The sequence below is a fragment of the Mesorhizobium sp. M0983 genome (assembly GCF_040318975.1).
Lineage (GTDB): Bacteria > Pseudomonadota > Alphaproteobacteria > Rhizobiales > Rhizobiaceae > Mesorhizobium.
This window is the reverse complement of sequence record NZ_JAMYNH010000004.1, coordinates 222536-419010: the sequence shown is the minus strand read 5'-3', so window position 1 is coordinate 419010 and position 196475 is coordinate 222536. Positions and strand designations below refer to the sequence as shown.

The 196475-nt window shown below is 61.6% G+C and carries 195 protein-coding genes, 2 tRNA genes and 10 pseudogenes (1 of these 207 cut by a window edge); 121 read left to right on the top strand and 86 right to left on the bottom strand.

The features are described 5' to 3' along the window. Positions 1-108 precede the first annotated feature (108 nt). Entirely contained in the window at positions 109-450 is a 342-nt protein-coding gene (locus tag NKH71_RS11275; protein WP_352894999.1) for a RidA family protein, read from the top strand. Between the two features lie 40 nt (positions 451-490). Here NKH71_RS11275 and NKH71_RS11270 read toward each other — a convergent pair whose 3' ends face one another. Together NKH71_RS11270 and NKH71_RS11265 are read right to left on the bottom strand one after the other, a co-directional pair. Next, the gene (locus NKH71_RS11270; protein WP_352894986.1) at positions 491-1627 is read right to left on the bottom strand and encodes an aminotransferase class V-fold PLP-dependent enzyme; all 1137 of its coding nucleotides are present in this window, start codon (positions 1625-1627) and stop codon (positions 491-493) included. 4 nt (positions 1628-1631) lie between these two features. Further along, positions 1632-2642 carry an ornithine cyclodeaminase family protein gene (locus NKH71_RS11265; RefSeq protein WP_352894985.1) on the bottom strand — a complete coding sequence of 337 codons (1011 nt, stop codon included), beginning with the start codon at positions 2640-2642 and terminating at the stop codon, positions 1632-1634. A 227-nt stretch (positions 2643-2869) separates the two neighbouring features. Between NKH71_RS11265 and NKH71_RS11260 the strand changes: the two genes are divergently transcribed. The 6 genes from NKH71_RS11260 to NKH71_RS11235 all read left to right on the top strand — a co-directional run bounded on the left by NKH71_RS11260 (position 2870) and on the right by NKH71_RS11235 (position 9645). Next, entirely contained in the window at positions 2870-4027 is a 1158-nt protein-coding gene (locus NKH71_RS11260) for an NAD(P)/FAD-dependent oxidoreductase (protein ID WP_352894984.1), read from the top strand. A gap of 176 nt (positions 4028-4203) precedes the next feature. Further along, positions 4204-5766 carry an ABC transporter substrate-binding protein gene (locus NKH71_RS11255; protein WP_352894983.1) on the top strand — a complete coding sequence of 521 codons (1563 nt, stop codon included), beginning with the start codon at positions 4204-4206 and terminating at the stop codon, positions 5764-5766. Positions 5767-5830: 64 nt separating this feature from the next. Further along, positions 5831-6769, top strand: coding sequence for an ABC transporter permease (locus NKH71_RS11250; RefSeq protein ID WP_023686269.1), 939 nt, complete (start codon positions 5831-5833; stop codon positions 6767-6769). 2 nt (positions 6770-6771) lie between these two features. After that, positions 6772-7647 (top strand): ABC transporter permease, encoded by an 876-nt coding sequence (locus tag NKH71_RS11245; protein ID WP_352894981.1) that lies wholly within the window; start codon positions 6772-6774, stop codon positions 7645-7647. Next, positions 7644-8672 carry an ABC transporter ATP-binding protein gene (locus NKH71_RS11240; protein ID WP_031213837.1) on the top strand — a complete coding sequence of 343 codons (1029 nt, stop codon included), beginning with the start codon at positions 7644-7646 and terminating at the stop codon, positions 8670-8672. Before NKH71_RS11245 ends, NKH71_RS11240 begins: the two co-directional genes overlap by 4 nt. Continuing rightward, positions 8665-9645, top strand: a complete 981-nt coding sequence (locus NKH71_RS11235; RefSeq protein ID WP_352894980.1) for an ABC transporter ATP-binding protein — start codon at positions 8665-8667, stop codon at positions 9643-9645. The genes NKH71_RS11240 and NKH71_RS11235 overlap by 8 nt, the downstream gene beginning before the upstream one ends. Positions 9646-10224: 579 nt before the next feature. Here the strand turns inward: NKH71_RS11235 and NKH71_RS11230 are convergent. Then, on the bottom strand, positions 10225-11214 hold the full coding sequence (locus tag NKH71_RS11230) for a LysR family transcriptional regulator (protein ID WP_352894979.1): 990 nt from the start codon (positions 11212-11214) through the stop codon (positions 10225-10227). A 221-nt stretch (positions 11215-11435) separates the two neighbouring features. Here NKH71_RS11230 and NKH71_RS11225 point away from each other — a divergent pair, with 221 nt between their 5' ends. The 20 genes and pseudogenes from NKH71_RS11225 to NKH71_RS11130 all read left to right on the top strand — a co-directional run bounded on the left by NKH71_RS11225 (position 11436) and on the right by NKH71_RS11130 (position 29155). Beyond that, positions 11436-12278 (top strand): transporter substrate-binding domain-containing protein, encoded by an 843-nt coding sequence (locus tag NKH71_RS11225; RefSeq protein ID WP_352894978.1) that lies wholly within the window; start codon positions 11436-11438, stop codon positions 12276-12278. A 116-nt stretch (positions 12279-12394) separates the two neighbouring features. Continuing rightward, a complete protein-coding gene (locus NKH71_RS11220) occupies positions 12395-13144 on the top strand; it encodes an amino acid ABC transporter permease (protein ID WP_352894977.1) in 750 nt (249 codons plus the stop codon). Positions 13145-13156: 12 nt separating this feature from the next. Next, complete coding sequence (locus tag NKH71_RS11215) at positions 13157-13345, top strand: hypothetical protein (RefSeq protein WP_352895003.1); 189 nt, start codon at positions 13157-13159, stop codon at positions 13343-13345. Continuing rightward, positions 13294-13794, top strand: a complete 501-nt coding sequence (locus tag NKH71_RS11210; RefSeq protein WP_352894997.1) for an ABC transporter permease subunit — start codon at positions 13294-13296, stop codon at positions 13792-13794. The genes NKH71_RS11215 and NKH71_RS11210 overlap by 52 nt, the downstream gene beginning before the upstream one ends. Positions 13795-13803: 9 nt before the next feature. Further along, positions 13804-14553, top strand: a complete 750-nt coding sequence (locus NKH71_RS11205; protein WP_352894976.1) for an amino acid ABC transporter ATP-binding protein — start codon at positions 13804-13806, stop codon at positions 14551-14553. 31 nt (positions 14554-14584) lie between these two features. Next, on the top strand, positions 14585-16063 hold the full coding sequence (locus tag NKH71_RS11200; protein WP_352894975.1) for an aspartate ammonia-lyase: 1479 nt from the start codon (positions 14585-14587) through the stop codon (positions 16061-16063). A gap of 22 nt (positions 16064-16085) precedes the next feature. Further along, a complete protein-coding gene (locus NKH71_RS11195; protein WP_352894974.1) occupies positions 16086-17090 on the top strand; it encodes an asparaginase in 1005 nt (334 codons plus the stop codon). Positions 17091-17583: 493 nt separating this feature from the next. Beyond that, positions 17584-17724 carry a hypothetical protein gene (locus tag NKH71_RS11190; RefSeq protein WP_352894973.1) on the top strand — a complete coding sequence of 47 codons (141 nt, stop codon included), beginning with the start codon at positions 17584-17586 and terminating at the stop codon, positions 17722-17724. A gap of 266 nt (positions 17725-17990) precedes the next feature. After that, positions 17991-18407 carry a copper homeostasis periplasmic binding protein CopC gene (gene copC / locus NKH71_RS11185; protein ID WP_352894972.1) on the top strand — a complete coding sequence of 139 codons (417 nt, stop codon included), beginning with the start codon at positions 17991-17993 and terminating at the stop codon, positions 18405-18407. An 8-nt stretch (positions 18408-18415) separates the two neighbouring features. Beyond that, the gene (gene copD, locus NKH71_RS11180) at positions 18416-19291 is read left to right on the top strand and encodes a copper homeostasis membrane protein CopD (RefSeq protein ID WP_352894971.1); all 876 of its coding nucleotides are present in this window, start codon (positions 18416-18418) and stop codon (positions 19289-19291) included. Positions 19292-19389: 98 nt separating this feature from the next. Continuing rightward, complete coding sequence (locus NKH71_RS11175; RefSeq protein WP_352894970.1) at positions 19390-19767, top strand: hypothetical protein; 378 nt, start codon at positions 19390-19392, stop codon at positions 19765-19767. A gap of 100 nt (positions 19768-19867) precedes the next feature. Further along, positions 19868-20425 (top strand): copper chaperone PCu(A)C, encoded by a 558-nt coding sequence (locus NKH71_RS11170; RefSeq protein ID WP_352894969.1) that lies wholly within the window; start codon positions 19868-19870, stop codon positions 20423-20425. Position 20426: 1 nt separating this feature from the next. Further along, positions 20427-21038 carry an SCO family protein gene (locus tag NKH71_RS11165; protein WP_352894967.1) on the top strand — a complete coding sequence of 204 codons (612 nt, stop codon included), beginning with the start codon at positions 20427-20429 and terminating at the stop codon, positions 21036-21038. Between the two features lie 318 nt (positions 21039-21356). Then, on the top strand, positions 21357-22751 hold the full coding sequence (locus tag NKH71_RS11160) for a PepSY-associated TM helix domain-containing protein (RefSeq protein ID WP_352894966.1): 1395 nt from the start codon (positions 21357-21359) through the stop codon (positions 22749-22751). 116 nt (positions 22752-22867) lie between these two features. Then, positions 22868-23514 (top strand): annotated as a pseudogene (locus NKH71_RS11155) (NAD/NADP octopine/nopaline dehydrogenase family protein); the annotation flags it as partial. Positions 23515-23747: 233 nt separating this feature from the next. Beyond that, positions 23748-25319, top strand: a complete 1572-nt coding sequence (locus tag NKH71_RS11150; protein ID WP_352894964.1) for an ABC transporter substrate-binding protein — start codon at positions 23748-23750, stop codon at positions 25317-25319. Between the two features lie 21 nt (positions 25320-25340). Beyond that, complete coding sequence (locus NKH71_RS11145; RefSeq protein WP_352894962.1) at positions 25341-26276, top strand: ABC transporter permease; 936 nt, start codon at positions 25341-25343, stop codon at positions 26274-26276. Beyond that, positions 26273-27193 carry an ABC transporter permease gene (locus NKH71_RS11140; protein ID WP_352894960.1) on the top strand — a complete coding sequence of 307 codons (921 nt, stop codon included), beginning with the start codon at positions 26273-26275 and terminating at the stop codon, positions 27191-27193. The genes NKH71_RS11145 and NKH71_RS11140 overlap by 4 nt, the downstream gene beginning before the upstream one ends. Further along, on the top strand, positions 27190-28179 hold the full coding sequence (locus NKH71_RS11135; RefSeq protein WP_352894959.1) for an ABC transporter ATP-binding protein: 990 nt from the start codon (positions 27190-27192) through the stop codon (positions 28177-28179). Before NKH71_RS11140 ends, NKH71_RS11135 begins: the two co-directional genes overlap by 4 nt. 4 nt (positions 28180-28183) lie before the next feature. Next, a complete protein-coding gene (locus NKH71_RS11130) occupies positions 28184-29155 on the top strand; it encodes an ABC transporter ATP-binding protein (protein ID WP_352894957.1) in 972 nt (323 codons plus the stop codon). Between the two features lie 266 nt (positions 29156-29421). Here the strand turns inward: NKH71_RS11130 and NKH71_RS11125 are convergent, their stop codons facing one another. Both NKH71_RS11125 and NKH71_RS11120 read right to left on the bottom strand, forming a co-directional pair. Continuing rightward, positions 29422-30810 carry a M20/M25/M40 family metallo-hydrolase gene (locus tag NKH71_RS11125; protein ID WP_352894956.1) on the bottom strand — a complete coding sequence of 463 codons (1389 nt, stop codon included), beginning with the start codon at positions 30808-30810 and terminating at the stop codon, positions 29422-29424. 95 nt (positions 30811-30905) lie between these two features. Beyond that, positions 30906-32105 (bottom strand): trans-sulfuration enzyme family protein, encoded by a 1200-nt coding sequence (locus NKH71_RS11120; RefSeq protein WP_352894954.1) that lies wholly within the window; start codon positions 32103-32105, stop codon positions 30906-30908. A gap of 113 nt (positions 32106-32218) precedes the next feature. Here NKH71_RS11120 and NKH71_RS11115 point away from each other — a divergent pair, with 113 nt between their 5' ends. The 31 genes and pseudogenes from NKH71_RS11115 to NKH71_RS10965 all read left to right on the top strand — a co-directional run bounded on the left by NKH71_RS11115 (position 32219) and on the right by NKH71_RS10965 (position 63632). Continuing rightward, on the top strand, positions 32219-33100 hold the full coding sequence (locus tag NKH71_RS11115; protein WP_352894952.1) for a LysR substrate-binding domain-containing protein: 882 nt from the start codon (positions 32219-32221) through the stop codon (positions 33098-33100). Positions 33101-33318: 218 nt separating this feature from the next. Continuing rightward, the gene (locus tag NKH71_RS11110; protein WP_352894951.1) at positions 33319-34662 is read left to right on the top strand and encodes a hemolysin family protein; all 1344 of its coding nucleotides are present in this window, start codon (positions 33319-33321) and stop codon (positions 34660-34662) included. 605 nt (positions 34663-35267) lie between these two features. Continuing rightward, complete coding sequence (locus tag NKH71_RS11105; protein ID WP_352894949.1) at positions 35268-35456, top strand: hypothetical protein; 189 nt, start codon at positions 35268-35270, stop codon at positions 35454-35456. Between the two features lie 611 nt (positions 35457-36067). Beyond that, positions 36068-38068: a DNA ligase D gene (gene ligD, locus NKH71_RS11100; RefSeq protein WP_352894948.1), complete on the top strand. Its 2001-nt coding sequence runs from the start codon at positions 36068-36070 to the stop codon at positions 38066-38068. 185 nt (positions 38069-38253) lie between these two features. Further along, positions 38254-39225, top strand: a complete 972-nt coding sequence (locus tag NKH71_RS11095) for an ArdC family protein (RefSeq protein ID WP_352894946.1) — start codon at positions 38254-38256, stop codon at positions 39223-39225. After that, positions 39222-39593, top strand: a complete 372-nt coding sequence (locus NKH71_RS11090; protein ID WP_352894944.1) for a DUF2958 domain-containing protein — start codon at positions 39222-39224, stop codon at positions 39591-39593. The genes NKH71_RS11095 and NKH71_RS11090 overlap by 4 nt, the downstream gene beginning before the upstream one ends. Positions 39594-39767: 174 nt before the next feature. Next, the gene (locus NKH71_RS11085; protein WP_352894943.1) at positions 39768-41900 is read left to right on the top strand and encodes a ParB/RepB/Spo0J family partition protein; all 2133 of its coding nucleotides are present in this window, start codon (positions 39768-39770) and stop codon (positions 41898-41900) included. A gap of 96 nt (positions 41901-41996) precedes the next feature. After that, positions 41997-42473: pseudogene (locus NKH71_RS11080) on the top strand (UCP036055 family protein). A gap of 523 nt (positions 42474-42996) precedes the next feature. Further along, positions 42997-43263, top strand: coding sequence for a DUF6117 family protein (locus NKH71_RS11075; RefSeq protein WP_352894941.1), 267 nt, complete (start codon positions 42997-42999; stop codon positions 43261-43263). Between the two features lie 172 nt (positions 43264-43435). Next, on the top strand, positions 43436-47743 hold the full coding sequence (locus tag NKH71_RS11070) for a strawberry notch-like NTP hydrolase domain-containing protein (RefSeq protein ID WP_352894939.1): 4308 nt from the start codon (positions 43436-43438) through the stop codon (positions 47741-47743). Beyond that, complete coding sequence (locus NKH71_RS11065; RefSeq protein ID WP_352894996.1) at positions 47743-48777, top strand: DUF7146 domain-containing protein; 1035 nt, start codon at positions 47743-47745, stop codon at positions 48775-48777. Before NKH71_RS11070 ends, NKH71_RS11065 begins: the two co-directional genes overlap by 1 nt. Before the next feature lie 341 nt (positions 48778-49118). Further along, the gene (locus NKH71_RS11060; RefSeq protein ID WP_352894937.1) at positions 49119-50045 is read left to right on the top strand and encodes a DUF2493 domain-containing protein; all 927 of its coding nucleotides are present in this window, start codon (positions 49119-49121) and stop codon (positions 50043-50045) included. Between the two features lie 58 nt (positions 50046-50103). After that, positions 50104-50559, top strand: coding sequence for a hypothetical protein (locus NKH71_RS11055; protein WP_352894936.1), 456 nt, complete (start codon positions 50104-50106; stop codon positions 50557-50559). A gap of 204 nt (positions 50560-50763) precedes the next feature. Beyond that, the gene (locus NKH71_RS11050) at positions 50764-50931 is read left to right on the top strand and encodes a hypothetical protein (RefSeq protein WP_352627450.1); all 168 of its coding nucleotides are present in this window, start codon (positions 50764-50766) and stop codon (positions 50929-50931) included. Between the two features lie 134 nt (positions 50932-51065). Then, a complete protein-coding gene (locus tag NKH71_RS11045; protein ID WP_352894934.1) occupies positions 51066-51506 on the top strand; it encodes a hypothetical protein in 441 nt (146 codons plus the stop codon). A 604-nt stretch (positions 51507-52110) separates the two neighbouring features. Further along, positions 52111-52437 carry a DUF736 domain-containing protein gene (locus NKH71_RS11040; RefSeq protein WP_352894933.1) on the top strand — a complete coding sequence of 109 codons (327 nt, stop codon included), beginning with the start codon at positions 52111-52113 and terminating at the stop codon, positions 52435-52437. 176 nt (positions 52438-52613) lie between these two features. After that, a complete protein-coding gene (locus tag NKH71_RS11035; RefSeq protein WP_352894932.1) occupies positions 52614-52874 on the top strand; it encodes a DNA -binding domain-containing protein in 261 nt (86 codons plus the stop codon). Positions 52875-53008: 134 nt separating this feature from the next. Beyond that, positions 53009-53212: a transcriptional regulator domain-containing protein gene (locus NKH71_RS11030; RefSeq protein ID WP_352894931.1), complete on the top strand. Its 204-nt coding sequence runs from the start codon at positions 53009-53011 to the stop codon at positions 53210-53212. Between the two features lie 16 nt (positions 53213-53228). Beyond that, positions 53229-53774 carry a DUF2285 domain-containing protein gene (locus NKH71_RS11025; protein ID WP_352894929.1) on the top strand — a complete coding sequence of 182 codons (546 nt, stop codon included), beginning with the start codon at positions 53229-53231 and terminating at the stop codon, positions 53772-53774. A 141-nt stretch (positions 53775-53915) separates the two neighbouring features. Further along, positions 53916-54197, top strand: coding sequence for a helix-turn-helix transcriptional regulator (locus NKH71_RS11020; protein ID WP_352664840.1), 282 nt, complete (start codon positions 53916-53918; stop codon positions 54195-54197). Positions 54198-54215: 18 nt separating this feature from the next. After that, positions 54216-55376 (top strand): replication initiator protein A, encoded by a 1161-nt coding sequence (locus tag NKH71_RS11015; RefSeq protein WP_352894927.1) that lies wholly within the window; start codon positions 54216-54218, stop codon positions 55374-55376. After that, positions 55373-55630: pseudogene (locus tag NKH71_RS33430) on the top strand (hypothetical protein); the annotation flags it as partial. The gene NKH71_RS11015 and the pseudogene NKH71_RS33430, both read left to right, overlap by 4 nt. Before the next feature lie 272 nt (positions 55631-55902). Continuing rightward, positions 55903-56424 carry a DUF2840 domain-containing protein gene (locus tag NKH71_RS11005; RefSeq protein WP_352894925.1) on the top strand — a complete coding sequence of 174 codons (522 nt, stop codon included), beginning with the start codon at positions 55903-55905 and terminating at the stop codon, positions 56422-56424. After that, positions 56421-56966, top strand: a complete 546-nt coding sequence (locus NKH71_RS11000; protein WP_352894923.1) for a S26 family signal peptidase — start codon at positions 56421-56423, stop codon at positions 56964-56966. The genes NKH71_RS11005 and NKH71_RS11000 overlap by 4 nt, the downstream gene beginning before the upstream one ends. A 69-nt stretch (positions 56967-57035) precedes the next feature. Further along, positions 57036-57371, top strand: coding sequence for a DUF736 domain-containing protein (locus NKH71_RS10995; protein ID WP_352894921.1), 336 nt, complete (start codon positions 57036-57038; stop codon positions 57369-57371). A 3-nt stretch (positions 57372-57374) separates the two neighbouring features. Further along, positions 57375-58148, top strand: a complete 774-nt coding sequence (locus tag NKH71_RS10990; protein WP_352894919.1) for a lytic transglycosylase domain-containing protein — start codon at positions 57375-57377, stop codon at positions 58146-58148. 244 nt (positions 58149-58392) lie between these two features. Beyond that, on the top strand, positions 58393-60132 hold the full coding sequence (locus NKH71_RS10985) for a relaxase/mobilization nuclease domain-containing protein (RefSeq protein WP_352894917.1): 1740 nt from the start codon (positions 58393-58395) through the stop codon (positions 60130-60132). 27 nt (positions 60133-60159) lie between these two features. Continuing rightward, positions 60160-62145 (top strand): conjugal transfer protein TraG, encoded by a 1986-nt coding sequence (locus tag NKH71_RS10980; RefSeq protein WP_352894915.1) that lies wholly within the window; start codon positions 60160-60162, stop codon positions 62143-62145. A 7-nt stretch (positions 62146-62152) separates the two neighbouring features. Beyond that, positions 62153-62608 carry a ribbon-helix-helix protein, CopG family gene (locus NKH71_RS10975; RefSeq protein WP_352894914.1) on the top strand — a complete coding sequence of 152 codons (456 nt, stop codon included), beginning with the start codon at positions 62153-62155 and terminating at the stop codon, positions 62606-62608. Between the two features lie 335 nt (positions 62609-62943). After that, entirely contained in the window at positions 62944-63318 is a 375-nt protein-coding gene (locus NKH71_RS10970) for a type II toxin-antitoxin system RelE/ParE family toxin (protein WP_352894912.1), read from the top strand. Next, a complete protein-coding gene (locus NKH71_RS10965) occupies positions 63315-63632 on the top strand; it encodes a helix-turn-helix domain-containing protein (protein ID WP_023685975.1) in 318 nt (105 codons plus the stop codon). Before NKH71_RS10970 ends, NKH71_RS10965 begins: the two co-directional genes overlap by 4 nt. Positions 63633-63853: 221 nt before the next feature. Here NKH71_RS10965 and NKH71_RS10960 read toward each other — a convergent pair whose 3' ends face one another. Further along, a complete protein-coding gene (locus NKH71_RS10960; protein WP_352894910.1) occupies positions 63854-63982 on the bottom strand; it encodes a hypothetical protein in 129 nt (42 codons plus the stop codon). A 337-nt stretch (positions 63983-64319) separates the two neighbouring features. Here NKH71_RS10960 and trbB point away from each other — a divergent pair, with 337 nt between their 5' ends. Genes trbB through trbE form a run of 4 tightly spaced genes read left to right on the top strand, consistent with a single transcriptional unit; the run spans position 64320 to position 68120 of the window. After that, on the top strand, positions 64320-65324 hold the full coding sequence (gene trbB, locus NKH71_RS10955; RefSeq protein ID WP_352894908.1) for a P-type conjugative transfer ATPase TrbB: 1005 nt from the start codon (positions 64320-64322) through the stop codon (positions 65322-65324). An 8-nt stretch (positions 65325-65332) separates the two neighbouring features. Beyond that, the gene (locus tag NKH71_RS10950) at positions 65333-65653 is read left to right on the top strand and encodes a TrbC/VirB2 family type IV secretion system protein (protein ID WP_352894995.1); all 321 of its coding nucleotides are present in this window, start codon (positions 65333-65335) and stop codon (positions 65651-65653) included. Next, on the top strand, positions 65653-65949 hold the full coding sequence (locus tag NKH71_RS10945) for a VirB3 family type IV secretion system protein (protein WP_352894907.1): 297 nt from the start codon (positions 65653-65655) through the stop codon (positions 65947-65949). The genes NKH71_RS10950 and NKH71_RS10945 overlap by 1 nt, the downstream gene beginning before the upstream one ends. Before the next feature lie 14 nt (positions 65950-65963). Then, entirely contained in the window at positions 65964-68120 is a 2157-nt protein-coding gene (trbE, locus tag NKH71_RS10940; protein WP_352894905.1) for a conjugal transfer protein TrbE, read from the top strand. On the opposite strand, the pseudogene NKH71_RS10935 reads toward trbE, so the two are convergent. Further along, positions 68014-68256, bottom strand: a pseudogene (locus tag NKH71_RS10935) (TrbJ/VirB5 family protein); the annotation flags it as partial. The gene trbE and the pseudogene NKH71_RS10935 sit on opposite strands and share 107 nt — an antisense overlap. 65 nt (positions 68257-68321) lie before the next feature. Continuing rightward, positions 68322-68777: pseudogene (locus NKH71_RS10930) on the bottom strand (conjugal transfer protein TrbE); the annotation flags it as partial. Here NKH71_RS10930 and NKH71_RS10925 point away from each other — a divergent pair. The 9 genes and pseudogenes from NKH71_RS10925 to NKH71_RS10890 all read left to right on the top strand — a co-directional run. Next, a pseudogene (locus tag NKH71_RS10925) lies at positions 68774-69169 on the top strand (TrbJ/VirB5 family protein); the annotation flags it as partial. The pseudogenes NKH71_RS10930 and NKH71_RS10925 sit on opposite strands and share 4 nt — an antisense overlap. Before the next feature lie 10 nt (positions 69170-69179). Further along, the gene (gene trbK-alt / locus NKH71_RS10920; RefSeq protein ID WP_352894904.1) at positions 69180-69575 is read left to right on the top strand and encodes a putative entry exclusion protein TrbK-alt; all 396 of its coding nucleotides are present in this window, start codon (positions 69180-69182) and stop codon (positions 69573-69575) included. Between the two features lies 1 nt (position 69576). Then, positions 69577-70329 (top strand): annotated as a pseudogene (gene trbL, locus NKH71_RS33425) (P-type conjugative transfer protein TrbL); the annotation flags it as partial. Between the two features lie 31 nt (positions 70330-70360). After that, entirely contained in the window at positions 70361-70939 is a 579-nt protein-coding gene (locus NKH71_RS33420; RefSeq protein WP_502900349.1) for a hypothetical protein, read from the top strand. Positions 70940-70941: 2 nt separating this feature from the next. Continuing rightward, positions 70942-71625: a conjugal transfer protein TrbF gene (gene trbF / locus NKH71_RS10910; RefSeq protein ID WP_352894902.1), complete on the top strand. Its 684-nt coding sequence runs from the start codon at positions 70942-70944 to the stop codon at positions 71623-71625. Continuing rightward, positions 71622-72761, top strand: a complete 1140-nt coding sequence (gene trbG / locus NKH71_RS10905) for a P-type conjugative transfer protein TrbG (RefSeq protein WP_352894900.1) — start codon at positions 71622-71624, stop codon at positions 72759-72761. The genes trbF and trbG overlap by 4 nt, the downstream gene beginning before the upstream one ends. Further along, positions 72758-74020, top strand: coding sequence for a TraB/TrbI/VirB10 family type IV secretion system protein (locus NKH71_RS10900; protein WP_352894898.1), 1263 nt, complete (start codon positions 72758-72760; stop codon positions 74018-74020). Before trbG ends, NKH71_RS10900 begins: the two co-directional genes overlap by 4 nt. Positions 74021-74022: 2 nt before the next feature. Next, positions 74023-74142, top strand: a pseudogene (locus NKH71_RS10895) (DUF2274 domain-containing protein); the annotation flags it as partial. 32 nt (positions 74143-74174) lie between these two features. Next, positions 74175-74477, top strand: coding sequence for a DUF2274 domain-containing protein (locus tag NKH71_RS10890; protein WP_352894896.1), 303 nt, complete (start codon positions 74175-74177; stop codon positions 74475-74477). A gap of 370 nt (positions 74478-74847) precedes the next feature. Here the strand turns inward: NKH71_RS10890 and NKH71_RS10885 are convergent, their stop codons facing one another. The 5 genes and pseudogenes from NKH71_RS10885 to NKH71_RS10865 all read right to left on the bottom strand — a co-directional run. Next, positions 74848-76356 (bottom strand): hypothetical protein, encoded by a 1509-nt coding sequence (locus NKH71_RS10885; RefSeq protein ID WP_352894894.1) that lies wholly within the window; start codon positions 76354-76356, stop codon positions 74848-74850. A gap of 125 nt (positions 76357-76481) precedes the next feature. Then, entirely contained in the window at positions 76482-77000 is a 519-nt protein-coding gene (locus NKH71_RS10880) for a hypothetical protein (RefSeq protein ID WP_352894892.1), read from the bottom strand. Next, positions 76997-78802 (bottom strand): hypothetical protein, encoded by a 1806-nt coding sequence (locus NKH71_RS10875; RefSeq protein WP_352895001.1) that lies wholly within the window; start codon positions 78800-78802, stop codon positions 76997-76999. The genes NKH71_RS10880 and NKH71_RS10875 overlap by 4 nt, the downstream gene beginning before the upstream one ends. Next, the gene (locus NKH71_RS10870; RefSeq protein WP_352895000.1) at positions 78799-79197 is read right to left on the bottom strand and encodes a site-specific integrase; all 399 of its coding nucleotides are present in this window, start codon (positions 79195-79197) and stop codon (positions 78799-78801) included. Before NKH71_RS10870 ends, NKH71_RS10875 begins: the two co-directional genes overlap by 4 nt. Before the next feature lie 685 nt (positions 79198-79882). Then, positions 79883-80056: pseudogene (locus NKH71_RS10865) on the bottom strand (site-specific integrase); the annotation flags it as partial. A 467-nt stretch (positions 80057-80523) separates the two neighbouring features. Here NKH71_RS10865 and NKH71_RS10860 point away from each other — a divergent pair. Beyond that, the gene (locus NKH71_RS10860) at positions 80524-80661 is read left to right on the top strand and encodes a DUF2274 domain-containing protein (RefSeq protein ID WP_502900352.1); all 138 of its coding nucleotides are present in this window, start codon (positions 80524-80526) and stop codon (positions 80659-80661) included. Between the two features lie 44 nt (positions 80662-80705). Here the strand turns inward: NKH71_RS10860 and NKH71_RS10855 are convergent, their stop codons facing one another. Both NKH71_RS10855 and NKH71_RS10850 read right to left on the bottom strand, forming a co-directional pair. Further along, a complete protein-coding gene (locus NKH71_RS10855; RefSeq protein ID WP_352894994.1) occupies positions 80706-81635 on the bottom strand; it encodes a LysR family transcriptional regulator in 930 nt (309 codons plus the stop codon). Between the two features lie 41 nt (positions 81636-81676). After that, the gene (locus NKH71_RS10850; RefSeq protein ID WP_352894891.1) at positions 81677-82672 is read right to left on the bottom strand and encodes a class I SAM-dependent methyltransferase; all 996 of its coding nucleotides are present in this window, start codon (positions 82670-82672) and stop codon (positions 81677-81679) included. 278 nt (positions 82673-82950) lie between these two features. On the opposite strand from NKH71_RS10850, the gene NKH71_RS10845 reads away from it, so the two are divergent. From NKH71_RS10845 to NKH71_RS10820, 6 genes are all read left to right on the top strand, one after another. Further along, complete coding sequence (locus tag NKH71_RS10845) at positions 82951-83838, top strand: AraC family transcriptional regulator (RefSeq protein WP_352894889.1); 888 nt, start codon at positions 82951-82953, stop codon at positions 83836-83838. A gap of 106 nt (positions 83839-83944) precedes the next feature. Next, the gene (locus NKH71_RS10840) at positions 83945-85150 is read left to right on the top strand and encodes an MFS transporter (protein ID WP_352894888.1); all 1206 of its coding nucleotides are present in this window, start codon (positions 83945-83947) and stop codon (positions 85148-85150) included. Next, a complete protein-coding gene (locus NKH71_RS10835; RefSeq protein ID WP_352894887.1) occupies positions 85116-86552 on the top strand; it encodes a hypothetical protein in 1437 nt (478 codons plus the stop codon). The genes NKH71_RS10840 and NKH71_RS10835 overlap by 35 nt, the downstream gene beginning before the upstream one ends. A 185-nt stretch (positions 86553-86737) precedes the next feature. Then, on the top strand, positions 86738-87643 hold the full coding sequence (locus tag NKH71_RS10830) for a tyrosine-type recombinase/integrase (protein ID WP_352792124.1): 906 nt from the start codon (positions 86738-86740) through the stop codon (positions 87641-87643). A gap of 4 nt (positions 87644-87647) precedes the next feature. Then, the gene (locus NKH71_RS10825; protein WP_502900348.1) at positions 87648-88841 is read left to right on the top strand and encodes an IS91 family transposase; all 1194 of its coding nucleotides are present in this window, start codon (positions 87648-87650) and stop codon (positions 88839-88841) included. Positions 88842-89469: 628 nt separating this feature from the next. Beyond that, entirely contained in the window at positions 89470-90831 is a 1362-nt protein-coding gene (locus NKH71_RS10820) for a hypothetical protein (RefSeq protein ID WP_352894885.1), read from the top strand. A gap of 225 nt (positions 90832-91056) precedes the next feature. On the opposite strand, the gene NKH71_RS10815 is transcribed toward NKH71_RS10820, so the two are convergent. The 3 genes from NKH71_RS10815 to NKH71_RS10805 all read right to left on the bottom strand — a co-directional run bounded on the left by NKH71_RS10815 (position 91057) and on the right by NKH71_RS10805 (position 93394). Continuing rightward, positions 91057-92127 (bottom strand): hypothetical protein, encoded by a 1071-nt coding sequence (locus tag NKH71_RS10815; RefSeq protein ID WP_352894883.1) that lies wholly within the window; start codon positions 92125-92127, stop codon positions 91057-91059. Positions 92128-92670: 543 nt separating this feature from the next. Next, the gene (locus NKH71_RS10810) at positions 92671-92868 is read right to left on the bottom strand and encodes a helix-turn-helix domain-containing protein (RefSeq protein WP_031214794.1); all 198 of its coding nucleotides are present in this window, start codon (positions 92866-92868) and stop codon (positions 92671-92673) included. 289 nt (positions 92869-93157) lie between these two features. After that, positions 93158-93394: a helix-turn-helix domain-containing protein gene (locus NKH71_RS10805; RefSeq protein ID WP_352894882.1), complete on the bottom strand. Its 237-nt coding sequence runs from the start codon at positions 93392-93394 to the stop codon at positions 93158-93160. 166 nt (positions 93395-93560) lie between these two features. On the opposite strand from NKH71_RS10805, the gene NKH71_RS10800 reads away from it, so the two are divergent. After that, the gene (locus NKH71_RS10800; protein ID WP_352894881.1) at positions 93561-94073 is read left to right on the top strand and encodes a helix-turn-helix domain-containing protein; all 513 of its coding nucleotides are present in this window, start codon (positions 93561-93563) and stop codon (positions 94071-94073) included. A gap of 16 nt (positions 94074-94089) precedes the next feature. Here NKH71_RS10800 and NKH71_RS10795 read toward each other — a convergent pair whose 3' ends face one another. The 4 genes from NKH71_RS10795 to NKH71_RS10780 form a co-directional block, all read right to left on the bottom strand. Then, complete coding sequence (locus NKH71_RS10795; RefSeq protein ID WP_352894880.1) at positions 94090-95343, bottom strand: CapA family protein; 1254 nt, start codon at positions 95341-95343, stop codon at positions 94090-94092. Positions 95344-95417: 74 nt separating this feature from the next. Then, positions 95418-96266 (bottom strand): transporter substrate-binding domain-containing protein, encoded by an 849-nt coding sequence (locus tag NKH71_RS10790; RefSeq protein WP_352894878.1) that lies wholly within the window; start codon positions 96264-96266, stop codon positions 95418-95420. Positions 96267-96317: 51 nt separating this feature from the next. Further along, on the bottom strand, positions 96318-97067 hold the full coding sequence (locus NKH71_RS10785; RefSeq protein WP_352894876.1) for an ABC transporter permease: 750 nt from the start codon (positions 97065-97067) through the stop codon (positions 96318-96320). Positions 97068-97080: 13 nt separating this feature from the next. Further along, a complete protein-coding gene (locus tag NKH71_RS10780; protein WP_352894991.1) occupies positions 97081-97740 on the bottom strand; it encodes an ABC transporter permease subunit in 660 nt (219 codons plus the stop codon). Positions 97741-98010: 270 nt separating this feature from the next. Between NKH71_RS10780 and NKH71_RS10775 the strand changes: the two genes are divergently transcribed. Then, positions 98011-98928: a LysR family transcriptional regulator gene (locus tag NKH71_RS10775; protein WP_352894875.1), complete on the top strand. Its 918-nt coding sequence runs from the start codon at positions 98011-98013 to the stop codon at positions 98926-98928. Positions 98929-99124: 196 nt separating this feature from the next. Here NKH71_RS10775 and NKH71_RS10770 read toward each other — a convergent pair whose 3' ends face one another. Continuing rightward, the gene (locus NKH71_RS10770) at positions 99125-100219 is read right to left on the bottom strand and encodes a site-specific integrase (RefSeq protein WP_352894874.1); all 1095 of its coding nucleotides are present in this window, start codon (positions 100217-100219) and stop codon (positions 99125-99127) included. 128 nt (positions 100220-100347) lie between these two features. On the opposite strand from NKH71_RS10770, the gene dusA reads away from it, so the two are divergent. After that, positions 100348-101340: a tRNA dihydrouridine(20/20a) synthase DusA gene (gene dusA / locus NKH71_RS10765; protein WP_352894872.1), complete on the top strand. Its 993-nt coding sequence runs from the start codon at positions 100348-100350 to the stop codon at positions 101338-101340. A 9-nt stretch (positions 101341-101349) separates the two neighbouring features. Here dusA and NKH71_RS10760 read toward each other — a convergent pair whose 3' ends face one another. Next, positions 101350-102054 carry a TIGR02281 family clan AA aspartic protease gene (locus NKH71_RS10760; protein WP_352482604.1) on the bottom strand — a complete coding sequence of 235 codons (705 nt, stop codon included), beginning with the start codon at positions 102052-102054 and terminating at the stop codon, positions 101350-101352. A gap of 13 nt (positions 102055-102067) precedes the next feature. Further along, on the bottom strand, positions 102068-102301 hold the full coding sequence (locus tag NKH71_RS10755) for a DUF1289 domain-containing protein (protein ID WP_031193575.1): 234 nt from the start codon (positions 102299-102301) through the stop codon (positions 102068-102070). A 174-nt stretch (positions 102302-102475) separates the two neighbouring features. On the opposite strand from NKH71_RS10755, the gene NKH71_RS10750 reads away from it, so the two are divergent. Continuing rightward, positions 102476-103474 (top strand): nicotinate-nucleotide--dimethylbenzimidazole phosphoribosyltransferase, encoded by a 999-nt coding sequence (locus tag NKH71_RS10750; protein WP_352482679.1) that lies wholly within the window; start codon positions 102476-102478, stop codon positions 103472-103474. 4 nt (positions 103475-103478) lie between these two features. On the opposite strand, the gene NKH71_RS10745 is transcribed toward NKH71_RS10750, so the two are convergent. Then, on the bottom strand, positions 103479-104993 hold the full coding sequence (locus NKH71_RS10745) for a sensor histidine kinase (protein WP_352587231.1): 1515 nt from the start codon (positions 104991-104993) through the stop codon (positions 103479-103481). A 75-nt stretch (positions 104994-105068) separates the two neighbouring features. Between NKH71_RS10745 and NKH71_RS10740 the strand changes: the two genes are divergently transcribed. The 4 genes and pseudogenes from NKH71_RS10740 to NKH71_RS10725 all read left to right on the top strand — a co-directional run bounded on the left by NKH71_RS10740 (position 105069) and on the right by NKH71_RS10725 (position 107671). Then, a complete protein-coding gene (locus tag NKH71_RS10740; RefSeq protein ID WP_352587234.1) occupies positions 105069-105692 on the top strand; it encodes a thermonuclease family protein in 624 nt (207 codons plus the stop codon). A 40-nt stretch (positions 105693-105732) separates the two neighbouring features. Further along, positions 105733-106344 carry a glutathione S-transferase gene (locus NKH71_RS10735; RefSeq protein ID WP_352587236.1) on the top strand — a complete coding sequence of 204 codons (612 nt, stop codon included), beginning with the start codon at positions 105733-105735 and terminating at the stop codon, positions 106342-106344. Further along, positions 106284-106975, top strand: a pseudogene (locus NKH71_RS10730) (uracil-DNA glycosylase family protein). Before NKH71_RS10735 ends, NKH71_RS10730 begins: the two are co-directional and overlap by 61 nt. Before the next feature lie 204 nt (positions 106976-107179). Further along, positions 107180-107671: an Lrp/AsnC family transcriptional regulator gene (locus tag NKH71_RS10725; RefSeq protein ID WP_006333679.1), complete on the top strand. Its 492-nt coding sequence runs from the start codon at positions 107180-107182 to the stop codon at positions 107669-107671. An 11-nt stretch (positions 107672-107682) separates the two neighbouring features. On the opposite strand, the gene NKH71_RS10720 is transcribed toward NKH71_RS10725, so the two are convergent. The 11 genes from NKH71_RS10720 to NKH71_RS10670 form a co-directional block, all read right to left on the bottom strand. Then, entirely contained in the window at positions 107683-108255 is a 573-nt protein-coding gene (locus tag NKH71_RS10720; protein ID WP_023717643.1) for a DUF3299 domain-containing protein, read from the bottom strand. A 61-nt stretch (positions 108256-108316) separates the two neighbouring features. Further along, positions 108317-108898 carry a GNAT family N-acetyltransferase gene (locus NKH71_RS10715; RefSeq protein ID WP_352482601.1) on the bottom strand — a complete coding sequence of 194 codons (582 nt, stop codon included), beginning with the start codon at positions 108896-108898 and terminating at the stop codon, positions 108317-108319. Then, on the bottom strand, positions 108858-109562 hold the full coding sequence (locus NKH71_RS10710; RefSeq protein WP_023717641.1) for a DNA alkylation repair protein: 705 nt from the start codon (positions 109560-109562) through the stop codon (positions 108858-108860). Before NKH71_RS10710 ends, NKH71_RS10715 begins: the two co-directional genes overlap by 41 nt. Positions 109563-109571: 9 nt before the next feature. Further along, positions 109572-110441: an NAD(P)-dependent oxidoreductase gene (locus NKH71_RS10705; RefSeq protein WP_023717640.1), complete on the bottom strand. Its 870-nt coding sequence runs from the start codon at positions 110439-110441 to the stop codon at positions 109572-109574. 64 nt (positions 110442-110505) lie between these two features. Continuing rightward, positions 110506-111333 carry an ABC transporter permease gene (locus NKH71_RS10700; RefSeq protein WP_352790033.1) on the bottom strand — a complete coding sequence of 276 codons (828 nt, stop codon included), beginning with the start codon at positions 111331-111333 and terminating at the stop codon, positions 110506-110508. Then, positions 111330-112043 (bottom strand): ABC transporter permease, encoded by a 714-nt coding sequence (locus NKH71_RS10695; RefSeq protein ID WP_023675013.1) that lies wholly within the window; start codon positions 112041-112043, stop codon positions 111330-111332. The genes NKH71_RS10700 and NKH71_RS10695 overlap by 4 nt, the downstream gene beginning before the upstream one ends. Positions 112044-112161: 118 nt before the next feature. After that, positions 112162-112944 carry an ABC transporter substrate-binding protein gene (locus NKH71_RS10690; RefSeq protein ID WP_023717637.1) on the bottom strand — a complete coding sequence of 261 codons (783 nt, stop codon included), beginning with the start codon at positions 112942-112944 and terminating at the stop codon, positions 112162-112164. Positions 112945-113156: 212 nt separating this feature from the next. Further along, positions 113157-113666, bottom strand: coding sequence for a molybdopterin-guanine dinucleotide biosynthesis protein B (mobB, locus tag NKH71_RS10685; protein ID WP_023717636.1), 510 nt, complete (start codon positions 113664-113666; stop codon positions 113157-113159). After that, a complete protein-coding gene (mobA, locus tag NKH71_RS10680) occupies positions 113663-114292 on the bottom strand; it encodes a molybdenum cofactor guanylyltransferase MobA (RefSeq protein ID WP_352894871.1) in 630 nt (209 codons plus the stop codon). Before mobA ends, mobB begins: the two co-directional genes overlap by 4 nt. 68 nt (positions 114293-114360) lie before the next feature. Then, positions 114361-115281, bottom strand: a complete 921-nt coding sequence (locus NKH71_RS10675; RefSeq protein ID WP_352894869.1) for a DMT family transporter — start codon at positions 115279-115281, stop codon at positions 114361-114363. Positions 115282-115403: 122 nt separating this feature from the next. Further along, the gene (locus NKH71_RS10670; protein ID WP_292653577.1) at positions 115404-115760 is read right to left on the bottom strand and encodes a hypothetical protein; all 357 of its coding nucleotides are present in this window, start codon (positions 115758-115760) and stop codon (positions 115404-115406) included. Between the two features lie 134 nt (positions 115761-115894). Here NKH71_RS10670 and NKH71_RS10665 point away from each other — a divergent pair, with 134 nt between their 5' ends. Further along, the gene (locus tag NKH71_RS10665; protein ID WP_352894867.1) at positions 115895-116683 is read left to right on the top strand and encodes a hypothetical protein; all 789 of its coding nucleotides are present in this window, start codon (positions 115895-115897) and stop codon (positions 116681-116683) included. 107 nt (positions 116684-116790) lie between these two features. Here the strand turns inward: NKH71_RS10665 and NKH71_RS10660 are convergent, their stop codons facing one another. Together NKH71_RS10660 and moaA are read right to left on the bottom strand one after the other, a co-directional pair. Then, complete coding sequence (locus NKH71_RS10660) at positions 116791-117201, bottom strand: hypothetical protein (RefSeq protein WP_352894865.1); 411 nt, start codon at positions 117199-117201, stop codon at positions 116791-116793. Positions 117202-117257: 56 nt separating this feature from the next. Then, entirely contained in the window at positions 117258-118253 is a 996-nt protein-coding gene (moaA, locus tag NKH71_RS10655; protein ID WP_352482597.1) for a GTP 3',8-cyclase MoaA, read from the bottom strand. Positions 118254-118450: 197 nt separating this feature from the next. Here moaA and NKH71_RS10650 point away from each other — a divergent pair, with 197 nt between their 5' ends. After that, positions 118451-118804, top strand: a complete 354-nt coding sequence (locus NKH71_RS10650) for a gamma-butyrobetaine hydroxylase family protein (RefSeq protein WP_352894863.1) — start codon at positions 118451-118453, stop codon at positions 118802-118804. Between the two features lie 22 nt (positions 118805-118826). Here the strand turns inward: NKH71_RS10650 and NKH71_RS10645 are convergent, their stop codons facing one another. After that, a complete protein-coding gene (locus NKH71_RS10645; RefSeq protein WP_352894862.1) occupies positions 118827-119255 on the bottom strand; it encodes a nuclear transport factor 2 family protein in 429 nt (142 codons plus the stop codon). A gap of 147 nt (positions 119256-119402) precedes the next feature. On the opposite strand from NKH71_RS10645, the gene NKH71_RS10640 reads away from it, so the two are divergent. Next, on the top strand, positions 119403-120014 hold the full coding sequence (locus NKH71_RS10640) for a pyridoxamine 5'-phosphate oxidase family protein (RefSeq protein ID WP_352640841.1): 612 nt from the start codon (positions 119403-119405) through the stop codon (positions 120012-120014). A 44-nt stretch (positions 120015-120058) separates the two neighbouring features. Here NKH71_RS10640 and NKH71_RS10635 read toward each other — a convergent pair whose 3' ends face one another. Further along, positions 120059-120511, bottom strand: a complete 453-nt coding sequence (locus tag NKH71_RS10635) for a MarR family winged helix-turn-helix transcriptional regulator (RefSeq protein ID WP_352790025.1) — start codon at positions 120509-120511, stop codon at positions 120059-120061. Between the two features lie 47 nt (positions 120512-120558). On the opposite strand from NKH71_RS10635, the gene NKH71_RS10630 reads away from it, so the two are divergent. Continuing rightward, positions 120559-121467 carry an alpha/beta hydrolase gene (locus NKH71_RS10630; RefSeq protein WP_352494643.1) on the top strand — a complete coding sequence of 303 codons (909 nt, stop codon included), beginning with the start codon at positions 120559-120561 and terminating at the stop codon, positions 121465-121467. Between the two features lie 35 nt (positions 121468-121502). On the opposite strand, the gene NKH71_RS10625 is transcribed toward NKH71_RS10630, so the two are convergent. Further along, positions 121503-122117 carry a TetR/AcrR family transcriptional regulator gene (locus tag NKH71_RS10625; RefSeq protein ID WP_352894860.1) on the bottom strand — a complete coding sequence of 205 codons (615 nt, stop codon included), beginning with the start codon at positions 122115-122117 and terminating at the stop codon, positions 121503-121505. Positions 122118-122215: 98 nt separating this feature from the next. Between NKH71_RS10625 and NKH71_RS10620 the strand changes: the two genes are divergently transcribed. Beyond that, on the top strand, positions 122216-122962 hold the full coding sequence (locus NKH71_RS10620; RefSeq protein ID WP_352494645.1) for a 3-oxoacyl-ACP reductase family protein: 747 nt from the start codon (positions 122216-122218) through the stop codon (positions 122960-122962). A 221-nt stretch (positions 122963-123183) separates the two neighbouring features. Beyond that, entirely contained in the window at positions 123184-125085 is a 1902-nt protein-coding gene (locus NKH71_RS10615; protein ID WP_352894859.1) for a L,D-transpeptidase family protein, read from the top strand. Positions 125086-125096: 11 nt separating this feature from the next. Here NKH71_RS10615 and NKH71_RS10610 read toward each other — a convergent pair whose 3' ends face one another. Further along, positions 125097-125573, bottom strand: a complete 477-nt coding sequence (locus NKH71_RS10610; RefSeq protein WP_352482589.1) for a hypothetical protein — start codon at positions 125571-125573, stop codon at positions 125097-125099. A 128-nt stretch (positions 125574-125701) separates the two neighbouring features. Further along, a complete protein-coding gene (locus tag NKH71_RS10605) occupies positions 125702-125953 on the bottom strand; it encodes a PepSY domain-containing protein (RefSeq protein ID WP_352494647.1) in 252 nt (83 codons plus the stop codon). A gap of 195 nt (positions 125954-126148) precedes the next feature. Here NKH71_RS10605 and NKH71_RS10600 point away from each other — a divergent pair, with 195 nt between their 5' ends. After that, entirely contained in the window at positions 126149-126430 is a 282-nt protein-coding gene (locus NKH71_RS10600) for a hypothetical protein (protein WP_352494648.1), read from the top strand. Positions 126431-126605: 175 nt separating this feature from the next. After that, complete coding sequence (locus NKH71_RS10595; RefSeq protein ID WP_352494649.1) at positions 126606-127271, top strand: hypothetical protein; 666 nt, start codon at positions 126606-126608, stop codon at positions 127269-127271. Positions 127272-127549: 278 nt separating this feature from the next. Here the strand turns inward: NKH71_RS10595 and NKH71_RS10590 are convergent. Together NKH71_RS10590 and NKH71_RS10585 are read right to left on the bottom strand one after the other, a co-directional pair. Then, positions 127550-127624 (bottom strand) — tRNA-Val (locus tag NKH71_RS10590). A 102-nt stretch (positions 127625-127726) separates the two neighbouring features. Next, a complete protein-coding gene (locus tag NKH71_RS10585; protein ID WP_352482587.1) occupies positions 127727-128410 on the bottom strand; it encodes a phosphoglycolate phosphatase in 684 nt (227 codons plus the stop codon). Between the two features lie 144 nt (positions 128411-128554). On the opposite strand from NKH71_RS10585, the gene rpiA reads away from it, so the two are divergent. From rpiA to gor, 3 genes are all read left to right on the top strand, one after another. Then, the gene (rpiA, locus tag NKH71_RS10580) at positions 128555-129286 is read left to right on the top strand and encodes a ribose-5-phosphate isomerase RpiA (protein WP_023717615.1); all 732 of its coding nucleotides are present in this window, start codon (positions 128555-128557) and stop codon (positions 129284-129286) included. Continuing rightward, the gene (locus NKH71_RS10575) at positions 129273-129851 is read left to right on the top strand and encodes a DUF2059 domain-containing protein (RefSeq protein ID WP_352494650.1); all 579 of its coding nucleotides are present in this window, start codon (positions 129273-129275) and stop codon (positions 129849-129851) included. Before rpiA ends, NKH71_RS10575 begins: the two co-directional genes overlap by 14 nt. 118 nt (positions 129852-129969) lie before the next feature. Further along, positions 129970-131358 carry a glutathione-disulfide reductase gene (gene gor / locus NKH71_RS10570; protein WP_352847918.1) on the top strand — a complete coding sequence of 463 codons (1389 nt, stop codon included), beginning with the start codon at positions 129970-129972 and terminating at the stop codon, positions 131356-131358. Between the two features lie 57 nt (positions 131359-131415). Here the strand turns inward: gor and mgtE are convergent, their stop codons facing one another. Continuing rightward, entirely contained in the window at positions 131416-132780 is a 1365-nt protein-coding gene (mgtE, locus tag NKH71_RS10565) for a magnesium transporter (RefSeq protein WP_352790011.1), read from the bottom strand. Between the two features lie 272 nt (positions 132781-133052). Beyond that, positions 133053-134942, bottom strand: coding sequence for an ABC transporter ATP-binding protein/permease (locus tag NKH71_RS10560; protein WP_352894858.1), 1890 nt, complete (start codon positions 134940-134942; stop codon positions 133053-133055). A 641-nt stretch (positions 134943-135583) separates the two neighbouring features. On the opposite strand from NKH71_RS10560, the gene NKH71_RS10555 reads away from it, so the two are divergent. Next, positions 135584-136018: a hypothetical protein gene (locus NKH71_RS10555; RefSeq protein ID WP_023717610.1), complete on the top strand. Its 435-nt coding sequence runs from the start codon at positions 135584-135586 to the stop codon at positions 136016-136018. A gap of 6 nt (positions 136019-136024) precedes the next feature. Here the strand turns inward: NKH71_RS10555 and NKH71_RS10550 are convergent, their stop codons facing one another. Both NKH71_RS10550 and NKH71_RS10545 read right to left on the bottom strand, forming a co-directional pair. Continuing rightward, positions 136025-136702, bottom strand: a complete 678-nt coding sequence (locus NKH71_RS10550) for a DsbA family oxidoreductase (RefSeq protein WP_023717609.1) — start codon at positions 136700-136702, stop codon at positions 136025-136027. Positions 136703-136725: 23 nt separating this feature from the next. After that, positions 136726-138546: an extracellular solute-binding protein gene (locus tag NKH71_RS10545; protein WP_352894857.1), complete on the bottom strand. Its 1821-nt coding sequence runs from the start codon at positions 138544-138546 to the stop codon at positions 136726-136728. A gap of 230 nt (positions 138547-138776) precedes the next feature. Between NKH71_RS10545 and NKH71_RS10540 the strand changes: the two genes are divergently transcribed. Next, positions 138777-139406, top strand: a complete 630-nt coding sequence (locus NKH71_RS10540; protein WP_023717607.1) for an invasion associated locus B family protein — start codon at positions 138777-138779, stop codon at positions 139404-139406. Positions 139407-139537: 131 nt separating this feature from the next. Here NKH71_RS10540 and hspQ read toward each other — a convergent pair whose 3' ends face one another. Next, positions 139538-139861, bottom strand: coding sequence for a heat shock protein HspQ (hspQ, locus tag NKH71_RS10535; protein WP_352482577.1), 324 nt, complete (start codon positions 139859-139861; stop codon positions 139538-139540). Between the two features lie 220 nt (positions 139862-140081). Then, a complete protein-coding gene (locus tag NKH71_RS10530; RefSeq protein WP_352587501.1) occupies positions 140082-141293 on the bottom strand; it encodes a UbiH/UbiF family hydroxylase in 1212 nt (403 codons plus the stop codon). Between the two features lie 61 nt (positions 141294-141354). Between NKH71_RS10530 and NKH71_RS10525 the strand changes: the two genes are divergently transcribed. The 8 genes from NKH71_RS10525 to NKH71_RS10490 all read left to right on the top strand — a co-directional run bounded on the left by NKH71_RS10525 (position 141355) and on the right by NKH71_RS10490 (position 149618). Further along, positions 141355-142293 (top strand): DUF2182 domain-containing protein, encoded by a 939-nt coding sequence (locus NKH71_RS10525; RefSeq protein WP_352587504.1) that lies wholly within the window; start codon positions 141355-141357, stop codon positions 142291-142293. Positions 142294-142306: 13 nt separating this feature from the next. Further along, positions 142307-142921, top strand: coding sequence for a DUF1326 domain-containing protein (locus tag NKH71_RS10520; RefSeq protein WP_023717603.1), 615 nt, complete (start codon positions 142307-142309; stop codon positions 142919-142921). Beyond that, positions 142918-143733 (top strand): phosphatidylcholine synthase, encoded by an 816-nt coding sequence (gene pcsA, locus NKH71_RS10515; RefSeq protein WP_352482573.1) that lies wholly within the window; start codon positions 142918-142920, stop codon positions 143731-143733. Before NKH71_RS10520 ends, pcsA begins: the two co-directional genes overlap by 4 nt. Positions 143734-143751: 18 nt before the next feature. Next, on the top strand, positions 143752-144729 hold the full coding sequence (locus NKH71_RS10510) for a quinone oxidoreductase family protein (RefSeq protein ID WP_352790000.1): 978 nt from the start codon (positions 143752-143754) through the stop codon (positions 144727-144729). A gap of 179 nt (positions 144730-144908) precedes the next feature. Then, positions 144909-146474, top strand: a complete 1566-nt coding sequence (locus tag NKH71_RS10505; protein WP_352482570.1) for an ABC transporter ATP-binding protein — start codon at positions 144909-144911, stop codon at positions 146472-146474. Continuing rightward, positions 146471-147583, top strand: a complete 1113-nt coding sequence (locus NKH71_RS10500) for an ABC transporter permease (protein ID WP_352482568.1) — start codon at positions 146471-146473, stop codon at positions 147581-147583. Before NKH71_RS10505 ends, NKH71_RS10500 begins: the two co-directional genes overlap by 4 nt. Then, complete coding sequence (locus NKH71_RS10495) at positions 147583-148503, top strand: ABC transporter permease (protein WP_352789995.1); 921 nt, start codon at positions 147583-147585, stop codon at positions 148501-148503. Before NKH71_RS10500 ends, NKH71_RS10495 begins: the two co-directional genes overlap by 1 nt. Before the next feature lie 47 nt (positions 148504-148550). Then, positions 148551-149618 (top strand): BMP family ABC transporter substrate-binding protein, encoded by a 1068-nt coding sequence (locus NKH71_RS10490; protein WP_023717597.1) that lies wholly within the window; start codon positions 148551-148553, stop codon positions 149616-149618. A gap of 66 nt (positions 149619-149684) precedes the next feature. Here NKH71_RS10490 and rimO read toward each other — a convergent pair whose 3' ends face one another. The 5 genes from rimO to NKH71_RS10465 form a co-directional block, all read right to left on the bottom strand. Beyond that, a complete protein-coding gene (rimO, locus tag NKH71_RS10485) occupies positions 149685-150998 on the bottom strand; it encodes a 30S ribosomal protein S12 methylthiotransferase RimO (RefSeq protein WP_352894854.1) in 1314 nt (437 codons plus the stop codon). A 146-nt stretch (positions 150999-151144) separates the two neighbouring features. Then, the gene (locus tag NKH71_RS10480; RefSeq protein WP_023717595.1) at positions 151145-151804 is read right to left on the bottom strand and encodes a TerC family protein; all 660 of its coding nucleotides are present in this window, start codon (positions 151802-151804) and stop codon (positions 151145-151147) included. A gap of 193 nt (positions 151805-151997) precedes the next feature. Next, positions 151998-152399, bottom strand: a complete 402-nt coding sequence (locus NKH71_RS10475) for a DUF930 domain-containing protein (RefSeq protein WP_023717594.1) — start codon at positions 152397-152399, stop codon at positions 151998-152000. A 15-nt stretch (positions 152400-152414) separates the two neighbouring features. Next, positions 152415-153236, bottom strand: coding sequence for a hypothetical protein (locus tag NKH71_RS10470; protein WP_352789990.1), 822 nt, complete (start codon positions 153234-153236; stop codon positions 152415-152417). Positions 153237-153263: 27 nt separating this feature from the next. Then, a tRNA-Ser gene (locus NKH71_RS10465) sits at positions 153264-153353 on the bottom strand. A 447-nt stretch (positions 153354-153800) separates the two neighbouring features. Between NKH71_RS10465 and NKH71_RS10460 the strand changes: the two genes are divergently transcribed. The 9 genes from NKH71_RS10460 to NKH71_RS10420 all read left to right on the top strand — a co-directional run bounded on the left by NKH71_RS10460 (position 153801) and on the right by NKH71_RS10420 (position 163209). After that, a complete protein-coding gene (locus tag NKH71_RS10460) occupies positions 153801-154547 on the top strand; it encodes a hypothetical protein (RefSeq protein ID WP_245278523.1) in 747 nt (248 codons plus the stop codon). A gap of 275 nt (positions 154548-154822) precedes the next feature. Then, on the top strand, positions 154823-156040 hold the full coding sequence (locus NKH71_RS10455; protein ID WP_352789988.1) for a septal ring lytic transglycosylase RlpA family protein: 1218 nt from the start codon (positions 154823-154825) through the stop codon (positions 156038-156040). A gap of 132 nt (positions 156041-156172) precedes the next feature. Beyond that, the gene (locus NKH71_RS10450; protein WP_036244342.1) at positions 156173-157303 is read left to right on the top strand and encodes a D-alanyl-D-alanine carboxypeptidase family protein; all 1131 of its coding nucleotides are present in this window, start codon (positions 156173-156175) and stop codon (positions 157301-157303) included. A 64-nt stretch (positions 157304-157367) separates the two neighbouring features. After that, on the top strand, positions 157368-158042 hold the full coding sequence (gene tmk, locus NKH71_RS10445; protein WP_352482558.1) for a dTMP kinase: 675 nt from the start codon (positions 157368-157370) through the stop codon (positions 158040-158042). Beyond that, positions 158039-159094, top strand: a complete 1056-nt coding sequence (locus NKH71_RS10440) for a DNA polymerase III subunit delta' (protein ID WP_352547214.1) — start codon at positions 158039-158041, stop codon at positions 159092-159094. The genes tmk and NKH71_RS10440 overlap by 4 nt, the downstream gene beginning before the upstream one ends. Before the next feature lie 120 nt (positions 159095-159214). Continuing rightward, complete coding sequence (gene metG, locus NKH71_RS10435; RefSeq protein WP_352482677.1) at positions 159215-160801, top strand: methionine--tRNA ligase; 1587 nt, start codon at positions 159215-159217, stop codon at positions 160799-160801. Further along, a complete protein-coding gene (locus tag NKH71_RS10430; RefSeq protein ID WP_352789984.1) occupies positions 160801-161595 on the top strand; it encodes a TatD family hydrolase in 795 nt (264 codons plus the stop codon). The genes metG and NKH71_RS10430 overlap by 1 nt, the downstream gene beginning before the upstream one ends. A gap of 3 nt (positions 161596-161598) precedes the next feature. Further along, the gene (locus tag NKH71_RS10425; RefSeq protein ID WP_023717587.1) at positions 161599-162417 is read left to right on the top strand and encodes an MBL fold metallo-hydrolase; all 819 of its coding nucleotides are present in this window, start codon (positions 161599-161601) and stop codon (positions 162415-162417) included. Positions 162418-162624: 207 nt separating this feature from the next. Continuing rightward, complete coding sequence (locus NKH71_RS10420) at positions 162625-163209, top strand: hypothetical protein (RefSeq protein ID WP_352789982.1); 585 nt, start codon at positions 162625-162627, stop codon at positions 163207-163209. Between the two features lie 90 nt (positions 163210-163299). Here the strand turns inward: NKH71_RS10420 and NKH71_RS10415 are convergent, their stop codons facing one another. The 4 genes from NKH71_RS10415 to NKH71_RS10400 are packed head-to-tail and all read right to left on the bottom strand — an operon-like array spanning position 163300 to position 165924. Next, complete coding sequence (locus tag NKH71_RS10415) at positions 163300-163854, bottom strand: DUF2076 domain-containing protein (protein ID WP_352789979.1); 555 nt, start codon at positions 163852-163854, stop codon at positions 163300-163302. A 31-nt stretch (positions 163855-163885) separates the two neighbouring features. Further along, the gene (locus tag NKH71_RS10410) at positions 163886-164593 is read right to left on the bottom strand and encodes a Bax inhibitor-1/YccA family protein (RefSeq protein ID WP_023717585.1); all 708 of its coding nucleotides are present in this window, start codon (positions 164591-164593) and stop codon (positions 163886-163888) included. A 27-nt stretch (positions 164594-164620) separates the two neighbouring features. Continuing rightward, a complete protein-coding gene (locus tag NKH71_RS10405; RefSeq protein ID WP_023717584.1) occupies positions 164621-165394 on the bottom strand; it encodes an anti-sigma factor family protein in 774 nt (257 codons plus the stop codon). Further along, positions 165391-165924, bottom strand: coding sequence for a sigma-70 family RNA polymerase sigma factor (locus NKH71_RS10400; RefSeq protein ID WP_023717583.1), 534 nt, complete (start codon positions 165922-165924; stop codon positions 165391-165393). The genes NKH71_RS10405 and NKH71_RS10400 overlap by 4 nt, the downstream gene beginning before the upstream one ends. Before the next feature lie 215 nt (positions 165925-166139). On the opposite strand from NKH71_RS10400, the gene NKH71_RS10395 reads away from it, so the two are divergent. Both NKH71_RS10395 and mazG read left to right on the top strand, forming a co-directional pair. Beyond that, positions 166140-167324: an amino acid aminotransferase gene (locus tag NKH71_RS10395; protein ID WP_352789977.1), complete on the top strand. Its 1185-nt coding sequence runs from the start codon at positions 166140-166142 to the stop codon at positions 167322-167324. Between the two features lie 135 nt (positions 167325-167459). Beyond that, positions 167460-168284: a nucleoside triphosphate pyrophosphohydrolase gene (mazG, locus tag NKH71_RS10390; RefSeq protein WP_352496547.1), complete on the top strand. Its 825-nt coding sequence runs from the start codon at positions 167460-167462 to the stop codon at positions 168282-168284. Between the two features lie 5 nt (positions 168285-168289). Here the strand turns inward: mazG and hflX are convergent, their stop codons facing one another. The 8 genes from hflX to dusB all read right to left on the bottom strand — a co-directional run bounded on the left by hflX (position 168290) and on the right by dusB (position 178507). Beyond that, entirely contained in the window at positions 168290-169681 is a 1392-nt protein-coding gene (gene hflX / locus NKH71_RS10385; RefSeq protein WP_352789975.1) for a GTPase HflX, read from the bottom strand. Further along, positions 169682-169927 (bottom strand): RNA chaperone Hfq, encoded by a 246-nt coding sequence (gene hfq, locus NKH71_RS10380; RefSeq protein ID WP_006202172.1) that lies wholly within the window; start codon positions 169925-169927, stop codon positions 169682-169684. It abuts the gene before it with no gap. 145 nt (positions 169928-170072) lie between these two features. After that, on the bottom strand, positions 170073-170936 hold the full coding sequence (locus NKH71_RS10375; RefSeq protein ID WP_023717579.1) for a D-amino-acid transaminase: 864 nt from the start codon (positions 170934-170936) through the stop codon (positions 170073-170075). Between the two features lie 188 nt (positions 170937-171124). Continuing rightward, on the bottom strand, positions 171125-172486 hold the full coding sequence (ntrX, locus tag NKH71_RS10370) for a nitrogen assimilation response regulator NtrX (protein WP_352482545.1): 1362 nt from the start codon (positions 172484-172486) through the stop codon (positions 171125-171127). Continuing rightward, the gene (locus tag NKH71_RS10365; RefSeq protein ID WP_023717577.1) at positions 172476-174761 is read right to left on the bottom strand and encodes a sensor histidine kinase NtrY-like; all 2286 of its coding nucleotides are present in this window, start codon (positions 174759-174761) and stop codon (positions 172476-172478) included. The genes ntrX and NKH71_RS10365 overlap by 11 nt, the downstream gene beginning before the upstream one ends. Positions 174762-174888: 127 nt before the next feature. Next, the gene (ntrC, locus tag NKH71_RS10360) at positions 174889-176349 is read right to left on the bottom strand and encodes a nitrogen regulation protein NR(I) (RefSeq protein WP_023717576.1); all 1461 of its coding nucleotides are present in this window, start codon (positions 176347-176349) and stop codon (positions 174889-174891) included. Then, the gene (locus tag NKH71_RS10355; RefSeq protein ID WP_352587536.1) at positions 176346-177485 is read right to left on the bottom strand and encodes a two-component system sensor histidine kinase NtrB; all 1140 of its coding nucleotides are present in this window, start codon (positions 177483-177485) and stop codon (positions 176346-176348) included. The genes ntrC and NKH71_RS10355 overlap by 4 nt, the downstream gene beginning before the upstream one ends. After that, a complete protein-coding gene (dusB, locus tag NKH71_RS10350; protein ID WP_352894852.1) occupies positions 177482-178507 on the bottom strand; it encodes a tRNA dihydrouridine synthase DusB in 1026 nt (341 codons plus the stop codon). Before dusB ends, NKH71_RS10355 begins: the two co-directional genes overlap by 4 nt. 181 nt (positions 178508-178688) lie before the next feature. Here dusB and NKH71_RS10345 point away from each other — a divergent pair, with 181 nt between their 5' ends. Both NKH71_RS10345 and NKH71_RS10340 read left to right on the top strand, forming a co-directional pair. Then, a complete protein-coding gene (locus NKH71_RS10345; RefSeq protein WP_352894850.1) occupies positions 178689-179909 on the top strand; it encodes a bifunctional 2-C-methyl-D-erythritol 4-phosphate cytidylyltransferase/2-C-methyl-D-erythritol 2,4-cyclodiphosphate synthase in 1221 nt (406 codons plus the stop codon). Beyond that, a complete protein-coding gene (locus NKH71_RS10340; protein ID WP_352894849.1) occupies positions 179906-180415 on the top strand; it encodes a CinA family protein in 510 nt (169 codons plus the stop codon). The genes NKH71_RS10345 and NKH71_RS10340 overlap by 4 nt, the downstream gene beginning before the upstream one ends. On the opposite strand, the gene NKH71_RS10335 is transcribed toward NKH71_RS10340, so the two are convergent. The 16 genes from NKH71_RS10335 to NKH71_RS10260 all read right to left on the bottom strand — a co-directional run bounded on the left by NKH71_RS10335 (position 180391) and on the right by NKH71_RS10260 (position 194110). Next, positions 180391-180852, bottom strand: a complete 462-nt coding sequence (locus tag NKH71_RS10335) for a type II toxin-antitoxin system RatA family toxin (RefSeq protein ID WP_023717571.1) — start codon at positions 180850-180852, stop codon at positions 180391-180393. The two genes, NKH71_RS10340 and NKH71_RS10335, sit on opposite strands and share 25 nt — an antisense overlap. A 12-nt stretch (positions 180853-180864) precedes the next feature. Further along, on the bottom strand, positions 180865-181830 hold the full coding sequence (gene lipA / locus NKH71_RS10330) for a lipoyl synthase (RefSeq protein ID WP_023717570.1): 966 nt from the start codon (positions 181828-181830) through the stop codon (positions 180865-180867). A gap of 134 nt (positions 181831-181964) precedes the next feature. Continuing rightward, the gene (locus NKH71_RS10325) at positions 181965-182222 is read right to left on the bottom strand and encodes a GlsB/YeaQ/YmgE family stress response membrane protein (protein WP_023717568.1); all 258 of its coding nucleotides are present in this window, start codon (positions 182220-182222) and stop codon (positions 181965-181967) included. Positions 182223-182317: 95 nt separating this feature from the next. Then, the gene (gene lpdA / locus NKH71_RS10320; RefSeq protein WP_352847961.1) at positions 182318-183763 is read right to left on the bottom strand and encodes a dihydrolipoyl dehydrogenase; all 1446 of its coding nucleotides are present in this window, start codon (positions 183761-183763) and stop codon (positions 182318-182320) included. Between the two features lie 12 nt (positions 183764-183775). Then, positions 183776-184414 carry an SGNH/GDSL hydrolase family protein gene (locus NKH71_RS10315; protein WP_352858553.1) on the bottom strand — a complete coding sequence of 213 codons (639 nt, stop codon included), beginning with the start codon at positions 184412-184414 and terminating at the stop codon, positions 183776-183778. Beyond that, on the bottom strand, positions 184411-184830 hold the full coding sequence (locus tag NKH71_RS10310) for a hypothetical protein (protein ID WP_023717565.1): 420 nt from the start codon (positions 184828-184830) through the stop codon (positions 184411-184413). Before NKH71_RS10310 ends, NKH71_RS10315 begins: the two co-directional genes overlap by 4 nt. A 17-nt stretch (positions 184831-184847) precedes the next feature. Beyond that, positions 184848-186263, bottom strand: a complete 1416-nt coding sequence (locus NKH71_RS10305; protein WP_352789953.1) for a pyruvate dehydrogenase complex dihydrolipoamide acetyltransferase — start codon at positions 186261-186263, stop codon at positions 184848-184850. Positions 186264-186281: 18 nt separating this feature from the next. Beyond that, entirely contained in the window at positions 186282-187703 is a 1422-nt protein-coding gene (locus tag NKH71_RS10300; protein WP_352482537.1) for a pyruvate dehydrogenase complex E1 component subunit beta, read from the bottom strand. 15 nt (positions 187704-187718) lie between these two features. Continuing rightward, the gene (pdhA, locus tag NKH71_RS10295) at positions 187719-188759 is read right to left on the bottom strand and encodes a pyruvate dehydrogenase (acetyl-transferring) E1 component subunit alpha (protein WP_023717562.1); all 1041 of its coding nucleotides are present in this window, start codon (positions 188757-188759) and stop codon (positions 187719-187721) included. A gap of 172 nt (positions 188760-188931) precedes the next feature. Further along, the gene (locus NKH71_RS10290; RefSeq protein ID WP_023717561.1) at positions 188932-189252 is read right to left on the bottom strand and encodes an FtsB family cell division protein; all 321 of its coding nucleotides are present in this window, start codon (positions 189250-189252) and stop codon (positions 188932-188934) included. A gap of 134 nt (positions 189253-189386) precedes the next feature. Next, complete coding sequence (gene eno, locus NKH71_RS10285) at positions 189387-190661, bottom strand: phosphopyruvate hydratase (RefSeq protein WP_023717560.1); 1275 nt, start codon at positions 190659-190661, stop codon at positions 189387-189389. 399 nt (positions 190662-191060) lie between these two features. Beyond that, entirely contained in the window at positions 191061-191426 is a 366-nt protein-coding gene (locus NKH71_RS10280; protein WP_023717559.1) for a PRC-barrel domain-containing protein, read from the bottom strand. A gap of 122 nt (positions 191427-191548) precedes the next feature. Further along, positions 191549-192400: a 3-deoxy-8-phosphooctulonate synthase gene (kdsA, locus tag NKH71_RS10275; RefSeq protein WP_031193559.1), complete on the bottom strand. Its 852-nt coding sequence runs from the start codon at positions 192398-192400 to the stop codon at positions 191549-191551. Continuing rightward, complete coding sequence (locus tag NKH71_RS10270) at positions 192397-193281, bottom strand: VOC family protein (protein ID WP_023717557.1); 885 nt, start codon at positions 193279-193281, stop codon at positions 192397-192399. The genes kdsA and NKH71_RS10270 overlap by 4 nt, the downstream gene beginning before the upstream one ends. A 304-nt stretch (positions 193282-193585) precedes the next feature. Continuing rightward, on the bottom strand, positions 193586-193873 hold the full coding sequence (locus tag NKH71_RS10265) for a Dabb family protein (protein ID WP_023717556.1): 288 nt from the start codon (positions 193871-193873) through the stop codon (positions 193586-193588). A gap of 102 nt (positions 193874-193975) precedes the next feature. Beyond that, positions 193976-194110, bottom strand: coding sequence for a hypothetical protein (locus tag NKH71_RS10260; RefSeq protein ID WP_023675095.1), 135 nt, complete (start codon positions 194108-194110; stop codon positions 193976-193978). A gap of 186 nt (positions 194111-194296) precedes the next feature. Between NKH71_RS10260 and NKH71_RS10255 the strand changes: the two genes are divergently transcribed. Then, positions 194297-195286, top strand: a complete 990-nt coding sequence (locus tag NKH71_RS10255; protein WP_352789949.1) for a glycerophosphodiester phosphodiesterase family protein — start codon at positions 194297-194299, stop codon at positions 195284-195286. A gap of 87 nt (positions 195287-195373) precedes the next feature. Here NKH71_RS10255 and NKH71_RS10250 read toward each other — a convergent pair whose 3' ends face one another. Then, a protein-coding gene (locus NKH71_RS10250; protein WP_352789947.1) for a bifunctional 2',3'-cyclic-nucleotide 2'-phosphodiesterase/3'-nucleotidase crosses the window boundary here: on the bottom strand, positions 195374-196475 show its 3' portion. Its footprint extends 878 nt past the window's final position; only the last 1102 of its 1980 coding nucleotides appear in the window; its start codon lies beyond the right edge, outside the window — the gene reads right to left on this strand; the stop codon is at positions 195374-195376.

Sequence of the window (196475 nt, the reverse complement as noted above, 5' to 3'; positions counted from 1 at the left end):
ATGATCCTTCTGATCAGCCTGCCAGCCGTGGCACGCTGATCAGCCCGGCCCCATGCCGGAGAGCGCGGCGACCAAGCCGTCAGCTACACCACTCCCTGGGACAGATCCATCCAAAAGCTTGAGACAAACGAGAAATTGAGCCGTGTGGTTATCCACCAGGGCGTGGCGTATCTCTCCGGCCTCACAGCCGATGACAGAAGTGCCGATACTTTCGGGCAGACCCTACAGGTGCTGCGGAAGGCCGACACCCTTCTTGGCAAGGCCCAATCGGACAAATCGAAAATTCTCTCAGCGCAAATTTGGATGCGCGACATCGACGAGTTTGATGAGATGAACAGGGCGTGGGTCAGGTGGCTCGACGGCACGGTTCCTCCCGCACGCGCTACCGTGGGCGCGACTTTCGCGCTCCCTGACATCCGTGTGGAAATCCAATTCACTGCCGCCGTCTGACCGTCTCAAAACGAAGGGGACAGTCTCGCGCACCCTGCCTTCATGCGATAGCGGCGAAGAGGCGCTTCACATCTTCTTCGTCGTTATAGACGTGAGGAGAGATGCGCAGTTTCGTTCCGCGCACGGTCGCAAAAATCCCCTTGCTCTTGAGTTGGTCGGAAAGTCCATCGGTCGGCCTGTCGCCAAGATCGACGATTGCAATATGCGGGGCTCGAAAGCGCTTATCAGACACGTTTAGGTCGAGCTTCGCAGCTTCGTCCCAGATCAATTGGTTGAGATGATCAAGCCGGGAAAACACGCCTGCGACGCTCCACGCACTCAAGAGGCGAAGAGAGGCGATCGCAACTGGCAATACCGCGAAATCGGAACGTTCGCCCATGTCAAATCGCCGGGCCCCCGACAAGAACTCAGGGACATCTACCGCATAGAAGTCTGACTTATCGCCGCCCAGACGGTTCCACGAATGATGTTCGAGAGGCTTACCCGTCGAATGCCATCGGCGGTCAGCGTAGAGAAATGCGAGGCGATATGGCCCTAGAAGGAACTTGTAGGTGGCGAAAACGAGAAAGTCCGGGCGCACCGTCTTGACGTCGAAAGGCAGCGCTCCGACCCACTGCGTTCCATCGACGACGACACATGCGCCAACCTCCCGCGCGGCGGATGCGACCGCCTCCATGTCAACCGACATTCCCTCGAACCAATGCACCATCGTGCCTGCGACGACAGCGACCGGTACGTTGGACGATCCGATCGCCGAGATGAGCGCAGACGTCCAATCATTGTCGGCGGGTCGTTTTGCGATTGTGATCGATGCCCCGCTTTTCGCCGCCATTTCGTACCAAACATACCGATGCGACGGATGTTCGTTTTCCATGAGGATGATCGTCGAGCCGGGCTCCACAGGCACGTTGGCCGCGGCGACCGCCGTCCCGTAGCTCGTAGCGGCAACGATTGCGATATCGGCGGGATCCGCGTTGATCATCGAGGCGGCCAGTGCCCGCGCATCCTCGACCTCGTCGTAGTATGACCGGATGGACATCTTCCAGGGCGACGCCTTCACGGCTGTCCCGGCTAAGCCAGCCTCCAGCGATATTTTGGGGATTGGAGACATGTATGCGGCGTCGAGATAGGCGATCGACCTCGAGAGATCGAAAAGATCGCGTTGGCAGTCCAGCATATGGTCACACCTCGAAATCAATGAGGGAGCCAAGCGACCTTTCGCGGGCAACCCGGTAAACGAAATTCGCAAGTTCGATATCCTGCGCCGGCACGCCGAGAGAACGGTAAAGAGTAATCTCCGCATCGGTGGTCCGGCCGGGGATGGCGCCTTCCAGCATCGCGCCGATCTCTCCACGGATGTCGTCTCGGCTGGCGACCCCTAGCTTGAGAGCTTCGACCAGTTCTCCAGCCGCGATGAGCGCCATTGGCATGTAGTCGACCCAAATGCTCGATCTGCGCACACATTCCAGGTCGAGTTCGCGGCATTGAGACACGCTTGCGCCGACGGCGTTGATATGAATGCCCGGAGGCAGCCATTCGCCGAACAGTACCGGCTCCTGTGCCGAGGTCGTCGTGCAGACGATGTCGGCTTCTACCAAGGCCTCTCTTGCGGACGCGAAGACCAATGTCTCAAAACCTGCGCTAGCCTGTTCTTCAGCGAAACGCGACGCCTTCTCAGGATTTCGCCCCCAAACGTGAAGCCGCTTGATGGGACGCACCTTCGAGATCGTTTCTATGTGACGTCGCGCCTGGTCACCATATCCAAAGATCGCAAGGATCGAGGAGTTGGCGCGAGACAGTGCTCTGGTAGCGACCGCGCTCGCTGCCGCTGTTCGCCAGGCGGTCAATTCCCCGCCATCGACCAGCGCGACCGGACGGCCATTTTCCTTGTCAAAGAGGATGATAGCTCCTCGATGTGATGGTAGCCCTCGCGAGAAGTTACCGGGAAAGACCGAGAGGACTTTCGCGCCGAACAGGTCACGGTCGGAGAGCGCCGCGTACATTACGGATAGACAAGTTCCTTCCAACCCGGGCAGCGCCAGCGTTCGTCGGACATCCTGGCTCGCAACGCCGTTGGACGTCTTGCGCAGCGCTGCTTGTGCGATCTCAAGCGACAGTTCGATCGAGAGCGCGGATCGAATGGCATTCTTGTCGAGCACCATGAAAGCTGGCGCTTGATGATCGGCACTCATGATGCATGCGTTCCCGAGTAACTTTCGTCCAGCCTAGCACCGGCACTCCCGGACTCATCTGCGAAGTTCATAACTTTCAAGCATAAACCACACGTCGCTGGATCGTTGACGATGACCATCGCTCTCAACAGAATATACCCAGCAGAGATAGCCGTTCAAAGATGACTTCGGCTGCGTGGCTGGATTTTGAAAGAATCGCTTGGATAACTCATTCGGAGCAATAATATATGCGTGTTGTCGTAATAGGATCGGGAGTTATTGGGAGCTCCGTTGCATACGAGCTGGCTAAAGCGGGAGCGAAAGTTTCCGTTTTTGAGAAGGGTAGAATTGCATCGGGTGCTTCCGCGGTAAGTTTTGCTTGGACAAACGCCAACGGAAAAAGACCTCGCGAATACCATGTGCTCAACGTCGCAGGTATGCGAGCCTATATTGACCTCGCCCGTGAGTTCGAGAGCGCGCGCTGGTTCAACCAAACAGGCAGTTTCGAATGGTGGACCACGGAGGCCGCACAGGCAAAGCAGCTGGCGGGAGTAAAGCTTGAGCAGGAATGGGGGTATGGCGTCGACTTTATCTCCCGCGATCGCGTTGCCGCGATGGAGCCTGACCTCGATGTTCAGGCGATAGGTGACGCTCCGATCGTCTATTACCCCGAAGAGGGCTGGATCGATCCCGTCCTTTATGCGGCTTGCCTGTTGCGCAGCGCGTCTGAGCGCTGGGGCGCGCAGGTCTACACCGGCACGCAAATCAAGTCGTTGGAGACGGGGTCTGGACGCGTTTCAGGAGTGCGCACGGCGGCCGGTGAACGATTCGAAGCTGACGTTGTGGTGAATTGCACGGGGGGGGCATCCAAAGAAAGCCTGGGCGATATTCCCGGCATCCCAATGAAGTCGTCAATCGGCGTTCTGGCGTTCACCCAGCCAGTGGCGATGACCTTGAGGCGGCAGTTCCACGCCGACGATCTCGATGTCCGTCCCGACGGCGCAGGCCGCCTGATGCTTCACAAGATCTCAGTCGACGAGCAGCTTTCCGAACCGAAATTGCTTCGGCCTGATGGCATCGAAGCGGCCACCATCCTCAATGCTGCACGTGAGCTGCTTCCAGCGCTGGAGGCAGTCAGCATCGAGGTCGTCAGGACGACGGTTCGTCCGATCCCCGGCGACGGATTGACCTGCGCCGGCCCGATGCCGCAAGTCGATGGATATTATGTCGGCGTGACACATAGCGGTGTCACGATCGCGCCGCAGATGGCTCGGTTGCTGGCCGATGAGATTGTTCACGGGAACATCCGCGAAGAACTCTCCATGTTCAGACCGTCACGCTTCTTCGGTGGAGCTCCTGGCAGCGTCGTACCCAAATACGCGGTTGCCGGCCCCAGCCACGACTGAGCATTCAGGCAAGTCAGGCACCGAGGCTTGGCGCTGCCGTAGGAGATCAACCAGGTCCGGAATTCGAACCGAGCAGAATAAGCGCAGCCTCGGAAAGGGGCGCGACAATCGAAGAGGAAGCGCGAGGTCGAAGGTTTACGCAGAAGACAGGTCATAACCATAACAGGGGAATTTAGATGACACTTCTTTCACGCAGAACTCTATTGCTGGGATCGGTGGCCATGGGCGGCCTCTTGGTCACCGGTGTCGGTGCAAATCAGGCTTGGGCAAAAGAAGGCAAGACGTTGCGGCTGCCGATCGGTCGCGCAGCGGGAAATCTCGATCCGCAGCGTTATGTCGGCATCTTCGCCGTGCAGGACATGATCTTCGAACCGCTCGTGCACTACTCTTCAGGCGGCAAGATCGAACCAGCCCTAGCTGCCTCCTGGGGCAAATCACCCGATGACAAAGTATACACGTTCAAGCTTCGCCCCGACGTGACGTTCACGGATGGCGAGCCTTGGAACGCCGAAGCGGCAAAGTGGAATCTGGACCGCTGGCTTCCGAAGGAAGACTACAACTGGATGCGTATTAGCGCGAATCTCGACAAGATCGAGATCGTCGATCCGATGACAATCGCAATCCATTTCAAGCAACCGACTCCCACGGCTCTCGTAGAGTTTTCCTACGTCAGGCCCGTAAGGTTCCTGAGCCCCAAAGCAGTTGATGGAGAGGGCAAGTACGCATCCGCCGTGGGAACAGGTCCGTGGAAGATCGAGAAGGACGCGCCCGAGGGTACCGACCTCATTCCAAACGAAAAGTACTGGGGCGCAAAGCCTTCGGTTGACAAGGTTTCGCTGATTGTCATGCCGGACGCACGCAGCCGGATGTCGGCGCTACGAGCAGGCGACATCGACGCGATGGGCGGACAGTTCATCGCTCCGGTCAGTCCTCAGGATGCGAAGACCCTTGAGTCTTCCGGCGTGACCGTGGTGACCGACACGGGCACGGATACTATTGTGCTCGGCTTCAACCCGCGCATCGATACTTTCAAGGATGTACGTGTTCGCGAGGCGTTCAACCTGCTCCTCGACCGCGAGGGCATCTGCAAGGCAGTGATGAAGGGTTTTGCCACTGCTACAATGAACCTTTATCCCGAGGTAATCGCTTATTCGGGAACCCGATTTGAAGTTCCGAAGCGTGACCTGGAAAAGGCCAAGAGCCTGCTCGACGAGGCCGGTTGGGTTGGAGAGCCTGTCCGATCCAAGGATGGCAAGCAACTGAACATCGATCTTGTCATATCTGAAGACGCGGTCCCGAGCTCCCGCGCCCTCGGCGAGGTTATACAGGCGTTGCTTTCGGAAGCCGGTATCGGTGTGAAGTTGCGCAACGTTGACCACGCTACGCGTCACGGTGATATTCCGGAGTTCAAGTATGATCTCTCGCTGTTTATAACCAACGGCGCGCCGTATGACCCCTTCAATTCAATTGGTTTGATGGTCCTCTCGACGATCGAACCGGGAACGGATGGAAAGATCTACGAGGACAAGGCGGTTGACCCACTGATCCTCAAGGCACTCTCGGCTCCGGAGCCCGAGCGGGCTGAGGCATTCCAGGCCGTTTTCACCTGGCTGCATGAAAACTGGGCGATGATGCCGCTGTTCCACGCCCAGCGAATCTGGGCGCACAATGATCGCGTCAAGGCTTTTGCCATACCCGCGACAGAATACGAGATGCCGCTGAAAGGCATATCTCTTTAAGTTGTACCTGTGCCTCGGCTTCGCGCCGAGGCACCCGCAGTCTCAGGAAAGCCAAAGGTTCGCCATGCTGAGAATAGCCATGAAGCGCGGTGTTTCCGCCGCCATCCTCATCGCCATCGCCTCTGTGTTCTCTTTCATCTTGATCGCAGCGTTTCCCGGAAACGTGGCCGCGCTCATAGCTGAGTTGAGAGGCGGCTTTGTGTCGCACAAGGTCGTTGAGCAGGTGGCGATCGAATACGGCCTGAACGATCCACTGCCATTGCGATATGTGCACTGGCTCGGCGATGTGTTGCAGGGCGATTTCGGAAGGTCGCTGCGAACCGGTCAGCCGGTCTCAGAAGCCATAATGGAACGCCTTGAGCCCACTCTGGTTCTTATTGCTGGCGGCGGCATTGTCATGCTGATCGTTGGTGTCGGGCTCAGCTTCATGGGTGCCATGTGGCCTAACGGAACGACAGACCGGATGATCCGCGCCTTCGCCGTTTTGAACGTGTCGATCCCAAAATTTTTCCTAGCCTCAATGCTCATTTATGCGTTCGGCGTGACGTGGAACGTGTTTCCCACTTTCGGCTTCAGGGGACTTTCCAGTTGGATTTTGCCGAGCATCGCCATTGGGGTTGTTCCAGGTGCGCTCCTCAGCCGCGTCGCACGGGTCGCGCTGGAGGAAACTATGAGCAAGCCTTATGTCATTACCGCGATCAGCAAAGGCTTCAGCAGACGAAGAATTCTGTTTCGCGACGCCTTGCCGAATATCGTCCCGGTCGTTTTGACAGCGTTTGGAATGGCGCTGGCCCAGATGGTGCCCAACGCGTTCATCATCGAACCGATTTTTTCGTGGCAAGGTCTTGGCGCCTATTTTGTTGAGGCAGCTCGCTTCCGGGATCTCCCAGTACTGCAGGCGTGCCTGCTGATCTTCTCCGTGCTGTTCATTGTGGTGAATCTCGTCGTCGACCTGATCGTCATTGTCGTCGATCCGCTTCAACGTCGGGCTGCGAGGGCCTGATCATGAGTTCGATAAAATCATTCTTTCGCAGCGTCGGCTGGCCGATCTCGCTGATGATCGGGTTCTTTGTCTTCATCGCGATCTTCGGCTCACTGGTCAGCCCTTATGACCCGAATACGCAAAACCTCCTTGCTCCAACTGAATCGTTTTCAGGAGTCTATTGGCTGGGCACCGACAACCTCGGGCGCGACGTGCTCAGCCGACTTATTGCGGGTGCCCAGACCACGCTCGTGGGTGTGACCATTGTCCTGTTTCTTGCCGGCATATTTGGAATGTTGGTTGGGACCATATCCGGCTATTTCGGTGGCTGGATCGACGAAATCCTCATGCGTATGGTCGACTTCGGCCTCAGTGTGCCTAGTCTTGTGGTGGCGCTGGCGATCGTTGGTGTATTCGGCCCTAGCTATTGGAATATGATCATTGCGCTGGCGATCGCCTGGACGCCAATCTATGCCCGGCTGACGCGAGGTGTGGTGGCGGCGGCAGTAAACCAGCCGCATATCGAAAGCCTTCGCGTTTTGGGCGCCAGTCGACTCAGGATCATATTCAAACATCTGGTGCCGGTCGCATTGGGATCCGTGCTGATCTACGCGAGCGCGGACGTCGGTATTTTGGCCCTCGCGATCGCTAACTTGAGCTTTCTGGGGCTCGGTGTGCAGCCGCCGCAAGCGGAGTGGGGACAGATGCTGGTTTCGAGCCTGCCCTATCTTGAAGAAGCACCGCGCCTGGTGATCCTTCCGGGGCTCGCGCTTACCATCATGGTCGTAGGTTTCAACCTGTTCGGCGAGAAGATCGCGCTGTCCAAGAACCCGCGCCGGATGACCAAGCGGAGCTTGGCCGCCCGCAAGAAATTGTTTATGAAGGAGATCGTGACATGAGCACTGGGAGTTCCCCAACACCTGCATTGCTCGAAGTCTCCAATTTGTCGGTGACGCTCCATACGGCGAGAACCAGCGTCAAGCCGGTCGATGGCGTGAGCTACCGTGTGGACGAAGGCGAGGTCCTGGCGATTGTTGGCGAAAGCGGCAGCGGCAAGACCATCCTCAACATGGCGCCGCTATCTCTGCTTCCGACTGGACTCGACGCCGAAATAGAGGGGACGGTGAAATTCAACGGCCTCGACATCCTGCGAGCGCCTGAGCAACAAATGCGCAAACTGCGTGGAGGCGAGATCGGCGTCATATTTCAGGATCCGTTGAGTTCTCTCAACCCGGTCCGACGCATTGGAAGGCAGATCGCCGAGGTCTCGGAATTGCACCTTGGCATGACTGCGGCGCAGGCGGACAAACGAGCCGCCGAACTGCTGGCGTTGGTCGGGCTACCCGATCCACTCAGCCGACTACAGCAGTATCCGCACGAGCTTTCCGGGGGTATGCGCCAGCGCGTTGGCATAGCGATGAGCATTGCCGGCGAGCCCAAGCTCCTCATAGCGGACGAGCCCACTACCGCGCTCGATGTCACGGTGCAGGCTCAGATCGTGGAGCTGCTGAAAGACCTACAGAGACGCCTGCAGATGGCCATCGTAATCATCACTCACGATTTTGGTGTCGTCTCCGGCATGGCGACCAAGGTGGCGGTGATGTACGCTGGCCGGCTGTCCGAACTGGGTCCGGTGGACGACGTGCTGATGACGCCGGTCCACCCCTACACCAAAGGTCTGCTCGGTTCAGTTCCATCGTTAAATGCAGACATTGGTTCGAAATTTATTGGTCTTCCTGGCCAGCCGCCAGATCTGTCTCGGTTGATACGCGGTTGTGCGTTCACGCCACGCTGCGCTTCGGCGCTGCAAAGCTGTAGCGCCACTCAACCGCACTTGCTTTCCGTACCAGGAGAGTCGTCGACGCACGTCGCCGCATGCCCGGTCATCATCAACAAGCTTGCGCGAGTGATGGAAGATGCCTGAGAACCTCATTGAGATCGTCGATCTCAAAACACACTTTCGCGACCGCCACACAGGGGCTGAGATTAAGGCCTGTGATGGCGTGAGCCTGAAGATTGGCGCAGGCGAGATTGTGGGATTGGTCGGGGAGTCGGGATGCGGAAAATCGACACTGGGTCGGACAATCGTCGGTCTGGAGAGCGCCAAATCCGGAGAGATCCGGTTCAAGGGCGAAAATTTCCTGGCTATGAGCGGCAAGCATCTGTTCGAACGAAGGCGCAAGATCCAGTACATCTTTCAGGATCCGCTTTCCTCGCTGAGTTCCCGGCAGACGATTGGTCAGGCGATCGATGAAGCACTGATCATCAATGGGGAGAATAACCGCTCCGCGCGCGTGGCGCGTGTAAAGGAACTGTTGAATGAAGTGGGCTTGCCCGACCAGATCATGGAACGCTATCCGCGGGAAATGTCGGGTGGTCAACGTCAACGGGTCTGTATCGCGCGATCGCTGGCAGCCGACCCCACCGTCCTGATCTGTGACGAGCCCGTCAGTTCGCTCGACGTTTCGATCAGAGCGCAGATCATGAACCTGTTTCTGAAATTGCGAGATGACTTCGGAATGTCATGCCTGCTCATCGCACATGATCTCGCCATCGTCCGCCAAGCCGCGCAGCGGGTCTATGTAATGTATCTCGGACGCATCATGGAGGAAGGTGAGAGCGGCGCGCTCTATAGCCAGCCCGCGCATCCCTATACTCAGGCGCTGCTCAGCGCGGTCCCCTCGACTAGCCCAGTTGAGGAACGCGAGCGCCAGCGGATCATCTTGAAGGGAGATGTTCCAAGTCCGGTTAACCCGCCGACCGGGTGCCGCTTCCGAACGCGGTGCCCTGCGGTTCAGCCCGTTTGTGAAACGATACCTCCAGTCAATAGCCTGTCAGAATCACATCTAGCTCTTTGCCACTTTGCTGGTCGCATCGAGGCGGGTGTCTTGCAGTAGTCCGACATGACACAAGCAGCCCGGTGAAGGAGTCCAGGTGAAGCTAAGCGTGGCAGCGGGGGCGGAGCAGCCAAGGTCAACTATGACCTGCACGGCGACGGCCCGAACGTCTCCTACGAGAAGGGGCGAGGGGGCGTGAGCCACGAGGATGGAGCCGCCTTGGCGGAAACCATGGCTGGTTCTGGCGCAATCGTACAGACGCGCCGGTGATATTGACGCTGAAGGCGAACGGCGCTTACACCTCATTGACCGCCGCGGCGTCCAGTTTGCCTGGGGTTCTTGGAAGCCTTTCGAACTTTCTGCCTTGCGCCTCCAGCCGAATTGCGCGCGCTTATGAAGGAAATTAAGGGGTCTGGATCCGTAGTGTTGCGACTTTGATCGAAGCCCTTATCTGGGGTTCGAGTCGGAAGCGCGCTACCGCCTTTCCTCCCATTAGGAAACCCTGCGATATTTTCTGCGGTGTTGGGCACGATTCGATCTGTCTCGGCGCTGCAAAACCGGTGGGGAAAAGTCTGCCCCATCTCGGTCATACTACCAACGCCAATGCCCGCATTCGCTGCAACGCGCCAACGGACCTGTTCAGCCATTGCTATCGGGTCCCAACATCATCCATTCCACTCTGGATTCAAGCCAAGGGGCGAGTTTGAAGAAGCGTGGCAGGGCCTTCGCTCTGATGATATTGCGGGCGAGTTCGGCAACGCGCGGCCCGAGCGTCAAAAACTCATCGCGGCGCGTGACGAAAGTCAGCTGGCGCGAAAATCCCGGTCCTGGCAGCGGCATCACCTCGACGCCGTCGACAAAGGCAGCGCCCTGAAGCAGGCAGAGCGGGGTGGTGATGGCAACGCCGACGCCGGTCGCCACCATGGCAACTAGCGAGTCGGAGGTATCGAATTCGAGCATGCGCGGTGGCTCTAGGCCAAGCCGGCGCAACTGCCGCTCGACATGGGTACCGCTATGCGATCGCGCGCTGTGGCGTATGAGGCTATGGCGGGAAAGGATCTCGCGCAGGTCCAAGTCCCGGCAATCAGCGCCGAGAGTTTTGGGCACCAGCAGCACATAGGGGTCGCGAAACAGGGGGTAGCGCACGATCTCGTCGAGGCCTTCCATCGGGTCCGAGGTGACGGCTGCGTCAATGGCATGACGCATCAGTGCCTCGGTATGAGAATAGGCGAGGCCCGACCATGCCGTCAGCCGCAGGGCCAGCGCGCCATCCACCAGTTCCTTGACCAGATAGGCGCCGATCGTGCCGGCAAAGGAATCGACCAGCCCGAGCCGCAGGTCCAGGCGCTCAGGCATCGCTGCCGCCGAGCGCACCGCGTCAACTGCTCGGCCCACCCGCTGAACAACTTCCCGGACCTGGACAGCCAGCACGCTTCCGGCATGGGTCGGAACCATCGGCCGACGCTCGCGGTGCAGAAGCCTGGTGCCAATCTCTTTTTCCAGACGGTGCACGGCTTGCGACACTGCGGATTGGGTCAGGCCGAGGCGTGATCCGGCCACGCTCATGCTGCCGCTTTCAATCGCCACGGCGGCTATTTCCAGCATCCTGAGGTCGATGCCGCCCTTCATCGGAAGCCTCTGTCATTAACTGACATTATGATCTTCATTAGTATGGGTACTTATGCCGAAAAGCAATTGCGGCCGGCGGCCCTTGGCGTCATTTATGTCTGCCAAGGCCCGACAACAGCAAGAACAGGCCTTCGAGAACAACAGACAAAAGAGAAAACCGCCCGCGAAGCCGTCGCTTCGCGGAAGCGGAGGTATTGGAACACTCACGGATGGAGATGACGATGAAAGCTTTGAAGATCTTCGCCTTCGGGTTGGCTGTCGGGCTCGGCGTGGCCGTAGCGCACGCCGAGACGCTCGATTGCGGTGACGATACTTTGTGCAAGATCGAGGCGACGGAGGTGCTGAAGGTCGGCACCAAGGACGATTACAGACCGTGGTCCTACCGGGCGGTCGACGGCAGCTTCGCGGGTATGGAGGTCGACCTCGCCAAGGCGCTCGGCGAATTGTTGGGGGCCGAGGTCGAGATTGTGAAGGTCAACTCGGCCAACCGGTTCGAATTTCTTGCCCAGGGGCAGATCGACCTCATGATCGCCTCGGCGACCGATACGGCCGAACGTCGGCAGGTCGTCGGCTTCGTCCACCCGAACTACTACTCGTCGGGCTACAACATCCTTCTTCCGAAGAAGGTTAAGGCGACCAACTGGGACGAAATGTCGGGCCAGACCATCTGCGCTACCCAAGGTGCCTGGTACAACAAAACGGCGCAGGAGAAGTTTAAGATCGAGCTGCTGGCATTTGCCGGCAATGCCGAGGTCGATAGCGCCTTGCAGCAGGGCCGCTGCATCGGCGTGCTCTCCGATGACAATCTGATCAACGTGCAGCTAGCCGATCCGAAATGGGCGGACTATCACATGCCGCTGGCCACCCAGGACGACGCGCCTTGGGGCATTGCCGTGCGCAAGACCGATCTCGACAAGCCGTGGGGCGTGCTGGTCGCCGGCGCCATCGCCAACTGGCACCGTTCGGGGAAGATTCTCGAACTGGAAAAGGCCAACGGCATCGCCGAATCCGCCTACCTCAGAAAAATGCACGAGGCGCTCAAAGACCATTTGAACACGAATTGAGCCGAAGCGTCTTCGGGCCGGGGATGACGTGCGGACCCACGTCATCCCGGCAGTGATGCATCTGATCGCGCCGGCTCCCTTGAACGGGGCCGGCCACCTCTTCACGGGAGCGGGCGATGCTTGAACTGTTCCGTCAATTCGCACTCGACCTCAAGGCGTCGGGCATCAACCTGACGATCCTTTACGACGCCTTCGATTTCGAGCGCTTCGTGTCGGGGCTCGTCACCACCTGCGCGCTGGTCATTGTGTGCACGTTCTTCAGCGTCCTGATCGGTGGCGTCGGTGCGGCGGTCCTCGGTCTGTCCAGAGGCCCGGCTGCAATGCTGGTGAACGCGTACGTGGCGCTCATCCGCAACACACCGCTCCTGGTGCAGATGTATTTCTTCTATTTCGCCGTCGGCAGTCTGATGCCGGCCGGACAGAACGCCATTGGCCTGCCGGTGCCGATGATTGGAAACTTCACCTGGGCGGTGACCACGCTTTCGCTCTACGCAGGCGCCTTCAACATCGAGACCTTCCGCTCCGGTGTCGGCGCCGTACACGGCTCCTATGAGGAGGCGGCATTGGCGCTTGGCTATTCGCGTTTCAAAGCGTTTCGCCATGTCGTGGCGCCGCTTGGCCTGCGCTTTTCCTTCGCCTCGCTTGCCAACAATCTGGTTGATCTCACCAAGGCGACGACGGTCGCTTACGCGATCGGCGTCGCGGAACTGCTCTACGTGTCTAACCAGATCTGGTCGGACTCCCTCAACACCTTCGAGATGATGAACGTCATGCTGGTCGTCTATCTGCTCTTGACCGGGATCGTGGTGTGGATCATCGGCCGCGTGCAGACGGCGATGCGCCTGCCCGGCTTCGGCGCGAACTGAGGAGCGCGCACCATGTCTGACACCTCCGCCTTCGCCGATGTTTTCCGCTGGCTGCCCTTTGTGCTGTGGGGCTTCGGGCTCAATGTGCTGATGAGCGTTCTAGCCATCGTGCTCGGCACGGCCGCAGGTGTGTTCGCCTCGCCACCCAGCTGTTCCGCAACGCTCCCTGGCTGGTGCTGCTGTTCTATTGCATCTTCCTGATGCCATATTCGATCACGATTTCCGGTGTTGCCTACAACGTGCCGAGTTGGCTGCGCGCAACGCTCGGTTTCAGCGTGCCGGTCGCGGCGAATTTTTCGGAAATCGTGCGCGGCGCCATCGGCTCCATCCCGAAGGGGCAATGGGAGGCGGCCGAAGCGCTTGGCTATTCCAGGTCGGTGACGCTCTTCCGCATCATCCTGCCGCAGTGCATCACACGTATGCTGCCGCCATGGATGAACCTTTATGCGCTGCTGATCACGGCAACGCCGCTCGCTTCGATCGTCGGCGTCGAGGAAGCGTTGGCGCGCACGCAGGCAGCCGTGCAGTCGGAGGCGCAGGCGAGTTTCCTAATCCCGATGTACGTCACTTTGCTCGTGATGTTCTTTCTCTACACCTATCCGATTTCCTGCATCAGCAACGCGATCGAGCGGCGCTTCCGAACCGTCTGAGGAGTTCCCATGCGAACCGCGATTGAAGGTCATGACCTGGTCACGCTGAAGGGTGTGCGCAAGGCGTTCGGAAGTTTCGAGGTGCTGCGCGGCGTCGACCTCACCGTTGCCAAGGGCGAGGTGGTGGCGATCATCGGGCCGTCGGGCTCCGGCAAGTCGACGATCCTGCGCACGATCAACGGCCTGACGCTGGTGGATCACGGCACGATCACGGTCGGTGACATCACCGTCACCGACTCCAAGGTCGACAAGGTGGCACTAAGGCATCGCGTCGGCATGGTGTTCCAGCAGTATAATTTGTTTCCGCACAAGACCGTGCTGGAGAACGTTGCCATGGCGCCGATCCAGGTGCTTGGGGAACCGCGCAGGCAGGTCGAGGAACGGGCAAAGGATCTGCTCGCCGGAATGCGTCTGCCGGAAAAGGCGTTCTCCTATCCGGGCGAACTTTCCGGCGGCCAACAGCAGCGCGTGGCGATCGCACGCGCTTTGTGCATGCAGCCCGACGTGATCCTGTTTGACGAGGTGACGGCAGCACTCGATCCCGAAATGGTCAAGGAAGTGCTGAGCGCCGTCAGGAAGGTCGCCGAGGACGGCATGACCTGCATCCTGGTGACCCATGAGATGCGGTTTGCCCGCGAGGCCGCCAACCGCATCTTTTTCACCGACAAGGGCGTGATCGTCGAACAGGGCGAACCGAAGGCATTCTTCGCCCATCCTCAGGACCCGCGGACCAAGGGATTCCTGGACAAGGTTCTCTGATCCGGCCGCCATCCAAACCAAGGACTTCGACATGAATGAGACTATGCCAGGCTTAACGGGTAGCGATGGCGATCGCATTGAGACGGACGCCCTGGGCAGCCGGCGCATCGACAACGCTCACTACTATGGCATCCAGACAGTCCGCGCGCAGGAGAATTTCTCCATCTCAGGCAAGACGATCGCTGATATTCCCGGTTTTACCCAGAGTGTCATTCGCATTAAGCAGGCTGCGGCGCTCGCCAATCTGGCAGCCGGCGGACTGGCGAGGGACATCGCCGAAGCGATCGTCGGCGCCGGCGCATATTGCCTGGAAAACTTCGAACCTTCGCAATTCTGCGTCGACATCTACCACGGTGGCGGCGGTACCGCCGCCAACATGAATGTCAACGAGGTCCTGGCGAACCGGGCCAACGAAGCGTTAACCGGGCGCAAGGGTTACGACCGCGTCCATCCCAACACCGATGTGAACATGGCGCAATCAACCAACGACGTCATCCCGTCGGCGATGAAACTGGCCGTGCATGGGTTGCTGGCGCAGCTTGAGGGCACCGTGTCGATCCTGGTGGAGGCGCTGGCCGCCAAGGAGGTCGAGTTCGCCGACGTGATCAAACTCTCGCGCACTTGCTTCCAGGATGCACTGCCGATCACGCTTGGCCAGCAGTTGTCGGGTTACAGGCATGGTTTCCAGCGCATCTTTCGCGAGTTGGAAAGCGCCAGGGAAAAGTGTCTGCGCTTGCCTCTAGGTGCGACTGCGGTCGGCACGGAATTCGGCGCGCTCGCCGGCTACAAGAAGGCGGTCTATGCGGAGCTTAGCCACGTCACGGGGCTTGCGCTGGAACCCGACGAGAACTTCTTCGACGGACTGCAGAATGCCGATCAGTGGATATCGATGTCCGGCGTGCTGAAGACGCTGGCGCTATCGATGGCCAAGATGTGCGCAGACTTGCGCTTGATGTCATCAGGCCCGCGCGCCGGCTTTTCCGAAATCACGCTGCCGGCTGTGCAGCCGGGTTCGTCGATCATGCCCGGCAAGGTCAACCCGGTCATTCCGGAAATGGCCATTCAGGTCTATTTCCGCATTCTCGGCAACGACGCCACCGTCACCCGCGCCTGCGAGGGTGAACTCGATCTCAATGTCTGGGAATCGATCATTCTGAATGCCGTGACCGAGTCGATCGTGTTGCTCGACCGGGCGATACCATTGCTCGTTTCGAAATGCATCGCGGGCATCGACGCCAATGAGGCGACGTGCCGCGCGGCGGCGGAAGGTTCGCTTGCGCTTTCCACCGCGATCGCGGCTGTCTTCGACTATCCGAAAGCCGGATCGGTGGCCCGCTTCGCCGCCGAGCAGGGACTGCCCGTCAAGGATGCTGCGGTTCAAATGGCACTATTGTCCCGGGGAGAGGCCGAAGAGCTTTTTGAGGTCTCGCTTTTCGCCGATCCTTTGCGCTATCAAACCGTGATCCAGAAATATCGCCGTCTTGCACAGCAGGGCGCGCTCGGCGGCTGATCCCACGGAAGAACGATAGCCCATGGCAAGATCAATACCCGACGTGGCTTTCATCGGAGCCGGCGGCACGATCGCGTCGATCGGCAAGGATGCGTTTGATGTCCTGGATTATGGAAACAACGACAACAGACTTCACGCCGAGGACATCGTCGCGCAGCTGCCGCCGTTGGGTGGTCTGGCTCGAGTAACGCCGGTTCGTTTTAAGAACATCGAAAGCACTGCGATCACCGCTGAAGACTGGCGGGATCTGGCGCTGCTCTGCACCAGGCTCGCCGAAGAAAACCTGGAGCTCGCGGGCATCGTCATCGGCCATGGCACCGCAACGCTGGACGAAACCGCCTACTGCCTGTCGCTGACGCTGAAGCTGACAATTCCGGTGGTTGTCGTGGGGTCGCAGCGCCCGCTCAACGGTCTGTCATCGGACGCCCAGGCAAACCTGGTCAACGCTATCAGGGTTGCGGTGGCTCCCGCGTCGAGTGGCCGAGGCGTGCTGGTCGTCCTCAACGACGAAGTCCATGCCGCGCGGGAGGTCACGAAGCGATCGACTTTCCGCCTGCATGCCTTTCACAGCCCGGACTTTGGCATATTGGGCCAGGTCGATGGCGACGTCGTGGTCTACTATCGCAAGCCCGAGAGGCTCCACACGACAGGCAGTGAATTCTCCGTCGCCGACATCGAGAACATGCCGCGCGTCGACATCGCCTACAGCTACGCCGGCTCGGACGGAACTGCGATAAATGCCTTCGCAGACGCGGGTGCGAAAGGCATCGTGCTCGCCGGTTTCGCGCCGGGAATGGGCACGCCAGCCGAGGTCGCCGCGCTTGAAGACACCATCTCTCGAGGTGTCGTAGCGCTGCAATCATCTCGTGCCGGAAGCGGCCGCGCCCTGGACAGCGCTCGGCACCGCGCCATTGGTATCATGACGGCGGACAATCTGACGCCGCAGAAGGCGCGCATCCTGCTCGGCCTCGCGCTGGCGCGGACAACAGAGCGTGGTGAAATTCAGCGAATATTCGCGACATATTGAATCATCATCGAGGCAACAACTTGTGAATTCAAGGCTACTTCTGAGTGGGGTGCTCCGTTGATCTCATTGGGCAATTCAGTCCAGAGGCGCTACCATCGAAAGGACGATTTAGCATACGCTTCAACGAGTTAGTCAGATTTTGTAGCGGAAGAGTGCTGCCGCCTTTCCTCACGCTCGATCTGGCCGCTTTTCGTCCTTCCTTGCGGCGGGTAGCTGAGGCAAAAAATCCGAACATAGGTCTGGTGCTTGCCAAGCCATCTTAACCAAGCGGTACCGAAATGCAGCGCTGGCATGCCTCGGATCGAGATAGCCACCCTGCGCTGCTTATCATCCAAGTTGCCGCCGTCAGAATCGGCCCACGCGTACACGCCTTGCCTAATCTGAGTGTTTTCCGAGTTGGCAAGTCACTTCCGCCTCGCCCGTGCTGACGGACTTCAGTTGCGCCGGTTTATGCCTATTGCTTCGATGGGAGAGCCTCGTCGAGGGTGGTCGCATGTGGTTCGTTCATACCTGCGAGCTGCCCTTCATCTTCGGCACGACAGCGTTTGCGCGCACCGGCAATCCTGACAACGTCACCATCCCGGATGGTCGCGTTACGATCCAGTCCATAGATGCACAATACACTGAATACTAATGCCCGGCTCGCAAACGATCTAGGCGGGGCGGCTAACGCTGCCCTGGATCAACTGCCGGACTTTGGCTACGGCCACTCGATCCCGGCTGTGATTTCGGATTGACAGTCGCTCTCTCTGCAGCTGCCGGAAGGCCGTAGGCGATCTGCTGGCGCATCAAGGCTGGCAACATCGAACATTTCACCAGGAGGGAGGCCGCTCACCGAGTCGTGAGTATTGTCCGCGCACGATCCTGTGATAGCTCGTGTCAGGCTCGGTGCGGACGGCAATGGTCACCGGCTTCATAACGATGGAGTTTCTTATGGCTCGCTCAAATTTCTTTGCTTCGTCGCTTTTCCTGGCCTGTTCGCTCGCTGCGACAGGTTTCGCAGGCGCGGCTTCCGCACACGCGAAGCTCGTCTCGGAAACACCGGCGGCTGACTCCCACGCGATGCCAGCACCGACCGAACTCAGGCTCAAATTCTCGGAAGGAATCGAGCTGAAATTCACCGGCGTCAAGGTGGTGGGAGCGAAGAAGGATGCCGTCGCCACTGGGCCGGCCACGCTTGACCCGAAAGACAACACCACGCTCGTCGTGCCGTTCAAGTCGGCGCTTCCCGATGGCAAGTACACGGTCGACTGGCACGCTCTGTCGCGCGACGGTCACAAGATCAAGGGCGCCTACAGCTTCGAATCGATGCAGTAGGGCTACGCGTGGACGACGCGCTCGTCCTTTGCAGGGCACTGCATTATGGCTCCGCGCTGATCCTGTTCGGGATTGGTGTGTTTCAAGGTTGGCTGGTTACGCTGCCCCTCGCCAACGCGCTTGAGGCAGTGCTTCGACGCATCGTCCAGCTTGCGGCCGCTCTTGCCTTTCTGAGCGCTGTTGCCTGGCTTCTTCTTGCCGTGGGCGAGATGGGAGACGGGTGGAGCGATGTCTGGAATCCGGCGACCTGGTATTCGGTTCTTGCAGATACGGAATTCGGCCACGTCTGGCTGTTACATCTCCTGCTGGGCGCCGTTCTGGCCGGATTGGCCCTGGCCCGGCTTGGTGGCTACTGGCGGCTCATGTCGATGGTGAGCGCTTTCTATCTCGGCAGCCTGGGCTTTGTCGGCCACGCCGTCATGCTCGAGGGAGCAGAAGGGTCTGTCAGCCGCGCAAGCCATGTCGTTCATCTTCTGGCCGGCGGCTTCTGGCTGGGCGCGCTGGTTCCACTGCTGCTATGCCTTGGCAAGCTCGGCGATAACGAACTGCGGTCGGATGTTTCCGATGCGCTCCAGGGATTTTCGGGATTAGGCCATGTCGCGGTGGCGGCGGTGATCGCGTCGGGCCTGATCAATGTGAAACTGGTGCTCGGCCAGTGGCCGACCGACACGTCATCTCCTTACCAGGTGCTGCTGCTTTGTAAGCTGGCTTTGGTTGCCGCAATGATTGCGTTTGCAATCGTCAACCGATACGTGCTTGTCCCCAGGACGAGAAATGGCGAAGGAGCGCTGCACGGCCTTCGCCTCTGCACGCTGGCCGAACTGGTACTGGGCTTTTGCGTGGTCGTTCTCGTCAGTCTGTTCGGAACCTTGCCGCCGCAATAACAGCTGATGCCACGCCAGATTGCCGCATGATCGCCAAGGTGGTTTCCTCGAACGACGGCCACTGCTATCAATCCTGAATCGTCTGCCGGGGGATGCTCGTGAGATCACGACGCGCGGGATGGAATCTGAGGGCGGCGCTTGTCGCAGCCCTTATGCTCGTCCTGCAAACCGTCGTAGGCGCTTACGCGATCGGCGTCGGACCGGGCGAGCTCGATACCTTCGGCAATCCGCTATGCCTCAGCAGCGTCGGCCAGTCTGATCCAGGCAAGACCGGCGACCACGGCAGCCTGCCCAATTGCTGCACGCTCGGATGCCCGATGGTTGCGCAGGCCCTCGGCTCGCCGCCAGAGGCCGCATCGCTTCCGGCAGACCTGCCGCTCGATGCCGGTATTGTTCCGGTTGTCTCTCCTCGCCTCAATCTTTCGCCGGACGACCACCAGCCCGGCAATCCGCGCGCGCCTCCACAAACCGTCTGATCGCTATCCGGCTGCGCGCCAGGACGCCTGACCGGAACTGTCTGCCATCAGAACATTCGCGGCCTTGATCGGCGCGAATCCATCATTCGTGGAGTTTCCAATGACATTCTCTACCCGCACCTTCGTGCGCTCACTTGGCATTACCCATTCAAAATCGAAGTTCCGCAGCGTGGAAGAACGTGCAGGCTTGCTCGTCTTTGCCTTTGCCTTGCTTTTCGCCATGACCCATCCGCTCTGGGCGCATGAATTCAACGTCGGCGATATCGAGATCGAACATCCATGGTCGCGCGCCACGCCGGAAGGCGCTGCGGTGGCGGCCGGCTACCTCGGACTGAGCAACGAAGGCTCCGCACCCGACCGGCTGATTTCCGCGACCGCCGAGATCGCCGGCAAGACCGAAATTCACGAGATGGCGGTCGATGCCGCCGGCGTCATGACCATGCATCCGGTTCAGGGCGGGATCGAAATTCCGGCCGGCGGCGAGGTATCGCTGAAGCCGGGTTCCTTCCACATCATGTTCATGGAGTTGAAGCACCAGATCAAGCAGGGCGAAAGCTTCACCGGCACATTGACCTTTGAGAAGGCCGGCACCGTGACCGTCAACTATTCGGTCGACGCCGTTGGCGGCGAGGCCGAAGCCCATGACCATGGAGGCTGACATGGCTGGCCGTTCCAGAACAATCATCCTGGCCCTGACGGCGATCGTCCTGCTCGTCGTAGCCGGCGGTCTCTACGCATGGTCACCCGAAAAGCCGCCGGCGGTTCTCGCCGGCGCGGTGACGATCGGCGGTCCGTTCAAGCTGACCACGCAGGACGGAAAGCCGCTTTCGGATGCCGACCTCAAGGGAAAACCCTTCGCGGTCTTTTTCGGCTTCACGCATTGTCCCGAAGTGTGCCCGACCACGCTCTGGGAAATGACTGAGGCCCTGAAAACGCTAGGCCCGGATGCGGATAGACTGAAAGTGCTGTTCATCTCGGTCGATCCGACGAGGGATACGCCCGAATTCCTTGCCCGCTACCTTCAGTCTTTCGACAAGCGCATCGTCGGCCTGACCGGCACCGAGGCCGAGATCGATGCTGTCGGCAAGTCCTACCGTGCCTATTGGGAGAAGATCCCGCTCGACGGCGGCGACTACACGATGAACCACACCGCTTCGATCTTCCTGATGGACGCGAAAGGCCAGTTCGCTGGCACGATTTCCTATGGCGAGGCCATGGATATGCGTCTGGGGAAGCTGCGCAAGCTGATCGCCGGCGGAGCCGTGTCGTGAGGTCCGATCCGTCAGCAAACCATCCGCTCGCCGAGATCGCGGCGACGTTCCTGACCGGAGCCCTTGCCGGGGACTGTTCCTGGCCGGGATCTCGATCCTTGCTCCGGACAGTGCGGCGATGTTCGACCTGCACGGCGACGGCCTCGACGCCAAGGACGCCTGGGCGGTGATGTGGCTGTTTGGCCATGTCGCCATCCTCGCCCACTTCGTCCTACCCGGCATCGTGCGCGACTGAGGCCGGCCCGGCCTCGGTTTTTCACAATTCAAAACGCGTCATTCGCGTCGCGAGCGACGCCGTGTCCAATCTGGAGAGAACCCATGACTTCAATTTCCATGCCATCGCAGGATGGCCTGTCAAGCACCCGGCTCTACCGGGCCATCTGGCGCTGGCATTTCTATGCTGGCTTGATCGTCATTCCGTTCCTGATGGTCCTGGCGACGACCGGCCTCATCATGGTCTACGGCAATTCCATCGAAACGTTCCTGGGCCAGAAGCATTATGTTACGCCCGGCGGCGAACGCGCCAGCTTGGCTGCGCAGGCGCTTGCCGCTCAAAATGCGGTTCCGGGCAGCAAGGTGAAGATGCTGGTCAGCCCTGTCGACCCTGATCGGGCAAGCGTCTTCGTCGTCGATGCCAATAACCAGAACGTGGTGGTGTCGGTCGATCCGCACGGCCCGGCCGTCGTCGACACGATCGTCAAGGACCAGACATGGTTCTACTGGGCCGACCACATCCACGGCACCTTGCTGCTCGGCGACTTCGGCGACCGGTTGCAGGAGATCGCTGCCGGGTTGGGCATCGTGCTTGTGCTGAGCGGCCTCTATCTGTGGTGGCCGCGCAACGGCCGTTCACTGTCCCGCGTGCTGTTTCCGAACGTCAGAGCGGGCGGGCGCGCATTCTGGAAGGAACTCCACGTCTCGCTCGGATTCTACATCTCGGTGGTGCTGCTGTTCTTCTTCATCTCCGGCTTGTCATGGACAGGCATCTGGGGCACCAAGATCGTCCAGGCCTGGAGCGCTTTCCCGGCGGCGAAGTGGGACAATGTTCCGCTTTCCGATAAAACCCATGCAAGCATGAACCACGGTGCGCTCAAGGAAGTGCCCTGGGCACTGGAGCAGACGCCGCTTCCCGTCTCGGGTTCCAACGCCGGCGTCACCGGTTTGCCAATGGGAACGCCCGTCAATCTCGACACAGTCGCTGCTTTCGCAAGGTCGATCGGGTTCAACGACCAGTTCCGCATCAACGTCCCGGCTGCCGAGGACGGCGTCTACACGATCTCCGCCGATTCCATGGATGGCGACACGCACAGCCCGACAGGCGACCGGACCGTGCACATCGACCGGTATACGGGCAAGATCTTGGCCGACGTCCGCTTCGCCGACTACGGGCTTGCAGGAAAGGCGATGGCCGTCGGCATCGCTCTCCACCAGGCGAATCTCGGCCTGTGGAACACCGCGCTCAACACCCTGTTCTGCCTGGCTGTGATATTCATGGGCATGTCGGGGATCATCATGTGGTGGAAGCGGCGGCCTGCGGGCACGCTGGGCGCCCCGCTTTACCCGAAGAATTATCAGGTGCCGGTGACGATCATGGTCATCGCCATCTGCGTCTGCATCGTGTTTCCGCTCACTGGGCTCAGCATCATCGCCTTTTCGGTCATCGACTTCCTGCTGCCCAAGCGGTTCAAGGAAGTCGGCTTCCATGCAGCTTAGGTCTGAACAGGTCAATCATCGCGATACGGTCATTCCGGTTGCAATCCACGGCTCAAACAGTTCAGCGCCCTGGGCGGGCGCTGACCTTGCTTTGTTCAGCCTCGACCGGCCATCTGGGTTTCAAATTGGTCATGACCTTGTTCGGCGATCGTTTCGTCAAGCGCGACGGTCTGCTTGCGATCGCGCTCAGCAACCTCAATCCGCAGAACCATCTGGGAATTGCCCTTCTCAATCTCACACGCATGGAGAAGGCCGAGCAGTGGAGCCAGGGGGGAAACGTCACTCCTGCCGTTGGCCGTTTTATCGAGGCTCTGGATGCCGAACGGTTGGCCATAGCTGCCCATTTCGATATCGCGGTTCGTACCGTCCAGGAACATTTTTCATTGTCGTTCCACGTCCCCATGAGCACTGTTTCGAAAATGAACCAAGAGATGGATCGCCAAGGCCGTGGCGGCTTTGGCCCGACAACTATCGAAAGCCGCTATATCCAAGAGGATGTCCCATTCGGACTACTACCGACCGCAATTCTGTGGAAGATGGGCGGGAACCCAGCGGTCCCTCATGAGTCTGGAGTTGCGATATTCTCGGCAGCGCATGGTCGCGATCTCAACGCGACAATGATAGCAACCCGCCCTTCTACCTGCGCGAACAGGGAAGACCGCCGGGCTGCGGACGGCAATTACCCCCGCAGGGGTTTTGCCCATGTTACCCCGAATGCATGCCACCCAAAGGTATAACTATCGAGAATAGTTTAGCCTCATAAAAATATTAGACGGCATGAACTGCGCCATGCCAACTTCGTTCATGCAGCTGGCGTGAATCCAGCCATGCCGAAAGGACAGAGGTTCTGCGTGCAATTCGACAGCGTCTGCGGAACTGTTTTCGACAAGCGCTCTTTCGGCGACTTCTCAAGAAACCCGACAAAAGCAAAGTCGGATCCGCAGGCCAGTTCGATCGGGTCACACAAATGGGGAAAAGGGCGATAGGAGAAGCTCAATGAAAGTTACACGTCGCAACATTCTAAAATCTTTTGCGGCTGCGCCGGTCCTGTTAGGATTGGACGGCACGATCATATCCGCGATGGCTGCCGATCCGATCGGCACATTGCGCATCGCGGTGGCCAAGGCATCCGCCAATCTGGACGCGCGTGACTACGTCGCTCAGTTCCAACTGCAAGATCTCATTTACGAGCCATTGATTAGATATGGGGAAGGAGGTGCTCCGGTACCCTGCCTCGCAGAATCCTGGAGCCTTTCCGACAACGACACTCGATTGACGCTGAATTTGCGGAAGAATGTAAGCTTTACCGACGGGCATCCCTTCGACGCGGATTCGGCTATCTGGAACCTGAAACTCTGGATGGGTGTTGCGGACAATTCCTGGATCAACGCCTCCAAGTATTTCTCGGGTGTCCAGAAGATCGACCAGCACACGATCGAGATCAAGTTTACGCAACCCGTACCGGGCCTCACGTATGAACTGAGCTATATTCGGCCCGTACGTTTCCTGTCCCCCATTTCCGTCAAGGAGGACGGAACCCTCAAGGCACCGGTTGGAACTGGGCCGTGGATCGTTAAAAAAAACTCGACGTCCGGCAGCTCTTTCATTCGCAACGACAAGTATTGGGGTGATAAGCCATCTTTTTCCGGGATCGAGATCACCGTTATGCCGGATTCTCGTTCCCGTGTTGATGCCATGCGTTCTGATGAACTGGACATTGTCGGCGGCGGAGCGGCCGCGCTGACATCGCAGGAGGCGGACACGTTGCGGCGGGCGGGAATCAACGTCATCACCGCGCAGGGCTCGATGACGATGGTGCTTTCCTTCAATACCCAACGGAACGCCGCCCTTGCGGAAAAGGCCGTACGACAGGCGATTGATGTTGGCTACGACCGCACTGCCGTATCGGCTGTGCTCTTCAATGGCGACGCCGCTCCGGCTGGTGATCTTCTCGGACCAACCGTGCCATTGTCGGGCACGAGGCATGACGCACCCGTCCGCAACGTCGAGAAAGCGAAGCAACTGCTCGAGAACGCCGGTTGGACCGGTGCGCCATACCGCTCGAAGAGTGGCAAGACCTTGTCCGTGGAGCTTCTGGTTTCAGACGATTTTATCGCCGGCTCCAAGGTGTTTGGCGAAGTTCTTCAGCAGCAGCTTGGTGAAATAGGCATAGAGGTCACGGTGCATTCCGTCGACCACGCCTCCCGTCATTCCGAGATTCCTAAGCGCGAATATGACATCGCAATCTTTCAGACCTATGGCGCTCCCTATGATCCATTCGGCTCGGTGACGCTTCTGTTCCTATCCACGATAGAAAGCGGGTCCGACGGCAAGGTCGCGCTCGATCCAAGTCTGGATCCACTCATCGCAGCTGCCACTGAAGCGATGGGAGATGAAGCGCAGTTGGCTGCACTGCAGGTCTTCTACGACAAGCTTCGTGAAGAAGTCCTATATTCACCGGTTCTCTACCCGCCGACATATTGGGCAGCTTCGAGTCGCGTCGACGGTTTCAAGGTCCCTCCCACCGATACAGAGTTCCCCTATCGAGGTATCGTGTTGAAGTCGTAGTTCCGGGAAGGTGTCTTGCTCATGTTTATTTATCTAAGGCGCCGATTGCGAAACTCAGCACTGCTGCTGCTGATGGCGTCAGTGTTGTGTTTCGGGCTCGTCGTGGCTGCCCCGGGAAACGTCGCGCAGCTCATCGCCGAGCTGCGCTTTCCGGGCGCATCCAAGGCTATGGTAGACCAGGTCGCGCAGGAGCTCGGGCTGAACGATCCCGTTCCTGTTCGCTATTGGCACTGGTTGCAAGGCGTCGCCCAAGGTGATTTCGGCATTGCCTATATAACCGGCGAAGATGTCGGCAAGGCCATCAAAGCAAGAGTACCAACTACGATGAAGCTCATTCTCGGGGGGAGCATCGTAACGATACTCCTCTCGGCAGCGATGGGACTGATCGGAGCGGCGTGGCCAGGACGTTTCCCCGACCACATAGTGCGGGTCATGGCTCTGCTAGGCGCGTCGACACCAGTGTTTTTCGGAGGCGCAGTTCTGATCCTGCTTTTCGCCGTGAATTTGCGATGGCTGCCCTCGTTTGGCGACAGCTCCATTTTGAGTTGGGTACTCCCCTCAATCGCGATGGCGGCACCTTCCGCTGCTGTGCTCTCTCGTGTGCTCCGGATCGGCATTTCCGAAGCGATGACACGGCCTTATGCCCTGACGGCGCGCGCGAAGGGGTTCTCGGTCCTGCATATCATGCTCCGCGACGCTTTACCCAATGCAGTTCCCGCATATGTTAGCGCGCTGGGCAACATGATCGGCTCGATGACAATCGGCGCGATCATCGTCGAACCGCTTTTCGCCTTGCACGGCATCGGCGAGCTCTTTGTAGCAGGCGTTCGCACCAGAGATTTCATGGTCATGCAGGCCTGTCTCCTGGCGTTTGTACTGTATGTCTCGCTGGTGAACCTGGTAGCCGACTTGCTGATGATTGCGGCGGATCCTAAGCTGCGGAGGCAGGTGGCATGAAGCGCTTTTGGTATTCCATCGGAGAGGCGTTCAGCAACTTTCCAAAGTCCGCACTGATTGGGGTAGCTCTGTTTCTCTTTCTCGGAGCATTCGGTTCGTGGCTGGTCCCCCACGACCCCAACCTACAGGATCTTACTGCCCGCTTCGCTGGTCCCTCAGCCGATCATTGGCTCGGGACAGACCATATCGGCCGCGATGTCTTCTCGCGCTTGATTGTATCGGCTCGAACAACAGTTGTCGCCATGACCATTGTCGTGACGTTCAAGCTCCTCATCGGAGTCACGCTGGGTACTTTCGCCGGCTTCGTCAAAGGTCGGACCGAAGAGATCCTGATGCGCTTCGTGGAACTGTTCATGGCGCTTCCGTCGCTCATCATAGCTCTCGCAATCATCGGCATGCTCGGAACGGGCTACTGGAACATGGTGCTGGCGCTGATCCTGGCGTTCTGGGCAGGTTCTACTCGCGTCGCCCGCGGCGTGGCGATCGGGATATTGAACCGGCCGCATATCGAAGCACTCCGGGTTCTTGGGGCCAGCCCGCTGCGAATCTATTTCCGTCATCTGCTTCCATCAACGGTGGGAATGGTGCTGGTCTATGTTTCAGCGGATGCAGGAGGGATTGCACTATCAATTGCGACTCTTTCGTTTCTCGGACTGGGCATACAACCGCCCACACCGGAGTGGGGGCAGATGCTCGTTGATGCGTTGCCGTACCTCGATCTCAATCCATGGATGGTACTGCTTCCCGGCTTTGCGATCACAGGAGTCGTCGTCAGCTTCAACTTGCTGGGCGAAGCGATTGCACTGAACCGTGTGCCGCGCGACTTGCGACGCTCAGTTTTGCGGCGCGGCCGGCTTGTCGCTGCGTCATGGGAACGAGCACCAATCGAAGATCCGAAAAAGCGAATTGCGACATGAGCACAGATAAAGTTCTGGAGGTCAGAGATCTCAGCGTGGATCTCTTCACCAAGAATGGTGCACTTAGGCCTGTTGACCGGGTCAGCTACAGCGTGCGCAGGGGAGAGACCCTGGCCATCGTCGGCGAGAGCGGCTCCGGCAAGACGGTGATGAACTTCGCGCCGCTCGACCTTATGCCAGTTGGGCTGGCGGTTCAGATCAGCGGTTCATTCAACATCGCCGGCACAAATATTGCAGCTTTGCCGCCTTCCAGCCTGCGCCATGTTCGCGGGAAATCGGTTGGAGTGATCTTCCAAGATCCGATGAGCGCCCTGAATCCGGTCAGGCGGGTGGGCCGACAGATCGCGGAGGTGGCGCAAAAGCAGCTTGGCTTGACCACCCGGCAAGCTGAGAAGCGCGCTGAGGAATTGCTCTCCCTGGTTGGAATGTCGGACCCAGCCCAGCGCATGAGACAATATCCTCATGAACTGTCGGGTGGTCTGCGACAGCGCGTCATGATTGCGATTGCGGTTGCGAGCGAGCCGCCTCTGCTAATCGCGGACGAGCCGACAACGGCGCTGGACGTTACGATCCAGGCGCAAATACTCAAGCTCCTGCAAAGCCTTCAGAAACAATTGAACATGGGTATCGTGCTGATCACGCACGATATGGGCGTCGTCGCCGCCATCGCGCATCAGGTCGCCGTGATGTATGCGGGACGTATTGTGGAGTACGGCCCCGTAGCTGACGTACTAGTGTCCCCCTCCCATCCTTATACTTGTGGTTTGGTCGACGCGATTCCAAGAGAGGAAGATCCTTCCGGTTCACCCTTCAGGGGAATTGCCGGGCTTCCGCCGATCATGGGAGCACCTCTGGAGGCATGCGCATTCGCCGAGCGGTGTGCATTTACCCAGCCGGTTTGTCGCAACGGGCGCCCCCAACTGCACTCCATCCCGCAATCACTTGTTTCGATGGCGTGCACTGTAAAATACGAGCAACTGAGGTAGGGCAGTGAAAAGCATCCTTGAGGTAAAAGACCTGACCACCCGCTATAGAAGCGGGGAGCGGGACAAATGGATCACTGCCGTCGATAACGTTTCAGTTCACCTAAATGCCGGCGAGATCGTCGGCCTTGTAGGCGAATCCGGGTGCGGCAAATCCTCTCTCGGACGAACCATAGTTGGTCTCGAAAATCATCAACACGGCAGCGTGGTGCTGGACGGCACCGACCTTTCAACCCTCCGGGGGCGCGCGCTACGAGATCGACGACGTACAATCCAGTATATCTTTCAAGATCCCTATGCCAGCCTGTCCGAACGGCAGACCGTCGGTGAGACCCTAGCCGAGGCACTTGTCATTGCCGGCAAGGTGTCCGCCAAGCAAATCGATGCCAAGGTCGGCAAGTTGCTCGACCAGGTTGGTTTACCCTCCCAAATGAATAGCCGGTTTCCTCGCGAACTGTCGGGTGGACAAAGGCAGCGGGTCGCAATCGCCAGGGCCTTGGCGGTCGAACCGAAGGTGTTGATATGCGATGAGCCTGTGTCCGCTCTTGACCTGTCAATCCGGGCTCAAGTCATGAATCTCTTCTTGGAGCTGCAGCGTGATCTAGGGGTGGCGATGCTTTTTATTGCTCACGACCTAGCGCTGGTTCGACAGGCCGTGACGCGGCTCTATGTGATGTATCTCGGGAAAATCGTCGAGGAGGGTACGAGTGAGGAGGTCTATCGCACACCACAGCATCCCTACACCCGGGCTCTGCTAGCTTCGGTTCTGCAATCGGATCCTCGTGTTGCCGCTGAACGGGGAATTGTCACGCTGGCGGGCGAAATCCCCAGCCCGATCAATCCTCCCTCCGGTTGCCGGTTCCACTCGCGGTGTCCGATTGCGCAGAGCATTTGTTCGCAGACCCCTCCCGAGATGAAGAGCGGCGGCCGCGGACGTCAGTTCGCGTGTCATTTCGACACCGAGTTAAAAGTGGCCTGACTGACAAAATAGAAAATGCGCTTCACGAATAGATGTGAGGTGAACCAATTGCGCATCAGAAGTTCAGTCTTTGGCGTAGTTCTCTTCCGGCGTCCGGGAGCGGTGGACTCGAAGAATTGTGCACCGCTGGTTAGTTAACGTCGGTCTGGAAGGGGCCGCATGGCTGAAAATGAACCCAGCCACGTCGCGTTCGACACGCGGCGGGCGGCAGGGCGCCGAGATCCCTGGCGGTATGGAACCGCTTGTCGCTCCGGCTTTCGCCAAGGCTATTGCCGCCGATCGCTTTCCAGTTCGGACAGGATGCGCGCCCAGCTTCGAATTCCTTTCCGGAGCCGCTCCACGTCATAGCGTTCATTCGGAGCATGAATGGCATCATCGGCGAGGATGAAGCCGGTAACAATGCAATCTATGCCAAGGCGATCGGTCAGAAATCCCACGAGTGGCACCGCGCCGCCGGTTCCCTTGATCAGGGTCGGCTCCGGCCATTCGGCATCAAGCGCGCGCGCCGTGGCTGCGATGAATCGGCTGGCTTCGTTTACCGACACTGCGGAGCTTCCACCGGCGCCATCAAATTCCACATGGCAACCGTCAGGAAGGCGCGTTTCGACAAACCTCCTGAACAAAGATCTGATGCGCTCGGGCTTCTGCTCGTCGACGAGCCGGAATGACAGTCGGGCCGTGGCCGACGAAGGAAGGACTGATCGTTCGCCGGGTCCAGTATTGCCACCGACTACGCCGTTGAAATCAATGCCGGGCCGACTCCACATCAACTCGATCGCGCCATGCCCGCCTTCCTGGACGGCTCCGCAGACCGAGACGCCGGCAAGAGCTTCTTTGAGATCAAGAGACCGCCATTGCTCCCGCAGCCTTGCAGGCACAGGCCGGACGCCATCATAAAAGCCATCGATCGTGACCCGCCCCTCGTCATCATGAATAGAGGCCAGAATCTTGGCGAGTATCCGCACCGGATTGGCCGCTACATTCCCGTAATGGCCGGAATGCAGGTCGCCATTGGGCGCGACGATCGTGATCTTCTCGTGTAACAATCCCTTCAGACGCGTCGTGATGGCCGGCCTGGTCGGAGACCACATGTCACTGTCGCTGATGAAGGCAACATCGCAGGCAAGTTCGTCGCCATGCGTATCGATAAAGGCGGGAAGGCTGGGAGAACCCGTTTCCTCCTCTCCCTCCAAGAGCACCGTCACATTGACCGGAAACCCGCCTTGGGTCTCCTTCCAGGCGCGCAGTGCCTCCAGAACGGACCAGACCTGGCTCTTGCTGTCCGACGCCCCACGCGCGTAAATCCGCGTAAGGCCGTCCTCGTCCCTACAAGCCGGTTCGAATGGCGGTGTCCGCCATGCATCGAGGGGTTCTACTGGCTGCACATCGTAGTGACCGTAGAGCAGGACCCTCAGGTAACCGTCTCGCTGCCATGACTTGCCCATAACCAAGGGATGACCATCGGTCGTAATAAGCTGTGTCTCAAGGCCCAGGCCTGCCAGTTCGGACCGAAGCCACTCTGCGCAGGCGGCAATTCCTTCTCTGCCCTCCGGCTGGCTGGACACGGATGGGAAGGCCAGAAATTGTACAAACTTGTCAATCGAGGCGGGCAAGTTGGCTTCTATATGGTCAAGGATGAGATCGATGTCGCTCATTGGAGCTCCGATGGATTGGCTGCGGCTGACGGCATCGTTCATTCCATTCGATACTACGCTGTGCTCAATGCGTTCGAAAAAGCTATATGTCGGGTTCAGCCGCCGACGGCGGTGCGCGGCTCAATTCTCTCGCTTTCGGTGAGCGCCGCGAAGAAGCGCGTCAAATCATCCTTGAGGTCGTCGGGATGTTCCAGCCCCACGCTCAAGCGAAAGAGGTAGTCCGGCCCCGTCCAGGGCCGCACGGTTCGCAGAGCCTTCACGGAGGATGGCGCGATCAGGCTCTTGGTTCCTCCCCATGACGCGCCAATGGAGATCAACTGTAGGGAATCCAGAGCGACAAATGCCCGGTCTGCGTACTGCTCCTTCAGCGTGAAAGTGAAGACACCGCAGGCACCGCTGAAATCGCGCTTCCAGATTTCGTGACCGGGATTCCCGGGCAGGGCAGGGTGGATCACCATTTCCACACATGGATGTCCGGCGAGCCAAGGCGCGATCTGAAGGGCGGAGGCATTGGACCTCTCGAGACGCACAGTCAGGGTCTCTATCCCGCGAGCCAGAAGGACACAGTCATCCGGCGATGTTCCAATGCCCAGTCTCCCCAGACAGGCTTTGAGTTTCAGCCCCAAGGCTTCATCCCTTGTGGTGATCGAACCCAGGACTAAGTCGGAGTGGCCGGAGAAATGTTTGCTTAGAGCCTCCGCAACAATATCCACTCCATGGCGGATCGGCCTGAAGTTGAGTGGAGTAGCCCATGTGTTGTCGCACCCGACGAGTGCTCCTTTGGCATGGGCCATCAGGACGATCGCCGGAATGTCCTGCATCTCCAACGTTATCGACCCTGGAGACTCTGTCCACACAAGGCGCGTGCGGACATTGATAAGTGAGTCTAGAGCGCGCAAATCGAGCGGATCGTAGAAGACGGCCTCAATGCCAAGCGCCGCCAGCTCATGCGTGGCAAAGTCGCGCACAGGGCCATACACCGTATCGGGTATGAGTACCCGCTCGCCTGTGGCTACAAGGGCCAGTATGGAGCAAGTGACAGCGGCCTGACCGGAAGGCACCAAAACCGTGCGGGCGCCCTCTTGCAGTTCGGTGATTTTCTTCTCCAGGTACCGGTGGGTGGGCGTTCCATAAAGTCCGTAAACATAGCCGTCAGCGCTGCGCTCGAACCGGGCTGCGAAAGACGCGGCATCGGGATACCTTATTGTGGAGGCGCGATGTATTGGCACGGTCAGGCTGTCATATCCTTCCAGGCTGACCGACACCCTCGTTACCGACCTTGTGTCATCACGCATTGTAGATCGCTCCGTTACGACGCCATTGTTGACACGCGGGGACATATCCCGTCCAATACCAAAGGACGGCACTTCTATGCTTTTCAGTTATGGGACTCCGCATGGATGTTCGGTTGATCGAAACTTACCAGGCGGTCATGACCTACGGCACGACCTCGCGGGCCGCAGAGATTCTGGGGATCTCCCAGCCCGCCGTCAGCAAGGCGATAATGTCGCTGGAGCGTTCAATCGGCTTTAAGCTGTTCGACCGGGAAAAAGGGCGCATGATACCCTCAGCAGAAGGGCAGCTGTTCTTCCGCGAGGTTCAGATATCGCTAGCAGGTTTGGCCAAGCTGCGAAGTGCGGCAGCCCGCATCCGCGACTACGGTTCGGGCGACATCCGCGTCGCGTGCCTTTCGGCCTTCAGCACGAACCTGCTACCGAATGCCATCGCCAGATTCCGACAGAAGAACCCCAAAGTAGCCGTTTCGCTCTATGTCAGCGGTTCCTCGTCGATTCGAGACATGATCGCCGCGAACCAGCTCGACGTCGCGATCACTGCGGATGAAATCGACACAAACGGAGTTGAGGCGATGCCGTTCGCGGAAATCCCGGCTACCCTAGCTATTCCTCCCGGACATCCGCTGGCCGAAAAAGAAGTAGTGCATCCCGCCGATCTTGATCGCCTTCCTTTCGTCGCATTGGCTCCCGAGGATACGACCCGCCACGAAGCCGAAGCCATCTTCGCGAAATACGGCGTGGCCCCCCAGGTGGTGGTTGAGACTGCCTATTCATCGACGGTATGCGCGTTGGTTCTAGCAGGAGTCGGCTGTGGCATTGTCGACCCGGTAACTGCCACTGGATACATTGAGCGGGGTGTGACATTGCGGCCGCTGGTCCCATCAGTAAGCTTCAGAACGCTGATGCTGTTTCCAAATCAGAAGAAATCGAGAATAGTCATCGAGATGGCCGACGCATTGATAAAGGAGCGTTCAAGGTTGTCCGGGCTATGGTGAGCTTCACTGCCACAGATGCAAGTTGCGACAGAAACCGAGCTTTCAATTCCTGTTCGACTTGCTGCGTTGTAGACGATCCAATGGCTGCGGAAGACCAACAGCCCGCATCCATGCTACCCTGATGGCTCCGCAATGATGTTCAAGGCCGAAACGGCGGTTGCGCGATAGCGCCAAATACGCTTCAGAGATGACCGTAGCTTTTTCATGCAGAGGATATCATGCCGGCGGACGATGGTAGTCTACGCGACATTCTTGGGATTTTCTTGGTTCTCGTACTCGTAGGCGCAAACGGCTTCTTTGTCGCCGCCGAATTTGCCCTCGTAGCGGTTAGACGCAGCCGCGTCGACGAGCTTGCAACTGCCGGGCGCTTGAACGCCGGGCGGCTTCAAAAAGCCTTGGTCAATCTGGATGCCAATCTTGCCGCGACCCAACTCGGCATCACCATTTCATCACTGGCGCTCGGCTGGGTTGGTGAACCCGCACTTGCCCATCTGATCGAGCCACTTCTCTTGGGACTAATGGGATCCCTGGCCACGGCAGCTTCGCACACGATCGCCGTCGCAATCGCCTTCATCATCATAACCGCTCTTCACATTGTCCTGGGCGAGTTGGCGCCGAAAAGCCTGGCGCTCCAGCGCAGCGAGGGCACCGCGCTCTGGGTCGTACGCCCGCTTGGTCTGTTTCTGTTTCTGCTGAGGCCGGCGATCCTGGCTCTGAACGGTCTCGGCAATCTGGTGCTGCGTCTCTGCGGTCTGCGCCCAGGCACAGGGGAGGAGTCCTTGCATTCGCCCGAAGAGCTGAAGCTGCTCGTGGCGGCAAGCCATGAGGCAGGGCTGCTCCACCAGACTCAACAGGAACTTGTCGAGCGTGTCTTCAACATCGGCGACCGCAGGATCGCGGATATCATGACACCGCGACGTGATATCGACTGGATCGACGCTGGCGACAGCCCGGACGAGATTCTGCGCACCATCCGCGAATGTCGCCATGAGCAGCTTCTGGTTGGCCGTGGCGGGATCGACGAGCCGCTCGGCATGATCCTGAAGAAGGATCTCCTTGACCAGGTGCTCGATGGAAAAACCCTCGATCCGATGGCGGTTATCCGCGAACCCGTGATCGTCCACGAAGGAACGCAAATCTTCCGCGTGCTCGATCAGTTCAAGCGGGCGCCGGTGCGCCTGGCGATCGTCATCGACGAATATGGCGCACTGGAGGGGATCGTCACCCAGACCGATCTGCTCGAAGCCATTGCAGGCGACCTTCCGGACCTGGATGGTGAAGACCCCGATGTCGTCGAGCGTGATGACGGCTCCCTGCTGATCGACGGTATGATGCTGGCGCACGATGCTTTCGCTCTCCTCGGCTTTCGATCAAGGGCGGCAGAGGGCGATTTTCACACGATCGCCGGGTTCGCCCTGTCTCGGCTCGGGCATCTTCCGGAAGCTGGCGAGCACTTCGACTACGAGGGCTGGCGCTTCGAGATTCTCGATATGGACGGAAGGCGGATCGACAAGCTGCTCGCTCGCCGCGAGTCGCCTACATCCAAACCTGCAGCCATTTGAGACCAAATGCAAGGGGGCCAGTATATCTGTCGCCCCACAGGATCGCTGACGTGCCATTGGCGATCTGGAAGGTCAGGAAGCGCATCTCGCAGATACTGCGACCTCAAGCCGCCTGCGAGGATAGAGTTGCTTCCGTTCCGGCGAGGTGTCTGGACGCTCGGCTTGCAACTCGATCAGGTCCATGACTTGATGGTGTCCTCCGGCCAGCCCCCACAACATGCCACCGCCGCAGTCCGTCTGCTTCCAACCAAACTGTGGCAGCCCGGTTCTGCTCTTCGATAGGCTTTGTCATCTTCTGAAAAGCCTTTGATATCCCGCCTTCCAGAGCACACAGCATCCCGCACCTTGCAAGCTTTAATGCCGGCGCGTTCAAACACTGCTTCGGCTGCCGCGATGCCGTGCAAGCTGTGTGGCTGTGTTGCATCCTCGATATTCAAGCGAAGTGCCATGGTTCGCCTTTCTATATCCAGCCTGTCAATGTGAACAAAATGGGAACAAATGGTCAAGCATGCCCTTGACGGGAGAGGAAAATGTTCCTTATTTCGGCGTGATCTTGAGCAGCAAAGGACCATGGTTCAGCGGCAATCGCGCTGGCCGGCGAAGCTATGGCGAAAACAGCGGAAGACAATTTTCGAATCGAGGTCTGGGATTGCGAGGAGCAGGCGTTGTCGGAAACCATTTCGCGCTCCCCCGATTCAACCGTGAGGCAGGCGGCTTGGCAAGCTGCCATCCGGCGCCGGCCGGGCATGTTGCTTATCCACTACAACAGTCGGCATGTGATGGAGAAATCCTGACACCAGGCGAGGTCAAGGTCTCACCGCAGGCCATCATCGATGGTACCGTTCACGCTGGCCTCGATGTGGCGCTGGGCGATCTTCGCGAGTGGCATGTGTTGCGAGCTTGGTGCAAATCCTGTTCGCACCATGCAACGGTAAAGCCAGCCGGCCTCATTGAGCGCTATGGAAAAGGCGCTCTATTCAGTTCGGTCGAACGAGCGCTCTTCTGCACAAGTTGTGACAGGGGAGGGCCTGTCAGGCTGGAAATCCACAAGCTCCGACGCTGAGGGTGAACGGAGGCAAGCCATTTTGTCTAGGACAACCCGGCTCGGGTTGGACAGCCAACCGCGGTCACCGGCCGGCATTGTCGGCTCCGGAAACGCGCCCGATCTCCGCCTGTGGCTTCGATGCAAAATATGCGGACCACCGCGGACGGGGACAGTCGGTCCCGCGTCCGGTCCTGCGGCCGGCGCTATGCTGACGCTCCTGCGGCTGTCCCGTTCACCGTCCGCGGCGAGGGCGAATTTCCTCCGTCCTGCGCGCGCCAATCATCCGCTGTTGCGGACGCGCGCAGGACTGCGGCTTATACGCCGTTCTTCCTTTGAGGGCCGACGGTCGCCGGCGCGGGAATGCTTGGCAGGGAACCGAATCCCAGGCAGGGTATTGAATCGGACTATGTATCCGAATTCCACATGTCGGCTGTAGGTAGCACCCCTAGCAAAAGGCGCACACGGCGCAGAGACTCAGAATCTATCGCGACCTATCTGCTGCCGGAGTTTCGGTCCTTCCAGCTCTGCACACTAACAGACGACATACCGGTGGGCAGAGATTGGCTCTTCGAGATGAAGTTCGACGGCTATCGTGCCCAAGTTGCCATCTCCGGCTCGAAAGTCGTCGTCTATACCCGCAATGGCCACGATTGGACCCGACAGTTCAAGGTCATCCTGCCGCCGCTTCAGAGCCTGACCAAAGGCGCGGTTCTGATCGATGGTGAAATCGTCGCCATCGACAGCCAGGGCCGCACGAACTTCTCCATGCTGAAAACCGGCATTGCCGCGGGTATGCCCCTCAAGTTCTACGCCTTCGATCTGCTTGAATTCGATGGCGAAGATCTGTCGAACCAGCCGCTCCTCGAGCGCAAGGCACAACTTGAGTCCCTGCTGGGCGCGCGCCGCCCAGAGGACAGCCTGCAATTCTCCAGCCACATCGTCGACCAGGGCAGAAGGGTGTTCGACGCCATGTGCGAGGGCGGCCACGAAGGCGTCATCGCCAAGCGCGCCGACAGCTCCTACGTCGGCGACCGCACCGGGAGTTGGCTCAAGATCAAGTGCACGAAGCGACAGGAATTCGTCGTCGGCGGCTACCGCCCAAGTGACACAGGACGTGGCATGGCATCGTTGATCCTCGGCACTTACGAGAATGGCAACCTCATCTATCGCGGCCGCGTCGGCACGGGGTTCACCGCGGCGATACGCAAGGACATCCTCACGAAGCTCGAGAAACGCCGTGTTGAGAAACCGGCTTTCGTTTCCGTTCCGAGAGACATTGCCCGCCGTGCCCGGTGGGTGAAGCCCGAGCTAGTTGCCGAAGTCACCTATGCCGAAGTGACACCGGACGGCAGCTTGCGACATCCAAGCTTTGAGGGCATGCGCGAAGATAAGCGAGCCGACCAAGTGGTAATGGAAATGCCGAAGACACCGGCAACTCTTGGCTCCGCCAATCTCGATCCCGGAATCGGCAAGGAGATCGCCGCCGCTGTCGGCGTCAAGCTGACGCATCCAGACAAGGTCATGTATCCCGGGACCAAGGTGACCAAGGCCACGCTCGCCGCCTACTACGCCGTGGTCGCCGAGAAGATGCTGCCGCACATCCAGGATCGACCGCTGTCGCTGGTGCGCGATACCGATGGCGACCTGCAGCAGACCTTCTTTCAGAAGCACAGACTGCCCGGCATGCCCAAGGCCATCCATGACGGCCAGTTGGAGAAGATGTCCGGGAAGGAAAGCCGCATCTTGTGGGTCGATGACCTGGCTGGGCTGATCGCAGGCGTCCAGATGAACGTGCTCGAATTCCACATCTGGGGAAGCCGGCGCCAGCAGCCGGATCTGCCGCATCGCATGATCTTCGACATCGACCCCGACGAAGGCTTGGGCTTCACTGCCGTCAAGCAGGCAGCCCTCGACATTCGAGGCATTCTGGAAGCGCTTGGACTGCAGTCGTGGCCGTTGCTGTCCGGCGGCAAGGGCGTTCATGTGGTCGTGCCGCTCGTCCCCGAGGCAGACTGGGACGAGGTCAAGAGCTTCTGCCAAGACTACGCCGAACTACTGGCCCGTACAGATCCGTCGCGCTTCGTCGCCAACATGAGCAAGGCGAAGCGCAAGGGCCGAATATTTCTCGATTACCTGCGCAACGGCCAGGGCTCCACTGCAATCTGTCCCTGGTCCACTCGGGCACGCGCGGGGGCGGCGTGCGCGGTGCCCGTCAGTTGGAAGGAGTTGCCCTCCTGCGAAAGCGCCAACGGTTTCGATGTTTTCGCCGCCGCCGCGCGGGCTCAGTTGCCCGAAGCCTGGGAGGGCTATTTCGACGTCGAACAAACGCTTACCGATCGCATCCGCCACGCAGTCCGGTAGCAATAACCAAACTAGATGGTTGGCGACATTTGATTTGGCGCGGACCGCCTTTGCCCAAATTCGAAAGCGTCCCCCTTCTATGGGAGGTCCCCGCAACGCCGTCTAGAGTGAGAGTACGGACCGGTTTGCCGTGACGGGTTGAGGGCTGGAGGAGAGGCCTCCGGCGCCCGTCGCGGAGAACCGCGATGTCCAGACATTACGCTCGCGCCGGCGCCGACCGGACAAGCCTCTATGACGATATCACCAACAAGATCATCGCGGAGCTGGAAGCCGGCCGCTTCCCCTGGGTGCAGCCCTGGGGAACGACGGCGGGGCAAGCGCCCCTCGCCATGCCGGCCAATGCCACGACTGGCCGCGCCTATTCCGGGATCAACGTGCTGATCCTGTGGGGTGCGGTCGTAGAGCATGGCTTTCCCGTCCAAAGCTGGCTGACTTTCCGCCAGGCGCTATCGCTGGGCGGCCATGTCCGCAAGGGCGAACACGGGACCACCGTCGTCTATGCTGACCGCTTCATTCCTGACGACGAGAAGCATCGCGCGCGGGAAACCGGCGAGGCAGCACAGGCCATACCGTTCCTTAAGCGCTTCACCGTGTTCAACGTCGCGCAATGCGAAAATCTGCCAGACGATCTGGCCGCGGCTCCGCCTGCACCGGAACCCGGACTGATCGAGCCTACAGTCGAGGCGCTGATCAAGGCGACAGGTATCGATTTCCGCATCGGTGGCAGCAGTGCCTATTATGTGCCGGCGCAGGACTACGTGCGGGTGCCGCCCCCGCAGGCCTATTTCGAGACCATCGACTGGCACCGCACCGCCCTGCACGAGCTTGGCCATGCGACCGGCCATCCCTCCCGCGTCGGCCGTGACCTCGGCGGCGCCTTCGGCACCAAGAGATATGCTTTCGAGGAACTGGTCGCAGAGATGAACGCAGCCTTCTGCTGCGCCTCGCTTGGCATCGTGCCAACCGTGCGCCACGCCGACTACCTGGCCTCCTGGCTCGAGGTCCTGCGCGAAGACAACCGCGCCATCGTTCGTGCCGCCTCCCAGGCCAGCAAGGCGGCCGACTGGCTGCTCGCCTTCCTGCCGCAACCTGACGGTGCAGCCAAGGCAGGCCCGGCCGACGTCGATGAGGCCGAGATCGAGAGGAGGGCGGCGTGATCCTCCTCACCGACGAACTGCGCAAACGCCTGCTGGCCAATGGCCGCGAGCGCAACGCCAATCACGTACCGGTCGTGAAGCTCTTCAATCCGCTCGACGAAGGAACCTGGCTCGCAACCGAGCTGAGTGCCGATGGTGTCACCATGTTCGGTCTCGCCGGTCTCGGATATCCCGAGCAGGGCAGTTTCTCGCTCTTCGAGATGACGTCGGTCCGGCTGCCTATCGGCATGGGCATCGAGCGCGACATCCTCTTTACCACCGACCTACCGATTTCGGTCTGGGCAGAGGCCGCCCGCCGGGCCGGAAGCCTTCGCGACGCGGAACGCATCCTCTACCACGCCGCCCAGTCTGGCCGAGACGGCGCGTGAGATCTCAGCTTGAAATCCGCAAAGCCGCAGATGCGCAAAGCCGTGTCTGCGGCCCTGTCCCCTTCGGATCTTCGGTGTGCGGCGCAGTCCTCAGAGTGAGAGGGCTGCGCCCGTCTCTTTTGACGGGTTTGGAGGTCGAGAGAGTCTCGGCCGCCCGTCGCGGAGATAGTCCACATGGCTACGCCCAAGCAGAAGATCACCCTCAACGCTTCACGTGACATCCCCTTCCACAAGCTGATGCTGAGCCAGTCCAATGTCCGGCGCATCAAGCGCGGGGAAACGATAGAGGACCTCGCCGCGTCGATCGCACGGCGCGGCCTGCTCCAGAGCCTCAACGTCCGGCCAGTGTTGGATGGCGAGGGTAACGAGACCGGCATGTTTGAGGTGCCGGCTGGTGGGCGCCGCTATCGCGCGCTGGAACTGCTGGTCAAGCAGAAGCGCATGATCAAGACCGAGCCAGTTCCCTGCGTCGTCAGCGACGCCCACAGCGCGGTCCCGATCGAGGAGGATTCGCTGGCCGAGAATTTTCAGCGCGAAGATTTACATCCCCTGGATATGTTCCGGGCCTTCCAGACCTTGCACGACCAAGGCGCCAGCCACGAGGAGATTGCGGCACGCTTCTTCGTGTCCGCTACCTTTGTCCAGCAGCGCCTGCGGCTCGCAAAAGTTTCGCGCAAGCTGCACGAGGTCTACGAGCAGGAGGGCATGCAGCTCGAGCAGCTCATGGCCTTTACCGTGACCGACGATCACGCCCGTCAGGAGCAGGTCTGGGAGGCGCTCGAAAACTCCTGGTCGAAGGAGCCGCAGCAGATCCGGCGCCTACTGACGGAGACCACGGTGCGCGCGAGCGATCGCCGGGCGCTGTTCGTCGGTGTCGAGGCCTATGTCGCCGCCGGCGGCGTGGTGCTGCGTGACCTGTTCGAGGCCGACAATGGCGGCTGGCTGCAGGACCCGGCTCTGCTCGACCGCTTGGTCCGCGACAAGCTGAAGTCGATCGCCGACGAAATCGCGGCGGAGGGCTGGAAGTGGATCGTGGTCGATGTCGATCTGCCTTATGGCCATAATCACGGTCTGCGGGCACTGGCCGGCGCCCCCGTCGATCTGACCGACGCGGAGTGGGCGGAACGCGAAGCCCTGCGCGCGGAGTACGAACGGCTGGAAGCCGAGTATGGCGAATCCGACGAACTCCCCGACGCGGTCGATCAACGTCTCGGCGAGATCGAGTCTGTGCTGGAGGCGTTCGAGAGCCGCCCGATGAACTACGATCCCGCCGATATCGGCCGCGCCGGTGCCTTCATCAGCATCGACCGTGACGGTGACCTGGTCGTCGATCGCGGATATGTGCGCCTCGAGGACGAAGCGTCGGAAGCGGTCGACGGCGACGCCGCCGAGCCCGGCGGTGTGACCGGGAGCGAGGATGGCAGCGACGACCCTTCGGTTCGCCGCGCCACCATCACCATCGGCGCGCAAACGTCCGAGCCCGATGAGGATGACGGCGACGCCATCAAGCCGCTGCCCGAACGCCTGGTGATCGAGCTCACCGCGTATCGCACGTTGGCGCTGCGCAATGCCGTGGCCGAGAACCAGCATGTGGCCATCACGGCGCTGTTGCATCGGCTCGTCCTCGACACCTTCGGTCATCGCTCCGCGACCGGCTGCCTCGAGGCGTTCGTCCGACATGTCCACCTGCCGACGCAAGACGCCGAGCTGAAAGACAGCCCCGCGGCCAAGGCGATCGACGAACGCCATGAGGCGTGGAAGGGCGACATTCCGCTCGGTGACGACCAGACTCTGTGGGCTTGGCTCGACAGTCTCGATGAAGCCAGTCAGCACACACTGCTGGCGCATTGCGTCAGCTATGGGATCAACGCGCTTTTCGAGCGACCTAACCCCTATGGCAGCGGCGTTTCCCAGCACGGGCTGGAGCAGCGCTTGCGCGAAGCCGACCGGCTCTCCCACGCCACCGGGCTCGACATGGTGGATGCGGGCTGGCGGCCGACGGTCGATAATTATCTCGGCCGGGTCACCAAGTCCCGCATCCTCGAAGCCGTGCGCGAAGGTGCCGGCGAGCAGGCGGCTCAACTCATCGACCACCTCAAGAAGGGCGACATGGCCAAGGAGGCCGAACGCCTCCTTGCCGATAGTGGCTGGCTACCCGAACCGCTCCGTCTGATCGATCATGACGCACCGCCCGCGCAGCCGGGCGAGGGCGAGGAACCTGACCTGCCCGAATTCCTCGCCGGCGATGACGAAGACGACTCGGCGGCAGCCGATGAGGTCATCGCACACGCTGTCGCTGCCGAATAGCACCCATCGACGGGGCGACTCCGGTCGCCCCGTTCCCCTTCACCTCACCCTCATGGCCCGACGCCCTGTCGGGCCTTTTCGTTTCAGGAGACATCCATGTCCGCCCACATCGTCTATGACAACGCCCCGCTCGGCTCGCTGATCCAGTACTCGGACGGCACCCCCAAACCGCCCGCGCGCTTTACCCGCAAGCTCGCCGACTGAGCCCGTCGCAACGGCCTCGGCCGTCTGGTCCGCAAGGCATCGCCGCGCGACCGTCCGACCTACAGCGCACCGGCCTCGATCACGCTCAACGAAGGGAACTTCTCCTCCGGCGGCGTCATCCTCGTGACGGTCATGCGAACCTACTCGGTCGACAGCGACCTCAGCTTCAAGATCGTCGAGCAGCCCGGTATCGGCATGGTCCGGGTCCTGCAGCAGATCGGCGACCACGACGAGTTGTTGCACCTCGCCGAGAGCCGGAAGGCGGCCGCACTCTGGTTGGCCAAGACCGGGTACCGCAATGCGCGTCTTGAAGACGTCACCGCCGACGAAGTCGGCGCCGACGTCGTCGAGGGGCGGGCGGCGGCGTAACCGCGAAACATCACACCTGCACGCATGGACATCAACCTCGACCCGCCACGGCCGGGGCTCGGAGACGAACGCCGGGCCGCCCGTTTTTTTAGGAGCAGCAAATGCTGCAATTCACCATCGAGACGACGTACCACCTGCCAGTGTTCCGGCATTCAACCTATTTGGCTGAGACACCCGACGTCGCGTGCCGATTTGCCATCGAGGACACTGACTGGTCGGGTCAGCGGGAGGATTGCGGAGTCCTCGGGCGAAACCCATGTCACCGGCATATGGGAGGGTGCCGGTGCCGCGTATCGTGGACAGGCCATTCCGGTTCCTGCACATTTTGGGGAAGCGGTGCAGCGCAAGGCCGCACAATTCGAACTCATGCTGGGCTTGCTCAAGATCATTGTCGGCGATGCTAAGGCCCGCCGACCGACGCCGCCGGGGTGGCTCGGCAAGGCGAATGGGCCATCGCGCGCGGCGAAGCGATCCTCGCGGGCGCCCGCGATCCAGTTGAACCCGGAGATGCGAAGGACTTGCCATGAGCATTCCCGACCATGCCCGCAGCAACTTCCAGACGCTGCTTCGTGCCGCCAGCGACGGCAACCTCGCGTTGATGGAATGCGCCGACGCGGCGACCGGGCAGCGGCGTTATGTAATCTGCGCGGTCGGGCGGGAGGGCGCGGACTACGTGTTCACGCCGTTCGGTCATCTTGCCGACGGCAATCCCTATGATGCCTACCTGCCGCCCGATCCCGACGACGCCAAAGGTTTCCTACAGAAGTCGGAGCCTGACGGCGAAATATGATCGAGATCGGTTGATACCGGCAAGCGCTCCACCTCATGGCGGGGCGCTTGTTTCATTTTAGCTTCGGCGGGACCTGAGAGGGAGAGGCGGGCCGGGATGGGTTTGAACCCGTGCGGTCCAGAGAGAGCGCCGCGCGGTTCGGTCCTGTCCCCGCTCTCCCGAGGTTCACACCATGTACATGATCTCGCCCGCTGCGGCCGCCCCTGCATCACGCCCACACACTGAAACCGCGGCCAGCATCTTCGCGGCCGCCGGCCTGTTGCTTCCCCATCTCGAACACGGCGAGCGTGTCGACGCGCCAAAGCTGCGGGCGGCGATGGAAGCCGCATTTGGCGCCTCCGACGCCGCCGGCGCCTGGGATTGGAAGCAGGCATACGATGCCTGCGAGGCCGCGACGGTCCTCTTCCTTCGCAAGTACGGAAAGGCGTTGTTCCGCAAAGCCGCGTCTCCGGCTCTCCGGCTTTCCGCACTGTCGAAAATCGCCGGGCTCATACCGACGCATACCCGCCGATCCGAAACCTTCCAGCAGTTCTCGACGCCGATCCCGCTCGGCTTGGTCGCGGCAACGGCCGCCGCCATTACGCCGGCCGACCGTGTGCTTGAGCCTTCGGCCGGCACCGGGCTGCTCGCCATCCTGGCCGAGATTGCCGGTGCCTCGCTCGTTCTCAACGAGCTTGCCGAGACGCGCGCGGAACTTCTCTCCTCCCTCTTTCCGGCCGTTCCCGTCAGCCGCTTCGACGCTGCTCAGATCGATGACCATCTCGATCCATGTGCCGTGCCGAGCGTGGTGCTGATGAACCCGCCCTTCTCCGTCATGGCCAATGTCGAGGGCCGCATGGCCGATGCGGCCTGGCGTCACATTGCTTCGGCGCTGGCGCGACTGGCTCCCGGCGGGCGGCTGGTAACGATCACTGGTGCGAACTTCTCGCCCGACCATCCGGCCTGGACCGCTGCCTTCACCCGCCTGCAGGAACGCGGCCGCGTCGTTTTCTCCGCCGCCGTCGACGGCTCGATCTATGCCAAGCATGGCACGACCTTCCCGACGCGCCTCACCGTCTTCGATCGGCTGCCGGCCGACGATCCCACCGTCTTCCCGGCTGCTCCCGACGTCGCGCCCGACGCAGCGACGCTACTCGAGTGGGTCAGCGAGCTCTTGCCCGCACGGATGCCGGTCGACCTGCCCGCTGTCGCAGCTCCCAATTCGTCAGTGGTCGCACCTCGGCCCGCGCGCGGCCATCTTGCTCGCACGGCGAGGGCAACACCGCGGCCATCTCTCGCCGAGCCGGAGGCCGCCGAGCTCACCTATGAAGCGGTGGATTGGCATCCCGCTGAGGGGGGCCACATCACCGATTCCATCTACGAGAACTACGCGCTTCAGGCGATCCGCATTCCCGCCTCTCAGGCGCATCCGACCCAACTCGTGCAGTCGGCGGCGATGGCCTCGGTGGCCCCGCCAAAGCCGAGTTACCGGCCGCGCCTGCCCGAGAACATTCTCGAACTGCTCTCGGATGCGCAGCTCGAAACCGTGATCTATGCGGGCGAGGCCCATACCGAATATCTCGCCGGCGGCTGGACGGTCGACGACACTTTCGACGTGGTGAGCGCCGCAGCCGATGACGCCGCGGGTTCGGCCCGCTTCCGGCAGGGGTTCATGATTGGGGACGGCACTGGCGTAGGCAAAGGCCGGGAATCCGCGGCCGTCATCCTTGACAACTGGATGCAGGGCCGCCGCAAGGCTGTGTGGATCAGCAAGTCCGACAAACTGATCGAGGACGCGCAGCGCGACTGGTCGGCGCTCGGCATGGAGCGCTTGCTGATCACGCCGCTCTCCCGCTTCCCGCAGGGCAAGCCAATCACGCTGGCGCAGAGCATCCTATTCACCACCTATGCCACGCTGCGCAGCGACGACCGCGGCGAGAAGGTTTCGCGGGTCAAGCAGATCGTCGAATGGTTGGGGTCAGATTTCGATGGAGTCATCATCTTCGACGAAGCCCACGCCATGCAGAATGCCGGTGGCGGCAAAAGCGAACGGGGTGATGCCGCCCCCTCGCAGCAGGGCCGTGCCGGCCTGAGGCTGCAGCATGCGCTGCCAAATGCCCGCATCGTTTATGTCTCGGCCACCGGCGCCACCACCGTTCACAATCTCGCCTATGCCCAGCGGCTCGGCCTCTGGGGCGGCGAGCATTTTCCGTTCTCGACGCGGGCCGAATTCGTCGAGGCGATCGAGGCCGGCGGCGTCGCGGCGATGGAAGTGCTGGCGCTCGACCTCCGCGCGCTCGGCCTCTACACCGCCCGCTCGCTTTCCTTCAACGGCGTCGAATACGAGCTGGTCGAGCATGAGCTGACGCCGGAACAGGTCCGCATCTACGATGCCTATGCTGGCGCCTTCGGCATCATTCACAACAATCTCGATGCGGCCATGCAGGCGGCCAACATTACCGGCAGCACCGGCACGCTCAATGCCCAGGCCAAGTCGGCCGCCCGCAGCGCCTTTGAATCCGCCAAGCAGCGATTCTTCGGTCATCTCCTGACGTCGATGAAGACGCCGACCCTGATCCGGTCGATCACCCGCGATCTGGAGCAGGGCCACTCGGCAATCATCCAGATCGTCTCGACCGGTGAGGCGCTGATGGAAAGGCGGCTGGCCGAACTGCCGACCGAGGAATGGAACGATGTTCGCGTCGACATCACGCCGCGTGAATATGTCCTCGACTACCTCGCCCATTCCTTCCCGGTGCAGCTCTACGAGCCGTTCACCGATAGCGAAGGCAATCTGTCGTCGCGGCCGGTCTATCGCGATGGCCAGCCGGTCGAAAGCCGGGAGGCGGTCGCCCGGCGCGACGAACTGATCGCCAGGCTTGCCAGCCTGCCGCCCGTGCCCGGCGCGCTCGACCAAATCGTGCAGCATTTCGGGGTGGACATCGTGGCCGAGGTAACCGGCCGCTCACGCCGCATCGTGCGCAAGGGCGAGCGCCTGATCGTCGAGAACCGAGCAGGGTCGGCCAACCTCGCCGAGGCACAGGCCTTCATGGACGATCTCAAGCGCGTTCTGGTGTTCTCCGACGCTGGCGGGACTGGTCGCTCGTACCATGCCGAACTCTCGGTCCGGAACAGGCGCCTGCGCGTCCACTACCTACTCGAGGCCGGCTGGAAGGCCGATACCGCCATCCAGGGTCTGGGCCGCACGCATCGCACCAACCAGGCGCAGCCGCCGCTCTTCCGGCCGATCTCGACCAATGTGAAGGCGGAAAAGCGCTTCCTCTCGACGATTGCGCGCCGCCTCGATACGCTTGGTGCAATCACCCGCGGCCAGCGGCAGACCGGCGGCCAGGGGCTGTTCCGGCCCGAGGACAACCTCGAAAGCCACTATGCCCGCGATGCCTTGCGGCAGCTCTACCTGCTCATCGTGCGCGGCAAGGTCGATGGTTGCCCACTTGAGCGTTTCGAGGCGGCGACCGGTCTCAAACTCATGGACGCCAGTGGCGTCAAGGATGAGCTGCCGCCGATCACCACCTTCCTGAACCGGCTGCTGGCGCTGACTATCGAGCTGCAGGGCGTGCTGTTCGGCGCGTTCGAGCAGCTTCTGGCGGCTCGGATCGATGGCGCCATCGCCTCAGGCACCTATGACACCGGCCTGGAGACCCTGCGGGCCGATAGCTTCGTCGTCACCAACCGGCAGGTGATCTACACCCATCCGCGCACCGGCGCCGAAACGCGGCTGCTGACGATCATTGAACGCAAGCGCAATCGGCCAGTCACGCTCGATGCAGCGCTCGATCGTCTCAACGATCCGCGCGCCATGCTGCTCATCAACGAGCAGTCCGGTCGGGCCGCGGTGCAGATCCCGACCACCAGCGTCATGCTTGATGACGGCGAGGTCGAGCGGCGGGTCCGCCTTATCCGCCCGATGGATGCCCAGACCATGCCGTTGAGGATGATGGGCGAGACCCGATGGGTAGAGGCAGATCGTGGGGTGTTCGCCACGGCATGGACAGCGGAGGTCGCTGAGGTGCCGAAGCTTTCGAACTCGGTGCTGCACATGGTCACCGGCCTGTTGTTGCCGATCTGGAAGCGCCTTCCGAATGAGTCAACACGGGTCTATCGGCTTCAGACCGACGAGGGCGCGCGCATCATCGGCCGCCGCGTCTCCCCGGCTTGGGCAGCCAACGCCACCGCGACCGGCGTTGCAACGCTCTCGCCAGAGGCGGCGTTCACGGCTCTGCTGGACGGCCGGACCATCCTTGATCTTGCCGAGGGTCTCCAGCTTCGCCGCAGCCGCATCATGGGCGTCTGGCGCATCGAATTGTCCGGTTTCACCGACGCGATGCGCGAGCGTCTGACAGCTTATGGCCTGTTCCACGAGATCATCTCGTGGAAACTCAGGATGTTCGTGCCGATCGATGGCAACGGCCTCTCCGTTCTCGAACGCGTCCTCGATTGCTTCCCGATCGAGCGCGTCAGTGAGCGGGAGGTCGCATGATGCCGCGTCATGATGCATCCGACCTCGCACATCGCCTCGGCGAACATGCCGAGGCGGTGTGCCGTCATTACCTCTCCAACGGTCGCCGCCAGGGCAACTATTGGACCGTCGGCGACGTCCGCAACGCGCGGGGCCGCTCGATGTTTGTCCGGCTCAAGGACTCCCAGAAAGGACCGCCGGGGAAGTGGACCGACGCCGCTACCGGCGAGCATGGCGACCTGCTCGATGTCATTCGTGAATCCCTCGGACTGGTCAACTTCCGGGACGTCGCCGACGAGGCGCGCGTGTTTCTCGCTATGCCAGATGCCATGCCACCCCGACCGGCCGAGCCGATCACGCAGGTCCCCATTGGATCTCCGGAAGCAGCTAGCCGACTGGTCGCCATGTCGGAGCCCATTATCGGCACCCTCGTGGAAACGTATTTGCGTGGACGTAGCATTACGACTTTGTACGGCACCGGATCGCTGCGGTTCCATCCGCGCTGCTACTACCGGCCAGACGATCATGGACCGACCGAGACCTTGCCGGCGATGATCGCCGCTGTCACCGACCTCGATGGACATCTGACCGGCGCGCACCGCACCTGGCTCGCACCGGACGGCACGGGCAAGGCACTCGTCGACACACCGCGTCGGGCAATGGGTGACCTTCTCGGTCATGCCGTCCGCTTCGGCGTACCCGGCAGCGTTATGGCGGCAGGCGAAGGCATCGAGACGACGCTATCGCTCAGATGCGCCTTGCCCGACATGGCGATGGCGGCAGCACTCTCGGCAGCCCATCTTGCTGCCATCCTGTTCCCGCCGAACCTGCAGCGGCTCTATGTCATCCGCGACAACGATCCGGCCGGTGACGGTGCCCGAGACAGCCTGCTCGAGCGCGCGACGGACGCCGGAATCGAGGCAATCGTGCTGTCGCCGGAGACGGAGGACTTCAACGAAGACCTCCGCCATTTCGGACTTGCCGCCTTCCGAGCTTCGATTGCGGACCAGCTCATGCGCACGGACCGCTTCCGCTACCTGAAGCGGGTTGCATGAGCCGGTAGGGGAAGCGTGCGGCGCAGGGTGCCGGCGGTGTCGCATGGATGCGGGACCGCCGGTAGAAAACCGCGACCCGGCCTTCGAGAGGGCGATCGGCCCACAAGCGGGCCGGCCAGACAATGGCGGCGGCCGACTATTTTCCGGCGGCGCGCGAATACTCGCGAATGGCAGCGATTGGTCGCGACGCCTTTCCATCGCGAGGCAAAATAGCCGGCTGCCGCCATCCTCCGCTGCGCTCCGGCCCTCCGCTTCGCTGCGGGTGTCGGGCCAACCCGCCCGTGGGCTTTCGTCGCCATGAAGGCCGCGAGGGTCGCGGTCAGACCGACGGGAGCATCCCCATGGGCGAGCATGACGACACCGAACCGCACCACACCACTTCTCCGACCGATCACATCCTCACCGAACTCCAGCTCTATGGCTGGCGCCCCCATCCGGACGAGCCCGATCCGCGACCACTCCCCGGTGGCGACCACGTGGCCGGGGCCGTGGCCGACATCTTTGACGCCCTCATCGCCACCCTGGCTGACACGCGCCTCGAACCCGACCTCGATGACCTGCTCTGGTCCGTCACCAATGTCTTCCACCGAGGTGTACAACGGATCGAGCGGCAACTGGACGACAACGAGCAGGCCCAGCGCCGCCTGCAGCACGAACAGGACGGCACCGAGATCAGGGCGGTCGAACTCGAAAACCTCATCGCCCAGGGCCAGACCATGATCGAACGGCGCGACGCCTTCGAACTCATGCGTGACCAGGCCGCCGACCACTACGATCAGTACACCGGCTCGGCCTGGCGACCGCGCGCGGGGTCAATGGTCAACCACCACCATCTCACCGCCGCAATGATCGACAGCCGCGACTTCCTCGCGGCCAAGCGGCGCGCGGAAACCGAGGCCATGTTGCCCGCCGGCCCCAAGATCGCCTTCTCAGGCGGCGATACCGCCGATCACAAGCTGATATGGGCAAAGCTCGACCAAATCCGCGCCAAGCACCCCGACATGGTGCTGATGCACGGCGGATCACCGAAAGGCGCCGAAAAGATCGCCGCCCGCTGGGCCGATCATCGCAAGGTGCCGCAGGTCGCCTTCAAGCCCGACTGGGCCAAACATGCCAAGGCCGCTCCCTTCAAACGCAACGATCAGATGTTGGCGGTCATGCCGATCGGCGTCATCATCTTTCCGGGCACCGGCATTCAGGAGAACCTCGCGGACAAGGCCCGCAAGCTCGGCATCCCGGTCTATCGGCTCGGCAACGGCGGCGCGTAAGCGCCGTCGGACCTACTGGCCAAACAAATACCCGGGTAGGCATGGCATCCTTCAAGCCATGTCGCTCGTTTCCTTTCCCGAAAACTTCACGCCGGACATCGCGCTCGCCGACGCCTTCTTACGCAATGCCGCCGCCCACCTTGATGGCGCTGACTGGGCGGCGGATCTAGGCAGGCACAATGCGGCCCTTCACGCCATCGCCATCGCCATTGAATTGCTCCTGAAGTCGCATCTTCTCAGAACAGCGACCGACGATTGCTGGAACCGCCGCCATATCGGGCACGATCTCGGCAAGGCGGCTCTTTACGCCGAGAGAGCTGGATTGGGCCTGCCACCGCGACTGCACAGCGTCATCGCCCAGCTTCATCCTCATTTTCAGCGTGGCGGCTTCCAACGGGACCCATCGCGTTCATGGCCGTCCGGTTTCTCGCTCGACGCCCGCCACATCGCGCGCCGGCTTGCTCAGACTCTCACGGAACATGAGCGTCGCGCCAACGACGCCCGGTGCTCCTGACTTGAAGATGACCACACCCCGCGATCCATTGCGCTGATCCTTGGCCCAGCCGACGGCCTGACGCCATCAACCGGCAAGGGGTCGGACTACGCGAAGCGTGCCGCCGCTCCGGCTTCGCCTTCGCGGTGATTGCGGCCATCGGCCGGACACATCGGGCGCCTGTCAGCGGGGGAGGGTCCTCCGCTTCAAACAGGAGCCGGATCGATGTCCTTCGCCGACGCACATGCCTTCGCCTTCAGCCTCGCCGCCACTCTCATGGTCACCATCGTCATCTTTCGTGCCGGCGACGGCACTCTCTCGGTCGTGCCGGCGAACGAGTATGACGGCGAAGACACCGCCATCATCGGCGAAGTCGACCCGTTCGCCCCATGACGGGGCGAACATTGCCGCTGGCGAAACAGAGCTTCGGCAGTTTTCGCCCGTGGTTTTCGTTGCTATGCTCTGCGCTGCGCCGAGGTGGTGGTGGAAGGCGCAATCGCCAGAGCTATTCTCTCGGAGACACCACCATGATCATCCTCGGCATGTTCGTTTGTATCGCGGCCATCGGCATCCTGTGCTGGTTGCTCTTCACGCTTGCTATCTTCGCCCTTCCGTTGTTCGTCGGGGTCAGCGCAGGCACGTGGGCATTCAACACCGGTGCCGGCTGGCTTGGCGCGATCCTCGTCGGTAGCCTCGCAGCCGGGTTGACGCTCGGCGTCGGCCAAATCATCCTCGGCGTTATCAGCCCCATGTGGGCCAAGCTGGCGATCACGCTGGTCTTCATCGCGCCTGCGATCGTTGCCGGCTACCATGCCTCCCATGGCATCGCGAAGCACATGATGCCTTCGGAAACCTGGCAGATCGTCTTTTCCGTCATTGGCGCGACCGCCGTCGGCGTCACGGCATATCTCCGGGTCGCGGGCATGACAGCCGCCGACCAATCCGGCAGGGACGTGGTTCGAGCCTAGACCCGCGCGGGCGACGCGGGCGGACCAGACCGACGAAGGCCTAGCCACCTCATTATCGGTGGTTGGAGCAATCGGGTTCCATGCCAGGATCGAGCAACGGCCACGTGCCGGCGCGGCCCCGTCTGTGGACTTGGACTTTCTTCGGTCGATGCCCATGGCAGACCGACCAGTCGGTAGCAGGACGGCAGCGCGCGCGGTGGCGGGGCGTTGCAGGTGCGCGGAATCTGTGCCTGGAATGCGTTATGCCGGTGAAGCTTGTAGCGATCTGCCGGAGGCGCGTTGCAACGTCTCCGTTGCCAATCTGTCCCAAGAGCGCTCCAAACGGCCTCTTCAATGGGCTGATCTGGCCGAAGGACGGGTGAAGCCTCGACCGCCTAGGCCGCAACGGCGCGTCTCGACTTTCTTCCCCTGCCGGCGCCCACCCCATGCCGCAAGCGCATGGGGACCCCGAGCGCCGCCATTCCTCGCGAGACAAGAAAGCCGTTCCAGCGCCGTCCTCCGCGTTGCTCCGGTCGCAAGCGATGCGTCGTCGGTCGCCTCCGGCCAACCGATCGCCATCGAGGCCGCATGGTGCGGGCTCGGGAACAGAAAACGGAGACTTACAATGGCTACCATCGGCACCTTCAAGAAGACCACCGCGAACGAATTCACCGGTGAAATTGTCACCCTTAGCGTCCAGGCCAAGAACGTGCGCATCGTCCCAGACACCCGCGCCACTGGCGAGAACGCTCCGAGCCACCGGGTGCTGGTCGGCCGCGCCGAGATCGGCGCCGCCTGGTCGAAGACCTCCAACGAGGGCCGCGACTACCTGGGTCTCAAGCTCGACGATCCGAGTTTCAACGCTCCGATCTACGCCAACCTCTTCAACGACGAGGAAGGTGAGGGTTTCTCGCTCATCTGGTCCCGCCCGAACGCGCGGCGGGGTGACTGAGGACCGCGCAGGCCCCGGCCGGAAGGCCGGGGCCTTCTTCCGCGCAGGTCCGGTTCGGTTCACTCAAGCCGAGAGCGATGCCGAAACCGCATCGCCTGATGCTTGTCAACTATCCTCCGTCGGCGCGGTGGATTCTGTAAAATGCAGGCTTTCACTCTGTGAAGACGAGGCAAGCTATGATCGAGCCGTTTGACGAAACCGCGCCGACCAGTGACGAACTCACCGAATACGATCGGGAACACATCAAGCTCTATGTGCGCCTGCTTGACGCCGCCGACGACGGTGCGGACTGGCGCGAGGTGGTTGAAATCCTCTTCGGCATTGATCTGACGAAGGAGCCACAACGCGCCCGGCGCATCCACGACAGCCATCTGGCGCGAGCGCGCTGGATGGCGCGTGCAGGCTACCGTCATCTCTTGCGTCGACCCGGCAACTAGCACCGCAGCGCCTGTGGTTCGCGGGTGATGCCGAAGTGGCATCACCCGATGCCCGGCAAGGGTCTTCCGCCAATCGGTACAACCCGGAATCGTTTGGAGGCGGGGTCTACGCGTTGTTTGCGAGGAGCTCTTGGATGAGGCCGGATACGTCGCATTGGCGAGACAATGCCAGCTATGATTATTTCGATACATTACCCATCGAAGGGCTCGCCTGGGAGTGTCTGCGGCGTCACGAACCCTATCAACGGCACTACCAAGCGCTCCTGACCACAAGATCCGAAAAAGCACCCTTCCACCGTAAGGCACAGCGGCTGTGGGGGTTGCGATTTCCCGGCTAGGCCAGATTTGTCCGCCTTGGCGCAAGACGTTCTGTGGTCGCCTGACGTCGATCCAGCTGTGGTTTCTCTCGTGCCGGCGCCGGAATTCCTGTCGTCCTTGCGATCGGCGCCGTTGACCGGCCTGGGCGTGGTCCACGACAGCCCGGAAGGACGCCACACTGTCCATAGTGCAGGTGTCGCGACCCAACTTCTCCTTCTGCCCGGCAGTGACCCGCACGGCCACCTGGCGGCGCTGATCCCCTTGGATGCAGAAACGCTGGGACGGATCGAAGCACTCACCCGTTTCTGGCGTTCCTGGCAAAGGCGCCCAACAGCTTCGGACACGCGGATGACACCACAGCAGCGACGCCGCTTTCGTCTGATGATGCAGGCCGCTGACGGCCACTCGAATGGCGCGAGCTACCGCGACATTGCCGTCGCCCTTTACGGGTCTAAGCGCGTCGCTGCCGATCCTTGGAAAACCTCCGCACTGCGCGATGCGGTGATCGGCCTGGTCGAAGGCGCCACCGCCATGATCGGCGGCGGCTATTTGCAGATCCTGCGTCATCGCCGCCGATCGTAGCGGTTGTGACACTGGACAGGGGGGTGGGATTTTAGCCTCCCTCAACTTCCCCATCCCTTGCGAACCCCATTCTCCGCCACCGTGGTCGCCGTCCACCGCTGAACGCCAGCGGCTGCCCAAAACCCCACGGAGGTCCGACCCATGCGACCCGATATCGCCGTTTTGCCGCCGCGCTTCCTGCGCACCAAGGAAGCCGCGGATTTCCTCAGCTTGTCCGCCCGCACGCTCGAAAAGCACCGTACTTATGGCACTGGTCCGGCCTACCGAAAGCTCGGCGGTCGTGTCGTCTATGCCGTCGACGATCTTCAGGCTTGGGCCGAACGCGGCGCCGTCACCTCTACATCCGATCCGCGTGGGTCGGTCCTGCCGGCCAAGCGTCATACACCGACGCCGCCGGCGCATGGCGGACGATACGCACGCTGATCGCGCGCAGATTTCCAGATGGTGGTGCGAAACCAAACCCTTTCGGAGCGCGGGCAGCTCGACCTGTTCCGGGCGCTGCCTGGCGACTTCGCCCCACGAGACGCGCAGGATCTCATGGCCTATCCGTTCTTCTCCCTTTCCAAGACTCATCGCATCACCCCGATCGATTTTGCCGCCGGCAGCGTCACGATCCGGGTCGAGGCCGTACCCGATCACGGCATGGCGACCATCTGGGACGCCGACATCCTGATCTGGGCCGCCAGCCAGATCGTCGAGGCGCGTGACACCGGGCTTCGCACCTCGCGGCTGATGGCCGCCACGCCCTATGAGATTCTCACCTTCGTCGGCCGAGGCAAGAGCCTGCGCGACTATCAACGCCTGAAGGCAGCGCTCGACCGGCTGCAGTCGACGACCGTCTCGACGACCATCCGTCAGCCCGCCGAAGGCCGGCGCCACCGCTTCTCTTGGATCAATGAGTGGCAGGAGCGCATCGACCGCCATGGCAAGCCCGCGGGGATCGAGTTGATCGTACCCGACTGGTTCTACCACGCGGTTCTCGATGACGCGCTCGTGCTGACAATCGATCGCGGCTACTTCGACCTGACCGGCGGGCTGGAGCGTTGGCTCTATCGGCTGGTGCGCAAGCATGGCGGACGCCAGCGCGACGGCTGGCGCTTCGACTTCCGACACCTTCACCAGAAATCCGGCAGCCTGTCGCCCTACAAGCGCTTTACCTTCGAGCTGCGCGACATCATCCGCCGCCAGCCGCTGCCCGGCTACACCCTTGCGTTGGAAGTGGAGATTGGCGGCCGGACGCTGCTCGCCTTCGAGCGGATCGCGTCCTGTGCAAAGCCTGTGGAAGGCCTCGTGCTATCGGGAACCGGAACTATCGTGCCATCGGGAACCGCGGGCTCGTGCTATCAGGAACCCAAACGGGGCCTAACCTCCGGAACGCAAAGTCGAAATCGCGCCCTTAACTTAGACTCTAACCCTGATTCTAACCTTGAAGCGCGCGCGCGTGGTGTGCAAAGGCTCATCCGACGAACCAGCGACGCGCTCAGCATAGACACCGACAAGACCTCGAATGCGCCATCGGATTCTGACGGCAGCAGCACGGCAACCAACGCGTCCGAATCTCCGACTCCGCCTCTTGATCCACGCTCGGGAGGCCCCCGATGATCGTCGCGCTCCTCAATCAGAAGAGCTGTGTCGGCAAGGCGACTTTGACGTTGCATCTCGCCGGCGAATTGGCCTGTAAGGGAAATCGGGTCGCGCTGCTCGCCGCCCTCGTGCTGCTCAAGTGCAACCGTCGCCGTTCCACGGATTGGCGTTGGCAGAGATGCTGGCGCGTCTCCGCGAAGCGTGCATCTCCCGGCCCGAGCGGCGCGCATTTCGTCCTTGATGGCGATCGCACGGCAGCGCGAGAGACCGCTGCACCCGTGCGCGAGACCGAGGGGATCGCGCGACAGCAGTCCGGAATGCACTGCCGTGCATCGCGGCAGTCCGATCCTGATACGCGGATCAAGGCCGCTGTCGGCGCGTTGGGGACCGTCGTTCAGTCTGCCTTCATCGTGCGCCCGACCACCGACACGACGCCGCAGGTGCGCGACCGCATCGCCGCTTTCCAGCACGACGTCACCGACGCCGACATGCTGCGCGCGCGAGGCTCGCACGCGAATTTCCGACCACATCAGGAGAACCCCTCATGACTGGCATCGCGGCTTCTCGCGTGCGTGGCGCGTTCCCGGCCACACACCACGCCACTGACAATCTCGTCCATGTTGAACTGACCTGGGTCGAGAAGAGGCAAGAGAACTGGATACGGTTCGGCACGCACGCCAAGGAACAGATCGTCGACCGTCGCAGGCGCATCCTGTCCTATCGCCCCGGCACGGTCTTCGCCTTCGTGCGCTGGGCCGCGAACGACTTCGGAACGATCATCTCACGCATCGATATCGTGCGTGCGGTCACACGTGGCGAAGCCTATCAGACACTGCCCTTCGTGCGCCCGGGCGGCGACATCCTGCTGAAGGTCGAGAGCTGGCCCAAGGTCGAACGCGTGCTGCAGGCGATCGACGCCATCCAGCGCCTCGACATCGAGCCTGAGTTGGTGTCGCCCGATCATTGGCGGCACATCCACAACCGGATTACCGCCCGCCACGAACCGCGCAGCTACACACTCGACCAACATCGCGCCTTCCTCCTGCGCAAGAGGACCGAGCCGTGACGCGCGCCGGCATCATCCTCGCCAGTGTTCTCGCAACTATGGGCGTCGGCTATCCCGGCCTCACTTCGATGCCCACGAAGCTCATCTGGAATGCATCAGCTAGCGCACCGATCGGCTTCTACACGATCGACTTCCACCGGCCGTCCGAGGTCAGCGATCTTGTCGCCGTGGACGCGCCCGAGCCACTCGCTGCGTTCCTCGATGAGCGCGGCTATCTGCCGAGGGGCGTGCCACTCCTGAAGCGCATCCTTGGCGTATCCGGGCAACGGGTCTGTCGCTCGAACCTCACCATCACTGTCGATGGAATCGAGGCGGGCGCGGCGCTCGAGCGTGATCGGGCCGGCCGTGACCTTCCGGTCTGGCAGGGTTGCCGCCGCATCGCGACCGGCGAAGTCTTCCTGATGAACTGGCAGGTCCGCGACAGTCTCGACGGCCGCTACTTCGGCCTCACCTCCACCGCCCAGATCATCGGCCGCGCCGTCCCGCTGTGGACCGCCGAGGACGGCAACGGCCGCTTCGAATGGCGCGCGCCAACGCGGTGAGCGCGCGACCAGCGGCGCGCGTCGTGCCGCCAGCCTTCATCACCGCACGACTAGAAACAGGAGCCTGACATGCAACAGATCGGAGAGTTCACTCGCCAGAAGACTGGCTATAGCGGGCGCATCCACACGCTCAGCCTCAACCTGGATATCACCATCGTGGCGGCAGAGGCGAGCGAAACGGAGAATGCGCCTGACTACCGCATTCACGCCGGAAACGAGGACGGCCCCGAGATTGGCGCCGGCTGGAAACGCTCCAGCGAAAAGGCAGGCGACTATGTCTCGATCCAGCTCGACGACCCGACTTTCGCCCAGCCGATACGCGCGAACCTCTTTCGCAACGGCGACGACAAAACGTTCTGGTCGCTGCACTGGGCGCGCCCGCGCGACCGCAGCGAGAAGGATTGAACGATGCGCGCTCGCCGTTCTTCGACGAGCCATCGCGGTGCGTCCGGGCCGCTTCGTGCTGCCCGGCGCATGGCTCTGCTCCTCCTTTGCGGCCTGTCCATCGCCACCGTCATGCCGGCGGGGACAGTGGCGCAGGACTTGACCGTCGGGCGGTCGTCCCAAGCCGATCCGTTCAGCGCCCACATCAGCGAAGCCTCGCAACGCTTCGGCGTCTCGACTGCGCTGATCCGCGCCATCATGCGCAAGGAGAGTGCGGGCGACGCGCGCGCCGTCTCCAGCGCCGGCGCCCGCGGCTTAATGCAGATCATGCCCCGCACATGGGATGATCTGCGCGCCCGCTGGTCGCTTGGTCGTGATCCGTTCGATCCCCGCGACAACATCCTGGCTGGAACGGCTTACCTGCGCGAACTGCATGATCGCTACGGCTCGCCGGGATTTCTGGCCGCCTACAACGCGGGACCTGCACGATACCAAGCCTACCTCACTGGGCGTCCGTTGCCGGCCGAGACCCGCGCCTATGTCGCAGCACTTGCCCCGCTTGCCGGAGGTCGCGCAACCCTCCGCCCTTTCGAAGTCACGTCTGTCGAGGCCATTCCCTGGAAGCACGGCTCGCTCTTCGTCGGTCAGCCGGATCGCAAACAAGCTGTCGCTCTCGTGCCGACCGAGCGACCACCAAATGACGTGAACTCTGCACCCACCGTGCGCGATGTCTCCGCCATCGTGCCGCTGTCCGAAGGACTCTTCGTGGCGCGAGCGGGCGAAGGGATCCAGCCATGAGCGCGCATGGGCGTCTTCGCACAACCGCGAGTACCAGGGCACCGTGGCGTGGATGGAGGCGGAAGGTGGGCAGAACAACCGGAAGATGGCGAGATAAAAGGCCGCGAGGTGCGGCGTGGGTCGGTCGTGTTGTTTCAAGTGGTTATGCCGCATTTCCGCGAGGTGCGAAGGTTTCGCGCACCTCGCCGGAACACCGATTTGCCTGTGATTTCCGTGCCTTGGTACGATGTGCGGAGCCTTCGCCATGACCAGCGAGGATGGTTTCCGGATCCGGCCCGGCCGTATCCGCTCGCCCAGCGCCCAGCGCGCCAGGCCCTTCATCGCGCAGGCGCTTGCCGCCGCACAGAAGGCCGGCGCCCGCATCTCTCGCTCCGGCCGGATCAGCCCGGGCAATCGCTCGACGTTCGGGCGTGGCCGCTCGGCGAGCGTGCGCGCCAATCGTCTCCTCACCGGCCGCTCGCGAACCGTGATCATCAAGACACGGCTGGTGCGACATCACGCGCGCGGCGCACCGCTTGCCGCTCATCTCAGCTATCTGCGCCGCGAGGGCGTCACCCGTGACGGGGAGAAGGCAAGGCTGTTCGGGCCGGAGGCCGGGGAGGTGGATGGCGGTGCTTTTGCCGAGCGGTGTGGCGATGATCGGCACCACTTCCGCTTCATCGTCTCGCCGGAAGACGCCGTCGACATGGCGGATCTCAAATCCTTCGCCCGCGATCTGATGGGCCAGATGGAAAAGGACCTCGGCACAAAACTCGATTGGGCTGGCGTCGATCACTGGAACACCGACAACCCGCACCTTCACATCATCCTGCGCGGACAGACTGATGACGGGCAGGATCTCGTCATCTCTCGCGATTACATCAAGGAGGGGATGCGCGCCCGCGCCGCCGACCTCGTTACCCAGGAGCTCGGCCCGCGCACCGATCTCGATATCCGCCGCAATCTGCAGCGTCAGGTCGAGGCCGAACGCTGGACCCAGCTTGACCGGCAGCTTGTTCGCGATGGCCGTGACACAGGCGTTGTCGATCTTGCGTCCCCGGCGAACGCTCAGCCCGACGAGTATCACGTGCTGAAGGTCGGGCGGGTGCGCAAGCTCGAAACCCTTGGCCTTGCCGAACAGGTCGGCCCGGGCCAATGGACGATCGACGACAAGGCCGAGGCGACGCTGCGCGAGCTTGGCGAACGCGGCGACATCATCAAGCGGATGCACCGCGCCTTGACAGAACAGGGCATCGAGCGCGGATCGGCGAATTATGTGCTGGCGGCGGACCGCCTGGACACGCCGATCCTCGGTCGGCTGGTCGACCGCAGTCTCGATGATGAGCTGAAGGGCAGCGCCTACGCCGTGGTCGATGGCACCGACGGCCGCACCCACCACATCAAGCTGTCCGATCTCGAGGCCGCGGGCGACAGCGCTCCGGGTTCCATTGTTGAGCTGCGCAAGTTCAATGACGCGCAGGGACATTCGCGCGCAGCACTTGCTGTCCGTTCCGATCTCGATATTGAGCGGCAGGTTTCCGCCGCCGGCGCGACCTGGCTTGACCGTCAAAATATCGCCCGCGAACCGATTGCACTGTCGGAATCCGGTTTCGGCGCCGAGGTGCGGCAGGCAATGCAGCGCCGCGCCGACCACCTCGTCGAACAGGGCCTCGGCGAGCGGCACGGCCAACGCATCAGCTTCACGCGCAACCTGATCGACACGCTGCGTCGCCGCGAACTGGATGCGCTCGGTGAAAAGCTCTCGGCCGAAACCGGCCAGCCTTTCAACCGCGTTCGCGGCGGCGAGTTTGTGGCTGGTTCCTACCGGCAGCGCTTCATGCTCGCATCGGGCCGCTTCGCCATGATCGATGACGGGCTAGGGTTCCAACTGGTGCCCTGGACGCCATCTCTCGAAAAACATCTTGGCCGCCACGTCTCTGGCGTCGCTCGCAATGACGACGGCATCGACTGGAGTTTTGGCCGCAAGCGCGGCCTCGGCCTCTAACCTCTTTGTGAAGAAAGGACCGTGACTATGTCCGCCACCAAGATATTCTGGGGCCAGATCCTCGCGGTCGTCGCGATCGTGATTTTCACGACCTGGGGCGCAACGGAGTGGGTGGCCTGGCGTCTGGCGTTCCAGCCCGAGCTCGGCAGGCCATGGTTCCGTATCCTGGGCTTTCCGTTTTACCTCCCGCCGTCATTCTTCTGGTGGTGGTACGGCTTCGATGCCTACGCTCCAACAATCTTCGTGGAGGGAGCCTTTATCGCGGCGTCGGGCGGTTTCGCCTCCATCGCCGTCGCCATCGGCATGTCGGTCTGGCGGGCTCGCGAGGCCAAGAAGGTCGAGACCCACGGCTCCGCCCGCTGGGCCGACAAGCAGGAGGTCAAGGCAACTGGCCTTCTCGGCTCCGACGGAGTGGTGCTTGGGCGGTTTGACGGCGCCTATCTGCGCCACGATGGACCGGAGCACGTGCTGTGCTTCGCGCCCACACGTTCGGGCAAGGGTGTCGGCCTCGTCGTCCCATCACTGCTGACCTGGCCGAGCTCCGCTGTGGTCCATGACATTAAGGGCGAGAATTGGCAACTCACCGCGGGCTTCCGCGCCAGGCATGGCCGTGTCCTGCTGTTCGATCCCACCAATCCGCAATCCTCATCCTACAATCCACTGCTCGAGGTGCGCCGCGGCGAATGGGAAGTCCGCGATGTTCAAAACATCGCTGACATCCTGGTCGATCCTGAAGGCTCGCTCGAGCGGCGAAACCATTGGGAGAAAACCAGCCATGCCCTTCTGGTCGGCGCGATCTTGCATGTCCTTTACGCCGAGCAGGACAAGACGCTTGCCGGCGTCGCCGGATTCCTCTCCGATCCAAAGCGTCCGATCGAATCGACGCTGTCGGCGATGATGAAAACCGCGCATCTGGGTGAAGCCGGTCCGCACCCGGTCATCGCCAGCGCCGCGCGGGAGCTCTTGAACAAATCCGACAACGAGCGCTCTGGGGTTTTGTCCACCGCCATGTCTTTCCTTGGCCTTTATCGCGATCCTGTCGTGGCAGAGGTGACCCGCCGCTGCGACTGGCGTATCAGCGACCTTGTCGACGACAAACATCCGACCACACTCTACCTCGTCGTGCCGCCGTCCGACATCAACCGGACCAAGCCGCTCATCCGGCTGATCCTCAATCAGATCGGTCGCCGCTTGACGGAAGATCTGCAGGTGAGGGCGAAAGGGCACCGGCTGCTCCTGATGCTCGACGAGTTCCCGGCGCTTGGCCGCCTCGACTTCTTCGAGTCGGCGCTCGCCTTCATGGCCGGCTACGGCCTGAAAAGCTTCCTCATCGCTCAATCCCTCAATCAGATCGAGAGGGCGTACGGCGCCAACAACTCGATCCTCGACAACTGCCACGTCCGGGTAAGCTTCGCCACCAATGACGAGCGCACCGCCAAGCGCGTGTCCGACGCTCTGGGAACAGCGACCGAGATGAGGGCCATGAGGAACTATGCCGGCCACCGGCTGTCGCCGTGGCTCGGTCATCTCATGGTCTCCCGTTCGGAGACGGCTCGGCCTCTGCTGACGCCTGGTGAAGTGATGCAGCTGCCGGCCACCGACGAGATTGTCATGGTTTCGGGTGCGCCGCCGATCCGAGCCAAAAAGGCGCGCTATCATGAGGATGCTCGCTTCCGGCAGCGTATCCTGCCGCCGCCGGTGCTGACGGCGGCGGCGGAGGAGGGGAGGCCCGACGACTGGACCAGACTGCCTCTGCCTTCGCGTCCGCAGATTGCTGAAGCCATGTCGGCGCCGTCGGCCACGGATGACGACACAACTGATTCCGAGCGTCGTCGGCAACCTGAGCTTAGTCGCGCCGAGCAGGTCGTGAAGCCTTCGACCGAGAACGAATTCGAGATCGATCACCTGGACGACGTGGAGGACGAGGTTGCCCGCAACCGTCGACTGACGCGCCTGATGCAGGGCGTTGCGCGGCAGGCGTCGCTCGACCCGGGCGACGGCGTGGATATGTGAGGCTCCGATGATAAAGGCACCCCGCAAACAACGCCTGTCCGTCTATCTCGATCCGAAGGTCATGAGCAGGCTGGCCGAACATGCGGCGCGACGAGATCTTTCGCGATCACTCGTTGCCGATGCGGCCATCGAGTCGTTCCTCTCACCAGATGCCGCCGAGCGACAGGAGGCGGCGATCACCAAGCGGCTTGACCAGCTCGATCGCCGCATGACACGCCAGGAGCGCGATGTCGCGATTGCCGTGGAGACGCTCGCCGTTTTCGTCCGCTTCTGGCTGGCGACAACACCGGCTTTGCCCGAGCCCGCGGCACAGGCAGCCCACGCCAAGGCTGGCGAGCGCTATGATGCCTTCGTCACCGCGCTCGGCCGGCGCCTGGCGAAAGGTCCAAAGCTTCGGCAGGAGATCTCCGAGGACATCGATGGCGGTCTGGACACAAACCAGCCCGGCACGCCCGCGCGCTAAATGGACTGGCGAACCGAGATTTCGCAAGCATCGATATGTCAAATATATCAAAGCGTTGGAACGATATGTTGCCATGGAACGCGCGTTGCCAACCTGTCGGGTTTGGCAGACGAGAACTAGACAGCCGCAGGGTGGGGTCGCTTATACGGGAACCATGTTGGGCGCGAAATCCGCAATTTGAGATCTGTGATTGCATGAGGGACCACGCCTTTATGAGCTTCTATGACCACCTGGAAAAACAGGCGTCTGAGCCGAACCAGTTATTTTCAGTGGCTAGGCGGTGTCAGGATTTTTCGTTGAAAATTATAGTCTGTATGCTATAAGGCAAAGGGCGAATGAGAAACCAAAAGCCCACGATATGGATGGGGTTGTCGAAGGATGACCTGCGCGAGTTTCCGGTCGATGTTCGCCGGTTGATGGGTGTCGCAATCAACGACGCCCAGAATGGTGAGGAGCACCCGGCTGTCAAAGCCCTGAAAGGGTTTGGGGGCCGCAGCATCCTTGAGGTGGTCGACGACTTTGACGGAGATACCTACCGCGCCGTCTACACCGTCCGCTTCGCTGGTGTGATCTACGTCCTTCATTGCTTCCAGAAGAAGTCGAAGAAGGGCAGGGAGACGCCTAAGCAAGAAATCGATCTCGTCACAGTACGATTGAAGGCGGCCGAGGCGCATTATCGCGAAAACTATGGGAAAGGATCAAAGTCATGACAGAAGACATCACCGCCGAAGTGAGCAGCGGCAACGTGTTTGCGGACCTCGGCTTTGACAATCCCGAAGAGGAATTGCTCAAGGCCAAGCTGGCCCGCGAGATCCGCGCCATTATCAAGCGCCGGCGCCTGACCCAGGCGAAGTCGGCTGAACTGCTCGGAATGAAGCAGCCCGACGTCTCCGCGATCGCCACAGGGCGAACGGGTAAGTTTTCAATAGACAGGCTGGTTCGCTGTCTGGACCGGCTCGACTACAAGGTCGACGTGGTGGTTCGCCACAAGACTCGACGGTCAACTCGTGCTGAAGCCGCTTGATCAGACGGCTTTGCCGGCGAGCGGACAATTGATTATCCAGGTTCGGATGGGCGCCACCGCAACCAGGACGGTATAGCGAAAAGCACGGGAACACGAAGGTGGACACCTTCGCCAGACCTACGGCGACAATTTCGCAGCTGGGTTCGCCGCGACTCGAAGTTATTGACGGTGTTGCAGCGCGCCAGCGTCGGCTCTCTAAGCCCCGTACCTAAGGCGCGCCCTTAGGTCTCAATCCAAGCGTAGGCGGCACCAAAGATCCCGAGCGTCAGAGCAATAAACCAAGCCCATCCCTTCAACGAGGCGCGCACGTCTTCAGGCTTTGCGCCTTTTTCGTTGTCGTAGTCGTCCATAATCAGACTCCATGTTTTCGATCTTGGCTGGGTACAAAATCAAGAGACGCTGGGCAACCCTCGTAGCTGTCGCAGCGGATTCGCCTTTGTACCGCGCGCAGTCTAATACGTGGATTAGGGTACCGGCCTGTCGAGGACCATATAGATAATCGCCGTACCTAAAGCAGAACTAACAATCGCCGCCTTGCGCCGTTTACGTCGGCACCGCCGATCTCCTGTATTTGCACGCTACGCCACTACGCCTCGATATAGATGTTGAAACCACTCGAGATACGGCTCTCTTAATCATCCCCGTCCAGGGGCCGCCCATGTTCCCCCGGATCGAAACGGGGACAGGATGGCAGCTTCGCCTCACAATTCAGAAGGTCTGGCTCGCGGCGCACGCATGTTGCGCACAGCGCTCGGACCCGCGATCGCGCACTATCTCGACGACGCCGGCATCGTCGAAGTGATGCTTAATCCCGATGGACGTTTGTGGATCGATCGCCTGTCCGATACGGGCGAACGTTTGTCAGCGGCGGACGGCGAACGCATCGTTCGCCTCGTCGCTCATCATGTCGGTGCCGAAGTCCATGCTGGCGCCCCACGTGTCTCGGCCGAGCTGCCCGAGACGGGGGAGAGGTTCGAGGGGCTTCTTCCTCCCGTCGTCGCGGCGCCCGCCTTCGCGATCCGCAAGCCCGCCGTCGCCATCTTCACCCTTGAAGATTATGTCGCGACCGGAATCATGTCGGCGCAGCAGGCGGACGCGCTGCGCGAGGGCGTTGCCAACCGCGCGAACATCCTCGTTGCAGGCGGCACATCCACGGGCAAGACGACGCTGATCAACGCGCTGCTCGCTGAAGTGGCCAAGACCGCCGATCGCGTCGTCATCATCGAGGATACGCGGGAACTGCAATGCGCCGCGCCAAATCTCGTGGCGATGCGCACGAAAGACGGCATCGCGTCTCTATCTGATCTTGTTCGCTCATCGCTTCGCCTGCGCCCCGACCGCATTCCGGTCGGCGAAGTGCGCGGGGCCGAGGCGCTCGAACTGCTCAAGGCTTGGGGCACCGGCCATCCCGGCGGCGTCGGCACGATCCACGCCGGCAGCGCCATTGGTGCGCTCCGACGCATGGAGCAGCTCATCCAGGAAGCCGTCGTCACGGTTCCACGCGCGCTGATCGCCGAAACGATCGACCTGGTTGCCGTCCTTTCCGGCCGCGGCTCCGCGCGCCGGCTGTCCGAACTCGCCCGTGTCGATGGCCTGAGCCCGGACGGCGATTACCGGGTCGCGCCTGCCGTCGTCGAGGGCGACGACAGCCCGACCTTGCTCATCCAAAGCCCTGAAGGAGAAAATCCGTGATCCAACGCATGCGCCTCGCGCGCCAACGTCTCGCCATGACCGTTTCCGGTGCCACGCTCATCCTGGTGATGGCCGCGCCCGCTTATGCCTCCGGCTCATCGATGCCGTGGGAACAGCCGCTGCAACAGATCCTCCAGTCGATCGAAGGCCCGGTCGCCAAGATCATGGCTGTGATCATTATCATTGTAACCGGCCTGACGCTGGCCTTCGGCGACACGTCGGGCGGCTTCCGCCGGCTCATCCAGATCGTGTTCGGCCTGTCCATCGCTTTCGCGGCGTCGAGCTTCTTCCTGTCGTTCTTCTCGTTCGGCGGCGGAGCGCTGGTTTGATGGCGGGCGCTCTCGAACAGGGCGGCCCCATGCCGGATTATGCAGTGCCGGGCTATACGGTCCTCGTGCACCGCGCGTTGACCGAGCCGATCCTGCTCGGCGGGGCCCCCCGTGCCATTGCCATCATGAATGGGACACTCGCGGGCGCCGTGGGGCTGGGGCTGCGTCTGTGGCTCGTCGGCATCGCCATCTGGGCGATCGGCCATGTTGCCGCAGTCTGGGCCGCCAAGCGCGATCCGCTTTTCGCCGACGTGGTTCGCCGGCATCTGCGCATCCCTGCGCATCTCACGGTCTAAGCGAGGTCGCACAGATGATGAACCTTGCCGAATATCGCAACCGCAGCAGCCGGCTCGCTGACTTCCTGCCCTGGGCGGCATTGGTCGGCGCTGGAATCGTCCTCAACAAGGACGGCAGCTTCCAGCGCACCGCGCGTTTTCGCGGTCCTGATCTCGACAGCGCCGTGCCGGCCGAACTGGTCGCCGTCGCCGGCCGGCTCAACAATGCCTTACGCCGCCTCGGCTCCGGCTGGGCGATCTTCGTCGAGGCGCAGCGCCATGCCTCCACCCGCTATCCCGACAGCCGATTTCCGGATGCGGCCTCGACGCTGGTCGATGCGGAGCGAAAGGCGGGCTTCGAGGAGGCTGGCGCGCATTTCGAGTCCAGCTACTTCCTGACGCTCACCTATCTTGCACCCGCCGAAGACACAGCGCGTGCGGAAAGCTGGCTCTACGAAGGCCGCGAAAAGAGGGGCCTCGACCCCAATGAGGTGCTGACCGGGTTCGCCGATCGCAGCGACCGCGTCCTGCGCCTTGTCGAAGCCTTCATGCCGGAGTGCCGCTGGCTCGATGACGCCGAGACGCTGACCCATCTGCATGGCTGCGTCTCGACCAATCGCCACCGTGTCCGCGTTCCCGAAACGCCGATGTATCTCGATGCCATGCTGGCCGACCAGCCGCTGACCGGCGGGCTCGAGCCGCGGCTTGGCGCTTCGCATCTGCGCGTTCTCACGGTCACGGGCTTCCCGACCGCGACCACGCCGGGCCTGCTCGACGAACTGAACCGGCTGGCCTTCCCGTATCGTTGGTCGACACGCGCGATCCTGCTCGACAAGACCGATGCGACGAGGCTGCTGACAAAGATCCGGCGTCAATGGTTCGCCAAGCGCAAATCGGTCGCGGCGATCCTCAAGGAGGTGATGACCAACGAGGCCTCCGTCCTCGTCGACACCGACGCTGCGAACAAGGCCGCCGACGCCGACATGGCGCTGCAGGAGCTCGGCGCTGACTATGCCGGCATGGCCTATGTCACCGCGACGGTGACGGTGTGGGACGATGATCCCCGCATCGCCGACGAAAACCTGCGCCAAGTCGAAAAGGTGATCCAGGGTCGCGATTTCACGGCGATCATTGAAACCATCAACGCCGTCGACGCGTGGCTCGGCAGCCTGCCGGGTCATGTTTACGCCAACGTCCGTCAACCTCCCATCTCCACGCTCAATCTCGCCCACATCATTCCGCTTTCCGCGGTGTGGGCGGGCGAGGTGCGGGACGAGCATTTTGCAGCGCCCCCTCTGCTCTTCGGCAAGACCGAAGGCTCGACCCCGTTCCGGCTTTCGCTTCACGTCGGTGACGTCGGCCACACGCTGATCGTCGGCCCGACCGGAGCGGGCAAGTCCGTGCTTTTGGCACTAATGGCGCTGCAGTTCCGCCGCTACGCGGGGTCACAGGTTTTCGCCTTCGATTTCGGCGGTTCGATCCGCGCGGCGGCACTCGCCATGGGCGGCGACTGGCATGATCTCGGCGGCGATCTCAGCGATGGAGCGTCCGATAGCGTCAGCCTTCAGCCGTTCGCGCGCATTCACGATGTCCCCGAGCGCGCCTGGGCCGCCGACTGGATCGTGGCGATCCTGACGCGTGAGAATGTGACGATCACGCCTGAGATCAAGGAGCATATCTGGACGGCGTTAAGTTCTCTGGCGTCCGCGCCTGTCGAGGAGCGCACCATCACCGGCCTGGTCGTGCTGCTGCAATCAAACGATCTCAAGCAGGCATTGCGCCCCTATTGCGTCGGAGGTTCCTATGGCCGGTTGCTCGATGCCGAGCACGAGCATCTCGGATCGGCGTCGGTCCAGGCATTCGAAACCGAAGGGCTGATCGGAACGGGTGCTGCGCCCGCGGTGCTATCCTATCTCTTCCATCGCATCGAGGACCGGCTCGATGGCTCGCCAACCCTTCTCATCATCGACGAAGGCTGGCTTGCGCTGGACGATGAGGGCTTTGCCGGCCAGCTCCGCGAATGGCTGAAGACGAGACGTTGCCGTATTTCTGCTGGAAGGCCTGATCGATCTGCTGGACGTCATAGGCAACGTTCTGCGCTTGACCGAGCAATTGCTGCGTACGCTGCACGGACTGCTGGAGCTGTTGCAGCGAGGAGAACGGCAGGCTTGCGAGATTGCGGGCCTGGTTGATGAGCATCTGCGCCTGGTTCTGAAGCGAGGTGATCTGGTTGGTGATCTGCTCCAGCGAGCGCGCCGCCGTCAGGACGTTTTGCGAATAGTTTGAGGGATCGAAAACGATCAAGGCCTGTGCGGGTGTCGCCAGCATGGGCGAGAGCGCGGCGGGAGCGACAAGCAGGGCAGCGAGCCGCATGGCAAGTGAACGGCGCATTTTCATGGGGACTTCTCCTTGTTGGTGAGTGCGGGGCTGGTCAGGGTGGGAACGAGTTCAGCCGCCCATCGCAAATTGCGGTGGGTCAGCCAGGCTGCGAGGAAACCGTCGCGGCCGTGCTCAGCGAGGATCTGGGCGATCGCGGCCTGGTCGGTCTTCGCGGATACAGCGCAGAGCGCGAGTGCCACATCCGACAGACCGAGCTCGAACAGCCGGTTGCCGCGACGGGACTGGCAGTAATAGTCGCGCTTCGGCATCGCCCGCGCGATGATCTCGATCTGCCGATCGTTGAGGCCGAAGCGGCGATAGATCGCCGTGATCTGCGGCTCGATGGCGCGCTCGTTCGGCAGGAGAAGCCGGGTCTGGCAACTCTCGATAATCGCAGGCGCGACCGCCGAACCATCGATGTCGCTGAGCGACTGCGTGGCGAAGATGACGCTGGCGTTCTTCTTGCGCAGCGCTGTCGGCTTCGGACCAGGAACTTGTCGCCGAAGCGCGCTCGCGCTGGGGCAACACGGTCGGTGGCCTTCAGGATGCCATGCGTGTACAGGCGGGCGTCGTCGGCAACATTGACACCAATCGCAGTGAGATGTCGGCGCTGGTCGGCCAGAGCCAGGGTGCGACCGGAGCGCTTCAGGCAGCACAGGCCGGCAACCAGCTCCTCGGGCTTCAGGCGCAGCAGCTCGCCGATCTCACGGCTGTCGTCGCCGCGAACGGTCGGGCGCAAGCGTTGCAATCGGCCGAACAGGCCACCGCTGCCGACCAGGGTCGAGAGCAGCGCCGGCGCTTCCTGACGCAGGGCTCGGGCTACCAGCCCGGCAGTGCGCAGATGTTCTATGGCAAGAACTGAGGCCCGCGCGATGGATGGCAAGATCCTCGCGCGCATCGGCGCAGTCGTCTTCATCGGTGTCGCTTTGACAGTGACCGCAATCGAGATGAGCAGCAAGGACGATGAGCCGGACGCCCTGGCGACGCGGGACCGTTCCATCGCGTCACAAGACCCGCTCGCGTCCGAATTGCGCCGCTGTTCCGGAATCGGCGAGGCCGGCCCTCGCGATCCCAGCTGCGTGAAAGCGTGGGCGGACAGCCGGCGCCGGTTTCTCGGTCAACATGACTCGGCAACCGCGCCTGCTGCCGTTGCCCCGAAAACGTTATTCCCTGATGTGCCGTCGTCAGCCGACCGGAAAGAAGGGGAGCGGACGGATGTGACCGCTCCCGCGATGCAGGTCGAGCCGCCCCGGCCGGAGATCCGCTGACATGGGCGGTATGGGCGTCATCGACCATTTCCTCGAAGTCTTCACGCGCTACATCGACGGCGGCTTCGGCCTGCTCGGAGGCGAGGTCGGCTTCATCGCCACGACCCTGATCGTCATCGACGTGACCGTCTTTGAAAGCTTCGCCGGGCTTGGCCTGAAAGCTTCGGGTACGGGTTTTACCGTCAACGATCTCATGCGCCCGGGCAAGGTGGCGCAGACCGGGCTGGACGCCGGCCGGCCGTTGCTGGACTCGATCTCGAACCTGATGGGCTATTGGTCCTTCTTCGAGAACTTCATCCAGATCGCCTGCATGTTCTTCGCCTGGGCGCTGGTGCTGCTGGCCTTCTTCATCCTGGCAATCCAGCTTTTCGTCACCCTGATCGAGTTCAAGCTGACGACGCTCGCCGGTTTCGTGCTGATTCCCTTCGGTCTGTTCGGCAAATCCGCCTTCATGGCCGAGCGGGTGCTGGGCAACGTCATCTCGTCCGGCATCAAGGTGCTGGTGCTCGCCGTCATCATCGGCATTGGCTCGACCCTTTTCTCCGAGTTCACCTCGGGATTCGGCGGGACCACGCCGTCGATCGACGACGCCATGGCGATCGTGCTGGCGGCGCTGTCGCTGCTCGGCCTTGGCATATTTGGACCGGGTATTGCCAACGGCCTCGTCTCCGGCGGCCCGCAGCTCGGCGCCGGTGCGGCGGTCGGAACCGGGCTCGCCGCCGGCGGCATGATTGCTGCGGGCGCTGGCGGCGCTCTTCTGGTCCTGGGGTGCCGACGACGACATCATGGCGCGCCTCGTCAAGAAGACGCTCTTCGTCGGCGTCTTCGCCTACCTCATCTCCAATTGGAACAATCTCGCGCGCATCGTCGCAACCTCTGGCGCCGTCATGGCGGGTGGTACGGCTGCTGTTGGCGGTGCTGCAGCGGCGGCTCGCGGCGGTGCCGCGACTGCGGGCAGGGCATCCACAGCCTACCAGCTCGGCGCCGCCGGACAGTCAGGCTTTTCCAGCGTTGCATCCGGACTCGGCGGTGTCATCAGCGCCGGTGCCCAAGGTGCCATCTCACCGCTCAAGCGCGCGGCCAATAATGCGGCAGGCAGCATGAAGCACAGCTACCAGTCCGGCGCTCGCGCTGCCTTCGAGACGACGGCCGGATCATCCACCGCTGGCACAATCGGCGCGAACGCGCCCGAAGCCGGCTCCGCTCCCGTCGCGTCCTCCGCCACCGAAAGTCAGCCCGCCTGGGCAAAGCGCATGAAGCGCTCGCAACAGATGACCCATGGCGTCCAGGCCGCCGCCCACGCCGTTCGCAGTGGCGACAGCCATAGCGGCGGCTCCTCGATCAACCTCTCTGAAAGAGACTGAGCATGTTCAAACGACCGTCCACGCACTACGGCAAATCCCCACAACCCGAGACGCCCTACCAACGCGCTGCCCAGATCTGGGACGAGCGCATCGGTTCGGCGCGCGTACAGGCGCGCAACTGGCGTACCATGGCCTTCGCCTCCCTGGCGCTCGCCGCGGGCTTCTCCGCCGCGCTCGTCTGGCAATCCGCCAACGGCTCGATCGTGCCCTGGGTAGTGCAGGTCGATCGTCTCGGCCAGGCGCAGGCTGTCGCCCCTGCGGTCGGCGACTATCAGCCGAACGATCCGCAGATCGCCTTCTACCTGGCGCACTTCATCGAACAGGTGAGGTCGATCCCCGCCGATCCGGTCATCGTGCGGCAGAACTGGCTGCGCGCCTATGACTTCGCGACGCAGGGCGGGGCGCTGGCTCTCAACGACTATGCGCGCGCCAATGACCCGTTCACCAAGGTCGGCAAGCAGCAGGTCGCCGTCGACGTGTCATCGGTCATCCGCGCATCGCCGGTGAGCTTCCGCATCGCCTGGGTCGAGCGCCGCTATCAGGACGGCTCCCTCGCTTCCACGGAGCGCTGGTCGGCCATTATCACCATTGTCGTGCAGCCCCCGCGCGACGCCGACGCTCTGAGGAAGAACCCGCTCGGCATCTACATCAACGCCATCAACTGGTCGAAGGAGCTTGGACAATGACGCCCGCACTCTGCAAAGCCGCCCCTTGGGGGCGTCCGGCTTTCCTCATCCACACAATACCGGCCTTCCGCAAAATGGCCTTTCCAGCACTTCTGCTTTGCACGTCGACGCTTGTGGGCTGTGCCACCAGGCAGAAGCCACCGGAGATTTCCTATGACGATCCGGTTCCGGCCGTGCAGGCCGTCGATCCGCCCCCGGCCGTCAAGGTGGTGGAGCTGTCAAAGCCGCTGCCGCTTCCAGGCCAGTTGAAGCCGGTCGGCAAGGACGCAAAGCTCGAGCCGGAACCAACCGATCCGACCGCGCGCGTGAACCTGGCCAATGCGGCCGCGCGCGTCCAGCCTGTCCGCAACGGCTTCATCAACTCGATGCAGGTCTATCCGTTCGTCGATGGCGCGCTCTACCAGGTCTATGCCTCGCCGGGGCAGATCACCGACATCGCGCTCCAGTCCGGCGAGCAGCTCGTCGGCTCCGGTCCCGTCGCCGCCGGCGACACCGTGCGCTGGATCATCGGCGATACCGAGAGCGGTACAGGCGGGGCCAAGCAAGTCCACATCCTCGTCAAGCCGACGCGCGCCGACCTTCTCACCAATCTCGTCATCAATACCGATCGGCGTACCTATCACATGGAGCTGCGCTCGACGCCGTCGACCTATATGGCATCGGTTTCCTGGCAATACCCGCAGGACCAACTCATCGCCTTGCGCAGGCAGAACCAGCAGGCTGAGGCTGCACAGCCGGTCTCGACAGGCATCGATCTTTCTCGCGTCAATTTCCGCTACGAGGTGACTGGCGATCGCGCACCATGGCGGCCGCTGCGCGCCTTCGACGATGGCAAGCAGGTGTTCATCGAGTTCCCGCGGGGCATCGGGCAGGGCGAGATGCCGCCACTCTTCGTGGTCGGGCCGCAAGGCGACACGTCCGAGCTGGTCAACTATCGCGTGCGCGGCAACTACATGATCGTCGACCGGCTGTTTGCCGCCGCCGAGTTGCGCTTCGGCGCAGGCAAGAACCAGCAGCGCGTCCGCGTCTCTCGCACCGATGGGGTAAGGAGCAGTCGATTTTCATGGATGCGTGGCCCTGGTGAGACCCCGCCGGCGACGAACCTCCGAACAGACAGGGGAGGGTCGTCATCATGAGCGACAAAATGGAGCCCGGGAAGGAAGAAGGCCGGGGGCCGATAAATGACGCAGAAAGGGCGGAGTCAGCCGAAGATGACGCCCGTCCGTTGACAGGCGAGCCGGCCGCGGCCATGCGGCTACGCGCCGAGCCGCCGCGCGTGACGCGTCTGTCCCGAAAGGCGCTAACCGGCTTGGGGCTAGTCGCAAGCCTCGCCGTCGGCGGTGCGTTGATCTACGCGCTGCAGAACCGTCAACAAGGCCAGGGTCAGGAGCTGTATTCAACCGACAATCGTTCGACGCCCGATGGGCTCGCCGGCCTCCCAAAGGACTATGCAGGCGTTCCAAAGCTTGGCCCACCGCTTCCGGGCGATCTCGGCCGTCCGATTCTCAACGCGCAAAATAGCGGCCCGGCCATCGGAGCGCCGTCGTCGGGCTCGGTCGGACCGGATCCAGAGGAGCAGCGCCGGGAGCAGGAGCTGGAAGCGGCGAGGACCGCGCGTCTGTTTGCGTCCACGCAAACGCGGCCCGCAAGCGACGCGACCGCCGCTCAGCCTGGAACAGGCACGACAGGCACTCCGTCCCATACCGACCTCGCCAGCCTTGGCCTCGCGCCGCAACCTACGACGCCCTCCGCGCAGGATCGCCAACTCGCGTTCCTCAATCAGCCGCCGGACAAGCGTACCGTCTCGTCGGACCGTGTTGCGCCGCCGGCGTCGAAGAACGTCCTGCAGGCCGGCGCCGTCATCGCAGCCGCCCTCATCACCGGCATTCGCTCCGACCTGCCGGGTCAGATCACCGCGCAGGTAACGGAGAATGTCTATGACAGTCCCACCGGCCACATTCGTCTCATCCCGCAGGGAACGCGCCTCATCGGCCAGTATGACAATGGTGTCGGCTTCGGCCAGCGTCGCGTGTTGCTGGTATGGAGCAGACTGATTTTTCCAGACGGCCGCTCCATCGTTCTGGAACGTGAGCCTGGCGCGGACGCCGAGGGCTATGCTGGCCTCGAGGACGGCGTCGACTATCATTGGGGCGAACTGTTCAAGGCTGCCGCGCTTTCCACGGTTCTGAGCATCGGGGCGCAAGCAGGCTCATCGGGCGAGGAGAGCGACATCATGCGCGCGCTTCGCCAGGGCGCCTCGGACAGCATCAGCCAGACAGGCCAGCAGATCGTCCAGCGGCAGCTCAACATAGCGCCGGCGCTCACCATCCGACCGGGATTCCCGGTGCGCGTGATCGTCACACGCGATCTCGTGCTCGAACCTTACGGAGCCTGAAAATGGCCAAGCTGAAACTGGGGCCAATCGCCGACGACAAACCTGTCAAGGTCATGGTGGAGCTACCCGCGGCATTGCACCGTGACCTGACCGCTTACGCCGATTATCTGAACGGTCAACATGTCGCCGTCGCATTTATCGAGGGAGACGCGCCATGGCGGATCTGAAACTTGGCCGGCTCCCGAAGGTCGGCGTGGTTCGTATGACGCTCGCCATGCCCGAGCCGTTGAAGGAAGAGTTGGACCGCTACGCGGCCGAGCACAGCCGGCTGTACGAGCCTGTCGATGCGGCTGCGCTGATCCCGCACATGATCGAGGCTTTCATCCGCTCGGATCGTGGCTATCGCAGCCGAAAGGCGCAGGCCGCGCGGGGACAAGGCCGTCAGCGCGAGGCTAGATCGCCCGGTGCGACGAACGGCACCACCCGAACGGACCCCGGCGGCGACGGCTCGGCCTGAAGCCGGGTGAGCTTCCGCTCTTGCTCTGCGACAAGCAGGCTGAGTGCCTGTATCCGTTGAGCCATGTGCCGATTGGCGGTCCGCAACGCACGCAGTTCATCAGTCTCGCGGCCACGCAGCGAGGCAATCTCGTTCTCAAGCTGACGCGTGCGGTCAGCCGGTGCAGTGACACTCGCTGCTTGCAGACGAGCGGAGGCGGCATCCCGAAACCGTGCGAGCAGCTCGGGCGCCCTGTAAAGCGTTGCGCGGGATAGCCCGGCTTCATCTGCAAGGCGAGCGATGCTCAACTCCTCCTTCTCCGTCTGGCTGGCCAGGAGCCGGACCATTGCAGCTTCGATAGCCGAAATGGCGGTGGCGCTTATCGGTCTCGTCATTCCGTCATCCCTTCGAGAAGCGGCGCGATGAGGTTCCGCTTGCGCTCGTTATCCTGGGAGACCGCTTCCCGCTGGAATGGTGAGAGCTGGCGCTCGGAAAGCATCCGATCTCCTTCGGCGATCGAGGCCTGCCAGGGCGCCAGGTGGCGCCGCGTGATGCAGGCGTTGGGACAGTGATCGGGCCTGCAATGGGATAGAGCCGGTGCGCTGCGCTCGATCGACGCTTCCTCGCGATCGAGGCAGAGCGCGGTGTCGGGATCGAAGAAGCAATCCGCCAGCAGGCCGACATGGAGCGTGCGACCGAGATGCCTGAGCATCGAACGCAGCCGCTGGGAATCGACGATCCGGCCCGGCAGGTCACCGAGTTCGTCACGGACATGCTCAAACTCGCGGCGCAGCCGCGTGGCGGCCGGGCCAGCCTGGGGCAACCCATGCCTGACTGCATCCTCGTAATAGGCAACCACATCGTCGAGCTGGCCGAGGGCGCGTTCCTGCTCGACTTCATGCCGAAACCCTGATGGGCTAGCGCCGGAATAGCCCTCGAACATGGCGATGGAGGCATGCTTGTACTGGATCTTGCCGGCCACGGTGCCGAACGGCCGGTTGGCGATGTGCCAGGCGAGCGTTCGCCGAAACTGTCGCGGCGTGAACCACCACGGCATTCCGTCGACGTGCGGGATGGCGGGTCCGTTCTGCGATCGCAGGTCAAGCTGATCGCGCAGTTCGTTGAGAAGCTCGATGACACCGCCTCGAATCTCGCGCTCATCCCCCTTCGTCGTCACAAGCGTCTGCCAGATAGTGTCGGCGCCTCGGGCTTCCCGCTGTCGGACGCTCAACCGTTCCGCCACCTCGATCGCCTGAGAGACACGCGGGATCGTCACCCACTCTGCCTCTTCGCCGGTGACGTGCCTCGATTTGTAGACGGTGCTTTTGATGCGATGCCGCTCGACAAGGCCATCGGCGCTCGGGCTGATGGACAGACAGCCGACCCGCATCGCCTGCAACTCGCTGTCGCGCATCCCGGTCAGGTAGGCGCAGACGACGTAGGCGGCCGCCTGCAGCATCCGTTCTTCCTGGACGATGCTGCGTTCATCGAACCCCTCCCGCCAAGGCAAGCCGGTGTCCGGCTCGACAGAGACCGAACTGTCCATGCCGCCGACTTCGCCGCCGAGCCGTTCGAGTGCCCGCTCCAGACGCCTTCTCAGCGGTGCGCGATAGGCCAGGAAGTGTCCGTCACAGCCCATCTGGAGGCCGATGATATGGAAGTTGATGCCGGGATCGTCTGTCGTCGACCGACGGCCCTGACTTCCGATGGTGCGCATAGGAATGCCGCGTCCCTCAACGCAGCGCCGGCCGATGAAGATGTCGAGACGATCGGACAAGGACATGCTGCCCTGCGCATCGTTGCGCGCCTCGCAGGTCTGTTCGAGCCGATCGAGCTCGGCTCGCGCGGCGAAGATGTCCTCGGCGAAAAGGTCGATATACTTCAGCGAGCATCGCAGCATCGCTCCTATCACCGGCTCGGGGATCCGTCGCGTCCGGTTCTCGGCGGACATCGCCTGAGGCGCGAGCCCGGCGATCCGCACCGCTGGGCGACCACGCCATGGCCGAAAGGAAAAGCTCCCCAGCGTTAGGGACTGGCCGTATCGATCGAGCATGATCGGATCGGAACGTCGATGAGGTGGGCGGCGCGATTGGCGGTGCGTCCCGGCTCGCGCTTCAGCTCGGCAAGATAGGCGTCGAGCAATTCCTGATCGACCAGCCGCATGGCGAACACGCCTGCATGCCGTGCGACGAATGCCATGAAACCCGACACCGTGAACAAGGTCGCGCGCGCCATCGTCGGCGCCATACGGACCTGTCTCGGATAGGGAGATGGTTCGTTCAGCCGGGCCCAGATGAACTCCTTGGCCGTCAGCCGCTGCCAGGGGTCGCTGAGCGTCGTAAAGTCGACCGCCATGATGGACCTGGGTGCGTTCTCGCGAAAGATCGCCGGCGCGAGATCCCACCGCTCATCGACAAACTGGGACAGGCGTGGCTGCTCTGTGCCAGGCTTGAGGGCGTGCGTCGCAAGGACGATCTCATCTGCGCGCCGCTTCTGCGATATCGCCCAGGTGTTGATCGGAGTCGCCGGCTGGATCGCGCTCATGGGGCCGTCGCTTCCGGCGGCAGATAGAGAAGATCCGCCGTCGCATCGGCACGAGCGGCATTGACGGTGCTCTTGGGAAAGGCCGGCAGGATCTGATTGCGGATACGGCGATGGGCACGCCCGAACTTGGTCTCCCAATCGTCGCTGGCGAGCACCTCACGCTGTTCGACCGTGAAGGACATGAAGGCGATCAGCGCTGGCAGCTTGCGAGCCGTGATGACCGCGTTGGGGCAGTCGAGGCATGTCCAGAAAGGCGAAGGACAGGCCTGGCCGGACTTGCCGAACGGGCTCTCGTAGAAGTTCGCGCATCCGGCGAGCCACACGTCCTGCGCTCCGTCCAGGAACGGAATCACGGCATTGGTCGCGACTGCCGCGTGCAGGTCGGCGGCGCCGGGATCATTGCGGATAGCCGCCTCCTGCGAAGGTGTGACGATCCGGGGTTCATCGAGGTGCGCTATTGCGAGCGCATCGTCCAGCGCCGCCACGATTGTCGCCTCATGCACGCTCTTCAGCGCGGGGATATCGGCATAATGTTCTGCGGCGACCGCGACGGAGTGGCCTTGTGCGAAGGTCTCGAGTTGGCCGCCGGTCTTGACGTACCACTCGGCCTTGTAAGTCTTGCGCAGTCGCGACAGCTCAAGGCGGAGCACGCGGCCCTGATCGTCGACAAGATCATGATCCCGCACGAAATACTGGGCGGCGACGGTTCCATGCGTCATGCCGTCGATAAGCCCGTTCAGACAACCCCACACCCACAGCCGGTCGGAACCAAGGCGGCTGCGAGCGCGCGCTGTGAGCCTGATCGCGAGACGCACGAGGCCGCCGGGCGTTGTCGCACCGCCATCGCGGACGCGGATGGTCTTCCACTCCGCGCCATGCGCACGCCGCTTGAGATAGGCGATATCGATAAAGCCTCTGGCCGGGTTCTTCAGACAGTCGACCTTCAGTTCGCGCAGACACTCGATCTCGAGCCCGGCCCCGAGCGAAAGAAGGGTGATGAACGCAACGACATCCACCGCGGTCAGATAGAAGCGTGCATGCACCGCCACGCAGCTCAGATCCTTGCGCCTTGGCGCTCCATAATAGATGGCACGCTGACGCATGCTGTCGAATAGCGGGTCCTTCGACATGGCCCAGCCGTCGCGGGCGATGCCTTCGACCAACCGCTGAAAATGCTCTTTGACGATCGGATGAAGGTCGGCGGGTGGAGGCGGCAAATGGCCTTCCAGGGCGATCCGGCGTCCCGCCTCGACGACCTGCGTGCGGGCAGCGCGCCGGATGCGTGCGGCGACTGCGCCACTGTAGGCATCGCGCGGGCGGCTGTTCTTGTAGGGCTCCAGGCTGAGATAGGTGAGCCTGGGCAAGAGCGTTGGCGGCAAAACGCCCGGTTCCAGCTCTTCCATACGACGTAGGAGCAGGATCGGCCGGGAAAGAAGGTGACGTCGGAAGATGGCGCCGGCGACGGTGTTCTGCTTCAACCACGCCTCGTAGCGATCGAACAGTCCCGGTTCGATTGCGGCAATCGTGTCGACCGTCTCGCCTGCGGCATCGAGGAAATGAAAGAACCGTCGGAGCTGATCCACCTGCGTCCGTATCTTGGTGGGTGTGCAGACGACGCCAGGTGCAGTGAGGCCATCGTGCAGCGACGCTGCGAAGGCGCGGACAAGCCGTGGCCTCGACCGATCGTCCAGGACGACCGTGACGCGCTCGCCGCTCTCCACCTGCACCTCGAAGCGAACAGCACCGAGTGGCCGTGGCGGCGCCGTCTCAGGCGGCGGAAAGCTCGCTCGCCGGCCGCTCATGAAAGGTCCCCTGGCTCGCCGTCGAGCGCAGCACCCCAGCGCTCGGCGGCGGCCTCCACCAGCATCCTGCTCTCCTCCAGACTGTCCAAATAGATGTAGGTGCTGGCGATGCTGGCATGTCCCAGCAGGCGCTGCAGCTTCTGAAGGGGATCGCCGATCATCCGGCGATAAACCGCCGAGCCAGGCGTGTCGGGCGGACCATCGGATAGCACCGATCCGATCTGTTCGCGGATCAGCATGGAGAGCATGTGGACCGCGAAGGTGTGGCGCAGGGCGTGAGGGCCGACCCGCAGATCGAGGCCGAGGGCACAGCATCGCGCACTCGCGCGCCGGAACACGACCGACCAGGCCGCCGGCGTCATCGGCCGGCCCGCCTCGTTCAGCCATAACGCCATGGGTTTCGCCGCGCCGTGTGACGAGCCGACTTCGGTCGCGCGGGTTCAACACATCGAGGCTGACCCGCCTGACGTCACCGGCATCATCAGCCATGGTGACGCTGCTCCGGCCCGCTTCCTCCCCGACGGTAATGGAATCGGAATCGATGCTGCGCAAATCGACCACCGCGTTAGTCCGTTCGATCGCAACGTAATCCGCGAGCCGGCGCAAGAGCCGGGCCGGAATCCTTATCTCCCGCGATCTTCCGCCCTTGGCGATCGACGCGGGAAGCCGGAACGAGACCGACCTGGGCGCGGAGTGGGACGGATCCACCGGCGGCAACTCGATCGTGAGCAGGCTGGCGGCCTCTTCGAGCCGCAACCCTGTGGTAACGAGCAGCTCCGCAAACAGGGCATTGCGCTCGCCATGGCGTCCGCTCCAGGCCAGATCTTCCTGTCCATCGGGCATGCGGCCGCGCAGCCCGACGTCCCGGAATGCAAGGAAATGATCGAGGCCGATGAAGCGAAGATCACCACGCCGCGCGCCGGGCTCTCTCGCTCGGACGGTCCTGGTTGGGACCAACCGACCGTTCCGCGCAGGCCGCCAGCTCATGACGGACCCAAACGGAGAGGCCGCAATCAGCTCTTCCTCGACCGCCCAGCCATAAAACTTCTCCATCGCCGCCACGGCACGGTTCCACGAGGCTGCCGAGATCCGATGCGCCGGAGCCGATCGGCGCCGCGCCGCATGATAGGCGGCGAGATCCTCGCGGTCGGCCTGCCATATGCGCTTGCCCTGCCGTCTCTCGGAAAGGAACCGCATCCAGACCAGCAGGTCCCGCCCATAAGCGCGAAGGCTGTTTGGCGAGCGCACTCCCATGGTCGGGCAAACCCGGAAGAAGCGATTGAGATCGAGGTCGTATTCGCCATCGTCATCCAGGATGAACGGGATGCCATCACTGAGCCCACACCTCTCGGCCGCCGGGATCGCGGCGGCCGAGAGGTGTGGCGTCATCCCATCGAACGCACCGGAAAGGCGAAGAGCAGACAACTCGGTGAAATACAGTTGCGGGATAAAACCTCCTCGGCAGTTGTGGGGGGCCCCCCCCCCCCCCCCCCCCCCCCCCGCGCGGGGGCCCCCCCCACAACCCCCCCCTTGGGTGGGGCGCCGCGTCATTTTTTTAAAACAACAAATAAAAACCCCCCGGGCCTGTGGCCCCCCCCCCCCCGGGGGCCCCCCCCGGGGGGGGGGGCCCGACAACAACGCTGAACCTGCTGCTTGGAATACGGTGATGCTTGCCAAGCTTAGCGCCGGAACGTCACAGGCATGAGACACGCCCATAGAGTCTGGATAATGCGGAGATCCTCGGCCGCGATGCAGGGCAACGGCCCGCCGATGCGCCGCGCCTCATCGTCGCGATGTTGGAGCGGTTCATTGCGACGTATCGGGGCTTTGCCAGGGCAAAGCGTTCGGAGGGTGGTTGAGGGCCGGACGACTGAAGTCGAACCGCGTTAGTCGCGCCTCCGAGTCATGGCGTGACTTCAGAAATCGCGCCGCGGCCTTCCGAACTTCCTGCATTGACAGGGGTAGGCCCGGGTCGCGTTGCTGCCACCATGTTTCTTGCGGTCCCAACGAGCCGCAGAAGCGCACGCTTTGGATTCGATTCCAGCCACACTGCCTTGATCGAACTGATGCTGCTCTGGCCACTGATCGGTTTCCAAGCCATGGCGTCGATGGCGACTGTCCTGGCAAAACCCTCGCCCGCCAGAGCCACGCCTTGACCGAGTTGCACCTTGAGGATGACCGTTGCTTCGCTGGCGCGACATATCTGGACAGTGGGGCCACCATTCGCAGCGATGTGCTCCAGCAAACGCAGATCCCGGGAGGATCCGCCTGAAACCAGCAGACACGTATCTGCAAGATCTGCCCATGTGACCGCAGGCCTTTCAGCAAGCGGGTGGCAACAGGGCAGGAGAACGAACAGGCGCTCGTGCGCAAATATCTCGCTACGGCAAAGGGCGGCGTTCTCAAGCCCATGCGTGAAGACGATGTCGAGGCGCCGGCGGCGTATAGCCGCCAGGCACTGTTCCAGTGGAACGTCTTCGATCGCAACACATACGTCCGGATGCAAATGGCCAAAACGATCGATGAGACGTGCCACGAACGTGCGGCCCATCTGGGCGCATAACCCTATCCTGACCGTTTTGGCATCCTGGTGACCGCGACTACCTCCGGCAAGGGCATCGTGCAAGCCTTCATAATGAGCCCGGACAAGATCGACCCAGGCCCGGCCCGCCTCGGTCAGCCGAACGCCATGGACGTCGCGGTCAAACAACTGCATGTCGAGCAACTGCTCGAGAGCAACGATGTTGCGGCTGACACAGGATTCCCTCACTCTGAGGACTCTTGCGGCCTGCCTGAGGCTACCATGATCGACAGCTGCGAAGACATGGTCCAAACGGCGAAGCGTGTTGTTGACCTGTCCCAAAGCGCAGGAGCCTATTCCTGCGCGGCGGGGAGGCTATCCGGCAGGGTCGGATACAAGCTCGTTTCGTAGACGTACTCGTGCGGAATGGCTGGAGTGGCCATCTGGGAGAGGTACCGGTTTAGGTTTTCCTCGCTGTTGCTCGCCGCGAGGCTACAGAAATTTCCGCTGTTCCACGTCATGGAGCAGTACCTGAAATGCGCGCGTATTGCGTCAGCCATCTCTGCCAAGGTCACCTCATTGCCGAACATCGTATCCAGAACGAGGGTTTGCTTCTTCTCGATTTCGTCTGGGGGAAAATAGCGCGCCTTGAAGCCGAAATCCTTCTGGTATTCGCGACGCCTGTAGTCCGGCTCCTCGGTTGCCCGGAACTTCTCGACGAAGACGAAGATTCCGTCCTGCTTGAGGTGCTGGGTAACGAACTCGATCTGTCCCGATCGATTGGGCGAGTACATCTGGAAGGTGGTATCTTCGAGAATGATATCGAACCCGTGCGCGAAATTTGCCAGTCGCGGATCCGAGCTCAGGACGTCCTTGGTCAACTTATGGAAGGGACCAATGAAGAAGTCGGCGTGCGGCGGTTGGCCATAGGCCATGAAGCATTTGTAATTCTCCGCGTTCGGGCTGCACGACAGTGTACGTATCTGTCCCTCCGACAGTTCGGACAGTGTTCTCGCCATCGTGCCTTCCGCCGTTCCAAGGCTGTATAGCGCAAGCGGAGCGCCACGATGCCGGGCGTATTTCAGCACTGCGTAGGCCATCCGGCACTCCTCTTCCAATCTGTAAGGAATGCTGCCGTGGTAGTGCTGGTCGAAAAAACCTTGTCGTGCCGCATGCAGGCTGACCAGGCCGCGCAGCAGTTCATCGCTCGGCAGAAGGCGGGCGTCGGCGACGGGCTTGCGGATTGGCATCCCACTCTTGCCAGCGGCGGTCGCCGCGAAAAAGCCGGCTAGTCCGTTGATGCGTGGGCCATGGTCGCACTCAGTTAGAAAGTCGTCGAGTCCACGCATCGCAGTATGCCTCCAGCACCGTTCCATTGGTGAGATGCCGATACGTCGATGGGGGAAATTCCACTAAGATAAGTGTGGTCTAATATTTCACCGAGCTCAAGTATTGGCTAAGCCAACTGGTAGGCCTGCCGGATACAGGCGGCTTTCACTCGTTTGCCATTTTTTCGCTAAAGTCACATCTTCTACCAATCCAGAGTTATTCGCGTGTTGTTCAGCAACCCATGGTTCGCCACATCATGCAACGACTGGCCACTCGCCAGTAAGGAGGCTGTGGATACGTGAATACTCTTGCCCTCGACCCGACCGAGAATCGCCGTTCACGGCACCAATCCCTTGCCCACAAGTATGAGAGTTGGGGGAGCGTGCGGGCGGACGTGGTCAAAAGAACCGGGCTTGAGCGTCAGGAGACAAGACTCCTCCAGCCAAACCATGTGTTCTTGATGAACCTGAAGGGCACGGCGTCCCGCGGAGAAGACATTGTGGATGGGCGCCGGATTGCCTTTTTGCCGCGCCGGGCCGGTTCGATAATCTTCATGCCCGCCGGCAGTGATTGGAATGGGTGGGACGAGGGGGACGCGACCGCTTCCTACCTCCTGGTCTCGATTGAAAAAGGGTTCGCCGACGACGTGTTTGCGGGAATGGCTCGCCATCGCCCGGCAGTGCTGCCGCCTTCGATCGGATTTCGGGACGGCACTGTAGAGTTGGCGTTGCAGAGAATTGCCTTGGAGCTCAAGCAGCCTGACCCCATTAGCGCAACGATGGTGGAATGCCAGGCCACGCAATTGCTCGGGCAAATGTTCAGGTTGAACGGCTTCCATCAGGAACCGGCAAAAGGCGGTTTGTCGTCGTTCGATCTCAAGCGAGCGGTGGGAATGATCGAGGCGTTGTCGGACGGCAGACCTAGGCTCGCCGATCTGGCAAAAGAAATTGGGGTGAGCCGGTTCCATTTCTGGAGGGCCTTCAAGCAGTCGACAGGCATGACGCCGCACGCATTCATTGCGCAGCGACGGTTGGAGCAGTCCGCGGACATGCTGCGATCGACCAATCTGTCGGCGACGGAAATCGCGATGGAATGTGGTTTCGGCAGCTCAAGCCATTTCACGACCGCCTTTAAGCGGGCCTTCGGCGCGGCCCCCACGGAATTTCGTCGTAAGTGCAGAATCTAGGCCGCCGCTAGTCGGTTCTCAGCAAGTATCGGAAAACCCCAACATCACAGTAAAGCAGGCTTGGCGGAAGAAGGTATCCATCGGCGGTCAGCCGGATACGCCGCTCATGTCAAACCTGGTTCGAAATCATCATGCCAAAGGACGGGCCGAGCAGTCCAACTCCGGCTTCGGATTCCTGGCCAGCACGCTATCGGCGGCTGTTGCCCGAAACGGCTACTACATCGCATCCGCCTGGATTCTCGTCGACCGAGGGTACGGAACTGCCGGCGTGGCGACGTTCCTTGCGATCGTCAGCGTTGTCGAATTCATCGCGAGCCCTTTGGCCGGCGTAGCGGCGGATCGATTTGACAGGCGGTGCTTGAACGTTGCGGCAGACCTCAGCCGCTTTCTCGTTATGCTGGCTACCGCTTGCGCGCTCCTCTGCATGGACGTGTTTCTGATCATCTGCCTGTCAGCGGCCCTCTTTTCGTTTTGCGACCGAGTCGCGCTTACGAGCTCTCAATCATTGATCCCCGTGATAGCTGACGGCCGCAATCTTGTAGCCACGAATTCCGCCGTCTTCTTCGTCATGCAGGTCGGCAACCTCGGCGCAGCTCTGCTTGCAGGGCCTTTGCTGCATGAGCGCTCCCCAGCCCTGCCATTCACCGTTCTTGCTGCCTTCTTCCTGTTTTCAGCGGGTTGCCTGACCATGATGCGGCTAGAACCGGTTTCGCGCGATGTCCGCATCGCCAAAATCCCTGCAGCGGAAATCGATCCGAGCCTGCGTCGTCTCATCGTCGTCTACGCACTTCTCTATACAAGCGCGGTGCTTGTCAGCGTCATGGGATCGAGCTTCGTCTTCCAGGAGCTGAAGGGTACTGCCGTGGATTTCGGCTACCTTGAGGCTGCATGGTCGGCGGGCTCACTGATCGGCGCGGTCTCTCTATTCCGGATTGAAAGAGCGATGAGTACCCACGCGCGGCATCTCATGCTTTTGGGCTTAACGGCGCTGGTACTCATGGCGCTGACATCTCTGCGCACGCCCTGGACTGTGGTCCTTTTTGCCGCGCTCGGATTTCTATACAATCTTGGGCGCGTCAGCGTTGAAGTCACATTGCAGTCGCATGTATCCATTTATCTATTGGGCCGGGCAAAAGGCATTATGCATAGTGTGGCCGTGGCGCTCGGGTTACTCGTCTTCGGCATCGCCGCCGCTGTAGGAGATCGAGCATTTCCTTCGACGATTTTCTGTAGTTTCGGAGTGGTGCTCCTCATCGGTATTTCGTGCTTGAGTGTAGGTGTCGTTCAGACGCAAGAAAAAGGTGAATCGTGAGGTGGAAGAGCTAACAGCAGGCGTAGATGCGAAACAGGCAGTCCTGGGGTCTTTGGAGGCACTCTACCCCTGGATGAGACCTTATCATTCCCGGCCAATCCGCGACTATGCGTTTCGCCTGTTTACGGCGCCGGCTTCGGGTCCCGTGCCAGAAATTCGCTTTCGCGCCTTCACCAAACTACTCGACATCATCAGGAAGGCAGCGACACGAAACGGGTTGTCGACCGATACCGCCTCGAAAATCTGCAAGGATTTCGAAAGGCGCCGCGTGTTGCAGACAGGCCCTCATTTGTTTCTCCTCCTGGAGCCGGAAGCCTATTACACGCATATCTTCAGCCTCCTTGGTCTCTCGGCTCATGGCTGTTCGACCTACGTTTCCTACGCCGTTTCGACGGTGAACCTCGTTGAAAAGCCACGCAAGGGACCAGGCTGGCTCACCGTTGACGGGAAGTCGGTCAACATCTTTGGCCTCAGCCGAAGCCGGATGATCGGATACAGCCTGCTAGCCGCACCGGGACCCTATAGGTTCGAGTTGTTACCGACGGAGCCAAACACTGGGGGAGACGCGCTCACGCTGCTTCGTGGCCTTCTGCCGAAGACGCAATTCGAGCGGCCCGCGCACGCCATCAAGGCAGCCAATCTCATCCTTTGGCCAAAAATGTTCGGAGGCCGCTTTGCCTTCCTGCAGATCGACGACGAGGATATCGCCGACCTGGTGGCGGACCATCTGTCGGACGAAAATTCCTGGCTGCGCATGAGACTGCTGGAAGACCCGAAGTTCGCTTCCAATATCCTTGCCGGGCTCGACGGGCTGGCGTCCGGCCCCTGGAGTGGCTGGCTCGCGCGCGGTACCGATTTCTTCTGGTTCTATGAAAATGGCAAGCGCCTTCCGCTGCGTCTGATCGCCGGAGAACTCATCGATCCTGCGACCGGGATGAAGGTGGCGTGCTTCACAGCCCCCGACATCCTTGAGCGGCTGGCAAACCGCAGCCTTGTCCCCAATCTCCTGCTGATGTTTCTGGTTTTGTCGATCCTGCCCGGCGTGCGCGCGCTTGGAGGCAGCTATCAGCCGATCTACTATCCCCTGATGCGATATGTCGTCTCCCGGGCGCTCGAGGCCGCTGGCGTGGATGAAGATCTTCGGCAGGCTCTCGCAACGGACGACGTACCGGGTGCTTGGGGACATCGGGTAATTGAGCGTGACGATGATCCGCTCGAGCTATTCCTAAATCGCAGGGACGGCGGGATGAGTGATCTTATCGATCGTTTGGGCGACATTTCCTTCGCCGAGGCATGTGGAAGCATGAAAGGCTTCGTGACTGACCCGTCGTGGCATGAACTTCACAGACGGTTGCGGAACGTGCTGATTGCGCCGACCGATGAGGAATGGGCTTTTTCCTGAATGTTTATGCGGTTCCAGCAGTTGGCGTGGGCACGCGGAATTGCGAATGTCTGCTTCGCGCCTCATGCACGAACCCGCTGCGCGGGAGTGTCGCCTGGTTCTGAGATGGCGCGGTATTCATAGGCCTTGAGCGGGTAGAGCCCGCGATCCGACCATGGAGTTCCCTTCAACGAGAGGAACTTGCCATGGCTACCTTGTCGACCGATGCTCCGACTACGCCGCTTCGCCAGCGCATGCAGCAAGATATGCTGATGCGGGGTCTGGGACCGCATACGCAGCAGGACTACGTTCGTCATGTCCGGCGCTTCGCCGCGTTCCTTGGTCGCGCCCCCGACACCGCGACGACCGAGGACATCCGACGCTTCCAGCTCCGCCAGCATGAGAACGGCCTGGGCCCGGCGACGATCAACGGTGCGGTCTCGGCGTTGCGATTCCTGTTCACGGTGACGCTGAGGCGGCGCGATCTGGCGCGCGCGCTGGTGGTCACGCGATATGCGCGCAAGCTGCCCGATGTGCTGAGCGTTGAGGAAGCGGCGCGGCTGCTCGAAGCGGCGCCAGGCATCAAGTACAAGGCCGCGCTCGGTGTCGCCTATGGCGCGGGCCTGCGCGTATCCGAGGTCGCGCATCTGAAGGTCGACGACATCGATTCGACACGCATGCTGATCCGCGTCGAACAGGGCAAGGGACGCAGGGACCGCAACGCCATGCTCTCGCCGCAACTGCTGGAACTGCTGCGGCTGTGGTGGCGCGAAGGCAAGCGGCGCGGGGTGATGCTCCCCCATGGCTGGCTGTTCCCGGGGCGCGGCTGCACAGCGCCGATCTCGTCGCGGCAGCTGCATCGCGCGGTCCAGGAAGCCGCCGAAGTCGCCGGCATCCGCAAGCGCGTCAGTCCGCACACGCTGCGTCACAGCTTCGCCACCCACTTGCTTGAGCAGGATGTCGACATCCGCGTCATCCAGGTGCTGCTCGGGCACAGCAAGCTCGATACCACCGCGCTCTACACCAAGGTCTCGACCCGGACGATCCACGCGGTCGCGGGGCCGCTCGACCGGCTGATGGCGCTGATGGAAGGCAAGACGCCTCCCGGCTGAACCGGTGCGGGCGGACCTGGAGGTCGCCGATATCTTCCGTGCTGCCGGCCCCGGATACCGGGTCGCCCACGCCGGGCATCTGAGCCTGCAGCAGCTCAAGGTCATGTCGGCGATCGAACACTGCCGCACCGCTGCATTGGGTGGTCATGTCGAAGCCTGTGCGGACTGCGGCCAATGGCGGATCGCTTACAACAGCTGCCGCAACCGGCACTGTCCCAGGTGCCAGGGCGCGGCCGCCCGTACATGGCTCGCCGAGCGCGAAGCCGACCTGCTGCCAGTCGGCTACTTCCACGTCGTGTTCACGCTGCCCGCCGAGGTCGCCGTCATCGCGTTCCACAACAAGGCGCTGGTCTATGATCTGCTGTTCAAGGCGGCATCGGAGACGATGCTGACGATCGCGGCGGATCCCAAGCACCTCGGCGCGCGCATCGGCATCACCGCCGTGCTCCACACATGGGGCTCGGCAATGACCCACCATCCCCATGTCCACATGATCGTGCCGGGCGGCGGCATCGCGCCGGACGGGTCACGCTGGATATCGTCGCGGCCGGCCTTCCTTCTCCCAGTCAGAGTACTGGGCAAGCTGTTCCGCCGTCTGTTCCTGACCCGGCTGGTCGCGCTGCACGACGCCGGTCGGCTCGCCTTCTTCGGATCGGCGGCACACCTGGCCGACCGTCGCGCCTTCCTGCGTCATCTGAAGCCTGTTCGCAGCAAGCGCTGGGTGGTCTATGCCAAGCCGCCCTTCGCCGGCCCCCAAGCGGTGCTCGCCTACCTGTCGCGCTACACTCACCGGGTCGCCATCTCGAACCGCCGCCTGATCGCCTTCGACGAGGCTGGAGTCACCTTCCGCTACAAGGACTATCGCCGCGACGGTGCCGAGCGCCAGCGCGCCATGACGCTTGCCGCCGACGAGTTCATCCGCCGCGTCCTGCTCCATGTCCTGCCGTGTGGGTTCCACCGCATCCGTCACTATGGGCTGCTCGCCAGCTCCGCCCGCAAAGCCAGCCTCGCACTCGCGCGCGAACTGCTGAACGTCGCTCCGCCGCCCCAAGACGACACTCCGGAAGAACCGGCTGACGTCCGCCCGCCTTGCCCCTGCTGCGGCGGACGCATGGTCGTCATCGAGAGGTTCGAACGGTGGTGCCAGCCTCGTGCACCGCCTGCCTCAAGAGCGCCGAACCGGGAGAACGCCCCATGACCCGGCATGGCCAAGTTGCTCGTACGACCGCGCCACGCCGACGCCGGTCAACGGGATGTTATGTGCACGTTGCCGTGGCGCCGGTCGTCACGCACACCAATCCCGTCGGAATCAACAATACACGCTCTGCGACCTGGCCCAGAAGCCGCTTCCACGACATGCCCACCGCATCCTATGCGGAAGTTCGCCCCAGGCGCTGGCACACCCCGAAACACAAATCCCCATAGCTCACCGCGTGCGGCACGCGGGTTCCTGCATGAGAGACTTTCGTACGCCTGACGGCACCCGAAACCCTTCAGCATTCCGGTCGTTCATCCACCTTCCGGGAGTTCCTGAAGGCGGACAGTCTGCTCATTAGCCGGACGGCCAGCATTTGAATGCAAACGAGCTGACATAGCCCGGCAAGCTCGCGCGGATGCCCCGCAGTTCTCGAGACCTTGGCTCAGATAATACGGATCAACCAGATAGCATTCGCGCCACAAAGAGGTAGGAAAACAGGTCGCCGGCAGTTAACTCAACTCTAACTCTAACTTGTCGTTAGCTTGTAATTCCGGCCTAGCCTAAGCGATTGCGTTCTTGCAATATCTCAGGTCAAGCTCCAGAGCCAGTTAACATCAATGGATCGCTAATGAGTGCGCGCTTATCGACGGCCATTAGGATCGGGGAAGCCGCAAAGGCGATCTTTCGAAAAACTCAGAGCTTTCCAAGTCGAGAATTCGGAGAGCATGCAGACCAGAGCGAACGCGAACACGTCGGTGTTGAACCGATGCTTTTGGCGCTTTCGATGGAGCTGGCACTCAAAGCGTGGTTCGTCTTCGACCACGACGATCCAAGAATTGTCAAATCGCACAACCTGATGAAGCTGTTTGATCGCCTAAAGCCCGAAAGCCAAGAGAAACTCGACGCTGAGTTCAAAAGGTCAGTGGTCCCGTATCATCCCCATGGTTTCTACATCGACTACAGCATTCGTCACATTCTGCATCAGCACCGCATTGTCGAGAACCTGAGCGCCCATATCGAGTATCGCTCGGCTCAAGCTGGGCACCCTGTCAGCCTTACCAGCCCGGGGTTTATTCTGCTTGTGATTCACCCCGACAACACGGGCGATCTGTGGCTCGATGCGGCGGCAGTGTCGATCAAGGCTCTGGTCAAACGTCCGATGACTGCGGGGACCGTAATTTTCGAGACGGACATAGCTGATGTCACTGCAATGTCGTTCCCGCTGGTGGAGATCGGTAAGGAAGATCGCGTCCTCTGCATCTTCCGGGAGGGTTGGCGTTTTGCGCTGTTCTGCGACTTCAACCCGGATGGTGACCTCTCCATTGAAAACATGGAAAGGGATCTTGGAACGCTTCACCGCCGGCTCAAATATCGTGACTTCTACGACGCAATTGCGGACGCAAATGTTTTCGGACGACTCATCGAGGCCGGGTGGTTTCCGTTCGTCGAGATACTTGGCAAGGAGTTCCGCGAGCTCGCCAGCCACTGCGAGGCGGGGTTTGAGCTCGACGAGGTCGAGGGGAAGCTACTGTCGGCTTTCGACGTGCAGCGGGTCGAGAGCATGTTTGCGCGGTGGATGTCGAAACCGCATTTCGCGGGCAAAGAGAAACTGCTTCGATCGGCACTGAACAATTTCGCGTCCGGTGATGCCGTTGCCGTGCTGAAAATCGTCCTGACGGAGATCGAGGGTATACTGCGGGATGCGTACCGGAATCTGCATGGTAAAGGCGCGAAGCTCGACAAACTGCTCGAATTCGCGGTGCATTCCGCCGAGCAAAAGGCGGGCCACCCAGACACGTTGTTGTTTCCGGCGGCGTTCGCGCACTATTTGAAGTCGCACACCTTCGCCGAATTCGATCCAGCAGCGCGAACCGGCAAGGCAAGTTCCCGTCACGCCGTCGGACATGGCGAAGCCGATGCCGAGAGCTATACTCAAGTGCGGGCGCTGCAAGCATTCCTCACGCTCGACCAACTGGCATTTTACACCTGATCCAACTGAACCGGCGCTGGACGCGACTCCGGACGACGTGGCGCCGATTCACTGCGATAAGCGCGAACTCGATGCGGTGGAGCGCGAATTCGTCGGCAAGGTGCCGGCTGGTTCGGCGGCGCCAGCCATAGAACCGGTCTGCCGTTGCCGTGCGGAACAGGAGCATCGACACGTGTGCTCAAGCCAGACCGTTCCTCGGCGTGGCCGGTCGCTTCGCTGGAGTATTTAGCCACCGTCAGCCGGTCTGTCGGAAACCCCTTCGGCTTCGTCGAACAAGACCTCGGTAATCGGGGGCGGCAACAAGTCATCGAGGGCGGATGAATCGGCCAGCTGCACGAAACCGAAGGGGCTCGCGATCAGAAGTCCGTTCTCCTTCGTCCGGCGATCGTCCTGCATGGCGTGGTGCTCGACCTGTTTCAACAGGTCGGCAAATCCGGTAGGGTCCAACGGAACTACATGTGGTTCGTAGCCGGCTGCTTCGATCCCATTGATTGTGATTTCGTCGTCACTGTTTCCCTGCCGCGGGAACGCAGCCAGCACCTTGCCTCCAAGTCGATCGGTGATCTCCACCTGCCGGAGATAGGCGGGCGTGGTGACTGGTCCGGGCGACGATCCACTTATCGAAAACGTCCCTTTCACAGGGTCGGAGTGTACCGTCCAAGGCATTGGAAAATTACCACTGAACTTGCCCACTATCTCTTTCGGCGGATTGTAGAAGCCCATGGCCGTCCTGTTATGGTCTTGCAGGATGTCGAAGAACGCGATCCCGCGCACCACCGCCGACAAGACGTCCTCATGTGAAATGGCGTAAACGTTGCCACCGTTGCGACGACGAAGGCGCAGCCCGTCTGACCAAATCACGTAGTCCGCATGGGCGATGCCGTTCCGGATGTCATCGCGAAAGGCGTTAGCCAGCAACTTCGCCAAGCGCGGCATGCCGATCGCCTTGGCTGTGTCCGCAAGGTCACGGAATGTCTTGTTGGCATTCGGACCAATGATTGCTGCGGGTTGCTTCCTGACGCGGACTAGTTCCCGGAACGGCCATAGATTGTACGGGACCGCCGTGATTACCCCCATCACATTCTTGATTGACTCGTACACTCCGCCGGCTTCGGCAAGCTGGCAGTAAAGCAGGAGCACGATGCGATATTCGGCCGTCGTCAGTTGGCTGTCCCTGGTCAGATAGGTATCGAGTTCCTGGCGAACGTCGGCGGCGGTGATTTGGGTGGACCAGCCCGCGTCCTGCATCCCGCGAAACTCGCCGCCGAGGGAGGCCGCGAAGTCCATTTCGTTCATCTGCCGAGCGAAGCCGTAGAGTCGCGACAGCTCTGTAGCCAGTTCAGTCAGGTATCGTCTTTCCTGTGGTGACATCGGATTTGTGGGCCATATTCATGACAAGGGGTCTCGGGTCCATCTTTCGCGAAGCTGTCGTCGATGGCAAGAAATTCGGCGAAATCCATGACCTGGATCCTTGGAGGTAGGGGCGCCTGCTTCGCTCTCGCTTGCTGCGCGTTGCGTTCCCCGAAGCAACGTCCTCGATGATGGGACGCAGCGCCAACTCGGACGACGTCAACGACGTTCTGTCGTGAAAATGGCTGCCGTCAGCCGGCCGCTTTCTATCTCCAGGAGGCCACAAGCTGATCGACCGTTATCGGCTCAAAGCCGGTCCTTTGGTGCGTGCGAACTCAAATGTCCGCTTTTTGGCGCGAAAAGGGCCGGAAGTTGGTGTCTGCAACGGGTCACCTAACACCTTTGCAAACCGAAGCAGTTGTCTTGAATTCGCACACCAGGATGGCTTCGGATTTGGGCAAATCGCTCGAAGCTGTGTGTTCGGCGCCGCTAGCGCCGTTTGGCCAGGCGCACACCAGCACCACCGCCGTTCTCCGGAATGAATTCTATACCGGCAGCTTCGAGCGCTTCACGAATGGCACCGAGGTTGTTGCGATGTGGGACGCGCAAGCCTCGTTCGAAATCCACAACCGTAGCGCGCGAAACACTTGCAGATTCGGCCAATTCAGCTTGGCTCCAGCCGAGCATCGCTCTGGCGCCTCTGCATTGCTCCACGGAAATTTGGCTCATCAAGCTAAAATCAGTCTTTTTGGTTGACTTCGGAGCGAATGTCAGCTTAAATGACTGACGTTAGACAAATTGCAATCAAATTGACGGGCGGATGGTGCGCATCTGCCCGGCCTGACCACCACCAAGCTTCAGCGAGCTCGGATCATGGCTGATTCCGACAATACCACGACTTTGCCTCTCGTCACCCGCAGGAGGGTACTTGTGGCCATTGCAATTGCGAGAACCCGCCTTTCCGCCAAATGAACATTCAAGCATGAGGATCTAAGAGCCGTACACCTTCACCCTTTTGGCCAGCGGACAAGAATTCGACACCTGCTTTTATCAGAGCTGCCTCAATGGCCTGCAGAGTGCTGATCCGGGAATCCACCTTGCCGTTTTCCAACCGGGCCAGCGCATTCAGCGATACAATTGCCTTGTCAGCAAGCTCCTGCTGCGACCAACCAAGCAAAGCCCGTGCGGCTCGAATCTGTCGTGGACTGACCATGAGTCCACAATCGACAGGCGGATTTTCTTTGCCACCTATAGGGTCATTTTGCACCCTATAAGGTATATTAAATGGCGATTCGATCTGCAGATAACATCGGTGCGAAGAGCCCGCTGCGTACGCGACAGTCTCTCTATCCGACTGACTTGTGGAGCATCAAAAGGCCTTGTTGAAGCCGCAACGCGCCATCCTCCTTCGGAGGGGGTCGAAGCCAAAGGTCGAGACTGACCCTCATCCCGCCGATCAGCATGTCGGCAGGCAGATTGCGACCGTTCGCGTCCAATCGGACGTCTCGCAAGCCCAGCTTGCCCGATCGATAGGCATCAGTTTCCAGCAGCTGCAGAAATACGAGAACGCGCGGAATCGCGTGAGCGCGTCGATGCTCTACGAGATCGCCAGCTCGCTCGGCGTTCCTGTCGGCCGCTTTTTTGAAGGCCTGCCGGGAAACGATGCGACCCGCGCCGAGGCGCGGCCCCTGCCGGTCGATGAGCGCCTGGATTTCATTGCCAGCGCGGAAGGGCGGCGCCTGATCGAGGGGCTAGTGAATCTTCCGCCGCGTGTGCGCGGTCGCGTCTCGTCCCTGATCGCAGCGTTAGGAGAAGAACTGGCCCTGCTAGACACAAAGGCGGATAGCGAGACGGCCGGCGAGTCCCCGCCGACCGAATGCAAGACCGTCTGACGGCCGATCGCGGCCGTCAGCCGAATTTTCGTGCAGCGGGCAGGGCGATGCGGCCGCAAGTCGAGGACACTTCGATTTTGACGCCGAACGCCCGCGAGCGGGTGGCGAATCCCTCGAGGATGTCTCGCGCCGCGCTTCCAGTGACGGCGACGGGCACCAGTCTGCCCGTTGCTGATCCGAGAGACTGAGCTTCCGCGCCGATCACGACGGGCAGGAGGTCTATGCCCGCTAGGTTTCCGCCCGCATCATAGCGGCACGCGGCGATAATGCTTTGCCAGACTTCCGGTGGATCCCATTCGGTTTCGTCGGGGTGGACTTGGAAGAGGAAGTTTCCGAGGCCATAGAAGATCGGCGAGCCATTGTAGATTTCCACGGCCTGCAGCACCGGCGCGCCGTGGCTGACGAACAGGTTCGCGCCGGCGTCGATGCACATCCGGGCAAAGGTCTGCACCCAGCGCGGCACGTCCTGCCAACCTGGTTCCCAATGATGGTGGTGCAGATAGGCAATGACGAAATCGCCTTGTGCCGCCGCGTGCCGGATGGCGGACAGATGGACACCCGCGCTCCGCTGGTCGACTTCGATCAGACGGCCGAAATCGGCGGCTTGCGTGAACACGGTGCCGTAGAAATTGATCTCCTTGCCGGCCGACACCTCTACTGGGTCCTCCGGTTGCGCATAGTTGGCCAGTTCAAAGGGGGAGCTTTGCAAATGAGCGCCCAGCCTTGCCAGTCTGCGGAAATGTCCGTCCGGCACCCCCATCTTGCGAACGGTTTTCAGGCCATTGACGCCAGCCCGAGCCGGCCGGAAGGCCGTGCGGTCTTCGGCATACATATTGGTCGGGCCGGGGCCCGCATCCATCGCAAGAAGCGCGACCTCACGCGGGCCCAACCGGCGGCGGCCCGGTTTCCTGGCGTCAGTCTCGTTGGCCCCGATGCCGGCATGCAGAAAGCCCCGCGCTTCCACCTCCTCCAGTGTCGAGAGGATGCCGCCGGCGCCGAGATCGAAGGCGTGGTTGTTCGCGAGCGCAAGCGCGTTGAAACCGATCGCCTGCAATGCGTCGAGCACTTCAGCCCTGGAATATCCAAAGTATTTGCCCTTGGTCGGCCACCCGCCGTGCTTGCCCAGGATCGTCGACTCGAAGTTGGTGAAGACGACGTCGCCTTGGCGCAGGAAGTCCGTAATCGCGATGAAGCGTTCGTCTTTGACGTCACGGATGTCGTGCTTGATCAGGGATTGGCCGGTAACGACCGCGCAGAACTGGTCTTTCATGGGGCTCGCCTTGAAGGAGGGGAGGGCGCTGACGTTCCGGCCAGCGCCACGTCAATGTCGAAGTCGGTTGCCGCCTATTGCGAGAGGGCAGGCGAGATATCGCTCTTGAACCATTTCAGGCTCAGCGCCTTGATCGTTCCATCCTTGGTGGCCGCGTCGATGGCCGCGTTGAACTTTGCGAGCAACTCGGTATCGTCTTTGCGCAGACCTGCGCCGACGCCCGGCCCCCAGAGCCCGCCGTTCAGTTCAGGGCCGAAAAACACCACATCCGAGCCGGAAGGCGTCTCCAGAAAATCCCGCCAGGTGAAATAGTCGGCGAGGCCGCCGTCGATGCGACCCGCGGCAAGATCGAGCTTCAAATTGTCAAGGCTGTCATAACTGCGGATGGTCACCACGTCGCCCAGTATCTCCTTCACGACGGCTTCCGAATTCGACGAGCGCAGTGCCCCGATCGCCTTGCCCGCGAGGGTCGATCTGAGGCGTTCGATGGTAGCCTTCTCCTTGTCGCCGATCGTCGAAAGGTTCACCTTTTCCTTGGTGCCGCCGGCGTCGAGACCCAGGTCCTTGCGCACCACGAACTGGTTGAAGCCGGTGGCGTAGGGGATCGAGAACGCGATCGACTGCTTCCGTTTTTCCGTAATCGCCATCCCGGACATGATGACGTCGAACTTGCCGACAAGCAGTGCCGGGATGATCCCGTCCCAATCCTGCGGAACGAAGGTACATTTGATCTCGATGCGACGGCAGAGTTCCTGTCCAACATCGATATCGTAACCGTAGAGTTGACCGTTCGCGTCGGTGCCGTCCCAGGGCGGCGAGGCACCTTCAGTGGCAATCGATATGACGCGCCCGCTTTCGGCGCCGGCGGGGAATGCCGACATCAGGGATGCGATAGAAACAGCAATAGCCAGGGGTATGCGCATGATGCACCTCTTCGTTGGTTTGAAAGGAAAGGAGAGCCCAGAACCTGCGCGTCAGGGCAGCGGCGTCGTGATCTCTGGGTCAGGTAGGGCGGGGCGCAATCGCGCCTTTCGTCGACGCACCGGATGGCCATCGGTCGACAGCCATCGCTCCAGCAACTGGATCGCTTTCACCGCGATCGAGGTGAGCGACAGGTAGATCGCTCCGGCGACGATGAAGATCTCGTACGGCGCGAACGTGGTCGACACCATCTGTCTCGCCATGCCGGTGATCTCGAGCAGCGTCACGGTGCTCGCGAGCGACGAGCCCTTGATCATCCCGACGATCTCGTTGCCGTAGGCCGGTAGCGATATCCTGAAAGCGATCGGGAAGGTGACCAGGCGAGCGATCTGGAAGCGTTTCAAGCCGAGAGACGTGGCCGCCTCGGTGACACCCTTAGGCACGGACTGGAGACCACGGCACAGGATCTCGGTGGTGTGTGCGGCGCTGTTCAGCGAAAATGTCAGAAGGGCGCACCAGAAAGGGTCGCGCAGGATCACCCAGAAGATGCTGGCCCGCACCGCCTCGATCTGAGCGAGGCCGTAATAGAGCAGGAAGAGCTGAACGAGCATCGGCGTCCCGCGGATCACATAGGTGTATGAGAGCACCGCGAGCGAGAGGCCGGGACGTCCGAACGCGCGCATGAAGGCCAGCGGCACGGACAGAAGAAATCCGGCCGTCAGCGACAAGACCGTGAGGGTCAATGTGAGACCAACGCCCGAAGGCAGGACAACCATTGCGTCAAACATCAAGCTGAGGTTCATGGGTCGCTCTCTCCTACCGGCCGAGTGCCGGATAGCGCCGCTCAGCCAGCCGGATCGACAGCAGCGTGACGGTGGTCAGCGTGAGATAGAGAGCGGAGGCCGCAAGGTAGAAGGTCAATGGTGCGCGCAGCGATCCGGCCCCCAGATAGGCAACGCGCATGATGTCGGTCAGGCCGACGATCGAAACCAGCGCGGTATCCTTGAAGAGCGAGATCCAGAGATTGCCATAGGCAGGCAGCGCCAGCCGCAGCATTTGAGGTCCGATAACGAACATCCAGCGCTGCCAGGCGTTCAGCCCAAGCGACTTTGCCGCTTCGGTTTGACCCGCTGGCACCGCCGCAATCGCGCCGCGAAACACTTCGGTCGCATAACCGCTGAAAACGACCGAGAGCGCGATAACGCCTGCGGTGAATGCGTTCACCTCCACGTACCGGCCGGCGATCTTGCTGGCGAGCGTGGTTCCGCCGAAGTAGATGAGCAGGATAATGAGAAGTTCTGGTAGACCACGGACAACCGTCGTGTAGGCCGTCACGACACGGTTGAGGCGCGGTTGTGCCGTGCCCTTCGAAATAGCCAAAAGCAGCCCAAATGCCGTACCCAGGCAGCCGCTGACAAGGGCCAGGCCTATGGTCACGGTGAGTGCGACAACAAACTGATAAGTAAAACCACCCACGGGCGCTTTCCTCGACTCGCAATTACCGCAGGATACGCCGGTCTTTGTCACTCAGACCAAGTCGTATAACCCAAGGTTGCGAATTGTTATATTTGTAATTTGGAGTTAATTTGAGATATTCGCTAATTCTAGCGCGTGAAATTACACACTCAATCTATAATTTTTATTATTTTATCTATAACGCGCCGTTATATACTGAGGTGGTTTGGTGCTCCTCAGGATGGCGATTTCTGCTTCCAGGGTGTGGTTATCAGGAAAGGCGCGCAGGGAATGGAGTTGTTGCAGAGCGACCTCAAGCTTCGTCAACTGAAGGTCTTCCGAGAAGTCTTGCGGGCCGGTTCGACGAGGCGAGCGGCGGTCGCGCTCGGGATAAGCCAGCCGGCCGTCAGTCAACATGTGAAGCAGCTCGAAACCACGCTCGGCATCACACTCTTCAAGAGATCAGCCAACCGCATCGTACCCTTGCAGGAAGCCTGGGAACTCCTGCGAAACGTAGAACTTGCTCTGACGTCGCTGGATCGGCTGGAGGCGTCAATCTTCGCTATGAAGAACGAGGAAAAGCAACGGATTGCGATTGCCGCGCCTTCTGTTTTCGGTTTCGTGACCTTGCCGAAGGTCGTGGCGATCATCCACACAAAGACCGCTTCGAATGTCCGGTCGATTTCAGGAAGCTACGAGCAGATCGGCGAGCACATCTTGGCTGGACGCGCGGATCTCGGAATCTCGCGACTGCCGCTGGATCCACTCCTGTTCGAATGGGCGCCGCTCGGGTCGGCACGAAACGTATGCATCTTTCATCCCGACCACCGCTTTTCAAAACAGACCTGTGTCGGGGCGTACGACCTGGCAGGCGAAACGATCGTCGATATCGATCCCCAGTTCGCCGCCCACCAAATGAACTTCAATGCCTTGCGCTTCGCCGGCGTTGAGCCGAACATATTGGTGGAGTTCGATTGCAACGGTCACGAAGCCGGATACGTCTCGGCTGGCCTAGGCATTTCGATCACCAACGAGATCATCGCGCGTGAGTACGCTGCGTTTCACCTAGGAATAAAGCCAGTGGAACCATCCGCGCTCTATCACTACGTGGCGATTTGGCAGAAGGGCAGGACCTTTTCCAACGCACTGGATGTCTCGCTCGATGCGATAATCGCTGCCTTTTCCACGGAGCCGCCTGCGAGAGGTTGAGAGGGATTCCTCAGGACGCGCCTTTATTGGTAGTCAGCTAGGCTGCCCTCGCAACTCGGATCGTGTGCAGGGTTTCCGGCTGAGATGCGTATATCGACGCAACATCTTCCAATCCTTGCGACCGTGACAACATCGCTCAATCGTTGCCGGATTCGTCGTTGTCCTTCCTAGCAACCGGATATCTGAAAAAGTGCCATTAGACGTTTGCTTGCCGCAACTCCGTATTTGGCGGTGTCTGTTGAAGCCTCGCCGCGACCACATGAAGTTGCTCCGGCCTCAAATGGGTATAGCGGCGTAGCATCTTCCAATCCTTATGCCCGGTGACCATCGCGACCTGCTCGATGGTGAAGCCAGCTTCAAACAGGCGGCTTGTGCCCTCGTGACGCAGGTCGTGGAAGTGCAGATCCTCGATCTTTAGTTCATGACAGGCTCGTCGGAAGGCGGTTCCGGCCGATTTCCCATTGTAGGGGAAGATGCGTCCCTTTCCCCCGGTGGAGAAACGCTGCTCTTCGAGAATCGCGCGGGCGTCGTAACCACTCACATCGAGGAGCGGGATACGCATGTGATTGCCCTTCTTGTGGCGTGGGTCCTTGCGATCTCGTATCAGCAGGGTGTTGTTGCGGTGGTTGAGGTCCTCCCACGTGGTGTTGCAGATTTCCCCGAGTCGCATGGCGGTGGCGATCGCAAAGCGGATGATCTTGTCGACGGGAATAATCTGGAAGTTGTTTCCTCTGAAGTACCGGATCAGGGCCTCTATCTCGTCAAGTGTCGGCCGCCGATCGCGTTCGTTGCCCTTACCAACAAGACCCAAGCGGGCGAGGGCGACACGACCAAGTTCCACCGGCTCCGCCGAATAGGGCAGTCCATGTACCGCTGCGCCGTGCACCAGCAAGGTGTGAATGTATCCGATGTCTATGCCGACGGTGACCGGCCCGGCACCATCATCGGCTCGCTCTTTGCCAAACTTGATGACCTGCTCGCGATTGAGGTCCGCTATGTTTAGTTTGCCGAGCCTTGCTCGCAGCAAATCGAGACTGAACCCCTTCGAACGACCGATTTCCTTGCCAACTTCCATCATATCCGCGATATGCAGGTCGATGAGGTCGGAGACTGTCTTAATCCCGTCCTTGTGCTTGGGAGCGGGCTTCTGGCCCAGGTCGATCTCTCGCTCAATTCGGCGCGCCCACATTTCGGCGTCCTTGCGGAGCGAGAAGCTGTTGCTGAGGTAGTGGCCCTTGCAGCGGACCTGCACACGCCACTTGCCGGAAGCCAACTTGTTGATGGATGCCATGGATGGTCTCTTTTTCGTGCACGCTGTGTGCACACTGCGCGGTACAAAACGCGAAAACGAACGGATATCGTGGCGTACAAACGGCGAACCTGTGCACGTTTTAACGTCCTGAAAATACGAGAAAAAATGTGAGATATCAAGCACATAGATTGGCTATTGCACCTATGATGGACTGGACGGACCGGCACTGCCGGTTCTTCCATCACCAATTGACGCGCGAGGCGCTGCTCTACACTGAGATGGTGGTGGCAGATGCGGTCATCCACGGCGCACGCGAGCGGCTGCTCGGCTTCGACGACAGCGAACATCCGGTGGCGCTGCAGCTCGGCGGCGCCGATCCGGGAAAGCTGGCCGAGGCGGCGCGCATCGGCGAAGCCTTCGGCTATGATGAAATCAACCTCAATGTCGGCTGTCCGTCCGACCGCGTCCAGTCGGGCACGTTCGGCGCCTGCCTGATGAAGACGCCGGTGCTCGTCGCGGATTGCGTCGCTGCGATGAAGGCGGCGGTGAAAATACCGGTTACCGTCAAGTGCCGCATCGGCGTCGACGAGCAGGATCCGGAACCGGCACTCGATGCCTTGGCCGACGGTGTTTTCGCGGCCGGCGCCGACGCGCTGTGGGTGCACGCCCGCAAGGCCTGGCTGGAAGGTCTGAGCCCAAAAGAAAATCGCGACGTCCCACCGCTCGACTATGGCCGCGTATATCGGCTGAAAGCCAGAAAACAAAACAAATTCATCGGCATCAATGGCGGCATTCAATCTCTTGCAGAGGCGCTGAGGCATCTCGACCATGTCGATGGCGCTATGCTCGGTCGCGCCGCCTATCACACGCCCGGGATACTGACCGGCATCGATGCCGCGTTTTACGGCGGCACGGCTGAGCCGTTCGATTTTGCCGCGCTGATCGATGCCATGGCGGATTACGCGGCACGCCATATCGAGCAGGGTGGACGCCTCGGGCATGTCACCCGGCACATGGTCGGGCTGTTTCACGGCCTGCCCGGTGCACGCCGCTATCGGCAGATCCTTTCCACCGAGGCGACAAAGCCGGGTGCCGGACCGCAGGTGCTCAAGGCGGCTTTCGCAGAAGTCGATTTCGGCAGGACCGCAGAGGCGGCCTGAGGAAAGAAGTTAATCCCGCAAAATCATGCGATCGCCACGGACGTCGAAGCCCGATAGCGAGCCGATGAAATTCATGCCGAGCAGGCTCTGGCCGAGCGTGCCGGGTGCGGCGATCATGATGGGCATGTCCTTGCGCACGATGCCGCCGATCGACAGCTCATCGGTTTTTACGGCGGCGGCGCGTGTCATGCCGTTGGCGGTAGAGATCGGTATGGTGAAGCGGAGAGCCGCCGAATTGAACCCGACCGCCAGTGCGTCCTCGGCGGTCAGCACGGTGCTGGTCGCGCCGGTATCGACAACCGTCAGGATCGGCGTCCCGTTGATCGTGACACGCGCTTCGAAATGGCCGTTGCCGGCCTTGTCCAGGGTGACGGTGGCATGGCCTTCGTCCACGCCCAGTGCCAGCGGACTGCCGGGAACAAAGCCGGCGGTGACGCGGCTGGCGAAATCCTGCAACTCATAGCGGTACTGATAGCCGGCGATCAGCGCCAGCACGATGGCACCCCAGGCGCCGAGGCTGCGGGCCATGGTGCCTAACGGCCTGCCCGATCTGAGCAGGCCGGCGCCGACGAGCGCCGCTAAAGCGCCAAGCCAGATCAGCTGGCTGAAATCGTAATTCTCAATGCCGAACGTGCTGCCGGCGGAATCGTTGAGCATGAGCAGGAGCACACCCGCCCCGATCGCGACGATCAGAATCCACAACAGTCGGTTCATCTCTGCGGCCGGTTCACGAGAGGGCGTCGCGTTCGCGTGCCATGCGGCTGCGACGGGTTTCCCGGCGGGGGCGTCGCTCGACCGTTTCCAGCCTTGCCGGCAGCTCGGCCATGACGCTGCGGCGGGTTTGCGGGGTCATGTCGATCCAGGCGGCGATTTCCTCGCGCGTGCGCCCGCAACCGAAACAGAAACCGGTTTTCATGTCGATCGAGCAGACCAGGATGCACGGGGATTCAATGGCCGTCATGAGGATTTCCTTGGCTAGCCTCCACATGGTGCAACGACAAAGTCAATGCAAGCCCTCCGGGGTGCGCCGCCAACAAGTGCTTTCGCGTCAATACCGCCAAGTTACGCCGAGGTTGTGCCGGCTGGCCAAGGCGGCTATGCCGCTCACCAATTCACAGGGACGATCGCCATCGACATGACCAGCGCGCTGCCTTTCGACGATTTTCGCGACCTTCTGGTGAGCCTGCCGCCGGCAGATATGGCGGCCAACGCCCGCGTGCGCCAGTTGTTTGCCAAGGCAGACAAGCCCAAAGGCTCGCTCGGCCGCATCGAGGACGTCGCCGCCTGGCTCGCCGGCTGGAGCGGCCGCGCGCCACCGGCGGTGACGCGGCCATTGGTGGCGCTCTTTGCCGGCAATCATGGCGTCACCCGCCACGGCATTTCGCCGCGCCCCGCCGCCGCCACGGCAAATGCGGTCGAGCTCTGCGCCGCCGGCGGTGCAGCGATCAACCAGATCTGCATCGCCAACGATCTCGGCTTGAAGGTGTTCGATCTGGCTCTGCACATTCCAACAGCCGACATCACCGAGGACGCGGCACTGGACGAGCGCGGTTGCGCCGCCACCATGGCCTTCGGCATGGAAGCGATTGCCGGCGGCACCGACCTGCTTTGCCTTGGCGACCTCGGCGTCGGCAATTCGACTGTCGCCGCGGCTCTTTGCGCGGCGCTGTTCGGCGGCACCGGCGCCGACTGGGTCGGCCCTGGATCGGGGGCCAACGCAGCGATGCAGAGGCGCAAGGCGGAGGTGGTCGATGCCGCGATGGCGTTTCACGGCGCGAGCCTCAAGGATCCGCTGGAAGCGCTTCGCCGGGTCGGTGGACGGGAATTCGCAGCGATCTGCGGCGCCATTCTGGCGGCGCGGATGCAGAAGATCCCGGTGCTGCTCGATGGGTTTGCGGTGACCGCGGCCGCTGCCGCCCTATATGCCGCCAACCCCGCCGCGCTCGATCATTGTCTCCTCGCAAGCCTATCGCCGGAGCCGGGCCATGCCAAGGCCGCCGAGCGCCTCGGCCTTCGCGCGCTGCTCGATCTGGGCGTCAGCCAGGGCGAGGGGGTAGGGGCGGCTCTTGCCGCTGGACTGGTCAAGGCGGCCGCGCTGACCAGCTCCGGCATGGCAGCCGCGGTCCGCGGTTAAGCATTCAGCGCCGGCGCGAAGCAACCGCCTTGGTCGGCAGCGCCGGCAGTTCCTCCATCACCCGGCTCAGCGGGAAGATGGCGATCGCCTCGGTGCCTTCGCGTAGCCTGGAATGGAGCTGGAATTCGCCGCCATGCATGGCCAGCAGGCCCTGCACGATCGGCAGGCCAAGCCCGGTGCCCTGTTCGGCGCTCTTGATGGCGATCGAGCCCTGGCCGAAGGCCGAGAGTACGATCGGGATCTCGTCTTCCGGTATGCCCGGCCCATTGTCCTTGACGGAGAGATATTGCCCGCCGCCCGCCGTCCAGCCGACGCGCACGCGGATTTCGCCGCCGGTGGCGGTGAACTTGATGGCATTGGACAAGAGGTTGAGCGCAATCTGCCGCACCGCGCGTTCGTCGGCGAACAGGCGCGGCAAGGCGTTTTCGAAATCCTGGACGATGCGGATGTCCTTGTTGCGCGCCTTCAGCTCCATCATGTGGCAGCAATCCTCGACGACGGAGAGCAGCATCATCGGCTCCTCATTGAGCTGGTAGCGACCCGCTTCGATGCGCGACAAGTCGAGGATTTCGTTGATCAGGTCGAGCAGATGCTGTCCGGAGTCATGCACGTCGCGGGCATAGTCGCGATAGGTCGGGTTGCTCATCGGGCCGAGCACCTCGTTGGCCATCACTTCGGAAAAGCCGAGAATGGCGTTGAGCGGCGTGCGCAGTTCGTGACTCATCGAGGCCAGGAAACGTGATTTCGCCAGATTTGCGTCTTCCGCCCGCCGCCGTGCCTCGTCCGACATCGATTTCGCCGTCTCCAGTTCGGCGATCAGCGCATCCTTTTCGGAGCGGAACGACAGCAGCATCAGCGAGGAACGGTTGAGCTGGCGCGCCACATAGGCGAAGAAAGGCAGCGAAGCGATCAGCAAACCTGCCATGATCACTTCGACGGGCAGCCATAGTTTCGCACTGGCATAGGCATAGATGGCGACCGGGAGGGCGAAGGTCGCCAACAGCGCACCGCGCAGGGACGATGCCAGGATCGCGGTTGCCGACATGGCGAGCAGCAGCACCACCGCCTTGGCGACCTGGAACTGATCGATTTGGCAAGTTTCGCAGCCGAGCCATGCGAACCAGGCCCAGCCAAGCCCGCAAAGAAAATGGCCGATCAGGAAATCCCTATGCGTTTCCAGCGGGTTGAGCTCGGACGCTTGCGTGACGCGTTTCGCCATGAATGCAACGATGGTATAGCAGATGAATGTGAACAGCGCCCAGACGCCGATCTCCTTGCCGATGCCCGCGAGCAAGCCTGCGGCGGCCGTTGCCAGAACGAGCAGCGGGATGACGATCACGCCGCCGGTCATCGACAGCGCGTGGAGCTTCAACAGCTCGCGGTCGAAGTCGGGATTTCCGGCTTGCTGCGAAAGACGGTCGCGCGTCTTGCGCACCGCGCGCGCGACATCGCTGTTGCGATGGCGTTTCCTGCGGTCCACAATAAACTTGTCCGCCGTGGTCGAGCGTTGCAGGGGCATGAAGTCTTCAATTTACGCGGGCAGCAATTTCAAATCGTTAAGCTACGTTCGAATGATTAACCAACGGTTTGCCATATGAGCCGTTCGTGGTCGCGATGGCCGCGCCAGCGATACTATGCGCCGCGTCCGCGAAGCCCGTGGCGCAGGCTGATGGACTATGGGCTGACGCTCATCGTGCTTGGGCTGCTGATGCTCCTGGCGGCGCGCCTCGACCGGGTGGAGACGCGCAAGACGGAGGGCGCGGCGATTGTCAATGACGGCGATAGCATCACCCTCGGCAGCGAGCGTGTCCGCATGCGTGGCATCGATGCGCCGGAATATTCGCAGATCTGTCGCAAGGACGGTGCCGACTATCCCTGCGGCAAGCTCGCGCGGCAGTCCCTGGTGCGGTTGATTGCCGGCAAAGCGGTTTCCTGCAGCGGCTGGCAGCGCGACCGCTACGGCAGGCTGCTCGGCGATTGCAAGGTCGGCGGCAAGGATCTCAACCGCGCTCAGGTCGAGGCCGGCTGGGCGGTCGCCTTTGGCGACTTCGAGACCGAGGAAGCCGCTGCGCGCGCAGGCAAGGTCGGCATCTGGGCCGGAACTTTCGACGAGCCGAAGAACTGGCGCGAGAGCCACGGGCACGAGCTGGTCGAAAGAAAACACGGCACCTTGGCGTCGATCGGCGACGCCCTGCGGGAGATTTTTCGCTTCTGGTGAGCTGCGCCTATAATTCGTCGTACGGACGAGGAGGATAGAGATGAAGCTGTTCGACGGCGGGCGCGCGCCCAATCCACGTCGGGTTCGGATTTTCCTGGCTGAAAAGGGAGTTGAAGTTCCGCTGGTGCCGGTCGACATGGGTGCGCTGGAGCACAAAGAGCAGCCGGTCAGCTCGCGCAATCCGCTGAAGCGTCTGCCGGTGCTCGAACTCGACGATGGCACCATCATCACCGAGTCCGTCGCAATCTGCCGTTACTTCGAGGAACTGCACCCCGAGCCGGCTTTGTTCGGGCGTGGTGCGCTGGGCAAGGCAATCGTCGAGATGTGGCAAAGGCGCGTGGAGTTCAATCTGTTCGGCTGCGTCTCCGCGGCGTTCCGGCATATCCATCCCGCAATGAGGGAATGGGAGATCCCGCAAATCCCCGAATGGGGCGAGGCCAACAAGCCGAAGGCGATCGAATTCCTGAGATTTCTGGACACTGAGCTCGCCGGCAGGGAATTCGTCGCCGGCGATACCTATTCGATCGCCGACATCACCGGGCTGGTCGCCATCGACTTCATGAAGCCGGCTCGCATCAAGGTACCCGAAGAGTGCACCAACGTGATGCGCTGGTATCGGGCAATCTCAAGCCGGCCGAGTGCCGCCGCCTGACAATGAGTTCCGAATGAGCGAAGAGTTGGAAGCCTTGGCAGCGAGGGTACGCGCCTGCCGCATCTGCGTCGATAAGCCGGCCGGCAGGCCATTGCCGCACCAGCCGCGTCCGGTGCTCAGGCCATCTTCGAGCGCCCGCATCCTGATCGCCAGCCAGGCGCCGGGTACCAAGGTCCACGTGTCAGGCATGCCGTTCACCGACGCCTCCGGCGACCGGCTGCGAAGCTGGCTCGGCGTCGGCAGCGAGGAATTCTATGACACGGACAAGTTTGCCATTGTGCCGATGGGCTTTTGCTTTCCGGGTCAGGACGCCAAGGGCGCCGACCTGCCGCCGCGCCGCGAATGTGCGCCGGCCTGGCGCGTATCGCTGATGGCGCTGATGCCGCAAGTCGATCTGGTGCTGACGATCGGCATCTACGCGCAAAGCTGGCATATGGGCGCGGCGCGCCGTCCCTCGCTGACAGAAACAGTCTTGGACTGGCGCGCCATCTGGGCGGCACCGACTGACCCGAAAGTCCTGCCGCTGCCGCACCCGTCCTGGCGCAACACCGGCTGGCTGAAGCGCAATCCATGGTTTGAAATGGATTTGCTGCCATTTCTAAGATCGGAAATCCGCTATCGCATCGGCTAGGCATTCAGCAAGAAATCACTCGCTTTCGCGCTATCCGACAGAATTTCTTTCTTGTAAAAGGCCATGACAAGAGGGAATATGGTAATCTATTCCTCGAAGCGCGTAGCGCATGAGGGGACGCGCTTTTAAATTCTTGTTTTTATGCATATCGTTGTGCCAAAGCCGCTGCGCACTTTGGACGACTTGCATCAGGGGGAGCACCCAATGGACCGCCTCGATAGAAAAATCCTCCGCCTCCTGCAGGAGGATGCGACGCTTGCGGTCGCCGACGTCGCCAAGAAGGTCGGCCTGTCGACGACGCCGTGCTGGCGGCGCATCCAGAAGCTCGAGGAAGAGGGCGTCATCAAGCGGCGCGTCGCCATCCTCGACCATGAAAAGGTCAATGTGCGGGTCACGGTGTTTGTGTCGATCCGCACCAATTCGCACAGCCATGAATGGCTGCGGCGCTTTTCGGAGGTCATCCAGGAATTTCCCGAAGTGGTCGAATTCTACCGCATGAGCGGCGATGTCGACTATCTCTTGCGCGTCGTGGTGCCCGACATCGCCGCCTACGACGCCTTCTACAAGCGGCTGATCGCCAAGATCGAGATCCGCGACGTGTCGTCTTCCTTCGCCATGGAGCAGATCAAATACACCACCGAGATGCCGCTGGATTACATGGTGCTCGACAAGGAGTCCGGCGCCAACGCCGCTTGAGATTCTTCTGCTTAGTTCTTCTTTTTGTTGAGGAAAGTCCAGGGCGAGTTGACCGGCAGCGTGATCGTGTCCGGCACGGTGTCGACGTTGACCACCTCGGCCTTGCGCACAGTGTAGCCCGACTGGATGACACTGACGCCGTCAAGGATGAAAAGCTGGCTCTTCTCCATGCCTGGCTCTAGTGCGCCAGTTATCGAAACCGGCTGGTAGGCCTCGGACATCCGGTAGGGTTGCGCAGGCGTAACGAGGACGATCTGGTTGGGCGGCGGCGTCGGCATATGGCTGCAGGCCCCTGTCCAGGGCACCAGCAGGAATTGATAGACGAGATCACCGTCGCGATCGACCGGCAGTGCGTAGCCCGCGAGCTGCACGGTCTGGTCCTGCAAATCGTGAGAGAGCGTTTCGCCATGATCCGGCATTTTGGCCGCGATCATTGGCAGTCCCACGCTTTCGGCGGCTGCCTGGGTCGCTGGGCGCAGATCCTTCCAGAAAATGTGCATGGTCCCAGCGGAAGCGCTTGCCGCGATGGCGGACGCCAACAAGGCAGTCGCCAAGACCGCGCCTGATTTAAAACGGTTGCTCATCGCTGCTCCGCTGTTGAGCCTTGATCTGCGGACATCAAGTAAAGCTGCCGCTGTCCACTGGTCAACGCTCAAGCCGCATCACATGCCGGCGCGAGCCGGCTATGCCAATCTCGCGAAAGCCACGGGCGACGAACATGCCGCGAAACCCCATGAAGCTGTAGCTCGGCGAAGCATCGTCGACCGGATAGGCTTCGATCATCCTGGCGCCTTTGGCAACGGCGTGATCGATGGCCGCGTCGAGCAATGCGCTTGCCAGCCCGCCACCGCGCAGCGCTCTCGGTACATAGAAGCAGACGATCGACCAGATGCCCATCTCGCTATCGTCCTGCTGCCGCGACAGCCTGCGGTAGGTCTCGCGCGGCGCGACCGAGCACCAGCCGACGGTCCGGCCATCGATCTGGGCGACAATGCCGACCGGCGTGCCAGCCTCGATCAGCGCCATCATCGCGCGTTTCTTCTCGTCGTTCTCGACATGCTCGCGGCGGTCGAGGTTGCGCCAGGCCATGCACCAGCAATATTTCGGCCCGCCGGGTTGCTCGAACAGGTTTTCGAAATCAGCGCGCGTCGATTGCGTCACCTCCGTGAAGCGGACTTTGCTCAGGTCAAGCTTTTCTGGCGGCGAGCCGTTCGAGCGTCTTGGCATCGGAAAGTTCCTTCACGGCGTCCTTGCCGATCCAGCGCGCAGTCCTGTCTGTCGAGGCCGCTAGTTTTTGCGCCAGGGCAAGGGCAGGGCCGTGCAAATTCATCGATCGTTTGCCGATCGAACGAAGCGCCCAGTTCACCGCCTTCTTCACAAAATTGCGGCCGTCGGTCGCATGCGCTTCGATGATCGACAGGAATTCGAGGAAGGTCGCCTCGGGTTCCTTCTTCCGGTGGACCACCGACCAAGCCATCATCGCAAACGCCGTGCGCCGAACGAATTCCCGTTCGTCGACCGCGAATTCGGCGATCAGTTCCCTCCAGCAATCCGTATCGACAAAGAGATCGGAGACCCCGTCGACGATATCCCACGAGTCGAAAGTCGCCGCCCATCGTCTTGCATCCGCGGCGGAGAACCGCTCTGGATCGGCGGTCACGGAGGCGATGAACTGCGCCTCCATGATGCCTGTCTGCCAAAGCTCGAAGGCACGGTCATGGTTGCGCTTGATCTTCTTGGCAATCTGCCGCTGCACGCCATGCGAGATACCGAGCGCACGTTCGATCTTGATGCCGTAGCGCAGCATGCCAAGGCGATTTTCCTCCGAGGCGATCGAGCGCAGATGAGCGACGATTTCGTCGGCGCTGGATTGAGGCGAAAGCTCGGCCACGGTGAAATCCTATTTCTCCAGCCGCGCCAGCAGCGAGGACGTGTCCCAGCGCTTGCCGCCCATCGCCTGCACGTCCTTGTAAAACTGGTCGACAAGTGCCGTCACCGGCAGTTTGGCGCCGTTGCGATCGGCCTCGGCGAGGCAGATGCCAAGATCCTTGCGCATCCAGTCGACGGCGAAGCCGAAATCATATTTGCCGGCATTCATCGTCTTGTGGCGGTTCTCCATCTGCCAGGAACCGGCCGCGCCCTTGGAAATCACCTCGATCACCTTTTCGATGTCGAGCCCGGCCTGCTTGCCGAAATGGATACCTTCGGCCAGTCCCTGAACGAGGCCGGCAATGCAGATCTGGTTGATCATCTTGGTGAGCTGGCCAGCCCCTGCCGGTCCCATCAACCCGACCATGCGGGCATAAGCATCTATGACCGGCTTGGCCCTGTCGAAGGCGTCTGGCTCGCCGCCGACCATCACGGTCAGCACGCCGTTCTCAGCGCCTGCCTGACCGCCGGAGACCGGAGCGTCGAGGGACGAAAACCCGAGCGCTTGCGCCTGCTGCGCCAGTTCGCGCGCGACCTCGGCCGATGCCGTGGTGTTGTCGACGAAGATGGCGCCCTTCTTCACTGAATTGAAGGCGCCTCCGGCGCCGGTCGTCACCGAGCGCAGATCGTCGTCATTGCCGACGCAGGAAAAAACGAAGTCCTTGCCCTCGGCCGCCTCTGCCGGCGTCACGGCGAAGCTGCCGCCATGCTGGGCAACCCACTGCTCGGCCTTGGCCCTGGTGCGGTTGTAGACAGTGACGTCGTGACCGCCCTTGTTCTTGAGATGCCCGGCCATCGGATAACCCATGACGCCAAGACCGAGAAATGCCACCGAAGCCATGTTTTCGAATCCCTTAGAAACCTGCTTTGCGGCCTTCTTATCGGATCAGGCAAGGGGATGGGAGTCAGCGGTGCAGATGGATGGTGATACGCCGTTCGATCCACTCGACGCCGTGGCGCAATGTTTCGACGATGACCAGATAGATGATCGCCGCCCAGATATACGACTGAAAGTCGAAGGTGCGCGCATAAGTGAGCCGGGTGATGCCCATCAAATCGTAGACCGTGATGATGGCGACGATTGCCGAGCCCTTGATCATCAGGATGATCTCGTTGCCATAAGGGCGCAGCGCCACAATCAGCGCCTGCGGCAGGATGATTTTCCACATCGTCTGCAGTTTGTGCAGGCCGAGCGAGGCGGCACCTTCCCATTGGCCCCTTGGCACGCTCTCGATCGCGCCACGCAAAATCTCGGCCTGGTAGGCGGCCGTATTCAGCGAAAAGGCGAAGATCGCGCAGTTGAACGCTTCGCGGAAGAAGCCCCACAGGCCGACCATCTCGAGCTCCGGTCGGAAGGAGCCGACCCCGTAGTAGACCAGGAAGTTCTGCGCCAACAGCGGCGTGCCGCGAAAGAAATAGACATAGGCATAGGCGAACCCCGAAAGGATCGGATTGTTCGACATACGTGCATAGGCGATCGGCACCGACAGGATCGCACCAAGCACAATCGAGATGGCAACCAGCAGCAGGGTGATGCCAAGGCCGGATATGTAGCCGGGTGCATATTTCTGGAAGAACTCCGGGTTCCACGCAGTGACCAGGTAGACGACCACGCCAATGCCGAGAGCGATCCACAGGCCGACCAGGACATGGCCGAGGATGCGTTGGCGCGACCAGCCGCGTGCGGGCGGCGGCGGCCGGTCAACCTTCAGCGTGTCGGTGGCCAGGCTCATCTCTTGACCTCGCTGCCGCCAACCGCTCGTTCGATCGCATTGATGCCGAAGGAGGAGACGATCGCTAGCAGGAGATAGATCAGGCCGGCAAAACCGTAAAACAGGAAGGCGTGCTTGGTGACGCGAGCGGCAACCCCGCTCTGCCGGAGGATCTCGTTGAGGCCGACGGCCGAGACGAGCGCGGTGTCCTTGAGCAGGATCAGCCAAAGATTGGCAAGTCCGGGCAATGCGATGCGGATTAACTGCGGCAGTACGATCAGCCGCATCGTCTGGCCGCTGGACAGGCCAACCGAATAGCCTCCCTCATATTGCCCTTTTGGAATCGCGCGGAAGGCGGATAAAAACACCTCGCTGGAATAAGAGGAGAAGATGAAGCACAGCGCGATCATCCCGGCGACGAAGCTGTTGACGTCGGCCGATGTCCCGGGGCTCACCAGCCGGACAATGTATTGCAGGATTAATGGGATGCCGAAGAAGATCAGAAACAGCGTGAGCAGCTCGGGTATTCCGCGAAAGATCGTGGTGTAGATGTTCCCGGCCAGTCTCAGCGACGGCTCTTCCGACTGTTTGGCCAGCGCCACGAAAAAGCCGAGCGTCAGCCCGAAGGGCAGCGTGGCCAGCGCAAGACATACTGTGACAAACACACCCGCGGCGATGTCGTCGAGCCAGCCTTCGGGTCCCCAACTGAGAAGCGTCAGTGCGCTCTGCATCCGCCTGCCTGTTCTCCTTAAGGCTCGTTGAGACCCGTACCGCATCACCCCTCGTGCGCGGCATCCTTATAAGAACGGCGGGAATCTCCCGCCGTTCACGTTGTCCTATGTCGGTCGATCAGGACTCGCCGCCGTAAACGTCATATTTGAAGTATTTGTCGTTGATTTCCTTGTACTTTCCGTTTGCGCGGATCGCGTCGATCGCCGCATTGAACTGGTTGACCAGGTCGGTCTCGCCTTTGCGCACGGCAATGCCGGCGCCCGGACCGTGGATTTCGATGACGGGCTTGATTGTGCCGACCAGCTTGCAGCAGGCGCCGTCCGGCGAATCCAGCCATTGCTGCAGCACGACGATGTCGTCATTGGCGGCATCGAGCCGGCCATTGGCCAGATCGAGCTGGTATTCCTGCGCGGTCGGATACGGCTTGACGGTGCTGTCGGTGTAAGTCTTGGTCGAATAGTTGAAATGGGTGGTGGATGCCTGCACGCCGATCGTCTTGCCGGCCAGATCTTCCTTGGTGACACCCTTGATATCAGTGTCCTTAGGCGCGGCGATTGCCGGCGGCGTATTGTAATATTTGTGGGTGAAGTCGACCTTCTCGGCGCGTTCCGGGGTGATCGACATAGACGCGACAATGGCGTCGAACTTGCCTGCCTGAAGGGCTGGAATGATGCCGTCCCAGTCCTGCGCGACAAAAGTGCACTTCACCTTCATCTCGTCGCACAGTGCCTTGGCGATATCGATATCGAAGCCCACGAGCTGGCCGTCGGCGGTGAGGTTGTTGAATGGCGGATACGCTCCTTCGGTGCCGATCCTCAAGGTTTTTTCCTGGGCCTGGGCAACGCCAAGCGTCAGCAGCGCAGCCGATGCGGCGAGCGCGATACGCAGTGCAATACGCATAATGGTCCTCTCTGTTGGTCCCGGCCGTCGTTCCCGAACGGCTCTGTGGGCGGTGCTTTTGACCGCCCGCTGGCGCGATACTCCCATTCTTTCCCAAGAAAAAGCAACTGCAAAACCGCCGCTTGAGGGAAGGTCATGTTCAGAAAACGGTGACGCTGGGTCAAACGCCTAAATGGAGAGAAAGTGGCGGGAGGCTCCCCGCGGCCGCAATCTCAGCGCGTCAGGCCGGTGGCGCGTTCGATGAAGTCGGCTATCGAATTCGTGTCGTCGAGATCGAAGACCGGCAAGTCTTCGCCGACAATGGGAAAGTCGGAGGCGACGGCGATAATGTGTGGATCGCCTGCCGAGAGCGGTGTCCGGTCCTTGGCCTCGAGCCGTCGCGTCTCGATTTTCTTGTGCGCCTCGCGCTTGTAGCCCTCGACCAGCACGATGTCGGAGGGTGCCAGCCGTGACAGGATCGCCTCCAGCGTCGGCTCGTCCTCGCCACGCAATTCGTGCATCAGCGCCCAGCGCCTGCCCGACACGATCGCCACCTCCATCGCTCCCGCCTGGCGGTGGCGAAAGCTATCCGCTCCAGGTTTGTCGATGTCGAAATCATGATGGGCGTGTTTTACAGTCGACACTTTCCAGCTGCGCCGGACGAGTTCGGCTACCAGCTTTTCGGTCAATGTCGTCTTGCCGGAGTTCTTCCAGCCAGTGATGCCGAAGATACGTCTGTTCATGGCTCGATGCTCTGCAACAGATGCGCGGCCCGGGCAAGGTCGTCGGGAGTGTTGATGTTGAAGAAGGGATCGATCTCGGCCCCTCTGGATTTCAGGATGGGAAAATCCACTTCGACAAAACCGTGCCGGTCGATGAACGCCGAAACGCGCCGGTTGTCTTCCTCGACGAGAAATTGGCGCAAGGCCTGGTCGAGCCCCAGCGGCCAGAGCGCAAACGTCGGATGCCGTTTGCCGCCGGAACAGGCAACGGCGATCGAGCCCGGGCGTGCATAGGCTGCCGCGAGCAGCCGCTCGACCATATCCTTGGGCAGGAAAGGCGTATCGCCTGCAGCCGTGACCAGCGCCTGGCAAGTGGTGTCGGAAGCCCATTCGAGGCCGGTCAGGATCCCGGCAAGCGGCCCGGCATAACCCTTGACGGTGTCGGCAAGCACGGGAAGCCCCGTCGCGGCAAACCGTGCCGGATCGCCATTGGCGTTGAGCGCCAGCGGGCCGACCTGCGGGCCAAGGCGCGAAACGACCCGGTCGAGCAGGGTCGCATCGCCAAGCGCAAGCAGCGTCTTGTCGCCGCCGCCCATCCGGCTCGACCGGCCGCCGGCCAGAATGATCCCTGCGATATCTCGGCCCATCGTTTGCTGCCCAGACCCCCAATGACCAAAATCAAGTTTTCAAATTAGACGGTCGTCGACGGTCGCGCCTATATGCCGTCCGGCGCCATGTCCGGTCCAGCGCTTTCGGCGGCTGTCTTTCGCCGGCCGACGATCCGTTCGCGGTAGAGTGCATAGAGGCCTGAGGCGATGATGATCGTGGCACCGAGGATCATCGGCAGATCGGGGATATCGCCGAAGACTGTGAAGCCAAGCAGGATCGACCAGAGCAGCGCGGTGTAGCGGAACGGCGCGATGAAGGAGATATCGCCCACCCGCATCGCCGTGATGATGAACTGGTAGCCGATGAGCACAAGCACCGCCGCCAGCGCCAGGAACGCCGTGCTTTTTCCCGTCATGGGCGTCCAACCGCCCATCGGCAAAAGCAATGCTGCGCCCAGAACGGTCATGGCAAGAGCGGTGGCGGTCGACACCAGCAATGTCGGAATTGCCTGCGGAATCCGCTTGGTGGCGAGGTCGCGCACCGCGCAGCATGCCACGCTGGCCAGTGCCAGCAGAGAAAACACGCTGAACCCTTCGAAGCCCGGCCGCACGATGATCAGCACGCCGGCAAAACCGACGGCAATGGCCAGCCAGCGCCGCCAGCCGACGCCCTCATTGAACACAAGTGCGGCACCCATTGTCACTGCCAGCGGCACGGCCTGCAGCACGGCGGAGACGTTGGCGATCGGAAGATGCGCCAGAGCAACCAGGAACGACACGGTAGCACCGGCCTCGCTGACGACGCGCAACGCTACGGTCGGCTGCAGCATCGAGCCGGGCCGGGCAAGCGCGCCGCGTTGCCACGCAAGCAGGCCTACGAACAGCGAAGCGAAGGCGCCGCGGATCAGCATGACCTGTGCCATGTTCATCGATTCCGACGAGAATTTGGTGATTGCGTCGTTGAGGGTGAAACCAATCATGGCCACCATCATGAACAACGCGCCGCGCAGATTTGGCGAAAGAGGCAAGGCGATTACCGGGTGAGTCCTGCAGCAAGCGTCTAGCAGGCACCCGCAAAACAGCAACGTCAAAGGGCTGGGCCACAGCCTTTCTGTGGCCCGTGACATCTACCTCGCAAGAGCGGCAGGGCTTATTTGGGCGTCAGCACCTCGGTGCCGTTGCCTTCCTTGCCGGCAATCGTCCACAGGCCATGCAGCGAGCCGTCTTCCTGCACCTTGTAGACGACAAGGCCAACCGCCTTGCCCATGACATAGCCGGCGGAGAAAGCATCGTCGTTGCGCATGCAGATACCGTCCGAGGACGAGCCGCCTGTCTCCCAATGGATCGTGCAGGTCGTCTCGCTGGTCAGCGTGATGGTCGCGTCGCCACCATAGGACGATCCATCGAAGTTGGTGCCGGCCACGGCATAGGTGCCGCCGATCGACTGGGCCGCCGCGGGCAGGGCCGCGAGGTTGAGCAATGCAAGAGAAAGAATGAGTTTGCGCATGTTATATTCCCCCACTGGGCGAAGAACCGCTCCAGAGCAGAGGCTAGGCCCGAATGGGCTTGCGGTAAATCCGGTGACCGTTTGCGGACAAGACCTTTTCTGGGTGTGATCCCGAAAAGGTGCCGTTCTAAAGGATGGGTTCGGAGGGCAAATCGATCACACTGCGGCTCGAGGAAAATTTTTCGACGAGATCAAATTTGCTCGGCAAGATTCATCAAATTGGTCATTGTAGGCATCTGATCTTGTCTGGGGAGGTGGTCCACAATCAATGCACGAGCAATGCGGACAGGCTTGGCACAGGCAGCAGGTGGCACGTTTCGTCGGCTTTCCGGTTCTCTTCTGCACTGGCGGTTATCCTCATGGCGACAGCGCCTGCGTTCGCAGAGAACGGCGCTTCGACGTCGGCAGTCGAACGGATGTCCACGCCGGGTCACGAAGCGGATGAGCTCGCTCGCCGCGTCGGGAAATGGTCCGTCGTCAACACGATCTGGCCAACGCCCGGCGCCCAGCCGATCGTGATGACCGGGCTGCTGGCCGAGCGCACGATGATCGGCCCCTTCATGCAGGAGGTGATGCGCCCGGCGCCCGGGTCGAAAATCCCAGACTTCCAGCGGATAGCCTATTTGAGCTATGACCGGGTGGAGGGCCGCTGGAAGTATGTCTCCATGGACACCCGTTTCCCGGCAGGGATCATGCCCGCCTGGAGTTTTGGTGGCGAGGAGGACGGCAAGATTTCGCTGCTGTTCGAGCCGCTTGGTTTCGTCGGCTTCGGGCCCGAGGTCGAAGGGCGGTTCACTGCCTCCGATTTCGTCATTTCCAGGGACGGCGACAATCACGAAGTGGCCGAGCAGCATTTCCTCCAGGCCAATGGCAGCGGCAAGAAATGGCTCGCCGTGCGGTATGACTACACGCGCCAGCCGTGACTCGTTAGCAAAAACAACGGGCTGCGAATACGTTCTGACGTCGCCGGATGCTCACGGTCCCCTGAGGCTGCCGGCGATGGCACCGACGAGCGGGTCGTATTTCGATTTCAAGGTTGGCGGATAGTCGATCCAGACCGTACGGATGACACCGTCTTTTCCGAACAGGCGGCGTTCGTAGAAGATGTTCTGATGCCCGACAGCACCGCCCAGTCCTTGCCGGTTTTACTGTAGGTAATCTTGTAGCCAAGTTCCTTGCTGGCCCTCTCGGCGGAGACGAAGGCTGTCGGAGTTTCATCATCGATGTTGAGGATGCCTGAACAGATCAGGCTGGCGCCATCGGCAGTGAGCCATTGTTGTCCATCGCCATTGTCCGGCTCAGGCTGGCGAAGAGTGAAGATCTCATCCGGAAAAGTGCAGACGGTACCGAAGCGCTCGTTCGTATAGGTGAATGGCGCGGCAACTGCCATGGTCCCCGCCATCACTCCGAAAAACGTCGGGATTGCAAAAAGCCGCTGCATGCCTTGCCTCGAAGCCGATGCCAAGGCGATTATTCTTGCACGAAATCGGTGAAAAATCAGCCGCCGGTGACGCTCATATGCCGCGACACCGATGGACGGTTGGTGCGGCGATCGATGATGAAGTCATGGCCTTTCGGCTTGCGGCCGATTGCTTCGTCGATGGCGTCGGCGACCAGCTCGTTGCCTTCGGACGCACGCAGCGGCGCGCGCAGGTCGGCTGCATCTTCCTGGCCGAGGCACATGTAAAGCGTGCCGGTACAGGTCAGCCGGACCCGGTTGCAGCTTTCGCAGAAATTATGCGTCATCGGTGTGATGAAGCCGAGCCGCCCGCCGGTCTCGGCGACGTGGACATAGCGGGCCGGGCCACCGGTCTTATAGGGAATATCGCTCAGCGTGAACTGGCGCTCGAGTGCTGCGCGCAGCAGCGACAGCGGCAAATACTGGTCGGTGCGGTCGGCGTCGATCTCGCCCATCGGCATTGTTTCGATGACCGTCAGATCCATGCCGCGGCCATGCGCCCAGCGCAGCATTTCCGGCAATTCGGCATCATTGAAGTCCTTCAAGGCCACCGCATTGAGTTTTACCTTCAGCCCCGCCGCCTGCGCCGCGTCGATGCCGTCCATGACCTTATCCAGATTGCCCCAGCGGGTGATCTGGCGGAATTTGTCGGCATCGAGGGTGTCGAGCGAGACGTTGATGCGTTTGACGCCGCAGTCGGCGAGCTCGGCGGCAAAGCGTGAAAGCTGCGATCCGTTGGTGGTCAGCGTCAGCTCTTCCAGCGCACCGCTCTCGAGATGCCGCGAAAGCTGGCGCACCAGATGCATGATGTTCTTGCGCACCAGCGGCTCACCGCCGGTGAGGCGGAGCTTGCGCACGCCCTTTTCGATGAAGACCGTGCAAAGCCGGTCGAGCTCTTCCAGCGACAGCAGGTCCTTCTTGGGCAGGAACGTCATGTCCTCGGCCATGCAATAGGTGCAGCGGAAATCGCAGCGGTCGGTGACCGACACGCGCAGGTAGGTGATCGTGCGACCGAAAGGATCGATCATATCCATGCTATGCGCTTCCCGTGGCCGTGAACGGCTTCGTTATATATGGCTATGTGATACGCGCCAACTGGCCATTCAAGATAGAAGCTCGCGATCTTCGGTAACATCCCGACGCCGACAGATCATGTCGGAAGTTCTGAAACGGCCTTTTCCCTCAACGCGAAGCGGCGTAGGGAAGGCTGTCTTCCGCAGGATCGACCAGCATGACAGCGCCAAAGGAACTCAGGGTCTCGAAGGACCGCAAGCTGCTTTCCGTCACCTTTCCGGGCCATCAGCCGTTCGAATTGCCAGCCGAGCTGCTGCGTGTTGCCTCGCCGTCGGCCGAGGTGCAGGGCCATTCGCCCGAACAGCGCGTCACCGTTCCCGGCAAGCGCCATGTAGCGATCCTTAAGATCGAGCCGGTCGGCAACTATGCCGTGCGCATCACCTTCGACGATTTCCACGACACCGGCATCTTCACCTGGAATTACCTGCATACGCTGGGTCATGAGAAGGATGCACGCTGGGCCGCCTATCTCGCCGAGCTGGAAGAGAAGGGGCTGAGCCGCGACCGCTGACTGATTTCGCGGGACGCTCCGGTCAACGCAGCATCGCCAGTATTTCGCTGGTGTCGTGATAAAACGGCGTGCCTTCGATCAGCCGGTCATCCTTGAAGCGCAAGACTTCGGCAAACGGCTGCTTGATGGTTGCACCATTGGCTCGCGATGTCAGCGAAAGCGTGCAGCTCATGAACACCATGTCATCGTTTTGGGCGACCTGGAGGTCCTCCACCGCCACGTCGCTCCAGATTTCCCGCATCTTGCGGAAAAGGGCGCCAACGCCGTCGAGGCCGTTCCAGCCACCGGCATAGGGCAGGGAGCGAGGCTCATGCACGACAATCTCGACATGAAATGCGCTGGCAAGCATATCGAGGCTCTCCGAGCCTGATTGCAGGAAACGCATTTCAACATTGAACATGTTTTCAATAAGTTCCATGGCGGTGCGTCGCCGGCCGAGCGGTTTCTCCATTTTGGCCTCCGTTTCTGTCAGCACGAAAGCGGTTTGCGCTTGTTCGCGGTCCCTCGACACCCGTTTCCTGATGACGGACAAACGGGCATCGTGTCGTGAAAATGTCATGCGTCTGGAGTAGCGCCGGCAAAGGTTGGAGACGAAAACATGTCCATGATCACCAGCGTCGAACAGCTCGAAGCGCTCTATGGCCTGCCCGGCGAGGCGTCGGTGGTCAAGGAACTCGACCAGCTGATTCCTGAATACGCTGCTTTCATCGAAGCTTCGCCGTTTGCTGCGCTCGCAACCTGCGGGCCTGAAGGGCTGGACTGCTCGCCGCGCGGCGATCTCGCCGGCTTCGTCCGCATCCACGATCCGAAAACGCTGATGATGCCGGACCGGCGCGGTAACAACCGTGCCGATTCGCTAAGGAACATCCTTCGCGATCCGCGCGTCGCGCTTCTGTTCCTGGTGCCGGGTTCCGGCACGACGCTGCGCGTCAATGGACGCGCCCACATCACCACCGATCCCGCGCTCTGCGCCTCGTTCGCAGTCGAGGGCAAGCCGGCGCGCTCGGTGACGGTCGTCGAGGTCGATGCGGTCTATTTCCAGTGCGCCCGCGCCATCCACCGGTCGGATCTGTGGAATCCGGCAAGGCATGTCGACCCAAGATCGCTGCCGACCCCCGGACAGATCCTGGAGATCACCAGCCGCAAGAACATCGACGGCGAGGTCTACGACAGGGAATGGCCGGAGCGCGCGAAAAAATCCATGTGGTGAAGAAATTTGGTGGTGAGGGAATTTGGTGGTGAGGCACTGGGCCGTCAGGCGGTCTTCAACACCTCGGCAACCTTGCGCATCTGTTCGCCGATCATGTCGCATTGTTCCGGCGTCGACTGGCTCATCGCCTTTTCGATCAGCGTCATGTGGACCTTCAGCGCCTGCATAAGCAGTGCCTCGCCTGCCTCAGTCAACGTCAGCCGCAGCACGCGCTTGTCCTTCTCGTCGCTCTCGCGGCGCAGCAGGTCGCGGGTCTCCAGCTGCGGCAAAAGCATGGTGATGTTGGAGCGGCCGACCAGCAGGCGGCGAGCGAGGTCGTGCTGCGACATGCCGGGATGGCGGTAGAGGTTCATCAGCACGTCGAGCTGCGCCGGCTTCAGGTCGAGCGGCGCCAGCTTCACCGCCAAGGTGCGTTCCACCACGTGGCAGGCGCGCGCCACCGCAACCCAGTTGCGAAAACGCGGGTTGTCCCAGGGCAGGTCTTGCTTAATGTTCATGTTTGAACTATTATGTTCATGCTTGAACCAATGGATGGATCGCCACTATGGCATCATTTGGACTGAAGGTCATCCGCGGCACGTTCGGCGTGGCCGAGCATGTGGCGCCGCGACTCACCGGGCGCGCTGCATTCGAGCTGTTCTGCCGCACGCCGCACGAAAAGAGCTTGAGCCATGGTGAGCGCCGCGCAATCGATCGCGCCGCCGATTTCATGACCGAAGCGCGCCATCACCGGCTAAAGACCAGAACCGGCTGCGTCATGGTGCATGAATTCCGGCCCGAGCCGGGCAGGGCGGCTGCAGGCACCGTGCTCGTCATCCATGGCTGGCGTTCGCGTACCGAATACATGCGCACATTGATCGAAGCCTATCGCGATGCCGGCTACAAGGTGGTCTCGCTCGATTTGCCGGGCCACGGCCAGTCGCAGGGCCGCCGGCTGACCCTTGTCAGTGCGGTCGATGCAGCACGGGTTGCCGGCGAATGGTTCGGCCCATTTGCCGCCATCGCCGGCCATTCCTTTGGTGGTGCCGTCGCCGCCAATGCCGTCGCCGGTTCAATCAGAAATATCCCGCCGTTGACGGCCGGGCGGCTGGTGCTAATCGCTGCGCCGAGCTCGCTTCCTGCGATCTTTGCCGACTTCAGCCGCATGCTGAATGTCGGCTCGCGCTCGCAGGTCGCCATGGCCGACCGGGTCGAGCGCATCGCCGGCCGGCCGCTGCACGAATTCACCGGTGACCGCCAACTGGCAAGCACGCCGCTGCCGACGCTGGTGATCCACGCGCCGGACGACCGCGAAGTGTCCGCCGATCATGCAAGGCTCTACGCGCGTGCCGGCGACCATGTGCGGCTGTACTGGGCCGACGGGCTCGGCCACCGCCGCATTCTCGCGGACAAGGGTGTGGTGGAGCGTGCCGTTGGTTTCGTTGCCGGCAGGCTGGAGCCGTCTCTGCAGTGACCTGAATGTCTGTTCTTGTCTGCCGGGTTCGACCGTCACGCCGCCCCGGTGCTGGCCATCGCTATCCAAGCCGCCATTGCTCCGGCCACCGTCTCCAGAAGAGCCGAGCGCGACGCGCCGTCGCGCGCCTGGATCGACATGCCGTGCTGTACGGTCGCATAGAAGGTCGCGGCCGTACCGCAGTCGAAATCGGCCGGCAACTCCCCCTCGGCCACGCCACGCTCGAGGCGTCTCAGCAAGGCTTCGCGGTTTTCGGCACGGCGACGGCGCAGATCATCGCAGATGGCGCCGCGGCTCGAGTCCTGGTGCAATGCGCCGAGCGCGATAAGGCAGCCTTGTGGACGGCCGGTCTGCGAATAGGCCCTGGCCGTCTGCCGCAGGAACCGCTCGACCGCCTGGCGAGCGGTCGGCGCCTTTTCCAGCGCAGACCAGATCTCGGTGCCTTCCACCTGCGTGTAAAGCTCGGTCGCCTCGAGGAACAGCGCTTCCTTGCTGCCAAAGGCTGCGTAGAGGCTGGGTGAGTTGATCCCCACTGCAGCGGTCAGGTCGCTTATCGACGCGCCCTCATAACCCTTGGCCCAAAACACCTCCATTGCCCGCCGCAAGGCGGCGGTTCGATCGAAGGTGCGGGGGCGGCCTCGTTCCGGCATGGTGCGCTTTCTGTGTTGATCGATACATAATTCAGTTGACGCGGTTCAGCAAGGCTGGCAGATATTTATGTATCAATCACTACAAAATGGAGAAGCAAATGTCATCCAGGAGCTTGCACGGCAAGGCCGCCCTCGTCACCGGCGGCAGCCGCGGCATCGGTGCGGCGATCGCACGAAGGCTCGCGGCCGACGGCGCGGGCGTGGCGATCACCTATGTGAATGGCGAGGAACGGGCGCGTTCGGTGGTCGGGGCAATCGAGGCGGCCGGCGGTCGGGCCTTCGCCATCAAGGCCGACAATCGCGATGCTGCCGCGATCGAGGCGGCAGTCGATGAGGCGGTAGAAGCCTTCGGACGGCTCGACATCCTCGTCAACAGTGCCGGCATCTGGCGCGCTGCGCCGATCCATGCCCTGTCGCTTGCCGACTTCGATGAGACAATGGAGGTCAACCTCAGAGCCCCGTTCGTCGCCGCCAAGGCGGCAGCAGCGCATATGGGCGAGGGTGGCCGGATCATCTCGATCGGCAGCAACCTGGCCGAGCGTGCCACCGATGCCGGCCTGAGCGCCTATTCGGCCAGCAAGGCTGCCTTGGTTGGCCTGACCAAGGCCTTTGCACGCGATCTCGGTCCGCGCGGCATCACCGCCAATGTCGTCCATCCGGGGTCGACGGATACCGACATGAATCCAGCAGGCGGCCCGCACGCCGAGCATCAGCGCCAGAAGATGGCGACGCCTCGCTTCGGCACGGCCGACGAGATCGCCGGCATGGTCGCCTGGCTTGCCGGCCCCGAAGGGCGCTTCGTGACAGGCGCGGCATTGACCATCGACGGCGGCGCCAACGCTTGAGGCTTGGCTCGCGGGCACTACCATTGGTCGGGGGCGAAGGCGGATTGGCTTGACCCGTCACGATGTTGTGAAACCGTTCTGCAACAGACGTTCCGAAATTTATCGAAGCTTAACGAAATCAGTATGAATCAGTATAGTCACGCCTTACATCCGCCATGCGGTGGGCGAGATCGTGAAAGCGGTGCGGAACGGGATCCGGGTTCAACCGGAGCGGGTGATCCATGAAACTCCTTGAAAACAAAGCCACCGTGCTGCCGTTTGCGGTGGCCGCGGCAATGCTGGCCTTCGGCGCGCCGCAGGCTGAAGCACAAGGGTTCTTCGACATGCTTTTCGGCGGCGGCGTCAAACACGCACCGCCGAAAGGTAACTTTCCCCCGCCACCGTCAAAATACAAGCCGAGGCCCAAGGCGCCGGCCGCTTCCGGTGGTGGCGGTGGTGGTGCGCAAATCAGCAGCCCGTCCTATTACACCTACAAGAGCGATCCGCTGGTGCGCGTCGATTTTTCGGCACTGTCGGCAGCGCCTGAACCGGCAGCGCCGCAGGATGCTGCGTTCGAGCCGGCGGCCACCGGGGCTGCATTCCGCGAAGCCATTGCCGGGCTCGACGGCTATGACCTCTATGCCGAGAAGGACATCGCCAAGGCGTTGATCGCCTACTACTCAGCCAATCCGGATTTCATCTGGGTGACGGGAACCAGTCCCAGCAGCCGTGCGCAGGATGCGGTGCGGGTGCTGGGCGAAGCCGCGAGCTACGGCCTGACGCCCTTCGACTACACCGTCGAAATTCCGGCAGCAGGCACATCGGCGGGCGATGCCGATGAACGCCTGAAAGAGCTGGTGCGCTTCGAGATGGCGCTGTCGGCACGCGTCCTGCGCTACGCCCGTGACGCACAAAGCGGCCGCGTCGATCCCAACCGCATGACCGGCTACTACGATTTTCCGCCGAAGCCGCTCGACATGGAAGGGGTGCTGAAGACGCTGGCCCATACCCAGCAAGCTCGCACCTACCTCGAATCGCGGCATCCACAGAATGCCGAGTATCAGGCGCTGCGCGTCGAACTGGAAGCGCTCCAGGCCAGCGCCGAAGACGAAATCACCATCGATCCCAATCTGCTGTTGAAGCCGGGGCAGACCAGCCCTGAACTGCCGAAGCTTTTGACAAAGATCGCGCGCAATCTCGATGACGAGATGGGCGGCGCCTATGGCGAGGTCCTGGCGAGGCTCGCCACCAGCGAGGTTTATGATCCGGAGCTGGTGCCGGTGATCAAGGCGGTGCAGAAACGGGCCGGCATGAAAGGCGACGGCGTCATTGGCCCACGTACCGTTGCATCGTTGGCCGGAACGTCCAAGGCCGATAAGGTTCAGAAGGTTCGGGTTGCGCTCGAAGAGTTGCGCTGGCTGCCTTCCGACCTCGGCAGCCCGCGCGTCTTCATCAACCAGCCGGCTTTCACCGCGAGTTATATCGACGATGGCGAGGAGAAGCTGAAGACCCGCGCAGTCGTCGGCAGGCCCACCAACCAGACTGCTTTCTTCTATGACCAGATCGAGCAGGTCGACTTCCACCCCTATTGGGGCGTGCCGCAGTCGATCCTGGTCAATGAGATGCTGCCGCGGCTGCGCCGGGATCCGGGCTATCTCGACCGCGCCGGCTATGAGGTGGTCAATGCGCGCGGCAAGCGCATTCCCTCCTCCTCGGTCAATTGGGGCGCCTATGGCGCGAAGATACCCTACGGCGTGCGCCAGCTGCCGAGCGAGGCCAATGCGCTGGGCGAGTTGAAGATATTGTTCCCCAACAAGCACGCCATCTACATGCATGACACGCCGCAGAAGTCGTTTTTCCAGCGCGACATGCGCGCGCTCAGCCATGGCTGCGTGCGCTTGCAGGATCCGCGCGGTATGGCGGCTGCCGTGCTCGGCACCTCGGTCGACTACATCGAGGACAGACTGAAGCTCGGACATTCGACCGAAGACGTGACACGCAAGATCCCGGTCTATGTCGCCTATTTCACCGCATGGCCGGACCTGTCCGGCAATGTCGAATATTTCAACGACGTCTACGGCCGCGACACAAGGCTGCAGCAGGCGCTCGACAGCACGGAAGCGGTGCGTTCGCCGGCAAGCTGAGGAATGCGGGTCTAGCGCTGAAAGAGCGGACGCCGGAAGCCGGCGTCGCGCCCGGCGATCAGCCAATACACCAGGCCAGCGACAACGCCTGCTGCGGCAATGATACCGATATCGGCCCAGCGCTCCGGGTTCGTGTCGTCTGGTACACTGGGCCAGATCAGGGCGAAGCCGCCAACCGCAGCCGCGGCGCCGAAGATCATATGCAGCCAAAAACTGCGCAGCGAGAAAAACTCGGCAATCAGTGCGAAGATCAGCGTCTGCAAGGCAGTCAGCACGATCGTCAGAAAATAGATGAACATGCCGAGCGGCGGCAACAGCAGCACCGCAACGGGGGTGACACCCATGACGTCGAAATAATTCGGCGCATTTGGCAGCGAGCTCAGCCCGCCATAGATCGCCGCCACCGCGATCAGCCCAACCAGTACCGCTATGAAATAACCCGCGAGCATCATCAGAAAGCGTTTCAATACGTGCTTTACCGTCGCCATGCCCACCCCCGCGCGCAATGATAGCACTCAGTCAGCCATCAAAGTCATATCTGCGCAAGGGTGTGTCGAAGGCCGGGGGCCTTCGAGGCGCGCCATTTTTTAGAATCTGGACCGTTTGCGGGACAGCTTCATTTCGGCGCGGCTGTCACCGGATCATAGGTGATTTCGACTTTGGCCTTGTCGTTCGTGTAATAAATGACGGTGTAGGCGCCGCTGTCCCAATCGATTTCCTTGATGTAGCGGAAGTCGTCGCGCTGCTCGACTTTGGCAATGATTTCCGACAGCTTCTTGGCATTCTGCGCCGGCACCGGATTGTCGTCCGCGGCAAAGGCCGATCCGCCGACAAGCAGCACGGCGGCCGCCAAAACAAGTCTGGACATGGCTTTCCCTCACATCTCGATCAGCAGAAACTCGTTTCCATGCAGGTTTGTTCCGGGATCGCGGAGCGTTGCGCTACAAGGAGGCACCGTCCGTACCTGATTTATGGCCGCCGAAAAAAGGCGACTGCTTAAAATCATGATGCGTCGCCTCAACATCGCGGCCATAACAGTGCCGACGGCCACTCGGGGGTCTACATGCAAATGCGTCATGCCATCATATTTGTACTTTCCATACTTTCCATACTTTCCATCCCGTCCGTTTCGATGCCTGTGCAGAAAGCCGAGGCGCTGGAACCTGAACGCTATACGGTCTATTGCGCCGACGACCGCATCGAGGTTTCGTTCTGGGATATCGAGCAGATGAAGGTGCGGGCCGGCTCCAACGTTTGCCAGTTCCAAAGCTATACGAGCTACAGCAGCGCCTTGAATTTCGCCCAAAAGAATTTTGGGGGCGAGGGGGCGACCTGCAGCTGCTAGTGGTAAAAATCTGACGCTTGGTGCCCAATGCGGATTATCTGTTCCGACCCTTTCCGGTCGTACAGACGTGGCAATGTTACGGCGTCAGTTGACCCGTTCCGTTCATTGGCCATCTTGCAACCCTTTGAAATCGGGCGCTAGATGGGACATGGGACCATTACTACGCGAGGTCTCTATGGCAAACACAGAAGAAGGAACGCGCGTAGCAGGAGTTTGGCTTGCGATCGCCTCTATCCTGCTGGCAGGCGCGCTGGTCGGCCATGGGCCGATCGATCCCGATATGGGTCGCCAGATGGGAGTCATCACCGACGACCCTGTCCGATGGGCGATCATCCATTGGGTTTCCGCGGTAGCGCTATCACTGTTCGTCCTGACAGGTCTGATCGTGCTGGCGGCCAGATCGCGCCTCACCGAGGCGTGGTGGACGTTGTCTGCCTGGGGTGTGCTGACTGTCGGCGCCCTCTGGACCATGACGACCGCGGTGGCCGAGGCCACCGTGGTCTCCGCCGCTGCTGCCGCCGGGAACACGGCAACTTTCGAGGCCTGGTGGGCATTTTCCGAAGGAAAGGCCAACGGCTTCATGTTTTTGGCGTTGGCCGTTGCCGTGATCGCTGGCAACGAGGCGCAGACCACTCACCGAGCCACGCCGGTCTGGGCATCGTCCATCGCAGTCGTGGCCGGAATTGGAGCCTTCCTCGGTTGGCCCCTGGGCATGTGGCTCGGAGTCACCCTGGGCAGCTTCGTCTGGGTCGTGGCATCACTGGTGATGTCCCTGTGGACACTTTGGTTCGGGTTGGGTTTAGCGCGGACCGTGATCGGGCTGCGGCCTCACAATGGGTGACATCGAGTCCGTAGCGGGAGCGTAGCGAGCGACCCGCTTGATGACCGCGACGGGCGCTCCAGCCGCTCCCAGGCGGCGGGGATTGCTTCGCGCCGCTGAAAAAGGCCTCGACGCGCGAGTTTGCCGAATGGGCGATATGCTTGCAGTGGGCGCGATAAAGCCGCTTCAGCAGCCGGAGCGAAAGGCAGGTTTACCCAGAGCGGGCCTACTGCTTCGGGACCAAGCGTCAGATTTTGACAACTAGCCGCTCTGACTTGGAATTGATTCAGGAAAGCAGATGGTGGGCGATGCAGGGATTGAACCTGCGACCCCACCCGTGTGAAGGGTGTGCTCTCCCGCTGAGCTAATCGCCCGCTCGTTGCCCGAAGGCCAAGCGCGCCGCGATATAAGGGAGGCCGGCCCGCGAAGTCAACCACTTGTCGGTCGGCATCTGGCGGTCCGGACTATGGCCGGCTTCAGCCCTCTGCCGCGGCCATCAGCCCTTGTACCATATCGAGCGTCAGCGAATCGAAATGCGAGATCACCGCCGACGGTTCAAACTCCCGCACATGACGGTCGGTGTAGCCGAAATCGACTGCCACCACCGGAATGCCGGCCGCCTTTGCCGTGTCGATGTCGGTCTGCGAATCACCGACCATCAGTGCACGGTGCGGGTCGCCGCCGGCACGCGCGATGGTCTGCGTGAGATGGCGCGGGTCTGGCTTGCGGAACGGAAAACTGTCCTGGCCGCAGATCGCCGCGAAATGCCTGGTCATGCCGAGCGCCTCGATCAGTGCCACCGAATTGGCCTCGTATTTGTTGGTGCAGATGGCCAGCAGGTACCCGGCCGCCTCGAACCGCGCGATCGCCTCCGGTACGCCCGGGTAGGGGCGCGATTTGCCGGGAATGTTAACGGTGTAATGGTCCAGAAACAGCTTTAGCAGGCGGTCGTGCTCCTCCACTGCCAGCGACCTGTGCTGCGCTGCATGGGCGCGCTCTATCATCACCCGGCCGCCATGGCCGACGAAGCGCTTGAAGCCGGCTTCGTCGACGGCCGTGAGCTGGCTGGCGGCAAGGCTGTGGTTGAGGCTGTCGAGCAGATCCGGCGCCGTGTCGATCAGCGTCCCGTCGAGGTCGAACACGATGATCGGTCGGGTCATGGCCTGTCCTGTGACGATTTGATTGCCGGCAGGCGATAACCGCTGCGGCCCGTTCAGGCAAGCCGGCTTATGCATCGCGGGCAAGGTCCTTTGACCAGCCCGGCAAAAATGCTACGAGCGCCGAAACAAATCTTAGGACCCGGCATGGATGCGAGGCAATTGAAGGTTGAGGCCGCTCGGGCAGCGCTTGCCCACGTCACGGACGGCATGCGGCTCGGCATCGGCACCGGCACGACAGCGGATGAGTTCGTGCGGCTGCTCGCCGACAAGGTCGCCACCGGCCTGACTGTCATCGGCGTGCCGACCTCGGAGCGCACCGCCGTCCTTTGCACCGAGCTTGGTGTGCCGCTGTCGACCCTCGAGGAAACACCCGAGCTCGACCTCACCATCGACGGCGCCGACGAGATCGATCCGGCGCTGACACTGGTCAAGGGCGGCGGCGGCGCGCTGCTGCGCGAAAAGATCGTCGCGGCGGCCTCCGCCCGCATGATCGTCATCGCCGACAGCTCCAAGATGGTCGAGATGATCGGCCGTTTTCCGCTGCCCATCGAAGTCAACCGGTTTGGCCTGCGCGCCACCGAAATTGCGGTTGGCGCAGTGGCTGCAAACCTTGGCCTTTCCGGCCCTGTTACACTGAGGATGACGGGGAGCCAGCCATTTGTTACAGACGGCGGCCATTTTATCCTCGATGCATCTTTTGGCCGCATTCCGGATACAAGAGCGCTTTCGAATGCTCTCCACGCCATTCCGGGCGTGGTCGAGCATGGTCTTTTCATCGGGCTGGCATCAACGGCCATCATAGCCGGCGGCGACGGCATCCAAACCGTCCATGCCGCCCGAAAACCAGGGAGTTTTACCGATCATGATGTTGCATAACCGGGTTGGCCGCTTTTTTGCCATTCTGGCGGCCTCGGCCGTTTTCGCGTTTTCGTCGCCGGCGTTTTCGCAGGATGTCACTGATGCGCATTTGAAGGCGGCGCGCGCCGCGGTCGCGGCGATCCATGCGACGGATACGTTCGACAACATCCTGCCGCAAGCTGCCGCGGCGCTCGAGCAGCAGCTGATCCAGAAGAACCCGGACATGCAGGAACTGATCGCCAAGACGATCAACGAGAAGGCGATGGCCCTGGCATCGCGCCGCGCCGACCTGGAAAAGGAAGCAGCGCTTGCCTATGCAAAAGTGTTCTCGGAAAAGGAACTCACTGAAATCGCCGCCTTCTACAATTCCGATACCGGCAAGAAGCTGCTCGACAACGGCTCGATCGTGACGCGCGAGCTGGTGAAGGCTGCCGACATCTGGCAGAACGGCCTGGCTCGCGATCTCGCCCAGCAGGTAGGCGAGACCCTAGGTGCAGCGGCGAATGCCAAGGCGCCGGCCGCACCTGCCGACGGTGCCGCCCCGGCCGATGGCGCTGCTCCCGCGGACGCCACACCGAATTGATCGCGGACTTCCGAGCGGCCTGACCGCCACTGGACCAGAAAGCCCGGCAAGTCCGGGCTTTTCTTTTGGTGGTCGGCAGCCTACCTGTCTCGGTGTTTGAGGGGCAAGGAGTTCAGCCATGGCCGATTACGACTACGACCTTTTCGTCATCGGCGGTGGCTCCGGCGGGGTGAGGGCGGCGCGCGTCGCGGCAGCACTCGGCAAGCGGGTCGGCATCGCCGAGGAATACCGCTATGGCGGCACCTGCGTGATCCGCGGCTGTGTGCCGAAAAAGCTCTATGTCTATGCCTCGCAGTTCCCCGAACATTTCGCCGACGCCGCCGGCTATGGCTGGACGGTGCCTGAGGCGCGTTTCGACTGGCAGACGCTGGTCGCCAACAAGGATCGCGAAATCAGCCGGCTGGAGGCCATCTACCAGAACAACGTGCAGGGCGCCGGCGGCGAAGTCTTTCACTCACGCGCCGTGCTGGTCGATCCGCATGTGGTGCATCTTCTCGGTGAGGATCGCACCGTTACCGCCGACCAGATCCTGATCGCTACCGGCGGGCGTCCGGCACCGCACCCGGCATTGCCCGGCCATGAGCACTGCATCTTCTCCAACGAGGCCTTCGACCTCAAGGAGCTGCCGAAGGCAATCATGATCGAGGGCGGCGGCTATATCGCCGTCGAATTCGCCAACATCTTTCACGGGCTTGGCGTCGACACGACGCTTGTCTACCGCGGCAAGGAAATCCTCAGCCGTTTCGACATGGACCTCAGACGCATGCTGCACGAGACGATGGAAAAGAAGGGGATAAGAATCCTCTGCCACGCCGTGTCAGAGTGGGTCAGGAAGCGGCCTGACGGCCGGCTCGACGCGCTTGTCACCGGCGGCACGGTGCTGACGGTCGATCAGGTCATGCTCGCCATCGGCCGCATTCCCAATACCGAGAACATGGGCCTGGAAGGCGTCGGCATCGAGATGACCAAGACCGGGGCAATCCAGGTCGACGGATACTCCCGCACCAATATCGACAACATCTGGGCGATCGGTGACGTCACCCACCGCGTGCAATTGACGCCGGTGGCGATCCACGAGGCGATGTGCTTCGTCGAGACCGCCTTCAAGGACAAGCCGACGGCGCCCGACCACGACACGATCGCGACCGCGGTCTTTTCCCAGCCCGAGATCGGCACGGTCGGCCTGTCGGAGGATGAGGCGGCAAAACGCTTTTCGGATCTCGAAATCTACCGCGCCACCTTCCGGCCAATGCGGCACACGCTTTCCGGCCGCGATGAAAAGATGCTGATGAAGCTGGTCGTCGACGGCGCCTCGAAAAGAGTCCTCGGCGCCCACATCCTCGGGCCGGATGCCGGCGAAATGGCGCAGCTTCTCGGCATACCGCTGAAGGCCGGGCTGACCAAGGATGATTTCGATCGTACCATGGCGGTGCATCCGACCGCGGCGGAAGAACTCGTCACCATGTACAAGCCGACTTACCGGGTGAGAGATGGTGAGCGCGTCTGACGCGACAAGAACCCATCGCGGCAACGGGATTGCCGCGATGGAAGTGCGTGAGTTTTTTTACATGAGCGTTCCGCGCAGGATCACCAGCGCCACAGAAAAATAAATCACCAACCCGGTGACGTCGACCAGCGTGGCGACGAACGGAGCCGATGCGCTGGCCGGATCGAAGCCGATGCGCTTCAGGGCGAACGGCAGCATCGATCCAGACAGCGAGCCGAAGGTGACGATGCCAACCAGCGTGGCGCCGATCGTCATTGCGATCAGCGGCCAGTGGGGGCCGTAGTCGTAGAAGCCGAGATACTGCCAGAGCGCGATGCGGCAAACGCCGACTACGCCAAGGATCGAGCCAAGCACCAGGCCGGTCGGCAGCTCGCGCAGGGCCACCCGCCACCAGTCGCCAAGGCCGATCTCGCGCAGCGCCAGCGCCCGGATGACGAGCGAGGTCGCCTGCGAGCCGGAATTGCCGCCGGAGCTCATGATCAGTGGAATGAACAGGGTCAGCACGATCGCCTTTTCCAGCTCGCCCTCGTAGCTCTGCATCGCGTTGGCGGTCAGCATCTCGCTGACGAACAGCGCGCATAGCCAACCGGCGCGCTTCTGGATCATCGCCAGAAAGCTCATCTTCATATAGGGCTCGTCCAGAGCCTCCATGCCGCCGAAGCGATGCACGTCCTCGGTCGTTTCCTCGATCATCGTGTCGATGATGTCGTCGATGGTGACGATGCCGAGGAGTTTGCCGTTGTCCACGACCGGGACGGCGAGCAGATCATATTTCGAGATCAGCTGTGCGACCTTCTCGCTATCGGTCAGCGGCGACACGGTAATAGGCGCGCGATCCGGCGCAACCGCCATGATCAGCTCATCCGGCTCACCGGCAATCAGCCGGCGCAAGCTGGTCGAGCGCAACAGGACATGCGTTTTGGGATCGACGATGTAGATCGCATAGACGGTTTCGCGTGTCCGACCCACCTTACGGATGTAATCCAGCGTGCGGGCCACGCTCCAGTCCGGCGGCACGCTGACATATTCGGTCGTCATGAGCGAGGCGGCGCTGCCCTCGGGATAGCCGAGAATGGCAAGCAGCGTCGCGCGCAGCGGCGGCGCCAGGCACCCAAGCAGTTCGGAACGAGCCGGTTCGTTCAGAGCGCGCAGTATGTCGGCGGCGCGGTCGACCGACATGGCGGCAAGCAGCCTGCCTGCCCTGCTGCGGGGCAGCGCCTCGACCAGTTCGGACGCGCCGTCGAGTTCAGGCTGGTCGAAGATCTCGACCAGCCGCTCGAACGGCACTTCGCAGAGCAGATCCGATGCTGTCTCGCGGGGCTCCTGATTCAAGGCCTCGACGATGTCGGCGACGTGTTCGTTGGCAAGTACGCGAGCGATGGCGATGGCATCGCCGCCCGCAACGGGGGAAAACTCGTTCATGGCTCACTCCTTGCCGTCCGGCAGGACGTGAGCCGGTCAGGTCACGTCAAGCGGACGGCGGTTGCGTTCGACTGTGACTGTCGCCAGGCATGGCGCGGTGACCTTTCTGCTCGCGGGTTCGGGTTGGGATCTCTGCGAGCCGGCGCAACATAGGAGCGCGCCTTGCCGAGTCAATCACGAGAGCGGGTTAAAACGGCGGCAAACCGACTGGATCGCGAGACTGTGATCGGGCTACGTGGCAGGCTGGCTGGATGCCGGCAGTGGTGCCGCGGCTATCTCTGCTTCAGCCGGCGGGGAAAGCGCAGCCATTTGTCCTCGGCCGGCCGCGTCGGCTGCGTGAGGATGGTGGTGAGCTCGACCGGCAAGCTCGGAACCAGCGGCTTCTTGGTGGCGACGCCGTCGGCGATCGCAACCACGCTGTGGTAGAATTCGGTTCCCGCGACCGATCTCGGCGGCGTCGCCTCATGCATGATCGAGATCACGGTTGCGTCGGGGCAATTGTCCTTGATCGCTTGGTGGAAGGCGATCTTTCCATCGGGGTCGAGCGCGCCGGTGGCTTCATCGAGGAACAGCAGTCCCGGTTGCTGCAGCACGATGCGGGCGACGACCAGCTTCTGTTTTTGCCCACCCGAAAGGATCTGATCCCAGATCTTTCCTTCACGGCTCTCATCGGCCAGATGCTCGATGAAGTCGCCGAGGCCGGCCTTGTGCAGGGCGGATGCGACCTGCACGTCGGCGTAATCATGTTCGGAACCGGGCAGGCAGACCAGTTGCTTCAGCGAAACCTGCTGCAGCTTCACCTCCTGAGCGGCGTAGAAACTCCTGACCCCTTCCGGGAAGACGATGGTGCCGCGGCCATAAGGCCACAGCCCGTTGATCGCCTTGATCAGCGAGGTCTTGCCGCAACCGGATTCGCCCTTGAGGAACGTCCACTCGCCACGCCGGAAGCGCAAGTTCGCGGCACTCAGGAACGGCGTTGCATCCTCACCCTGATGCGCCAGTTCGAGCTTCTGGATGGTTAGGCCGAAGACCGGGTTCTGACGATCGTAGCGGAAGTCGGACCGGCCGGTCTGCTGGTAGAATTCCTGCGGCTGCTGGACGTTTTCGATCGCGTTTGCGAGTTCGGTCACGCGCTGGCTGTTGGCCCGCAACGTGGCAAGACTTGGCATGACATGGATGAACCACGAACACTTACTGATCAGCGCGTTGACTTGTTCGGAACATGTTATGTAACCCTTGAGGTCGAGGCCGTTGTGGATGAACGGCACCAGGCCAGGCCCGTAAGCGACAATTTTGGCACCGACAAAGTTGTAGACCGATTCGAATCCGGAATAGATGGTGTTGACGATGTTGAACCTCGACCACGTGCTATCGATGTCGAGATAGAGCCGGCCATGTATCGTCTTCTGCACGTTTTCGCCTTGCGAGGCCGCGATATGGAAGCTGCGGCGCAATAACGTGATCAGTTCGCCGCGATAGCTGCCTTCGGCCTTCTGCATCCTGATGTTGAGCGACTCCAGCATTCCGCCGAGTTTGACTGCGATCCAGGTGTTGAACGGCACGTAGAGAGCGACCGCCAGCAGAGCAAGCACGACGCTCCCGTAGGTGCCTATGAACTCCAGTCCTCTTACCTCCACAGAATTTGCCAACAAAGCTCCACCGACAAAGTAGAGCGAGGTGAAGACACTGAATACGCCCATGGCAAGCCCGATAGCGCCGCCCGTCATATCCTTGATCGATTCCTGCACGCGCTGGTCGATGTTATCGGGCGCTGCCGTGCCGGACGAGCCATGCTGGGCGTGGTAGTGTGAATGGTTGGGGTCGAGTAGCGCCTCATTGAAGCGGCCGTTCAGCCAGCCACGCCATTTGCGATGCAATGTCGCCGATACAAACTTGCAGGTACCTGTGATGCCCATGTCCTTGAGCACGACCAACAGCACGAGCAAACCGGCATTGGTCAGTACTGTCTTGAGCGGCGTGGTATTCGCGGCATCGTGGAAAAAAGCGATCGAAGTCGCCAGCTCTGCCCCAGCCACGGTAAACCAGACGTCGGCTTTGCTGGAGAGCGCGGTGAGCAACGCGATCACCAGTGTCAGCGTCCAGGCTTCCACCCACTTGTCTGAGAACCAGTAGGCCCGCATCAGGCCCCAGAAGCTGCGCATCGACGATACGGGCGTCAGGGGCGACTGCCTTGCGGCACCGCGGAGCCATTTTTCCGATATTGAATGTCGCGTTGGTCTATCGACCCGAATCACTATCCCGCCCAAACGGTTTTTCTTTTGTTACGGACAGTAACACCAATTGATCATTTTCCATTAGCTTTTCTCCAGCCGCAGGTGGATTGGCTGGCCGGCCGTTGCAGTGGAGCAACAGAATGAATGCTCACGGCGCTAAGCTGTCACGTTTCGAGGGGCGGAATATCAACGCAATTTCAAACAGTTACTTGCCCGCCCCAGAGCAGGTAGACACCTTCCCCTAGGGAAGGTCTTCACACAGCTTTGTGAACATAGAAGCGCCGTCCAGCAGTCGATTTTCACAAGCTGAACCGATCTTCAGCCCGCCTTTACGGTCAGGTCCGACCTCGTCGGTGGCCAGAACGTGACCGTATGATTCGTGGTTGAAGCCGCCTTGCCACGAACCCGTAATCAGCCAAGCAATGACTTCTCCGGCACAGTCTAGGATGCGGACCAACATCCATTAGACCATGCTTTTTTAGAGCGCGAACAAAACTGCGTTTGACAATGATGCGCTACGGATCGAACCTGCCGGGGCGCATCCACGTTTGAACCGGGGGGAGTTCTTCATGCTTGCACGGACTTTTTTTGCCGCGATGCTCGCAACATTTGCCTGGCTGCCGCAAACATATGCCGGCAGCCAGACCGTTCCTGCAAACGCCGAGGGGCAGGTCGAGTTCAACACTCCGTCCGGCAATATCGGCTGCATCTATACGCCGAAGGGCGGCACCAGCACCTACGAGCCGCAGGATGGCGGACCGGAGCTGAGCTGTTCGCGTGTCGAGCCCAGCTACATCACCATCATCCTCGGGCCGAAACGCCCAGCGACGCTGATCAAGTATCCGGGCGAGCAAGGCTGCTGCGGCGACGTCACCAAGCTGGCCTACGGCAATAGCTGGAGCAAGGGGCCGTTTTCCTGCCAGTCATCCACCAAGGGATTGACCTGCACCGGCAAGCATGGCCATGGCTTTTTCGTCAGCAAGGCCAAGGTGACGGTGAAATAGTCCGGCTCAGTTGGCCGTTTCCAGCTCGCCGCGTGCCTTGGCCGCTGCAACCTGGCGGATCGCATCGGCAAGCGTATCGGCGTCCTGGGCTCCCATTACGGCATATTTGCCCTCAAGCAGAAAGCACGGCACGCCCGATATGCCCATGCGCGAAGCGGTGGCGATTTCGGTGCGCACCGCCTCGACATCAGCGTCGGTCGGCAGCAGCGTTTCGACCACGGAGGCATCCATGCCGGCCTCGCGGGCGGCTTCGATCAGCACGGCATGATCGCCGAGATTGGCGCCTTCCTCGAAATTCAGCTGGAACAGCCGGCGCACCAGCCGGTTCTGAACGGCCTCGCCGGCAGTCCCGGCCCAGCGAATGAGCCGGTGCGCATCCAGCGTATTGGGCGCGACCTTGATGGCGTCGAAGGCAAAGGAAATCCCTTCAGCCTCGCCCAACGGCTCGATCCGGGCATGGATTTCGCGGATGCGTTGCTCGCTGCCGAATTTCGCCACCATGTAGTCGCGGCGGTTCTTGCCTTCGGGCGGAATCGTCGGGTCGAGCTGGAAGGGCCGCCAGCGGATGTGAACGTCGATATCGACGGCGGCAATCGCCTTGTCGAGCCGTTTCTGGCCGATAAAGCACCAGGGGCAGACGACGTCGGAGACCACATCGACGGTAATCGAGTTCTCGTCGTTCATCTTGATCTCCTGTTCTGAAGAGGTCACTTCGGTTTGCGCCACCAGGTCGGCAACTGATAACCGTATATGGGCGTCTTTTGCGGATGTTCCAGATATTTCCAATAAGCGAGCCATTGCCGGTTGTTGTGCTGCGTCGGCACCATGTAGTTACCGGAGATCAACAGCCGGTCGAGGACGCGGACGGCGGCGACATAGTCCTCCTTCGAGCGAGCTCTCAACATCGCCTCGATCGCCGCGTCCACCGCCGGATCGGCGACGCCGGCGAGGTTGAACGAGCCTTCGGCCTTGGCGGCAGCGGATCCCCAGCGCCCGGTTTGCTCGATACCGGGCGACAGCGAGTTGTTGAAACCGGTCGAGCCGACCAGCACCTCGAAATCGAAACGCTGCTTGCGCGACTGGATCTGATCACCGTCGAGGCTGCGGATACCGACATCGATGCCGAGCTTCTCAAGCGTGCGCTGATAGATAGCGGCAAGTCGCTCTTCGTCCTGCGAGGCGGTCAGGATCTCGAAACCGAACGGCTTTCCCTCGGGATCGAGCATCGCGCCGTCCTGCACCGTATAGCCTGCGCTCTTCAGCAGCTCGAATGCGGCCTTCAGCACCTTGCGGTCCTGGCCAGAGCCGTCGGTGACAGACGGCCTGTAGGTGCCGTCCATGACATCTGCAGGCACGCGGCCGGGGTAAGGGGCCAGCAGGGCCTTTTCCTTTTCGCTGGCCGGGTGGCCGAGCGCGGAGAGTTCGGAATTCTGCCAAAAGCTCATCGTTCGCGTGTATTTGCCGCCGAATAGATTCTTGTTGGCCCATTCGAAATCGTAGAGCATGCCGAGCGCACGCCGCACGACCGGATTGGAAAATTTCGGCAGCCGCGTGTTGAACAGAAAACCGTTGACCACCGGCGGAATGCCGGTGTCGAAAGTTTCGGCGATGACCTCGCCCCGGTGGAAGGCCGGAAAGTCGAGATCGCGCTCGCGTTTGACCGGGTCGCTGTCGTCGTCGATGGCGCAGATGCCTTTCTTGAACGCTTCCTGCTTGGCGTTGGCGTTGAGGAAATATTCGATGGTGATCTGGTCGTAATTGTCGAAGCCGCGCTTGGACGAAACGTCCTTGCCCCAATAGTCCGGATTGCGCTTGAACACGATGCGCTGGCCGGGCACGACTTGCGCCACCGTGTAAGGGCCGCTGCCGACCACCGGCTTCAGCGTGGTCCTGTCGAATGTGTCCTTGTTGAAAGCGTGTTTCGGGATGATCGGCGTCAGCGCAATGATCAGCGGAAATTCGCGGTCGGCCTTGTCGTTGAAGGTGAAGCGCACGCTGCGGTCGCCGGTCTTTTCGAGCTTGGCAATCGCTTTCATCCGCTGGCTGTAAGGTGGCCGGCCCTTCTCGGTGAAGACGTCATAGGTGAACAACACGTCTTCCGGCGTCACCGGTTCGCCGTCCGACCATTTGGCCCTGGGATCGAGGTGGAATTCGATGCCCTTGCGCTCGGGATCCATGTCGGCGGTATCGGCTAGCAGGCCGTAGAGACTGAAGGCCTCGTCGTAGTTGCGCTGCATCAACGGCTCGAAGACGAGATTGCCAAAGGCTTGATCCATCATGCCGCGCGCCGTCGTGCGCAGGCTTTTCAGGATGAATGGATTCAGATTGTCGAAGCAGCCGACGACGCAATAGGTAATGCTGCCGCCCTTCGGCGCGTCGGGGTTGACGTAGTTGAAATGCTTGTAGTCGGCCGGCAGCGCCGGCTCGCCCTGCATGGCAAGCGCGTGCTTCGGTTCCGACAGGGCCGGTTGCAGGGAAAGGCCGACAAACAACATTGTGGCGATCAGCCAAATGACAACGCGGCCCATGACCGTCTCCTTCCCGATTCGATGCGCAGCATACATGAGCCGGTCGTGCACCGGCCAACCCCCTGAGCCAATCCTTCGGCCAAGATTCGCGAGGCTCGGGCTGGATTCGGCATCGCTTGCAGTGTAACACGCCGTCCGAAGTCATTCTGTTGCCTCATTTCGGCAACAGGTAGCTGGACCACACGGCGCGAAAAAGCCGGTTCCGGGATCATTTGAGAGGAATGCACGACATGACCAGCCTGAACAGCAACGCGTACCGCCTGTCGGTCATGGCCGCTGGCGTGGTCGGCATTCTCGGCGCCGGGATTCCCGCTGCTTCCGCGCAGCAGCAACAGCAGATTCCGCAAGGCTGGTTCAAGGCCTGCACCAAGCAGGAAGACGTCGACATCTGCAATGTCCAGAACATCACCACCGCCGGCAACGGCCAGCTCATCACCGGCGTCAGCCTGATCGAATTGAAGGGCAAGGTGAACCGCAAGGTGTTCCAGGTGACGGTTCCGACCGGCCGGCTGGTTCCTCCCGGCATCGGCCTCCAGATCGACGGCGGCAAGGCGCAGAAGCTCGACTATGTGATCTGCTTCCCGGACCGCTGCGTGGCGGAAGTGCCGCTGACCGATCAGCTCGTCGCATCCTTCAAGAAGGGATCGGCGCTGACACTGACCTCGATCAATTTCCAGAACCAGCCGAATCCGATCAAGATTGCGCTGACCGGCTTCAGCGGCGCCTTCGACGGCCCGCCGCTGCAGCAGTCGGACATCGAGGACCGGCAGAAGAAGCTCCAGGAGTTCGTCGCCAAGAACAACCAGGATTTTGCCAAGAAGCTCAAGGAAGAGCAGGAAAAGGCGAAGGCCGCCAACTGATCGACTGCCGCCAACTGATCGACGGGTTTTCGAACAAACAAAAAGCGGGGTTCATGCCCCGCTTTTTTTGCTGAACCGGCTGATTGTCGGGTCCAGCCATGTCTCAAGCCGGCCAAGTCCTAGCTAAGTCATCAATGTCTCGATTGGTGCTTCGGTTCGTAGCGCCCGTCCGGCCTCTTCTCGAACATCTCACCTATCTGTGGATGCCGGACCGGTTCGCCCGACCGGTCCTCGAGCAAATTCTGCTCGGACACGTAGGCGATGTATTCCGTTTCCGAATTCTCGGCGAGCAGATGATAAAAGGGCTGGTCCTTGCGCGGCCGCACGTCAGCGGGGATCGCCTCGTACCATTCGTCGGTGTTGGCGAATTGCGGGTCGACATCGAAAATGACGCCGCGGAACGGAAACAGCCGGTGGCGAACCACCTGTCCGATCGAGAATTTGGCTGTCTTCATCGCACTCACCACTTGAACTTCTTGGACGCCACGCATCCTGGAACACGCAAGGAACGCTCCAAGACTTCAGACTCTAACGCATCGGTCCGGCAAAGATTGGTCCAGACCTTGCCGTCGACATGTTCGTTATTTGGCGCAGACTCTGCGTCAATTCAATCCCGAAGCGCGTGACGCCGGGTTGAGTTCGCAAGATGCGGAGCAAGGGCCGTACCCAAGATCGCTAGCTCTCAGCCGGTTTTCGCAATCCACCAAAAAATGCCGCAAAACCGCTGCCGGGTCGCAGACCCTCGCGCATAAAAAATGCCCGCAACGGCGCAAACCCTTCAAGCACGCCAAGACCAGCGCTGCGCGCCAACTGGGCCGGCAGCATGTCGGAAAGCAACGACATGTTGAGCAGGTTGACCGCGCTGCTGCGCGCCAGGATGTCCGGCCGCCGCTTGAAATCATAGGTCGCAAGCGCCTTGGCGGCGCCCGGGTCCGAGCGATTTCTGCTTGCGGTACCAATCAGGTCGTCGATGTCCCTGATGCCGAGATTAAGGCCTTGCGCGCCGATTGGGGGAAACACATGGGCGGCTTCGCCGACAAGCGCCACGCGGTGCTGCGCAAACCGCCACGGGCTCACCGCTGAAAGGGGGTAGACCTGTCGGCCGGGCTCAACCGACACGCGGCCCAGCATCGATTGCATCCGCTGTTCGACCCGCGTCGAAAGCTCGGCGTCGTCAAGTGCTGCAAGGTCCCTGGCGGTATCGGGCTCGAGCACCCAGACAAGGCTGGACCGGTTGCCGGGCAGGGGAACCTGTGTGAACGGACCGGTCTCGGTGTGGAATTCGGTCGAAGTAAAGGCATGGTCGCTGCGGTGACCGAAATTGAGCACCAGCGCCGCCTGCGGATAGGATCGGACCGATGTCCGGATGCCGGCTGCCTCGCGGGCCGGCGACTGACGGCCATCGGCGGCAACCGCCAACGACGCCTCAATCTCGCTGCCGTCGGCGAGAACGGCATGGGCATGGTCGGCATCGAGGCGCCATGCCTCCACCATCGACTTTCGCCACTCGATGCCCGCATGCGCGCCGACAGCCTCGGCTAGCGCGCGGTTGAGAACGCTGTTGGGCACGTTCAGTCCGAATTGCTCTTCGTCGATCTCGCTGGCGCGAAAGGTCACTGTCGGGCCGCGGATCAGCCGGCTTGTTGCATCGACGATGCGCATCACCTTGAGCGGCGCTGCGTGCGGCCTGATTCTATCCAGGATCCCGAGCCGTTCTAACATCTTCAGGGCAGGGTTCATCAAGGCTGTCGTCCGGGCATCGGGGCCGGCTGCCTCGGGTCCGACGAGCGTCACGGGAAAGCCGGTCTCGGCAAAGCCAAGCGCCGCGATCAGCCCTGCGGGGCCGCTGCCGGCAACGAGTATCCGTGCTGTTTCCCGATGATCCAAATTCGGCTTCCCGATTGCGAGGTGAGGCCTATCCGACCTGCCGGTCCATATAGGTCAGGTGATGTCGCTTGATCAACGCGGCGATTCGGCCCATTCGGTTGCCATGACCGGCCAACAAGACGATTTCAGCCACCTGGACGGTATCGGCCGTGCGATGGCGAGCGTTGCGCGCAGCCCTCGACTGACGGTGAGCGTTGTTGCTGGCATGGGCATCGCCCTTGCATGGCTCCTTCTCGGCGCAATTGCAGTTCGTGGTGCCGTAAGCCGGCTCCCGGGCACCGATGCACCCGGTGACACTATGCTGAGATATCTGCCGCAACTGCCGCTGCCGGATTTCCTTGCGCGTTTCTTCGCCCTTTGCCTTGCGCCGGCGCCGCTTCACGCAAGCCTAGGCGCGCAAGGCGGGGCACTCACCGCGATGTGGCTGTTGATGGCCATCGCGACCATGCTGCCCTCCGCGGCGCCGATGATCCGGACCTATTGCGAGATCGCAGATACCGCCAGGATCAAGAGGGAGCCGGTCGCCCATCCGTTGGTCCTCGTCGCTGGATATTTAAGCGTCTGGCTTGCCGCCTCGGCAATGTTCGCAGCCCTGACGCTAGCAGTCGATGCATTCGCGTCACCCGGGCAGATGCTCGATCCGGCGGTTGGAATTGCCGGAGCAGCCGCGCTGTCGATCGCTGGTCTCTATCAGTTCAGCTGGCTGAAGGAAGCCTGTCTGGAGAAGTGCAGAAATCCGTTCTCGGTCCTGTTCGCCAACTGGAGCGCCAGGCCCATTCGCATTTTCCGGCTCGGCATGGAGCAGGGCCTGTGGTGCCTTGGATGCTGCTGGGCGCTGATGCTGGTAATGTTTGCCGTCGGCGTGATGAACGTGTTCTGGATGGCGCTCATCGGCCTGTTTAGCCTGGTCGAAAAACAGGCGGCAGGCAATCTGCCGACGCGGCTGGCCGGCGCGATACTGCTTGTCTGGGCAGCCACGCTGCTAGTAGTCTCGACATGAGGGGGAGAATTCGATGACAGACCAAAACTGGGCAATGAAGGGAGAGCTCGTCCTCTCCTGCAATTGCACGGTTTTTTGCCCTTGCGTGCTGTCGCTCGGCAATCATCCGCCGACGGAAGGCTATTGCCAGACCTGGGCCGGATTCCGCATCGATGCCGGCCATTTCGGCGAGGTCGACCTGTCTGGTCTCAATCTTGGGCTGATCATGGAAATCCCCGGCTATATGAGCCGCGGCAACTGGACTGCCGGCCTGTTCATCGACAAGCGCGCCTCGGTCTACGCTGTGAAGGCACTGACGAAGATATTCACCGGCAAGGCCGGCGGAACCACATCGCTGCTCTCGATCCTGGTCGGACAGTTCCTCGGCGCCGAGCAGGTGCCGATCACCTACGAGACGCGTGAGAAAACGCGCATCTTTCAGATACCGAAGATCATCGATGGCGCGGTGACGCCGATCACCGGCAAGGATCGCGACAAGGATACGGTCATCACCAATTCGGAATACTGGATCGCGCCGGAGATCATCGTCGCCAAATCCGACAGGAGCAAAATGCGGGCCTTTGGCCGCAACTGGAACTTTGCCGGCCGCTCGGCCGAAATCTGCAAGCTGGACTGGCGGGGACCGTGAGCAAGAAGACGACGGCCAGGAAAATCGCCGACCGGATTCCGCGGCCGAAGAAGAAAGTCACATGGCCGCAGGCGCGGGCGTTCTCGGTCCATCTCTTGACCGCGTCGGGCTCATTCCTGGCGTTTCTGTCGCTGGTCGCAGCAAGCGAGCAGCGCTGGACGGCGATGTTCTGGTGGCTAGGGCTGGCGCTGTTCGTCGACGGCATCGACGGGCCGATCGCCAGGAAGCTCGACGTCAAGGAAATCCTACCGACATGGTCGGGCGAACTCCTCGACAACATCATCGACTACGTGACCTACGTGCTGATTCCGGCCTTCGCGCTCTATCAGCGCGGCTTCATGGGCGAGCGCCTGTCGTTCCTGTCGGCGGCGATCATCGTGGTGTCGAGCGCAATCTACTATGCCGATACCGGCATGAAGACGAAGGAGAATTTCTTCAAGGGCTTTCCAGTCGTCTGGAACATGGTGGTGTTCACGCTGTTCGTCATCGAACCCGGACAATCGGTTTCCTTCGCCGTGGTCGTGGTGGCCGGCATTCTCACCTTCGTGCCGATCCATTTCATCCATCCGGTGCGGGTGAAGCGGCTGCGGCCAGTCAATCTCGGCATGACGCTGCTTTGGTGTGCTTTCGGCGCGCTGGCGCTGGCGCAGGCCGCGCTTGCCTCCTTCTATGACCAGATCGGCGTGCTGGGCGAGCAGGTCAGCGATTTCATCAAGATCGGAATTACGGTCACCGGGCTTTACCTCGCTTGCATCGGCGCTATCATGCAGTTCTTTCCAAATCTCGGCGCCAAGCCGGACAAGAAAGCCTGATCCCAAGAGAGCCGGAAAATGTCCAAAGCGATCCGCATCCACGCCAATGGCGGTCCGGAGGTCCTGACCTATGAGGATACCGATCCCGGGCGGCCGGGCTCGGGGCAGATTCTGGTCAGGCACACCGCGATCGGTCTCAATTTCATCGACGTCTATTACCGCTCGGGCCTTTATCCGCCGCAGGGCGGATTTCCGCTGATCCCCGGCGGTGAGGCGGCCGGCGTGGTTTTGGAGGTCGGCACAGATGTCGACTGGCTGACGCCCGGGGATCGCGTCGCCTATGCGGTGACCACCGGCGCCTATGCCGGGCAGCGCGTGATCGCCGCCGACCGCGTGGTGAAGGTGCCTGACGGCATCAGCGACGAACAGGCTGCGGCTATGATGCTGAAGGGCATGACCGCCGAGTACCTGTTGCGCCGTACGTTCAAAGTGAAGGCGGGCGATACGATCCTGTTTCACGCGGCGGCCGGCGGTGTCGGGCTGATCCTCGGCCAATGGGCCAAGCATCTCGGCGCGACGGTGATCGGCACCGCAAGTTCGACCGACAAGATCGAGCTCGCCAAGGCGCACGGCTTCGACCACGTGATCAACTATCGCGAGCAGGATTTCGTCGCCGGTGTTGCCGCCATCACCGGTGGCAAGAAATGCGACGTTGTCTACGATTCGGTCGGCAACGATACGTTCCCGGCCTCGCTCGATTGCCTGCGGCCGCTCGGCATGTTCGTCAGCTTCGGTCAATCGTCTGGGCCGATCCCGCCCTTCAGCATCTCATTGCTGGCGCAGAAGGGCTCGTTGTTCGCAACGCGGCCGACGCTGTTCGTCTATAATGCCAAGCGCGAGGACCTCGAGGCTTCCGCCGGCGCCTTGTTCGATGTCGTGCTCAGCGGTGCCGTCAAGATCAAGATCAATCAGCGTTACGCGCTCAGCGATGCCGGCAAGGCGCATTCCGATCTCGAAGGGCGCAGGACGACCGGGACAACGATACTTATCCCCTGAGCGCCCGCAGTTTCGGCCCGCCGACGCCGCGGTTCTTGCGAACTGCGCTTTACCGCTTGAGTTTCCGCTGAAATTCTTGAAGCTCTTTCAAGTCGTGAGGCGCTTACCGTCGAGAGCAGGGCGCGCATACGATGTTTGCGGGAACACAGAACATATCTGGCAAACCAGATGGAGGCACTGTGAGTGCAGATCAAGACGGCGCAAACCTGCTGGAGGTTCGCGGCCTCACCAAGATATTCGGCACGCTGACGGCGTGCGACCATGTCGATCTCAACATCGCCAAGGGCGAGATCCACGCGTTGCTTGGCGAGAACGGCGCCGGCAAGTCGACGCTGGTGAAAATGCTGTTCGGATCGCTGGAACCGAATTCAGGTGAGATTTTCTGGAATGGCCAGGCGGTCAGGATCACCAGCCCCGGCGCCGCAAAAAAGCTCGGCATCGGCATGGTTTTCCAGCATTTTTCGCTGTTTGAAGCGCTGACGGCAGCGGAGAACATCGCGCTGTCGCTGGATGACGGCTCGCCGATCAGCACGATCGCGGCCAAGGCGAGGGCGCTCTCCTACAGTTATGGCCTGCCTCTCGATCCGCTATCGCTGGTCGGTGATCTGTCGGTCGGCGAGCGTCAGCGTATCGAAATCATCCGCTGCCTGCTGCAGACGCCGCAACTCATCATCCTGGACGAGCCGACTTCGGTGCTGACGCCGCAGGAAGCCGATAAGCTGTTCGAGACGCTCGAGCGGCTGCGTTCGGAAGGAAAATCCATCCTCTACATTTCGCACCGGCTGGAAGAGGTCAAACGCATTTGCGACCGCGCCACCGTGCTGCGTCACGGCAAGGTGGTCGGCCATTGCAATCCGCGCCAGGAAACCGCGTCTTCGTTGGCGCGGATGATGGTGGGCAACGAGGTTCAGGCTGTGGTGCGGGCGCCGGCCGAAGATATCGAGACCGCGCCGGTGCTGCTTCAAATCCGCGAACTCACCCGCAAGCCGGCGACCCCGTTCTCGATCCCGCTCAGGAACATCAATCTCGAGGTCCGCGCCGGCGAGGTGATCGGCATTGCCGGTGTGGCCGGCAACGGCCAGGGCGAATTCTTCGAATCCGTTTCCGGCGAGGTGCTGCAGCAGGATGCCGGCTCGGTCCGCATCCGTGGCAAGGATGCCGGAGGCCTCACCATCACCGGCAGGCGCCTGATGGGCGCTGCCTTCGTCCCGGAAGAGCGGCTCGGCCATGGCGCAGCACCGCGCATGAAGCTTTCGGAGAACCTGCTTCTGTCGCGCCACGCCACCGATGGCAAGATGTTTGTCGGCGCCGGTGGAACGGTCAAGAGCGATGCAATCTATTCCGCTGCCCAGCGCATCATAAAGGCGATGGACGTGCGCAAGAGCGCGCCGGATCCGGAGGCTGCGGCTCTTTCGGGCGGCAATCTGCAGAAATTCATCGTCGGCCGCGAACTCGACCGCCGGCCAAGCGTCCTGGTGGTCAATCAGCCGACCTGGGGGGTCGACGCGGGTGCGGCGGCCCGCATCCGCCAGGCGCTGATCGAGCTAGCGCGCAGCGGCTCGGCGGTGCTGGTGATCAGCCAGGACCTCGACGAGCTGTTCGAGATTTCCGATGCGATCACGGTCATGCACAATGGCGAACTGTCGAGGCCGCTGCCGATAGCTGAAGCGACATTCGAGAAGATCGGGCTGCTGATGGGCGGCTCAGAACCCGGGCATGCCGAACATACGTTGGAGACGGCTTGATGCGCCTCGAACTTGTAAAACGCCCGCAGCGCTCGATGCTGTTTTCGGCACTCTCGCCGTTCATCGCTTTCGTTTTGACGATCATTGCTGGTGCTATCATGTTCGCGCTGCTCGGCGTCAACCCGTTGACGGCGTTCCGCATCTACTTCATTGAACCGATCAGCCAAGTCTGGCAGTTGCATGAACTGGCGATCAAGGCCGCCCCCCTGATCCTGATCGCGATCGGGCTGTCGGTCTGCTACAAGGCAAACATCTGGAACATCGGCGCCGAAGGCCAGTTCATCCTGGGCGGCATTGTCGGCTCGATCATTCCCGTGCTGTTTCCGCAGTTCGAAGGCCCATTGGTGCTGCCGTTGATGCTTCTTTTTGGCATGATCGGTGGGGCCGCCTATGCCGCAATCCCGGCACTGCTGAAGACGCGCTTCAACACCAACGAGATCCTGACCAGCCTGATGCTGGTCTATGTCGCCCAGCTCTTCCTCGATTGGCTGGTGCGCGGGCCGTGGCGCGATCCGCAGGGTCATGGTTTCCCGCAGACCATCCAGTTCAACGACTCGGCTATCCTTCCGGAACTCCTCCCGGAATCCGGCAGGGCGAACTGGGGATTTGTCTTCGCGCTGATCGCGGCAGTGCTGATCTGGATTCTGATGAGCCGTATGCTGAAAGGCTTCGAGGTCCGCGTACTCGGCTCGAGCCCGAGGGCAGGGCGCTTCGCCGGTTTTGGCCTCAGCCGCATGGTTTTCTTTGCCTTTCTGCTATCGGGCGCACTGGCCGGGCTTGCCGGCATTTCGGAGGTCTCTGGCGCCATCGGGCAGTTGCAGCCTGTGATCTCGCCCGGCTACGGATTTACCGCCATCATCGTGGCATTCCTCGGCCGGCTCAATCCGCTGGGCATCGTTGCCGCCGGCCTTGTGCTGGCGCTGACCTATCTCGGCGGCGAGGCGGTGCAAAGCGCGCTCGGCATCTCCGACAAGGTGGCGCGCGTGTTCCAGGGGATGCTTTTGTTCTTCGTGCTCGGCTGCGACACGCTCATTCACTATCGCATCCGCCTGACCGGCCTTTCCGCGCCGAAACTCGAGGCAGCACCGAAGCTGGAGGAAGCCCGCTGATGGACATCACCGTCAACATCCTCTTGACCATCGCCACGGCGGCGACGCCGCTGCTGATAGCGGCGATCGGCGAACTGGTGGTCGAACGTTCCGGCGTGCTCAATCTCGGCGTCGAAGGCATGATGATCATGGGCGCGGTCGGCGGTTTCGGCGCCGGCTATCTGACCGGCTCGCCGTGGATAGGGCTGTTGGCGGCAATTGCCATGGGGGCAGTGTTCTCGCTTCTGTTCGCGGTCATGACCCTGTCGCTGGCCACCAATCAAGTGGCCACCGGCCTGTCGCTGACGCTGCTTGGCCTCGGTCTTTCCGGCATGATGGGGACGAATTTTGTCGGCCAGCCCGGCGAGAGGTTGCCTAACCTCGATATTCCCGGCCTGACCGCAATCCCCATCGTCGGCAGGCTGCTGTTCGGTCAGGATCCGATCTTCTACATCTCGATCGCGCTGACCGCCGCCGTCATGTGGTTCCTGTTCAAGACCCGCACCGGGCTCACTCTGCGTTCGATCGGCGACAGTCATGCATCCGCCCATGCGCTTGGCATCCACGTCATCCGCTACCGCTATTTTTCGGTGATTTTCGGCGGCGCTTGTGCAGGCCTTGCCGGCGGCCACCTGTCGCTGGTCTATACACCGCAATGGGTGGAGAACATGACCGCCGGCCGCGGGTGGATCGCGCTGGCTCTGGTCGTCTTCGCCTCCTGGCGGCCATGGCGGGTGTTAGCCGGCGCCTATATTTTCGGCGCGGTCTGGATCGGCCAGCTTCATGCACAGGCATTTGGCATTCCGGTCCCCTCGCAACTGCTTTCTTCGCTGCCCTATCTGGCAACCGTCGTGGTTCTCGTTCTAATCTCGCGTAACAAGCGTCTGACGATGATGAACACGCCGGCTTCCCTGGGCCAGCCCTTCGTTCCGGATCGTTGACAACAAAAAGACGGAAGCTCCAAGGCTTAACTCAGAGAGGTAACACAATGAAAAAACTGCTTATTGCCCTGATGGCGACGACGGCCGCATTGTCACTGGCGGCGTCAGCCGAGGCGGCGGACAAGTTGAAGGCCTGCTGGGTCTATACCGGCCCGATAGGCGATTTCGGTTACTCCTACCAGCACGACCAAGGCCGCCTCGAGGTGGAAAAGGCACTCGGCGACAAGGTCGAGACCGCCTATCTCGAGAACGTCTCCGAAGGCCCCGACGCCGATCGCGCCTTCGAACGCCTGGCACGCGAAGGTTGCAAGATCATTTTCGGCACGTCCTTCGGTTTCATGGACCCGGAAGTGAAGATCGCCAAGAAATTCCCCAAGGTGATGTTCGAGCACGCCACCGGCTACAAGACGGCCGAAAATCTCGGCATCTACAATGCGCGTTTCTATGAAGGCCGCTACGTGCTTGGCCAGATCGCCGCCAAGCAATCGAAGTCGGGCGTCGCCGGCTATATCGTTTCCTTCCCGATCCCGGAAGTGGTGATGGGCATAAATTCCTTCATGCTCGGCGCGCAGTCGATCAACCCGAACTTCAAGGCGAAGATCGTCTGGGTGAACTCCTGGTTCGATCCGGGCAAGGAAGCCGACGCAGCCAAGGCATTGTTCGACCAAGGCGCCGACATCATCGTCCAGCACACCGACTCGACCGCTGCTTTGCAGGTGGCGGAGGAGCGCAAGCTGCACGGCTTCGGCCAGTCCTCCGACATGATCAAGTTCGCGCCGCACGCGCAGCTGACCTCGCTGACCGACGAGTGGGGCCCGTACTACATCAGCCGGGTCCAGGCGGCGCTCGACGGCACCTGGAAGCCCGACAATGTCTGGCTCGGCATCAAGGACGGCGCCGTCAAGCTGGCGCCGTTCACCAATATGCCCGACGACGTCAAGGTGATGGCCGAGGCCACCACCAAGAAGATAGCCGACGGCTGGAATCCCTTCACCGGGCCGATCGTCAAGCAGGACGGCACACCATGGCTGAAGGACGGCGAGGTCGCTGACGACGGCACGCTGCTTGGGATGAATTTCTACGTGAAGGGCGTCGACGACAAGCTGCCACAGTAAGCAACCGGAAACACATCGAACGAAAGGGCGCCACGCGGCGCCCTTTTTGTTTTGGATTGAACGATATCAGACCGCCGAGCCGTAGAGGTCGTAAGCGTCGGCACGATCGATCTTGACCGTGACGATGTCGCCGGCGCGCAACGGCCGCCGCGACTGGATATGGACCGAACCGTCGATTTCGGGCGCATCGTATTTGGTCCGGCCCTTGGCCGAATTGCCATGTGCTTCGTCGATCAGGACCGGCAGGCGCTTGCCGATTTTCTTGGTGAGTTGCGTTGCCGAGATCTTCTGCTGGCGCTGCATGAAGCGGTGCCAGCGGGCTTCCTTGACCTCCTGAGGCACTTGCTCGAGGCCGAGCTCGTTGGCACGGGCGCCTCTGACCGGCTCGTATTTGAAGCAGCCGGCACGATCGATCCTGGCCTCGTCCAGCCAGTCGAGCAGCATCTCGAAATCGTCGTCCGTCTCGCCGGGGAAACCGACGATGAAGGTGGAGCGGATGGCGAGATCCGGACAAACCTCGCGCCAGCCGCGAATGCGCTCGAGCGTCTTTTCGCCATGGGCGGGCCGGCGCATGTTCTTCAGCACCTGCGGCGAGGCGTGCTGGAACGGGATGTCGAGATAGGGAAGGATAGTGCCTTCGGCCATCAGCGGGATGACGTCGGCGACATGCGGATAGGGATAGACATAGTGCATGCGCACCCAGACACCGAGCTTACCCAGCTCTTCCGACAGATCGAGGAATTTCGCCCGCACTTCGCGATCGCCGAACATGCTGGTCTGGTATTTGATGTCGATGCCGTAGGCGCTGGTGTCCTGCGAGATGACGAGGATCTCCTTGACCCCGGCCTTGGCCAGCTTCTCGGCTTCGCGCAACACGTCGGCGGCCGGCCGCGATACGAGATCGCCGCGCAGCGCCGGGATGATGCAGAAGGTGCAGCGGTTGTTGCAGCCTTCCGAAATCTTGAGATAGGCATAGTGGCGCGGCGTGAGCTTGACGCCCTGCGGCGGCAAAAGGTCGATATAGGGATCGTGGCTCGGGGGAGCGGCCTCATGCACTGCCGCCATCACGCTTTCATAAGCTTGCGGGCCGGTGATGGCGAGGACGTTGGGATGTCTTTCACGGATGACGTCCGGTTCGGCGCCGAGGCAGCCGGTGACGATGACCTTGCCATTCTCCGAAAGTGCCGAGCTGATGGCGTTGAGCGATTCGTCGCGGGCCGAATCGAGGAAGCCACAGGTGTTGACGACGACCAGGTCGGCGCCGTCGTGCTTGCGGGCGATCTCGTAGCCTTCGGCGCGCAGGCGCGTGATGATGCGTTCCGAATCCACAAGGGCTTTCGGGCATCCAAGACTGACGAAGCTGACACGAGGGGCGGACATCAAAGCTTTTCCGGATTTTCAGGATTGGCGGCGCAGTACCACAGTTGTTGCCGCATTGGTATGGGCAGCGGCTGCAGCGAAACGCAAGCGCCCCCGAAGGCTGGCCGAAGTCGAAGTGCCGGCCGATGCGAATTCGAGTCGATGCGTCAGCTCACCGCACTGCTGACATGCGGCAAGACTTCCACCGCGCCTCGATAGATCATATCGAGCGCGACATAGAAGATGATCAAAAGGCCGATATAGGCGATCCAGCGGTGGCGGTGCAGCAGCTTGGCGATGAAGCTCGCGGCAAGGCCCATCAGCGCGATCGACAGGACCAGGCCGATCACCAGCACCTGGAAGTGATCGCGCGCTGCGCCGGCGACTGCCAGTACGTTGTCGAGCGACATAGAGACGTCGGCGATGACGATCTGCAATGCAGCCTGACCCAGCGTCTTCTTACGCGCCTTCCCGGCCACCATATTATCGCTGTTGATATCGGAATTGGACAACGCCTCGGTCGCCTCCACTTCGTCGGCATGGGAGGTGCGCAGTTCGCGATACATCTTCCAGCACACCCACAGCAGCAGGATGCCGCCGGCCAGCAGCAGGCCGACAATCTGGAGCAGAGTGACAGTGATAGCTGCAAAACCGATGCGCAGCACCGTCGCCGCCACCACGCCGATAAGGATCGCTCTCTTGCGCTGCTCGACCGGCAGGCCGGCAGCGGCAAGGCCGATGACAATGGCGTTATCGCCTGCAAGCACGAGATCGATGGCGATGACCTGGAGCAGGGCAGAGAAGCCCGCGGCGGTGAAAATTTCCATCGACTGGGAGTTCCCTTGCTGGTTGGCCGGCCGTTCGGGTTGAATGCCTGGAGGCCCTAACGTGTATGGTTCCCGCGCGTCAAGGGACTGGTTGGAACAAGGTCGGCAAACCGCCCGTCACGGCGGCAACATACAGAGTTTGCGACGATCGGCCCGAAACACCGGCGAAAATGCGGCCAGAGGTCGCGAATGCTTAGTTGTAGAGATTGTATTTGGGCCAGTCGCTTTCGGGAATTTCGTCGCCGATCCGGTAGCGGAGTTGCAGGACTTCCATATGGTCCGGCGCTGTCTCGCATTTGAATTTCAGCCGGTACCATTGTCCCTTGCTGCGAAAGGCAGCGCCCGGGCTCCTGATCGCATCGGCGCCCATTTCGGGCGTCGCGAAGGCGTAAGCGACGACGCGATCGGCTCTGTATTTGTGGTCGTCGCGGGTAATCCGGTCGAGAATTTCGGCGTCGCATCTCTGCTCCAGCCGGGTTTGCGGATCGAGTTTCAGCAGGCCGGCGCGCAATGCGCTGTCCATGGCGCTGGCCGGCCAAGCCAGCATCAAGCATGCGAGGACCGCAAGTTTATTCATGGGCGGGAGAAGCACCATATTCGGGCGCGGAAATCAACCCGATGAGGCGTCGGCTGCCGGTGGACGCTGATCGATCATCCCGAACGAAGGTGGCTCTTTTGCTGGGCTGAGCGTGTGAAAAAGGTCGCGCGGCGGAGTGCCGAGGCTAGCAAACAGCTCGGCCGGGAGGTTCTCCACACCGTCAATGGGATTGCCGAGGGCTTTCGCGAAGACAGCGAAATCGGCGGGCGGCAAGCTCGTTAGAAGCTGATCTAGATCAGTGTCCCGTTCAACTTTGATCCGCTCGATCGATGACAGGGCTAGTGGAAGCATATCGCTCAGTAGTTTGGCGTCGTTCTGCTTGTAATTCGTCCGTTGACCATAATCGACCTGTGTGAACTGGCCGTCAGCCAACTGCACGAGGAGAAGCCGGTCCATCGCCCATGTCCCATCCGCGTAGTGATCGCCGTATCCGAAGTGCGCTACCACCTTGCGCCGTAGATCGAGGAGATGTCTGTGCTTTGCGCGCTGTTCGTCGGTCCAACCGTTAGTCAATGGCATCGCGCCGCGCTGGTCATTCGAAGTCGCAACCCTCGCATAAAGCAGCAAGGCGTGCTGGAACAGTGAGCCCCCAATCGATGCTCGCTCGTCATCCTGAAACTCGGTTTCGACAATAGCACTTTCGCGCCCCACAAGACGTGCGAGCATCGCCACCTTGTGGGAAGCGGACTTTAGATCGAGAAGAGCGGAGCCTGCCTCCACACGACGACGAATCGCCTTGCCGATAGCGCGAAACGGAGCGCGGTTGGGCAGACGCTCGGCAGCGCCGCCTATGTCGAACACCTGGAGAGAAGGGGGTTTGACAGAAACCATCATGGCACAGGGTACTATCACGTAATGGCATGGCGGAGGGAGTGGGATTCGAACCCACGGTGGGCTTGCACCCACGCCGGTTTTCAAGACCGGTGCCTTAAACCGCTCGGCCATCCCTCCAAGGTGATTTTTCAATCACTTAGGATATCGCGAGAGGGCGGGTTCGAGCAGTCGGTACCGGATTGGCACCAGGACGTTCCCCAACCGGTTCGCGCTTCATTCCTGTAAAGCCGCATTCAACACCAAGTCAACCATGGCGACCGCACCTTTGGGCGCGATTCAGGACGGTGAGCAGCCCGGCATGGCGACCTGTGTTTTGTGCTGAGTGTGGAAAATCGTTTTTAAAACCCGCACAGACTATTAATCGTTGTGCGCCGATATGTTGGGCGCATTAAACACATGTAAGTAAATCGTATTCCGGAGTTGATTTTGGCCGTACTTGGCGCTCTCCCGCCCGGTCTTCGCTGTAGACCAATTCGAGAAACCGACTGGGAGGGAGTGGTCGACTGTCTGTGCAGGGGCTTTCCGGCGCGTAACCGGAGTTACTGGATACAGGCTCTGACCCGTTTGTCGCAGCGGCCCGCAGTTGCCGAGTTCCCACAATATGGCTTTGTTTTGGAGCATGCCGGTCGGATCGTCGGCGTTGTGCTCACCCTTTATGCTCGCTACCAGGGGTCGGAGGGCGACGAAATCCGCTGCAATCTTTCAAGCTGGTCAGTCGACGCAGAATTCCGTCCCTACGGCGCCATGTTGGTTGCGGCGGTTCTCAAGCGAAGGGATGTGACCTACACGAACATTTCGCCGGCACAAGCGACATTGAAAGCCAACCGGGCGCTCGGCTTTCGGCTCTTCTCCAGCGGACAATTTACCTTCGTGCCGGCTTTAAGTTCGGCGCAGCGGTCATGTCGCGTGCTCGAAGCGCGTCCCGATCTTCCGGAATTGGCGATGCTGTCCGAGAGTGAGAGATACATACTCTCTGAACACTCCACGCTGGGCTGCCTGTCGTTGATCTGCATTTGCGACGGAGCAGCGTTTCCCTTGGTGTTGATGCCGCGCCGAATGTTGCACGGTCTTATCCGATGCCATCAGATCATCTATTGCCGCTCGCTCGCGGATTTAAGCCGGTGCGCCGGTGCCGTGGGGCGCTTTCTCTTGCGAAGGGGAATCCTGGTTTGCTTTGTCGACGCCAAGGAGCCGATTCCAGGTTTGTTGGGGTGGTACCGCGCCAACAAGGGGCTGAAATACTTCAAGGGCCCCAGACCACCCGCACTTGGAGATCTGACGTTCACCGAGCTTGTGATATTCGGTCCCTGAATCTGCGCTCGGAGACATGCCAACGCCGGGCAGCAAAGCGTGCGGGCACGAATGGCGCTGGTGATCGATACGCGATGATTTTCATGCCGATCGGCGAGACGGTCGTGCCACAATCTCGCCCGGTTCCGACCACAATCGGTTAATACGGTGATAAACAATTCCTGCGCACAAAAGGATTGGGGTTGGGAGTCGCCGGCGTTTCTGGAGTGGGTGCTTTGGCACCGCCAACGTTAAAGCTGCGGTGCCTTCGTCGAGACTGTAGGGGACAATCGAAAATGCAGACTACGGCGCGCCCGCGTCTTCGTCGCGCTTCCGCTTTCGCGCTGTTTGCCTTGTCGGCAGCCTTTCTTGCGGCATGTGCCGGGCCGCAGCAAAAGGCGATGGTCAACAAGAAACCACGCTCCAAGGAATATTTTTCCGAAGCCGAATACGGTGTGAAAGCCAGCCCGCGCGTGACGTTCAAGACGTCTCGCGGACGCGATCAGCTCGGCAGACCCTATCAGGTGCGCGGCAAGTGGTACTATCCAAAGGAAGACAAGCGTTACGCCAAGGTTGGCCTCGCATCCTGGTATGGTGAGGCCTTCCACGGCCGGTTGACCGCCAACGGCGAAGTCTACGACATGGCAGATCTGACGGCGGCGCATCCGACCATGCCGCTGCCGAGCTATGCGCGTGTCACCAACATGAAGACCGGCAGCTCGGTGATCGTGCGCGTCAACGATCGCGGACCCTATCATGATGGACGCATCATCGATGTGTCTAAGCGCGCTGCTGAAATGCTCGATTATGCCAATATCGGTACGGCCGAGGTGAAGGTCGAATATGTCGGCCGTGCGCCGCTCGAAGGCAATGACGGTCAATATCTGATGGCCTCGTACCATCCCGGCAACAGGGCACCGGATCCATCGGACGGTCTGCCCAGCGGTGTCATGGTCGCCATGAATGGGCCGTCGCCGAGCCTGCCGGTAAGCGCCGCGGTGGTGCCGTTCCCCGGTCAGCTGACGAATTCCGGGCAGGCATCGGAAGCTGTCGTTGCGACGCAGGCACTGGCCTCCGGCGATGTGACGCTGCCCGAATTTGGACCGATCGTGCCGGAGCGTCCGGAAATCAACCTGCCGGCGCAATCGCCATTCACTGTGGCGTCGCTGTCCTATGCCAATGAGCGCGTGCAGCGCGCCTCCAACGCCTTCGCCGCGCTGGATGGCGTCGGCATGTCGCCCGCCGAGATTCTTCAATCCTGGAAACGGCAAGCTCCTCCAGCCGGGTCGCCCACGGACTATGTCGCGGCGGGTTCGTTCGAGGATGCCGCCGAAGCCGAGCGGGTGGCGGCCAAACTTTCCAGCTTCGGCAAGACCGAGATCCAGCGCTCCGAACTCGACGGCAAAGGCTGGTACTCGGTCAACCTCTATGCCGACGGCCATGGCAGCCTGGACGAGATGCTGCTGGCCGCGTGGTCGCATGGTGCGCCGGATGCGCTTGCCGTACGCAACTGATGGCGGGTCGCCTGGCTTTCTCGTGCGCGATTGATCCGCCGCGGAAAAGCCTGCTAGCTTCGGCCAACTTGCAAAAGAGCGCCGGCTGACTGGTCGAACCCGATGAAATTTTTCCGTCCTTCCACCGGGCTCATGACGCTCGGCCTGCTGCTGCTCTCGCTTGTGCCGGTCTCAGCACAGCTTTTCGAGACCAAGGCCGCGCAGGCCTTCATGATCGACGCCGAAACCGGCACCGTGCTGTTTTCCAAGGATGCGGACAGGTTGATCCCGCCGGCCTCGCTGGCCAAGCTGATGACGATGGAAGTGGTCTTCGACGCCATCAAATCAGGGCGCATGACGCTCGACGACACTTTCGTGGTCAGCGAGAACGCCTGGCGCAAGGGCGGCGCTCCTTCGGGGACATCGACCATGTTCGCGAAACTCAAGTCGACGATCCGGCTGGAGGACCTGATCCAGGGCGTGACCGTGCAGGCGGCCAATGACGGCTGTATCGTCATCGCTGAAGGAATGGCCGGGTCCGAAGCGAATTTCGCGGCGCAGATGACCGAGCGCGCCCGCCAGATCGGCTTGCAGAAATCGACCTTCGTCAATTCCACCGGTCTGCCGGCCGACGGGCAGCAAACGAGCGTTCGCGAGCTTGCGCTTCTGGCCCTGCATATCTGGCGCAACTACCCGGATCTCTACCGCTATTATGGCCAGAAGGATTTTAGCTGGAACAAGATTTCCCAGAGGAACCGCAACCCGTTGCTGGCCATGGATATAGGCGCCGACGGCCTTGCAGTCGGCGCCAGCGAGCAATCCGGATTCGGCATAGTCGGCTCGGTCAGCCACAATGGAACAAGGATGATTGCGGCAATGAGCGGACTGGCAAACGACCGCGAGCGCGCCGAGGAAGCGCGAAAGCTGCTCGACTGGGGCGTTCGCTCGTTCGAGAAGACGGAGATATTCGCCAAGGACGAAGTGGTTGGCGAAGCCCAGGTCTTTGGCGGCTCCAAATCCGGCGTCGCGTTAAAGGCTAATGGACCCGTGGAGATCTTCCTACCGATCGCCAACCGCGACAAGCTCACCGCCAGGATTGTCTATGACGGACCGGTGGCAGCGCCGGTGGAGGAGGGGCAGCCGGTGGGTACGCTGCGCGTCTGGATCGGCGATACGCTGAGCCAGGAGACGCCGCTTTTTGCCGCCGAGTCGATCGGTGTCGGTTCGTTGCCGCAACGCGCGCTCGATGCCGCCAAGGAACTGGCCGTCGGCTGGCTGCGTTAGCACCGTCGCGGTGGACCTTTTTTCCCGCCGGGACTATACGGTCCCCGAAGTATGGACAAAGGCTTTGGCGCGCGGATTTTTCATCACTTTTGAAGGCGGCGAAGGAGCAGGCAAGTCGACGCAGATCGGGCGGCTGGCAAAGAAGATGCGCGCCAAGAAATACGATGTACTGGTGACGCGTGAGCCGGGTGGCTCGCCGGGCGCGGAGGCGGTCAGGCATGTCCTGCTTTCAGGCGCAGCCGAGCCGTTCGGCCCCAAGATGGAAGCGCTGCTTTTCGCCGCCGCGCGTTCCGACCATGTCGAACAGGTCATCCGGCCGGCAGTCGAGCGCGGCTCGGTCGTGCTTTGCGACCGCTTCATGGATTCCTCTCGCGTCTACCAGGGCGTCACCGGAGGCCTCGACCCGGCATTCATGGACGCGTTGGAGAAGGTCGCCATCAACGGCATGGTGCCGGACATGACGCTGATCTTCGACATCGACCCCGCCGAGGGACTGAGGCGCGCTACCGCCCGACGGGGCAGCAGTGACGGCCCGGACCGCTTCGAGAAGGAAACATTGGCCATCCACCAGCGCCGCCGCGAGGCGTTTCTGACCATCGCCGCGGCTGAACCCGAACGCTGCGTCGTCGTCGATGCATCAGCAGACCCGGACACGGTGGAGGATGTCGTTACCGCCACCGTCTTCGCGGCTCTCGAGAAGATGATGCCGGCGCAAAGCAGACAGGCGGCGCCGGCATGATTTTCGAACGCATCGCACCCGAACAGCACGATACGCTGGACGGGGTGCCGGAGCCATCCGAGACGCCGCGTCTCGTCGGACATCTTCAGGCCGCCGATATGCTTGCCGCCGCCTATCGCTCGGGAAAGCTGCCGCACGCGCTGATCTTTGCCGGGCCGGTCGGCATCGGCAAGGCGACGCTGGCCTTTCACCTGGCGCATCACCTGTTGAAGCACGCGGCCTTCGGGCAGGCGCCGGAAAGCCTTGCCGTTCCCGATCCGGCATCGTCGCTGTTTCGTCAGATCGCCACCGGCGCGCATCCTTCGGTGCTGCATCTTACGCGCCCCGCAAACGACAAGACCAAGAGCTTCAAGACCGTGGTCACCGTCGACGAGATCCGCAAGGTCAGCCGCTTTCTGTCGCTGACCTCGCATGACGGCAGCTACCGGGTGGTTATCGTCGATCCCGCCGACGACATGAACACCAATGCTGCCAATGCCTTGCTGAAGAATCTTGAAGAACCACCGGCGCGCACCTTGTTCATCCTCATCGTCCATGCGCCGGGCAGCCTGCTGCCGACGATCCGGTCGCGCTGCCAGATGGTGCGGTTGGCGCCGCTCGATGCCGAGAGCTTGATGACGGTTCTGGAGGGCATCGAGCCACCGCCACCGGAGGATCCTGCGGCGCGCGCGGCGCTGGCGGAACGGGCAGGGGGCAGCGCCCGCACTGCGATCCTGTTGACGCAATATGGCGGGCTGGAAATCGCCGCCACCCTCGACGCCCTGGTGATGGCCAAAAAGACAGATGTCGCCGGCGCCTACCGTCTTGCCGAGGCGGTCGCCGGCCGCGACCAGGCGATCCCGTTCGAGATATTCAATCGCCGCGCACTTGATCTTCTGTCGGCCGGCGCCAGCCAGGCCGCGCTGGCCGGCGATTTGGCGCGGGCCAAAACGCTGTCGGATACTTGGCACGAGGCTTTGAACGCTATATCTGAAACCGAGACCTACAATCTCGACAAGAAGCAGCACGCCCTGACCATGATCGACCGCCTGAATTCTGCAATGCGAATGTGACGGCCGCTGGCGTGGCTTTGAAGCCCCTGAGTTTTGATCCCAATCAATCGCAGGAACTTCGAAGCCACCACATTGGCGTCGGATGGCAATTGCCGTTTCGATGCGATATCTCACCGCGACATCTTTCATTCAGACATTCATGACGGCTCATCCATGGCACGCGAAAAATACTACGTCACGACGCCGATTTTCTATCCGAACGGCAAGCCGCATATCGGCCATGCCTACAATGTCATCGCCAGCGACACGCTGGCCCGCTTCCAGCGGCTCGACGGCAAGGACGTCTTCTTCGTCTCGGGAACCGACGAGCACGGTTTGAAGATGCAGCAGACGGCGGACGCCGAAGGCTTAGCGCCGAAAGCGCTTGCCGATCGCAACTCGGCGATCTTCCGCTCGATGCTCGAAGCGACCGGTTGCTCGAACGACGTTTTCATCCGCACCACCGAGGAGCGTCATTACAAGGCCTGCCAGGCGATCTGGACGCGCATGGCTGAGAATGGCGACATCTACCTCGACCGCTACAGCGGCTGGTATTCGGTGCGGCAGGAAGCCTATTTCGACGAGGCCGAAACCAAGGTCGGTGACGACGGCGTGCGCCGCGAACCACTCGGCTCGCCCGTCGAATGGACCGAGGAAGAGAGCTATTTCTTCCGCCTTTCCGCCTATCAGGACAGACTGCTCGCGCTCTACGAGAACAGCCCCGAATTCGTCGGACCGGCGGAGCGGCGCAACGAAATCATCAGCTTTGTCAAATCCGGCCTGAAGGATCTGTCGATCTCGCGCACCACATTCAAATGGGGCGTGCCGGTGCCCGGCGATGAGAAGCATGTGATGTATGTCTGGGTCGATGCACTAACCAACTACATCACCGCCGCCGGCTATCCGGATCCGGCCAATGAGAGATGGTCTTTCTGGCCGGCAAACGCCCACGTCATCGGCAAGGACATCATCCGCTTCCACGCGGTCTACTGGCCGGCATTCCTGATGTCGGCTGGCATCGAATTGCCGAAGCGCGTGTTCGCGCATGGTTTTCTGTTCAACCGTGGCGAGAAAATGTCGAAGTCGGTCGGCAATGTCGTCGATCCGTTCGCGATGATCGAGCACTACGGCCTTGACCAGGTGCGCTATTTCTTCATGCGCGAAGTGCCGTTTGGCCAGGACGGCAGCTACAGTCACGATGCCATCGTCAACCGCACCAATGCCGATCTTGCCAACGATCTCGGCAATCTGGCGCAGCGCTCGCTGTCGATGATCGCCAAGAACTGCGGCGGCGTGGTGCCTAAGCGCGGCGAATTGAGCAATGCCGACAAGGCGATCCTCGATCAGGCCAATGCCGCCCTTGTCACGGCGCGCAGGACGATGGCCGACCAGGGCATCCATCTGGCGCTGGCGGCGATCTTTGGCGTGGTGGCGGAAGCCAACCGCTATTTCGCCGGCCAGGAGCCATGGGCGCTGAAGAAGACCGATCCGGCACGCATGGAAACGGTGCTGTGGACGACGGCTGAAGTGATCCGGCGTGTCGGGCTGCTGTGCCAGCCCTTCATTCCGGAGTCGGCGGCAAAGCTGCTCGACCTTTTGGCGGTGCCGGCGGACAGCCGCGATTTCGCGAATGTCGCCGAGGCTCACGCGCTGGTATCCGGCACGGCACTGCCGGCGCCGGAACCGGTATTTCCACGCTATGTCGAGCAAACGGATACAAGCGCCTGATGCTGGTCGACAGTCACTGCCATCTCGACTTTCCGGATTTCGCCGAGGAGCGGGCGGCCATCGTCGCCCGCGCCCTTGCGGCCGGTGTCGGCCGCATGGTGACGATCTCGACGCGGGTGAAGCGGTTTCAACAAGTGCTTGAGATTGCGGAGACTTTCGATGAGGTCTATTGCTCGGTCGGTACCCATCCGCACAATGCGGCCGAAGAGCTTGATGTGACTGTCGAGGATCTGGTGCGGCTGTCCGATCATCACAAGGTGGTGGCGATCGGCGAGGCCGGGCTCGATTATTTCTACGATCATGCGCCGCGCGATGCACAGGCGCAGGGCTTTCGCACCCACATCGCCGCGGCTCGTGAGACCGGTCTGCCGCTGGTCATCCATTCACGCGACGCCGACGACAACATGGCTGATATCCTCGAAGAAGAAACAGGGAAGGGCGCCTTCCCCTTCATCTTGCACTGTTTTTCATCGGGGCGCCGGCTGGCCGAGATCGGCGTGGCGCTCGGCGGCTACGTTTCGTTTTCCGGCATCCTGACTTTCAAGAACTCCGCCGAGCTGCGCGCCGTCGCCGCCGATGTGCCGCGCGACCGTCTGCTGGTCGAAACCGACGCGCCATACCTTGCGCCGATCCCGTTTCGCGGCAAGCGCAACGAGCCTGCCTATGTCGCGCATGCAGCCAAGGTGCTGGCCGACACGATCGGCGTCAGCGAGGCCGAGATCGCTGCTATCACCACCGACAATTTCTTCCGGTTGTTCAGGAAAATGCCGCGCCCGAGCGCGCCGGGCGCCTGACGCATGAGCGATCGGTTGCGTCTTACCGTCCTCGGCTGCGGCTCATCGCCGGGCACGCCACGCATCACCGGCGACTGGGGCAATTGTGATCCGACCAACCCAAAGAACCGGCGCATGCGCACCGCAGCGCTCGTCGAGCGGATCGCGGCGAATGGCGCCAGGACCACGGTCGTCATCGACACCGGCCCGGATTTTCGCGAGCAGATGCTGCTGGCATCGGTCAGGCGCATCGATGCGGTCGTCTATACGCATCCGCATGCCGACCACATCCACGGCATCGACGATTTGCGCGGCTTCGTGCTCGAGCAGCGCCACCGGATCGACATCCATGCCGATCAGGTTACCATGCTGCGGCTGAGGGAAGCGTTCCGCTACTGTTTCGAAACACCGAAAGGCAGTTCGTATCCGCCGATCGTCAACGCCCATATCATCGACCACAACAGGCCGGTGGTGATCGAAGGCGAGGGCGGCGCCCTCACCATCGAACCGCTGCCGCAAATCCACGGCGACATCATCTCGCTGGGTTTTCGTATCGGCAATCTCGCTTATTGCCCTGACATCAGCGACTTTCCGGGAGCGACAGCCGAGCGTATGCGCGGGCTGGACATGCTGGTCATCGACGCGCTGCAATACACCTTCCATCCGAGCCATCTGTCGCTTGGCCAGGCGCTCGGCTGGATCGAAAGACTGGCGCCGAAGAACGCGGTGCTGACGCATATGCATGTGCCGCTCGACTACGCCACGGTAATGGCCGAGACGCCGGCCAACGTCGAGCCTGCCTATGACGGCATGACGATCGAAATCCCTTACAAATCAGCGTAAAGGACCAAGGTTTTCATAGCTGGGTTACAGAGTTCGCTCCAAACCGCCCAGCGGCTCGCTTATGCTATCTTCGCCACGTCCTATCGGCCATGTCAGTTCCATAATCTATCTTATGCGACTGAAGCCTGTAGCGTCCACTGAAGCCTGTAGCGTCCGTTGGCAGCGAGACAGCATTTGTGGGGCAACGGCGTGCTAGGGTTGCGAATCATGAACACACTGCTTGCAAGTCTTGCCCTCACCCTCGCCTGCGCATTCACTGACGCGCGAGCGCAGGACTTTGATCGTGCGCCAGGCGAGAATGACCTGGCTTTCGCGAAACGTGTGGTTGGGTTCGCGGACAACGCTGATCCGCACACCACAGCCGTGACCTGGAACGGCCTCCAGACACTGTTCGTCGATTACCAGACCACTGAGGAATATCCGGAACGCCCACTCGTCGCACTACAGCAGCAACCCGACGGGTACCGTACAATCCAGGTCACGCTTGGCGAACACGAAGGCGGCACGCCAGAGATTACAGCGCTCGGCCTCGTCAACGCCGATCACGATCCGGCAAAGGAACTGACTGTCATACTTGCCTGGCCTGTTTCGCACTACGACGTTTCGGGGACGCTCTACGAAGTTCGCATCTTCGACGCCCCCAAACCGGGCCAGAAGGCGCTGACGCAATTGAAAGTGAGCCAAAAGTTCGACGCCACCTGCGACTGCGGATGGCGCGACGGCACGACGAAGCGTTTCCGTTTCAAGACGATCAGGGCGGTCAAGGCTGAATTGAAGCGCTTGGGCTATTAGCCGCCGGCGAGAGCTCGCTTGCCGGATGCTGCCCCCGCCTACCCGGTGACCGGCAATCGTCACGAGCGCCGGCACAGGCTGGGTCGCTCGTCAGAATTCCATATCCCCGAAGTCACCGCCATTATCGGAGCTGGCATCGTCTGCCTGGTCGGCTTCGTCCGGCTGCGGTGCCGGCCGTTCGGCTGCCTGCGCTTCGCTGCCGCCAAACATGCCGGCGATCGCATTGCCGAGCAGCACGCCGCCTGCCACCCCCATCGCGGTCTGCGCGGCGCCGGCAAGGAACCCGCCGCCGGCCCGCTGTGACTGGTCTTGTGGCTCCTCCGCGGCAGCAGAGGCGGTGCGCCCTACCCGCGGAACCGAGCCTGAGCGCCTGCCGCCGCTGCGGCCGAAGAAGCCACTGAGCGGTCCACCGCCGGCAGGCTGCCGCGCCTGCTCCTCCAGCTCTTCGATGCGCGCCTGCGCTGCGTTCAGGGCCCGCTCCTGCACCACGATCGTCTGTGCCATGTAGTATGGCGCCCCAGGCTGCTGGGTGATCTGGTCCTGGATCAAGCGTTCCGCTTCGGCATCGCGCGGCGGCGCCTGGCGCTCGACATTTGCGAGCTTCTCGAAGAGCTGTCCGATCGCCTGCTGGTCGTTTCTGTCCATGATGTACTATTCCGGTCTCGGTCCGACGCGGCTATTCGCGCTCGCCGGTGAAGTTCAGCAACAGCTGGAAGATGTTGACGAAGTTCAGATAGAGCGAGAATGCACCAAAAACGGCGAGCTTTTGCTGTGTTTCGGCGCCGAAGTTTTCGGCGTACTGCTCCTTGATCGTCTGCGTGTCCCAGGCCGTGAGCCCGACGAAGACGGCGATGCCGATCACCGAGATCGCAAACTGCAGCGCTGTCGAACCCAGGAAGATATTGACGATGCTGGCGATCACCACGCCGATCAGGCCCATGATCAGGAAGGACGAGAACTGCGTCAGGTCGCGACTGGTTGTATAGCCATAAAGGCTGGTGGCGCCGAACATGGTGGCGGCGATGAAGAAGGTGCGGGCGATGCTGGTGCCGGTAAAGACCAGGAACACGGAAGCCAGCGACAGACCCATGACCGCGCAGAACGCCCAGAACATTGCCTGGGCCCCGGCCGCCGACATCGTCTGCATACGGAACGAGAACAGCAGCACAAAGGCCAGCGGCGCCAGCATCACCACCCATTTCAGCGGGGTGGAGAAGATCGGCACGTAAAGGGCGGGCGTGGAGGCCACCACGAGGGCGATCACGCCCGTAACGACGAGGCCAAGGCCCATGTAGTTATAGACGCGCAGCATGTGCCGGCGCAGGCCTTCGTCGTAGACGGCTCCGGCTCGGGCTCTGGTCCCAATGTATCCCAGATTGTTCATTTGGTTCTCCTTCTTAGAGGTAGTCGATCAGTAGAGTGTTTTGGCGAGCGCTTCGGCCGTGCGATCGAGGCCGCGGACATCGCTACGTGCGACGACTGCGTAGGCGACCTCGCCGATCTGGAAATAGGCCGAGGAAACCTCGCCCGACGGAACGACAGTCGGCTTGACGACGTCGAATGTTCCGGGCCGGATGGCGAACAGCGAGAGCAGCCCCATCTCTTTTGTCTCGACAGCCATCTCGACGCTCGGGCCGAACTGCGATGGGTAGATCTGCACGTCACGGACCGTCCAGTCCGTTGGCAGCGATGGCATGACGATCGCCGTGGCGGCGCGGATTTCGTCGGCATTGTAGCCGGGCGCCTCGAGTTGTGACGACATCGCCTCGCGCACGAGCGTCGTCCGATGCGCCCGGACTGCGTCCTCCACATAGGCGGGCGGATGGGTCGAAGCGACGACTTCCGTCACCGATATCGGTCCGATGAGCCCGTTCGCAAGCCAGCCGGCGGCGACGAAAACAGCGACAGCCGCCGCGCGCTGCAAAGCACCAAGGACACGGCCGCGCGCTAACCCCCGCTCCAGCCGCCGTGCCGCATCAGCCGTCGCCGGCCGCGCCATGCCTTTCGATCCGGCAAGCGCCACGCGCAGCTCGTCACGCGTCCTCAGATCAGTCATCACCCGCGCGGCCGCTTCCGGGCGAGCCGAAAGGAACGCCTCGACCTCGATGCGACGAGCAACGTCCAGCTGATCGTCGACATAGGCGTCGAGATCGGTGTCGGTGACGGGATCGCGCAGTTGGTTCATGATCCACCTCCGACGATCTTCAGATGGCTTTTCGTGCGTGCCGGTGCCGCGTCCTCCATCTCGCGGAGTGCCGCACGCGCCCTGCCGATGCGCGACATCAGCGTGCCAAGCGGCACGCCGCTAACCTCGGCCGCCTCGCTGTAGCTAAGCCCCTCGATGGCGACGAGATGCAGCGCGCAACGTTGCTCTTCCGGCAATGTGAAAAAAGCGTCGCGCACCTGTGCCAGCCGGACGGAATGTTCCTGCGGAGCCTGGACGCTGGCCTCGGTGAGATGGCCGGCCTGTTCGATGCGCACCGCTTCGGATTTGCGGGATCGCAAGCCGTCGATGAACGCATTGTGGACGATTGACAGCAGCCATACGCGAAGATTTCCGCCTGAGCGGAAGCTGCCGCGTCGCTCATAGGCACGCACCAGCGCATCATGCACCAGATCCTCTGCATCGGCGCTGTCGCGCGTCAGCGAGCGTGCGTAGCGGCGCAGCGAACCGAGCTGTCCCAGAATATCGAAGCGTGGCATCGGCCGTTTCATGTCCTGTTTACGGAGCAGGTCGGGGTTTTAATCCCGCTCTCCCCGAATTTTTTCGGCTCGCCGCGCTCTCGTCCTGGGAGATCTCGGGCCTGCCCTCGACCGGCAGATAGTATCGGCCGCCCTCGAGGCAAACCGGCGCCGAGTTGGCGCATATGAAACCGCTGGCAAAGCACGGCCGGTTTGCGTATCACTCCGCCGCCAACGGAACCTTGTCGATGTTCGAAAATCTCCAGCCCGCGCCCGCCGACAAGATCCTTGCCTTGATCGGGCTCTATCGCGCCGACCCGCGTCCCGACAAGGTCGATCTTGGGGTCGGCGTCTATAAGGATCGCGACGGCAAGACGCCGGTGATGCGCGCGGTGCGCGAAGCCGAAAAGCGGCTGCTGCGAGGCCAGGACACCAAGACCTATCTCGGCCTTGCCGGCGATACCGCCTTCAACGCGGCAATGGCTAGGTTGGTGTTCGGCCCAACCGCCGACATGACGCGCATTCGTGCGGCACAGGCGCCCGGCGGCTCCGGCGCGCTGCGGCTGGTGGCAGAGCTGCTGAAAAGGACCCGCGCCGACGCGACGGTCTGGCTATCGGATCCGACATGGCCGAACCACATGCCGGTGATGCGCGCCGCTGGCCTGCAGATACGCGAGTACCCCTATTTCGACGTTGCTTCTGGTGCGGTTCGCTTCGACGACATGCTGGATGCGTTGAGAACCGCGAATCCCGGCGACGTCGTGCTGTTGCATGGCTGTTGCCATAACCCGACGGGCGCCAATCTAGACATCTCGCAATGGGCTGCCGTTGCCGATCTCGTCGTTGAGCGTGGTCTGCTGCCCTTTGTCGACATCGCCTATCAAGGCTTTGGCGAGGGGCTTGATGCGGATGCCGCCGGCTTGCGCCTGCTGGCGGCGAAAGTTCCGGAAATGGTCGTTGCCTCGAGCTGCTCGAAGAACTTTTCCGTCTATCGCGACCGCGTTGGTGCAGCGCTGATCATGGCGAAAGACGGTGCGCAGGCGGATATGGCGATGGGCCAGATGCTGTCGGCGGCGCGCGCCATGTATTCGATGCCGCCGGACCATGGCGCGGCTGCGGTGCGCATGGTGCTCGAGGACGCTACGTTGCGGGCCGACTGGGAAGCAGAGCTTGAAGAGATGCGCCTGCGCATGCTGCGGCTGCGCGTCCAGTTCGCCGAAGCGCTGCGGCGGCAGTCCAACTCCGACCGTTTCGATTTCGTCGCCAGCCATCGCGGCATGTTTTCCCGGCTTGGCCTGTCGGAAGCGCAAGTCGAGCGGCTGCGCGCCGAGCATGGCATCTACATGGTCGGCGACAGCCGCATCAACGTTGCCGGCCTGCCCGAGGACGGCATGGACGCGCTCGCCAAGGCGATTGTCTCCGTGCTCGACTGATACTTTTTGCTTGACCATGATCTTTTCCGAAAACCGGCTTCCACGATCATGGTCTGGCCGCCGATCTGTGGACAAGGCGCCCTCACCGGCTGAAGCTGTTGGCCGCACAGCCGTGTACAGGATAGCGTTTCCCAGATGAAACCCTCGAAAGACATTTCCCGGCTGATCGAGATCATGGCAGCGCTGCGGGCGCCGGAAACCGGCTGCCCGTGGGATATCGAGCAGGACTTTTCGACAATCGCGCCATACACGGTAGAGGAAGCCTACGAAGTGGCGGACGCCATCGCGCGGGGCGACCTGGACGATCTGCGCGATGAACTCGGCGATCTCCTGTTGCAAGTGGTCTACCACGCGCAAATGGCCGAGGAGGCCGGCGAATTCTCATTCGGCGATGTGGTCGAGGCCATCACCACAAAAATGATCCGCCGCCACCCGCATGTTTTCGGCGACGAAAAGGCGCGCAGCGCCGGCATGGCGAAGGGCATGTGGGAAAAGATCAAAGCGGAGGAAAAAGCGGAGAAGCGCAGCGCCCGCCTCGTCCGAGGGCTCGACCCCGAGGACCATGGCAAGGGCTTTCTCGACAGCGTGCCGGTCGCCCTGCCCGCGCTGACCCGGGCCCTCAAACTGCAGGAAAAGGCCGCCCGCGTCGGCTTCGACTGGAGCGAGGCGGCACCGATCCTCGAAAAGATCGAGGAGGAGATCGGCGAATTACGCGAAGCGCTGGCCAAAGGCGACAGCGCACCGATCAAGGACGAGTTCGGCGACATGCTGTTTGCGATCGTCAATCTCGGCCGGCACCTCAAAATCGATTCCGAAGCGGCACTCAGCGGCACCAACGAAAAATTCCGGTCGCGCTTCCACCATGTCGAGCAGGCGCTGCAAGCGTCGGGAAACAGCCTCGAAGAGGCGACGCTGGACGAGATGGAAGCGCTCTGGCAGCAGGCAAAAAGCGCGAAATAAACGCCCTACCCATTGTTTTGACGTCGCAATCGGCTTTCTATCTCTTGTCGAGCACTGTGTGTGGCCTTGAGCGCGATGGTCACGCTGCCATCCTCATTGTCATCACGCGAGACGATGTCGCCGTTGCGGTAAAGCCAGTCGACGACGCCGAGTTGGTCGGGCTTGAGCGTGACGGTGAACGTCTCCAGTTCGCCCGACATCATCGTCTCGATGATCGCCTTCAGCGCATCGATGCCTTCGCCGGTAACCGCCGATATGGCGATAGGCGGCGCCTTCCTGCCGTCAGCACCATCGGCAAGCAGCCGCGCGCGGTTGCCCTCGTCGAGCCGGTCGATCTTGTTCCACACTTCGATGACGCGCTTGCTATCGCGGGCATCAACGCCGAGATCGGCAAGGATGCGCTCGACATCTTCGGCCTGTGCGGCCGTATCGGGGTCGGAGATATCGCGCAGATGAATGACGAGGTCTGCCTCGACCACTTCCTCCAGTGTCGCCCTGAAGGCCGCGACCAGATGCGTTGGCAGGTCGGAAATGAAGCCGACCGTATCGGAAAGGATGACCGGCGTTCCGTGCGGCAGGCGCACGCGGCGCAGCGTCGGGTCGAGCGTGGCAAACAGCATGTCTTCCGCCAGCACCCCTGCTCCGGTCAGCCGGTTGAACAGCGTCGACTTGCCGGCATTGGTGTAGCCGACGATCGCCACCACCGGAAACGGCACCTTCTTGCGCTTGGCGCGGTGCAGGTCGCGGGTGCGGCGCACCGTTTCGAGCTCATGCTTCAGCTTGGTGATCTTGTCCTGCAACACACGCCGATCCGACTCGATCTGCGTCTCGCCAGGGCCGCCGAGAAAGCCGGCGCCGCCGCGCTGGCGCTCAAGGTGGGTCCAGCTCCGCACAAGGCGGCCCTTCTGGTAGTTGAGATGGGCAAGGTCGACCTGCAGCGTGCCTTCCTTGGTGCGGGCGCGCTCGCCGAAAATCTCCAGGATCAGCCCGGTGCGGTCGAGCACCTTGGCGTTCAACTCTTTTTCGAGATTGCGCTGCTGTACCGGTGTCAGCGGATGATCGACAATGACCACTTCCGCGTGCCCCTCTTTGACGATCTCGGCGAACTCCGCGACCTTGCCGCTGCCGAGCAAGGTCGCCGGGCGTGGATCGTTGACGGTCACCACTGCCGTGTGGACCAGGTCAAGGTCGATGGCGCTGGCGAGGCCGACCGCCTCGTCGCGACGGGCCTCGGCGGAACGGGTCAGGCGCGGACGATTGGTGTCGTCGTTGCCACGCGGCTGCCGGGTAAGCACCGGCACGATGACCACCGCCCGGGTCGGACCGTTGGCCTCTGTCCCGGTCTGATGTGCTGGTTTTCCGCGAACGCTGCGGTCCGCGTCTTTCTCACGTGCCAATCAGGCGCCCTGGCTTTCCTCACCATCGAACATCTGAACCGGCTGGCTCGGCATGATCGTGGAAATGGCGTGCTTGTAGACGAGCTGGGAATGGCCGTCGCGACGCAGCAGAACGCAGAAATTGTCGAACGAAGTGACCACGCCGGTCAGCTTCACGCCGTTGATGAGAAAGATGGTGAGTGGGTTTTTGCTCTTGCGAACTGAATTCAGGAACAGGTCCTGAAGATTTTGCGATCGTTCCGCCATTGTTCTTGTCTTTCGCCGATCCCCTTCGGTTTGCAAGCCAATGCGCCAAATTAGCTGGCACATGTCAAGCACGCAAACACCATCTTGCCGTCAGTAACGACAAGCAGAACGAGATATATTGATGTTCATTCCATCTGTGCGGTTATCAGGCTGGACTTTTTTCCGCAACGTCAAAAAAGGCCCGCCGTAGTGAAACTGTTATCGAGCCCGGGTGGCCGTTGGCGACGGGAGCGCCATCGATTGCCACCACCGGCATGGCGATCGTGGTCGCGGAGCTGATGAAAACCTCGCGCGCGGCCTTGGCCTCGGCAACCGAAAAGCCGCGCTCCTCGATCTTCAGGCCGAGCTTGGCGGCGACATCGAACAGTGTCGTGCGGGTGATACCGCGCAGGATGCCATGCTCGGCCGGCCGCGTCACCAGCACGCCGTCCCTGGTGATGATCCAGGCGTTCGACGATCCACCTTCCTTGACGGTGCCGTCAACATCGACGAACCACGCCTCCTGGGCGCCTGCTTCCTTGGCTTTCTGTTTGGCCAGCACGTTCGGCAACAGGCCGACCGACTTGATATCGACCCGATCCCACCGGTTCTCCGGCACCGTGATAACCCGGATCCCGCTCTCGGCCCGCTTCGCGGCAGCTGCAGGATCGGCTTTTTTGGCAGTCACCACCAGCGACGGCTTCGTGCCCGCCGGCGGGAAGAAAAACTCACGGCTGGCGACACCGCGTGTCACCTGGACATAGACCAGGCCGTCGACGACATGGTTGCGGCGCACCACCTCGCCCATGACGAGCGGCAGCACGCCGCGCGTGATCGGCCAGTCGATCGAGAGTTCGGTGAGCGAGCGGTTCAATCGGGCGAGATGGCGCGGCATGTCGACGATGAAGCCCCGCGCCACCTCGCAGACCTCGTAGACGCCGTCGGCGAATTGATAGCCACGGTCCTCGATGTGCACGGAAGCTTCGGCGTGAGCGACATAGCGTCCGTTCACATAGGCAATGCGCGGCATGGATAACCCCTGGAGAAGTCAGCGCATGAGCCCGAAAATCGGAATCGATTTCGGAAAGGATCATGCGCAAAAATCAAAATGCTACAGCCTCCTTTATGCGTCCCAAAGACGCGCGGCGCTGCAGTGCTCTTATGCGATTCCACGACCGCCGTAACCGGTAATTGCGTGGGCCACGGCTGGTTTGGCTCTCAGACGCCCAGCGACTTCAGCTTGCGGTGCAGTGCAGAGCGTTCCATGCCGATAAACTCTGCCGTCTTCGAGATGTTGCCGCCAAAACGGTTGATCTGGGCGATCAGATAGTCCTTCTCGAATTGTTCGCGTGCTTCACGCAGCGGCAGTGCCATTATGTGCTGATCGGACTTGGTTGGAGTGCGCGGCATGACGTCGCCGATCTCGGCTGGCAGGAGGTCGGCGGTGATCGGCGCATCGACATCGTCGCCGCGCGCCAGGATCATCAGGCGCTCGACATTGTTGCGCAACTGCCGAACGTTGCCCGGCCAGTTGTGCGCCTGCAGCACCGCCAGCGCGTCGTCGCCGATGCGGCGCGGCTTGATGCCGGCCTGGCGAGCGATCTGCTTCATGAAATTGTCGACCAGATAAGGAATGTCCTCGCGACGCTCGGCCAGTCCCGGCACCATGACCGGAACCACGGCCAGGCGATGATAAAGGTCCTCACGGAAACGGCCGTCGGCGATCATGGCTTCCAGGTTCTGCGAGGTCGACGAGATGATGCGTACGTCGACCTTGACCCGCTTGGTGCCCCCTACCCGCTCGAACTGCTGTTCGACCAGCACGCGCAGGATCTTGTTTTGCGTCTCACGCGGCATGTCGGCCACTTCATCGATGTAGAGAATGCCGCGATGGGCCTCCTCCAGCGCACCGACCTTGCGTTCGACGCCGTTCGATTCGGTGCCGAACAACTCGATCTCCATACGCTCAGGCGTGATGTTGGCGGCACTCAGCGTCACAAACGGTGCACTCTTGCGCGCCGACAGTGCGTGGATGGCGCGCGCCGCCAGTTCCTTGCCCGAGCCGGAGGGGCCGATAATCATGACGCGGCTGTTGGTCGGCGCGACGCGCTCGATGGTCTGGCGCAATTGGCTCATTGCCGACGACATGCCGATGAGGTCGAAAGTCTCGCCGCTGCGCAGCTTGAGATCCGAAACCTCGCGTCTCAATTTGGACGTTTCAAGCGCCCGTTCGGCAATAAGGATCAGCCTGTCGGCCTTGAACGGCTTTTCGATAAAATCATAGGCGCCGCGGCGGATGGCCGAGACTGCCGTTTCGATATTGCCGTGGCCCGAGATCATCACCACCGGCAGGTTCGGGTGCATCGTCTTGATCTCGTCCAGCAAAGCGAGGCCATCGAGCCGCGAACCCTGCAGCCAGATGTCGAGGAAGATCAGCCTGGGTGCCCGGTCGGCAACCACCGCCAGCGCGCTGTCGGCGTCAAACGCCGTGCGGGTTTCGTGACCTTCGTCGCTCAGGATACCGGCGACGAGTTCGCGGATGTCTTCCTCGTCGTCGACGATGAGAATATCAGACGCCATTACCGACCTTTTCAGTTTCTTTTTCGTGTTCCGTCTTGCTTTCGCCGCGTATCGGAACGGTGGCGGCAACCGGCAGGATGATGCTGATCATCGCACCCCGCCCATCGTGGAATTCCGCTGGTGCATCGTGCAATTCGAGTCGCCCGCCATGGTCCTCCACGATCTTCTTGACGATAGCGAGGCCAAGCCCGGTGCCTTTCTCGCGTGTCGTCATGTAAGGCTCGAGCAAGCGCTGCCGGTTTTCGCGCGGCAAGCCCCTGCCGTTGTCGATGACGTCGATTCGAATCGCGCCATTCTGACGCCCGGCTTGAATCCGGATTATGCCGTGCGGACGATCCTCTGCATCAAGTCCGTCGATAGCTTCGGCAGCATTCTTGATGACGTTGCCGAAAGCCTGCGCCATCAGGCGGCTGTCGAACGTGCCTTTAAGCGGCTCATTGCCGAAGACGCGCTCGAAGGTGATGTCGGCGCGGCTCACTTCGACCAGGAACGAGGCCTCGCGCAACGAATCGCGCAGATCGATGGCCTTCATTTCTGGTTTCGGCATGCGGGCGAACGCTGAGAACTCGTCGACCATGCGGCCGATGTCCTCCACTTGCCGGATGATGGTGTCGGTGCATTGATCGAAAACCTCACGGTCCTCGGTGATGACCTTGCCGTAACGGCGCTTGATACGCTCGGCCGAAAGCTGGATCGGCGTCAGCGGGTTCTTGATCTCGTGGGCGATGCGCCGCGCCACGTCGGCCCATGCAGAGGAACGCTGTGCCTGGACCAGATCGGTAATGTCGTCGACTGTCACGACGTAGGATTTATCCTCCGAACCGTCGTCGCCGGCTTCAATCGTGATCTGCACGTTGAAGGTCCGTTCGGTGCCGGCACGATAGAAGGTGACCTGTTCGCGATAGACCGGCTTGCCCGACTTGCGGCCGATCTCAAAGACGCGGCCGACATGCGGTAGCACGGCGGAAAGGTTCTGCCCAAGCGCCGCGGTGGCGGATATGGCCAGCATCGTTTCGGCCGAACGATTGACGATGGTGACGATGCCATATGGATCGACGCCGATGACCCCGGCGGTGACGCCGGCAAGCACAGCCTCCGAAAAGCGCCGCCGCTCGTCGATCAGATCCTTGGCCGACAGGATCTCGTTGCGCTGCGATTTCAGCTCCATCAGCATCTTGTTGAAGGTGTCGCCGAGCGAGGCGACGTCGCCATCGGAGGGGCGGACTGGCACGGCCACATCGAGATTGCCGGTAGCGACCTCGTCGGCCGCGCCGATGAGCTGACGAATCGGCCGCACCAGGCGGTCGGCCACCGCAATGCCGGTCCAGATGGCGGACAGGATGATGATCAGCGTCAGCGACAGATAGGGAAGCGCGAAAGCCACTTGCGAGGTGCGGCGATTGTCTTCGAGACCGCGATATTCTGCGGTGTTGGATTTGACGATCTGCCGTGCCTTGATCACCTCGGGATCGACGAGGCGAATGGTGTAGAGATAGAGCCCGTCGATCTCGCGCAGCTTGACGATGGCCCCCATGATGTTACGGGTGCGCGGCTCGATCAGCACCGGCTTGCCGTTGGCCGCGCTTGCCACAGCGCCCTCCGGCGGCTCCGGCATGGCAAAGTCCGCGTCGGTCTTGGCGCTCATGACGAAGGAACCATCGGGCTTGATGAGTGCTGCGTGTGCCAGGGAGCGTCCAACCGCCTCCTTGTTCATGAGGTCAAGGAAGCCGGTCCGATCGAGGCCGTAAAGCGTGCGCGAAGCGTCGAGGTCGTAAGCCATCGACAACGTCGTGCCCTGAAGATTTCGTGCGTTTTCCTGCACATAGGCGTCGGCGATCGACAACGACGAATTGACGATCGTCTTGGTGCGGATCTCGAACCAGCGGTCGAGGCCGATGTCGAGCGTGATCGACGCGATGATCGCCACCATGATCGCGGGGATGGCGGCGACCAGCGCAAACATCGCCACGATGCGCACATGCAGGCGCGACGCAGCCTTGCCGTGCCGGCGTGCCATCAGGATGCGATGCACTTCGCGGCCGACCAGCAAGATCAGAAACAGGACGAACGCGGCGTTAAGCGCGATCAGCGCCAGCGTCGTCCGCGCGTCGGGCGTGATCGGCGTGGCGCCAACCAGAATGGCGAAGGAGATCGCCGCCGTCACCAGCGCACCGGCAATGGCGACCACGCCGGGCAGCGCAAGCAGCCGGCGACCGTCTCGCGCGCCGGTAGTGCTGAAATGCGGTTTGCTCAGTGTCGGTGCGTGCAGAGCCATGTCGCCGTCTAGAGCCAGTGATTGCGTCGGATGTATGCAACGCATTGTGGCGATTATGCAACAAGTGTGGCCGAGACGGAAATCTTTCGGCGATCGATCCCCTGGAAAGCGCTCGTAAGGGGTTCGTCTAGACCTGCCTGGAGGACTTGTAGACGTTGACGCCGAGTTCGCGAATCTTCTTGCGCAGCGTGTTGCGGTTGAGTCCTAGCAATTCGGCGGCCTTGATCTGGTTACCGCGCGTTGCGGTCATCGAGGCGAGGACCAGTGGATACTCGACCTCGGAGAGGATTCGCTGATAGAGGCCGGCCGGCGGCAAGTCGCCGGCAAACGAGGCAAAATAGCGCTGCAGGAAATGCTCCACCGCCTGGCCGATGGAAAGGTCGTCGGGAATGAGGTTGCCGCCACCTGGAACGACAGGCCTTTCGCCAGTCTTCAACTCCGCCTCGATGATCTCGGCGGATATCTCGTCCTGCGAATACAGTGCAGCCAGCCTGCGGATGAGGTTTTCGAGTTCGCGCACGTTGCCAGGCCATGGGTAGCGCTTCATCAGCTCGATGCCGCCGGTGGAAATGCGCTTGGTCTGCAGGCCTTCACTGGCGCCGAGCTTGAAGAAGTGCCGGACGAGGTCCGGAATGTCCTCCGATCGCTCGCGCAGCGCCGGCAGCCTGAGCGGCACAACGTTCAAGCGGTAGAACAGGTCCTCGCGGAAAAGCCCCTGATTGATCAGCGTGCGCAGGTCCTTGTTGGTGGCAGCGACGATGCGCACGTCGGTCTTGATCGGCGTGCGGCCGCCGACCGTGGTGTATTCGCCCTGCTGCAACACACGCAGAAGCCGCGTCTGCGCTTCCATCGGCATATCGCCGATCTCGTCGAGGAACAGCGTGCCGCCTTCGGCCTGCTCGAAACGGCCAGTGGAGCGGCTCTGTGCGCCGGTAAAGGCGCCCTTCTCGTGCCCGAATAGTTCCGATTCGATCAGGTCGCGCGGGATCGCCGCCATGTTGATGGCGACGAAAGGACCGCCTCGGCGGCGGCCATATTCATGCAGCGCGCGCGCCACCAGTTCCTTGCCGGTACCCGATTCGCCTGAGATCATCACCGTCAGGTCGGTCTGCATCATCCGCGCCAGCATGCGGTAGATGTCCTGCATGGCCGCCGAGCGGCCGACCAGCGGCATCGTTTCAGGCGGCTCGTCGGCACGCGTATCGATCTTGGGCCGCCGCGGCTCGGAAAGCGCCCGATTGACGATGTTGAGCAGCTCCGTCAGGTCGAACGGTTTTGGCAGATATTCATAGGCTCCGGTTTCGGAGGCCCGGATCGCCGTCATGAACGTGTTCTGCGCACTCATGACGATGACCGGCAGTTCCGGTCGCGCCTTCTTGATGCGCGGCAGCATGTCGAAGGCGTTCTCGTCAGGCATGACAACGTCGGTGATGACCAGATCCCCCTCGCCCGCGGCCACCCAGCGCCACAGCGTCGAGGCATTGGAGGTGACGCGCACGTCGTGACCGACGCGCGAAAGCGCCTGGTTGAGGACAGTGCGGATGGCCGCATCGTCGTCGGCGACGAGAATATTGCCGCGAATGGTCATTTGCGGTCTCCTTCACCGTCGTCGTCGGCAAACTGGGTTTCTTTCCACGCCGGCATCAGGATGCGGAAGGTGGTCCCGCGCGGCGTCGATTCGCATTCAATGATGCCGCCATGCTCGCCGACGATCTTTGCGACCAGCGCCAGACCGAGACCGGAGCCGTTCGGCTTGGTGGTGATGAAGGGATCGAACAGGATCGGCAGGATATCCTCGGAGACACCCGAACCGTTGTCGCGCACGCAGAATTCCAATGGCAGCGACACCCGGTCCTGCGTTCCAGGCACGGAAACACGGATGCCCGGGCGGAAGGCAGTCGACAGCGTGATCTCGCCCTGCGGATCGCTGCCGATCGCCTCGGCGGCATTTTTTACCAGATTGAGGAACACCTGGATGAGCTGGTCGCGATTGGCAAAGACCGGAGGCAATGATGGATCATAGTCCTCTAATATCTTGATCCGCTTGGCAAAACCATTCTTGGCGATTGCTTTGACATGGTCGAGCACGACATGGATGTTGACGGGGTAGCGGTCGATCGGCCGCTCGTCCGAAAACACCTCCATGCGGTCGACCAGGGAGACAATGCGGTCGGTCTCGTCGGTGATCAAACGCGTCAGCGCGCGATCCTCATCGGACGCCGACAGTTCTAGCAGCTGCGCGGCGCCACGAATGCCGGACAGCGGGTTCTTGATCTCATGGGCAAGCATCGCGGCAAGGCCGGTGACCGAGCGCGCCGCACCGCGATGCGTCATCTGCCGGTCGATCTTGTCGGCCATTGAGCGTTCCTGGAACATCACCACGACGGAGCCTGGAAATTCCGTCACCGGCGCGACGTAGAGATCGACCACCTTCTCGATGCCGAGACGCGGCGACGACACGTCCACCCGGTATTCGTTCACCGGCGCACGGCGCTCGCGCACCTGGTCGACAAGCGTCAGCAGCGGACTGCCGAAAGGAATGAGCTTGTGCAGCGTGTTGCGGGCGAGCATCGTGGCGCTCGAGCGGAAAAAATCCTCGGCATCGGCATTGGCGAAGGTGATGAAGCCTTGCGGATCGACCATGATCACCGGCCGACGAATTGTGTTGAGCACAATATGCGCGGCGTCCGCCATGTCCGTGCTCTGTGTGACGGTGGCGTTCATGCCGCACTCCGCAGATTCGGCGCTTCGGGAGCGCTTGAAAACATGTCGCGCAGCAAGGCAATGACCCGCCCAGGCTCGAAAGACGTGAGGATGGCCTTGCGCCAGTCATCGCTTGTGACGGCATGGCGGTCGAGATACCAGCCGAGATGCTTGCGCGCCTGGCGCAATCCGCTTTCGACGCCATAGAGCGTCAGCATGTCTTCGTAATGGGCAATGACGTAGTCGGTCAGCGCTTGCGGGCTGTCCGGCATGCCGGATACTGGCTCGGCCAGCGCGGCCGCTACAATGCTGCCGGCAGTCCACGGCGCGCCATAGTGCGCACGGCCGATCATCACCGCGTCGGCGCCGGACTGGTCGAGGATCAAGGCTGCCTCTGCCGGCGAGCCGACATCGCCATTGGCAACCACAGGGATGGAGACGGCCTGCTTGACGCGTGCGATGGCACGCCAGTCGGCCGTGCCCTGATAGAACTGGCAACGTGTGCGGCCGTGCACCGTCACCATCCTGACGCCGGCCTGCTCGGCGCGTCGCGCCAGCATCGGCGCGTTGAGCGCGCTCTCGTCCCAGCCAAGCCGCATCTTAACCGTGACCGGCACGTCGACCGCGCCGACTACCGCTTCGATCAGCGACAGCGCGTGGTCGAGGTCTCGCATCAGTGCCGAACCGGCATAGCCGCCCGTCACCTTCTTGGCCGGACAGCCCATGTTGATGTCGATGATGTCGGCGCCTTCGCCGGCTGCGATTCGTGCGCCCTCGGCCATGTGCACCGCCTCGCGGCCGGCAAGCTGGACCATGTGGACAGGCAGCCCGGAATGACGGATGCGCAGGCCCGAGCCAGCCCTGCCCTTTGCAAGCTCACCGCTCGCCACCATTTCCGATACAACCAGCCCGGCGCCATGCGCATGGGCGCGCTGCCGGAACGGTTCGTCGGTAATGCCCGACATCGGCGCGAGAAACACGCGGTTGCGGATTCTCACGCCACCCACCTCCAGCGGCGAAGCCAATTTGGTCACATCAGGCATGCACAAAAACCAAGCACCTTCGATTGCTGCACATTCTCTAGCCAGAACGACGGCAATGTGCAACGCGCAATGTCGTGACATTAAGGCGCATTTGGGAAAAATATGGATCGCCGGACGGCATCAATCCTAGGTCTTGTGAAAGCGATACCACTTTTCAGGATCATGCGCTAAGCGTCTCGGCATGAGACATGTCAGCGAAAAGCCAGCTGCCGACGACAAGGTCGCCGTGGTCATCGTTGCTGCCGGGCGCGGCGCGCGCGCGGGGCAGGCCAATGGGCCGAAGCAGTACCAGCAGATTGGCGGCGGCGCCGTTATCGCACGCACGCTCGACGCCTTTCTGACGCATCCGAAAATTGGACCTGTCGTCGTTGCTATCCATGCCGAAGACGGCGCGCTTTTCCGCCGCGCCGCCGGCGCGAACGCCGACCGTGTCGTCGCTGTGATCGGCGGTACGTCACGGCAGGAGTCCGTCCGGCTTGGACTGCTGGCGTTGAGAAGCCATGCGCCGGGCCGGGTCCTGATCCATGATGCGGCTCGGCCGTTTGTCGATGCGGAACTGATAGATCGCACGATCGCCGCCATTGAAGAGCGCCAGGGAGCGCTGCCTGCTTTGCCCGTTGCCGATACGCTGAAGCGCGAAACGGCCGAAGGCATGAGCGGCGAAACAGTGTCCAGGGCCGGGCTCCGTGCCGCACAGACACCACAAGGCTTTCCGTTCTGGCCGATCCTGGCCGCGCACGAAAAGGCTCATCAATTGGGCAAGGCGGATTTCACCGACGATGCGGCAATCGCCGAATGGGCGCATATTCCGGTGAAGATCGTTCCCGGCTCGCCGGACAATGTCAAACTGACCTGGGCACGGGATATTGCAATGGCGGATCAGCGGCTTTCCAGCGCCTCACGTTTTCCGGACATCCGAACCGGCAACGGCTACGACGTCCATGCCTTCGAGCCCGGCGACCATGTCACCCTGTGCGGTGTCGCTATTCCGCACGACAGGAAATTGTCCGGCCATTCGGATGCCGATGTCGGTCTCCACGCCTTGACCGACGCCCTGCTCGCCACCTGCGGCGCCGGTGACATCGGCACGCATTTCCCGCCCTCCGACCCGCAGTGGAAAGGGGCCGCTTCACGCATCTTCGTTGAACACGCGGCGAAGCTGGTGCGCGAGCGCGGCGGGCGCATCGCCAACGCCGACATCACATTGGTTTGCGAGGCGCCGCGCGTCGGCCCGCATCGCGAGGCCATGACCGAAACGCTTTCCGCAATGTTGCGAATTTCGCGCGACCGCATCTCGATCAAGGCGACAACCAATGAGAAGCTCGGCTTCGTCGGCCGTGAGGAAGGCATAGCGGCCATCGCGACCGCCAGCGTTGTGTTTCCAGGGGATGTCCCCGAATGAGCAATAGCGATCTCGCAGATGCCCTGCTTCAGGCCTGCCAGCAGCGCGGCATCATGCTGGCGACGGCCGAGAGCTGCACCGGCGGCATGATCATCGCCACGCTGACCGACATTGCCGGCTCTTCCACTGTGGTCGATCGCGGCTTCATTACCTATTCCAACCAGGCCAAGACCGAGATGCTCGGCGTCTCGGCCGCTACACTCGAGGCGAACGGGGCGGTCTCGCGCGAGACTGCGGTGGAGATGGCGGCCGGCGCCTTGGCCCATTCGCGCGCCGGGCTTGCGCTCGCGGTGACCGGCATCGCCGGTCCGGGCGGTGGCTCAGCGGAAAAACCTGTCGGCCTGGTCTGGTTCGGCGTTGCCGTGGCTGGCCGGCCGGTGGTCAGCGAATGCCAGCTGTTCGCCGACAAGGGCCGTGATTTCATCCGCCGGGAAACGGTCCGGCATGCGCTTGAACTGGGTCTGCGCGCGCTCGCTGCGGATCAGGCCGCCGATGGCGTGCCGTAGATGATTTCGGCGCGTTTCTCGAACGCCTCGGAGAACATGCGGAAGGCGCGGTCGAACATGGTTCCCATGAGCGCACCCAAAATGCGGCTCTTGAACTCATAGTCGATAAAGAAGCAGACGTTGCAACCACCGCCGTCCGCCGGGTCGAAGCGCCAGACATTGCTCAGATATTTGAACGGGCCGTCGATATATTTGACGTCGATGGCGTTCTCGTCAGGCTTCAGCAGCACCTGCGTGGTGAAAGTCTCGCGGATCGCCTTGTAGCCAATGCTCATGTCGGCGATGAGCAGCGTGCGTCCGTCGCGTTCCTTGCGCGAACGAACCGTAAGTGCCTCGCAAAGCGGCAGGAATTGCGGATAGGATTCGATATCCGCGACCAGAGCGAACATCTGTTCAGGCGTATGCGCGACGCGGCGATGGGCTTCGAATTGTGGCATGAAACCAGTTTGTTAGGCGGACTTCCTAAGAAACGCTTCGCGCGCCGCGCGCAACCTGGCGAAATCGTCGCCGGCATGGTGCGACGAGCGCGTCAGCGGGCTCGACGCCACCAGCAGGAAGCCCTTGGTCCGGCCGATCGTCTCGAAGGACTTGAACTCCTCCGGTGTGACAAAGCGGATCACCGGATGGTGCTTCTTCGACGGCTGAAGATATTGGCCGATGGTCATGAAGTCGACATTGGCCGAACGCAGATCGTCCATCAGTTGCAGGATTTCGTTCCGCTCCTCGCCAAGGCCAACCATGATGCCGGACTTGGTGAAGATCGAGGGGTCGAGTTCCTTGACTCGCTGCAAGAGCCTGATCGAGTGGAAATAGCGCGCACCCGGCCGAACCGTCAGATAGTTCGACGGCACGGTCTCGAGATTATGGTTGAAAACGTCGGGCTTGGCCGCCACGACGATCTCCAGTGCGCCGTCCTTGCGCAGGAAGTCGGGCGTCAGGATTTCGATCGTCGTCAGAGGCGTTGCCGCCCGGATGGCGCGGATGACCTCGGCAAAGTGCTGAGCTCCGCCATCGGCGAGATCGTCGCGGTCGACTGAGGTGATGACGACATGGCTTAGGCCCATTTGCTTGACGGCGTGTGCGACGCGCGCCGGCTCGTCGGGATCGAGTGCGGTCGGTATACCGGTAGCCACGTTGCAGAACGCGCAGGCGCGCGTGCAGATCTCGCCCATGATCATGAAGGTGGCGTGCTTCTTTTCCCAGCACTCGCCGATGTTGGGGCAACCGGCCTCTTCGCACACCGTCACCAGCTTATGCGACTTCACGATCTCGCGCGTCTCGGCATAGCCTTTCGACATCGGCGCCTTGACGCGGATCCAGTCGGGCTTGCGCAGCACATCCTGGTCGGGCTTGTGCGCCTTTTCGGGATGCCGCAGGCGCGGCGCATTGGCGATCGTGTCGAGGACGGTGACCATATGAAATCCGGTTCATTCGCGATCGCCTGTCCGACGTTCGCTTTCCCAAGTCATCTAGGACTTTTCGCTGCAAAGAAAAAGGCCGCGGCGGCGCATGCCGCCACAGCCGTTTTCGCATGGCATGAGTTCAGCAATTAACGGCGCACCATGCGTCCTACCCAGATCAGCAGGCAGGCACCAATGAAACCGGTGATCAGATAGGCGATCCAGCCGGCGCCGAAGGCGCCGATGTTGAGCGCCTGCAGGATGGCATTCAGCACGATCGCGCCGACGATGCCAAGAATGATGTTCATCAAGATGCCGGTGTTGCTCTTCATGAACATCTCGGCAAACCAGCCTGCCAAACCGCCGATGATGATGGCTGCTACCCAGCCCACGCCGTTCACGTCCATATGCCCTCTCCTGTGGTGATGAATGCATCCGGAAACGAATTACCTTGCCGTCGAGTTCCTTGACATACATGTGTGAGTCTCGCGCAGCCAATTTATCATGCGTTCAGCGCACGGCCATAGGCGTCGAGAACACTCTCCTTCATCATCTCCGACAGCGTCGGGTGCGGGAAGATTGTGTGCATCAGCTCTTCCTCGGTGGTTTCCAGGTTCATAGCCACGACGAAGCCCTGGATCAGTTCGGTTACTTCTGCGCCGACCATGTGGGCGCCCAGCAACTGGCCGGTCTTCTTGTCGAAAATGGTTTTGACGAAGCCTTGGTCTTCGCCCAGCGCAATCGCCTTGCCGTTTGCGGCGAACTGGAAGCGGCCGACGCGGATGTCCTTGCCCTCGGCTTTCGCTTTGGCTTCCGTCAGTCCGACCGAGGCGACTTGCGGATTGCAATAGGTGCAGCCCGGGATCTTCAGCTTGTCGATGGCATGCACGCCGGGGAAATTGGCGATCTTTTCCACACACACCACGCCCTCATGCTCGGCCTTGTGGGCGAGCATCGGCGGTCCGGCGACATCGCCGATGGCATAGATGCCGGGCACGTTGGTCTTGCCGTAGCCGTCGACGACGACGCAACCGCGCTCGGTCTTCACGCCGAGCGCCTCGAGGCCGAGATTTTCGATGTTGCCCTGTACCCCGACGGCTGAAATCATGCGGTCGGCGGTGATCTTCTCAACTTTGCCGTCCTTCATCTCGATATGCGCGGTGACCGAATTGGCGCCCTTCTCGACCTTGGTCACCTTGGCCTCGAGGATGATCTTCATGCCCTGCTTCTCGAACTGCTTTTGCGCAAACTTCGACACTTCGGCGTCCTCGACCGGCATCACGGCCGGCAGCAGTTCGACCACCGTCACCTCCGCGCCCATGGTGCGGTAGAACGAGGCGAACTCGATGCCGATGGCGCCCGAGCCCATCACCAGCAGCGATTTCGGCATCTCTTTTGGCACCATCGCCTCGAAATAGGTCCAGATCAACTTGCCGTCCGGCTCGATGCCGGGCAGTGCGCGCGGCCTGGCTCCGGTCGCCAGGATGATGTGCTTGGCGGTGTAGGTGCCCTCGCCCTTGACGCCCTTTGGCGCCGGCGGCTGCGGCTCCATCGGCTTCTTCGACGATTTCGACACGACGATCTCGCCGGGTTTCGTCAGTTTGGCTTCGCCCCAGATGACGTCGACCTTGTTCTTCTTCATCAGGAAGCCGACGCCGCCGTTGAGCCGCAGCGAGACCTTTCGCGAGCGATCGACGACGGCGGCGGTGTCGACGCTGACCTTGCCGTCGATCTTCAGGCCGTAATCCTTCAGATGATCCGAATAGTGCATGATCTCGGCCGAGCGCAGCAGCGCTTTGGTCGGAATGCAGCCCCAGTTGAGGCAGATGCCGCCCAAGTGCTCGCGCTCGACAATCGCCGTCTTGAAGCCAAGCTGCGCCGAACGCACTGCAGTGACATAGCCGCCGGGGCCGGAGCCGATGATGATAACGTCGTAGTTCTCAGCCACGGCTTTTCTCCTTCACAATTCCAGCATGACGCGCACGAGCGGCGCCAGCGCTTGCCCGATGCTCCGCGTGTTTTCCGCGTCAAGGTGGACGCCGTCCAGCGGCGTCGTTTCGGCCACCGTGCCCGCATTGAAGAAGCCGCAGCCGGCCTCGTCGGCAAGGGCGGAATATTGCGGCGCCAGCCGCTTTGACGCGTCATCTCCGCCGGCGAACATTTCTTTGAACTCGGCGTTTTCCGTGCGGCTGACTACGGGCGGCGCGACGATCAGGATCTGCGGCGCCGGCCAATCGAACGGGTAATCATGACCGCGCACAATATCGATCAGGCGTTGCACGCCTTGTTTGGCCGCGACCGGATTGCCGTGAATCCACGGCTTCATATCGTTGGCGCCGAGCATGATGACGATCAAATCGATCGGCGCATGAGTCGTCAGGATCGTTGGCAACAGCCTTGCGCCATTGCGGTCCGCTCCGGCCAAGTGATCGTCGAAGGCGGTGGTTCGGCCATTCAGGCCTTCGGCGATGACCTCGACGCCGCTGCCCAATGCCGCCTGCAGCACGCTCGGCCAGCGATCTTCCAGCGGATGTCGGCCGAGGTTTGCCGCGTCATAGCCCCAAGTAAGCGAATCGCCGTAGCAGAGGACCGTCTTCATGTGCCTGCCCCGCCGAAACCTGGTTGCGAGCGCGCCAATCGCCAGCGCACGAAAAGCCACTGGACCAGCACCGTAGCGATGCCCGGCAGGACGAGACCCGCGACTATGGGAAGATCGCCCGACCATTGGCTCTTGCCTGGGGGCTGGGAGAAAGTCCAGCCGATCAGGGAAACTCCAACGAGCACAAAAAACGCTACCCCTATGGTCGCCGTCAGCTTTGTTGCCCGTCGTGGGTCCGACATGAATTGTGCGATGAAGAACGCGACCGTCACGAGGACGGTGACGAGAGCCGAGATCATAAACACAAGGATGTACTCTACGTCGGCATTGGTTGCGACGGCGAGCCACTGCGCCACCAATCCGCCGGCCAAACCGGAAAGAAAGAAGGCAAAAAGGCTGGTGAAGAATTTCCGCACCGCCCTGTTCCCTTCTCTTAGACCAGCATGCCCATCGGGTTTTCGACCATGCGTTTGAAGGCGACGAGCAGCTCGGCGCCGAGCGCACCGTCGACGGCGCGGTGATCGGTCGACAACGTCACCGACATGATCGTGGCGATCTTGATCTCGCCGTTCTTGACCACCGCGCGTTGCTCTCCGGCGCCGACCGCCAGGATCGTCGCATGCGGTGGGTTGATGACGGCAGAAAAATCCTTGATGCCGAACATGCCGAGATTGGACACTGCCGTGGTGCCGCCCTGATATTCTTCCGGCTTCAGCTTGCGGCTGCGGGCGCGGCCGGCAAGATCCTTCATCTCGTTGGAGATAACGGACAGCGTCTTTTCGTCGGCACGCCGGATGATTGGCGTGATCAAGCCGCCGGGGATCGACACTGCAACACCGACATCGGCATGCTTGTGCTTGACCATGGCGTTTTCTGTCCACGACGCATTGGCATCCGGCACCGCCATCAGGGCCATGGCCAGAGCCTTGATGACTATGTCATTGACGGAAAGCTTATAGGCCGGCGTTTCCCCCTTCTCGGTCTTCTTCACCGGGGCGGCCGCATTGATCTGCGTGCGCAGGGCCAGAAGTGCGTCGAGCTCGCAGTCGAGCGTCAGATAGAAATGCGGGATGGTGGTCTTGGCCTCGACCAGCCGCCGCGCAATTGTCTTGCGCATATTGTCGTGGGGGACCAGCTCGTAGGAGCCTTCGGCAAACAGTTTGAGCACCTGCTCGTCGGACATTGGCTTGGGTGCTGCTGCCGCAGGTGCCGGAGCACCGGCGGCCGCTGCTTTTGCTGCTGGTGCCGCCTTGGCGCCGCCACTGGAAATTGCGGCCTCGACATCGGCCCTGACCACGCGACCATGCGGGCCGGAGCCCGTCACCGCCGACACATCGACACCGGCTTCCTTGGCGATGCGGCGGGCCAGCGGCGAGGCGAAGATGCGGCCGTTCGCGGATTGGCTGATCTCCCCCCGTGTGGGGGAGATGGCCGGCAGGCCAGAGGGGGGCGCCTCGCTCCCTGCGGCAGGAGGGACAGCGCCCCCCTCTGTCGACTTCGTCGACATCTCCCCCACGGGTGGGGAGATTGGCGCTTTTTCCTGCTTCGCCTCAGCCTTTGCCGGCGCAGCGCCATCACCGCTTTTGGCGGCAGAAGCAGCATCCTCGCCCTCCGCCGCCAGCACCGCGATCAGCGCATTGACCTTGACGCCTTCAGTGCCGGCCGGAACCACCAGCTTGGCAACCGTGCCTTCGTCGACGGCTTCGACTTCCATCGTTGCCTTGTCGGTCTCGATTTCGGCAATCACGTCGCCCGGCGAAACCTTGTCGCCTTCCTTGACCAACCACTTGGAAAGATTGCCCTCTTCCATCGTGGGCGACAGCGCCGGCATGGTGATGTTGATCGGCATTTTGTCCTCCCGCCCTGCTCAGCGATACGTGACGGCTTTGACCGCCTCGACGACCTCGCCGACATTGGGCAGCGCCAGCTTTTCGAGGTTCGCCGCATAGGGCATCGGCACGTCCTTGCCGGCAATGGTAATGACCGGTGCGTCGAGGAAATCGAAGGCGCGCTGTGAGACCTGATTGGCGATATGGTCGCCGACCGAGTTCTGCGGAAAGCCTTCCTCGACCACCACCAGGCGATTGGTCTTTTTGACCGAGGCGATGATCGTGTCGAAGTCGAGCGGGCGGATAGTGCGCAAGTCGATGATCTCGGCATCGATGCCCATGCCGCGCAACTCCGCCTCCGCCTTGATCGCGTAGGTCATGCCGATGCCGAACGAGACGATGGTCACGTCCTTGCCGGATTTGTGAATGCGCGCCTTGCCGATCGGCAACACGAAATCGTCCATCTTCGGCACGTCGAAGGAGTGGCCGTAAAGGATTTCGTTTTCGAGGAAGATGACCGGGTTCGGATCGCGGATCGCCGCCTTGAGCAGACCCTTGGCGTCGGCGGCGGTATAAGGCATCACCACCTTCAATCCAGGAATATGGCTGTACCAGGCGGCATAGCACTGCGAATGCTGCGCGGCGACGCGGGCAGCAGCGCCGTTCGGGCCGCGAAAGACGATCGGGGCGCCCATCTGGCCGCCGGACATGTAGAGCGTCTTGGCGGCTGAATTGATGATCTGGTCGATCGCCTGCATGGCGAAGTTGAAGGTCATGAATTCGACGATCGGCTTCAGGCCGGCCATCGCCGCGCCAACACCAACGCCGGCAAAGCCGTGCTCGGTGATCGGCGTGTCGACCACGCGTCTCGGACCGAATTCCTGCAACAGGCCTTGTGTGATCTTGTAGGCGCCCTGGTACTCGGCGACTTCCTCGCCCATGACGAAGACGTCGCCGTCGCGGCGCATTTCCTCCGCCATTGCGTCGCGCAACGCTTCACGCACCGTGGTCGAGACCATTTCGGTGCCGGCCGGGATGTCCGGATCGGCGGCAATTTCCAGCTTGGGCGCGGCGGCAACAGGTGTTGCCGCTTCGCTCTTGGCCGGAGCAGCCGCGGGGGCCGGAGCAGCCGCGGGGGCCGGAGCAGCCGCGGGCGCTGCCGCTTGCGACTCGACAGCCTCCTCGCCAATGCCTTCGCCCGCCTCGTCGATGTCTTCGCCATCGAGGGCCAGCACAGCGATCAGCGTGTTGACCTTGACGCCTTCGGTGCCGGCAGGAACCACGATCTTGGCAAGTGTGCCTTCATCGACGGCTTCGACTTCCATCGTTGCCTTGTCGGTTTCGATCTCGGCAATGGCGTCACCGGCTGCGACTTTGTCGCCTTCTTTCTTCAACCACTTGGAAACATTACCCTCTTCCATGGTCGGCGAGAGGGCGGGCATGAGAATTTCGATCGGCATGTCCTTGCCCTCTCGTTAAAGTACGATATTGGTCCAGAGCTCGGACGGATCCGGCTCCGCGTCGTTCTGGGCAAATTCTGCAGCGTCGGCGACAACGTCGCGGACTTCCTTGTCGATGGCCTTGAGCTCGTCCTCGCTTGCCCATTTCTTGTCGAGCAACCGTGCCTTGACCTGTTCGATCGGGTCACGTTCGGAGCGCATTTTCTGCACTTCTTCCTTGGAGCGGTATTTTGCTGGATCCGACATCGAATGGCCGCGGTAGCGGTAGGTCTGCATTTCGAGAATGAGCGGCCCGTTGCCGGCGCGGCACCATTCGGCGGCGAGGTCGCCGGCGGCCTTGACGGCGCGCACATCCATGCCGTCGACCTGGATGCCTGGAATCTTGAAGGAGGCGCCGCGATGCGAAAAATCCGTCTCGGCCGACGAGCGCGAGACCGAGGTGCCCATGGCGTAGCGGTTGTTCTCGATGATGTAGACCACCGGAAGCTTCCATAGCGAGGCCATATTGAAGCTTTCGTAGACCTGGCCCTGATTCGCGGCGCCATCGCCGAAATAGGTCAGCGTCATATTGTTGTTGCCGCGATAGCGGTTGGCGAAGGCAATGCCGGTGCCGAGCGACACTTGCGCGCCGACGATGCCGTGGCCGCCGTAAAAATGCTTCTCCTTGGAGAACATGTGCATGGAGCCGCCCTTGCCTCTCGACAGGCCGCTACGGCGCCCGGTCAGTTCGGCCATGACGCCGCGCGGCGACAACTCCATGGCCAGCATATGGCCATGGTCGCGATAGGCGGTGATCATCTGGTCGCCATCGATCAGCGCCATCTTCATGCCGGTAACGACCGCCTCCTGGCCGATGTAGAGATGGCAGAAACCGCCGATGAAGCCCATGCCGTAAAGCTGGCCGGCCTTTTCCTCGAAGCGGCGGATGAGCAGCATGTGCCGGTAGGCGGCAAGCTCCTGGTCTTTGGTGAATTCAACAGGCTTTGGGGTGGAAAGGCCCATCGTTTTGCCGTCGGATTTGGATTTGGCAGGCGCTTTTCTGGCGGCGGTGGCCATGCATCACTTCCCTGTTGGCGTCTCTTGGCGGACAGCGAGGGAGATCAGTTCTCCCACCGATTTGAGGCAGGCTAACATGCAGGGAAGGCTTTCGCCATGCCGAAAACGCATGGCTGTCATGCATCTAAGCGCCTAAAATCATTGCAAATATCGCCGATTAACTGAAATTGCGTTATCTTGCGACCGGCAGCATGATGGTGATCTCGTCGGCATGGGACAGATTGAGCGCCTTGCGCGCCTGCTCGTCCAGCATGTCCTTCTCGAGCGTGCCCTCATGCATCAGCTGGACGCGGCGCTCCAGGTCGATCCGGCGTGCCTTGACGGCATCAAGCCTGCCCTGCAATTCGACAGTCTCGGCTTCGAGCCGATACTTGGAATAGATGCCGAACTCGCCATGATAGGCATGGAAGCCGAAATAGGTCAGGAACACCACGCAGAGCGAGGGGATGATCAGCCGGCCGGTGTTTCTTTGCTTGTGCTGGCGTGTCCACATGGTCCGAATCCTCTGCGCCGCCTTTGTCGCCCGATTGTGCTTAATGGACGGTTACGGATTGCTGGATTCGGAGCCCTGAAAGCAAAAGGGCGGGAATGTCCCCGCCCTCGCTCGCTCGGATTTTCTGTCGAAAATCAGCTTTTAACGATCGACTTGCCGGCATACCGCGCCTGCTTGCCGAGCTCCTCTTCGATGCGGATGAGCTGGTTGTACTTGGCCATGCGGTCCGAGCGTGACAGCGAGCCAGTCTTGATCTGCCCGCAATTGGTGGCAACGGCGAGGTCGGCGATGGTCGAATCCTCGGTCTCGCCCGAGCGGTGCGACATCACCGCGGTATAGCCGGCCTTGTGCGCGGTCTCGACGGCGTCGAGCGTTTCGGTAAGCGAGCCGATCTGGTTGACCTTGACCAGGATCGAATTGGCGACACCCATGCGGATGCCGTCGCGCAACCGCGCCGTGTTGGTGACGAACAGATCGTCGCCAACCAGCTGCGTTTGCTTGCCGATGAGGTCGGTCAGCATTTTCCAGCCGTCCCAGTCGTCCTCGGCCAGGCCGTCCTCGATGGTGATGATCGGGTAGTCGGCAGCGAGCTTGGCCAGATATTTGGCTTGCGCCTTCGGGTCGCGGGTCTTCTTCTCGCCTTCATAGACGTAGTTGCCGTCCTTGAAGAACTCGGTCGCCGCGCAGTCGAGTCCGAGTGCGACCTCCTCGCCTGGCCTGAAGCCGGCCTTCTCGATCGATTCCATGATGAAGTCGAGCGCGGCCGGCGCGCTTTTCAGGTTGGGGGCAAAGCCGCCCTCGTCGCCGACATTGGTGTTATGGCCGGCATCCTTCAGCCTCTTCCGCAGCGTGTGGAATATCTCCGAGCCCCAGCGCACGCCATCGCGCAGCGTCGGCGCGCCGATCGGCAGAATCATGAATTCCTGGAAATCGATCGGGTTGTCGGCATGCGCACCGCCGTTGATGATGTTCATCATCGGCACCGGCAGCACATGCGCCTTGGTGCCGCCGACATAACGGTAGAGCGGCAGGCCGGCCGCTTCGGCCGCGGCCTTGGCCACGGCCAGCGACACACCGAGAATGGCATTGGCGCCGAGCCGGCTCTTGTTGGGCGTACCATCGAGCTCGATCATGGTTTGGTCGATGTGGATCTGATTCTCGGCCTCCATGCCGCCGATCGCCTCGAACAGCTCGCCGTTCACTGCCTCAACCGCCCTGAGCACGCCCTTGCCGAGATAGCGGGGGCCGCCGTCGCGCAGTTCGACCGCCTCATGCGCGCCGGTCGATGCGCCGGACGGCACCGCGGCGCGGCCCATTGAGCCGTCTTCGAGCACGACGTCGACCTCGACGGTCGGATTTCCGCGGCTGTCCAGGATTTCACGCCCGACAATGTCGATGATGGCCGTCATTGCGATGTCCCCGATTGATCGATTGAAGCGTCGCGCACCTCTTAGCCAAAGCGCTGCAAAACGCAATCGGGGCACTTGCAAATATTGCTCGTGCGCCCATTGCCGCTCTTGGGATTCACGAAGCACAAAGCGCTGTCATCATTTGTCATGCGCGGCATGCCGGTTTCTGGTTTATGGCTGTTGTCGCGCGGGGCGAAACAGGAGGAGTTTCGCCATGTCCCAGTTGAGCGGTATTGTGAGTTTGTTCCTGATTGCGGCTGCGTTCCTGACGTCGTGCGACAATCAGCAACCCCCGCAGGGATCGTCGCCTTTGCCGGCCCTGCAAATTGCGCAGTAGCATCCCGCCACATCGAAAGGCCCCCGATTTCCCGGGGGCCTTTTTGATTCCAGGAGACTTAGTCAGTGCCAGTAAGGCTCGACCTTGTAGTAGTTGTATGAGGCGTCACGTGCAGCCTCGCCGTCGGCGCCGGTCAGCTCGTTGATCGAGTAGGAAGGAGCGGCCATCAGCTGGTCTTTGGTGAACGGCACGACATAGCCACCCCTGTTCTCATCATAATCAAGGCTCGCCCACGGAATGGCGTGGTATTTCTCGCCAATGCCGAGAAATCCGCCAAAACCGATCACGGCGAACATGATTCCGTTCGACAATTTGTCGAGCATGACGTCCTCAATGTCGCCGATATGAGTGCCTTCCGTGTTGTAGACCGATGTGCCGATAACCCGCGAAGCGGCAATGGCTTCGGTGTGTCCCGTCTGGGTCGTCATGGTGTGCTCCTCGTCGTCGTTGACATTAGATTTTGACAATGAGGGCCGCGGGCTAAGGTTCCAGACAGGTTCGAAATTCTTCAAAGTTTTCTTGGCGACGCTGCTGTGGCGCAACTGCTGGTTCAACCCACGCTCTTGGCGATGCGATCGAACGCCATCAGCCGTTCAAGCAATGCGGGAAGATCCTTTAGCGGCACCATGTTGGGGCCGTCGGAAGGCGCGTTGTCGGGGTCCTGGTGCGTCTCGATGAAGACGCCGGCGACGCCAACCGCGACAGCCGCGCGCGCCAGCGTCTCGACAAAGCGCCGGTCGCCCCCAGACGAACCGCCCTGCCCGCCCGGCTGCTGCACCGAATGAGTGGCATCGAAAATGACCGGCGCGCCGATCTCGGCCATGATCGGCAGCGCCCTCATGTCGGACACCAAGGTGTTGTAACCAAAGGATGCGCCGCGCTCGGTCACCAAGACATTGGCGTTGCCGGAGCCGGTGATCTTGGCGACGACGTTCTTCATGTCCCATGGCGCGAGGAATTGGCCCTTCTTTACATTGACCACCTTGCCGGTTCTTGCCGCAGCAATCAGCAAATCGGTCTGCCGGCTGAGGAAGGCAGGAATCTGCAGAATGTCGACATGCGGCGCGACGATCGCGCATTGTTCCTCAGTGTGGACGTCGGTCAGGATCGGCAGCGAAAAATTCTTGCGCAAATCGTCGAAGATCGGCATTGCCGCTTCAAGTCCCGCACCGCGCGTGCCGCCAAGCGAGGTGCGATTGGCCTTGTCGTAGCTGGTCTTGTAGACGAGCCCGATGCCGAGCCGTTCGGTCAATTCCTTCAGCGCACCGGCCATGTCGAAAGCGTGCTGCCGCGATTCCAGCTGGCATGGACCGGCGATCAGCGATAGGGGCGCGCTGTTGCCGAAAATGACCTTTCCGATCGCAACGGAAGAATTTGGCATCAGAGGATTGAGCTTGTTCATGCGATCTCCCGGAAAATGAAGGCCGCGCCCTGCCCTGGCGCCGGCGACACGATGATATCACCGCCGCGTATGTCGTGTTCGACGGAATTGGCTGCAAGCAGCTTTGCGACGGTGTCGCAGTGCCTAATCGAAAAGACGATCCCAGCAAAGCGGAGTTCAGACGGCGCGCCGGCGGGAATGCCGAAGCGTGCCGCAAAGGCTGCAGGATCCAGAACGGTCACAGCGGCATTCGGCAGCTTATAGACAGTGCCGCTCTGCGCCTCCATCCCGGCTGCGATCGAAATCACATGGCCTTGTTCGGAAGGTTCGCGGCTGACTGCCACGACTTCGACAATGCCGGTTGCGCCATTAGCGTGGGCCTGCAAAGCGGTGCGGTCGACCTTCGGCGCATTGATCCGTTCGCAGGCGAAGAGAAAAGCGTCCGTTGCCTTGCCTAGAGCCGCGAAGGCAAGCTTGAATGATGCGGTGTCGCTCTTTCCTGTCGCATCAGCGAAGGCGCGCGAAAAGCTGAGCATGTCTCCCGCCGACAGTCCGGCTTCGATGAAGCGCGCGTGGTCCGCGGCGGCGCTTTCGGTGCCCAGCACCACGGCAGAAAATCCTTCATCACCGTTTCTTTCGCGATAGGTGTGATCCCGCGCGACAAAGACATTGCGGTTCGCGATCGCCGTTGCCACGGCCTGTCGGTCGGCGACCGCGAGCGGCTCGAGATAGGTACCGTCGGTGAGGAAGACACAACAGTTTTCCGTTCCGAAGGGATGGATACCCGTCGGCGCAACGGTAAAGCCGAGCAAGGTCAAGCGCGCCCGCGCAACATCGAGGCTCGCGGTCGGCAACACCAGGTGATCGAGCGGATGAGGGCTTGCGGGGGTGTTCTCGGTCATGTCCCGCGCGGTGTGCCTCATTCCTGAAAATGGTTCAAGGGCTTAGCCGGCACCTCGGCGGCGATCGCAGTGCCCGGCCGCGAGGAGCCGACTTGCCGCCGTCAAAAATCATCCTAGCTCATTGCCAGGGGAAGAGACCTTTTCATTGCCCTGGCCGTTATTGCGATAGCAGTTATCGCCGTGCTGGTCTGGAACGCGCCAAAGCGGCCGGGCGTCGATCCGACCGAGACCTCCGCGGCTCAGACGGAATGAATCGGGCTGCGGCGCGGCCCCGCTCCGCGACGTGAAATCTGCCTTAGGGCGGTCAACTTGCCACTATATCGGCCGAATAACGCAATTCGCGCAGCGGTTTTACCCGGCTGGTGGTCTCTGCATAGAGCGGATGCGCCTTGTAGGCGGCGAGCGCTGCCTCGTCTTCGAACTCGGCGTAGACGACCACATCGATTTCATCCGAGAGCGGGTCGACCTTGGTGTTGAGCGTCACCTCGAAACGGCGCGAGTGGGGTATCTTGCCGAGCGCCAGCAGACCCGTACGCACCGCCTCGACGTCCACTTTACGACGCGCGCTGAAGAAAACGATATGCCGGATCAACCCAGCCTCCTCGACCGTTGGACCGGCGTTCTTTTGTGTCAGCGGGAGCGTGCCGTCAATCGGCAGGATGTCGCGTCGGCGAACCGTGGCGAAGAAGAGAAACTACACCATACTGGTTACATAGTGCACGACGCGGGTCACCTCCCTGATGGTCCTGTCGAGGTAGCGGCCTTGGTTGTAAATGCCGTCCCAGATCAGGAAGAAGGTGACGGTCGTGATGATGATGACATAACGCATGGCTAAAACTAGCGCATATGGGTGGTTACAACCATAGTGATTCCGGCTCTGCTGGGACCCTCCCCGAATTTTAACGGTCTTTGGTCTGTCTGCTGCGATGCTTGCTGGCCAAACTGGCGCTACCGCTGCAGGCGGCTTGGAAAGATAACCCCGCTCGGCTTCGACGACCGCTTCAGGAATCATACCATGCGAAAACGGACGATCTCCCTCATTGCAGTTCTTGTCGCTGCAGGCGGCATCTGGCTCAACAACACTTCGCTGCTGTCGAGCCGGCCGGCCGTCACCCCTTCGGTGCTTGCCCATCGCGGCCTGGCTCAGGATTTCGACCGTACGAACCTCGGATCGGAAACATGCACGGCCGATCGCATGCTGACGCCGCGCCATTCCTTCCTCGAAAACACGATACCCTCGATGGAAGCCGCCTTCGCGCTCGGTGCGGACGCGCTCGAACTCGATGTCCATCCCACTACGGACGGCAAGTTCGCCGTCTTCCACGATTGGACGCTGGATTGTCGCACCAACGGCAAGGGAGAAACGCGCCGCCATGCGATGTCCGAATTGAAGACGCTCGATATCGGTTATGGCTACACTGCCGATGGCGGCAAGACCTTTCCGTTTCGCGGCAAGGGTGTCGGCATGATGCCGTCGCTGGATGAAGTCTTGCAGCGCTTCCCGAACCGGCGTTTTAATATCAACATCAAAAGCAACGATCCCAAGGAAGGCGAGATGCTGGCCGCCTGGCTCGCCACATTGACGCCGGCCGAGCGCGCCAATCTGACGGTCTATGGCGGCGACAGGCCTATAGAAGCAGTGAAGGCAGCGTTGCCGGACATGCATACGCTGAGCCGCGCATCCCTGACGCGCTGCATTCTTCGCTATGCTGCGCTCGGCTGGAGTGGCTACGTTCCGGATGCCTGCCGCCAGGGCACCTTGCTCATCCCCGTCAATGTCGCAAAGTGGACGTGGGGCTGGCCCGGCCGTTTTCTCGACCGTATGGACAGCGTCGGCAGCCGCGTCTACCTGCTCGGTCCCTATTCCGGCGGCGGCTTTTCACAAGGCCTCGACGACCCCGCCTCGATCGACCAACTGCCGGACGATTATTCCGGTGGGATTTCGACGGATGCGCTGGATCTGGTCATGCCTGCCGTCAAGCGGCGTTTCGCACCACCTGCCTGAAGAGGCTGCCTGCCTCAAACGGATCGGCCGTATCGGGACAGTATCTTAACGCTGAGACAGTTTCGAGCCGACGCTCAAATCCTCGCCTCAAAGAGTGATGCGGTATTTGGAAAACCCCGCTTCGCCCTCGCCCGCCGGCTCGATCTTCAGCGACTTCACTTGCGCAATAAATTCTCTCGCCTTGGCGCCGGTCTCGAACACGACGCTGGTTTCCGGCAGCGGCGCAAACGACCAGTTGGCATCCGCCGACGGGTTGATGGTGCCTTTGCTGACGATATAGCGCACGATCACGTCGCGGTTGGTGTCGGGCGCTTCGTAGATGATCTTCGAGGCATTGATCTCCGGGAAATTGCCGCCGCCGCCGGCCCGGTAGTTGTTGGTTGCGACGACGAATTTCCGCATGGGATCAATTGGTTTGCCGTCGAACATCAAGTCAATGATGCGGTTCGAGCCGGCGTTCACCAGCCCGCCCTTCGAATCATATTTCGGTGGCTGCGACAGGTCGATCCGGTAGGTGACGCCGTCGATCACGTCGAAATTATAAGACGGGAAGTCGGTGTTGATGAGCGCCTGGTCAGCTTTGCCCGGCTCGATCCGGTTGAAGATGCCGGCCGACATTTCCAGCCATTCCTTCACCTCTGCCCCCGTGATTTCGACGGCGCGCACCGTGTTTGGATAGAGATAGAGGTCGGCGACGTTCTTTATGGCGATATCGCCTACCGGCACGTCGGTGTAATAGTCGGCGCCGTTGCGCCCGCCCGCCTTGAATGGTGCCGCCGCCGACAGCAGCGGCATATCCTTCCATTCGGTGTTCTTCAGGATGTCCTTCAAGTACCAGGTCTGCGCCTGGCTCACGATCTGCACCGATGGATCGTCGGCGACCAGCGCAAAATAGGAATAGAGCGGCGCCGAGGTTTTGCCGACCGGCCGACGCACATAGGCAAGCGTCGCCTCGTGGTCCTGTTTGAGCGCGTCGACGATGCGCTGGTAGTCAGCGACGATCGGCTTGTTCGTCTTGTCGACCCGCTCAAAGATAGGCCTGGCCTCAGAGGTCGCCGAGACGATTTTCCATGTCGATCCGTCGCGCTCCAGCAACAGATCGATCAGCCCCATATGCGAGCCCCAGAAGCCGGCCATGACGGCGGGCTTACCTTGCAACGTGCCTTTCGCCGTATCGACGGCTTCCAGC

Bases quoted from the DNA above. Each gene is read 5' to 3' on its own strand.
- NKH71_RS11050 (WP_352627450.1), top strand. From the start codon at position 50,764: ATGTCCTTCGCCGACGCACATGCCTTCGCCTTCAGCCTCGCCGCCACT.
- NKH71_RS10400 (WP_023717583.1), bottom strand. From the start codon at position 165,924: ATGAAACGGCCGATGCCACGCTTCGATATTCTGGGACAGCTCGGTTCG.
- NKH71_RS10255 (WP_352789949.1), top strand. From the start codon at position 194,297: ATGCGAAAACGGACGATCTCCCTCATTGCAGTTCTTGTCGCTGCAGGC.
- NKH71_RS11035 (WP_352894932.1), top strand. From the start codon at position 52,614: ATGATCGAGCCGTTTGACGAAACCGCGCCGACCAGTGACGAACTCACC.
- NKH71_RS10545 (WP_352894857.1), bottom strand. From the start codon at position 138,546: ATGGGCCGCGTTGTCATTTGGCTGATCGCCACAATGTTGTTTGTCGGC.
- ntrX (WP_352482545.1), bottom strand. From the start codon at position 172,486: ATGGCGTCTGATATTCTCATCGTCGACGACGAGGAAGACATCCGCGAA.
- NKH71_RS10840 (WP_352894888.1), top strand. From the start codon at position 83,945: ATGTCAAACCTGGTTCGAAATCATCATGCCAAAGGACGGGCCGAGCAG.
- NKH71_RS10960 (WP_352894910.1), bottom strand. From the start codon at position 63,982: ATGGACGACTACGACAACGAAAAAGGCGCAAAGCCTGAAGACGTGCGC.
- NKH71_RS10805 (WP_352894882.1), bottom strand. From the start codon at position 93,394: ATGGTCAGTCCACGACAGATTCGAGCCGCACGGGCTTTGCTTGGTTGG.
- pdhA (WP_023717562.1), bottom strand. From the start codon at position 188,759: ATGGCCACCGCCGCCAGAAAAGCGCCTGCCAAATCCAAATCCGACGGC.
- NKH71_RS10715 (WP_352482601.1), bottom strand. From the start codon at position 108,898: ATGCCAAGACGCTCGAACGGCTCGCCGCCAGAAAAGCTTGACCTGAGC.
- NKH71_RS11085 (WP_352894943.1), top strand. From the start codon at position 39,768: ATGGCTACGCCCAAGCAGAAGATCACCCTCAACGCTTCACGTGACATC.
- NKH71_RS11040 (WP_352894933.1), top strand. From the start codon at position 52,111: ATGGCTACCATCGGCACCTTCAAGAAGACCACCGCGAACGAATTCACC.
- NKH71_RS10630 (WP_352494643.1), top strand. From the start codon at position 120,559: ATGGCATCATTTGGACTGAAGGTCATCCGCGGCACGTTCGGCGTGGCC.
- NKH71_RS10640 (WP_352640841.1), top strand. From the start codon at position 119,403: ATGTCCATGATCACCAGCGTCGAACAGCTCGAAGCGCTCTATGGCCTG.
- NKH71_RS11095 (WP_352894946.1), top strand. From the start codon at position 38,254: ATGTCCAGACATTACGCTCGCGCCGGCGCCGACCGGACAAGCCTCTAT.
- NKH71_RS10560 (WP_352894858.1), bottom strand. From the start codon at position 134,942: ATGCGCAGCTTCTGGGGCCTGATGCGGGCCTACTGGTTCTCAGACAAG.
- NKH71_RS10470 (WP_352789990.1), bottom strand. From the start codon at position 153,236: ATGATGGTTTCTGTCAAACCCCCTTCTCTCCAGGTGTTCGACATAGGC.
- NKH71_RS11200 (WP_352894975.1), top strand. From the start codon at position 14,585: ATGAATGAGACTATGCCAGGCTTAACGGGTAGCGATGGCGATCGCATT.
- NKH71_RS10475 (WP_023717594.1), bottom strand. From the start codon at position 152,399: ATGGTGCTTCTCCCGCCCATGAATAAACTTGCGGTCCTCGCATGCTTG.
- NKH71_RS10315 (WP_352858553.1), bottom strand. From the start codon at position 184,414: ATGAAGACGGTCCTCTGCTACGGCGATTCGCTTACTTGGGGCTATGAC.
- ligD (WP_352894948.1), top strand. From the start codon at position 36,068: ATGCTTGGCAGGGAACCGAATCCCAGGCAGGGTATTGAATCGGACTAT.
- trbK-alt (WP_352894904.1), top strand. From the start codon at position 69,180: ATGGATGGCAAGATCCTCGCGCGCATCGGCGCAGTCGTCTTCATCGGT.
- NKH71_RS10555 (WP_023717610.1), top strand. From the start codon at position 135,584: ATGCTTGCACGGACTTTTTTTGCCGCGATGCTCGCAACATTTGCCTGG.
- trbE (WP_352894905.1), top strand. From the start codon at position 65,964: ATGATGAACCTTGCCGAATATCGCAACCGCAGCAGCCGGCTCGCTGAC.
- NKH71_RS10525 (WP_352587504.1), top strand. From the start codon at position 141,355: ATGTCGCTTGATCAACGCGGCGATTCGGCCCATTCGGTTGCCATGACC.
- NKH71_RS11205 (WP_352894976.1), top strand. From the start codon at position 13,804: ATGCGAACCGCGATTGAAGGTCATGACCTGGTCACGCTGAAGGGTGTG.
- NKH71_RS10965 (WP_023685975.1), top strand. From the start codon at position 63,315: ATGACAGAAGACATCACCGCCGAAGTGAGCAGCGGCAACGTGTTTGCG.
- gor (WP_352847918.1), top strand. From the start codon at position 129,970: ATGGCCGATTACGACTACGACCTTTTCGTCATCGGCGGTGGCTCCGGC.
- NKH71_RS11015 (WP_352894927.1), top strand. From the start codon at position 54,216: ATGGTGGTGCGAAACCAAACCCTTTCGGAGCGCGGGCAGCTCGACCTG.
- NKH71_RS10335 (WP_023717571.1), bottom strand. From the start codon at position 180,852: ATGCCACAATTCGAAGCCCATCGCCGCGTCGCGCATACGCCTGAACAG.
- NKH71_RS11030 (WP_352894931.1), top strand. From the start codon at position 53,009: ATGAGGCCGGATACGTCGCATTGGCGAGACAATGCCAGCTATGATTAT.
- NKH71_RS10980 (WP_352894915.1), top strand. From the start codon at position 60,160: ATGTCCGCCACCAAGATATTCTGGGGCCAGATCCTCGCGGTCGTCGCG.
- NKH71_RS11005 (WP_352894925.1), top strand. From the start codon at position 55,903: ATGACTGGCATCGCGGCTTCTCGCGTGCGTGGCGCGTTCCCGGCCACA.
- NKH71_RS10705 (WP_023717640.1), bottom strand. From the start codon at position 110,441: ATGGCTTCGGTGGCATTTCTCGGTCTTGGCGTCATGGGTTATCCGATG.
- NKH71_RS10605 (WP_352494647.1), bottom strand. From the start codon at position 125,953: ATGTCCAGACTTGTTTTGGCGGCCGCCGTGCTGCTTGTCGGCGGATCG.
- NKH71_RS10970 (WP_352894912.1), top strand. From the start codon at position 62,944: ATGAGAAACCAAAAGCCCACGATATGGATGGGGTTGTCGAAGGATGAC.
- NKH71_RS11075 (WP_352894941.1), top strand. From the start codon at position 42,997: ATGAGCATTCCCGACCATGCCCGCAGCAACTTCCAGACGCTGCTTCGT.
- NKH71_RS10745 (WP_352587231.1), bottom strand. From the start codon at position 104,993: ATGCCCCTGCAACGCTCGACCACGGCGGACAAGTTTATTGTGGACCGC.
- NKH71_RS10355 (WP_352587536.1), bottom strand. From the start codon at position 177,485: ATGAACGCCACCGTCACACAGAGCACGGACATGGCGGACGCCGCGCAT.
- NKH71_RS11235 (WP_352894980.1), top strand. From the start codon at position 8,665: ATGCCTGAGAACCTCATTGAGATCGTCGATCTCAAAACACACTTTCGC.
- NKH71_RS10610 (WP_352482589.1), bottom strand. From the start codon at position 125,573: ATGGCGACGGTAAAGCACGTATTGAAACGCTTTCTGATGATGCTCGCG.
- NKH71_RS11245 (WP_352894981.1), top strand. From the start codon at position 6,772: ATGAGTTCGATAAAATCATTCTTTCGCAGCGTCGGCTGGCCGATCTCG.
- kdsA (WP_031193559.1), bottom strand. From the start codon at position 192,400: ATGAACAAGCTCAATCCTCTGATGCCAAATTCTTCCGTTGCGATCGGA.
- NKH71_RS10480 (WP_023717595.1), bottom strand. From the start codon at position 151,804: ATGGAAATTTTCACCGCCGCGGGCTTCTCTGCCCTGCTCCAGGTCATC.
- NKH71_RS11250 (WP_023686269.1), top strand. From the start codon at position 5,831: ATGCTGAGAATAGCCATGAAGCGCGGTGTTTCCGCCGCCATCCTCATC.
- NKH71_RS11240 (WP_031213837.1), top strand. From the start codon at position 7,644: ATGAGCACTGGGAGTTCCCCAACACCTGCATTGCTCGAAGTCTCCAAT.
- NKH71_RS10345 (WP_352894850.1), top strand. From the start codon at position 178,689: ATGAGACATGTCAGCGAAAAGCCAGCTGCCGACGACAAGGTCGCCGTG.
- NKH71_RS10760 (WP_352482604.1), bottom strand. From the start codon at position 102,054: ATGAACCGACTGTTGTGGATTCTGATCGTCGCGATCGGGGCGGGTGTG.
- NKH71_RS10990 (WP_352894919.1), top strand. From the start codon at position 57,375: ATGCGCGCTCGCCGTTCTTCGACGAGCCATCGCGGTGCGTCCGGGCCG.
- NKH71_RS10880 (WP_352894892.1), bottom strand. From the start codon at position 77,000: ATGAGCGCGATCCAGCCGGCGACTCCGATCAACACCTGGGCGATATCG.
- NKH71_RS10575 (WP_352494650.1), top strand. From the start codon at position 129,273: ATGATGTTGCATAACCGGGTTGGCCGCTTTTTTGCCATTCTGGCGGCC.
- NKH71_RS11165 (WP_352894967.1), top strand. From the start codon at position 20,427: ATGGCTGGCCGTTCCAGAACAATCATCCTGGCCCTGACGGCGATCGTC.
- NKH71_RS11045 (WP_352894934.1), top strand. From the start codon at position 51,066: ATGATCATCCTCGGCATGTTCGTTTGTATCGCGGCCATCGGCATCCTG.
- ntrC (WP_023717576.1), bottom strand. From the start codon at position 176,349: ATGACCATTCGCGGCAATATTCTCGTCGCCGACGACGATGCGGCCATC.
- NKH71_RS11060 (WP_352894937.1), top strand. From the start codon at position 49,119: ATGGGCGAGCATGACGACACCGAACCGCACCACACCACTTCTCCGACC.
- copC (WP_352894972.1), top strand. From the start codon at position 17,991: ATGGTCACCGGCTTCATAACGATGGAGTTTCTTATGGCTCGCTCAAAT.
- NKH71_RS10975 (WP_352894914.1), top strand. From the start codon at position 62,153: ATGATAAAGGCACCCCGCAAACAACGCCTGTCCGTCTATCTCGATCCG.
- mazG (WP_352496547.1), top strand. From the start codon at position 167,460: ATGAAACCCTCGAAAGACATTTCCCGGCTGATCGAGATCATGGCAGCG.
- mgtE (WP_352790011.1), bottom strand. From the start codon at position 132,780: ATGAACGAGTTTTCCCCCGTTGCGGGCGGCGATGCCATCGCCATCGCT.
- lipA (WP_023717570.1), bottom strand. From the start codon at position 181,830: ATGGTCACCGTCCTCGACACGATCGCCAATGCGCCGCGCCTGCGGCAT.
- NKH71_RS11020 (WP_352664840.1), top strand. From the start codon at position 53,916: ATGCGACCCGATATCGCCGTTTTGCCGCCGCGCTTCCTGCGCACCAAG.
- NKH71_RS10510 (WP_352790000.1), top strand. From the start codon at position 143,752: ATGTCCAAAGCGATCCGCATCCACGCCAATGGCGGTCCGGAGGTCCTG.
- NKH71_RS11145 (WP_352894962.1), top strand. From the start codon at position 25,341: ATGTTTATTTATCTAAGGCGCCGATTGCGAAACTCAGCACTGCTGCTG.
- NKH71_RS10870 (WP_352895000.1), bottom strand. From the start codon at position 79,197: ATGGCGTTATGGCTGAACGAGGCGGGCCGGCCGATGACGCCGGCGGCC.
- NKH71_RS10395 (WP_352789977.1), top strand. From the start codon at position 166,140: ATGTTCGAAAATCTCCAGCCCGCGCCCGCCGACAAGATCCTTGCCTTG.
- hfq (WP_006202172.1), bottom strand. From the start codon at position 169,927: ATGGCGGAACGATCGCAAAATCTTCAGGACCTGTTCCTGAATTCAGTT.
- NKH71_RS10950 (WP_352894995.1), top strand. From the start codon at position 65,333: ATGCGCCTCGCGCGCCAACGTCTCGCCATGACCGTTTCCGGTGCCACG.
- NKH71_RS10365 (WP_023717577.1), bottom strand. From the start codon at position 174,761: ATGGCTCTGCACGCACCGACACTGAGCAAACCGCATTTCAGCACTACC.
- NKH71_RS11105 (WP_352894949.1), top strand. From the start codon at position 35,268: ATGGCGAAAACAGCGGAAGACAATTTTCGAATCGAGGTCTGGGATTGC.
- NKH71_RS10755 (WP_031193575.1), bottom strand. From the start codon at position 102,301: ATGACGGCCATTGAATCCCCGTGCATCCTGGTCTGCTCGATCGACATG.
- NKH71_RS11120 (WP_352894954.1), bottom strand. From the start codon at position 32,105: ATGCGTGATGACACAAGGTCGGTAACGAGGGTGTCGGTCAGCCTGGAA.
- NKH71_RS10740 (WP_352587234.1), top strand. From the start codon at position 105,069: ATGAGCCGTTCGTGGTCGCGATGGCCGCGCCAGCGATACTATGCGCCG.
- mobA (WP_352894871.1), bottom strand. From the start codon at position 114,292: ATGGGCCGAGATATCGCAGGGATCATTCTGGCCGGCGGCCGGTCGAGC.
- NKH71_RS11070 (WP_352894939.1), top strand. From the start codon at position 43,436: ATGTACATGATCTCGCCCGCTGCGGCCGCCCCTGCATCACGCCCACAC.
- NKH71_RS11055 (WP_352894936.1), top strand. From the start codon at position 50,104: ATGTCGCTCGTTTCCTTTCCCGAAAACTTCACGCCGGACATCGCGCTC.
- NKH71_RS11255 (WP_352894983.1), top strand. From the start codon at position 4,204: ATGACACTTCTTTCACGCAGAACTCTATTGCTGGGATCGGTGGCCATG.
- NKH71_RS10520 (WP_023717603.1), top strand. From the start codon at position 142,307: ATGACAGACCAAAACTGGGCAATGAAGGGAGAGCTCGTCCTCTCCTGC.
- NKH71_RS10900 (WP_352894898.1), top strand. From the start codon at position 72,758: ATGAGCGACAAAATGGAGCCCGGGAAGGAAGAAGGCCGGGGGCCGATA.
- NKH71_RS11150 (WP_352894964.1), top strand. From the start codon at position 23,748: ATGAAAGTTACACGTCGCAACATTCTAAAATCTTTTGCGGCTGCGCCG.
- eno (WP_023717560.1), bottom strand. From the start codon at position 190,661: ATGACGGCCATCATCGACATTGTCGGGCGTGAAATCCTGGACAGCCGC.
- NKH71_RS10810 (WP_031214794.1), bottom strand. From the start codon at position 92,868: ATGCTCGGCTGGAGCCAAGCTGAATTGGCCGAATCTGCAAGTGTTTCG.
- NKH71_RS10885 (WP_352894894.1), bottom strand. From the start codon at position 76,356: ATGCTGCGATGCTCGCTGAAGTATATCGACCTTTTCGCCGAGGACATC.
- NKH71_RS11270 (WP_352894986.1), bottom strand. From the start codon at position 1,627: ATGCTGGACTGCCAACGCGATCTTTTCGATCTCTCGAGGTCGATCGCC.
- NKH71_RS11170 (WP_352894969.1), top strand. From the start codon at position 19,868: ATGACATTCTCTACCCGCACCTTCGTGCGCTCACTTGGCATTACCCAT.
- NKH71_RS10820 (WP_352894885.1), top strand. From the start codon at position 89,470: ATGAGTGCGCGCTTATCGACGGCCATTAGGATCGGGGAAGCCGCAAAG.
- NKH71_RS11230 (WP_352894979.1), bottom strand. From the start codon at position 11,214: ATGAAGGGCGGCATCGACCTCAGGATGCTGGAAATAGCCGCCGTGGCG.
- NKH71_RS10550 (WP_023717609.1), bottom strand. From the start codon at position 136,702: ATGAACGACGAGAACTCGATTACCGTCGATGTGGTCTCCGACGTCGTC.
- NKH71_RS10700 (WP_352790033.1), bottom strand. From the start codon at position 111,333: ATGAGCCTGGCCACCGACACGCTGAAGGTTGACCGGCCGCCGCCGCCC.
- NKH71_RS10600 (WP_352494648.1), top strand. From the start codon at position 126,149: ATGCAAATGCGTCATGCCATCATATTTGTACTTTCCATACTTTCCATA.
- NKH71_RS10325 (WP_023717568.1), bottom strand. From the start codon at position 182,222: ATGGACGTGAACGGCGTGGGCTGGGTAGCAGCCATCATCATCGGCGGT.
- NKH71_RS11135 (WP_352894959.1), top strand. From the start codon at position 27,190: ATGAGCACAGATAAAGTTCTGGAGGTCAGAGATCTCAGCGTGGATCTC.
- NKH71_RS33420 (WP_502900349.1), top strand. From the start codon at position 70,361: ATGGCGCGCCTCGTCAAGAAGACGCTCTTCGTCGGCGTCTTCGCCTAC.
- rpiA (WP_023717615.1), top strand. From the start codon at position 128,555: ATGGATGCGAGGCAATTGAAGGTTGAGGCCGCTCGGGCAGCGCTTGCC.
- dusB (WP_352894852.1), bottom strand. From the start codon at position 178,507: ATGCCTGATGTGACCAAATTGGCTTCGCCGCTGGAGGTGGGTGGCGTG.
- trbB (WP_352894908.1), top strand. From the start codon at position 64,320: ATGGCAGCTTCGCCTCACAATTCAGAAGGTCTGGCTCGCGGCGCACGC.
- NKH71_RS10735 (WP_352587236.1), top strand. From the start codon at position 105,733: ATGAAGCTGTTCGACGGCGGGCGCGCGCCCAATCCACGTCGGGTTCGG.
- NKH71_RS10290 (WP_023717561.1), bottom strand. From the start codon at position 189,252: ATGTGGACACGCCAGCACAAGCAAAGAAACACCGGCCGGCTGATCATC.
- NKH71_RS10890 (WP_352894896.1), top strand. From the start codon at position 74,175: ATGGCGGATCTGAAACTTGGCCGGCTCCCGAAGGTCGGCGTGGTTCGT.
- NKH71_RS10405 (WP_023717584.1), bottom strand. From the start codon at position 165,394: ATGAACCAACTGCGCGATCCCGTCACCGACACCGATCTCGACGCCTAT.
- NKH71_RS10305 (WP_352789953.1), bottom strand. From the start codon at position 186,263: ATGCCGATCAACATCACCATGCCGGCGCTGTCGCCCACGATGGAAGAG.
- NKH71_RS10775 (WP_352894875.1), top strand. From the start codon at position 98,011: ATGGAGTTGTTGCAGAGCGACCTCAAGCTTCGTCAACTGAAGGTCTTC.
- NKH71_RS10410 (WP_023717585.1), bottom strand. From the start codon at position 164,593: ATGAACAATCTGGGATACATTGGGACCAGAGCCCGAGCCGGAGCCGTC.
- trbG (WP_352894900.1), top strand. From the start codon at position 71,622: ATGACGCCCGCACTCTGCAAAGCCGCCCCTTGGGGGCGTCCGGCTTTC.
- NKH71_RS10985 (WP_352894917.1), top strand. From the start codon at position 58,393: ATGACCAGCGAGGATGGTTTCCGGATCCGGCCCGGCCGTATCCGCTCG.
- NKH71_RS10670 (WP_292653577.1), bottom strand. From the start codon at position 115,760: ATGCGCAAACTCATTCTTTCTCTTGCATTGCTCAACCTCGCGGCCCTG.
- NKH71_RS10455 (WP_352789988.1), top strand. From the start codon at position 154,823: ATGCAGACTACGGCGCGCCCGCGTCTTCGTCGCGCTTCCGCTTTCGCG.
- NKH71_RS10725 (WP_006333679.1), top strand. From the start codon at position 107,180: ATGGACCGCCTCGATAGAAAAATCCTCCGCCTCCTGCAGGAGGATGCG.
- hspQ (WP_352482577.1), bottom strand. From the start codon at position 139,861: ATGAAGACAGCCAAATTCTCGATCGGACAGGTGGTTCGCCACCGGCTG.
- NKH71_RS10875 (WP_352895001.1), bottom strand. From the start codon at position 78,802: ATGAGCGGCCGGCGAGCGAGCTTTCCGCCGCCTGAGACGGCGCCGCCA.
- NKH71_RS10375 (WP_023717579.1), bottom strand. From the start codon at position 170,936: ATGCCGCGCATTGCCTATGTGAACGGACGCTATGTCGCTCACGCCGAA.
- rimO (WP_352894854.1), bottom strand. From the start codon at position 150,998: ATGTCCGCCCCTCGTGTCAGCTTCGTCAGTCTTGGATGCCCGAAAGCC.
- NKH71_RS10695 (WP_023675013.1), bottom strand. From the start codon at position 112,043: ATGCAGAGCGCACTGACGCTTCTCAGTTGGGGACCCGAAGGCTGGCTC.
- NKH71_RS10595 (WP_352494649.1), top strand. From the start codon at position 126,606: ATGGCAAACACAGAAGAAGGAACGCGCGTAGCAGGAGTTTGGCTTGCG.
- NKH71_RS11160 (WP_352894966.1), top strand. From the start codon at position 21,357: ATGACTTCAATTTCCATGCCATCGCAGGATGGCCTGTCAAGCACCCGG.
- NKH71_RS10750 (WP_352482679.1), top strand. From the start codon at position 102,476: ATGACCAGCGCGCTGCCTTTCGACGATTTTCGCGACCTTCTGGTGAGC.
- NKH71_RS10430 (WP_352789984.1), top strand. From the start codon at position 160,801: ATGCTGGTCGACAGTCACTGCCATCTCGACTTTCCGGATTTCGCCGAG.
- NKH71_RS10690 (WP_023717637.1), bottom strand. From the start codon at position 112,944: ATGCGTATTGCACTGCGTATCGCGCTCGCCGCATCGGCTGCGCTGCTG.
- NKH71_RS11110 (WP_352894951.1), top strand. From the start codon at position 33,319: ATGCCGGCGGACGATGGTAGTCTACGCGACATTCTTGGGATTTTCTTG.
- NKH71_RS10340 (WP_352894849.1), top strand. From the start codon at position 179,906: ATGAGCAATAGCGATCTCGCAGATGCCCTGCTTCAGGCCTGCCAGCAG.
- NKH71_RS10830 (WP_352792124.1), top strand. From the start codon at position 86,738: ATGGCTACCTTGTCGACCGATGCTCCGACTACGCCGCTTCGCCAGCGC.
- NKH71_RS11125 (WP_352894956.1), bottom strand. From the start codon at position 30,810: ATGAGCGACATCGATCTCATCCTTGACCATATAGAAGCCAACTTGCCC.
- NKH71_RS10450 (WP_036244342.1), top strand. From the start codon at position 156,173: ATGACGCTCGGCCTGCTGCTGCTCTCGCTTGTGCCGGTCTCAGCACAG.
- NKH71_RS10415 (WP_352789979.1), bottom strand. From the start codon at position 163,854: ATGGACAGAAACGACCAGCAGGCGATCGGACAGCTCTTCGAGAAGCTC.
- NKH71_RS10815 (WP_352894883.1), bottom strand. From the start codon at position 92,127: ATGAACGAAATGGACTTCGCGGCCTCCCTCGGCGGCGAGTTTCGCGGG.
- NKH71_RS10625 (WP_352894860.1), bottom strand. From the start codon at position 122,117: ATGCCGGAACGAGGCCGCCCCCGCACCTTCGATCGAACCGCCGCCTTG.
- NKH71_RS10720 (WP_023717643.1), bottom strand. From the start codon at position 108,255: ATGAGCAACCGTTTTAAATCAGGCGCGGTCTTGGCGACTGCCTTGTTG.
- NKH71_RS10615 (WP_352894859.1), top strand. From the start codon at position 123,184: ATGAAACTCCTTGAAAACAAAGCCACCGTGCTGCCGTTTGCGGTGGCC.
- NKH71_RS10425 (WP_023717587.1), top strand. From the start codon at position 161,599: ATGAGCGATCGGTTGCGTCTTACCGTCCTCGGCTGCGGCTCATCGCCG.
- NKH71_RS10300 (WP_352482537.1), bottom strand. From the start codon at position 187,703: ATGCCGATCGAAATTCTCATGCCCGCCCTCTCGCCGACCATGGAAGAG.
- NKH71_RS10260 (WP_023675095.1), bottom strand. From the start codon at position 194,110: ATGCGTTATGTCATCATCATCACGACCGTCACCTTCTTCCTGATCTGG.
- NKH71_RS10440 (WP_352547214.1), top strand. From the start codon at position 158,039: ATGATTTTCGAACGCATCGCACCCGAACAGCACGATACGCTGGACGGG.
- NKH71_RS10790 (WP_352894878.1), bottom strand. From the start codon at position 96,266: ATGCGCATACCCCTGGCTATTGCTGTTTCTATCGCATCCCTGATGTCG.
- NKH71_RS10540 (WP_023717607.1), top strand. From the start codon at position 138,777: ATGACCAGCCTGAACAGCAACGCGTACCGCCTGTCGGTCATGGCCGCT.
- NKH71_RS10495 (WP_352789995.1), top strand. From the start codon at position 147,583: ATGGACATCACCGTCAACATCCTCTTGACCATCGCCACGGCGGCGACG.
- NKH71_RS11260 (WP_352894984.1), top strand. From the start codon at position 2,870: ATGCGTGTTGTCGTAATAGGATCGGGAGTTATTGGGAGCTCCGTTGCA.
- NKH71_RS10795 (WP_352894880.1), bottom strand. From the start codon at position 95,343: ATGAAAGACCAGTTCTGCGCGGTCGTTACCGGCCAATCCCTGATCAAG.
- NKH71_RS10420 (WP_352789982.1), top strand. From the start codon at position 162,625: ATGAACACACTGCTTGCAAGTCTTGCCCTCACCCTCGCCTGCGCATTC.
- trbF (WP_352894902.1), top strand. From the start codon at position 70,942: ATGTTCAAACGACCGTCCACGCACTACGGCAAATCCCCACAACCCGAG.
- NKH71_RS11195 (WP_352894974.1), top strand. From the start codon at position 16,086: ATGGCAAGATCAATACCCGACGTGGCTTTCATCGGAGCCGGCGGCACG.
- NKH71_RS11190 (WP_352894973.1), top strand. From the start codon at position 17,584: ATGTGGTTCGTTCATACCTGCGAGCTGCCCTTCATCTTCGGCACGACA.
- NKH71_RS11215 (WP_352895003.1), top strand. From the start codon at position 13,157: ATGTCTGACACCTCCGCCTTCGCCGATGTTTTCCGCTGGCTGCCCTTT.
- NKH71_RS10850 (WP_352894891.1), bottom strand. From the start codon at position 82,672: ATGCGTGGACTCGACGACTTTCTAACTGAGTGCGACCATGGCCCACGC.
- mobB (WP_023717636.1), bottom strand. From the start codon at position 113,666: ATGAACAGACGTATCTTCGGCATCACTGGCTGGAAGAACTCCGGCAAG.
- NKH71_RS10650 (WP_352894863.1), top strand. From the start codon at position 118,451: ATGACAGCGCCAAAGGAACTCAGGGTCTCGAAGGACCGCAAGCTGCTT.
- NKH71_RS10645 (WP_352894862.1), bottom strand. From the start codon at position 119,255: ATGGAGAAACCGCTCGGCCGGCGACGCACCGCCATGGAACTTATTGAA.
- NKH71_RS10635 (WP_352790025.1), bottom strand. From the start codon at position 120,511: ATGAACATTAAGCAAGACCTGCCCTGGGACAACCCGCGTTTTCGCAAC.
- NKH71_RS11265 (WP_352894985.1), bottom strand. From the start codon at position 2,642: ATGAGTGCCGATCATCAAGCGCCAGCTTTCATGGTGCTCGACAAGAAT.
- NKH71_RS11225 (WP_352894978.1), top strand. From the start codon at position 11,436: ATGAAAGCTTTGAAGATCTTCGCCTTCGGGTTGGCTGTCGGGCTCGGC.
- NKH71_RS10660 (WP_352894865.1), bottom strand. From the start codon at position 117,201: ATGCAGCGGCTTTTTGCAATCCCGACGTTTTTCGGAGTGATGGCGGGG.
- NKH71_RS10665 (WP_352894867.1), top strand. From the start codon at position 115,895: ATGGGTTCGGAGGGCAAATCGATCACACTGCGGCTCGAGGAAAATTTT.
- NKH71_RS10770 (WP_352894874.1), bottom strand. From the start codon at position 100,219: ATGGCATCCATCAACAAGTTGGCTTCCGGCAAGTGGCGTGTGCAGGTC.
- NKH71_RS10995 (WP_352894921.1), top strand. From the start codon at position 57,036: ATGCAACAGATCGGAGAGTTCACTCGCCAGAAGACTGGCTATAGCGGG.
- NKH71_RS10785 (WP_352894876.1), bottom strand. From the start codon at position 97,067: ATGAACCTCAGCTTGATGTTTGACGCAATGGTTGTCCTGCCTTCGGGC.
- moaA (WP_352482597.1), bottom strand. From the start codon at position 118,253: ATGGATATGATCGATCCTTTCGGTCGCACGATCACCTACCTGCGCGTG.
- NKH71_RS11220 (WP_352894977.1), top strand. From the start codon at position 12,395: ATGCTTGAACTGTTCCGTCAATTCGCACTCGACCTCAAGGCGTCGGGC.
- NKH71_RS10945 (WP_352894907.1), top strand. From the start codon at position 65,653: ATGGCGGGCGCTCTCGAACAGGGCGGCCCCATGCCGGATTATGCAGTG.
- NKH71_RS11140 (WP_352894960.1), top strand. From the start codon at position 26,273: ATGAAGCGCTTTTGGTATTCCATCGGAGAGGCGTTCAGCAACTTTCCA.
- NKH71_RS10270 (WP_023717557.1), bottom strand. From the start codon at position 193,281: ATGACCGAGAACACCCCCGCAAGCCCTCATCCGCTCGATCACCTGGTG.
- NKH71_RS11065 (WP_352894996.1), top strand. From the start codon at position 47,743: ATGCCGCGTCATGATGCATCCGACCTCGCACATCGCCTCGGCGAACAT.
- NKH71_RS10490 (WP_023717597.1), top strand. From the start codon at position 148,551: ATGAAAAAACTGCTTATTGCCCTGATGGCGACGACGGCCGCATTGTCA.
- NKH71_RS10585 (WP_352482587.1), bottom strand. From the start codon at position 128,410: ATGACCCGACCGATCATCGTGTTCGACCTCGACGGGACGCTGATCGAC.
- NKH71_RS10280 (WP_023717559.1), bottom strand. From the start codon at position 191,426: ATGACGACCCAGACGGGACACACCGAAGCCATTGCCGCTTCGCGGGTT.
- NKH71_RS10620 (WP_352494645.1), top strand. From the start codon at position 122,216: ATGTCATCCAGGAGCTTGCACGGCAAGGCCGCCCTCGTCACCGGCGGC.